The following is a 225,466-nucleotide window of genomic DNA, read 5'->3' as shown; positions in this document are numbered from 1 at the left end:
GACGGCGGCATTGCTCGACAGTTCGCCCGCGGCCTGGTAGCGCGCGTTGTTGGAAGTGATCGTGCTGTTGAGCATGACGGTCCGGCCGCCACCGGACACGCACAGCGCGCCGCAGCGGCGCACGGCGCGGTTGTATACGAACAGCGACTTGTTGATGGCGACATCGCCGCCGAGCGCCTGCAGGCCGGCGCCGTCGTTGCCGGCTTCGTTGGCCCGGATGGTCGAGTACGTGATGCTGGCGCCGCCGAGCGTGAACACGCCGCCGCCCTCAAACGCGCGATTGCCGATCACCTCGGTGAAGCTCAGGGACACCGGGCCTTCGGTCGCGATGCCGCCGCCGTGGCCGTCGCTCGCACTGACTTCGCTGGTGTTGATCCGGCTGTGCGACGCCGACAGCGACCTGGCGTAGATCGCGCCGCCATAACCGGAACCGCCGGTACTCACGGCGAGGCACCCGCCCACGCCCACGTTCACCAGGTCCACGTGGCCCGAGGAATACAGGCAGCCGCCAGCGACCGTCGGCGCGGCGATCCGGCCGTCGCTCACATTCAACGATCGCAGGCGCAGCGTGCCGGTGCCGAAGTGGCGCAGCACGCGGCTCTGCATGCTTGCGGTGATGAAAGGCGTTCCGTTGCTGCCGAGGATTTGCAGGTTGTCCTGCGGTATCGCGATCTGGCCGCTGGTGACATCGATGAGGCGGCAGGCACGCACATCGACGGTATCGCCATCGAGCGCGGTCGCAATGGTGGCGCGCAGGCTGCCGGGTCCGCTGTCGCCGCATTGGGTGACGACACGGATGGCGGCGTTGGCCGATGGCGACAGACAGCAGGCCGCAGTGAGCAGTGCGGGGATCAGCAAGGCGCGCATGGGTGACTCCAGAGAGGTGAGGCCGCCTTCGCGGCGGCGGTGGGTCCCTGTCGTGCGGCGAGTATCGGAACGCGACTCTCGCGTCCGGGTGAACGCATGTCGGCATCACTGCGTATGCGCCGCAGTCAGTTCGGGCATCCGACGAACGGCAACGCGGAATCGGGAGCGCTGCGGCGCGAGGGGTTACGCAGCGTTGGTGCTGTCACGCGTGATGGAGGGGAGCACGGACGTGATGAATGCGGATCTGTCGCGCGGCGCATCCGGCGGGCGAATCGCGGACAGGAAAATCAGCGCGCCCCAAAAATAAAAAGGGAGGCGCGCGCGCCTCCCACAACCAATTTATAAAACACCCCCGGGCTTGCGGCAAGGCCGGCTGCGTGCTGCAGCATCGCCGTCCTGCCGATCGGGCAGGACACCGGAGTAATGCAATGACCGATGCGCCGACGTACTACCACGGCACCAAGGCCGACCTGAAAACGGGCGACCTGATCGAAGCAGGCAAGGTCTCCAACTACGGCACTCGCAAAAAGGCGGCCTTCGTCTATCTGTCCGCGACACTGGATGCGGCGATCTGGGGCGCGGAACTCGCCGCCGGCGAGGGCCGCGGCCGCGTCTACATCGTGGAGCCGACCGGCCCCATCGAGGACGATCCGAACCTGACCAACAAGCGCTTTCCCGGAAACCCGACGAAGTCGTATCGCTCCCGCGAACCGTTCCGCGTCATTGGCGAGATCCTGGAGTGGCAGGGGCATTCCCCCGAGCAACTCGCGGAAATGCACGCGCACCTCGAACGGCTCAGGCAAGCGGGGATCGAGGCGATCGAGGAGTGAGCGAATGCATCTACGGCGCCGGCATCACTGCGGCCACCACGCTGCCTTCGTAGGTGCCATGGGCGAATCGCGTCGCGTCCGGCGACCAGGCGATCGGCGAGGTAACCGCGATGCCGGTGCGCGCGTCGAAGCTGCGGCGCAACGCGCCATCGGACACGCGCCAAGTTCTCGATGCGGAACTGCGGTTGCAATAGTTCCGCGCCTGCGGCGGGGCATGTGGCCATGCCGAGCAGCAGGGCGGCGGCGAAGGGAAGTCTGTTCACGAGAACGCTCGGGCGGGTCCACTCGGCATGCAGGTGCGTCTGCTAGCGCGCCGCCAAAATCGTGTGACATTGCTGGCTCTGCAGTCGGCGCAGGTCCACCTGCCGGCTACATTCGTGGGCATCGCCGATCGCCGTCGTTCGGTTGTCGTATTCACGGTTTGATCGGCTGTGCGGGCGGTTTCGTCGCAGGGGACTTGCCTTGGACTCCCACAGGATTCCAACGTGCGCCTGTCCCCCCATGCGGTTCGCAACCACGGAGAACCTGATGAAGACGCTGTTTGCGCTCGTGGCCTGGTGCCTGCTCTTCGTGCTGTGCTGGCCCCTCGCGCTGCTGGTCCTGGTGCTGTGGCCGGTGATCTGGCTGCTCGCACTGCCGTTCCGCCTGGTCGGCATCACGTTCTCTGCGCTGTTCGCGTTCCTGCAGGCGTTGCTGTTTCTTCCAGCGCGACTGCTCGGCGGGCGTCCAGGGCCGGCATCCGTGCATCGTGCGGCCGCGGCCTGACCTTCCCGCCTGATCTCTGTCCGGGCTGGTGCGCGTGCACGTGTACGGTTCGCGATCGGCGCACGACGCGTTCTTCGGCGACTATCGCGAACGCCGACACGTCGGCGATGTCGCGCTGCCTGGCGCTTGACCATCGATGCAGGCCACTCGAACAATCCCGTCCACGAGACGTCATTGGACGCGTAGCCGTTGGCACGAGGGAAACATTCATGGGGACGTGGGCAGTTGATGCATTCGGAAATGACGACGCAGCGGACTGGGCGTACGGGCTCGAGAACGTCAGGGATCTGTCGCTCGTCGTAGCGGCGCTGGACAAGGCGATTGCCGGCGCAGGCGAGTACCTGGAGGCGCCGGACGCAACCGAAGCGCTCGCGGCCATCGAGGTAATCGCGCGGTTGCAGGGGAACTGGGGCGAACGCAGTCCCTACTCGGAGTCCGCTGATCTCTGGGTCGAGGCGAACCGGCTCGTTCCGGCCGGCGATGTCGTGGGCAAGGCGCATCGCGTGCTCGATCTCATTCTTGGAGAGCACTCCGAGCTCAACGAGCTGTGGCAGGAGAGCGACGAGCATACCGATTGGGTGGCATCGGTGATGGAACTCAAGTCACGGGTGCATGCCTGAGATCAGTCGCACGAAGCTGCATCGCGCACGGTGTGATGCGGCATTCGGCGGCGATGGGAGAAGGGTGATCGACAAGAGCAGGATCCACAAGAGCAGGACCAGCTACGTGGTGCCGGCGCTGATCTATGCGCTTCTCGTAGGCACCACCTTCTCGCCGGATATCCAGCCCTTCCTGGCCAAGACGTTTGGCGTCGCGCCATTCGGCCTTCCCGTGGTGCTGGTGGTCGCAGGCATCGTCGCCGTCGCGTTTCTTCCTTTCGCGCTGTCGCTGCATCACTTCATGCTGATCGCCGAACAGGCGGCGGCGGATGGAAGCAGCCTGGGCAAGATCGGTTTGCTGGCTTACGCGGTCAGCGTTGGACAACGCCATCCCGAATTGCGCCGGTCGCAATTCATTTCCCTGTTCGGCTTGGTGTATTTCATGGTGGTCTGCGGCGCGTGGATTGCGTATGCCGATGCGAGGGGCATCTAGGTCCGCATTGGCATGGCGCCAGGCAGTCAGCGCGTAGGCGGAACGTTGAATTAGCTCTCCGCGTAGTACGCCAGGAACATATCCACCGCCGATTCCGCCACCTGCTTCTGCTGTGCGGCGTTCAACGGCGGCAGGCCGAGGGTGATCTGCGGCCAGAACGCGAATCCCTTCACCAGACCCTGCATTTGCATCGCGGCGAACAGGGGATCGTCGGTCTTGAGGCGGCCGTCCGCGGCGGCGGCGCGGATCCAGACGGTGAGGCCTTCTTCGCGGACGCCCATCCGCGCGACCATGTCCTGCGCGCGTTCGGGCGAGTGGATCGCGGCGGCGATCGCGACGCGGGCGAGGTCGACGAAATTGTCGTCATGGAGCAGGCGCAGCTTCTGCTGCACCAGTTCCAGCAGTTGCGGGCGCAGCGGGCGGTCGCCGCGGTAGGCGAGGTCGAGCCCGTCCATGCTGTTATCCCACAGCCGCTCGAGGATCTGCGCGAACAGCGCTTCCTTGCTCGGAAAGTGGTTATAGACGGTGCGCTTGGACACGCCGGCGCGCGCGGCGATGCGGTCCATGCTGGTGGTCTCGTACCCGGCATGGCGGAATTCGGCCACGGCGGCATCGAGGATGGCCGCGCGCTTGCGGTCGGTCAGGCGGGCAGGGGCAGGCGGGCTGGACATGGCGGAAAGTTTACACCGGGTAGTTTACTTTTCTGGAATTAAAACTACACTGTGTGGTGTACTTCTTCCGAACCCATTCATCCGCCCCTGCATGAACGCGCGACGCCCCCGCTTCCCCCGCCTGCGTCGCCTCGTGCTCCTCTCCGGAGTCCTGATCGTGAGTGCCTGCCTGCTGTCCGCCGCCAAGACCAATCTTCCCCTCGCCGCTTACGAGGCCTCGCCGCAGTTCGCCGAAGGCGTCTTCCGTAACCCGGTCCCGAAGCCGGCCGACGGCTTGTTCAAGACCCTGGGCATCGTCTGGAACGTCCTGCTCAACAAGCCCGCCGACGCCACCCCGAAGGCCGCGCCGCCGGTGCTGGCGCTAACCCGCGCGGGGCTCGAAGCCGCCCCGGACCGCAGCCTGTTCCGGCTCGGCCACTCGACGATGCTGATCAAGCTGCGCGGCGGCTTCTGGATCACCGATCCGGTGTTCGCCGAGCGCGCCTCGCCGGTGCAGTGGATGGGGCCGAAGCGCTTCCACGCGCCACCGATCGCGCTCGAAGACCTGCCGCCGCTGCGCGGCGTGATCCTCTCGCACGACCATTACGACCACCTCGATCGCGACACCGTCATGCAGCTGGCGAAGACCGCCGATGTCTTCCTCACCCCGCTCGGCGTCGGTGATCGCCTGGTCGCCTGGGGCGTCGCGCCGGAGAAGGTGCGGCAGTTCGACTGGTGGCAGGGCACGAGCATCGACGGCGTGCAGTTCACCGCGACGCCGGCGCAGCACTTCTCCGGTCGTGGCTTGTTCGACGGCAACAGGACGCTGTGGGCGTCGTGGACGATCATCGATGCGGCCCACGATAACGCGGCCGAACTGCGTGTGTTCTTCAGCGGTGACACCGGCTACTTCGATGGCTTCAAGGAGATCGGCCGCCGCTTCGGCCCTTTCGACGTCACGCTGATGGAAACGGGTGCCTACGACCCGCAGTGGCCGTACGTGCACATGCAGCCCGAACAGACCGTGCAGGCGCACCAGGACCTGCGCGGCCGCTGGCTGCTGCCGGTGCACAACGGCACCTTCGACCTCGCGCTGCACGGCTGGACCGAACCGTTCGAGCGCGTCTCAGCGCTCAGTGCCCAACGCGGCATCGCCCTGGCCACGCCGCGCATGGGCGAACGCCTGGATCTGTCCGCACCGCGCGCGGCGACGCCGTGGTGGCGCGAAACGCAGGATGCGGGCGTCGCGCAGGCGTACGACGGTGGCACGTCGCGATGAAACTGCGCCTGCATGGCCTGGACGACCGGAAGCGCGTGCGCAGCATCACCGATGCCCTGCTGCAGATGGACGTCGGCGCGCGGATCAACTTCGACCTGGATGCAAAGCTGGTGCGCATCGAAGGACGGCTGACCGTGGAGGATGCGAAGACGGCGCTCGCGCGCAGCGGCGTGCGCGTGGCTTCGGTCGTGGACAGCACAGTCGTGGACGCGGCGTTCCGTCACACGCGCCATGAGGTGCTCGCGTTCTGAGCGGCTCCGGGTCGCGCGCTGCGCAGGTGTTGCCGGAATGCGCGATCAAGCGCGTTCGGCACGGCATCGCCGACACGCACAAGGATCGCCCCAACCGGGCTCTGTCAGACTTCATTGGCAGGCAAATACGACTACGCACCGGCTGCCCAAGGGTGGCCGATGCGATCCGTTTTCAGTGCTGCGGTACCGACGCACGATCGAAGTGTCGCGTCCGCTCCCAGCTGACGGACTACTGCTGCGTCGGCGCCTGGCTCGTCGCCACCAGCTCGCCCTTTGCGATCACGCGGCCGTCGATGGTGCGCAGCAGGTCGTCGCGCGAAGCGCCTTCTTCCAGGTCGAGCATCGCGTCGAGCGCGAGTACCTGGAAATGGTAGTGGTGCGGCGCGTCGCCCGCGGGTGGGCGCGGGCCGAACCAGCCGATGCTGCCGCGGTCATTGCGGCCCTGGCGGATGCCGGAGGGTGGCTGCGGTTTCGTGTCGGCACGAATGTCTTCGGGAAGTTCGTGCATGTCGGGCGGGATGTTCCAGGCCAGCCAGTGCACGAAGGGCTCGGCGGTGGGCGCATCCGGGTCTTCCACCAGCACGGCGTACGAACGCGCGCCGCCTGTCGTTTGCCAGCGCAGTGCGGGCGAGCGGCCTTCGCCGTACTCGGTGTGGCGTTCGGGAATCGGTGCGTTGGCGTCAATCTGCGGCGAGGTGACGCGGATGTTGGCGGTGGCGCGGGTTGCTTCGCGCTGGAGCGCCACCGGCGCGGAGCGCGCCGGTCGAGGTGGGGACGGATACTGCCTGTTGGCCATGTCGATCGCTCCTTCTGGAACGACACCGGAAGGTAGTGCCGGCGCCGTTGCCGATGCGTGACTCCGGCCGTGGCAACCGTCGTGTAGTTGCCGTGCTGGCTTGGCAGGGCAGGAAGCAAGAGCGCATACGCGATGCGGCGTTATGGGTAATTGCGCACGGCAACGATTGGCCGAGGCCATGGCCATCCCGCGTAAGGCTGCGGTAATGGTGGGACGTCGCTCGTCCTGATAGGGGAAAAACATGCGTATCCGGTCGCACGTGCCCGTCGCGGCACTGTTGATGGCCCTCGCGTTGAGCGCGTGCGGCGCGAAGATCGCCAAGGACGCGCCCCCTCCACCGACGGACCGCGTCCTGGCCGAAGCCGCGTCGCCGCAGGCGAACGCGCAGCTGACGTGGGTGCTCGTGTCGGAAAGCCCGGGTTCCTGGGCCGAGGAAGCGGTGTGGGACGAGTACCTCGTCCGCGTGCGCAACACCAGCACGGCACCGATCTCGATCACCGGCGCGGTGCTGGAGGATTCCAGCGGCACGCCGGCGACGCCGCTGGCCTCGCGCAAGGAACTGATCAAGGGGTCGAAGCAGATGGCCCGGCGCTACAAGGACCAGGGCGTGACGGTCTACACCGGCCTGGGCGGCGCGGGAATGGGTACGTTGGGAGCGGCCTCGACGGCCGGTGGCGTTGCCTATGCCTCGACGCTGAGCCTGGGGCTCATGGGCGGCGCGAGCTCCAGTTCGCTGGCGTTCGGCGCGGCGTTCGGACTCATTGCGACGGGGCCGGTGCTGGGCACGGTCGGCATCGTGCGTTCGGTACGTGCGAGCAAGATGAACAAGCGCATCCAGGCGCGCGCCACGCCATTGCCGGTGACCGTGGCGCCGGGTGCAGCGGTGATGCTCGATCTGTTCTTCCCGATCTCGCCGGCGCCGAATGCGTTGACGGTCGGCTACCGCGCCGGGGATGCCGAAGAGCGCGTGGTGATCGATACGCGGCAGGCGCTGGCGGGGTTGCACCTGCCGCTGCCGGAGGGCGCGGTTGCAGCGGCGCCGGTCCCGGTCACGACACAAGCGGTTGCGAGCGCAGCGGCGATGCCGGAAGCCCCTGCGGGAGCAGCGGCAAGCGCGGAAGCGTCGCAGGCGGAAGCACCCAAGGCGGGAGCCTCCAGTCCGCGTTGATCCCCGACGGCCCGCCCGGACACGATTGGTTGCCGGTGTAGTGCCGAACTCGCTCGGCACTGCTGGAGAAGGGCGTTGCGACAGGCTGCTTCTCCGCGCCTGCGGTTTGCCGTTGCCATCGCCACAACGCTCGCTGTGCTCAACCCTCCTCACGTCCCGCCGGAGCGAGGGATCAACGCACGCCCGTCTTCATCAGCTCCGCGCCACCGTCAGCGAACGGAGCGACCACGCGTACCAGGCCGAGGTTGGGGCAGTGGTACTTGTACTCATAGAGGCCCGGCTCCAGCGGCGTCGACTCGCGGGTCTTGATGCACTCCCTGAAGTGGCCGAGCGCCGTGTCGACGCGGATGCCGACTGCCACGATCACCGCTTCGTCTTCGGCCACGCCTGGCGAATATTCCTGTCGATAGCGCTTGCCGACTTCCGGGCGCGCGAACATCACGATGCCGGCCTTGCCGTCGCGTCCTGCTTCCCACGAACCTTCGCGGCTGCTGCCGATGCGATGGCCTGCGTCGTCGTATTCGTACTCGATCGTGTCCTCGCCGAGATACCAGACGTTGCCGCCGTTGTCCTGGGCGTACCAGTCGAGGGTGTATTCGAGCACCACGCCGCGCGCTCCGCTGCAGTCCTCGTCGAGGTACACGATGTCGCGTACCTCGCGCGCGGCAAGACCCGCGTAGCTGCCGATGAAGTCGCGCTTGGCGTGGTCGGTAACGATGACGTCATTGACCATGCATTCGCCATCCTCGCGTTCGTACAGTACGGCATAGGTGTTGGATTTCATCGGCAGCAGCCAGTTGTCGATGCGCAGCGGGTTGCTGAAGTTCCCGATCCGGAACTGCGGCTGGATCAGGTCGCCGGCGATGGCGGACGACATGCCGATGAGGGACAAGGCGGCGGACAGCGCGAGGGTCGCTCGCGGAAGGATGTTCACGGGCAAGCTCCGGATGGGAATCCGACGCTAGCGCTGCCGCTGATACGGGATGGCGAAATCGGCGTGAATGCGCGCGCGAAGCTCGGCTGCAGGCGGGTGCGGCGACTGCTTCACCCCACAAGCGCTGCCTATCGTTGCAGCGCCGCGATTTCCTCGCGCAGCATCGCCACTTCGCTTTCGAGCGCAGCCACGCGTGCTTCGAGCGACGACGATGAGGATTCCGATTCGCCGCGCTGTGCCAGCCGTTCGGAAATCGCGGCCGTATCCACCGCGCCACTGAGCAGGTGCATGTAGCGGTCCTCGCGCTGACCGGGGCCGCGCGGGATCTGCATGGCCAGTGCGGGTTGCCGCTGCATCAGCCGCTCGAGGTGATGGCGCACGTCTTCGGCGTCATCGAACTTCGCCAGGCGTTCGCTGCGGGCGAGCAGTTCGTGCACGGTCTGCGCGCCGCGCAGCAGCAGCAGGCCGAGCAGTGCGACCTGCGGCTTGGGCAGGCTGAAGAAAGTGCCGCTGCGATGTTCGTAGCGCTCCGCGCGGGAGGAGAAGACCTGCTTCGCCAGGCCCTTCGCTTCCAGCTGGCGCAGTACGTGATTGACCTCGCCCGGATCGAGGTTCATCAGCGGGTCGCGCGCCGTCTTCTGGTTCGCGGCGACCTGCGCGGCGTTGACGGTGAGCGGATAGGTGTCGGGGGTGGTGGCTTCTTTTTCGATCAGGCAGCCCAGCACGCGCGCTTCGGCGGCGGTGAGCAACGGCAGGGCGGGCGTATCGGTCATGGGGATCAGCGAAAACGGGGGCGCCAGCATAGCGCCGCGCCGCCTTTCCCCGTGTCGACGCGCTTGGGCGACGAAACCGCATCCGCATCGCCTCGCCATGCCGGGAGGCGACGCGCCATTTGCAATCGTGCGTCAGCGACGCCCCCGTTACCCGTCAGGGAATGACCTCCGGGCACGGCGACGCGCTGCCTTCTCCCATCATCAGTGCCAGCATCTGCTTCATCTGCGCGGCGTAGGCGTCCGCGTCGGCGACGGTGGAGATGCCGCGCTTCATCGCCACGGCCGCACATGCGGACCACGCCTGCGCATTGTCGGGATCGCCTTCGATGCGCGCGCTGTACTGCTCGGCGAGTTGTTCCCAGCGTCCGCTGTCGGCCGACTCGACGACCGCGTCGGTACTGCCGCCCATCAGCACCAGGCGCGAGGGGACGTTGTCGGGAATGTCCGGCTTGAAGGCCTCGATGGTGCGCGCGTCGACGTAGCGCAGACCGTAGTTGGTCTGCGTGTTCTCGTTCCAGAAGTGGAATTCGTCGTCGTCGAAGCGGGTGTAGGGCGAGTCCTTGTTCGGCTCGTGCACGACGAGGCCGTCGCCGTTCCTGTCGATCGTGATCGTGTAGCTGCCGCCTTCGAGCATGTAGGTGCCGGGCGTGATGTCGGCGGCGAAGGCGGTCGCGCTGGCGAGGACGGTGAGCAGCGCAGTGGCAAGGAGCGGGCGCGATGCGCGGCGGCCGCGCGGATGACGGATGTGCATGCTTGAGTTTTCCCCTGTGGACGTGCGGGAAGCATGGTGGTGTGGCGAAGGGGCTGGCAAGGCAGCGCCACGGGAAATCACAACGATTCAGAACCTTTCAGAGATCCGCGGATCGTCTTTGCGCGAAGACCCCGCGTCGCGGGGTCTCCGGTGGTCTCTGCCGACAGCTACGACTTCTGCCTTACAACGTGCGCAGGAACTCCACCAGGTCATCGCGCTGCGCCTGGCTGAGTTGCAGCTGCAACACGGTGTTGTAATGCGTCACCACGTCGTCCAGCGTCGCGGCGCTGCCGTCGTGGAAATACGGCGGATGTTGCCACAGCCCACGCAGCGGCGTGGTGCGGTAGGCCTTGTTGGCGGTGCGTGCGGCGTAGGCGCCGTCCATGCCGGTTTCTTCCGGTGCATGCAGGCGGCCGCTGTTGTTGTCGGTGCGGGTGAAGCCGACATGGCAGCCGATGCAGTGCTGTTCGAAGACGTCGCGGCCGCGCTTGGCTGCGATCGCGTCATAACTGCCGGGCGGTGGTGCCGGTGCGCGCAGGCTGAGCTGGTACGCGCGCAGCGCGGGCAGCTTCGAGGTGACGAGATCCGGCGTCTGCACGATGTTGATGCCGAGGCGATCGTCGCGGAAGTTGCCGTGTCCGCCCATCTGGGTCACGGCGACATAGGCGTTCCAGTACGACACCGGGCCATCGCCGGTGTAGGTCTCGTTCTTGATGCCGAGCAGGCCGTAGGCCGGCGGCAACACCAGCGGGGTGTTCAGGCCGTCGATGTTGAAGCGCGGGTCGTACTTGCCCGGGCCCCAGCTGTTGTAGACAGCTTTCACTGTGTCCGGCAGCGCGGGCGAGAGCGCGATGATGCGGCCCGGATCGAGATCGCGATTGGGCCATCCGTCGCGGCGGTGACCGATGCCGGGTGCCACCGAATCATCGACGGTGGAATGGCACAGCGCACAGGTGATGCCCAGCCGCGTGATGCGGTTGTTCGCATCGACGCTGGCCTGCACGCCGACCACGGCGTTGAGTTTCAGCAATGCGACGGTCGTTGCCGGATCGTCGAGCGGCGCGTTGGCCAGCACCTCGGGCGGTACCGCGTCGGCATCCACCTTCAGGCCGACTGCGAGTGCCGTGGTCGGATCGAGGCCTTGCACCACTTCGTGCATGCGCAGGCGATCGGTCCACTGTTGTTCGTCGCCGAAGGTGTCGTAGCGGAAGATGCGCTGACCTTCGGCGATCGTCTGTGGCGAAAGCCGAGCGCCCCCGCTGCCGATGGTGTGGGTTTGTGCGGGTGCTTCGCCGCATCCGCTCGCGAGCATGGACAGGGCTGCGCAGAGCAGGGCCGGTAAAACGGTGCGATTCATGGCCGTCCTCCTTGGCGAGACGACACGATGACGCTACGCCTGCGAGTGGCAAATCCGGGTGACCGTGTGTGTAAAGCCGTGGCTGCACGAGGCGGTGCGCATGGCTCGGCAGTACAGCGTTGCGCGGGAGCGGATTCATTTTTTGAGTGCAGTTCGAACCCGATGCTCTGGTTGCGGCCTCTTGTTGGCTGGCAATTCGACGATCGTTGCGGACTTGGACTGCGCACGGTCGAGCCCCATCTAAGGTGCATCCGTTCCATGCCGTGCCGGGCCGGGCGCCCGGCTTCACAGGAGCCCCCATGAGCGACTATCGCAAGACCCCCGAGGCCCTTGCCGCGCTGACGCCTGAGCAGTATCGCGTCACCCAGGAAAACGCCACCGAGCGTCCGGGCACCGGCGAATACCTCAACGAGAAGCGTCCTGGCATCTATGTGGACGTAGTATCGGGCGAGCCGCTGTTCGCTTCGTCGGCCAAGTTCGAATCCGGCTGCGGCTGGCCGAGCTTCACCAGGCCGATCACCAACGTGCGCGAAATACGCGACATCTCGCACGGGATGATCCGCACCGAAGTGCGTTCGGCGCATGGCGACAGCCACCTCGGACATGTATTCGACGACGGTCCGCGCGACCAGGGCGGACTGCGCTACTGCATCAATTCGGCGTCGCTGCGCTTCGTGCCGCGGGAGGAAATGGAAGCCGCGGGCTATGGCGAATATCTCGACCAGGTGGAGGACGTGCGATGAGCAACGACATGACAGGGCTGGAGCGCGCGGTGCTCGCCGGCGGCTGTTTCTGGGGCGTGCAGGACCTGCTGCGCCGCATGGACGGCGTGGTCAGCACGCGCGTGGGTTACAGCGGCGGCGACGTGCCGAACGCGACCTATCGCAATCACGGCACGCATGCCGAAGCGGTGGAGATCATTTTCGATCCCTCGCGGATCAGCTATCGCGAGCTGCTGGAATTCTTCTTCCAGATCCACGACCCGACCACGCGCAACCGGCAGGGCAACGACATCGGCACGTCGTACCGCTCGGCGATCTACTACACGACGCCGGAGCAGCAGCGCATTGCGCTGGACACGATTGCCGACGTCGACGCGTCAGGCCTGTGGCCAGGCAAGGTGGTGACCGAGGTCGAACCCGCAGGCGATTTCTGGGAAGCCGAACCCGAGCACCAGGATTACCTGCAGCGATATCCGACCGGGTACACCTGCCACTTCGCGCGCCCGGGGTGGAAGTTGCCGCGGCGGGAGCGGGCGGCGATGTAGTTGCGGATCTCCTTCTCCCCGCTTGCGGGGAGAAGGTGCCCCGCAGGGCGGAGAGGGGCGATTTTGCCGTTGCCGCACGTCCCCTCACCCTGCGTCGCTTCGCGACGCTGTCCCTCTCTCCGTAAACGGCGAGGGAGCGCCCTCCCTTCTCCCCGCTTGCGGGGAGAGGGTGCCCAACGAGCGGTGAGGGGGCGCCTTTGCCGTCGCCGCACGTCCTCTCACATCCCCTCACCCTGCGTCGCTTCGCGACGCTGTCCCTCTCCCCGTAAACGGGGCGAGGGAGTGCCCCCGTTTCCCTTCTCCCCGCTTGTGGGGAGAAGGTGCCCCACGGGCGGATGAGGGCGCTTCTGCCGTTGCCGCACGCCCCTCAGCCGGCGTCGCTTCGCGACGCTGTCCTTCTCCCCGCAAGCGGGGGGAGGGACCTCCATACGAAAACCACCTTCACGAATGGCTTGCCACAACGCCTTTACACATACATAGATTGTGCGTAGCGTCCAGCGGTGTCGGAATACCCCTGTCGCGGTGTGCGACCGAACAGGAGCTATGCCATGAAATACCTGACCTTCCTGCTGATTTCCGGCCTGCTGGTGCCGCCGGGCGTGCAGGCACACGAGGGCCCGCACGCGAGTGCGACGCCGGCGACCGCTGCGCCCGCGCCCAAGCTGCAGGCCACTTTGCGCACGTTGTGGCACGGCCATGTCGAGAAGACGCGCGAGTACGCCTTCGCGGTAAAGGCCGGCGACGGCAAGCGCAGCGACGCGGCCGCGAATGCGGTGGTGGCGAATGCGAAGCAGCTGGCGGATGCGGTGGCCAGCTTCTACGGCCCACCTGCCGGCGAACGCATGCTGGCCTTGCTGGGCGGCCATTGGGGCGCGGTGAAGGCAATGACCGATGCGGAACGCGCCGGTAATCGCGCCGCGGTGAACACCGCGATGTCCACGCTGACGCAGAACGCGGGCGAGATCGCCGTGTTCCTCTCCGGCGCCAATCCCTACCTGCCGCAGGACGCGGTGCGCGGCCTGCTGATGGCACACGGCGCGCACCATGCGGCACAGATCGGCGAAGTGATGCGCGGCGACCGCACGGGCGAAGCGAAGACCTGGGCCGCCATGCAGAAGCACATGGACACGATTGCCGATGCCATGGCCGGCGCGCTCGCCAAACAGTTCCCGAACAAGGTGAGTTGAACGACGGCAATGGCCGAACTCCGCCACCTCGGATCCACGCAACAGGCGCTGCTGCGGCACATGCTGCAGCAGCCCGAGGGCATCGGCGTGGAAGCGCTGTGCGAACGCCTGCGCATCAGCCACAACGCGGTGCGGCAGCATCTCACCGCGCTGATCGCGAAAGGCTGGGTGGAGCGCATCGCGCCACGCGCGACCGGCGGACGTCCCGAAGCACGCTTCCGCCTCACCACGGAAGCGCACCAACTGTTTCCGCGCAACTACGCGCAGATCGCCGGTGCGTTGATGGAAGGCGTGATCGCGCGCCTCGGTGATGACGGTGCGCGCGAGCTGCTGGTGGACCTCGGCCGGAATCTCGGTTCCGCAGAACCCGCGCCCGACCCGCAACTCCCGCGCGAAGACGTCGCGGCCGCGCTCGCGCAACGCCTCGACGAACTCGGTTACGAAGCCGTCGCCACGCAACGCGGCGGCGAGGCGCAGGTCGAAGCCTACAACTGTGTCTTCCACGCGCTCGCGCGCCAGCATCCCGACGTATGCCGCTTCGATATCGCCTTCATGGAGGCCGCATCCGGGCACCGCATCCATCACATGGAATGCATGATCCGCGGCGGCCACGTCTGCCGTTTCCGCGTCGGCGAGCACAAACCGCCATCGCAGGCTGCCCCGACCATGGCCGAGAACGACTGAGCGGCCCGACCGGTCCCGGATGTTCTCTGCAGGGAGGCTTTTCCACGCCGCGCCTTCCTTGCGCCTCCCCTGTCCGGGTAATGGCGACCTGCAGGGCACGCGCGCATTAACGACGCTCCCCAACACGAGGATGCGGCGATGACGCGATTCCAACTTCTGGCCATCTGCCTTACGGCGACGCTGGCGACGAATGCCTTCGCGCAGGACATGGCGGCGACGGCCGGCGACAAGGCCAGGGTCGTGCTGGACAACGCCAGGGTGCGCGTGATCGAACTCAACATGCCGCCGGGTTCCAGTACCGGCGTGCATTCGCATGGCGACAACCTCGTGGTGTTCCTCACCGGCGGATCCGCCGTGCAGACGATGGCGGACGGGACGACGAAGACGATCGAACGCAAGCCGGGCGAAGTGTCGTGGAGCGATCCGGTCACGCACGACACAAAGAACACCGGCAAATCGGCGACCCGCACGCTGGTCATCGAACTGAAGGACGCCGCGCCGTGAAGTAAGGCGGCCGCTGGAAGGCCCGTTCGCATCCCCCATCCGGGGGAGCGTTCCCCTGTCTTTTTCGCGTTCCCTTCCCGTTCGTATCAATGCGCCTCTGTGCGGCGCCCCCTTTGGAGAGGACACACCCATGAAAGCCACGCATGCGGCTCGCCGAGCCGTCTCGCATCGTTATCTGTTGCCCCTCGCCCTGGCTGTTGCGCTGGTCATGGCCATGCCGGCGAAGGCGGATTCCGTGACCGACTGGAACGGCATCGCCGCGAGCCCGCAGGTACTTGCGCGTTTCGGTGCACCGCAGTTCCAGTTCCGCGCCATGGCCATCGTCCAGGTAGCGGTGCACGACGCGCTCAATACGATCCAGCCGCGCTACCAGACCTACGACAACCTGCCCGCGGCCGCGGCGGGTGCCTCGCCCGATGCGGCGGTGGCGGCAGCGACGAGGACCGCGCTGCTGGGATTGTTCAGTGCGTTGGCGCCCGCGCCGAACCAGCCCGAAGCCGATGCGCGCGCAGCCGCGATTGCGATGATCAATAACGAATACGCCGCGCGTATCGCCGCGCTGGGTGGGGCGGGCGTGGCGGACGGCATTGCCGCAGGCGAAGCCGCCGCGCGCAGCTGCCTCCTGCAGCGGCATACGTACGACCCGATCGCGGACAAGTACACGACGAACGATGGCGCGCAGGCGGCCCACTCGGTCCCCTACACGCTGGCCGCCGCGTCGGGCGTCCACCAGCCCACGCCGGCGCCGGAATTCCCGGCCGTCACCCTGCCGCTGTTCACCGGCTGGAAGAACGTCGCGCTGTTCTCGTTGAACAGCGCCAGCCAGTTCCGCGCGCCATGGAGCCAGCTGTTCGATCTTTCCAGCCAGTTCTATGCGAACCAGTACAACGAGGTGAAGCACCTCGGCGACGCGCGCGTACGCGGCGCATTCCCGAACTCGCAACAGACCGACATCGCGCGCTTCTGGCCGGCCGGCGGCCTGGACTGGAACGCGAACATTCGCGTCATCGTGCAGGGACGCGGCCTGGATCGCTGGCAGCACGCGCGCCTGTTCGCGCTGGCCAACATGTCGGTGCACGATTCGGGCGTCACCAACCAGGAAAGCAAGTACTACTGGCACTTCTGGCGTCCGGTGACCGCGATCCGCTGGCTCGACGACGGCAATCCGGACACGCAGAGCGATCCGTTCTGGCGGCCCTTCATGCAGACGCCGCCGTATCCGGACTATCCGTGCGGCTCGACTTCGGTAACGGGCGCGGTCACGCAGACGTTGCGGAACTTCTTCGGCACCAACGCGATCGGCTTCTCGCGCACGGTCAGCGCGCCCGCGGTGCCGCTGCCCGCGCCGATGACGGCGCTCGCGACGAAGACCATCACGCGCAAGTACAACTCCCTGTCGATCGCCGAGAACGAACAGGCGCGTGCGCGCGTGTACGAAGGCTTCCACTTCGCCGAAGGTTGTTATGTCGGACTCAAGTCGGCGAACCAGGTCGCGAACTGGGTCTATACGCACGAACTGCGTGCGCTGTGATGCGTTGACGTCCCGGGCTGGCCGCACGGACCGGCTGCGGCCTGAGCCACGGAGATTGCGCGGGAGCGGGTGCTCCCGCGCGATCAGGGAAGCCGCGTCCGGCCGCGGCGGGATCCGCCGTTTTTTCCGGGAGAAGACCGGAAACGCCCGGCCGGAAGCCGCGATGCAGCAGCGCATCCACTATGTCTCCAGCGCGGAAGGCGTGAACCTCGCCTGGTCCGCACACGGGCGCGGGCCGCCGCTGGTGCGCGCGGCGACGTGGCTGACGCATCTCCAGTACGACCACGACAGCCCGGTGTGGGCGCACTGGCTGCAGTTTCTCGGCGACCACTTCCGCTGCGTGCGTTACGACGAACGCGGTTGCGGCATGTCCGAACGCGAAGTCGCCGCGGTCGCGTTGCCGGAATGGCTCGACGATCTCGAACGCGTCGTCGATGCGGCACAGATCGATCGGCCCTTCACGTTGCTCGGCATCAGCCAGGGCGCGGCGACGTCGATTGCCTATGCGATCGGCCATCCCGAACGCGTCTCGCACCTGGTCCTGTACGGCGGCTACGCGGTGGGCGGCAACAAGCGCGAGAACCCGGATTCGCGCGCGCTGTTCCAGGCGGTGATGGAAGTGACGCGACTGGGCTGGGGTCGCGACAACCCGGCCTTCCTCCAACTGTTCGCGTCGCGCTTCCTGCCCGAAGGCACGCCCGAGCAGCTCGCGTGGCTCAACGCGTTGTGCCGGCGCACGGCGACGCCGGAAGTCGCGGCGCGGCTGCTGCAGGCGCGCGGCGACGTCGATGTGCGCGCTCTTCTGGCGCAGGTGCGCGTGCCGACGCTGGTACTGCATGCCACGCGCGACCAGATCGCGCCGGTCTCGCAGGGACGGCTGCTGGCGGCGGAAATCCCCGGCGCGCAGTTCGTGGCGCTGGATTCGTGCAACCACGTGCTGCTTGCGCACGAACCGGCGTGGCAGCACTTCCAGCAGGCGGTGCTCGCCTTCACTGGCCAGCCCGCGGCCGCCGCGCAACTGCGCGTGGAAGGCGAGCTCACCACCCGCGAGCGTCGCGCGCTGCAGCTGCTGCGCGAAGGCATGAGCAATGCACGCATCGCCGGCGAACTCGGCATTGCCGAGAAGACAGTGCGCAACCATCTGTCCAATCTCTACCGCAAGCTCGGCGTGCGCAGCCGCGCCGAGGCCATCGTTCGCGGACGCCGGCAGGAAGCGGACTGATCCGGATGGCTGGTTGCGGACATCGATCGGGACAAATGTCCCGATGAATGCGGCGCACGCGCGGAACACCGGGACAAGCTTCCCATCGCGGGATCCGCTGGGCGCCGCGAGACTCGTGGCTCCCCTGTCATAGCGCGAGTCGTGCCATGTCCCGTTTCATCGCCCTGCTGTATTCGGCGGCGTGTTATGCGCTGTTCCTCGTCGTCTTCCTGTACGCCGTCGGTTTCGTCGCCGGTGTGGTGGTGCCCAAGGACATCGACGATGGGATTGCCGGTTCGCCACTGCTGGCCTTGCTGGTGAACACCGTGCTGTTGCTGGTGTTCGCGCTGCAGCACAGCGTGATGGCGCGTCCGGCGTTCAAGCGCGTGTGGACGCGCATCGTGCCGCCGGTCGCCGAGCGCAGCACCTTCGTGCTCGCCACCTGCATCGCGTTGGTGCTGCTGTTCTGGCAATGGCGTCCGCTGCCGTCCCTGGTCTGGCATGTCGACGCGCCGGCCGCGCGTGCAACGCTGTATGCGCTGGCCGTGATCGGCTGGCTGCTGGTGCTCACCAGCACCTTCCTCATCAACCACTTCGAACTGTTCGGCCTGCGCCAGGCATGGCGCCAGGGCAGGCCGGCGCTGGACGAACCGTTCGTGACGCGCGCGTTCTATCGCATCGTGCGCCATCCGATCATGCTCGGCTTCCTGGTCGCGTTCTGGTCGGCGCCGGACATGAGCGTGGGCCACCTGCTGTTCGCGCTCGCCACCACCGGCTACATCCTGATCGCGGTGAAGTACCTGGAGGAACGCGACCTCGTGCGTGCCTACGGCGACACGTATCGCGAGTACCAGCGCCGCGTGCCGATGCTGCTGCCGTGGCCGAAGCGCGCTGCAGGCACAACGGTCATGCCTGCCCGGCAAGTGCGGCGCCAGGCGTAAGCCGCCATCGGCGGGCGTGTCCGCGAGCGGAGCCGCAAGCTGCGTCGGCTCCGTGGCCACGCCGCTTGCCGACTGCTGCACGGGCGCCTAGTGTGGAAAGACGCCCGCCACGAAGCGCCTGATGACCCGCCACGGCAGCGCTCCGGATGCCACACCCAGCCCCGCAAGCGACCTGCGCGGAGTGAACCGCCTTGCAGTCGATGGCGTCACCGGGATGGCCGACCTGGTGGAAGCCGTGCATGCGGCTGTCATGCATCCACCCGCATTGCTCGGGCGACACGCACCGGGCACGACCCGCGGCATTCCACATCTGGTGTACCGCAGCGTCCGTGGCATTGCCCGGATGGCCGGTGGTGGCGTGGACCTGTCGCTTTCCGCGCTCGCGCCGGTGCTGCGCGAGCGCGGTCTTTCGCCACGACGCGAAGCGGTGGTGGCAGCGCTGAACGGCGTGCTCGGTGACCATCTGTCCGCGAGTGGAAATCCCCTCGCGATCCGGATGCAGTTCCGTCGCGACGGCGTGCCGCTCGTACCTGCAGGTCGTGAATTGCACGCGCGCATTCCACAGGCGAGCGGACGCCTGCTGGTGCAGGTCCACGGCCTGTGCATGAACGACCTGCAATGGCGGCAGGATGGTCATGATCACGGCGAAGCGCTGGCGCGCGACTTCGGCTGCACGGTGGTGCACCTGCACTACAACAGCGGGCGCCATGTCTCCGACAACGGAGGCGAATTCGCGGCGCTGCTCACGCGGCTGGTGAAGGCGTGGCCGGTGCCGGCCGAGGAGATCACGCTGCTTTGCCACAGCATGGGCGGGCTGGTCGCGCGCAGTGCGCTCGACGCCGGTTTCCGCAGGCGCATGGCCTGGACACGGCTTCCATTGCGCGTGGTGTTTCTCGGCACGCCGCACCACGGCGCGCCGCTCGAGCGCGCGGGCAGCTGGGCCGACCTGCTGATCGGCATCACCCCGTACAGCGCGCCGTTCGTGCGCCTCGGTCGGATGCGCAGTGCAGGCATCCAGGACCTTCGCCACGGCAATGTGCGGGAAACCGATCGGCATGACGTGCAGGTCGACGCGCGTGCAGACACGCGCCGGCCGCTGCCACTGCCCGCATCCGTGCGCGCCCATGCGATCGCGACGACGACACGGCAAGCCGGCGATGACGACGCGGCCGCAATGCACGGAGATGGGCTCGTGCCGCTTGCCAGCGCGCTGGGCGACCATCCCGATCCTGCCTTCGACCTGCGTATTCCGCCATCGCGACGCTGGATCGGATACGGCATCAACCACCTGCAGATGCTGCGTAGCGAAGCGGTGTATCGCCGCATGGCGGACTGGTTGCGCGAACCGATGTAATACGGAGGGCGGCATCCGGCGCGTATCGCCGGTCCCTTGTGCCTGGCCGTCTTGCTCGTGTTCGCACTGTCTTGATCGTCATTCCCGCGAAAGCGGGAATCCAGCGACTTTGTTTTTGCCGTTGATTCCAAAAATCACGAGTCAACAAAAGAACAACCAAGGGCAAGTCACTGGATTCCCGCTTTCGCGGGAATGACGAGCAAATGCAATGGCAAATGCACCACGACAACGGCAACTGCAACTGCAACCAAAACGCCAGCAGCCACGACGATTCCTGGTCAGCGCGTGGACGGATCGGCCGGCTTCGCGACGCCTCCCAGCATCTGGTACGGATTGATCGCCGTGCCTTTCCACCATTGTCGTTCCGGGCCGAGCTCGAACACGGCGAAGTGCAGGTGCGGGGCCGCGGGGTCGGCATTGCCGGTGCTGCCGACGTAGCCGATCACCTGTCCGCGCCTCACCGCCTGACCTTCGGCGAGTTTCGGCGCGTAGCCGCGCAGGTGCGCGTAGTAGTACGCATAGCGGCCGCCGGGTTCGAACTGATAGATCGTCAGGCCGCCGCGCACGCTGGTGAACAGTTTTTCGATGTGGCCGTCGGCGACGGCGAGTACGGGCGTGCCGGCGGGCGCGAGGATGTCGAGGGCTTCGTGCTGGCGTTCGCCGCCGCGCGTTTCGCCGAAGGTGTCGTGCAGCTGCGCGGGGGTAAGTCCGGCCAACGGCATCGCGAGCCGTGGCAACGGGGTGGCCGTCGTTGCAGCAGGCAATGGCGTCGGCGAAACCGGCGGCGGTGCGATGGGTGATGCGACATCGGGCGATCGCGCTCGTGCCGCTGCCAGGGGGGGCGGCGTAGCTGTCGAAGAAGGCGTTGCAGGCACGTCCTGCCGCGCGAGCGGCGCGACCGGCGTGCACCGCGGGCAACGTTCGCCATCCTTCATCACGAAGTACACGGCGTTCGCGCCCGCCAGCACGCCCACGATGAAGATCAGCACACCGCGCAGCATCGCATCAGTCCTGCAGTACCGCGGCAACACCCGCCTTCACCGACTGGGCGATCTCGCGCGCGCTCCAGTTGGTGACGCGGATGCAGCCGTGCGACTGCGACTTGCCGACGGTCGCCGGTTCCGGCGTACCGTGGATCCCGTAATGCGGCTTCGATAGGTCGACCCACGCGACGCCGACGGGATTGTTCGGGCCGGGCGCGATGCGTGCCTTCGCATGCGCGGGATCCGCGTCCCAGAACAGTTCGGGGTTGTAGTGGAAAGCGGGATCGAGCGAGACGCTGGTGATCTTCCATTCGCCGATCGGAAGCGGGTCGTGTTCGCTGCCGGTGCTGGCCGGGTATTGCGCGATCACCCGGCCTTCCGGGTCGAGCAGCTCGACCGTGGATTCGGACTTGTCCACGACGATCGATGCAGCAGCCGGCGGCGGCGTGACTTCGGCGAGATTGGGTACGCGCAGTTCGGTGCCCGCGATGTCGAGCGGCTTGCCCGGATTGAGACGTTGCAGCAGCTCCGGACTGGTGCGGAATTTCTCGCCCAGGGCTTCGGCCACGTTGGCATAGCCGAGCCGGGTGAGTCCGGTGTTCTGCATGATGTCATCGGACACCTGCACGAACGGACCGGCGGCGTCCTGCGTCGTGATCGTGTAGTTCACCAGCACCGGCGTGGTGTCGCCGTTGAGCGCGGCCCACGTGGCTTCATCGAGCTTTCCGCTGTCGGGCAGTTCGTGGCTGCGCTGGAAGGCGGCGATCGCGCGCCGCGTGTTGTTGCCGCCACCGCCATCGATCTCGCCGGGCGAGAAATGGGCCCGTTCGAGCAGCACCTGTGCACGCAGCACCGCCGCGGCGCCGGTCGTCGTCCTGGCATCGTTGGCAGCCTCGAGCACCGCCTCGGCGGCGTGCGCACCAGCGGGCCACAACAGGATAGGGAGCAGCAACGCGGTACGGGGGCGAGACATGGGGCATCGGACCGTGTGGAGTTGCCCAATGCTCTTGCAGCCGCTTGTGCGGCCATGTGAAAACGCGGGATCGCAGTCAGAAGCCATTAACCGGCGCTGCAAGCGCCGGTAGGCGCAACAGCGCGCCGCATCACTCGCGCGTGTTCACTCCATCTTGCGCAAGTGGTGCCGCGGCTGTTCGCACACGACGACCGTGCCGGCTTCGGTGAACGTGCCCGCCACCTGCACGCGATCGTCCGGTTTGAATGCCTGTACGTCGCCGGGCGGTTCCGCCTGGCACAGGTTCCAGCGTGCGGGCAGCTGCACCTGCACGATCCCGGTGTTGCCCGTCGCGACCATGACCACCGCGTTGCCGTCGTACGCCCACGGAGTCGTGTCGACGCTGACGACGCGGCCCTCGAACTCGGCCTGCGCTCCGGGCACGAACGAAGCCGTTTGCGCGGGCGGCGTCACGCAGGCGGAGAGTGAGCAGGCGAGGAGCATCAATGCGCCGCATCGGGGGATAGGCAGGCAGAATGTGCGCAGCTTCATCGATCAACTCGGGTAACGGGTCGCGTCGATAGTACGTGGTCACTGCCAACTGCGTGATGCTCTGCGGGGCCGATGAGACTTCGCGTTCCGTTGCGATCGCTGCAGGAAATGCGCAGCCGCCCCTGCGAGTCATGGTCGCGCATGTAAGAGCGCCGCCGGTTCGCCGCGCGGCCTGCCCGCGTTACGCGTGGCGCGTGTTGTGCAACCCCGACGCGATGCCCTTGGCCGGCGGCTGCGCGACCGATTGCCGCTTCAGCAGTTCCTGGGCGTAGCAGCACCAGCCGTGGTACGCCTTCAGGCGCTGGAGATAACCCGAGCCCACGCGATAACCGCACACGCGGCGCGCGCCCTCGAGATTGCTGCGCAGTTCCAGGTGCTCGCGCAGCCGCGCGAGCTTGTGGCGCGCATCGTCTTCGCCCAGTTCGGAGATGAAGAAGAACGGCAGCTCGTGCCACGCCGGATCCACCGACAGCGGACTGCGGTTCCACTGCAGCCAGGCCTGCCAGCGCATCTTCGCGGCCGGTGCCTGCGCGCCGCAGGCGCAGGTCGCGGTCCAGGTCACGCCATCGCCGGCGAGTTGCGGCAACGTGCCGCAGTCGGCGCAGGAATTGACGAGATGTTCGGCGTCGCCGACCGGATCGTCGCTGCCGTAATCGCACCATTCGGCCGGGAACGAGGCGCGGTGCAGGTCGAAGCGCTGTTGCAGCGAGGCCAGTCGCTGTTCGCGCGCGTGGTGCAGGGAACTGATCGAAGCAGGAGGATTCATGCGGTCATCGGTTGCGCGCCACACAGCGCACCAGTCGCCAGCATCCCTGCCCGTGGAGAAACGAAGGCGTCATTGTGCGTGCGCGGTGTGTGCATGCGATGAACGGGGGCGGGCCGAAATGGTCCGGCGCGGTTGCCATCGAGCCACGCGTGTGCGCCATTTTTTGCCACGGAGCGCGGCCCCACGCCGTATGCGCCTAGAATGGCCGCCCTTTCGACCGGCTTCGCGCCAGGATCGTCCATGGCTCCCAAGGCCACCGTCGCCAAGGCGGAGTTGCAGGTCACCGACATGGACCGGCACTACTACGCGAGCCACAACCTCACGCTCGCCCAGCACCCATCGGAGACCGATGCGCGGCTGATGGTGCGGTTGCTGGCGTTCGCGCTGTTCGCCGATGAGCGCCTGGAATTCGGCCGCGGCCTCAGCGACGAGGACGAACCGGCACTGTGGCGGCGCGACTACACCGGCGAGATCGAACAGTGGATCGAGCTGGGCCAACCCGATGAATCGCGCCTGCGCAAGGCCTCCGGCCGCGCGCGGCAGGTGATCGTGGTGAGCTACGGCGGACAGGCCGCCGATGCGTGGTGGAGCCGCAACGCGGCGACGCTGTCGCGCCTGAAAAACCTCACCGTGATCGACATCGATCCGGTAAGCGTTGAAGCGATCAGCACGCTGCTCGCCCGCAGCATGCGCCTGACCGCAATGATCCAGGACGGCGAGGTGCAGCTGATGGACACCGAGCGGACGATCACGCTGCGGCCACGGATCCGGCAGGAACCCGCGGCCGCGTAGTTGCCGCCTCGTAGCGCGCTTCGCCGATGGCGGGCGCGCAGCGATGTCACGAAACTTCGGGAACCGGCGCACCGACGCGCCGCCGCACCGCATTCATGTCGCGGATCGGGCGCACCTCGATGCTGCCGGTGCTCGACCACGGGAATTCGGACGCCATGCGCACGGCTTCGTCGAGGCTGTCGGCTTCCAGCACGTTGAAGCCCGCGAGCATTTCCTTGGTTTCCGCAAACGGGCCATCGACCACGCTGACGCGTCCGTTGCGATTGCGGATCGTGCGCGCGGTCGTCGCCGATTCGAGCTGCTGGGAACCCAGCAGCTTGCCCTCGGCGCGCAGCTCGTCGGCGTGCTCGAAGCAGCCGCGCATCATGGTGTCGTACTGGCCGTCGTGGACGGCTTCCATCAGGGTGTTGTCGGTGTAGACCAGCATCAGGAACTGCATGGGGGGAGTTGCCTCGCAGACACGGGTGATGGGGGCCATTCTCGCCCGGCGGGCCCGGCATTGCACCGGCCGAGGCTGGCGCAAAGCCGCAAGCACGGCACATCCCACGGATCGCGGCGGCGGGCTGCGGTATAACGCGATCCTGGGCCCGCCACTTTCATCGAAGGGGATGTTGATGCGCATCGCGATACTCGCCACTGCCTTGCTTGCAGGTTCCGTCGCCGCGGCTCCCGCCGCCAACCCATGGCACGCGAAGGCGCGCGAGCTGCTCAGGCAGAGCGTGGAGATACCGACCGTGGCCGGGCGCGGCAAGGTGCCCGAACTCGCGCAATACCTGGCCGACCAGTACAAGGCCGCAGGCTGGGCCGCGGGCGACATCCACGTGCTTCCCTACGACGGTACGCCGGAAAACCACACCGCGGCGCTCGTCGTGCGCTGGCCCGCCGCGGGCAAGGCGACAGCGAAGCCGATCATGCTGATGGCGCACATGGACGTGGTCGAGGCCAAGCCGGAAGACTGGTCGATGGACCCGTTCAAGTTCGTCGAGAAGGACGGCTACTTCTACGGACGCGGCACCAGCGACGACAAGATGGGCGTGGTTTCGGTCACGACGGCGCTGCTGCAGCTCAAGGCGCGCGGCTTCAAGCCCAAGCGCGACATCGTGGTGCTCTTCACCGGCGACGAGGAGACCACGGGCATAGGTGCGAAGCTCGGCGCCACGCAGTGGAAGCCGATGCTCGACGCCGAATTCGGCCTCAACGCCGATGGCGGTGGCGGCGGTTTCGCGCCGGACGGGCATCCGATCGGCTTCACCTTCCAGACCGCGGAGAAGACGTACGCCGATTACGCCTTCACCACGCACAACCCCGGCGGCCACAGTTCCAAGCCGAAGCCGGACAATGCGATCTACCAGTTGTCCGATGCCCTCAACCGGTTGGGCAGTTATCGCTTCGAACCCGCGCTCAACGCGACCACGCGCGCCTACTTCACCGAGCGGCAGAAGAGCGAGTCCGGTGCGCTCGGCAATGCGATGCGCGAATGGCTCAAGGATCCGGCGAACGGCAAGGCCGCGGACGTCATCGAGGCCGATGCTGGCGAAGTCGGGCTCACGCGCACGCGCTGCGTCGCCACGATGCTCACCGGCGGACACGCGCCCAACGCGTTGCCGCAGCTCGCGCGCGCGACGGTGAATTGCCGCATCCTGCCCGGCGTGTCGCCCGATGCGATCCGCGACGAACTGCAGAAGATCGCCGGCGACAAGGTCGAAGTGACGCGCCTCGACGACAACGTCGCCTCGCTGGATTCACCGCTGCGTCCGGATGTCCTGCAGGCCTACACCGACAGCGTGCACGCACGCTTCCCGAACGCGCCGGTGATCCCGGAGATGAGCACGGGCGCCAGCGATGCGCGTCCGTTCCGCGTGCAGGGGATCCCGATCTACGGCGTCGATGGCTCGTGGGGCATCGTGCCCGACGACATGCGCGCCCACGGCCGCGACGAGCGCCTGCCGGTGAAGGCGCTCGATGACGACGTCGATCATTGGGTGCGGATGCTGGAGAAGCTCGCGGGCTGACTTCGCGATTCGCGTCTTGTTGAGCGGAGCACGCTCCGCTCAAAGCAGATCGAGGATGAAAGGAGTGCGGCTTATCGTCTTCGTAGGGATGGGTTGAGCGTAGCGATACCCATCACCTGTCACAGCCCGTCAGCCCGCCCCCGGCCGCACGTGGAACCCGAGCGCCGCCGCCACCATCGGCAGCGCCTCGTCATCACGCTGCAGCGCGATCCAGCCCGCATGCTCGTCGCCGCCGGTCTCGTAGGTCCACAGTGTGTAGTGGTGTTCGCGCAGGCGGTCGAACGCGGTGGCGATCAGCGAAGGCACTTCGGCATCGTCGAGGAAGTCCTCGTCGGTCGGGTCTTCCACGCCCCAGTCGATCCGCAGGTTGAAGCGCGACGCGAGTTCGTCGAGTACCTCGATCAGGCCGGCCGGATCGTCGCCCGCGATGAAGAAGCCCGACTTCCAGTCGATCGCGTCGCGTATCGCTTCTACCGGATCGTCGCCTTCGTCCAGCGCGTCGCGGCAGACCGCGAACTGCTGCATCGCCGTGTCCTCGTCGCCCGGGTTGATCAGCAGCAGCAGCTGCCACGCGACGGCTTCGACCGCCGCGTCCTCGTCGAGCTCGGCCTCTGCATTGAAGGCGCTGGCGAAGTTGTCGTCCGGGTCGTATTCGGAATGAGTGTTCATTCGCGCGCACCTCGCTGGGCGGGAACGAAGAATACGCCCAAACCCGCACGGGCGTACCGCGCGACGTCGACTATGCTTGCGTTTTGGGCCCGCCTGACCAGCCATGAACCTGATCGACCTGCGCAGCGACACCGTCACGCGTCCCACCGCGGCCATGCGCGAAGCGATGCTTCGTGCCGAAGTGGGCGACGACGTGTACGGCGAGGATCCGACGGTGAACGCGCTGCAGCAGCGCCTCGCGGATGAACTCGGCTTCGAGGCCGGACTGTTCGCGCCCAGCGGCACGCAGGCCAACCTGCTCGCGTTGTTGTCGCATTGCCAGCGCGGCGACGAATACATCGTCGGCATGGACGCGCACACCTACAAGTACGAAGGCGGTGGCGCGGCGGTGTTCGGTTCGATCCAGCCGCAACCCGTGCTGCATGCAGGGGACGGCACGTTGCCGCTGGACGTGGTCGAGCAGGTCATCAAGCCGCGCGATCCGCACTTCGCACGCACACGGCTGCTGTGCCTGGAGGACACCTGGCACGGTCGCGTGCTGCCCCGCGACTACCTGCGCGACGCGCGTGCGCTCTGCGATCGGCAGGGGCTGTTGCTGCACCTCGATGGCGCGCGCCTGTTCAACGCGGCCGTCGCCGATGGCGTGCCGGCGCGCGAGGTCACGCGCCACTTCCACAGCGTGTCGGTGTGCCTGTCGAAGGGACTCGGTGCGCCGGTGGGCTCGGTGCTGCTCGGCACGCGCGCGCTGATCGACGAAGCGACGCGCTGGCGCAAGGTTGCTGGCGGCGGCATGCGCCAGGCGGGGATGCTTGCGGCGGCGTGCATCCACGCGCTGGATCACCACGTCGCGCGCCTGGCCGACGACCATCGCCGGGCACAGGCGCTCGCACAAGGATTGCGGGGCCTCCCAGGCCTGAGTGTCGCCGCGCAGCACACCAACATGGTGTTCGTCGATGTCCCGCAGGAGCGGCTGGCGGCGCTGAAACAGGCGATGGACGCGGCATCGATCCGGTTGTCGATCGGCTACACGCCGCGCATCCGCCTGGTCACGCACCTGGACGTCGATGACGAAGGCGTTCGCCGGACGATCGACGCACTGCGGCAGTTTGCCGCGTAGCCGTCCGACGCCGCACTCAGGGCTTCGATTCGACGGCAATCTGTTCGCGGGTCGAGAGATCGGACGGCGACACCGCCGGCGCGGGCGGGGTCGCTGCCGGCGCGGCTTTCGCATTCGCTCCGCCCGGCTGGCGCGAAGCCTGCTGGCGCGCCGACTGCTGTTCCGCCGACGCGATCAGAACGTCCATCACCATGCCCATCAGGCTACGGCGTTCGTTCGTCGTCTTCGGCACCAGCGGATCGGTGTCCGCCGCGACTGCACCATCACTGGTTGAAGCGCGAGTGCCGGAGACGTCATTCGCATGCTGGACCTGCGAGTTCGACAGCGAAGGTGTCAGCAGCGCAATCACTGCGAGAACCAATCCATACCTGCGCATTGTCCTGCTCCACACCGACCGTTGGCCGACGCCGGCAGCCTAGATGGCCGAATGCATCGGCCGCCGTGAAGTCGCAGGCAAGAACGCTTTTACAGTCGTTTGCGGCTCAGCAATGTGGGCGGGACGGAATGCCCGCGCGATGACGGCGTGACGAAAATGCTAGTGCCCGCGCGGTTCGCGCATCGCCACTTCCGCTCCGCTGTCGTAATGCTCGAACGCGGTGCGCAGGCCGCCGAGCACTTCGGCACTGGTCTCGAACAACGCCTGGGCCTTGGGGTCGTCGAACTCGCGCGTGTCCTCGCGCAGGTGCCGGATCAGGTCGTCCAGCGCCGCGAGCACGTTGGCGGTGTGGTAGCGCGGATCGCTTTTGGGATAAGCCGTGTTCGGACGCAATTCCATGAAACTTACTCCGCTGGAACCGCGCTCCAAGCTAGGCAGCGCTTCGTTCATGGACAGTGAAACAGCGAGTGCGATCAGCCGGTGCGATCAGCGGGCGGCATCGCATCTCCTGCCCGCCGCCGTGCGCTGAGCCGGTACTCCCGCGGGGTAAGGCCGAAGCGTTGATGGAACACTTCGCCGAAATGCGATGGCGTGGAGAAACCCAGGCCATACGCGATGTCGACGATCGGCTCGTCGCTCGCGAGCAGGCGCTGGCTGGCCAGGTGCAGGCGATGCGTGCGCACGTACTCGCTCCAGCTCAGGCCGATCTGCTGCTTGAAACGGCGGCTGAAGTACGCCGGCGCCAACGCGCACAGTGCGGCGGCGGCCTCGGCGGAAGGCGCGTCGGCCGGATTGCGGCGAAGCCGTTCGATCGCGGGGCGCAGGCGATTGAGCGTGTCGGGATCGCCGGCAACACGCTCGCCCTCAAGCTGCGGTGCCTGTGCGGCGGCACGCAACAGCAATTCCACCAGCGGCACCGCGGCCGGATCGGTGCCATCCAGTTCCGTCAGCCAGTTGGCGAGCGTGGCGATGCGTTGCCGGAGCCGGCGCTCGGGTAGCGCGCAGAAACCACGCGCAAGGCGTTCCAGGCCCGGCGATCGCAGCAGCGTTTCGCTGGCGACCGCATCGACCTGCACCAGCACCCAGTCACGTGATCCGGGTGCGAGCGCGAAATCATGCTGGCGCATCGACGGCACGAACGCGATGCAGCCGGGCGACAGCGGATACCGCCAGCCTTCGGTGAAGAAGTCGCCCTGCACCTGCCCGAACAGCACGAGCTCGTGCACATCGTGGAAATGCGGGAATGGTTCGGTCGCGGCGGCATGCGCATCCTGGCGGACGCGCTCGATGCGCAGCGAAGTACCCGGGCGCAGTTCCACCGGTTCGCAGAGCGGGCGTTCGATGAAGGGTACGGCCATCGTGCGGATTCTGGCCCGAAATGCGGCTCCCGTAGTGTCCAGCCTGTCGCACGCGTGGATCAGGTGGCCGAGCCAGCCACGCGGCCCGCCTTCGTGCAGGCTCGCTGCCCGATCACGGCGAGCCGATGACGCGGACCGCCATCGGTGGCAGGTTCAGTCGCGTCGGATCGACGCGCGCGTGCGGAGCAGCGCCGAGCAGGTCGATCCAGCGCGCGCCCGCGAGCGCGGAATCCAGCAAGGGGGTCGCGGGTTTGTCGCCCAGGTTGACCAGCAGCAGGCTGCGTCGCGCGCCGTCCTCGCGCAACACGCACATCAGGTCCGGGTCGCTGTCGCAGAGCAGGCGCTGGTCACCATGGCGAAGTTCCGGACGCGTGCTCCGCAACGACAGCAGTTCGCGGTACCACGCGAGCAGGGAACCGGCGGCGGCTTCCTCTTCCACCGACACGCCATCGTTGGAACGGTTGTAACGTTCGGTCCAGAACGGCGCGTCGTCGCGGCGATACCAGATCGCCGAGCCATCGGCGTTGAGATCGGCGTCCCAGCGAAAGGCTTCGCGCAGCGGAATGTGCGCGGCATCCGACATCGTTCCCTGGCGCGCGATGCCCCGCATGCCCAGCTCCTGCCCGTAATAGATCAGCGGCTCGCCCTTGAGCAGCAGCGCCAGTGCGGCACCGGCGCGTGCGCGCGCAGGATCCCTGGCCAGCGACATGAAACGGTCGGTGTCGTGGTTTTCAAGGAACACGATCTGGCCCTTGCCGGCCGGCGTCTTCGCCTCGGTCTCGCGCACCGCCTTGACCAGCTGCGCCTTGTCGAGTTTGGTCAACGCGCCGCGCATCGGGAAGGCGAACACGAGGTCGGCGTTGCCGCGGGTCAGCCAGTCCTCGCCAAAACCCCAGTCGTACTGCTCGGCGATGATGCGCAGCCCGGGGCGACGCGTCTTCAACGTCCTGAACGTCGGCGTCCAGAACTTCGCGAAGAGATCCTTTGCCAGGCCCTTGTTGTCGACGTCGTCCATCATGTGGTCGATGCGCAGGCCGTCGACGCCATCGCGGCCGCTGCCGTCGCCGTGCGGATCGACCCAGTACAGCAGCAGGTCTTGGAAGTAGCGCTGCACCGCGGGCTGGTTCATGTCGACCATCGCGATCGCGATCCGGCGGCCGTCGTAGCCCTCCCAGCGTGCCTGGTTGAGGAAGGGCTCGGCTTCGGAGTGGTCCGGTTTTCGCCACAGCAGGTATTTCGCATGCGGCGCGTCGGCGCGGTCGAGCGACTCCTCCAGCCACGGATGGCCTTCGGCGACGTACTGGAATTCCTGGTCGAGATACACCTTCAGCCCGCGCGCGTGCGCGGCGCGGACGAAGGCGAAGTAGTCGTCCATCGTGCCGTATTCGGGCTCGATCGCCTTGAACTCGGTGGCGAAGTAGTTGTGGTAGTACGGCGATGGCTGCAGCGGCGTGAGCAGGATCGAGGTGATGCCGAGCTGCTTCAGGTAATCGAGTTTCGCGGTGAGCCCGGGCAGGTCGCCGATACGGTCGCCGTTCGAGTCGCGGAAGCTGCGCAGGAAGACGTGATAGAAAACTTCCTCGCCCGCTTTCGCGCGTGCGGGTGCAGGAGTCGCGGTCGCGGCTTCGCTAGGCAACGCGGCGGTGCCAGAGATCGCCAGTGCGATCGGCACGGCCAGTTTCGCCAGCTTCGTCATCAGCTTCATGCGCGCCTTTCCTCATTGCGTTGGATGTCGCCGCGCAGCACCGCGCCGAAAAAGCGCAGCGTGCCGGCCAGTGCGGATGACCAGTACGGCCAGTCGTGGCCGCCGTCGCGCGGCTCGAATTCATGGGCGATGCCGGCCCGCAGCAGCCCATCGTGCAATGCGGCGTTGGCATCGAAATACGGATCGTCGCGGCCACAGTCGAAGCGCAACGGCGGCAGCGGACCGGTCGCCTGCGCAAGGGCGGCGAGCAGCGATGCCTCGGTTTCTGCATCGCCCCAGTGCGCGCGTCGTTCCTCGATCAGCGCATCAAGCTGTGCGATGTCGGTGATTGCCGAATGCGCGGCGGCGGCGCTGAAGCGGTGTGGATATTTCCCCGCGATGCGCAATGCGCCGAAGCCGCCCATGCTGAGCCCGGCAATGAGCAGCGGCGACGCCTGCGTGCATCCGTCGATGGCTTCGATGGCGAGCTGCGGTATTTCGTCGGCGATCCAGCGCTCGAAATCCTGCGCGGCATGCGCGAGGTATCCCGAACCGTCGCCCCACAGGCCATCGGAAGGCATTGCCAGCGCGACCGGCGGCAGCGTGCCTTCGGCGATCAGTCGCGCGGTGGTGAGGTGCGCGCCGCCCTTGAGTGCCCATGCCCAGTGCGAGCCGTACACGCCGTGCAGCAGGATCACGATGGGCAGGTCGGTGATGCCGCGCGCCTGCGGCGGTACGAACAGGGTGACGTCGGCGCGCTGGCGCAGCGCGCGGCTCTTCACCGTCGCGAATTGCAGCCCGTCCATCGCGATCGCGGGATCGGAACATTCGAGCGTGCGAAAGGGGTTCGATGCGGTCATGCGATCTGCAGCACGCCCTTGCTGCTGCGGCCCTCGAGCATGTCGGCGAAGGCGTCCGCCAATGCGTCCAGCCGATAGCGGTGGCTCACCAGCGAAGCGAGTTCGAGGCGGCCTTCGGCGATCCAGCCGAACAGGCGCGGGAAGTCGCGCGCCGGCACGCACCCGCCGTACAGCGGCGCGAGGTACTGCTTGTTCCAGAACAGCTGCGGAAGTTCCAGGGCCCCGGTGCCATGCGCGCCGCTGACCTGCAGCGCGTTGCCGCCGTTGCGCACCAGCCGCAGCGGCAGGAAGGCGAGGGCGGCCACGCCGGTGGCTTCGAAGGCGTGGTCGACACCGCGGCCATCGCTCAGCGCCCGCACCGCGGCGATGATGGCTTCATCGCCATCATCGCCTGCCTGCAAGACATGCGTTGCGCCGAGTTCGCGCGCACGTTGCAGGTGCGCCGGCACGCGATCGATGGCGATGATCGTAGTCGCGCCGGCGAGCCGCGCGCCCTGCACGACATTGAGGCCGACGCCGCCACAGCCGAGCACCGCGACCGAGTCGCCGGGTTGCACGCGCGCGATGTTCACCGCCGAACCGACGCCGGTCATCACCGCGCAACCGAGGATGCAGGCGTCATCGAGCGCGAGCGACGCGGGCAGCGGCGTCACCGCCTCGGCGCGCACCAGCGTGTAGTGCGCGAACGTGCCGAGATGGAAGGAGCGCTCGATCGCATCACCGCGCCAGCGCGTGCCGCCCGCATGCGCGCGGCTGGTGCCGAAGCGCGCGGGATCGAGTTCGTGGGTCCGTTCGCACAGCGCCTGCGCATCGCGTTCGCACTGGAAGCAATGGCCGCACGGGATCGCCCAATTGAGCAGCACGGGCTGCCCGGGTTCGAGGCCCTGCACGCCGGCGCCGACCGATTCGACGTAGCCCGCGCCTTCGTGGCCCAGCACGAGCGCGCCCGGCCAACGCAGCGAAGCGTGGTCGGTGTGGCACACGCCGGCCGCCGCCAGCGTCACCCGCACTTCGCCCGCCGCGGGCGGATCGACGTCGATGGTGTCGATCACGAAGCCACCGCGGCCATCGGCAATCGCGGCCGGTCCGCTGAGCACGCGTGGCGACGCGCTGCTCACGCGGCGACGCGCACCGCGGTTTCGAACAGCACCGGATTCTTCGGCGTGTCGATGATCTCGCCGATTTGCGCGCCCGGGCACCAGCGTTCCCAGTCGGCGCGCTGCATGTCGTTGCTCGGCGCCTTCAGGCGCATGTCGCGGTCCATGTAGATCACGGTCATCACCGCACGCGGTTGGGTCGAACGGTTCGGCCCGGCGCGATGGAAAGTCCAGCCGAGATGGAAGCTGACTTCGCCCAGCGCAAACGGCGCGTCCACGACCGGAAATCCGTGCGCTTCCATATTCGCGGTGATCAGGCGCTCGCTCTCGTCGGAAATCTGCAATTCGCGGCCGAACTCCACGCCTTGGCTGCCGCTGAAGAACGCGAGCGGCCCCATTTCCTGCGGTACCGCCTGCAGCGGTACCCACGCGGTGATGGTGCGATCGCTGTCGACCGGCCAGTAGTACTGGTCGGCATGTGCCGGCGTGATGCCGCCGCCGGGTTCCTTGTACAGCGACTGGTCGTGGTACAGGCGCACGCCCTCCACTTTGAGCAGCGCGGCCGCCAGTCCCGCCAGGCGCCGGCCGAACACGAATTCGCGCGTGCGTTCGCCGTGCTCCCACAGGTTCATCACCTGCAGGAAGGCGCGGTCGTAGGTGCTGCGCTCTTCCAGCGGCAGCGTCTGCGTGTTGAGCGCGATGGTCAGGCGGGTGATCTCCTCGCCGTAATGGCGAAGTTCGTCCGCGTTGAACACGTTCTTCAACTTGATGAAGCCGTCGTGGCGGAACTGCGCCACCTGCGCGTCCGTCAGCGGATAGGGGCGGTCGAGGTCGATCGTCATGCGGATCTCCGGAAGTGCATGCCTGCAGCGCGACGTCCTCGCGGCGATGCTGCTTGAGCCGCATGGTAGGTCGCGGCAGCGGCGCGCCACATCCGCGGCAGTTGTCCGATTCGGTGGAAAAACTGTCGGATTCATGACCTGCGCCTGCGGCGGTGCTCCCGCCTGCGTCGATCGAGCCCCCGAAGCCTGTCGGCTATGCCACAAGTCATCCTCTTGCCTCTCCAGTCCCGCTGCTACCATCGACGCCCGCTGTCCTTCACGGGTTTTACGCATGAACAAGCCAGTCGCCGCTTCCCTGTTGTCCCTCTCCGTTGCCGCCGCGTTGTCGACGGCGTTCGCAGCGCCGCCGAAGGCGCCGACGTTCGATCCCAAACGCCTGTCCGAAGAAGTGAAGGTGTTGTCGTCGGACGAATTCGAAGGCCGCGGCCCCGCCACCGCAGGCGAGACGAAGACCATCGAATACCTGACCGCGCAGATGAAGGCGGCGGGACTGCAGCCCGGTGGCGACACCAGGGATGGCCAGCGCACGTGGACGCAGGCGGTACCGCTGCTGCGCGCGGAAATCACCGGCACGCCGCAGCTTGCGGTGAAGGCAGGCAATAAAACGCAAGCGTTGACGCAAGGCGAACAGATCGCGGTGCGCGCCGCGCTCAACGGCGACAAGCACGTCAGCATCAAGGACGCGCCGCTGGTGTTCCTCGGTTATGGCGTGAAGGCGCCGGAACGCAACTGGGACGACTTCAAGGGGATCGACCTCAAGGGCAAGGTCGCGGTCGTGCTGATCAACGATCCGGATTTCGAAACCGGGCAAGGCGACTTCGGCGGCAAGGCGATGACCTACTACGGCCGCTGGACGTACAAGTATGAGGAAGCCGCGCGCCAGGGCGCCGCCGGCCTGCTGATCGTGCATGAAACCGATCCGGCCTCGTACGGCTGGGCGACGGTGAAGAATTCCAACACCAACACCATGTTCGACGTGGTGCGCGACGATCCCAAGGCCGTGCACGCGCCGATGGAAGGCTGGATCCAGCGCGACCTCGCGGTCGAACTGTTCAAGCAGGCCGGACTCGACTTCGACGCACTGAAGAAGCAGGCGCAGACGCGCGACTTCAAGCCCGTCGACCTCAAGGCCAGCTTCAACGCCGACTACGACGTGGACTCGAAGGTGATCACTTCGCAGAACGTCGCCGGCGTGGTGAAGGGCAGCAAGCGTCCCGACGAATACGTGATCTACAGCGCGCACTGGGACCACCTCGGCGTCGGCCAGCCCGATGCGGAAGGCGACACGATCTACAACGGCGCCGTCGACAACGCGACCGGCACCGCCGCGCTGATCGAAATGGGCCGCGCGTTTGCCAACGCAAAGAAGAAGCCGGAGCGTTCGGTCGTCTTCCTCGCGGTCACCGCCGAGGAGAAGGGACTGCTCGGTTCCGAGTACTACGCGTCCAGGCCGCTGTATCCGCTCGGCAAGACGGTCGGCGTGATCAACACCGATGCGCTCGACCCGCATGGCCCTGCGCGCAACTTCAACATCTCCGGCAGCGCGAAGCTCGACCTGATCGATCAGCTCGTCGCCACCGCGGCGAAGTGGAACGTGGCGTATTCGCCCGATCCGAAGCCGGAAGCCGGCCACTTCTTCCGCTCCGATCACTTTCCCTTCGCCAAGCGCGGCGTGCCGGCGATCTCGTTCGGTTCCGGCAACGACCTCGTCGAAGGCGGCGTGGAAGCCGGCCGGAAGATGGAAGAGGCGTATGTCGACGATCGCTACCACCAGCCCGCGGATGAGTGGGAAGCCGACTGGTCGTTCACCGGCATGGCGCGCGACCTGCAGATCCTCTACACGCTGGGCAGCGACCTGGCGAATTCGAAGCAGTGGCCGAACTGGGCCGCGGATTCGGAGTTCCGTGCGGCGCGCGATGCGAGTGCGGCCGAGCGCAAGTAACGGCTTCGGCGCACCAGCAAAAAGCCCCGCGCATGCGGGGCTTTTTCTTTGCATGCACCCAAGTGCCTCACCCGATCGGGTGAGTTGCCGATGCTTTCCGCTGGCGCAGTGCGGACTTGCAAGGCAAGCGCTGAAGAGGCCGATGAAAGGTGACCGAAGCAGCGATCGGGCCACGTTCGCTGGAGTGCTTCGCCCGCGAGGGCTTCTCCGGAAACCGATGCCATGAAACAGTCGATCCTTGCGACCGCGTTGGCGGTCGCCATTGTTGCCGCCCTTGCTTCGTGCCAGAAATCCGCGGCTCCCGGGGCAACCGCTGCTCCTGCGACCGCCGCGGATGCCGCCACGCCCGCTACCGCCACGGCCAAAACCAGCTACACCGATCTCGAGCAGCTCGCCCAACGCCTGGTGTCGCAGAGCGCCGCCGTGCAGGAAGGCGAAGTCGTGCTCATCTCCGGACAACCGAGCGATGCCGAGCTGCTGGAAAACATCGCCGTCAACGTACGCAAGGCTGGCGGCTTTCCATTGGTGACCTATAGCAGCGACCGCCTGAGCAAGCGCCTGTTCTTCGACGTGCCCGAGAAGTACGACGCGCAGGTCGACACCGCCAGCAGCAAGCTCGCGGACATCGTCGATGTGAACATCGCGCTCGGCAATGGCACCAGCGAGAACCTCTTCGAAGGTGCGGATCCCAAACGCATGGCGGCGCGCGGCAAGGCCGATGAAGCCGTCGTGCAGAAATTCCTGCGTCGCGTGCGTACGGTCGAGGTCGGCAACAATCTGTATCCGACCGCGTGGCGCGCGCAGCGCTATGCAATGAGCGAGGACGATCTTGCGAAGACGTTCTGGAATGGCGTCAACATCGATTACGCCGACCTGCAGGCGCGCGGCGAACAGGTGAAGGCATCGATCGCGGCCGGCAGCGAATTGCACATCACCAATCCGAACGGCACCGACCTCACGGTCAGCGTGAAGGGCCGGCCGGTGCTGGTCAGCGATGGCGTGGTGAGTGCCGAAGACCGCAAGGCAGGCGCAGCGGCCGCGTCGGTGTACCTGCCCGCGGGCGAGGTCTACACCACGCCCGTCGCCGGCACGGCGGAAGGCAAGGTGGTGCAGAGCCGCACCTACTACCGCGGCAAGGAAGTGAACAACCTCACCCTGACCGTGTCGGGCGGCAAGGTCACGGCGTTGTCGGGTGAAGGCCCCGGCTTCGCCGGCCTCAAGGCCGAATACGACGCGGTCGATGATGCGCGCAAGAACGAACTGGGCTTCGTCGACTTCGGCATCAACCCCAACGTGAAGCTGCCGGCGAACAGCAGCATCGGCACCTGGGTTCCGGCCGGTTCGGTCACCGTGGGCACCGGCATAAACCTGTGGGCCGGCGGTGACAACTCGATCCCGTACGGCCTGGTGCTTTCGTTGCCGGGGAGCACGGTGACGCTGGATGCGAAACCCATCATCGAGGGCGGCACGCTCAAGCTGTAGCGCTGCGGCCGCGCGCGGCGGCAACACCGTCCCGTATAACCGGACGGCGTTGCCGCGATATGCGCATTCAGGAAACAACGGCCGCTGACAATGCGCTAACCGTGCGCGGCGCATGCTGCGCGCCGGGGAAATCCCGCGCAGCGACGCGACCAACTGGAGGATCCGCATGAAACGCACGATGCAACGTCGAACGGCGATGACCATGGCAGCGGCCGCATGCTCGCTGATGGCCGCGGCAGCCTGGGCCAACAACGACGCTGGCGACAAATTCAAGATGATGGATGCAAACGGCGACGGCATGGTCTCGGCCAGCGAGCACGCCGCCGCGGTCACCAAGATGTTCAGCGAGATGGATGCGAACGGCGACGGGAACGTAACCGCCGCGGAAATGGATGCGAAGCATGACCGGAAGAAGGCAACCGCGAAGAGCGGCATGACCTCCAACGACGCCGCGATGGACGACCACTCCATGGGCCATGAAATGTCGTCGGCCGACAAGATAGCGAAGATGGATACCAACGGCGACGGCGTGCTGTCCGCGTCCGAACACGACAGCGGCGCGCAGGCGATGTTCTCGCAGATGGACGCCGATGGAAACGGCAGCCTGTCCCGCCAGGAGATGGCGGCGGGTCACGCGATGATGAAGCCGGAAAAGAAGGGCGCCGAAAAGACGCCATAGAAATAGAAAGTGGTGGCACTGAAATGCATCGGCACGTCGAGCGCGGGTCCGTACGGCCCCTCGATGCTGCCGATGGCCATGGCGGCAAGCCGACGCGATCGGCGTGCTTGCCGCATGTCGCTCACGCGCGTGTTGTTCGTGAGGTGAGAACGCAGATGCAGGTCACGCCTCCCGTTCCCGGCAAACCCGAGTCGCCGACACCGCCGCCCGAGCAGCCCGACGCACAACCCGGCAAACCCGGTCCGGATTCGCCTGCGCCACAGCCGCCCCGGCGCGAAGTGCCGGTGCAACCGATTCCGAAGCCGGAAATACCACCGCCTGAAGCGCCGGTACCCGACGCGCCCGAACCCGTGCAGCCTCCTGCGCATGATCCGGTGCCGCCCGCGCCGAAGGGCTAGACCTGAAACAATTCGTTCTCGCTCGTCATTTCGAAAATCCAATGACATAAGCGGTTTGAACGGCAACGTCCATGGTTGGCCAGCGTTCGCGCTGTGCAAAAGCGCTGCGCGGGCATGTCGTTTAAACCTTCGCGCATTCACTCGCGGGAGACGACTGCTGTCAGCTGCGCGTCAGTGCCGCTTGTCGCTGCCGGTGCGGCGATCGTCGCGCCCTTCATCACGCGTCGGTGCTTCCTTGTGGACCACCGATTTGCGCGGGGTAGCGCCGCGCTTGCCCGCCTTCAACGCATGGCTCTGGTCGGTGAGGTGATCGTGGCCCGGAGGAGGCGTGACGTGATCGGTCTTGACGCGATCGGCGGCATGTTTGTTCGTGCCCATGGCGTGTTCCCGTTAGCGATTCGTGGCACACATGCTGGGAAGAGCGGCGTTATCACGGGCACACGACGACGTGACGATCCGCTAACCGGATCGTCACGTCGGCTGCTTCAACGCTGCTGTGGTTTCGGCAGTTCGCGCGCGAGCCACTGCTGCAGCATCGCTTTCTCGTAACGCAGCGAATCGCTTCCCAACCCCGCGGTACCCGAGCCCATCATGAAGCCGTGATCGACGAGCTTGCGTTCGCCCTGCGCGATCACTTCGCCATTGGGGCCGGTGCGGGTGAAGTTGAGGGTGATGCGCGGCGGGTAGATCTCGCGGATGAAACGCGTGTCCTGGAACTCGATGCCGCGCCACGGCTCGTAGTCGCCAGCCAGTTCGATGTCGGTGATGTCGATGTCCAGCCGCTCGCCGGGCGCGAGGCGCGGCGTCGCGTACTTGCGCACGTGCTGCGCAAGCCTTTCCACCCAGTCGCCGCGCTTCGATTCGTAGCGGTTGTGGCTGTAGCGTATCTCGGAGAATTGCGCCGGATCCTGCCAGCGCACGCTGACAGGACCCTGTTCGGGCAGGCTGCGCGGCGCATCGGGATCGGTGACGTTGCGGACGCGTGCCGAGGCATCGTGGAACCCGAGCGCGCCGGTGAGCAGCAACAGGGAGAGGGCGAGTGACGGTTTCATGGTGGACTCCCGATGTCCGGAGCGATGTCCGGATCGCGGCGGCGCGACCGTGCCGCCCGTAAGCCGATTGTCCTCCCGTCGGCCGGGCAGTTGAAGCGGGCGCGGCGGATGTGCCGGCATCCATTCAGTTCGCGGGCACGCCAGGCGGGGACGCGGCCACCGGTGTCGGTTTGGAGCGCCAGCCGGGATGCGCCGTCCCGGAATTCCGGGCTAATCGCCCGCGGCATCAGGAGATAACCTGCGCTTCTTTCTTATCGCCACCGGAGCTGCCATGTCCCTTTCCATGTACGACGCGTCCATCCCCGTGTTCGTGCGCACCCTGCGCAACCTCGACAAGGTCCTCGCCAAGGGCGAGGCGCATGCGCGCGACAAGGGCGTGGAGCCCGAAGTGCTGCTGCAGTCGCGCCTGATCTTCGACATGCTGCCGCTGGTGCGGCAGGTGCAGATCGCCACCGACATGGCTACCCGCGGGGCCTCGCGCCTGACCGGCCAGGAGCCGCGCAGCGTGGAGGACAACGAAACCACGTTCGAGCAGCTGCACGCGCGCATCGCCAGCGCAATCGCGCACCTGGAGACGTTCACGCCGGAACAGTTCGAAGGCAGCGAGCAGCGCGAGGTCTCGTTCAAGAGCCGCGCCGGCGAACTGAAGTTCGACGGCAAGACCTACCTGCTCGCGTACGTGCTGCCCAATGTGTACTTCCACGTGACCACCGCTTATGCACTGGTGCGTCAGGCCGGTGCGGCGATCGGCAAGAACGACTTCCTCGGCAAGGAATAACGCGGAATCGCGTGAGACGCGGGTGTTCCATGGCGGGTCCTCGCCGGCCACGGAACACCCGATCGCTTCAACTGTTCATTTCACCGGAATCATCAGGTGCTGGTACGGCGTGCCCGGCCACATCACATAGGGCACCGAGGTGTCGGGCTCGGCGGCCTTCGGATACATGTCGTAGAACGCCGCGTCAGCGCCGACCACCATCACGTGCGAACCGGTCTCCACCCAATGATTTTCCTTCGTGGGCTTCTGCGCATAGGGGTCGGTGTTGCTCGCATCGGTACCGCCGGCCAGCATGTACATGAACCCGACTTTCGCTGGTGGCGTCTGGTGCGCCATCCAGGCATTCGCCCAGGCCATCGCCGCCGCATCCATGCACATCGGGTCCGGACCGGGCGTGGCCGGGTTGTCGGGCATGCAGGTGAAGCCGTTGTTGCCTGCACGCACGGTACGCATGCCGCCCTTGTCCATCACCACCACGGTGGCGTTCGCCGCAACTTTCGCGGGTGCCGCCTGCATCGCACTGGCGATGATGTTCTGATCGGCGTTGTCGCCAGCAGCTAGGGCAGCGGCGGATGCGCTGCTCAGTATCAGGACGAACGCCCATATCGATCTGGTCATCGCGGACTCCTGTGGGTTTCGGGCTCCCTCGTCGTGCATTCTCGTGCGAATCACGGGCCGTAGGCCGCGCACCACCCGATCGGGTGAACCGTAACGCGGCTTCGACATTGCCCAACCCGCGATGACTCCGACAAGGCGGAATTCACCAGCGATTCGCAAACCCCTGCAAAGACTGCAACCTTCCCCACGGCAGGAGTTCACGAATGAAGCTCAAATCCCTGGTGTTGGGCGCGGTGCTGGCCAGCCTCGGCGGCGTCGCGCTGGCGCAGGCAGGACTCACGCAGGCGCAGGTGCGGGCGAAGCTGGAATCGCAGGGCTATACCAAGGTCAACGACCTGAAGTTCGAGGACGGCGTGTGGAAGGCCGACGCGCGCAGCGCCGACGGCAATCGCGTCGATGTACGCATCGATGCGGCGACGGGTGAAGTGTTCCCCGACGAGCAGGTCGCCAACCTCGGCGAAGCCGATGTGCGCGCGAAGCTCGCCGCGGCCGGTTACACCAACGTCCACGACGTCGACTACGAAGACGGTATCTGGAATGCCGAAGCCGATGATCCGGCAGGCAAGGACGTCGAGCTGAAGATCGATCCGAAGACCGGCAAGGTGATGGGCAAGGAAAAGGACTGAGGTCCGGCTGCAACGCAAACCAAAAGCCCCGCAGTTGCGGGGCTTTTGGTTATGACTGATCGCGCGATCAGTGGTGCAGCAGGATATCCGCGATGATGCCGGTGGCGACTGCCACGAGGATGAAGCGGCCGTCCTCGTCGCGTACCCAGCGATGCCCGCGCGGTGGCTGGCGCAGGTGGTAGTACTCGTAGTCGTCCACGTAATAGCGCGGCTCCAGGTACACCACTTCGATGCGGTCGCCGCGATGGTAGTCGCGGTGTTTCCAGTGCCTGCGCTCGCCGTAATAACCAGCATCGTCGTCGTCGTCATCATCGTCGCCATCGTCGTAGCGGTGGTGATGGCGGTCACCGCGGTCGTGGTCGTCAGCCAGGGCCGTCGTTGCGGTCAGGATCAGCGAGGCGAGCGAAGCGGCAAGGATCAGGCGTCTCATGTTGATTCCCCAAAGCAGACGACGCGAACACGGCGTCGCCTGCATGCTGGCTCAGTGGTGCAGCAGGATGTCCGCGATGATGCCGGTGGCCACGGCGACCAGGATCATGCGGCCGTCCGGATGGCGCACCCAGCGGTGGCCCGGCGGCGGCGGGGCGAGGTGGTACACGCGGTAGTCCTCGACGTAGTAGCGCGGTTGCATGTAGACGACGTCGATGCGCTCGCCCTTGTGCCAGCCGTAATGATTGCCCGGCGGATGATCGCCGTGCCCGCCATGGCCGTGGCCATGACCCTTGCCCTTGGCAATGGCGACGGACGACAGCGACAGCAGGGCCAGCGAGACTGCGAGCAGCAGGTGCTTCTTCATGGTGTATCCCCCTCTTTGATCCGTGGTGGTGCGTGTGGCGCGATGGTAGGGCCGGCGCGCGGGGACACGGGAGCCGGGTTCAACGGCAAGTTCGCGAATCTTGATCGCCATCGCCATTTCAGCGGGGCGATGTTGCCTCGCATTCATGCAGACCCGGATGAAGCCGGCGCCCGTTGCTTGCGGCGCGGCGGTCGATTGCCCCGTCGACGGGACGATTCGTCCCTCCATTTCCGGCTTATCAGGCCATCATGCCGCACCTAGCCTATGCACCATCCCCCGTACGAGACGCCGCCATGTTGCTGACACCGCGCCAGGCGCAATTCGCTTTTGTCCCCTCGATGGTCACGGTGATGTCCGCGGTGATCAGCTTCGCGATGACCACGATCCACCACGGGCTCGCTCCGGGCCTGCTGCGGGCCTGGTTGGGTAACTGGGGCCTCGCGTTCCTTATCGCGCTGCCGGTGGCCTGGGTCGCAGTCCCCGCGCTGCGCGCCCTGCTGGCCAGGCTCACGCGTACGGCGCGCGATGCCGACGCCGCGCGCCGGCTCGGCGAAATGGGCTGATGCCGTGCAGCACGGTCTCGCACCAGTCGTCGATTACGATGCCCCGGTCGCCCCGATGGAATCGCCCCGCGTGGATGCAGTGATCTCCGTTCGCGACGTGAGCAAGACCTATGCGTCCGGCCACGTTGCGCTCAAGCATGTCGACCTCGACATCCGTCGCGGCGAGATCTTCGCGCTGCTCGGCCCGAACGGCGCCGGCAAGACCACGCTGATCAGCATCGTCTGCGGCATCGTCAACGCCAGCACCGGCACCGTGCTCGCCGACGGCCACGACATCGTGCGCGAGTACCGGGCGGCGCGGGCGAAGATCGGACTGGTGCCGCAGGAGCTGTCGACCGACGCGTTCGAAACGGTGTGGGCGACGGTGAGCTTCAGCCGCGGCCTGTTCGGCAAGGCGCCTGATCCGGCCTATCTCGAGAAGGTGCTGCGCGACCTGTCGCTGTGGGAGAAGAAGGACGCGAAGATCATGACGCTCTCCGGCGGCATGAAGCGGCGCGTGCTGATCGCCAAGGCGCTGGCGCACGAGCCGCAGATCCTGTTCCTCGACGAACCCACCGCCGGCGTCGACGTCGAGCTGCGCCGTGACATGTGGCAGATGGTGCGCGCGCTGCGCGAAAGCGGCGTCACCATCATCCTGACCACGCACTACATCGAGGAAGCCGAGGAGATGGCCGATCGCATCGGCGTCATCAGCAACGGTGAACTGATCGTGGTCGAGGACAAGCACGTGCTGATGCGCAAGCTGGGCAAGAAGCAGCTCACGCTGCAATTGCAGGAGCCGCTCACGGAAGTACCGGCGCCGCTGTCCGACTTCGCGCTCGAACTGGCAGACGAGGGCCATGCCCTGGTCTACACCTTTGACACGCAGCGGGAGCAGACCGGCATCGCGACGCTGATGCGCCGCCTCAACGAGCAGGGCATCGACTTCAGGGACCTCCATTCCAGCGAGAGTTCGCTGGAGGAGATTTTTGTCAGCCTGGTGCACGGCAATGGGGGGCGGGCATGAGTTATGTAAGCATCCCGAATCGCCCGTTTTTTTTCTCGTCATTCCTGCGAAAGCAGGCGTCTGTTCCACGGACGGATGTCCGGTCATCCAGTGACTTCGCTTCTGTCTTTGCTTCTAAAGATTGGCCGGTCAAAAGCCCAAGACACTGGATCCCTGCTTTCGCAGGGATGACGAGCAACAGCAAAGGCGAAAACGCGCCCTGGCACGGCGGCGCGAGGTGGACAAACCCATGAACACTCACGCCATCCGCGCCATCTACCGCTTCGAAATGGCGCGCACCTTCCGCACGCTGCTGGAGTCGATCCTCTCGCCGGTGTTGTCGACCTCGCTGTATTTCATCGTCTTCGGCGCGGCGATCGGCTCGCGCATGGGCGACGTCGACGGCGTCGGCTACGGTGCCTTCATCATTCCCGGCCTGGTGATGTTGTCGCTGCTCAACGAAAGCGTGTCGAACGCATCCTTCGGAATCTACCTGCCGAAGTGGTCGGGCACGATCTACGAACTATTGTCGGCGCCGGTATCCACCACCGAAATCCTGTTCGGTTACGTGGGCGCCGCTGCGACCAAGTCGCTGATGCTGGGCACCCTGATCCTGATCACCGCGCGCTTCTTCGTGCCGTACGAGATCGTGCATCCGTTCTGGATGGGCTGCTTCCTCGTCCTCACAGCACTGAGCTTCAGCCTGTTCGGCTTCATCATCGGCATCTGGGCCGACAGCTTCCAGAAGCTGCAGGTGATCCCGCTGCTGGTGCTGACGCCGCTCACCTTCCTCGGCGGCGCGTTCTATTCGATCAGCATGTTGCCGCCGGTGTGGCAGAAGCTCGCGCTGTTCAATCCGGTGGTGTACCTGATCAGCGGGATGCGCTGGAGCTTCTACGGTGTCAGCGACGTGAACATCGCGGTGAGCACCGCGGCGATCTTCGGTTTCCTTGCGCTGTGCATCGTGCTGATCGCGTGGATTTTCCGAACGGGCTACAAGCTCAAGGCCTGAGGCCATTGCTGACAGCGCCGCCAGGCGCGAAACGCTTCTGCTCTTCGTCGGGCGGACATCGCGCAGGAGGCGTGGGTCAGCCGGTTCCCGTCCGCTTCGCCGCCTGCAGCCGTTCCAGTTCGAGCGCATCGCGCTTCGCCTGCTGCTTGCGCAGCTCTTCCTGCCGCAGTGCCTCGACTTCCTCCGGCGTCGGCTCCTGGTGCAGCGAAAGCGAGGTCGCGGCTGCCGATGCCGGCTCGCCGCGCTTGCTCTTCAGCTTGATGTTCAGCCGCAACTCGTTGGCCGAGTCTGCATTGCGGATCGCTTCCTCGTACGAGATGTGCCCGTCGTTGTAGAGCTCGAACAGCGCCCAGTCGAACGTGCGCATACCGAGCTCGCGCGACTTGTTCATCACTTCCTTCAGCTCGTTGAACTCGCCCTTGAAGATCTTCTCGGCGATGGTCGGCGTGTTGAGCAGGATCTCGATCGCGGCGACGCGGCCTTTGCCGTCCTCGGTGCGGATCAGGCGCTGCGAGACGATCGCGCGCAGGTTGGCCGACAGGTCCATCAGCAGCTGCGTGCGGCGCTCTTCCGGGAAGAAGTTGATGATGCGCTCCATCGTCTGCGACGCGCTGTTGGCATGCAGCGTCGACAGGCACAGATGGCCGGTTTCGGCGAAGGAGATCGCGTGCTCCATCGTCTCGGCGTCGCGGATCTCGCCGACCAGGATCACGTCGGGCGCCTGACGCAGCGTGTTCTTCAGCGCGTGGTGCCACGAATGCGTGTCGACGCCGACCTCGCGGTGCGTCACCAGCGACTTCTGCGAAACGTGCGCGTACTCGACCGGGTCTTCGACCGTGATGATGTGGCCGGCGGAGGTGCGGTTGCGATGGTCGATCATCGCCGCCAGCGAGGTCGACTTGCCCGAACCGGTGCCGCCAACGACGAGCACGAGTCCGCGCTTTTCCATCACCACAGACTTCAGCACCTCGGGCAGGCGCAGCTTCTCGAAGTTCGGGATCTCCGCGGCGATCGTGCGCAGCACCATGCCGACGTTGCCCTGCTGCACGAACACATTGACGCGGAAGCGCGACACGCCCGGCACGACGATGGCGAAGTTGCATTCCAGGTCGGTGGCGAACTCGGCGCGCTGCTTCTCGTTCATCAGCGAACGCGCGAGCAGGGCGGTGACTTCGCCGGTGAGCTTCTGCTGGGTCAGCGGCGTCATCGCGCCGTGTGCCTTCATGCTCGGCGGGAAGTCATGCGCGATGAACAGGTCGGAGCCGCCGGCCTTGGCCATCGCCGCCAGCAGCTTGTGCATGTAGTCCTTCGCCTGTTCCTCGTTCAGCACCGATCGCCCCCGTGTCCCCGTCACCCGGGGCGGGCAGTCTAGGTACGGAATGCGATGGCGGAAGCGGAGGCGGTCACGCTCCCGCGAAAATGCCTGATTCGATCAAGCCTGCTCGGATGAACCCGTCAGGAACCACACCTCGACCGTGCCCTTCACCTTCATCGTCATCGGCTGGCCGCGACGGTCGAGCGCCTTGCCGACCGGCAGTTTCACCCAGCCTTCGCTGAGGCAGTATTCCTCGACGTTGTGTCGCTCCACTCCGTTGAAGCGCACGCCGATGCCGCGTTCGAGCAGGGCTTCGTCGTAGAACTTGCTGCGCGGGTCGTTGGACAGGCGGTCGGGCGGCGTATCGGACATGGCGGTCATGCGGTTGGGAAACGAGGGCGCATTGTAGGCGCCCGTCGTTGCGGTTGCCGCACGGCCGCATGCCGGCCTCATGCAGCGCGTGCGCGCGCGTCCTGCCGGAGCAGGGCGATCACCGCATCGGTGTCGACGATCTCGGCGAATTCCGCCCGCAGCGTGGCCAGGTGCGCACGCTGGATCTGTTCGGCCGGGATGACGCCGCCTTCGCCGTCGGGCTGGTCGAAGCAGAAGCAGGCATCGCTCACGACGATCGTGCGATAGCCGAGGTTGGCGGCGACGCGCGCGGTGGTCGACACGCACATGTCGGTGCTGATCCCGAACAGCACCACGCTGGTGATGCCGAGCCGGCGCAGGCGCAGGTCGAGGTCGGTACCGATGAAGGCGGCGTTGACCGACTTGCGCACCAGCGGCTCGTCGCCCTGCGGTTCGAAGCCGGAGCGAAACGCATTGCCGGGGTGCGAGACGGCGAGGGTCGAGCCGGGCACCAGGGAATCGTGCTTCACATGGAGCAGCGGGCGGCCGCTGGCCCGCCAGGCGTCGAGCAGGCGCAGGCCGTTGGCTTCCATCGCCGGATTGTTGCGCGGCGGCCACGGCGCATGGTCGAAGGCCTGCTGCGCGTCGATGGGAATGAGGGCGGTGCGGGGATCGAGTTGCATGCGAAGTCCGGTGCGTGGAAGAAAACCGCACTATGCGAACGCGTGTCCGCCGGTCTCAACCCGGCAGAACGCCGGCGGTGCCTGCGATCCGCCGGGGAACGGGAAGGGGATAATCGCGGCATGAAGACGCCCGACGACATCGACCGCAAGCTCATCGCCCTGCTGCAGGACAACGCCCGGCTGTCCGCCGTGCAGCTGGCCAAGGCGGTCGGCCTGTCGCGCAGCACGGTGCAGGAACGGCTGGCGCGGCTGGAAGCCAGCGGCGTGATCGCGCAGTACACCGTGCGCCTGGGAAGCGCCGGCGAGCCGCTGCGGGCGTGGTTGCTGCTGCGCTACGCGGAAGGCTTCAGCTGCGATGACGTGATGCCGCAACTGGGCGCGCTGCCGCAGGTGCAGGCCTGCCACAGCGTCGCCGGCGACACCGACATGCTGGTGCTGGTGCAGGCCGAGACGCCTTCGATGCTGTCGGACGTGCGCGAGGCGATCGCCGCCTTCAAGGGTATCGACGATGTCACCACATTGCCGGTGCTGCGCACGTTGCTGCAACGCTGACGCGGCGCATTCACGGCATCTCGCCGCGGCCCTGCGCCTTGGCCCGTGCGATCACCGCCTTCACCAGGTCACGCTCGCGGTGTCGCGAAATCGCCACCGCGCCGAGCGTGATCGCACGCTCGCGCAGAGCGGCGGGAACGTCGTAATGCGCACCGCTGGTCTTGTTCTGGAAGGCGCGGCGCGGAATGTCCAGTCGCGCCGCCATCGCGTGCAGTTCCTCGAGCGTGTCCGCCATCAGGTGCGCCCAGCGCTGGCCGCGCCAGGGATGCACGGCATCGTCGACATAGACCGTCATGCCCACAGTGTGCCATCGCCTGCACGAATGCAGCGCGTCAGGCGGCCTATGATCCGCGCATGTGCCTGATTGCAATCTCCTGGAAAGACCATCCCCGCTACACGCTGGCGCTGATCGCCAATCGCGACGAATTCCACGGGCGTCCCGCGGTACCTGCGGGGTTCGACCCTGAATCGCCGACGGTATATGGCGGCCGCGACCTGCAGGCGGGCGGCAGCTGGCTGCAGGTATCCACGCGTGGCCGGTTGGCGGCGGTGACGAACGTGCGCGACGGGTCGCAACCTGAAACCTCGCCGCGTTCCCGTGGCGCGCTGGTTCGCGATTTCGTGCGTGGCGATGTGGATGCGGTGGCGTTCGCTGCGCGGCTCGCGCCCATCGCGAAGGAACACGGCCGCTATAACCTGCTCACCTGGGACGGCGAATCGCTGGTGTTCGCGACCAACCATGCGGACGTCGCATCGCAGCCGGTGTGCCCGGGCATCCACGCGATGTCGAACGGCGCGTTCGATGCGGCCTGGCCGAAAAGCGGGCATGCGACGCGCGCGCTGCGGACATGGCTGGAATCGCCGGCATCCTCGCGCGAGGTCGATGCGTCTTCACTCGAACCGCTGTTCGCCGCGCTGGGCGACACGCTGCCCGCGCCGGACGATGCGTTGCCGGACACCGGCATTGGCCTGGAAATGGAGCGGTGGCTGTCGCCGCCCTTCGTGCGCGGCGAACGCTATGGCACGCGCTGCAGCACGGTGGTGCTGGTCGAAGCCGATGCGATCGTGTTCGCCGAGCGGCGCTTCGGGCCCAGTGGCGTGCCGCGAGGCGAGAGTTTCATGCGCCTGTCGCGGTCATGAGCGACCACGTGGAAACCCAGCCGTCGAACGCATCTCCCTCCGCCTGCAAGGAGAAGGACAGGGCGAAGCAAGCCGTTCTCAAGGGCCGCGATCACGGCGGATTCGCAACCATCGTCGCCTCGCCCCAGCGCGGAATTCGCCAGCGCATGCTGCGCTCCGCTTGCGCGTCGACGCGTGCACGCAATTCGTCAGTCACTCGGAAGTCGTGCGGCACGCTGCGCCTGCCGGCCTGCAAGCGGTCCAGGCGATAAGCGACCGCCGACTGCAATGTCATCTGCGCACCGGCGACCGTCACCGAGACCGCCGGCGCGGCATGGACATCGGTGCGATTGGTCAGGTCGCCGTTGCTCGTCTTCACGAAGAACGGAACGAACACGTTGTTGCGGCTGGCCAGTGCCTGGTAGTCGCCGAGGAAGTACGCACCGCCGGCCTGCGGTGCCGTGGTGAGGTCGAACGCGGTCGCGACGTGGGTTTCCGACCAGCTCACGCCGCCGTCGCTCGACCTCGCCAGCCAGTAGTCGGTAGGCAATCCGGCCGCCGCGGTGTTGTTGCGGAAATCGTAATAGGTCACGCCGACATCGCCATTGGCACGCACATGCACGGACGGCGTGAAGGCCGGCTGGCCCGCAGGGCTCACGCGCGTTGGGGCCGACCAGGTCACGCCGTTGTCGGTCGAACGCGAAATCGCAATCGAGTCGAACGCGCCGTTGTTGAAGCGCGAGTCCTGCCACACCGCGAACAGGTGCCCGCTCGAACCCACGGCGATCTGCGCGATGCTGGCGCCATCGCGGACTGGCGTGCCGCTCTGCGGATCGTGCGTGCCCACCGCGAGCACGTCGCTGATGCGCGTCGGCGCGGACCAGGTGACGCCACGGTCCGGCGAGCGGATGACGTCGAGATGCAGTGACGTCGCCGTGCCCACGCGGTCGATCTGGGTGAACAGGTTCACCAGCGTTCCGCTCGGTGCCACCACGATGAGGTTGCCGATCGTCTGGCTCGTGGGGCCCGGATCGAAGATCGCGCGCGCGGCTTCCCACGTCGCGCCGCCGTTCGTGCTGCGGGTGAAATAGGTCGGCCCGCCCGCATCGCCGGCGACCAGGCGATCCCAGGCGGCGTAGACGAACGATGCATTGAACGGATCGCCGGTGATTGTGTTCTTGTCGTTGAAGAAGCCGGCACCGTCGCGGATCAATGTGACCGGCGCGCTCCAGCTATGGCCGCGATCGGTCGAGCGCACCACCAGCATCGCGTTGACCGAACCGGCTTCGAACGAACCGCCGGTGGTGACCAGACCCATCGCGTACGCGGTGCCGTCGGGCGAGAACGTCACCCATGGGTCGGTCGCACGTGCGTAATCGCCGCCGTTGGCGAAGGTGCCGCCACCGCAACGTGACACCGGCAGCGGCGTGCGCGTCCAGGTCTGGCCGCCGTCGGAGGAACTCGCACCCATCAAGCCGCGCGAGGAGCCGTTCGACCAGCGGTCCTGTTGCCACACGCCGATCAGGTTCTGCGGATTGGTGGGATCGACTGCGAGATACGGCTCGACTTCCGCGTTCTGGTACAGCGTGCCGGTGCTGGTCACGCCATCGCAGTTCACCGTGAAAGGCGATGGCCCGGAGGCAAGGTATTGCGCATCGGTGGCGGGAGGCGGCGGGGGAGGAGGAGGTGGCGGAGGGGGCGGATTCGTCGTGCCGCCGGAGTGGCCACCGCCACCGCCGCCACATGCGCCCAGCGCAAGCGCGAGCAGGCTGCAGCGAACCAGGGTACGTACCGCCGACTGCCTGCGCATCGCCGCCTCCCCTTGCGAAGGATGCCGCCAGTCTAGGTCAGCGGCTCAAGCGGCGGTGCACCGGCCGTCGCCATCCGACAACAAAAGCCAGTCGCGGACGCGGGCTGCGGTCAGCGCGCAACCAGTGCGGGCGTCGCCTGGAAGCGCCGCGGGTAATTGCGTTCGTCGCTGATGTTGCTCACGACTTCGTCGGCGAGGTCGGGGGCGGCGTAAACGACATAGGCGATGTCGCCTTCATCGCGCACGCCGACATGATGCAGGCGATAACGCGAGTGGCCGCCGCCGGTGTTCTCGGGGTAGTGGAGCGGCGGGCGTTCGCTATCAAGGTCGAGTTCGCTGTTGTCTACGGAGCCGCCAACAAAAAGTGCGCGCATCGTGGATCTCCCTGCCTTTTGACACCTGCATCGATCATGCCTGCGGTGGTGTTGCCCCTGCGTTAACCAGCATCGCGCGAGACAGCGGACGTTAGAATCCACGCTGGTTAATCTCACTGAAGGCCGTGCGTGTCCGCCGACAGCCCCGACATCGCGCTCGAAACCCTGTTGCTGCCCGTGGTGGACGGTCCGTTGTCATGGCCGCGCGAAAGCGGCACTGGCGACAGCGTGTTGTTCCTGCGCGCACGTGATGGCTGGCCCTTGCACCAGCGCGCGTTCCCCGGACTCGTGTGCGAGCAGAGCTTCAGGCCCGAAGCCGACCGGCTCGAACATTCCGGATTGCAACTGGTCGATGAACATGCGACTTCGTTGCATCCGCTCGTGCTGATCCTGCCGCCCCGGCAACGCGATGAAGCACGTGCGCTGTACGCACGCGCAATCACGCGCACGGCGCCGGGCGGCCGCGTGTTGGCCTGCTTGCGCAACGATGAGGGCGCGAAGTCGGGCGAGGCGGATCTCGCGAAACTCGCGGGCCCGCTCGGGCATCTGTCGAAGAACAAGTGCCGCGCGTTTTGGACGCAGCCGTTGCAGGGCGCTGCCGATGCATCGCTGCTGGCGGAATGGCTGCAGCTCGATGCACCACGTCCGATCGCCGGTGGACGTTTCATCAGCCGCCCGGGCGTGTTCGCCTGGGATCGCATCGATGCGGCCTCCGCGCTGCTGGCCTCGCAACTGCCGGGCGACCTGCACGGCGCTGCCGCGGACCTCGGGGCCGGCTACGGCTACCTGTCGAGCGAACTCCTGGCGCGCTGCCCGCGCATCGATTCCGTGGATCTCTACGAAGCCGAGCGCCGCGCGCTGGACCTGGCGCGCGTGAATCTCGCAGCGAAGGCCCAACACATTGCGCTCGGCTTCCATTGGCACGATGTCACCAGCGGACTGCATCGCCGCTACGACGTGATCGTCAGCAATCCGCCATTCCACGCGCAGGGCCGCGCGGACCGGCCCGACATCGGCCGCCGCTTCATCGCGGTTGCGGCCGCCGCGCTGAAGCCGGCCGGCCGCCTGTGGATGGTGGCCAACCGCCATCTTCCGTATGAAGTCGAACTGGCGAAGCAGTTCGCCGGCGTGCGCACGGTGGCGCAGGAGGCGGGCTTCAAGGTGCTTGAGGCGGTGAAGGCGTAGTTTCACTTCCGCCATCCCCGCGAAAGCGGAGTTCATGGGGTGTTGTTTCTGCCTTGGCAGAAAGTTTCAAGCGTAGCGTCCGTGGACATTTGTCCGTGAAAAAGCCGCCCGCCTGCGCGGGAATGACGAGCAAGATCATCACGAATCACGAATCACGAATCACGAATCACGAATCACGAATCACGAATCACGAATCACGAATCACGAATCACGAATCACGAATCACGAATCACGAATCGCATGAAACTCATCAAGCTCATCGCCAATCTCGGTTACGGCAGCCGCAAGCAGGTCGCCGCGATGTTCCGCGCCGGCATGGTCACCGACGCGCACGGCGAGGTGCTGTACGCCGACGACCAGGTGCCGCACGAAGACATCCGGATCGATGGCGAGCCGCTGGATCCGCCTGCCGGATTGTTGCTGATGCTGCACAAGCCGGTGGGCTACACCTGTTCGACCAAGGATGCCGGCCGCATCGTGTACGACCTGCTGCCGCCGCGCTTTCGCCTGCGTTCGCCAGTGCTGTCGACGGTCGGGCGCCTGGACCGCGATACCAGCGGCCTGCTGCTGCTGACCGACGATGGCGCGCTGCTGCATCGCATCGTGTCGCCGAAGACGCACCTGCCCAAGGTGTACGAGGCCACGCTCGCACAGGATCTGCGCGGCGACGAAGCGCAACTCTTCGCGAGCGGCACGCTGATGCTGGAATCGGAGAAGGAACCGCTTGCCCCGGCGCACCTGGAAGCGGTGGAGCCTCGCTTCGTCCGGCTGACGCTGACCGAAGGGCGTTACCACCAGGTCCGGCGGATGTTTGCGGCGGTCGGCAATCATGTGCTCTCGCTGCATCGCAGTCGTATCGGCGGGATGCCGTTGAACGGCCTGCCCGCAGGGCAGTGGCGCATCCTCGACGACGGTGACCGAAGCCGGCTGTTTGCAGCGCCGTAGTGCATCTACACGCGCCCTTCACGTGTTAGCTCGCGCGTCATCGGGACTCGCGTCCGCGCAATCGCTTCGCTACGCGCGTGAACCGGTTCACTGTTTCGCTCATGCCATTTAGTGCGCATGCATGCGCGAACTGAGGCGTCGATCACGCGTCCCCATCGATTTCCGAAATCTGGCCTGAATACGAGCCTGAACGGTCGTTGCCAGTGGCCGATGGCCGCCTAGCATCTGTGCCGCGCCGCTGAATGCGGTTCGATACAACCACAAGGAACATGCCATGACTTCCAGGAACACCCTGCTGTTCACCGCGCTCGCCGTGGCCCTGTTCGCCGCAGTGCCGGCGAGCGCACAGGAAGCCCCGTCGCCGGATACCACCGAGAGCGATGCCGGCGTTCCGAAGGATCGCCTGGTCACCGAATACTCGAGCACCTTGTTTGCAGGTGACGATGCCGCCGCAGGCGATGCGATCGCCGCGCTGCGCACCGGTGGCGACTTCACCGTCGTGACCACGACCACGCAGCAGGCAAAGAACGCCGACGGAACGCTCGCCACCAATCCCGATGGCACGCCGAAGATGGAAACGGTGACCGTCGAAACCCTGGTCGCGAACGAAAACGGCCCGATGGGCTGGGGCGAAGTGGATCATTCGCTCGGCATCGCGCAGGCGCTCGTCGATTCCGGCCAGGCGGCGTCGTTCGACGAAGCGCTGCTAGGCACTGCGACGACCACGACCGTCACCAACGCCGACGGCACGACCACGACGACCACGAGCTACTCGGGCGGCGTCCTCGCCATGCGCGCCGATGGCATGGGCTGGGGCCAGATCGCCAAGGAACTGGGCTTCAAGAGCCTGGGTGAAATCAAGAGCGGGCGTTATGCCGACGCCGATTCGACCGTAGAAGGCGCAACGGCTACCACCACCGTTGCCAGCGACAAGTCCGCCAAGGGCAAGGACATCGCCAGGACCACGCGCGAAAGCCACGGCAAGTCCGCCGAACACAAGCCGGAGCGCGTCGCGAAGGCCGAGCGCGTCACCGGCCGCCCGGAAAAGATCGATCGCATCGCCAAGATCGATCGTCCGGAACGCCCGGAGCGTCCGATGAAGCCCGAGCGCGGTGGCCGTCCGTAATCGATGTTTCGACGCGATACGACGGGCGCCTTACGCGGCGCCCGTTTTTTTGAACTGCCCTCGATTGGGTTCCAGCGATTTTGATAAGAAGGAAAGTGTGATGAAGCGTTCCGCAGCATTCGTGGCCCTGCTCATGGTGGCCGGCATGGCGCATGCCGAAAACGGCCTGAGCCTCGGCGTCGGCGTGGACTACAGCTCCGGCGATTACGGCAGCGAGACCACGACCAAGATCCTGTCGGTGCCGTTGAGCGCCCGTTACAACACCGGCGACTGGTCGTTCAAGGCGAGCCTGCCGTGGATGCGCGTCGAAGGCGACGCGAACGTCGTGCCGGGCCTGGGCCTGATCGAAAACCTCAATCCGATCGGCCGTGGCCGCGGCAACAGCGGTGGCGGCGGTACAACCGGTGCGCCGACATCGGGGACGACGTCCGGCGTCGGCGACCTGCGCCTGTCGGCGACGTACGCGATTCCGATGCAGGGCGCGTGGGGTGTCGATCTCACCGCCAACGCGAAGATCGCCACCGCCGATGAAGACAAGGGCCTGGGCACCGGCGCCAATGACTACGGCGCCGCCGTCGATGTGTACCGCAGCGTGGGCGAGACGACCACGCTGTTCGGCGGCGTGGGCTACACCGCGCTGGGCGATTCGGATTACATCGAAGTCGATTCGGTGCTCAACGGCAACGTCGGCGTCAGCCAGAAGGTGGGCGCGAACAGCGTCGGTGTCATGTACGACTACCGCGAGCCGACTTCGGATGCCTCCGACGATCGCAGCGAAGTCACCGGCTTCTTCAGCTTCCCGACCTCGGACACGGGCAAGATGCAGCTGTACGCCACCAAGGGCCTGACCGATGGCAGCCCGGAATGGGGTGCGGGGTTGAGCTTCACCGCCGGATTCTGATCGCGTTCGATCCGGCGATGCGTCCTGAAAACGGCGGCCTTGGGGCCGCCGTTTTTTCATATCACGTCTCCACGGAGTCGCGTTTTACCCTTCTCCCCGCTAGAAGGCACCCGCAGGGCGGAAGAGAGGAAGCGAGCGCAGCGAGCTGCTGTTGCAGCGTCGTGCACTCCCCTCCCCCTGCGCCGCTGCGCGGCGCTGTCCCTCTCCCCGCAAGCGGGGAGAGGGATGTAATAAGCGGGTCTCGAAGAAGACAAACAGCGGGAAGAGCGATCACTCCATCAGCTTGCGCCAACCCTCGACACCCAACGCATCCAGCGTTGCGATATTGCGTTCGACGATCGCATCCGGATCGGGAAACGCCGCGACCGCGCGCTCCACGCTCGCTTCGCGCAACAGGTGCAGCGTGGGGTAGGGCGCGCGATTGGTGAAGTTGCTGACGTCGTCGGGCGCAGTGCCCGCGAAGAGGTAGTCCGGATGGAAGCTGGCGACCTGGATCTCGCCTTCGAGGCCCAGTTCCACCACCAGCGCATCGGCAAGATCGAGAAAGTCGTTGTAATCGAGGAAGTCGCCGAGCACGTGCGGATGCACGAGCAGGGTCGTGTCGGCCTGCTGCGCATCGGCGGCCTGCAACCACCGCAACTCGTCGTGAAGATCATGCAGCAGTGCTTCGGAGTCAGTCGCTTCGCTCAGCACGAAACGCACCTGGTCCTTCACGTGCACCGCCTTCGCGAACGGGCACAGGTTCAGGCCGATCACCGCGCGTTCCAGCCAGTGGCGCGTGTCGGCGATGTAGTCGGGATCGTTCATCCGCCTGCTGCGTGGCCGCTCAGTCGCGGAAGTTGTCGAACTGCAGCGGCCGTTCGTAGTTGCCGGCCTTCAGCAGCGCCATCGCGGCCTGCAGGTCGTCGCGTTTTTTTCCGCTCACGCGCAGCTTGTCGCCGTTGATCTGGCTGTCGACCTTCAGCTTGGCGTCCTTGAGCGCGCCCTGGATCTTCTTGGCGAGGTCGCGTTCGATGCCCTGCTTCACGGTGACCTTCTGGCGTGCGCCGGCGAGGTTGGCCTCGACCTCGCCGAACTCCAGGCAGCGCACGTCGATACCGCGCGCGATCAGGCGAGCGCGCAGGATGTCTTCCATCTGCTTGAGCTGGAAGTCGCTGGGCGCGGACTGGTTGATCGCCTGGTCCTCGAGCACGAACTTCGCATCGACGCCCTTGAAGTCGAAACGGGTGGACAGCTCGCGATTGGCCTGGTCGACGGCATTGGTCAGTTCGTGCTGGTTGACTTCGGACACGATGTCGAAAGAGGGCATGGAAGCTCCGGCCTGGAAAGGCGTGTTGCGATTTCGCGGGGCCGCAAGGGTAGCGCAAGCCATGTTCAGCCTCGATAGACTGGCGATTCCCACGAACGAGAAGCGCCATGCGCCCTACGCCCGCTTACGCCGCCGCCAATGCCGGCGCACCTCTGGTTCCGTTCACCATCGAGCGCCGCGAACCCGGCCCGCACGAGGTGCTCATCGACATCCTGTATTGCGGCGTCTGCCACTCCGACATCCACCAGGCGCGCGACGAATGGGGCGGCAGCATTTTCCCGATGGTGCCCGGGCATGAAATCGTCGGCCGGGTCGCGCAGGCCGGCGCGCAGGTCAGCCGCTTCAAGGTCGGCGAGGTGGTGGGTGTCGGCGTCTTCGTCGATACCTGCCGGCAGTGCCCGTCGTGCAAAGGCGGCGACGAGCAGTACTGCGATGAAGGCATGACCGGCACCTACAACGCGCGCGAACGCGGCACCGGCGCGCCGACCTACGGCGGCTACTCCACGCGCATCACGGTGAACGAGGACTACGTGTTGCGCATCCCGGAGTCGCTGCCACTGGACCGCGCCGCGCCGCTGCTGTGCGCCGGCATCACCACGTATTCGCCGCTGAAATACTTCGGCACGAAGCCGGGCAGCGAAGTCGCGGTGGTCGGCCTCGGTGGCCTCGGCCACATGGCGGTAAAGCTCGCACGCGCGATGGGCGCGAACGTGACCGTGCTGAGCACCTCCGAATCCAAGCGCGACGACGCGATCGCGCTGGGCGCGCATGCCTTCGCGGCGACGCGCGACCGGGGCACGTTCAAGCGGCTGGCGAACCGCTTCGACCTGATCATCGACACGGTGTCGGCCGACCACGACTACAACGCCTATCTCTCGCTGCTACGCCTCAATGGGGTGATGGTGCTGGTCGGATTGCCGGACAAGGCGCTGCCGGTATCGGCATTCGCACTGGTCGGCAAGCGGCGCAGCCTGGCCGGATCGATGGTGGGCAGCATTGGCGAGACGCAGGAAATGCTCGACTTCTGCGCGGAACACGGCATCGCTTCCGACATCGAACTGATCCGCATCGATCAGATCAACGAAGCCTACGAGCGCATGCTCAAGGCCGACGTTCGCTACCGCTTCGTCATCGACATGGCCAGCCTGCGCGGCTGATCGATGCCGCTGTTGCTGCTGCCGCTGCTGGTCATGGGCCTGGTGCTGTTGTGGCTCATGCTGATGCCGTTCGCGCTGTGGCAACGCTACCGGTCCGGGCACTCGCGGCGGCGCGCGGTGCGCTGGGTGGTGACGTTCAATGCATGGTCGCTGCTCATGTCGGCGGTGCTGTTCCTGTTCGGAGCGTGGGTCGCCGGTTACTGGGTCGATGCCGCATTGGCGCACGCCAGTGCAGGGTTGCTCGCGGGCATGCTGCTTGGGGTGCTTGGCCTCGCACTGACGCGTTTCGAAGCCACTTCGCAGGGCGTGTTCTATACGCCGAACCGCTGGCTCGCCATGGCCCTGACACTGGTCGTCGCCGCGCGCATCAGCTACGGCCTGTACCGCATGGAACAGGCCTGGGCCGGCGACGTTCATGCGGCATGGCTGGTGCAACAGGGCAGCGTGTTTGCCGTGGGCGGCCTGTTGCTGGGCCATTACCTGGCGTATGCGTGGGGGCTGCGGTGGCGTTTGCGCCGCACGTGACGTGCGGCCTATTGGCGCGCGGCCGCAGTTTCGTCACGTTGCCGTTGGTGCGGCATTGATGACGGGAGCGACATGCGCCTTCTGAACGGATTGCTGGTTTCGCTGCTGGCTGGCTGTGCTACGGCGGCATCTACGCCGGTCGCGCTGCCGGGCGAGCCGGTTGCCGATGGAGTGGCCGTCATGCGCGGCGTGTTCGTGGCCGGTACGCAACCTGATGGCAATACCGTGCTGTTGCGCGGTTCCAACGGAATCGTGGTGGTCGACAGCGGACGCCATGCGGCGCATGCGGCACGCATCATCGACGCGGCGCACGCCAGTGGCCTGCCCGTGGCGGCGATCGTCAACACGCATTGGCACCTGGATCACGTCGCCGGCAATGTCGCGTTGCGTGCGGCTTTCCCGACGGTCGAAGTCCATGCAAGCAACGCCATCAACGATGCCTTGTCGGGGTTCCTCGCTGATTACCGCAAGCAGCTGGAGGCCCTCATCGCTCGCCCCGATGCCACGCCGGAAAACGTCGCCGCATGGCTGGCGGAACTCGCGCGCATCGATGCCGGCGCGCAGCTGCGCCCAACGCATCCGGTCACCGAGACGCAGGACCGTTTGCTCGCGGGCCGGCGCGTGCATGCCGGGCTCGAAGACAACGCGGTCAGCGGCGGGGACGTGTGGCTGTACGACCAGTCCACCCGAACGCTCGTCGCCGGCGATCTTGTCACCTTGCCGGTGCCGCTGTTCGACACCGCCTGCAGCGAAGGCTGGCAGCAGGCGTTGGAACGGCTGGACGCGATCGGCTTCGCAGGCCTGGTGCCCGGCCACGGCGCACCGATGGATCACGTACAGTTCCGCGTGTATCGCAACGGCTTCGATCGCCTGCTTGCCTGCGCGGCGAGTGACGCGCCGGCGGATGCGTGCAAGGCCGGCTGGCTTCGAGACGCCGCGATCCTGATTCCGCAACAGGACACGGCGCTGGCCAGCTCGCTGCTCGACTACTACATCCGGCAGGTATTGCGCGCGTCGCCGGAACGTCGCGCGCGCTACTGCCGTAAAGGAAAAGCTTCGTGACGAATGCAAGAAGCCAATCACTGCACGCCATCTTCTACATGCTGGCCGCGGTGCTGCTGTTCTGCCTCATGGATGCGGGGCTGAAGACGTTGTCCGTGCATTACCCGCCGTTCCAGGTGTCGGCGATCCGCGGGGCGTCTTCGTTGCCCCTGGTGATGGCCTGGGCATTGTGGACAGGCGGGGTGAAGCCATTGTTCCGCGTGCGCTGGTCGCTGCACCTGCTGCGCGGCGTGCTCGGGATCATGATGATGGGCGGCTTCGTCTATGCGCTGCGCACGTTGCCGCTGTCAACGGCGTATTCGATCTTCTTCGTGGCACCGCTGATGATCACCGCGCTGTCGGTGCCGTTCCTGGGCGAACGCGTGGGGCCGCGGCGCTGGATCGCCATTGCGGTTGGCCTGCTGGGCGTGATCGTCGTGCTGCGTCCCACCGGCGAAGGTGTCCTCACGCTCGCCGGGTTCGCGGTGCTGCTTGCCGCGTTCGGTTATTCGGTCTCGGCGATCACCGTCCGGATCATCGCGCGCACCGACAGCACGCAGGCATTGATGGTGTGGCTGCTGTTCTTCATGGCGCTCGGTGCGGGGCTCCTCGCGCTACCGGACTGGATGCCAATTCGCGCCAGCGATGCCTGGGTGATCGCAGGCATCGGCGTTGCCGGCGCGCTGGGCCAGTACGCGATCACCGAGGCTTTCCGCCTCGGTGAGGCGTCGTTGATCGCGCCGCTCGAATACACCGCGCTGGTCTGGGGCGTGCTGCTCGATGCCACGCTGTGGGGCGTGCTGCCCGATTCGGTCACCTGGCTGGGCGCCGGAATCATTGTCGCCAGCGGCCTGTACCTGCTGCGCCGCGAGCGGATCCATACCGAAGCCGAGCATCCCTGAGACGCGCAGAGGTGCCCGCAACTGCTTCACACCGACGGTTCCAGTTGCACGGGACCGGGCGTCAGGTGATCGCACCCGGAATGTCCGCCTCACCGACGGTCAACCACGTCAACCTCACCTGCGGCTCGCGGATCATCGGCGACTCCGGCTTCAACGATAAAGCCGCTGGCAGAGCCCGCACCAGAACGCGCGCCTCTGCCGGCGGCCCAGCTTCGCCCGGTATTCGAGCCGAGCGCCGTCGCGCGGGCAATGGGTTTTCGCATGCACCTGCCAGTGCTTGCGCAGCACGTACTCCTTCTTCCATTCGTAGAAGTCGAAGCTGTAGTCGCGCGCCTGCTTCACCAGTTCGCCGCGCTTGCGCGGAGTCAGCGCGCCGACCGTGCTTTCGGGATGCACGCGGATGCGGTGCAGCACTTCGTTCTTGATGATGTTGCCGCAGCCGGCGAACACGTCCTGGTCGAGCAGCACGTCGCAGACCAGTTCCTTTGGCTGCTCGCGAAGCTTGCGATGCGCCGCGCGGGGGTTCCATTCCGGCGCCATCACGTCGGCGCTCCAGTCGTAGATGGCGTCGAGGTCGCCTTCGATGTACTTGAGCGAGCAGGCGTAGAAATTCAGCTCGCCCTTCGCGAACTGCAGGCTGAGCCGCGGTGCCGTTTCGCGCCGCTCGTTGATGCGATAGCTGCCGAACAGCATGAAGTGCACGCGCATCGCGAAGCCGTCGAAGCAGACCAGGAAGTGCTTGCCCCAGCTGCGCAGGTCGCGCACGCGCTGGCCGCGCATGCGTTCCAGGTCCAGCCGGCTGTTGCCGGCGACGTTCTTGATGGTCTTGCCGATGAATCCCGCCGCCTGCTCGCGCAGGATGACGATGGACGGGCCCTCGGGCATGAGCGCCGCCCCGTCGCCGGCGTCAGCCGCTCGTGCTCGCGTTCAAGGCCGCGTTGAAGGCCGTATCGCCGCTCACCAGGTCGCGCCAGCGCACTTCCTGACCGTTGCGACGGCCCTTTTCGACCAGCTTCAGTCCATCCCCATCGATGGTGAGCGTGTAGGCCTTGTCCTCGATCACGATTTCCCGGCGGATCGGCTTGTCGAGCTTGGTGGTCATGGAAGGGGCTCCGGCATTGAAATACAGGCGCTGGCAGGCTAGCCCGCAGCCGGAAAGACTTTGTGAAATACGCATTCAGACGCGGCCCGGGGGAAGCAGGCCGCACGGCCGCCATGTGCCTGCGTATTCGTCGAAGTCGGGGCCCGGATGGCAGTGACTTGGGTGCAGGAATACGAAATCACCATGAGCCGCCAGCCGCTGTCGCGGTTGGCGCGCCCCCCTTCACCGGCCACAATAGGGACTTTCGCGCTTGCGGAGCCCCCCATGGCTGAGTTGAAGGAAGCACGCGTCCCCGATATCGGTGGATACGACGACGTGCCCGTGATCGAACTGCTGGTCGCCGTGGGCGACACGGTCAAGCCGGACCAGGGTCTGGTCACGCTGGAATCCGACAAGGCGACGATGGAAGTGCCTGCGCCGTTCGGCGGCGTGGTCCGCGAGCTCAAGGTCAAGGTCGGCGACAAGCTGTCGGAAGGCAGCGTCGTGGCGCTGATCGAACCGGCAGGCGAAGCCGCGTCTTCCGCACCTGCTGCACCGGCCGCTCCGCCACGGGCCGAACCCGCCGCCCCACAGGCCACGACGGTAGCCGCGGAAACGGCGACCAAGGTCGAGCCGGTCGCCGTCCCCGCGCAGGCCGACAAGATCGCGCAGCAGTCGATCGACAAACAGCCGGCTTCGACGTCCGCGTCCGCGACTTCCGCACCGACCGCACTCGACAGCCGTCCCGGCATCGATCCCGAGGCTTCTCCGCCGCGCACGCCGCCGGTGGCCTTCACTGCCGACGAACTGCTGCCGGAGAAAGTGCCGTATGCGAGCCCGGCGGTGCGCCTGTTCGCCCGCGAACTCGGCGTCGACCTGTCGCAGGTCACGGGCAGCGAACGCGGCGGCCGCATCAGCAAGGACGACGTTTCGAAGTTCGTGAAGTCAGTGATGACCGGCGGCGGCGTGGCCGCCACGGGCGCGCCGGCGGCGGGCGGCGGTGGCGGGCTCAACCTGCTGCCGTGGCCGAAGGTCGACTTTGCCAAGTTCGGCGAAATCGAGACGCGCGAGCTGTCGCGCATCCAGAAGATCTCCGGCGCGAACCTCGCGCGCAACTGGGCGATGATCCCGCACGTCACCCAGCACGACGATGCCGACATCACCGACCTGGAAGAGCTGCGCGTCGCGCTCAACAAGGAAAACGAGAAAGCCGGCATCAAGCTCACGATGCTCGCCTTCCTGATGAAGGCCTCGGTGGCCGCGCTGCAGAAGTACCCGACCTTCAATTCGTCGCTCGACGCCAGCGGCGAGAACCTCACGCTGAAAAAGTATTTCCACATCGGCTTCGCCGCCGACACGCCCAACGGCCTGGTTGTCCCGGTCGTGCGCGATTGCGACAAGAAGGGCGTGCTGCAGATCGCGCAGGAAACCGGCGAACTGGCGAAGAAGGCGCGCGACGGCAAGCTCGGGCCGGCCGACATGCAGGGCGGCTGCTTCTCGATCAGCTCGCTCGGCGGCATCGGCGGCACCAAGTTCACCCCGATCGTCAACGCGCCGGAAGTCGCGATCCTGGGCGTGTCGAAGTCCGCGATCCGGCCGGTGTGGGACGGGAAGCAGTTCGCGCCACGCCTGATCCTGCCGCTGTCGCTGAGCTACGACCATCGCGTGGTCGACGGCGCAGCGGCCGCACGCTTCACCGCGTACCTTGCGCAGCTGCTGGCCGACATGCGCAGGGTGCTGCTGTGATGATCCGCGCAGCCTTGCTCGTTGCGGCGCTGGTCTTCGCGCCGTTGGCGCATGCGGACGACGACAGCTGCAAGCTCGCGCTCGGCCGCGGCTGGCCGCCGGCGACGGAGAATTACGGCTCTGCCGTGGAGAAGCTGTTCGCGGGCGACCAACAGCCCGCGTGGAGCTTCACCCTGCTGCCGAAGATGGGCGCGGAAAGCGGTGTTCTGCTGATCGCCAATCCCGATGGGGGCTACTGGACGCTGCGCCGCGCGGTCGCCGATCAGCGCGTGCATTACTGGAGCGCGGCCAAGCTCGAATTGCGCACGCAGCAGGCGCCGGAGATCGACGAGGCAAGCATTCCCGCCGAAGTTGCGACGCGTTTCATCGAGGACTGGCGCAACGTGTTGTCGGCCGCCGCACCCGAAGGCAGCGCCGCGCCCTTCAGCGAGAACGACACCTGGCTGTTTGTCGCCGGCGACATGCGTGTCAGCGGACTGGAGCCGACCTGCGAGCTCGGCAAGCTCATGCGCGAGCAGATCGACCTGCTGATCGAAGCGAGCGACGAAGGCGACGAGAAGCGCGCCAAGCGCTGGCGTCAGCTCGGCGAGTCGCTCGATCGCATGCGCGACGCCCTCGGCACCGCCGCTGCGACGGCGACGCAGTAATTCCTTTCGCGCAGCCGCACCTGCGGCCGCGTGCCATGCATTGAGCAGCACGTACTGACGTACTCGTATTGGAGCGGAAGCGGCCATGGCCAACACCATCGAACTGAAGGTTCCCGACATCGGCGGTTACGACGACGTGCCGGTGATCGAACTGCTGGTCGCCGTTGGCGACACGGTGAAGAAGGACCAGGGGCTGGTCACGCTCGAATCCGACAAGGCGACGATGGAAGTGCCGGCTGCCGCGGCAGGCAAGATCGTCGAACTGAAGGTGAAGGTTGGCGACAAGCTGTCGGAAGGCAGCGTGGTGGCGATCCTCGAAACCGAGGATGCATCCACTGGCGATGCTTCTTCTAAGACGCCTGCTGCAGGCGCTCCGCAAGCTGCTGCGCCCACGGGCGCTGCGGCTGCGCAAACCGCATCGGCGGCCCCGTCTGCGCCCACGCCAGCTGCTCCCGCCACCAAGGCTCCGCAGCCCGCCACTGGCACCGGCCGCAAGGCCGACGTCGAATGCCGCATGCTCGTGCTCGGCGCAGGCCCCGGCGGCTACACGGCCGCGTTCCGGTCCGCCGACCTCGGCCTCGACACCGTGCTGGTCGAGCGATATGCCTCGCTCGGCGGCGTCTGCCTCAACGTCGGCTGCATTCCGTCGAAGGCGCTGCTGCACGCGGCCGCCGTCGTCGATGAAGCGGCGCACGCGAGCGACTACGGCATCGACTTCGGCACGCCGAAGATCACCCTCGACAAGCTGCGCGACTACAAGAACAAGGTCGTCGGCCAGCTGACCAAGGGCCTTACCGGCATGGCGAAGCAGCGCAAGGTGCGCGTGCTTGAAGGTGTGGGTAAATTCGTTTCGCCGAACGAAATCGAAGTCGAAGGCAAGAACGGCAAGCAGCTGGTCCGCTTCGAGCAGTGCATCATCGCCGCGGGTTCGCAGGCGGTGAAGCTGCCGGGCTTCCCGTGGGACGACAAGCGCGTGATGGATTCCACCGACGCGCTCGATCTCGCCGACATTCCGAAGAAACTGCTGGTCGTCGGCGGCGGCATCATCGGCCTGGAAATGGCCACCGTGTACCGGGCGCTGGGCAGCGAAGTGACGGTCGTGGAATTCATGGACCAGCTGATGCCGGGCGCCGACCTGGACCTGGTCAAGCCGCTCGCCGATCGCCTGAAGAAACAGGGCGTCGTTGTGCACCTGCGCACGAAGGCCGCGGGTACCGAAGTACAGAAGAACGGGATCAAGGTCTCGTTCGAAAGCGCCGACGCCGGCAAACCGGCCTCGATCGAGGCGCAGGCATTCGATCGCGTGCTCGTCGCTGTGGGCCGTTCGCCGAATGGGGGCAAGGTCGACGCCGCGAAGGCCGGCGTGAACGTCACCGATCGTGGCTTCATTCCCGTCGACCGGCAGATGCGCACCAACGTGCCGCACATCTTCGCGATCGGCGACCTCGTCGGTAATCCGATGCTCGCGCACAAGGCGACGCACGAGGGCAAGCTCGCGGCCGAAGTGGCGGCGGGCGAGAAGAAGGAGTGGGTCGCGCGCGTGATCCCGTCGGTGGCCTACACCGATCCGGAAATCGCGTGGGTCGGCGTCACCGAAACCGAAGCGAAGGCGAAGGGCCTGAAGGTCGGCGTAGGCAAGTTCCCGTGGGCCGCATCGGGTCGCGCGATCGGCATCGGTCGCACCGAAGGCTTCACCAAGCTCGTCTTTGACGAGGCCACGCATCGCATCATCGGCGGCGGCATCGTCGGCGTGCATGCGGGCGATCTCATCGCGGAGATCGCGCTGGCGATCGAGATGGGCTGCGAAGTGCACGACATCGGCCACACCATCCATCCGCATCCGACGCTGAGCGAATCGGTCGGCATGGCGGCGGAGGTGTACGACGGCACGATCACCGATCTGTACATCCCGAAGAAGAAGTAAGCGCTTTAGATACGCGTTTACAGCGCGCCAATGAAATGGCGGCGGTCGTTGTTCAAGCCGCGATCGTTATTCGATCGCGCGACGTGATCGACTGCACGCGCAGGCCGCCCATGCGCTTCCAGGGCTTCTCGTGGAAGTGGAAGGCGATCGCGTTGCACACAGGTTCGACCAGCGCCAGCGTGCCGCCGATCAACGCGCTGCCGGTCATCAGATAGCCGACTGCAAATGCGACGCTGAAGTGGACGATGGCGAAGCCGAAAGCCTTGGCCATGGAAGCCTCCCGGATGAGTGGCGTCCATCATCTGGACACGCGCCGATCGGGTCCAACCGATCGTTCCGTTCACTCCGATAGGCCAGGCGTATTCGGCACTGCCTGGACAGCCACGCCACAAAAGACGAAGCCCCGGCCTCGGAACCGGGGCTTCGCGGGCCCGCCCTAGCGACGAGGAAACGGCGGGCCTGTGAAGTCGGACCGGGCGATTCCGCAAAGGTTCCGGGCCAACACCAGTGGCCGGCCCGGAGGCAAGCACGCGTCGAAAACCGGCCGGAAATCGGCCCCGAATTGACCGCCGCGTCCAAAATCCGGAGCACTTCAAGGTTGCCCCGGAAAATTGCCCCCTGCTATACTTTTGCGGCTTCGCGGGGCCCTTTTCGCCCCTGCTTCCCGCCCACTCCCGGAACTCGCGCGTGCTGAACTCCATCGCTGCGGGCCGGCGGCTGGCGCTGCGGACCATAGCCTTCCAGGCCGCGGTCACGCTGGTGGCAGCGCTGGTCGCCCTGCTGTATGGCCGAGGCGCTGCGCTGGGGGTGTTGTCGGGAGGGGGAATCCTCGCACTGGGCAGCCTGCTGGCCGCCTGGAAGGGATTGGCGGGAGGCGTGGCATCCGCCGGAGGAGCGCTGTGGCGCCTGCTGGTGGCGCTGGCGTTGAAGTGGATGGTGGTCGTGGCGGGTTTCTACCTCGCGATCGCCGTGTGGCACCTGCCGCCGCTGGCGGTGATCGCGGGCGCAGTCATCGCAGCGCTGGCGGTCGTGGCAAACATGAGTTGGCAAGCGCGCGGCTGATCGCGACGCAACAATGGACCTGAGGAAGAGTGCGTGAGTGCTGAATCGAGCTCGAGCGGTGGTCTGACCGAATACATCGTCCATCACCTGACGCACAACGTCGTGCAGGTCGGTGGTCATTCGCTCCACCTCGACTCGTGGGTGGTTGCGCTCGTGGTCGGCCTGCTCGGCTGCTTCCTGCTGTGGACGCAGGCGCGCAAGGCGACCGCCGGCGTGCCGTCGAAGCCGCAGGCGTTCGTCGAAATGGTCGTCGAATTCGTCGACAGCCAGGTCAAGGACACGTTCCACGGCGACCGCCGCTTCATCGCGCCGCTCGCGCTCACCATCTTCGTCTGGGTGTTCTTCATGAACGCCATGGACCTGCTGCCGCTCGACCTCGTCAGCGCAGGCGTACAGAACATTGCCGGCGCCGAAACCGCGCACCATACCTACATGCGCATGGTCCCGACCGCCGACGTCAACACGACGTTCGCGATGTCGATCACCGTGTTCCTGCTGATCATCTTTTATTCGATCAAGGCCAAGGGCGGCTGGGGCTTCACCAAGGAGCTGTTCACCGCGCCGTTCCACGCGCACGGCACCGTTGCGAAGATCATCCTCGCGCTCCCGAACCTGTTCCTCAACCTCGTCGAGTACCTGTCCAAGCCGGTCAGTCTCGGCATGCGACTGTTCGGCAACATGTACGCGGGCGAGCTCGTGTTCATGCTGATCGCCGGCCTGTTCGCCTCATGGGTCACCTTCGTGCCCGGCGTGATCTTCAACTCGGTGTGGGCGATCTTCCACATCCTGATCATCCTGCTGCAGGCCTTCATCTTCATGGTGCTGACCGTCGTGTACCTCGCGATGGCGCACGAGCATCACTGATCAGCACCACGATTTCGTTTCCGCTTCACTTCCTTACTTTCCACGCACTGTTCTAACCCGGAGATACACCATGGAATTCATCGCCAACGTCCAGGGCCTCACCGCCGTCGCCATCGGCATCATCGTCGGCCTGGGTGCCCTCGGCGCCGCGCTCGGCATCGGCATCATGGGCTCGAAGTTCCTCGAGTCGGCTGCCCGCCAGCCGGAACTCGTGCCGATGCTGCAGGGCCGCATGTTCCTGCTCGCCGGCCTGATCGACGCGGCGTTCCTGATCGGCGTCGGCGTGGCGATGATGTTCGCGTTCGCCAACCCGCTGCTGGCCGCGCTGCAGAACGCCACCGGCGCCTGATCGCTGCAAGCGCACAGGATGCGGGCGTTCGCGCCCGTGTCGTTGCAGGTGCCGCGGCATAACGCCGCGGCTCCGTTCGATACGCAGGGCAAGACATGAATCCGAATATCACCTTGCTGGGCCAGATGATCTCGTTCGCGATCCTCATCTGGTTTACCGTCAAGTTCATCTGGCCGCCCCTGACCAAGGCGATCGAGGAGCGTCAGCAGAAGATCGCTGAAGGCCTCGCCGCGGCGGACTACAGCCAGCGTGCGCTGGCGCAGGCGCAGGAAAAGGTCAACGACGAGCTGAAACTCGCGCGGACCAAGGCCAACGAGATCATCGAACAGGCCCACCAGCGCGCCAACCAGATCATCGACCAGGCCAAGAACGACGCCATCGCCGAAGCCACGCGCCAGAAGGCCGTCGCCGAAGCGGAGATCGTCGCTGCCGCCAACCGTGCCAAGGAAGACCTGCGCAAGCAGGTGTCCGCGCTGGCCGTGACCGGTGCCGAGAAGCTGCTGCGCCGTGAGATCGACGCCAACGCCCACAAGGCGCTGCTCGACGAACTCGCCGCCGAGATCTGAGACCGATGAGCCAGGCCCTCACCCTCGCACGTCCTTATGCCCGCGCCGCCTTCGGCATTGCGCGGGACGCCGGCGACTATGCATCGTGGTCGAACGCGCTGGCCTTCGCCGCGCGCGTGGCCGCCGATCCGCAGGTTGTCGACCTGCTCGGCAGCCCGAAGCTGACCCATGCCGATGCCGTTTCGCTGCTCGCGATCGACGGCGCCGGCGAGCAGGTGCGCCGCTTCCTCGCCCTGCTCGCCGACAACCGCCGCCTCGCGCTGCTGCCGGAAATCGCCGGCCTGTTCGAGGAGCTGCGGACCGAGGCCGAGCGCGTGGTCAAGGCGCGCGTGACCTCGGCGACGGCGCTGGGTGATGCCGACCTCGCAGGCATCAAGGCCGCACTGAAAAAGCGCTTCGGCCGCGAAGTCGAGATCGAAACCGCAGTCGATGCTTCACTGATCGGCGGCGCCGTGATCGATGCGGGCGACGTGGTGATCGATGGCTCGCTCAAGGGCAAGCTCGGCCGCCTGCAGTCTGCACTCGCAAGTTAATTTGAAATCGTAGGGTGGGCTCCAGCCCACCATCACGTGCGGTGGGCTCGCGCTCACCCTACATCGGGAAACAAAGATGGCTACCACGCAGCTCAACCCGTCCGAAATCAGCGAACTGATCAAGACCCGCATCGAGAAGGTCAAGCTGGCCGCCGAAGCGCGCAACGAAGGCACCGTCACCTCGGTGTCCGACGGCATTGTGCGCATCCACGGCCTTGCCGACGTGATGCAGGGCGAAATGATCGAACTGCCGAACGCGACCTTCGCGCTCGCGCTGAACCTGGAGCGCGACTCGGTCGGCGCCGTGGTCCTGGGCGACTACGAGCACCTGCGCGAAGGCGACGTCGCCAAGACCACCGGCCGCATCCTCGAAGTGCCGACCGGCCCGGAACTGCTCGGCCGCGTCGTCAACGCGCTGGGCGAAGCCATCGACGGCAAGGGCCCGATCGAAGCGAAGACCTCGGCCCCGGTCGAAACGATTGCCCCGGGCGTGATCTGGCGCAAGTCGGTCGACCAGCCGGTGCAGACCGGTTACAAGTCGGTCGACTCGATGATCCCGATCGGCCGTGGCCAGCGCGAGCTGATCATCGGCGACCGCCAGACCGGCAAGACCGCGCTGGCGATCGACGCGATCATCAACCAGAAGCACTCCGGCATTAAGTGCATCTACGTCGCGATCGGCCAGAAGAACTCGACGATTGCCAATATCGTGCGCAAGCTCGAAGAGCACGGCGCGATGGCGTACACCACCGTCGTCGCCGCGTCGGCGTCCGAATCGGCCGCGATGCAGTACATCGCGGCCTACTCGGGCTGCACCATGGGCGAGTACTTCCGCGACCGCGGCGAAGACGCGCTGATCATCTACGACGACCTGTCCAAGCAGGCCGTGGCCTACCGCCAGATCTCGCTGCTGCTGCGCCGTCCGCCGGGCCGCGAAGCGTATCCGGGCGACGTGTTCTACCTGCACTCCCGCCTGCTCGAGCGCGCCGCGCGCGTGTCCGAGGCGTATGTCGAGAAGTTCACCAACGGTGCGGTGAACGGCAAGACCGGTTCGCTGACCGCGCTGCCGATCATCGAAACGCAGGCCGGCGACGTGTCCGCGTTCGTGCCGACCAACGTGATCTCGATCACCGACGGCCAGATCTTCCTGGAAACCGACCTGTTCAACGCCGGCATCCGCCCGGCCGTGAACGCCGGTATCTCGGTGTCGCGCGTCGGTGGCGCCGCCCAGACCAAGATCATCAAGAAGCTCTCGGGCGGCATCCGCATCGCGCTCGCCCAGTACCGTGAGCTGGCTGCGTTCGCGCAGTTCGCTTCCGACCTCGACGAAGCCACTCGCAAGCAGCTCGAGCGCGGCCAGCGCGTCACCGAGCTGATGAAGCAGAAGCAGTACGCGCCGATGTCGATCGCCGAGCAGGCGCTGTCGATCTACGCGGTCGACAAGGGCTACATGGATGACGTGCCGGTCAACAAGATCGGTGCGTTCGAAGCCGCGCTGCACGCGCACTTCGCCAACACCCAGGGCGAGCTGCTGAAGAAGATCGCGACTACCGGCGACTGGAACGACGAAATCGAAGGCACCTTCAAGAAGGGCATCGAAGAGTTCAAGGCGACGGGCACCTGGTAAGCATCAAGCCCGTCATTCCCGCGCAGGCGGGAATCCCGGGACTTTGAACCTCAAGACGCTGGATCCCCGCTTTCGCGGGGATGACAAGCAAAGAGAAGAGAAATGGCAGGCGGACGCGAAATCAAAACCAAGATCAAGAGCGTGCAGAACACCCGCAAGGTGACGCGCGCGCTCGAGATGGTCTCGGCCTCCAAGATCCGCAAGGCGCAGGATCGGATGAAGGCGTCGCGCCCGTATGCGCGCGCGATGAAGCAGGTGATCGGCCACCTCGCCCAGGCGAATACCGAATACCGCCATCCGTACCTGGTCGAGCGCAAGGAAACGAAGCGCGTCGGCTACATCATCGTGTCGTCCGACCGCGGCCTGGCCGGCGGCCTCAACAACAACCTGTTCCGCAAGCTGCTTGGCGAAATCCGCCAGTGGATGGCGCAGGGCGTTGAAGTCGATGTCGTCACCATCGGCCAGAAGGCGTCGGTGTTCTTCCGCCGCATCAAGGTCGAGATGCTCGCCTCGGTCACCCACCTCGGCGACGTTCCGCACCTGGAGCAGCTGGTCGGCGTGATCAAGGTGATGCTGGACGCCTACAGCAGCGGCAAGGTCGACAAGGTCTTCCTGACCTACAACGACTTCGTCAACACGATGACCCAGCGCGCGACGTTCGACCAGTTGCTGCCGCTGCCCGCGCCGGAAACGCAGGTCGCGCACCACGACTGGGACTACATCTACGAACCCGATGCGCAGGCCGTGCTCGAACACGTGCTCACGCGCTACATCGAATCGCTGGTGTACCAGGCGGTGCTGGAAAACCTCGCTTCGGAACATGCCGCGCGCATGGTCGCGATGAAGTCGGCGTCGGACAACGCCACCAAGCTGATCGGCACGCTGCAACTGGTCTACAACAAGGCCCGCCAGGCGGCGATTACCCAGGAAATCTCCGAAATCGTCGGCGGCGCGGCTGCGGTCTGACGCGACGCCACCAACAGTTATCAAGAGTTATCAAGAGGCTATGGCAATGAACCAGGGCAAGATCGTTCAGATCATCGGCGCGGTCGTCGACGTCGAGTTCCCGCGCGAGAGCGTGCCGAAGGTGTACGACGCACTGAAGGTGCAGAACACCGAGATCACGCTGGAAGTGCAGCAGCAGCTCGGCGACGGCGTCGTGCGCACGATCGCGCTCGGTTCCACCGACGGCCTCAAGCGCAACCTGATCGCCGACAACACCGGCAAGGGCATCTCGGTGCCGGTCGGCGTCGGCACGCTCGGCCGCATCATGGACGTGCTCGGCCGCCCGATCGACGAAGCCGGTCCGGTCGAGCACAAGGACGCGTGGGAAATCCACCGCTCCGCACCGTCGTACGAAGAGCAGTCCTCGGGCAACGACCTGCTCGAAACCGGCATCAAGGTCATCGACCTGATGTGCCCGTTCGCGAAGGGCGGCAAGGTCGGCCTGTTCGGTGGCGCCGGCGTCGGCAAGACCGTCAACATGATGGAACTGATCAACAACATCGCGAAGGCGCACGCGGGCCTGTCCGTGTTCGCCGGCGTGGGCGAGCGTACCCGCGAGGGCAACGACTTCTACCACGAGATGAAGGACTCCAACGTCCTCGACAAGGTGGCGATGGTGTACGGCCAGATGAACGAGCCGCCGGGCAACCGCCTGCGCGTCGCGCTCACCGGCCTGACCATGGCCGAGTACTTCCGCGACGAGAAGGACGCGTCCGGCAAGGGCAAGGACGTGCTGCTGTTCGTCGACAACATCTACCGCTACACGCTGGCCGGTACCGAAGTGTCGGCGCTGCTGGGCCGCATGCCGTCGGCGGTGGGCTACCAGCCCACGCTCGCCGAAGAAATGGGCGTGCTGCAGGAGCGCATCACCTCGACCAAGACCGGTTCGATCACCTCGATCCAGGCCGTGTACGTGCCCGCGGACGACCTGACCGATCCGTCGCCGGCGACCACCTTCGCCCACCTGGACGCCACCGTCGTGTTGTCGCGAAACATCGCGTCGCTGGGCATCTACCCGGCGGTCGACCCGCTCGACTCGACCTCGCGCCAGCTCGACCCGAACGTGATCGGCAACGAGCACTACGACACCGCGCGCCGCGTGCAGTCGACGCTGCAGAAGTACAAGGAACTGAAGGACATCATCGCGATCCTGGGCATGGACGAGCTGTCGGAAGAGGACAAGCTGGCCGTGGCCCGCGCGCGCAAGATCGAGCGCTTCTTCTCGCAGCCCTTCCACGTCGCCGAAGTGTTCACCGGCTCGCCGGGCAAGTACGTGTCGCTGAAGGACACGATCCGCGGCTTCAAGGGCATCGTCGACGGCGAATACGACCACCTGCCGGAGCAGGCGTTCTACATGGTCGGCTCGATCGAGGAAGCGGTCGAGAAGGCCAAGAAGATCGCGGCGTAAAGCAATGACGCAGGCTGGGCTCAAGCCCACCTCGCGGAAACATCGCAGGAGGGCTCCCGCCCGCCCTGCGAAGGCGTCAGGGCAACACGAAAGGCGGGCTTGATCCCGCCCTACGAAACGAGAGACACATGACCACCTTCCGTTGCGACATCGTCAGCGCCGAAGACGAAATCTTCCACGGTGAAGCCGAACTCCTGGTGGCGACCGGCGAACTGGGCGAACTCGGCATCGCGCCGCGCCACGCCCCGCTGATCACGCGCCTGAAGCCGGGCAAGGTCGTGGTGACCCTGCCGGGCGGCGAGCAGCTCGACTTCGCGGTTTCCGGCGGCATCCTCGAAGTGCAGCCGCAGGTCGTGACCGTGCTGGCCGACACTGCGATCCGTGCGCAGGACATCGACGAAGCCGCGGTGCGCAAGGCGAAGGAAGAAGCCGAACGCGTCCTCGCCCACAAGGATCCCAAGATGAGCGTCGAGGAAGCGCAGACGCAGCTCGCGATGAGCCTGGTGCAGCTGCAGGCGCTGGAGCGCCTGCGCAAGAACATGAAGCACTGATTGCGCTTCCATCACGCATCGTCACAGACAGACGCCGGCCTCGTGCCGGCGGTTTCTTTTCCTGCAGGTGAGTTGTTCCGCCGCCGTCATTGGTTCGAACGGAGGCGCAGAAGGCATTTGAACGCGCGACGCGCTTGTCGTGCGGCGCAACTCAGCGGCGATACACCCAATGCCGCGACACCAGGAAACTCACGCAGGCCAGTGCAATTTCCACCAGTGGCTTTGAGAGCCATGCCCACCGCAGCCCGGCGACATCTTCAATGGTGCCGATCGACCACGTGCTGATCCCGGTCATGCACAACCAGAGCAGCAGGAAACGACGAAGCTGCCGCGGCCCCAGCACGGACGTGTCGTCGGCAAAGGTGAAGCGGCCATTGAGCCAGAAGCCCAGCGTCGCACCGCTCACGCGTCCGGCAACGTTGGCGACTTCCACCGGCAGCCCGAGATGGCTAAGCGCCACCATCACGCCCCAGTCGACGACGTACTGGAGCAGGCCAATGGCGAGGTAGTAACGTCCCTGGCGCAGCAGGCTCATTGCGTTGTTCCTGCCGGAATGTGCCACCACTCGAGATCGCCTTCGATTGCCTTGCGTTCGGCATGCAGTGCACTCAACGCGGCGCGCTGCGGCACGGTCTCTTTGCCGGGAAGAAGCAGCACATCCGTAACGCCGGCCTTACGGAGCAATGCGATCCACGCGGCGCCACTAGGATCGGCATCCGCGAATCGCCCGGCCTGCTGCAGCGTGCGGTCGTAACCCGAGATGCTGCGGCCACGCACGCCCAGTTCGGCCACATAAGGCCGATCCGGATCGAGCGCCAGTACGTTGCCATGCGCGGTGTTGCGGATCGCGGCGATCAGATTGCGCTCCGGCACATGGGCGCGGAACAGCGGCGCGTCGCGGCCTGCTTCCATGATCGTCATCTTCACCATTCCGATCCGCAGCAGCCAGAAGCTGTTGGCCTGGAACGCGAGATTCAGCACGCACACGCCAATCACCAGCCACGCAGCCCTGCGCGGATCGAAGCGGAACGCCGTGAGTGCCAGCACCGGTATCAGCAGCACCAACGCGGGGAACAGATAGCGCAAGTATTGCAACGGAATGAGCGGAAGCACGAGCAATATCGTCGCGACAATCGCGACCGCACGCGCGCGTCGCTGCGCGAACGCGAGCAGCCACGCGCCCGCCAGGGCGACCAGCACGAAGCCGCCACCACCCGCGAACGCCTCAAGATAGCGCTCGGTGTGGAAGGTCAGATTCCAGGGTAGCGCTGCATCGAAGCCACCGTGCCAGCGCGGATCGTCGAAATTGACCGGATCGTAATAGGGCGACTGGAACAGCCCATTGAACAGCGGCAGGAACGGATTGCGCGCGACCCATGCGGCATAGGCATAACTCGATCCCGCGATCATCAACGCCACCAACACCGCGCCCAACGATGCCAGCGGGGAGGGCAGTCGACGGCGTTGTTCCCAGATCGCCCACGCAAGCAGGACCAACGCGAATGCAGCCGACGCCAGCTTCAGGGCAAGCAGACCGCCAACGAGCACGGCGCCGGGCCAAAGCCTTCGCGAAGGCCCTGCGTCGCGCGACGCGAGGATCGTCCACACCACCCACACCAATAGCGCGGCCGCCGGCGCTTCGGTCTGCATGCCTCCCGCGAGACCCGCGGTGAGTGGCAGGCTCGCGTACAACGCGACCGAAAACCAGGCCACCCGAGGCGTCCCCCCGAGCATCGTGGCGATCCGCCATACCCCCGCGGCGGTCAGCACGATCCACAACGCGTTCAAGCTGCCGCGTGCTTCCGCGCCCGCGAGCAGCTGCGGTACCGCCTGCAGCACATCGGCCGCCCACGGTGCCATCGACCAGATGTGCAGCTGCGGCGCGAGCGGATAGTGATGCTCGCCCATCAGCTGCCACGGCAGGCGCAGGTGATAGACGACGTCATCCGCCTGCATGGTTGGAATCCAGCAGCCCGTACTCGCCAGTCCCAGTGCCAGCACCGCAAAAGCAGCGATCCTCGGCGAGCCTTCCACGGCCGCACGCCACTGCGTGGCCGCATCACGCGCGCTGTGTGCCACCGGTCGCCAGCGCCATGCGATCAATGCAACGATCGTCGCCAGGTACACCCAGCGGTAATGGACCGGCAGCGGCAGCAGCCACCCCAGCATGCCCGCGACGAGCATCAGTCCACAGGCGATTTGCGCGGCAAGTGGCGCGCTGCGATCCAGCAGACCACCCAGCGACAGTACCGCCAGCACAAACAGGACGGTCGCCGCCGTCGGCAGCGGACCTGCGAAGAACGCGAGCGCCAGCGACCACGCGATGCCGAGCCCGCTGGCAAGCGGCCAGCGCAGCAGGCGTCGCAACACGGTCGCCACCGCAAGACTCAGCGCGGCCAGCACCAGCAGTTCGATGAACCGCCCTTCGTTCCATTGCATGTCCAGGCGATGGATGACCAGCCCGGCCACACACAGCGGCGCGCCCAGCCAGAGCAGGCCACGCTGCCAGTAGTGGGTGGCGGGGACATCGGCGTCGTGCCCGGCCTTGGCAACGGAGTTGCTGATCATCGCGGCATGCTATCAGTGCACCTTAAAATGCAGCCACGTCCCTCAGCACGGAAATCCCATGCCGGCACCCCTGCACGTCATCATCCTCGCCGCGGGCGAAGGCAAGCGCATGAAGTCGAGCCTGCCCAAGGTCCTGCAACGGATCGCCGGCAGGCCGATGCTCGCGCACGTGATCGAAAGTGCGCGCGCGCTGGCGCCAGCAGGCATCCACCTGGTGTATGGCCACGGGGGTGAAGCGGTGCGCGCCGCGTTCAACGACCAGCCCGACCTGATGTGGGCCGAGCAGGCGCAGCAGCGCGGCACCGGGCACGCCGTGCAGCAGGCGATACCGAACGTGCCCGCCGACGCGCGCGTGCTGGTGCTCTACGGCGACGTCCCGCTGATCACGCCGGAGACATTGCAACGCCTGCTCGCCGCGCCGGGCCGCATCGCCGTGCTCGTCGCCGATCTCGATGATCCGACCGGCTACGGCCGCGTGCTGCGCGATCCCGAAGGCCGCGTCGGCCGCATCGTCGAGCACAAGGACGCCGACGAAGACCAGCGCGAGATCAGGACCGTCAACACCGGGATCATCGTCGCCGATGGCGAACCGCTGCGCCGTTGGCTCGAACATCTGCGCAACGACAACGCGCAGGGCGAGTTCTACCTGACCGACGTGTTCGCTTCGGCCGCCAGCGAATTCGACGCGGCCGAGATGGTGCATGTCATTGATCCGATCGAGACCGAAGGCGCGAACGATGCCTGGCAGCTCGCGCAGCTCGAACGCGCCTTCCAGAAGCGGCTCGCGCGCGCCTTGTGCCTGCGCGGCGCGCGTGTGGCCGATCCGGCGCGCATCGATATCCGTGGCGAGGTCAACGTCGGCATGGATGTCGAAATCGACGCGGACGTTGTGTTAGAAGGCAAGGTCAACCTCGCCGATGGCGTGCGCATCGGTCCGTTCTGCCGCCTCAAGGATGTGACGCTTGGGCCGGGCACCGAAGTGCGCGCACATTGCGACCTCGATGGTGTCGTGGTCGAAGGCGCCGCGCAGATTGGGCCCTTTGCGCGCCTGCGTCCCGGCACCGTGCTCGCCGATGGCGTGCACGTGGGCAACTTCGTCGAAACCAAGAACGCGAAGATCGGCGTGGCCAGCAAGGCCAATCACCTGACGTACCTCGGCGACACCGTGATCGGCAGCCGCGTGAATGTCGGCGCCGGCACGATTACCTGCAACTACGATGGCGTGAACAAGTTCACCACCACGATCGAGGACGGCGCGTTCATCGGCTCGAATTCGTCGCTGGTCGCGCCCGTCACCGTGGGCCGCAACGCGACGATCGGCGCGGGCTCGGTGGTCACCAAGGATGCGCCGGCGGACAAGCTCACCGTCGCCCGTGGCCGGCAGGTGGCGATTGAAGGCTGGCAGCGGCCGGTGAAGAAGCCGAAGTAACGGAGTCGTTAGTCACGCGGCCGAGACGCTCGCAGCCGGCACGCGTACTCCGCATTGTTCCGAGGGTAGCGCAGTGAAGTCGAAGGACGCCCTGGCGTCTGCAGCATCACCGGTCCGTCGACTTCGCGCCTGTGGCGCCACGCACAGGATGAGCGGATTTTTGTTTCGTTACACCGGCGACCAGCGACTTACACCGGCAACACCAGCGACACGCACAACCCGCCGCCTTCGCGATTGAGCAGCGCAATGCGGCCACCGTGCGCTTCGGCAATCTCACGTGCGAGCGCCAGGCCCAGCCCGGTGCCGTGCCGCTTCGTCGAATAGAACGGCAGTAGCGCGTTCGCGAGCACCGCATCGTTCATGCCGCTGCCACGATCGAGCACGTCGACGCGCCAGGCTTCAGGCAGGCGCCGCAGCGACAGCGTCACGGTGTCCGGCGTCGATCCGGATTCATGCGCGTTCTTGAGCAGGTTGATCAGCGCCTGCTCGAGCTGCGCGACGTCGATGCGCGCGATGGCGTCGGGCGACTCGGGTCCGTCGTAGACGAATTCCACCTGCGCGCGCAGCTGCGAGACGAAGCGCGGCCACGGAATCGATTCCAGGCGTGGCGAGGGAAGCTTGGCGAAGCGCGCATAGTCGCGGATGAAGCCTTCCAGGTGGCGCGCGCGATCCTCGATCGTGGCAAGCGCCGTAGGCAGGCGCTCGAGTTGGCCGCGACGCAGCAGTTCCGCACCGGAATGTGCCAGCGAGGCGATCGGCGCCAGTGAGTTGTTCAACTCGTGGCTGATCACGCGGATCACCTTCTTCCAGGTCTGCACTTCCTGCCGGCGCAGCTCGGCGGTGAGCTGGCGCAGCAGCACCAGTTCGTGGCGGCGGCCGTTGAGGCGGAACTGGCGACGCGAGAGGTGGTAGATGTCCTCGTTGTCGTTGTCGCCGACCGTGAACATGCCGTCGCCGCCGCGTTCGAGCGCTTCACGCAGGGCTTCCGGCGCGGCCTGGAGCAGGTCGTCGAAGCTCTGGCCCTCCAACTTCCTGCCTTCGCCCAGCAGTTTCCGCGCGGCGATGTTGCCCAGCACGATGCGGTGCGAGGGATCGACGAGCAGCATCGCCACCGGCGTGTTCTGCACCATGGTGTCGAGCAGGAGCTCGCGTTGCACGAGCGCGAGGCGCTGTTCGCGCAACGCATCGCCGAGGCGGTTGTGGCTGGCGACGAGTTCTCCGAGGTCGCCGCCGCCTTCCCACGACAGGCCGAAGGCGAAATCGCCGTCGCGGTAACTCGCCACGGTGCCCGCGAGCGCGCGGAACAGCGAATTCATCGGCGCGAAGGCGCGGCGCACGTGGTAGACGAGCAGTGGCAGCAAGACTGCAATTACCACGCCGCCGCTGATCCATGCGTTGCCGATCCAGCGCGACAACAGCAGCGCGAGCGCGGCGGCAGCCGCCATGTAGAGCAGCGCGAGCGCGCTGAACTGGATGCTCAGCGGAATGCGCTGGCGCAGCTTAGCCACGGAAGGCTCCGTGGTGCGTGCGTGTGCAATCCATGCGGACTCGCTCGGCAAACGTCGTTCCCGTTCCGTCAGCGCTGCTCCCGTGCGGTGTGCTTTTAGTCGTCGCGAAGCGTCCACCGCGCATGCGCAGGGCTGCAAATGCGTTGCGCTGACCGAACGTCATGGCCGGTCGATGCCCAATCGTTCCAGGCGCCGATAGAGCGCCTGGCGGGAGAGCCCAAGATCGCTTGCGGCCTGGGCCACCACGCCGCCCGCGCGCGCCAGCGCGGCCTCGATCGTCGCGCGATCGGGTTCTTCCGCCGTGTTAGAAGCCGCTGGCATCCGCGCCGGTGCCGCAGGCAACCCGAGGTCCGCAACACCGATGCGTTCGCCGCGCGCAAGCAGCGAAGCGCGCTGGATCGTGTTGCGCAGCTCGCGCACGTTGCCCGGCCATGCGTGCGCGAGTAGGGCGTGTTCGGCATTGCCATCGAGCTGTTTGCCTGTTGGCAGGAAGTGGCGCGCGAGCGGCAGGATGTCGTCGACGCGCTGCGCCAGCGGTGGCAGCCGCACTTCGATCGCGTTGAGACGGTAGTAGAGGTCCTCGCGGAACTGGCCGGCGGCGATCAGCGCCGAGAGGTCGGCGTTGGTTGCGCTGATCACGCGCACCTTCACCGAGCGCTCGCGATTGCCGCCGAGGCGTTCGAAGCGGCCGGTTTCGAGCACGCGCAGCAGTTTCACCTGCCCGGCCAGTGGCAGCGTGCCGATTTCGTCGAGGAACAAGGTGCCGCCATCGGCGGCTTCGAACTTGCCTTCGCGTGCGCGGTTCGCGCCGGTGTAGGCGCCGGCCTCGGCGCCGAACAATTCGGCCTCGATGAGTTCGCCCGGCAACGCGCCGCAGTTAAGCGCGACGAAGGGACCGTTCTTCACTGACGAATTCGCGTGGATGATCTCGGCGTACTTCTCCTTGCCCGCGCCGTTCGGCCCGGTGATCAGCACCGGAAGCTCGGAACGCGCGACCTGGCAAGCCAGCGAAAGCGCGGCTTCGCTGGCGGAGTCGGCATACACGATGCCGCGCAGGTCGAACTCGCGTTCGAGCGCATCGCGGCGGCGGCGTTCGCTCTTGCGGTGCCGCGCGAGTTCCTGCCGTGCCTGCGACAGTTCGAGCAGGTTGTTCACTGTGGCGAGCAGCTTGCGGTCGTCCCACGGCTTGGCGAGGTAGTCCGCGGCGCCGGCCTTGACGAGATCGACAGCCGATTCCAGGTGTGTCCATGCGGTCAGCAGGATCACCGGCAGGTCCGGGTACGCGGCGCGGATCTTCGCGAACAGCTCGACGCCTTCCTCGCCCGACGTGGTGTCGGCGTGGAAGTTCATGTCCTGCACCACCAGGTCGAAGGACTCGCGCGAGAGCAGAGCGAGTCCGTCGTCCGGTGTGGTGACGGAACGGGTGTCGATGTCGTGCAGGGAAAACAGGGTTTCCAGCGCGGTGGCGACCGATGGGTTGTCGTCGATGACTAGGATCGTGGGCATGCGCTTTTATACCCGTTCCCTGCGTGTGGCTGCACCGCGGCGAGGGCTCATCCGATGTTCTTCGCCACGTTGCTTTTGGTGTCGCGTCGGTGCGGGGCAGGGCAGCCGTTCGCGTCGACGCCGGTCCAGCGCTGCAGCGCATCCATCGATGCAAGCTCGATGGCCAATGTTGCGACAGGCGCGGCGCCGGGACGGCTCATCGCCGCCGCGAACGCCACGCCGAACACAAGGCAGGCCACGTATCGACTGGACCGATCCATGAAAGCCTCAGACGCTGCGCGTCGCCACCGCAGGCGGCACCGCCGCCGCGCGCCGTGCCGGGCCGAGCACCGACACCTGCCCGAGCGCCCACAGCACCACCGCGCCGATCGGCAGGTACAGCGCCGGCAGGCGCGGCAGTTCGTACGAGCTCATGAGCATCTGGTTGATCCCGAACGCACCGATCATGCCGATCACGATGCCCAGTGTCGCGAGCAGGAAGTTCTCAGTCTGGAAGTAACGCAGTATCTGTCCACGCGTTGCACCCAGCGCACGCCGCACGCCGATCTGCTTGGTGCGCTGCTGCACCCAGAAGCTGGCGAGGCCTACGATGCCGAGCGCCGTCACCACCAGCAGCGCGACGATCACCGCCACCAGCAGCCACGCCATGCTGCGGTCCTGTGCGTAGTACTTGGTGATCACGTCGGTGAAGGGATCCTGCCGCAGCACGATGCGACGGGTGCTGTTGCGTTCAAGCGCGGCGATAGCAGCCTTCTGGACCTCGGCGCGGCGAGCCGGATCGGTGCGCAGGACGAAGCGGCCGAAGGTCATGTTCTTGGTGGGCAACAGGATCGAATAGCCTTCCTCGCCCGCGCCGCCGTTGTCGTTGGGACGGATCAGCCGATCCACCACGCCGACTACGCGATGCGGGATGTTGTCCGCGTTCCAGCTGTAGACGTTCTTGCCGACCGCGCTTTCGCCGGGGAACAGCTTCCTGGCGACCTCGCGCGTGAGGATCACCGCCGGAATCGACAGCTTGGAGCCAGGCTTGCTGAGCTCTTCCCAATCCACATACTCGTCCGGCGTAAAGTCGCGCCCTTCGACGATGCGCAGGCCGAGGTTCTCGACCAGGTTCTCGCCGAGATACACCGCACTGTTGAGGTTCGGCATCGGCTGGTCGGGCTGCAGGCTGACCGAGCTGTTCCACGATGAGTTGTCGAACGGCACGTGGTTGAGGCTGGTCGCCGCCTTGACACCGGGCAGCGCGCGTAGTGCGGCGATGTCCTGCTTCACCAGCGCATCGGCGTTCTCGTTCTCGCCGATGCCGGCGAGATTGATGCGCACCAGTTCCGTGTCCGCCATGCCGGTGGGTCGCTGCATGCGTTCCAGGCGCTGGGTGATGAGGAAGACGGCGTTGCAGATGATCGCGCACGACAGCGCGATCTCGAGCACGATCAGCGCCGCGGCGGTCTTGTGCCGGCGGAGCGTGGAAAGGATGGGGCGGATGTCCATGGGAATCTCCGTAATTGGCTGGTTGCGACCGGCCGTCACTGGCTCTTGAGCTGGATGGCGGGTGCGATCTGCATCGCGCGCCATGCAGGCAGGAGGCCGGCGAGAACGCTGCTCACGAGCGCGAGGACGAACGTGGTCAGCAGCATCGTCACGTCGAGATGCGCGAGTTCGGCATAACCGGCGGGCTGCTGGCGTACGGCCCACAGACCCAGCAGGGCGAGACCGAGCCCCGCGATGCCGCCGGCGATGCCGATCGTGCCGGCTTCGACCAGGTACTGCGAGAAGATCTCGCGACGCGAGGCCCCCAGTGCGCGACGGACACCAATCTCCGACGAGCGCCGCATGAACTTCGCCAGCAGCAGGCCGACCGTGTTGAGCAGGCACACCATCAGGAAGCCGAAGGCCAGCCACATCTGCAGGCGCACGTCGCCGGGGACCGCGTTCTGGTCGTCGAGCCACTCCATGACGCTGTGCAGGCGCACGTTGGCCGGACGCTCGAAGCGGCCGGCGGCGCGTTGCTGGCTGACATAGTTCTCCAGGTACTGGCGGTAGGCCTTGACCTTGTCGGCGCTGCCGAGCTCCACCCAGTACTGCAGCCACACGCACGGCGCGTTGACGCCGTAGGTGCCTTCCTCGTCGCTGCCCGTGTCGTCCCAGCAGTCCACGTTGCCCTGTGTATTGAGCTTGAGCACGCGTGAGGTGTGGAACGGCACGAACACCTGCTCGACTTCCGAGAAGCGGTCGTTGGTGAGGTCGTAGAACTTCGGCGTTGGGCGCCATTCGTCCAGCACGCCGACGATACGGAAACTGTGGTTGGCCGCGAGCAAGGTCTTGCCCACGCTGTTGCCGCCACCGAACAGCTTCTCGTTGAGCGCACTGGAGATAACCACGACCTTCGCCCGCGCTTCGTCATCCGCCGGATTCCAGGCCGAGCCGTAGCGAAACGGCACGTCGAACATCGGGAAGAAGTCCGCCGTGGTGTAGCGCGCGTCCACCGAGAACGGCTGCAGCTTGCCGTCGGCCGCTTCCACTGGAACGTTGCCGCCGGTCATGACAGCCTGGCGATCGCCACGCTTGTCGCGCAGCAGCGCTTCGGCATCGAAACGGCTCATCTGCTCCGCGGGATCGTCGCCGGGCGTGAAGCCGCGCATCGAGCGCGGATCCATGCGCGGGTAGAACAGCTTGTCGCTCTTCTGCGGAATCGGGTCGCCGGAGAGGATATGGAACACCGTCAGCGTGGTCATGCTCGCGCCGATGCCCAGCGCGATCGCCAGCACCATCAGCGCGGTGAGCACCTTGTTGCGCCCGAAACTGCGCAGCGCGAGGTTGAAGTAGTAGCCGATCATGATCGCGGCCTCAGTTGGATTCGAGGGTGGAAGCCAGGTTGCGCGCACGCAGCAGGCTCGATTCGACCGAGATGTCGGTCGCCATGCCATCGACGATGTGCACGTTGCGCTGCGCCCGCGCGGCCAGTTCCGGATCGTGGGTCACCATCACGATGGTGGTGCCGGCGGCGTTGATTTCCTCGAGCAGCTCCATCACCCCGCGGGCCATCTGCGAATCCAGGTTGCCGGTCGGTTCGTCGGCGAGCAGCAGGCGCGGTGTGCCGGCGAGCGCGCGCGCGATCGCCGCGCGCTGCTGCTGGCCGCCGGAGAGTTCGGCCGGGTAATGCTTCATGCGTGAACCCAGGCCGACCTGCGACAAAGCCTGTTCGATGCGCTGCCTGCGCTCGGCCGCATTGAAGCCGCGATAGCGCAACGGCACGTCGACGTTGTCGAACAGGTTGAGATCGGGAATCAGGTTGAAGCTCTGGAAGATGAAACCGATCTTCTGGTTGCGCAGCTTCGAGCGCGCGTCGTCGGACAGCCCGCGGACATCGACGCCGTCGAGCGTGTAGGTGCCGCCGGTGAACTCTTCGAGCAGCCCCGCGATGTTGAGGAACGTCGTCTTGCCCGAGCCCGAGGGGCCGGTGACGGCGACGAATTCGCCATCGCGCACATGCAGGTCCAGCGAACGCAGCGCGTGGGTTTCGACGAGTTCGGTGCGGTAGACCTTGGTGACGGCTTGCATCTGCAGCATGGCGGTGGCCCTTTCTGTTGTCGTTATCAGTTGATTGTTGGAACTTCTGCGCGGTGGCGCTAGCTCGTCATTCCCGCGAAGGCGGGAGTCCAGTGACTTTGTTTTTGCGATTGCTTTTGGGAGAGAGAGTCCTAAGCAACGTCCGTGGACTCCCGCCTGCGCGGGAATGACGAGCAACAGCTCAGCGCACGCGAAAGGAAGTCAGTTCGGCTCCAGCGACATAATTCCGGCGGAAACCATCACGCTTCGGCGAAATCACGAACGGGTTGTTCGCGGCCCCCGGCGTCGCGATGAATTCCACCAAGCCCAGCGACATGCGCTCGGACAGGCGCAGCGGCATGGCATCGGCCAGGTCCACTGCGGACCAGTTGCGCGGGAAGTCGTGTGACGGATAGAGCGCGTCGGAGCGCACGGTTTCGAAGTACATGCCCATGATCATTCTCCAGAGATACGGACTTTTTCGGATTCGCCGAAGCCGTCGGCGCCGGATACCACGATGCGATCGCCTTCCTTCGCGCCATCGAGGATCTCGACGGCGTTCAAACTGCTGGCGCCGGTGCGGATCGGGCGCTTCACTGCACTGCTGCCATCCATCACGTAGGCGCTGTTACCGCCGCCCTGTTCGAGGAACGGGCCGCGCTCGACCATCAGCACGTTGCGGCGCGTGTCGAGCAGGATGCGCACGCTCAGGCGCTGGCTCTGGCGCAGGCCAGGCGGCTGCTGGTTCTTGAAGCGCAGGCGGCCGGTGACTTCGCCATTCACGACTTCCGGCGATACCGCGGCGAGTTCCGCGTCGAGCGTGCCGGTGGAACCGGTGACCTTCGCCGGCATGCCGATGGCGAGATCGCGCGCGAAGCTTTCCGGAACCTTGATCTCGACTTCGTACTTGCCCAGGTCGACGACGCTCAGCACGGGCGCGTTGACCGCGACGTTCTGCCGTTGCGCGACCAGCACCTGGCCGACCTGGCCATCGAACGGCGCGCGCAGGGTGAGCGCGTCGACCTGGCGCTGCAGTTCGGCCACGACGGCGCGCTGGCGATCGGCGAGCAGGCGCTTGTTGCGCATGTCGAGGCCGGCGCCCTGGCCGAGCAGGCCGAATTCGTTGCGCGCACTGGCGAGGCCGAGATCCGCTTTCTTCAGCGTGTCCTGCGCGCGCGCCACGTCGATCTGGGCGACGGCGCCGCCTTCGAAGGCCTTCTGGTTGCGTTCGAGGTCGCGCGCCGCGGCCTGGCGATCGATCGCGGCCTGGTCGAGCAGCTTGCGCGCGTTGGAACGCGTGACCTGCGCATCGAGCGCGGCGCGGCTGGATTCGGCTTCGAGGCCGGCGAGGGTCGCCTGTTCCTGCGCGAGCTTGCTGCGCAGTTCAGGGCTGTCGATTTCGGCGAGCGGCTGGTCCTGTTCGACCTTGTCGCCCGCGACCACCTTCAGCGTCACCGTGCCGCCGGCGATGGCGTACAGGGTGGGGCTGTTGGCGGCGATGACCCGGCCTTCGGCGGAAATGTCGCGGACCAGGTCGCCGCGCTTCACTTCGGCGATGCGCACGCGCGAGGCGTCGATCGAGCGTGCGCCGGCCGTCCAGCCCGAGAGCAGCCAGCCAACGGCGACGACCAGGACGGCGATGCCGGCACCCGCGTACAGCCACTGGCGCCGGCGTGGTGACGTGGCGGTTGCATGGATGGCCGCGCTGCTGCCGTGGAGGGGCCGATCCTGGGCGGAGGTGTCGCGGATGCTCATGGGTGATATGCGAATGCGGAGACTGTCTCTCCTCAAGCACATCGCGTGCCAACCGTAAATTATTGATCACCAAAGAAATTTTGTCGCCATGAAGCTGTCCGGGCGGACAGATGACCTGTCCGGGCGGACGCCTGCGTTCGTATGCGAACAGGTCCGACCACCGGCAAAAATGCATCGGCTGTGGTCCGCGCGCCGCGACCGGGCGCTCCAGCGGCAGCAGGTAAACTGCCGACCTTCACCCCGTTAGGAAGTCACTCATCCATGTGCGGCATCGTTGGTGCAATCGCGAACCGGGACGTCGTCCCCCTCCTTATCGAAGGGCTGAAGCGGCTTGAATACCGCGGCTATGACTCCGCCGGCATTGCCGTCGTCGACCAGGGCGAGGTGCAGGACGTCCGCCGTGTCCGCCGTACCGGTCGCGTCGCCGAAATGGAAGCGGCCGCGCAGGCCGAGCATTTCACCTCGCAACTGGGCATCGGCCACACCCGCTGGGCCACGCACGGCGGCGTGACGGAAGCCAACGCGCATCCACACATCAGCCACGGCGTCGCGCTGGTGCACAACGGCATCATCGAGAACCACGAGGAGCAGCGTGAACGGCTGCGCCAACTCGGCTATGTCTTCGAATCGCAGACCGACACCGAAGTCATCGCCCACCTCATCCATCACTACCTCAAGGGCGGCGACGACCTGCTCGCCGCTCTGCAGCGCACGGTGCGCGAACTGCACGGCGCCTACGCGCTCGCCGTGGTGAGTCGCAAGGAACCCGGTCGCCTGGTCGCAGCACGCATGGGGTGTCCGCTGCTCGTTGGCCTGGGCGAGGGCGAGAACTTCGTCGCCAGCGACGTGTCCGCGATCGTGCAGGCCACGCGCCGCGTGATCTTCCTCGAGGAGGGCGATACCGCCGACGTGCGCCGTGATTCGGTGCAGGTGTTCGACAACGACGGCCAGGCGGTACAGCGCGACGTCCACGTTTCCGACGTGTCGCTGGCATCGCTCGAACTCGGCCCGTACCGCCACTTCATGCAGAAAGAGATCCACGAACAGCCGCGCGCGATCGGCGACACGATAGAGGCGGTGATCGACAACGGCGGCTTCTCGCCACAGCTGTTCGGAAAAGATGCGGAAGCCGTGCTCGCCGACATCGAGAGCGTGCAGATCATCGCCTGCGGCACCAGTTCGTATGCCGGCATGACCGCGCGCTACTGGATTGAAGCCATCACTGGCCTGCCGTGCGCCGTCGACATCGCCAGCGAGTACCGCTATCGCACGGTCGTGGCGAATCCGAAACAGCTGATCGTCACCATCTCCCAGTCCGGCGAAACGCTGGACACGATGGAAGCTTTGAAGTACGCCAAGTCGCTGGGACACGACAAGACGCTGTCGATCTGCAACGTGCCTGAAAGTGCGATCCCCCGCGCGAGCCGCCTCGTGTACTACACGCGCGCGGGCGCCGAGATCGGCGTGGCTTCGACCAAGGCCTTCACCACGCAGCTGGTCGCGCTGTTCACGCTGACCTGCACGATTGCCAAGCTGCGCGGTCGCCTCAGCGCGCAGCAGGAAGCCGAATACCTCGACGGCCTGCGCCAGCTTCCCGGCAGCGTGCAGCACGCGCTGAACCTGGAGCCGCAGATCATCGCGTGGTCGGAGCGATTCGCGCCGAAGCAGCACGCGCTGTTCCTCGGCCGCGGCATGCACTATCCCATTGCTCTTGAAGGAGCATTGAAGCTCAAGGAAATCTCGTACATCCACGCCGAGGCGTACCCGGCCGGCGAACTCAAGCATGGTCCACTCGCGCTGGTCGACAGCGAGATGCCGGTGGTGGTGATCGCGCCGAACGATTCGCTGCTGGAGAAGGTCAAGTCCAACATCCAGGAAGTGCGCGCGCGCGGCGGCGAGATGTTCGTCTTCGCCGATGCCGACAGTCACTTCGGCGAATCCGAGCAGGTGCATGTGATCCGCACGCCGCGCCATGTCGGTGTGTTGTCGCCGATCGTGCACTCGATCCCCGTGCAGCTGCTGGCCTACCACGCGGCATTGGCGCGCGGCACCGATGTCGACAAGCCGCGCAACCTGGCGAAGTCGGTTACCGTTGAGTAATCGCCGGTCGGAAGGCAAAAAAAGCCCGGGGAACCGGGCTTTTTTTATGGCTGTGCAAGGTGCTCAGTCTTCCGTGCCGCTGCTGTCGGGTGAATCGAAGAGGCGGTCGAAACCGGCGCCGCTCTCCGCGCCTTCGTCCATGTGCGTCGTCGTCACCGGTCCGGCGGCGGGGCGATTACGCGGCGGCGGCAGCAGGGCGGTCGCGGCACCAGCGGCGAGGATCAATTCCTGGCGGCGTTCTTCCGGTACTTCCTGCCAATGGCAGTCGAGCAATGCGCCTTCGATCGCGTAAAGCAGGTTGAGGCCCGGCTTGAAGCCCGCGCGCTTGACGCGCATGAAGGCCTCGACGGTGCCGATCGCGGCGATGTCCTCAAGCGTGCGCAGGCCGACCTGGCGCAGCCAGGCAGCGCTCTTCGGACCGATGTTGCGCATCTTCACTGCGGTCATGCGAGCGACTCCTCGAACGCCTGCGCGATCGCTTCGAGGCCGCGCTGGTCGTCGATGTCGAAGCGGTCGGGTTCGGGACTGTCCAGGTCGAAGACGCCGACGAGTTCGCCATTGCGCACCAGCGGCACCACGAGTTCCGAGCGCGAGGCCGAATCGCAGGCGATATGACCGGGGAAGGCATGCACGTCGGCGACGCGTTGGGTTTCGCGGGTGCGCGCGGCGGCGCCGCACACGCCCTTGTCGAGCGGGATGCGCACGCACGCGGGAAGGCCCTGGAACGGGCCGACCACGAGTTCGTTGCCATCGTAGAAATAGAAGCCAACCCAATTGAGCGACGGCAGCGCGTGGTAGACCAGCGCCGACAGGTTGGCGGCATTGGCGATGCGGTTCCGCTCGCCGGCGAGCAGCGCACGTGCCTGCTCCACGAGCTGCGCGTACTGCTCCGGCTTGCTGCCGCTGAGCTGGGAGGCGGTGAAGGTCATGGCGGCAGTGTATCGCCCCGGGGCGGACTTGACGCGACTGTAGCCGTGATGCCGCACGGCGACGATAACGAGCCGGAACAATGGCTGTTCTGTCCAAAGAGCCGGCAGTCGGCCCGCTGCACTACGATGCCGCCCCATGAGCATGAATTCGTACTACATCACCGGAACGGATACGGGCATCGGCAAGTCGGTCGCGAGCGCCGCGCTGCTGCACGCACTGCGTGCACGCGGACTGCGTGCAGTCGGGATGAAGCCGGTCGCGAGTGGCTGTGAAATGACCGCCGATGGCTGGCGCAACGAGGATGCCCTGGCGTTGCAGCAGGCCAGCGATCCCTTGCCTTCGTACAGCGACGTGAATCCCTATGCGTTGCCGAACCCGCTGGCACCGGAATTGGCGGCGGCGGACGCCGGCGTCTCCATTGAGCTGCAGCCCATCGTCGAAGCCCATGCACGGCTGGCTGCCATGGCAGACGCCGTGGTGGTCGAAGGTGTTGGCGGCTGGGCCGCGCCACTGACGGCGAATCTCGACCAGTTCGATGTCGTGCGCGCGCTCGGACTGCCGGTGGTGCTGGTGGTTGGATTGCGCCTGGGCTGCATCAACCACGCGCGGCTGACGGCACGCGCGATTGTTGAGGATGGTGCGCAACTCGCCGGCTGGATCGCCAACGACATCGATCCGGCGATGGCACGCAGCGACGACAACTTCGCGATCCTCCAGGGCGTGTTGCGGGTGCCGTGCTGGGGGCGGTTGCCGCATGCGATTTCGCCGGATCCGCGGGCGTTTTCGCGGCACCTCCATCTGCTGTAGCGCCGCGCCTTCCGTCGCAGCACCACATCCAGCTCTTTAGAGCGGAGCTTGTTCCGCTGTTCTTCATCTGACGCCGGAGAGCGCACCGCGAAGTCGCGGCGCTACGAAAAGCGGCGGAGCAAGCTCCGCTCTACAAAGCAGGCGATGCTGGCGCAAGGCGTGTCACCACCGGGCAGGACGCTCACAGCGCGCTGCAAGTCGGAAAAGAAAACGGGCGCATCGCTGCGCCCGTTTCCGTCTTGCTTACTAGTCCACTCAGCCAGCCTGCGGCGCCGGCGGCAATGACGGCTCGGCTTCCTTCGCATCGCGATGCACACTGTGGTCGCGCGCCAGGTACAGGTAGAACGCCGGCAGCACGAACAGCGTGAACATCGTGCCGATCGTCATGCCCGAGGCGATCACCATGCCCATCGAGAAGCGCGACGCCGCGCCCGGGCCGCTGGCGATCAGCAGCGGGATCATCGCGAACACCAGCGCCGCGGTCGTCATCAGCACCGGACGCAGGCGGATGCCGGTGGCTTCCTCGATCGCTTCGCGCTTGCTCAGGCCCTGTGCCTGCAGCTTGTTGGCGAATTCCACGATCAGGATGCCGTGCTTGGAGATCACACCGACCAGCGTCACCAGGCCCACCTGCGTGTAGATGTTGATGCTCATGCCGGGGAAGGCTTCTATTCCCGACATTCCCAGGATGCCGCTGATGATGGCGAGCACATTGAGGGTGAGCAGTGCGCCGCAGATCGCCATCGGCACGGTAAGCAGCATGATCAGGGCGTCGCGGAAGCTCTCGAACTGCGCCGACAGCACCAGGAAGATCACGACCAGCGCCAAGCCGAGGGTCAGCAGCATCGCCGAGCCTTCCTGCTTGAACTGCCGCGACTCGCCGGCGTAGTCGACGCTGTAGCCTTGCGGCAGAACTTCCCGCGCCGCCTTGTCGAGGATCTCCAGCGCTTCGCCCTTGCTCACGCCCGGACGCGGCGCGAACGTGATCGACACAGCGTTGAGCTGCTGGAAGCGTTTGAGCGATTGCGGCTGCGTGCTTTCCTTCAGCGTGACTACGGTCGACAGCGGGATCAGGTCGCCATTGCGCGTGCGGGTGTAGTAGTTCCCGAGCGCCGCGGCGTTGAGGCGGTCGCTGCGCTGCACCTGGGGAATCACGCGGTAGGAGCGGTTCTGCATCGCGAAACGGTTGGTGTAGCCGCCCGAAAGCAGCGCCGCCATGTCGGCCGCGAGCGTGCGCATGTCGATGCCGAGCGTAGCCGCCTTGTCGCGGTCGATGTTGACCTCGATCTGCGGCTTGTCGATCTTCAGGTCCTTGTCGAGGAAGATGAAACGCTTGCTCGCGTACGCGCGTTCGAGGATGCCATCGGCGAGTTCCGACAACTGGCTCAGTTCACCAACGCCACCGATGATGAATTCACCACCGCCGTCGCCGCCCGCACTGGGAAGCGAAGGTGGAACGAGCGCGAAGACATTGAGGCCGGTGACCTGGCTCATCTGTGGCTGCAGGGTCTGCTCGAGCACCTGCTTGGTCGTGCGTTCGCGCTCGCTCCACGGCTTGAGCACGAAGCCGGCCATCGCCATCGGACTGGCGCCGCCGCCACTGCCGCCGAAGCCGCCGTTGAACAGGAAGTAGCCGTCTACTTCCTTCACTTCCTTGGAAATCTTGGTGATTTCCTCGGTGTAGCGTTCGACATAGTCCAGCGTCGAATACGGATCGGCCTGCGCGATCGAGAAGATGAAGCCCTCGTCCTCCATCGGCGCCGGTTCCTTCGGCGCGGTGGTGTACAGGAAGACGCAGCTCACCAGCACGATCAGGCCGAACAGCGCGATCACCGACTTGGTTTCCAGCGCGCCGTGCAGGCGGCGCTGATAGCCGTGCCGCAGCCAGTCGAATTTCGCGTCGAGCCACGCCTCGAGCTTGCCCTTGGGGTGCTCGGGATCGTGCGCCTTGAGGATGCGCGCGCTCATCATCGGCGTCAGCGTCAACGCGATCACGCCGGAAAGCAGGACCGCTCCGGCCAACGTGAAGGCGAACTCGGTGAACAGCACGCCGGTGAGTCCGCCCTGGAAGCCGATCGGCAGGTACACCGCGACGAGCGTCGTGGTCATCGCCACCACCGGCCATGCCAGCTCGCGCGCACCGCGAATCGCGGCCTCGTGCGGCTTCATGCCTTCCTCGATGTGGCGGTGGATGTTCTCCAGCACGATGATCGCGTCGTCCACGACTATGCCGATCGCGAGCACCATCGCCAGCAGCGTCAGCAGGTTGATGGTGAAGCCCATCAGCAGCATCAGGAACAGCGAGCCGATCAGCGACAGCGGCACCGTCACCGCGGGGATCAGGACGCTGCGCAGCGAGCCGAGGAACAGGTAGATCACGATGATCACGATGATCACCGCCTCGATGATCGTGCTGACCACTTCGTCGATCGCTTCCTGGATCGACTCGGTGCTGTCGTAGGGAATCGTGCCCTTGATGCCCTGCGGCAGCTGCGGAATGATTTCGCCGTCCCACAGCTTGCGAACTTCGCGGACCACGTCGAGCGAGTTGGCGTCGGGGGCGACGAACACGCCGACGAAGGTCGCCGCTTCGCCGTTCATGCGCACCGAGGTGCCGTAGCTTTCCGAGCCCAGCACCACGTCGGCGATGTCGCCCAGGCGCACGATCGCGCCGTCCTGTTCGCGGACGACCAGCTTGCGGAATTCCTCCGGCGTGCGCAGGTCCGTGCGCGCGGTCATGTCGATTGCGACCATCTGGCCCTTGGTCGAGCCCACCGCGGATAGCACGTTGTTCGACTGCAGCGCCTGCGACACGTCGCTGGCGGTGACCTTGAGCGCGGTCATGCGATCGGGCTTGAGCCACACGCGCATCGCGAACGTGCCCGCGCCGAGGATCTCCGCGCGCTGCACGCCCGGCACCGTCACCAGCTTGGGCTGGATCACGCGGTTGAGGTAGTCGGTGATCTGGTTGTTGTCGAGCGTGTCGCTGGCGAAGGACAGGTACATCGCCGCGATCTGCTGGCCCTGCTGCAGGTCGATCACCGGATCTTCCGATTCCGGCGGCAGCTGCCCGCGCATCTTGTTGACCTTCGCCGCGATCTGGGTGAGCGCTTCGTTGGGGTCCTGGTCCAGGCGGATGTAGGCCGAAATCGTGCTCACGCCAGCCGCGCTGGTCGAGCTCATGTAGTCGATGCCTTCGGCGCTGGCGATCTCCCGTTCCAGCGGCGTCGTGATGAAACCCTGGATCAGGTCCGCGTCGGCACCGAAGTACACGGTGCTGACGTTGATGACCGCGTTGCGCATTTCCGGGTACTGCCGGATGTTGAGCTCGGAGTACGCGCGCAACCCGAACAGCAGGATGAACAGGCTGACGACGATCGCCAGCACCGGTTTGTTGATGAAGATGTCGGTGAATTTCATGCGAGCGGCCTTTGTGGGGTGGCGCTGCCTTTGCTCGTCATTCCCGCGAGGCGGGAATCCAGTGTCTTTGACGCTTGTCTCTACGTCCACGGATCTCCGCCTGAGCGGGGATGACATTGCAAAAACGGTTCGACTGCGGGGAACGAGACTCAGCGGTTCTCAGGCGCAGGCTTCGCTTCCGCGCTCGGCTGGACCTTGTTGTTGATCGTCACTTCGGCCCCGTTGCGCAGCTTGAGCAGGCCGCTGGTCACGATCTGCTCGCCGGGCTTGAGGCCGTCGGTCACCGCGATCAGGTCGCCGCGGGTCGCGCCGGTCTTGATGAAGCGCTGTTGCACGACGAACTTGTCGCCGGTGAGCGGCTTGCCCTGCATGTCCTTCTCGCCTTCCTTGCGCGGCGTCTTGCTGATCACGAACACCGCGTTTCCGTACGGATTGAAGCTGACCGCAGTCTGCGGGATCACCACCGCATCGCGTTCGCCACCCACATCGAAAGTGACGTGCGCGAACGCGCCGGGACGCAGCGCGCCATCGGGATTGCGCAGCGTCGCCTGCGCGGTGAAGTTGCGCGTGCTCGGATCGACCTGTGGCTCCACGGCCGTGACGCGGCCGTCGAACACGCGGCCTTTCACCGCGTCGACCGTCGCGCGCACAGGCACGCCTTCGCTCACCGTGCCCATCTGCTGCTCGGGCAAGCTGAAGTCGAGGAAGATCGGATCGAGCTGCTGCAGGCTGACGATGGCGTCGCCGGGCGCAATGAACTGGCCGAGATTGATCTTGCGGATGCCCAGCACGCCGCTGAACGGCGCGCGGATCGTCTTCTGTTCGATCAGCGCACGCTGTGCATCGACCTGCGCCTGCGCGGTCGCGGCGGCGGTGGCGCGTTGCTGCGCTTCGTCCTTCGAGACCAGCTGGTCGCGCGCGAGCTGCGTCCAGCGGTCGCGCTGCACGGCGGCCAGGCGGGCGCTGGCTTCAAGCGACTTCAGCACGGCGAGTTCGTTGGCGCTGTTCAGTCGCACCAGCACCGCGCCCGCGTTCACGCGCTGGCCCGGTTCGAATTCGATCGCGCGGACCACGCCGCCGGCTTCGGTGGTGAGGTCGGCGCCGTTCACGGCCTTGAACGTGCCGACGGCTTCGCCGGCATCGCTCCAGCGATGTTTCTGTGCGACCGCGGAACTCACCGCGACTGCAGGCTGCGGCATGTTGTCGAAGAACTGGTTGGTGCCCGCGCTGATCACCGCCTTGACGGCGAACACGCCACCGAAGACGACGAGCGCGCCGATCAGCATCCAGATCATGCGTTTGCGCGTGGAGGGCGGACGCGTGGAACGTTGGGGGTCGAGCTTTGCCATGGGTCGTTTTTCCTTGGAAAAATCCTGGGCGCCAGGCGCGGCGCAAGGCCGGACGCAAAACATCAATCGTGCAGTCTGCGGTCGGATTACGCAGTGGCGAAAGCTGTCGCGTACTGGCTGGTGAAGCGGTGGTATCGCTGCCGGGTCGAAGCCTACGCAGGCTGGGCGCCGGGTTCATGGGTCGATGGTCAGTGGCTTCGCCGAGCCATCCCGTTCCATCCCGTAGCCTGCGGGGGCGCTGTCATTTTGCCTGTGTTGGCTGCAGTGCCCGGGCGTGACTAATGGCGGAAGGATGAATCGGCACGAATGTTAGACTGATCAGTATAGGAATTGCACTAAAAACCGCTGTTTCGCGGGCAAAAAACAAGAACCCGGAGCCAACATGAACCCGATCGCGCGACCTTTGGTCCCCGCGGCCCTGTCGCTACTCCTGCTGTCTGCCTGTGGTGGCGGCGACCAGCCGCAGGGCGCACCGCCGCCGCCTGAAGTCGGCGTGGTGATGATCCAACCCGCCGTCGTGCCGGTGCAGATGGACCTGGTCGGACGGCTTGCTCCCTTCCGCAGTGCCGACGTGCGCGCCCGCGTGCCGGGTGTGTTGCAGAAGCGCGTGTACGAGGAAGGCAGCGACGTGCGCGAAGGGCAGGTGCTGTTCCAGATCGAGCCGTCGCAGCTGCAGGCCGCGACCGGCCAGGCGCAGGCCGCACTTGCGGCAACGCAGGCGTCGTATGCGAACGCGAAAGTCGCCGCCGACCGCGCGCGCCAGTTGGCACCGCAGAAGTTCGTGTCGCAGTCGGACCTCGACAATGCCGAAGCCGCCGAGCGCAGCGCCGCCGCCGCGGTGAAGCAGGCGCAGGCCGCACTCGCCAACGCGCGCATCAACCAGGGCTACGCCACCGTGCGTGCGCCGATCAGCGGCCGCGCCGGCAAGCAGCAGGTGACCGAAGGCGCATTGGTAGGCGAGGGCACCGCGACGCTGCTGACCACCGTCGACCAGATCGATCCGCTGTACGTGAACTTCTCGCTCGGCGTCACCGAGTTGCAGCAGATCCGCAGCACCCGGACCAACCAGGGCGCCACCGAAGTGCAGGTGATCCTGCCCGACGGCACGCCGTATGCGCATGCCGGCACGATGGATTTCGCTGGCGACGTGGTCGATCCTGCGACTGGTGCGATCGCATTGCGTGCACGCGTACCCAACCCCGACAAGACGCTGCTGCCCGGCACCTACGTGACGCTGAAGGCGACGCTCGGCCAGCAGCCCAACGCGTTCCGCGTACCGCAGGCCGCGTTGCAGCGCGACGCTGCCGGCGCGTACCTGCTGGTAGTGGGAAGCGATGGCAAGGTCGTGCGCAAGGACGTCATCGCCGATCGCCAGCAGGGCCCCGACTGGATCGTCAGCAAGGGCCTTGCCCCGGGCGATCGCGTGATCGTGTCGGGCCTGCAGCGCGCGCAGCCAGGCCAGCCGGTGAAAGCCGTGCCGGCCGATGCGAAGGCGAACGCTGAAGCGAAAGCGCCCGCCGCACCGGCGAAGGGCTAAACAAAGCCATGTCACGTTTCTTCATCAACCACCCGGTCTTCGCCTGGGTCATCGCGATCCTGATCGTGCTGTCGGGCGTGCTTGCAATCACCAACCTCGGCGTCGAGTCGTATCCGAGCATTGCGCCGCCGCAGGTGACCGTGGGCGCGTCGTATCCCGGCGCGAGTTCGCAGACCACCGAGAGCGCGGTCACCCAGGTGATCGAGCAGCAGCTCACCGGCATCGACAACCTTGATTACTTCAGTTCGTCGTCGAGTTCGAGCGGCCGCGCATCGATCACGCTCACCTTCAAGCCCGGCACCGATCCCGACATCGCCCAGGTGCAGGTGCAGAACAAGGTCGCGCTGGCGACGCCGCGCCTGCCCTCGGAAGTGGTGCAACAGGGCGTCGTCGTCGCGAAGGCGAACGCCGGATTCCTGATGGTGGTGGCGCTGCGTTCGGAGAATCCCGCGTTCGATCGTCCCGCGCTGAGCGACCTGATCGGTTCGCGCGTGCTCGACCAGATCGCGCGCGTGCCGGGCGTCGGCAGCACGCAGCTGTTCGGTGCCGAGTACGCGATGAACATCTGGCTCAATCCCGACAAGCTGCGCAGCTTCGGCCTGTCGGCGAGCCAGGTGCTGGCCGCGGTGCGCGGGCAGAACGTGCAGTTCGCAGCCGGTTCCGTCGGTTCACAGCCCGCGCCGCAGGGCCAGGCGTTCACCGCGACCGTAACCGCGGAGGGCCGCTTCAGTACGCCCGAACAGTTCGGCAACATCATCCTGCGTGCCAACAGCGACGGCACGACGGTGCGGCTGCGCGATGTCGCGCGCGTGCAACTGGGTTCGGGCAGCTACGGCTTTGATACGAAGTGGAACGGCAAGCCGACCGGCGCCTTCGCGATCCAGCTCGCGCCCGGCGCGAATGCGCTGGGCGTGGCCGAAGCGGTGCGCAAGCGCATGGACGAAATCGCCGCGACCTTCCCGCAGGGCGTGAGCTGGTTCTCGCCCTACGACAGCTCCACCTTCGTGCAGATCTCGATCAAGGAAGTGGTGAAGACGCTCGCCGAAGCGGTGGTGCTCGTCTTCCTGGTGATGCTGCTGTTCCTGCAGAACTTCCGCGCCACCCTGATTCCGACGCTGGTGATCCCGATCGCGCTGCTGGGTACGTTCCTGGGCATGTGGCTGATCGGCTTCAGCATCAACCAGCTCAGCCTGTTCGGCATGGTGCTTGCCATCGGCATCGTGGTCGACGACGCGATCGTGGTGATCGAGAACGTCGAACGCATCATGACCGAGGAGGGCCTGTCGCCGCGCGAGGCCACGATCAAGTCGATGGGCCAGATCAGCGGTGCGGTGGTCGCCATTACGGTCGTGCTTGCGGCGGTGTTCATCCCGAGCGCATTCCAGGGCGGCAGCGCGGGCGAGATCTACAAGCAGTTCGCGATCACCATCGCGATGGCCATGGCGTTCTCCGCGTTCCTCGCGCTGGGCTTCACGCCGGCGCTGTGCGCGACGCTGCTGAAGCCGACACACGCGCAGCATCGCGAGAACTTCGTCTTCCGCCATTTCAACCGCGTCTACGACAAGGTCAGCCGCACCTACGTCGGCCACATTGGCCACGCGGTGCGCCATGCGCCGCGCTGGATGATGGTGTTCGGCCTGCTCGCGGTGCTGTGCGGATTCCTGTACACGCGCATGCCGGGCAGCTTCCTGCCGGAGGAAGACCAGGGTTACGCGCTGGCGATGGTGCAGTTGCCTTCGGGCGCGACGCTCGATCGCACGCTCGATGTGTTCGAGCAGGTGCGCGGCACGCTGGAGAAGCAGGAAGGCTTTGAGGGCATGATGCAGGTCGCCGGCTTCAGCTTCATGGGCCAGGGCGAGAACGTCGGCATGGCCTTCGTCCGCCTCAAGCACTGGGACGAACGCAAGGTCACCGCGCAGGAATTCATCGCCAACGCCAACAAGGTGCTGTACGGGATCCGCGACGCGCAGATCTTCGTGATCAACCTGCCGACGGTGAGCGGCCTGGGCCAGTTCGGCGGCTTCGACATGTACCTGCAGGACCGCGGTGGGCAAGGCCGCGAAGCGCTCGCGCAGGCGCGCAACACGCTGGTGGGCAAGGCGAACCAGAATCCCGCGCTCACCGGCGTGCGTCCGAACGCGCTGGCCGAAGCCGCGCAACTGAAGCTCGACGTGGATCGCGTGCAGGCGCAGTCGATGGGGCTGTCGGTGAACGACATCTACAGCTCGATCCAGCTGATGCTCGCGCCGGTGTACGTCAACGACTTCGTCGACCAGGGCCGCGTAAAGCGCGTGACCATGCAGGCGGACGCGCCGTTCCGAGCCGGTCCGCAATCGCTGTCGCGCTTCTACACGCCCAGTCCGCTGGCGGCGTCGAGCACCGATCCGACCACGGGCGGCATGGTGCCGCTGTCGAACGTGGTGAAGAGTTCCTGGACGATGGCCTCGCCTTCGCAGACCCGCTACAACGGTTACGCGGCGGTGCAGATCGTCGGTTCGCAGGCGCCAGGCCACAGTTCGGGCGAGGCGATGAAGGCGATGGAGGATATCGTCGCGAAGGACCTGCCTGAAGGCTTCGGTTACGACTGGACCGGCCAGTCGTACCAGGAAATCCTCTCCGGCAACCAGGCGCCGATGCTGATGGCGCTGTCGATCCTCGTGGTGTTCCTGTGCCTCGCCGCGTTGTACGAAAGCTGGTCGGTGCCCGTCGCGGTGCTGTTGGTGGTGCCGCTGGGCGTGCTCGGCGCGGTGCTGTTCTCGCTGGGGCGCGGCCTCACCGACGACATCTACTTCAAGATCGGCCTGATCACGGTGATTGGCCTGGCGGCGAAGAACGCGATCCTGATCGTCGAATTCGCGATCGAGGAACGCCTGCGCGGCAGGACCTTGCGAGACGCTACGATCGAAGCGGCGAAGCTGCGCTTCCGGCCGATCCTGATGACCTCGTTTGCTTTCATCATGGGCGTGTTCCCGCTCGCGATTTCCAGCGGCGCGGGTGCGAATTCGCGGCATGCGATCGGCACGGGCGTGATCGGCGGAATGATGTTCGCGACCTTCCTCGGCCTGCTGCTGATTCCGGTGTTCTACGTGGTGGTGCGGCGGATGCTGGGCGACAAGCTGGATGAGGCGCCGAAGCTGGCAGCGAAGGATGCGGCGTCGTGATGGCGGGCTGGTGATTGCTCAACGAGAACCCGCCGAATGGCGGGTTCTTTTTTATGCCTCGGTTTTGCGTACATAGCCTGCCTATCTCCCTCGCCCCGCCTGTGGGGAGAGGAACAGCTTCGCGCAGCGAAGCAGGGTGAGGGGACGGGGCAGCAAAGCAAGCAGCGGCAAAAGCGCCCCTCATCCGCCCTTCGGGCACCTTCTCCCCGCAAGCGGGAGAAGGGAGGCACCCATTTCCCACGCGGGGAGCAAGAGCAGCGAACTTTCCTTCGCCCAACAAAAAACCCGGCAGTCGCCTGCCGGGTTCGTTGTTCCACGGGGGAGTGGAGAGAGAGACGGTTCGCTTACTTGGCCTTGGCGGCCTTGACGACCTTGTCCGCGGCTTCTTCGACCGAAGCCTGCGTCTTGGCGGCAACGGTTTCGAGCTGCGACTTGGCGATCTGGCCGATGGCTTCGTTCGCCTTCAGCGTGCGGCCGTAGACGTCCTGGCCGACAGCGACGGCGCGTTCGACGTTTTCGCGGGCGATCTGCACGCCCTTGGGCAGCAGGGTCTTGAAGGCTTCCGGATCGCGCGCCTGGGCGGCTTCACCGAAGAACGCGAAGGTGGCTTCCGCGCGCTCCTGGATCGCGCCGAGCTGCAGGCCGAACACGGCCTGGGCGTTCTCGAGGGCGATGCGGTTGATCTGGGCGGCCGTGTCCGCGAACTGGCGCGAGGCGGCGGCAAACTGTTCGTTGAACTGGTACATGGCGGCTCCTGAAAGGGGTTTGCTGATCCGGGTGTCCGGATTGTGCGTCGCAGCATAAAAGTACTTTTGTTGCGATGCAACATCTCGCCGACGAACGGCAGCGATTTGTTCATAATCTATCAAAATCAACAAGTTGCCACTGTGTAGCCAGCGCTGGAGCCGCGCTCGCCCAGTTTCGAGCCTAGCCGCGGTAGCGGCAGCCCGAAGTGCAGGTCTCGTGCACGACGACTTCGCTCAGCAGCGGCAGCGCCGGCTTGAGGCGGTCCCAGATCCACACCGCCAGCCGCTCGCTGGTCGGGTTCTCGAGTCCGGCGATGTCGTTGAGATAGTGGTGGTCCAGTTGGTCGTACAAGGGCCTGAAGGCCGACTTCACGTCCGCGAAGTCCATCACCCAGCCGCTCTGGGCGCCGATCTCACCTTTCAAATGGATCTCGACGCGGAACGAGTGGCCGTGCAGCCGCGCGCACTTGTGGCCCTCGGGCACGTTGGGTAGCCGATGCGCGGCTTCGAGGGTGAAGACTTTGAAGATATCCATGCGGCAATTGTAGGCCCCCGGTCCGGCCCCGTCCGCGCCCAGACGGTCCCACAACGGCGGCTCGCCGTCGCTCCGCGAACGCCACGAGCGCTCTGCGAGGAGCGCCCCTTGGGCGCGACGCGGTGCAGGCCGTCGGCCGCGCGCGCGACGCTCCTGCACGCCGGCCTTGCGCGCTCCCGGATGTCAATCCTTACGCCGCGCGCGATGCGTTGCCACAATCGGATCTTCACTCCCGCAGCAGTCGAACCATCGCTAATGCCCGAGATTTCCCCGCAGCTCGCCCGCCAGATCGCTTCCACCATCGCCGCCGAAATCGGCGCGCAAGACGCCCAGGCGCTTGCCGCCATCGCGCTGCTGGATGAAGGCGCCACCGTTCCCTTCATCGCGCGCTATCGCAAGGAAGTTACCGGCGGCCTCGACGACACGCAGCTGCGTAACCTCGAAACGCGCCTGACCTACCTGCGCGAACTCGAGGACCGCCGCGCGGCCGTGCTGGCGTCGATCGAGGAACAGGGCAAGCTCACTGACGAACTGCGCCGCGAAATCGAAGCCGCCGACTCGAAGTCGCGCCTCGAAGACCTCTACCTGCCGTACAAACCCAAGCGCCGCACCAAGGCACAGATCGCGCGCGAAGCGGGCCTCGAACCGCTCGCCGATGCGTTGCTCGCCGATCCATCGCAGGTGCCGGAAGAAGTCGCAGCTGGTTTCGTCGATGCGGAAAAGAGCGTCAATGATACGAAGGCCGCACTCGACGGCGCGCGCGCGATCCTGATGGAGCGCTGGGGCGAAGACGCCACGCTGGTCGGCGAGCTGCGCCACTGGCTGCATGAAGTCGGCGTCATCCGCGCCCGCGTGGCCGAAGGCAAGGAAAACGAAGGCGCGAAGTACCGCGACTACTTCGACCACAGCGAATCGCTGGCGAAGATTCCGTCGCATCGGCTGCTCGCGCTGTTCCGTGCACGGCGCGAGGACATCCTCTTCCTCGACCTCGACCCGGGCACCGACGCCGAGGCCGGCCACCTGTTCGCCGAAGGCCGCGTCGCCCACCACGTCGGCGTGAAGTCGCAGGGCCGGCCTGCCGACAAGTGGCTGCAGGACACCTGCCGCCTGACCTGGAAGGCGAAACTGCACCTGCACCTGCTGCTCGACCTTTTCGGCCAGGCGCGCGAGAAGGCCGAAGCCGAAGCGATCGACGTGTTCGGCAACAACCTCAAGGACCTGCTGCTCGCCGCACCCGCGGGTCCGAAGGCGGTGCTCGGCCTCGACCCCGGCCTGCGCACGGGTGTGAAGGTCGCCGTCGTCGATCGCACCGGCAAGCTCGTCGCGACCGAAACGATCTATCCGCACGAGCCGCGCAAGCAGTGGGACCAGTCGCTGCATACGCTGCGCGCGCTGTGCACCAGGCACGGCGTTGAACTGATCTCGATCGGCAACGGCACCGCGTCGCGCGAAACCGACAAACTCGCCGGCGACCTGATCAAGCTTGCGCCCGAGCTGAAGATGCAGAAGATCGTGGTGAGCGAAGCCGGCGCGTCGGTGTATTCGGCGTCCGAATTCGCGGCCAAGGAATTCCCTGGCCTCGACGTGTCGTTGCGCGGTGCGGTGTCGATCGCACGGCGACTGCAGGATCCACTGGCCGAATTGGTGAAGATCGAGCCGAAAGCGATTGGCGTAGGCCAGTACCAGCACGACGTCGACCAGTTCCGGCTCGCGCGCGCGCTCGATGCGAAGGTCGAGGACTGCGTGAACGCGGTCGGCGTCGACGTGAACACCGCGTCGGCCGCGCTGCTCACGCGCGTTTCCGGTTTGTCTTCGACGGTCGCCGAGAACATCGTCGTCTACCGCGACACCAACGGCGCTTTCAGATCCCGCAAGGAACTGCTGAAAGTGCCGCGCCTGGGTGACAAGACCTTCGAGCAATGCGCGGGTTTCCTGCGCATCAGCGATGGCGAACAGCCGCTCGATGCCTCGTCGGTGCATCCCGAGGCTTACCCGGTGGTCGAGCGCATCCTCAGGCAGTGCGGGCGTGAGGTGAAGCAGGTCATCGGCGATGCATCATTGCTGCGCGGCCTCAGGCCCGAGCAGTTCACCGACGAGAAATTCGGCGTGCCGACCGTGCGCGACATCTTCAAGGAACTCGAGAAGCCCGGTCGCGATCCACGCCCCGAGTTCAAGGCCGCGCGCTTCGCCGACGGCGTGGAGGACATCAAGGACCTGAAGGTCGGCATGATCCTCGAAGGTGTGATCAGCAACGTCGCCGCGTTCGGCGCCTTCGTCGACATTGGCGTGCACCAGGATGGCCTCATCCACATCTCCGCGCTCTCCGACAAGTACGTGAAGGATCCGCGCGACGTGGTGAAGGCGGGCGACATCGTCAAGGTGCGCGTGCTCGAAGTTGACGTGCCGCGCAAGCGCATCGCGTTGACGCGGCGCCTGGATGACAGCGTTCCCGCCGCGCGCGAGCCACGTAACGACCGTGAACGTTCACCTGTCGCATCGCGAGGCCGCGATGAGCGGCGTCCGCCTTCGGTGGCGCAGGCACCGGCGAACAACGCGCTCGCGGCCGCGTTCGCGCGCGCGAAGAAGGATTAGACAACGGCACTTCGAACTGCTGTTGATTCGCTCGTCATTCCTGCTTTCGCAGGAACCCGCTCCGTGTGAATCAAACGGCCACAGGATGGGTTGAGTCGAAAGCGAAACCCATCGTCTGCCGTCAAGAAAACAGGATGGATTTCGCTGCGCTCAACTCCCCTGCGAACGCCTTTGGAAGCGATCCGATCACTCGATCGCGCAGCGGCATGACCGTTTCTTCGTTGATTACGGCGAGGCCGCGGGGCGCCGATGGCGGACACCGAGCGGTCCCGCGCCCAAACGCCTGAAACATTCGATTCCCGAGCGATTTAAACCTGGTTGAACGCGCCGGCGTGGAGGACTTGATTGCGCAGGCAGGCTTCGGCGTTAAACGCTGAAGTCCCCGGAGGCATGCAGAAGACCGCGACGCCTGCAAATCGAGTCGCCTGGTGCCGAGGTCCTGCAATAGAAAAAGCCCCGCAATAGCGAGGCTTCGAGAGATGGTGGCTATGGGTGGACTCGAACCACCGACCCCAGCATTATGAGTGCTGTGCTCTAACCGGCTGAGCTACATAGCCACGCGGAGACGTTTCCCGCAGAGAGCCGCGAATTATTCCGGCTGGCGCATCCGCCGTCAATCCTTGCGCGCCTTGCTTGTCCACCGACAGGCAGCGTGGCAGAGTCGGACGCAGTGCATTCTGGAGTCCGCATCGTGATCGATCCGGACGGGTACCGACCCAACGTCGGCATTGTGTTGATGCATCCGGACGGCCGGGTGTTCTGGGCCCGCCGCGTGCATCGCGATGGCTGGCAGTTCCCGCAGGGCGGGATGAACAGCGACGAGACGCCGCTGGAGGCCATGTATCGCGAGTTACGCGAGGAAACTGGCCTAATGCCCGAACATGTCGAGGTTCTCGGCGCCACGCCGGGCTGGCTGCGCTACCGCTTGCCGCCACGCGCGATCCGGCGCCACGACCGCCTGGTCTGCATCGGCCAGAAACAGGTGTGGTTCCTGCTGCGCCTGACCGGGGAGGAAAGCGATCTGCGCCTGGATCTGACCGACAAGCCGGAATTCGACCACTGGCGCTGGGTCGACTTCTGGTATCCGGTCGAACACGTCGTGACCTTCAAGCGTGGCGTCTACAACAGCGCGCTGCGGCATCTGGCACCGGTCGCGCGGCGGCTCGTTGGCCTGCAGGCCGTACCGGTACCGGGGCCGGATCCGCGTGACGTGCGCGACCCCCGGCGCTGCCGAAACCGCCAGCGGCCCCGATTCCGTGCGGATTCGCAGGCACAGGGCGGTGGCTCAGACCCTCCTAATTGACAATCATTCTCATTCGTGGCGCAATAGCCCTGCAGCCGAGCCGGCTGTCCGCCTCATTGCCACGCATGTACGTCTGCATCTGCAACGGAGTCACCGATCGCGATATCCGCCAGGCCGTCGAAGCCGGCTGCCGGAGCGTGCCTGAGTTGACGATGCGGACCGGCGCCGGCGCTACCTGCGGCAGCTGTCTGGACCTTGCCGCCCAGTTGATGGAAGAAGCCCGCGCCGTGCGCGAACTGCCTTTGCCGCTGCTTTCGCAAGCTGCCTGACCACCGCGCCCCGTCCGGCGCCTCCTGCACCGAACCACGCCCGCCCGCGGATGCACTCGATTCGCGTTTCGTCACTGCGCGCGCGGGAGGACTAGAGTCGCGCCATCGACACTGCACGGAACACTGCCATGAAGGGCGACGCCAAGGTCATCGAATACCTCAACAAGGCGCTCTACAACGAGCTGATCGCCATCAACCAGTACTTCCTGCACGCCAAGATGCTGAAGAACTGGGGCCTCAAGGAACTCGCAGAGCACGAGTACCACGAGTCGATCGACGAGATGAAGCACGCCGACAAGTTGTCGGAACGCATCCTCTTCCTCGAAGGGCTGCCGAACTTCCAGAACCTCGGCAAGCTGCGCATCGGTGAGAGCCCGCGAGAAGTGCTCTCATCCGATCTCGCGCTCGAACTCGAAGCCCTGCCGATGCTGCGCGAAGGCATCATCTATTGCGAAAGCATCAAGGACATCGTCAGCCGCCAGCTGCTGGCCGACATCCTCGAATCGGAAGAGGAACACATCGACTGGATCGAGACGCAGTTGTCGCTGATGGATCGCGTCGGCGAGCAGAACTACCTGTCGATGAAGATCGAAAGCTGACGGACTGTTTGAGGTCGGGGAATGGAAAACGCCACCGCGAGGTGGCGTTTTCCGTTTACGGAACCGGCGAAAAGGCTGCGCCGTTACGCAGCGCCGTAGCCGGAAGTCCCATCGCCCACCGCAGGTTTCCGGCGGCGGAACAGCTTGCGCCACACCCACCACAGCAGAAGCGCGAAGGTAAGCGTAATCACCGTCACCAGCGACAGGGCGATCCATGGATGCGTGAACACCAGGGCCAGTCCCCCGAGTGTGGCGACGTCCTCGGCCACCGATGCAGTCCAGTTCGTGACCGGCTCCGGCGAGGTATTGAGCAGCGCCCGCGATCCCGCCTTCAGTACATGGCTGCTCAGCGCCACGCCCGCCCCTGCCGCGAGCGCGCCGGCGCCCAGCTGACCGTCGGGCGATAGCGTGGCCGCCGCGAGGAACGCGCCTGCCGGCACCCGCAGCAGCGTGTGCAGGAGGTCCCAGCCCGAATCCACGCCCGGAATCTTGTCGGCAAAGAACTCGGCCGCGGCCAAGGCGCCGGATACGCCGATCACCCACGGCGACTGCGTCACCTGCAACGCATTTGGCAGGTCGAGCCAGCCCAGCGCGCCGGCCAGACCAACGCCGAACACGGTCAGGTACACGCGAATGCCCGCCAGCCAGGCCAGCACTACGCCAATTGCGAACAGGTGCGCATCCGACATGGCGGTCTCCCGCTAGACTCCGCGGCGAGTATAGGGGAAGGCGAATACCGTCCAGCCCGGCACATGGGGCCGGTGGGCGGACGTTCATGCCGCAGGCGACAACTGTCCCTTCGTCCGACAAAAGGACAGCGCGCCATCAGCACTGGGGAAAACCATGTTCAAGAAAGACAAGAAGGCGACCGTCGCCCCCGGGCAGGTCGATACCCTGATCGGACCGCAGGTAGTGATCCGCGGGGACTTCCATTTCGCCGGCGGCCTCTATGTCGAAGGCCGCGTCATCGGCAAGGTGATCGCCAGTAATGGCGAGCCCGCCCAGATCACCCTCGCCGAAACCGGCGTGATCGAAGGCGAAGTGCGCGCACCGAGCGTGATCATCAATGGCCAGCTGGTGGGCGATGCCTACGGTGAGCAGGTCGAACTGCACCCGAAGGCACGCGTCAACGGCAACGTGCACTACCAGGTGATCGAGATGGTCGCCGGTTCCACCCTGACGGGGCGCCTGATCCATTCCGAAGCCGTCGCCGCCAGTGAAACGATCGATTCGGCGAACGTCACTCCGATCACCCCCGACGTCGCGATCGGCTGACCGCGGTCACAGGCTTAACCGCCGGCACACACTGCCGGCGGCCGTTGCCGCTACTCTCGGCGCATGTACAAGCAGCCGCAGACTTCCTGGTTCGCCGAGCACAAACTCGTGCTCATCGCGATCGCGATCTTTCTCATTGCGCTGGCGTTCGGCGCCTGGGGTGCATGGCAGGTATTTTCGCCGTCGTCCGGGGATCCGCGCGCGCAGCTCGTCCGGCTCAATCGCGAAAACGCCAACCTGCAGGACGAAGCCGAACAGTTGCAACAGCGCGTGGCGACGCTGACCCGTTCCGACCAGATCAGCCGCGACGCCAACCGTGACCTGCAGGGTGCGATCGCCGACCGCGATGAGGAAATCGCCGGCCTGCGCGCCGACGTCGCTTTCTATGAGCGCCTCGTCGGCGCGACCGCGCAGCGCCACGGCCTCAGCGTGCATGCACTGAAGGTGCAGGCGCAGAACGGCCCCGCGTGGCACTTCACCGGGACGCTCACGCAGAACCTCAACCGTGGCGCGGTCAGCGAAGGCGTGCTCACGCTCTCGCTCGAGGGCACGCGCGACGGCAAGCTGCAGAAACTCGCCTGGACCGATCTGCGGCAACAACCCAACGCGCCCGGCGTGGTCTATTCGTTCAAGTACTTCCAGCAGGTCGAAGGCGACTTCTTCCTGCCGCCCGGCCTGACGCCGGTGAAAGTCACCGTGCGCCTGCAGCCGCGTTCAGGCGCGCCGATCGAGGAATCCTTCACCTGGGCCGACGCGCTGCGCGGACAGAGCGTTGCCGAATGAGCGCGGATGACCGCTTGAATGCGCCAGCGGTGCGCCCCATCCTGCACGCATGAACAAGAGCACGAACGCCGCCAGCCCCATCGAATCAAGCGCGCCCGGTTACCAGGCGCTCGAACGCCCCCTGCAGTTCACTTCCGCCGCCGCAGCGAAGGTGCGTGAACTGATCGTGGAAGAAGGCAATCCCGACCTGAAGCTGCGCGTCTACATCCAGGGCGGCGGGTGCTCGGGCTTCCAGTACGGATTCGAATTCGACGAACAGCAGGGCGATGACGACCTCGCCGTCCAGACCGACGGCGTGATCCTGCTGGTCGATCCGCTCAGCCTGCAGTACCTGATGGGTGCGGAAGTCGACTACACCGAGAGCCTGCACGGCGCGCAGTTCGTGATTCGCAATCCGAATGCGAAGACGACATGTGGGTGCGGATCGTCGTTCTCCGCGTAGCCGATCCTCTCTCGCATACCTGCCAGAGCCTCACGCAGGAGGGCGCCAGCGGCGCCGGCAAAAACGCAAGCGAATGAACTTCCATCTGCTTTTCGGGCCCAAAAGCAGGTAGAACGGCGAGCACGCATTCGCCCTGTCCTCGCATCGCCGATAATCCGCACATCCCCGCCGCGGACCGCCCGATGACTGCATCCCCGTTTGCCTTCGTCGAAGCCGACGCCATTCGCGCCGTGCTCGACCGCGCCGACCACCTGCGTAACGACAACGACGCCCTCGCGCGTCTGTGGCCGGACAGCCGCGTCGTGCTGCTCGATGACAACGGCCACGCCTATGCCGACGAACAACGCCGCCTGCTTGCCCCCACCGGAGCGCGCCTGAGCGAAGGGCCGGGCGGTACTGGCGCCGCCGTGTTCCTTGGTATCGATGAAGCCGGAACCGGGTGGTTCGCGCTCGATGCCAATCTCGCTGCCTTCGAAGCCCCGCAGCGCAGCGAACTGCGTGCGGCCGCGACCCACTGGCCGCACTTCGAGGCCTCCGTGTTCGCACAGGCGCGCGCCGTGCAGCACTGGCGCCTGCGGCACCGCCACTGCGGCGTGTGTGGCGGCGCGCTCGTGTATTCGCGCGGCGGCTGGCTCGGCACGTGCACGCAATGCAATGCCGAGCACTACCCGCGAACCGACCCCGCGGTGATCGTCGCCGTCAGCGACGGCGAACGCATCCTCCTCGGCCGCCAGGCGAGCTGGCCTGCGCGTCGTTACTCGACCATTGCCGGGTTCGTCGAGCCGGGAGAGTCGCTCGAACACACCGTCGCGCGCGAAGTGCTCGAGGAAACCGGCGTTCGGGTGAAGTCATGCCGCTATCTCGCCTCGCAGCCGTGGCCGTTCCCCAGCTCGCTGATGCTCGGCTTCGTCGCCAATGCGCATCCCGATACGCCGCGGCTCAGCGATGAGCTCGAAGACGCGCGCTGGTTCACCCGCGACGAAGTGCGCGAGGCACAGGCACGCGAAGCCGATCCCGCGCGCGACGACGGCACTGGCTTGCTGGTGTCGCCGCGCCTCTCGATCGCGCGCTGGCTGATCGATCATTGGGCGGAAGCGTAGAGCGGCTCAAGCCGGTCACCGCGACGTCATCACGCTCCAGCGGCGATCACGCTCGATCCAGCACGTTTGAGCCCGCTCCGAAGTGCCTCGCACCCTGACAGGCGTGCCTACCTCGTCCCCGCTACAATTCCTTACCGCTCCCCAGAGGAATGCGTCCGACATGGCTGCCACCCTGATCGCCGTCGTCGCCGCGCTCGTCATCGGCCACATGGCGCAGTCGCTGGCCGCGTCGATGCGGCAGTACGACTGGTACGGCAACTGGCTGGGCTGGCTGGAAACGCAGCTCGCCGACAACAGCTTCTGGCAGGGCCGCTGGGGTGTCGCGCTTGCGTTGTTGCCGCCGCTTGCGGCGGTCGGACTGTTCCAGCTCGCGTTGCGTGAATCACTGTATGGCCTCGCCGGCCTGGTGTTCGCGGTCGCGGTGCTGGGCTACGCATGGGGCCCGCGCGACCTCGATCTCGATGTCGAGGCCATCATCAACGCGCCAGACGCCACGTCGCGCCGCGAAGCCATGGCGAAGCTGTGGCCTGGCGCCGCGCCGCTCACCATCGACGGCGGCGCGTTGGTGTCGGCCGTATTCCAGAATGCATTGCGCCGCTGGTTCGGCGTGCTGTTCTGGTTCCTCGTGCTCGGTCCCTGCGGTGCGTTGCTATATCGACTCACCGTGCTCGCCAGCGAAGGCAATTACGCACGCAAGCTTCCGGCGGAAGCCGCCGAGGGCGCGCGCACGTTGCTGCAACTGCTCGACTGGCCGGTGGCGCAGCTGCTCACGCTTTCGCTCGCGCTGGTCGGAAACTTCGACACCGTGCTCGGTGCGTGGCGCGAAGCCGGAGGCGCATCGTTCATGCTCCATCATCGCTTCCTCGACGCGGCCGGCCGCGCCAGCGTGCGCACCGAACTGGCCGAGGAAGCCGCCGATTACGCCGAAGAATTCGGCGCGCAACCCGACACGGCGTCGACAGTCGCCACTGCACCGGAACTTCCGGAGCTGCGCGACGCGATGAGCCTGGTGTGGCGGAGCCTGCTGGTCTGGCTGGCAGTGCTGGCGCTGTTCGTGATTGCCGGATTCGTCGCCTGACGCGACACGCAGGGTGCGTTGAGCGCAGCGGGCCCCTTCAATTGCCGCAAAACGGATGCTGGGTACGACCTTCGGCCACTTCCTGCGACCGCTCTACAGCAATCCTCCCGGCGCCAGGAGTTCAAGCCCCGGCAGATTGCGCGCGATGCCGAATACCACCAGCGCCCCGATCCACACCTTGCCGTTGAACGCCACGCGCGAAACACTCGCTGGCAATAGTGCGCGATGCGTGAATCCCTGCAACGCCATCGCCGCCAGCAGCGGCAGGCTTGCCACCAGCAACGCGTTCATCGCGAACGCGCGCACCAGGTCGAAATGCACCAACGCATGCAACGCGCGTGTGATCCCGCAACCGGGGCAATACCACCCGGTGAGGTCATGGAACAGGCACGACGGGAACAGGCTTCCCGCCGCGCCCGGATCGAACGTGCGCAACAGCCAGATGCCGGATGCGAGCACGACGACCGTCGCGGCCGACAGTGCGGTCACGACGGGACGCGAAGACAGGTATTGCGACGCGATCATTCCAGTACCGGTCAGCCCTGGTGCTGCATCTGCTCGATGTAATTCTGCCAATAGCTGTTGTCATAGCCTGCCATGCGCATGCCGATGGTGAGCAGCAGTCCCAGGATGCACAGGCCGGTGGTGATCCAGCACCAGAGTTTCGCGTTCTTCGATGCCCGCTCGGCGCCGCTGCGGTCGCCCGCCGACAGCTTGCTGTTCACCTGGGTGGCGAACACGATCGCGACGATGCCCGGTATCGTGCCGACGACGCAGCACAGGCACAGCGATGCAATCGTGATCAGGATCGCCCAGACCAGATAGTTCGGAAGCGGTCCGTACGAAGTCGGTTGCTCCGGTGGAAATGACGGCGGTGTCGTGCTCATTGCTTATCCCCTACGCGAATGAATGGAAGCCGCGAACGGCTGCTTCGAAGCCAGGCCCATGGCCTGGCGGCATCCTAGCAGCCCGATGCAATGTTGAAGTTGCAATCGAATCGATGCTCATGCCGCATCGCCCCTCATCGCCTGCACCTTTGCCTCGAGCACCTCGGCCGTCGCCGTCGCCGGGTCCATGGGCGCATCGGCGATCACCTCGACACGCGCGCGGAAGCGGCGTGGCACGCGCATGCGGCCGAAACGGGTGTCGCGACGGCTCCACATGCTTGTCCACATCCCGCGCAATGCCATCGGAACTACCGGCACCGCCTGGCCACGCGCCAATGCACGTTCAAGAATCTTCTCCACGCCCGACTTGAACTTCGCTATCTCGCCATCCTGGGTCAATGCACCTTCCGGAAAGATGCCGACGAGCTGGCCGTCGGCGAGCGCCGCGTCGATTTCGGCGAACGCGCGCTGCATCAGTTCGGGGTTTTCCCGCGCCCCGGCGATCGGGATCGCCTTCGCGGTGCGGAAAATCCAGCTCATCACCGGGATGCTGAAGATCCTGTAATACATGACGAAGCGCACCGGCCGCGGAATGCTCGCCGACAGGATCAGCGCATCCATGTAGCTCACGTGGTTGCACACGATCAGCGCGGGGCCTTCATCAGGCACGTGCTTTTCGATGCCATGCAGGTTCAGCCGGTACAGCGTGCGCACCAGCAGCCAGCTGACGAAGCGCATCGCGAACTCCGGCACGATCGTGAATATCCAGATCGCGACCAGCGCATTGGCGATAGCCAGCGCGAGGAACAGTTGCGGGATCGTCCACTTCAGCAGGCTCTGCGCGGCGATGCCAATGCCCGCCGCAAGCACGATGAAGAACGCGTTCTGGATGTTCACGCCGGAGATCACGCGCGACAGTTCGTTCCCGGGCGTGCGGCTTTGTATCAGCGCGAACAGCGGCACCAGGAAGAAGCCGGCGAACAATCCGATTCCGACCAAGTCCATCACGATCCGCCACGCGCCCGGCTGGTGCAGGAAACCGCCTGCATCGAGCCCGCCCACCGGCGCGACGCCGCTGCGGGCGAAATACAGGTCGAGCAGGAAGCCGGTCATGCCGATCGCGCCCATCGGCACCAGGCCGATCTCGACCGTGCGTGCCGACAGCTTTTCGCACAGCAACGAGCCCACGCCGGTGCCGATCGAGAACAGCGCGAGCGCGAGGATGTAGATCGTCGCATCGTCGCGCGGCGCGCCGAGGTTGATCTCCGCGTACGTGGGCAGGTTCGAGGTGATCACCGTGCCGAAGAACCAGAACCACGACACGCCGAGCACCGAATTGCGGACGCCGGGCTGCCGCTTGGTCAGCCGCAGCACGTGCAGCGATTCCGGAATCGGATTCCAGTTGATGCGCAGGTCGGGCGCGCCGGCTTCAGCACGCGGAATGAAGCGGCTCACCACATTGCCGGTGATCGCCAGCAGCACGATGGAGATCGCCGCGACCAGCGGGCCCTGGGCGCCGGCCACCTGGAAGATCAGCCCACCAAACAGCATCCCCGCGAGGATCGAGATCGACGTGCCCATTTCCACCAGGCCGTTGCCGCCGGTGAGTTCTTCCGGCTTGAGCACCGAGGGCAGGATCGAATACTTCACCGGTCCGAACAGCGTCGACTGCACGCCCGTCGCGAACAGCGCGACCAGCAGCACGATCATGTTCTGGGTGAGGAAACCCACCGCCGCGACCGACATGATCACGATTTCCATCGTGGTGGTGATGCGGATCAGCCGCGACTTCTCCAGTTTCTCGGCGATCTGTCCCGCCGTGGCCGAGAACAGGAAGTAGGGCAGGATGAAGATCGCGGGCGCGAGGTTCGTATAGAGCGTCTTGTCTTCGGGCCGGACCGCGAGGAAGCCCAGCAGCCCGATGATCGCGAGCCGATAGACGTTGTCGTTGAACGCGCCGAGCGACTGCGTCAGGAAGAACGGCAGGAAGCGTCGCTGCCGGAGCAGTTCGAACTGGTTGTGTGCCATGGAGCCCCCGGAGTTTGGCGGGAGCCTAGCAAATGCCGTCGCCACTCCGAAGACATGCGCGAACCTCCCACCTTGTCACTGCGCGATGCCGTCCCGCGCTCGCCCCAGCCCTTGCGCGTATTGCCAGGATCGCTCCCGCAGTGATGGGGCGGCAGAAAATCTTTCCTTCTCCCCGCTTGCGGGGAGAAGGTGCCCGCAGGGCGGATGAGGGGCGCTTGGCTCCGGATCCAGAACCTGCATCACCACCAGTTCCGCCGCTTCGCCACCAGCAAGGCCGCGATCACCACCACCGCCATCACCGACAAGGTGACGATGAAGCCGCGCGACCCCGTGCGGAAAATTGGCGCCTCGAAGTTCATCCCGAGCGCGCCCGCCATCACCGACAGGGAACCGAGCAGCACGGTGACGAAGGTCAGCACGCGCATGGTCTCGTTGGTCCGTTGCGCCGTGCGCGTGGCGAACAGTTCGAAGCTGCCGATCACCAGCTCGCGCGCGACTTCGATGGCATCCAGGGCGCGTTCGAAGCGCTCATTCAGCATGCGCAGCTGCGCCTGCTCCTCTTCGCTGTCGTCGGGGCGGAAATCGGGACGCGCCATCGCGCCGAAGACCATGCGATGCGGCGTCAGCAGCCGGCGCAGGCGCGACGCAGCACGACGCAGCACGGCCAGTTCGGGGACACGTTCGCGTAGGATCGGCTGGGTCAACAGCTGTACTTCGAGCCGGTCGACTTCTTCCTCGAGTTCCGTGACCGCATCGAAGTAGCTCGTCATCTGCCAGTCCAGCAACGACGCGGTGAAGCTTTGCGCACTGAGCACGCCGATGCGCGTATCGGCACGCTCGCGCTGGAGCAGTTGTTTCATGTAGTCCAGCGGTTCGCGGTGCAGGCTCACCACGAAGTTGCGGCCGACCAGGAGGGTCAGCACCTGTCCGGCAAACTGCAGCGGCTGCGGTCGCCCGACCGCGACCACCCGGAGCAGGAACCAGTCGCCGAAGTTCTGCAGCGAAGGCCGTCCGTCGCCTTCCTTCAATGCCGGCAATGCGGCTTCCAGGCGCAGCTTGCGCAGCAAGGGCTCCGGCGGCGGACCCTGCTGGTCGACCCACAACAGCTGGTGTTCGGAGAGCGATGCGGGATCGATCGCGGCCGCGTCGACTTCGCGATCGCTGCCGTCCGCGTCGAACAACACCGCATGCGGAGAATCGCCGTTCGCATCAACCGCTGCTTCATCCCCAGCGGAAGCAGGCGCCCCGCGAACCTCCGCCCGCGCCATGTCGATCAATGCCGCCTGCGATCGCCACGATCACCCTGTCCGGATGGCGATGCGTGCTTCGCCGGCTTTTGCACGTCGCGCCGCAAGGAGCGTCCGAGGTCATCGGATTCGCGAATGCGGCCCTGTTCGTCGCGTCGCACCAGACGCTTGTCGCCGTTGGGCGAAATGAGTTCGCGCTTGCTGCCCATGTCGATTTCCTGCGCGGGAAGTCGAGCTTCGGACGATCCCGGTGAAGGCGGAGCGAACCGACAGAGCCGGTGACCCATCCGACGCGAGCAGGACTTGCGCCAGTCCTCGATCTCTTCTTCTCGGGTAGCGGCGCTGCCGACGGCAGCAAGCGGCGGTAACGACCGCCTTGTTCCCTTCGCAAGGTTGCCAACGAAGGTGTCGCCGGACGGCGCGTCGCCTGCGAGGGAGATCCCTTAACGGTTTCGTTATCGATCCGCCCCGATTCACGGCGGCGCGACCCCAGCCGGCGGAAGGTATGGTCCGTGGGCGTCGCGCGACATGCCTCATGCACAAGACATGGGAGGGGCGAGTCGCCGGGGCCCCATCCCTGCATCGTCGAGGAGCGCATCATGAACCGCATGCTCGCCGTCGCCGTCTTTGTTCTTGCGCTGGCGCTCGCCGCGTGCGCCACGCCGCGCGTCTACACGGACCACGATCCTGCCATCCAGTTCGGCAACTACCGCACCTACAGCTGGCGCGAAAAACCCGACAAGGTGCCAGCACTGGTTTCGCAGCGCATCGTCGATGCCGTCGACACGCAATTGCGTGCAAAAGGCTGGACCCCGGTCGCCGAGGGCGGCGATGTCGCCGTCGCCGCGCACGTCGCCACGCGACAGGAATACAACGTCGATACCTTCTACAACGATCCCTTCTGGGGTGGATGGGGCTGGCGTGGCTGGGGCCCGCGCTGGGGTGCCGGGATCGGCTACGAACGTGCGCGCGTAAGCAGCTATACCGTGGGCACGCTGGTGGTCGACATGTTCGACGCTAAGACCAGGCAGGCGATCTGGAGCGGCGTGGCCGAAGGTACCGTCCCCAGGGATCCGCAGAAGCTGCACGCCGACATCCAGACCGCGGTGGCGAAGATGTTCGTCGAATTTCCGCCGGGTACCGTCACCGCACCGCGATAGCCAGGCATCTGGACGCGTATGTAAAAAGGCCCCGCGTTCGCGGGGCCTTTTTCATTCCAGCAAAACATGCGCCGGCTGTGATCACCGGTCACTGTCGCTGCGTCCCGGGGTCTTGTGGCCTGACTGCCGGGTGTTGTCGGTGTCCATATCGTTGCGACCGGCCTGGCGCTGCGTACCGGCAGTGCCCTGGTTGCCGCCGCGCGCCTCGCGACGCGTGTCCTGGTTGCCCTGGCTGCCCATGTTCTGGTTGCTCTGGTTGCCACGGCTGCCCTGGCGATTGTTGTTGGTGTTGCCCATGGTGTTGTTGGCCATGCTTCAACTCCCTTCTTGAATTTACCTCTTGTCTTGCCTTGAATTTACCTTCGCCGTCGACTCGTGCCGACGCGTGCATGTTGCAACAGCGGCCAGGAGGCAGGCGTGACAGCGGCGAAAACATTCCGGAAAACCCGCTTCTGCGCACGCGCAATGCGTGAATTCGCGCATTCATGCGAACACCGGGTCAGGGTGTTCGCGTCCGCGTGATTTCCATCGGCGCGTTCGTCGCGTGCAATCGGCGTACGTTCCGACGGCATCGTCACGGAAAGATCGGTAAGAAGGCAGCTAACGCAGCAGGCATCGCAGCCAGCAATCCCGTGCACGCAAGCGGCATGCTCGATCCGTACCCGTCGCCGGGCGCGCCGATGCGTGTCCTCCTTCCCGCATGACGCCGACGGAAATGGCAGCACGCCATGCCACGTGCGCCCGGACGTCACACTCCGCCTGGCTCGTGCACACGTTCAGCCCGCAACGCCAATGCACGCATCCCACACACAACACGCGTCCGAACCCGCCGAGCGCACGGATACGCAGCCCACTGGCCACGTGGACTTCGATACCGCGAGCCCAATGGGGACGATGATGGGCCGGCACGACTGGTCCGCTTCCGTATTGCCGCCGCCCGAACATTGGCCACCACGGCTGTCGGCACTGGTGGACCTGATGCTCGTCTCGCCGACGCCCACTTTCATCGGATGGGGGCCGGGTCTTGGACTGCTCTACAACAACGCACACGTTCCGTTGATGGGCGACCGTCACCCACTGGTACTCGGATGCCCCCTGGCCGTGGCATGGCCGAAATTGTGGGAGGAAGCGCGGCCCATCGCCGAACGCGTGCTCGCCGGCGAATCCATCCACGTCGAATTCCAACGCATCACCGTACGCACGGGCGACAACGATCGGGATGCCTGGTTCCACGCCTGCTACATGCCGATCCATGATGGCGACCACGGGGTGCAGGGCATCTACTGCACGCTGCAGGACACCACGCGCGAGATGCTCACGCAGCAACACCGCATTTCCGCGCTGCAGCGACTTCAACAGTTGTTCGAGCAGGCGCCCGGATTCATGGCGGTCACGCAGGGACCGGAGCATCGCTTCGAAATCGCCAACGAGGCCTGCACCCGACTCGTCGGTGAACGCGACCTGGTTGGCCGCACCGTGAGGGAAGTAATGCCGGACGTGGCGGGGCAGGGCTACCTCGAGCTGCTCGATAACGCCTACCGGTCGGGCGAAGCCTTCGTCGGGCGTCGCATGGCGGTGCATGTGTCGCGCAGCGGCAACCATCGCGAGGACCGTTACGTGGATTTCGTCTTCCAGCCCATCCGCGGGACCGATGGTGCGGTCACCGGGATATTCATCCAGGGCTCGGACGTGACCGAGCAGGAGCGTCTCGAAGTGCAACTGCGCGAGAGCGAAGCGAAGTTCCGCACGATCACCGACGCGATGCCGCAGATCGTCTGGTCGACGCTGCCCGATGGTTTCCACGATTACTTCAACCGCGGCTGGTACGAATTCACCGGCGTGCCCGAAGGCACCACCTATGGCAACGCGTGGAGCGGCCTGTTGCATCCCGCGGACATGGGCCGCTCATGGCAGCTGTGGCAGCACAGCCTGGCCACGGGCGAACCTTATGAAGTCGAGTACCGCCTGCGCCATCGTTCGGGCGAATACCGCTGGGTACTGGGACGCGCGCTGCCCTTGCGCGACCAGGGCAACATCACCCGCTGGATGGGGACCTGCACGGATATCCATGAACGGGTCATCGCACGCGAGATGCTGCAACGCGAAGCGCAGCGGAAGGACGAGTTCCTCGCCATGCTCGCGCACGAACTGCGTAATCCGCTCGCGCCGATCCGCGCCGCCGCATCGGTGCTTCCGGCGGCGGCCGGCGACGCGGAACGCACTGCACAGCTCGCCGACGTGATCGAGCGCCAGGTCGCGCACATGACGCGCCTGGTCGACGACCTGCTCGACGTTTCACGCGTGACCCGTGGGCTGGCGAAACTTGACCTGGAACCGGACGACCTGAAATCGATCGTCACCGGTGCCGTGGAGCAGGTGCGTCCGCTGATCGAAAAGCGCCGCCACACCCTGGCGACCTGGATGGTGCCCGCACCCGTGCCTGTGCGCGCCGATCGCACCCGGCTGGTGCAGGTTTTCGCGAACCTGCTCAACAACGCCGCCAAATACACCCCGGATGGCGGTCATATCGAACTGCGTGTCGACATCCACGACGGCGAAGCGGTGGTGGGCGTGCGAGACAACGGCACCGGGATCGACGCGCAACTGCTGCCGCATGTCTTCGACCTGTTCTCGCAGGGTGCGCGCGACGCCGACCGCTCGCAGGGCGGCCTCGGCATCGGCCTCGCGCTGGCGCGCAGCATTACCCAACTGCACGGCGGCCAAATCGTCGGCCTCAGCAACGGCCGCGGGCAGGGCAGTGAATTCATCGTGCGACTGCCGATGGCGAAGCCGGCCACCGATGCGCCGGCGACGGCGATCTCCACGCAACCAGCGCCGCGAGGGAACAGCGGCTGCTCCGTCGTGGTCGTCGACGACAACGTCGATGCCGCGCGCACCATCGCACTCGCGCTCGAAATCGCCGGCCACGAAGTCAGCGTCTGCCACACGGCGACGGCCGCGTTCGCCATGGCAGCGCATGGCCCTGCTTCCGTGTACATCATCGACATCGGTCTTCCGGACATGCCCGGCTACGACCTCGCACAGCAGCTGCGCCGCCATCCCGGCACGGCCCACGCAACCTTGATCGCACTCACCGGGTACGGCCGCCCGGAGGATCGCGAGCGGTCGAAGGAGGCGGGTTTCGACCGCCACCTGGTGAAGCCGGTGGATGTCGGCGAACTCACGGACCTCATGGACGCGATATCGAGCTGCCCGTCGCATGCGACATGAAAAAGAGGGCTGGACTACCGGCGTCCTGATGCACGCTTTTTCAAGGCAAGCCCTGATGTTCAGTGCAGCCGGTGCGCCTTCATGCGCTTGTCACGTCCGACGTCAGGCACATCGGGCAATCGGTCAGCTCAAGGCCCGGGCTCCAGGCCGCGATCTTTTCCCATGCATGCGCCCGGTCGACCACAGGGAACCATCCACCGTCCGCGCCCAGTCGCCCGAACGGCTTCGCTGCCGTCGCATACGCGGTCGTGGCCGCCCTGCAGGTCAATTGATGAAGAGTCGAAATGCCGTTCCTCGTATTGATATCTAGCAGCATGCCTTCGCCTCCTTGGGTTGATTTCACCTTACGAAAGGCGCTGCCATCGGCCGTGAACGACACAGTCCCGATGTCATCGGGTATTCACCATTGCATCCGGCTCTACACGCGGCACGAATGCCGGGTGAACATCCGGATCACGAGGACTTTGCATCGACGCGCACGCAACCTGCCATGAGATGCGCATTGCAAAACCGTCATGACACCGGCGTGACGTGTACGGCGGAGCGATAGCCCGCCCATCTGATCGGTCCATTCGCTTTCCACGGGCCTCGTGCCTGCGACCGCTCAAAAGCAATCGGCGAAAGTCCGGGCAGTGGCCGGATGGGCGTCGCATCCACGCAAAGCCACGCCGCGGCAACGCCGCGAAGTCGGATCCCGCTCGGGATACTGTCGCGGCGACTTCGCGTGGCTTAGCCTGCATATGACTCTTCTTCTCCGTGTCCGCCAGTCGCATCGCATCGCGTTCGCTCCGACATGGAAAAGTCCTCGCCCGCCACTTCGCCCGACGCCTACCTGCAGGCGCTCACGGGCTGGCGGCGCGCGTTCGTCGCGACGCTGCGCACATCGACACTCGCCGCGGGTTCGCTGACCGAACAGATCAAGTGGGGCCATCTCGTCTACTCCTCGAACGGCCCGGTGCTGCTTATCCGTGCGGAAGCCGGGCGCGTGCTGTTCGGATTCTGGCGCGGGCAGCGGCTGAGGGAACTCGACGACCGCCTTCGCCCCGGCGGCAAGTACGAAATGGCCACGATGGTGTTCGTGGAAGGCGACAGGATCAGCGCCACGCGCGCGAAGACGCTGGTGAAGGCCGCGATCCGTCTCAATCTCGAACTTGGCGACCCGACGGATGCAGCGCGATGAGCCCGCGGCGTTCAGGAACCTTGGCCCTGGCTAAAGGCCCGCAACGCAGGGCCGTTTTTTTCAAAGCAGCAATGACGTCGCGCATACGGTCGACCCTCCACTCTGTCCATCCCTGCCGGGAAGTCGCGCCATGAAACGCATCCTGATCGTCGAGGACGAGAAGTTGTTGGCTCTCATGCTCGAGGATCTGCTTACGGAAGCCGGCTACGAGGTCGAACACGCGTTCGATCTCGCGCAGGCACAGAGCGCCATCGAGCGCACGCACATCGATGGCGCGATCCTCGACATCAAGCTCAACGGGAGTCTCGTGTTTCCGTTCGCGCGCAAGCTGCGCGAGAGCAAGGTGCGCTTCCTGTTCGCCTCGTCGGCTTACCGCATAGAGATTCCCCCGGACCTGTGCTGGCACCCGCTGGTTCGCAAGCCCTACGTTGTCGATGAAGTGGAGGCCGCACTCAAGGGTCTGTTCGGGGAATTCCAGCGGGCGGTGCCTGGGGCGGCCGCGAGCTGGCCGAGCCGGCAGTCGGGCGAGCATCCGAGCCTTTAAGCCGGCCAACACCCCACATCAACTGCGACCGGGTTTGCATCTTTTGCTTTCAAGCATCGGTGTTCACACCTATGCCACCCGAGCCTCAATAGTATCCGGGGCTGAACAGGGGCCACTGATCCGGGTTATGGCAAGGCTGAGTCTTGAGGAAAAAGGTTTGCTGCAAATTCTCGAGAAGGTGGAGCGGGGCGAAATGCCTTCGCCGCTTTCCACGCGACACGCACTGGTCAGTCGAGGCCTCATCGAAGGCGATCCTCCGAAGCTGACCCTCAAGGGCGAACTCACCCTCGACGAACTGCGTCTGCGCCCCGTTCGCGAGACCGGCGAATTCCCGTCGTTGCTGCTCGCGGAGGCGCTGGAATCGAGCGCCAAGGGCTAGGTTGCCGCGAGCGCGGAAACACGAAGCTTCGAAGCATCGGCGAGTCGTTTTTATTCACATTTCATTGGCGTCAGCCGCCGTAGCGTCGGCACGAAACTTGAGTCAGCCAACAGGGGCAGTGTCATGCGGGGAGCCGTCGTCGAAGAGCAGCGGGCGCCATACCTTGCCGGAGCGGGCATGGATGATCCTTCCCCCGTCTACGTGTTGCGCGGCGTATCCGGACTCGTATTCGGCCGCACTTTCGCCATCGATCAACCGATGACCGTCGGCCGCCTGCCGGTCTGCGACATCACCATCCAGGAAGCCACGCTCTCGCGTTGTCATGTGCGGCTTTCGCCCACGGCCGAAGGCATGCTCGTGCAGGACCTGGGTTCGACCAACGGCACCTACGTCAATGGCCAGCGCGTGTCGCAATGGATCGCGCGCGTGGGCGACGAACTCCGTCTCGACTGCATACGCTTCCTGATCGAACGCCCGCTGTCGCGCGCGCTGCCGACGGCTTCCTCGCGTCTCGCTGCGCCACACTGAAGACCGCCGCCAGCCGTGCCGCGGCGGGCAACACGCGAATGGATGAGCCGGGCGGATGGCTGCGCCCGACGATGGGTCAAGGTCGCGCGCCAACCTGGCGCTATGATCCGGACATGCTCTCGCCGATCGCACGGCTCACGCTGCACTGCCTCCTGATGATCGCCATGGTCACGGCGACGGTCGCCGTGCCCGCCCAGGCCGCGAGCGACACGCTGGAGGCCACGGCGGCTGCGAAGATGGCTGCCGCGATGGCGGACATGCCCTGCGCCGATATGGCCATGTCGCACGGGAAGGCGCCGCACAAGGCGCCGTGCGACTGCTGCAATCCGGTCTCCTGCGATCTCTCCGCGTGCCTGGGCACGGCCTGCCTGCCGGAACTGCCGCGCGTGGTCGCTACGGTCCCGGGCGTCACGTTGCTGATTCCCTGGCAGGCGCCCGCTTCGCCATCGCAGGTGATCGATACGCCGCTGCGACCGCCGATCGCCTGATCTCACCTCGACCTGTCCGGACGCATCCGCGTCCGCATCGCCGCATGCGGCGATCACCAGTTCTGTGAGATCGCAATGAAAACTCATCCATGCCGGGCGGCGTTCATGCTGCTCGGCCTCCTGCCGTTGGCTGCGGCAGCCAAACCCATCGCCTTCGCGCGCGGCACGACCGTGATGCTCGAACGCGGCGCCGGCACGATGAACGAAGCGCAGCTGTTCTACGCACCGCGCTACTGGTATTCGATCGGCGCCGGCTGGCTGGAGCTCACCAGCGAGGACGCGCGCAAGCAGCGGCACGTCACCTACCTGCGCGGAAACCTGCTCGCGAAACGCTGGAACCTGCCCTCCGCGCAGGCGAATGTCTTTGCCTGGGGCGGTCTCGGCCGCGCCACCGGCAGCGATTTCGAGGGCAGCACGCTCGCGCGCAACGCCGGCGTGCAATTCGATTACGAAACACGGCGCGTGTACTCCGCCTTCCGTTCCGACCTTCAGGAAAGCGACCGCTTCTCGCATCGCATCGACACCCTGCAATTGGGTTGGGCGCCGTACGCGCATGACTACGACACGCTGGCGACCTGGTTCGTTGTCCAAGGCCGTCGCTACACCGGCGACATCATGGACGGCACCGAGACGGCATTCCTTGTCCGCTTCTTCAAGCGCGGCACCTGGGTCGAAGTCGGTGCGACCACCGACGGCAAGCTCCAGGCCATGGCCATGTTCAACTTCTGAGAGAGACTCCAATGAGAAAGATCCAACTACTGCTGGCCATGCTGCTGTTGTCGCTTTCCCCGCTCGCGTCGGCAGGCACCATCGAAATGGAAGTCAACGGCCTGGTGTGCGGCTTCTGCGCGCAGGGCATCGAGAAGACGCTCAAGGGCCTGCCCGCGACCGAAGGCGTGTTCGTCAGCCTCGAACATCGCCTCGTCGCCGTGAAACTCAGGGAAGGCGCCGATATCGAAGAGGCCACCTTGCGCAAGGCGTTGAAGGATTCCGGCTACACCGTCGTCGGCATCCGGCGCACGCAGCATTCGCTCGATGACCTGCGCACGCGGTCGAAGAAGAATGGCGACTGACGCCGACGCGCAGGCGCCCCTGCGCCGCAACGTCGGCGTTGCCCTGCTCACGTTGCTCGCCAGCAGCGGCACGCTCGTGTGCTGCGTGCTGCCCGCGGCGATGGTGGCGCTCGGTGCGGGTGCCGCTTTGGCGGGATTGGTGACCGCCGTGCCGCAACTGGTGTGGTTGTCGGAACACAAGGCTGTCGTGTTCGGCCTTGCGTTCGCGATGCTCGCGTTCTCGGGTGGGCTGCTGTGGCGGGCGCGGCGCCTGCCGTGCCCGGCCGACATGCGGCTTGCCCGTGCGTGCCAGCACCTGCGCCGGGTCAGTGTTGCGCTCTGGGGAATCGCCGTCGGCTGCACCGTGCTCGGCGCGATGTTCGCGTTCGTCATGCCGGCGCTGCCCTGAGCAGGCGCGCTGCCGGAATGGCGGGGTGGTTCGCCGCCCCGCCGGCTATCAGGCTCACCGCGCGAAGCGGCTGCAGGCGCCTATGACGACCAGGGCGACGACGAGGGCAATCAGGCCGGCCTTTTCCAGGTCCAGGTCGGAGCGCGAGAGCCACGTGCGCAGCGATCTGGTCAACAGGAAGGGCGAGATGGCGGCGGCCCCGGCCGCAAGGCAGGCGACATCGAACCAGAAACCGGACCGCCAGAAACCGGCAAGTGTGTTCAGCATGAGCGCCATCCCCGCGCCTGAGTGAGCTGACGGTAGCCACGTGCCGCCTGTCCGGCAACTGTCCTGCCGGTCCACGTCAGGATGTTCCCGGCGACTGATGAGCCCGCCCTGGAGGCCGGGTGGCGAAACCGGACAATCCCGGACGCTTCCCGCCATGCGTCCGCTGCCTTCGTGCCGGCGGTTGCAACGTTTCCGGGCACAGGCGCGAGCTCGGTCGCGTTCACCCGGCGATAGCGACCTGTCTGTTAACCAGCGACGTTACGTGGCTCGCCGTCGGCCACCGCACATCGGGCAAGGAAGAGGAACATGAAGAACGATGATCACGGCTTCAGGCTCACCCGTCGCGAAGTGCTCAAGGCGGGTGCGGTTTCGGTGGCGGCCAGCGTCGTCCCGGTGACGGGAGCCCTCGCAGTGAACCCGGATGAAACTCCATCAGGCAGGGCGCCGGTGAACTCGAAGGTGGCGTTCACCGTCAACGGCAAGCCGCGCGAGCTTGACGTCGACACGCGCACGACCCTGCTCGATGCGCTGCGCGAGCACCTGCACCTCACCGGCACCAAGAAGGGCTGCGACCACGGCCAGTGCGGCGCCTGCACCGTCATCGTCGACGGGCGCCGGATCAATTCGTGCCTGACCCTCGCGGTGATGCACGAAGGCAGCAGCATCACCACCATCGAAGGACTGGGCACGCCGCAGAAGCTGCATCCCTTGCAGCGTGCCTTCGTGAAGCACGACGGCTACCAGTGCGGGTATTGCACGCCCGGCCAGATCTGCTCGGCCGTGGCCGTGCTCGACGAAATCAAGGCCGGCATCCCCAGCCACGTCACCGCCGACCTCACCGCGAAACCCAGGCTTACCCCCGACGAACTGCGCGAACGCATGAGCGGCAACATCTGCCGCTGCGGCGCCTACTCCAACATCATCGATGCGATCTCCGATGTCGCGGGGGTGAAGGCATGAAGGCCTTTACCTACGAACGGGCCACCCAGCCCGCGGAGGCTGCGGCAGCGGCAGCCAGAACCGCGAACACCCGCTTCATCGCCGGCGGCACCAACCTCCTCGACCTGATGAAGCTGGAGATCGAAACGCCGGCGCACCTGATCGACGTCAATGGCCTCGGCCTCGATCGCATCGAGGAAACCCGGGAAGGGGGGCTGCGTATCGGCGCCCTCGTCCGCAACACCGACCTCGCCGCCGACAAGCGCGTGCGCAAGGACTACGCCGTGCTGTCGCGAGCGCTGCTTGCTGGCGCCTCCGGACAACTGCGCAACCGCGCGACCACCGCGGGCAACCTGCTGCAGCGAACGCGGTGTCCCTATTTCTATGACACCAACCAGCCCTGCAACAAACGCCGTCCGGGTACGGGTTGCGCCGCGCTGGAAGGGTTCAGCCGGCACCACGCCATCGTTGGTACCAGCGATGCATGCATCGCCACGCATCCCAGCGACATGGCCGTTGCCATGCGCGTCCTCGACGCGATCGTCGAAACCGTGCAACCCGACGGCCGCACGCGGGCGATTCCGCTCGCGGAACTGCACCGCCTCCCGGGTACGACGCCGCACATCGAAACCACGTTGGCTCCCGGCGAGCTGATCACCGCCGTCACCCTGCCTGAACCCGTTGGCGGGAGGCATATCTACCGCAAGGTGCGCGATCGCGCGTCGTATGCATTCGCGCTGGTATCCGTCGCCGCCATCGTGCAGAAGGACGGCACGGGTCGCATCGCCGCCGGCGGCATCGCGCACAAGCCGTGGCGGGTCGAAGCCGCCGACGACGCGTTGCCGGGCGGCGCGAAGGCCGCTGCTGCAAAACTTCTCGAAGGCGCGCGCACTACCGAACACACTGCATTCAAGCTGCCGCTGGTGGAGCGCACCATCGCCGCGGTGCTGGTCGACGCGGGAGCCAAGGCATGAAATTCGACAAGCCCGCCACCACCAACCCGATCGACCAGGGCAAGGTCATCGGCAAGGCCACCGACCGCATCGACGGTCCGCTGAAGACGACCGGCACCGCGCCTTATGCGTACGAGCGGCATGACATCGTGCCGAACCAGGCCTACGGCTACATCGTCGGCGCCGGCATCGGCAAGGGCACGATCGCCTTCCTCGACGACAGCGCGGCGCGCAAGGCACCGGGCGTACTCGCCGTCGTCAGCGCGAAGAACGCGGGCAAGCTGGGCAAGGGCAACTTCAACACCGCCAGGCTGCTCGCCGGACCGGAGGTGCAGCATTACCACCAGGCCGTTGCGATCGTGGTTGCCGAAACCTTCGAACAGGCGCGCGCCGCGGCGAACCTGATCCGCGTCGATTACAAGCGCGAAAAAGGCAAGTTCGATCTTGCCGCCGCGAAGGATTCGGCGATCAAGCCGACGCCACAGGGCGGCTTCGATCCCATTCCGGACACTGCCGTGGGCGACTTCGCTGGCGCGTTTGCATCGGCGCCGGTGCAACTCGATACGACCTACACGACGCCCGACCAGTCGCACATGATGATGGAGCCGCACGCGAGCATCGCCGCATGGGAAGGCGACAAGCTCACGGTGTGGACCTCCAACCAGATGATTGCCTGGAGCAAGGGCGACATCGCGAAGACGCTCGGCATCCCGAAGGAAAACGTGCGCATGGATTCGCCCTACATCGGCGGCGGCTTCGGCGGAAAACTCTTCATCCGCGCCGACATCCTGCTCGCGGCGCTCGGCGCGAAGGCGGCGAAGCGGCCGGTGAAGGTCGCTTTGCAGCGTCCACTGATGCCCAACAACACCACGCACCGCCCGGCCACCATCCAGCGCATCCGCATCGGCGCGACGAAGGACGGCAAGATCACCGCGATCGGGCACGAGAGCTGGAACGGCGACCTGCCGGGTGGCGGGCTCGAAGTCGCGGTGCAGCAGACGCGCCTGTTCTATGCGGGCGAAAACCGCATGACGAAGATGCGCCTGGCCACGCTCGACCTGCCCGAAGCCAACGCGATGCGCGCGCCCGGCGAAGCGCCTGGGCTGATGGCGCTGGAAATCGCCATGGATGAAATGGCGGAGAAACTCGGGATGGATCCCGTCGAATTCCGCATCCGCAATGACACGCAGGTCGATCCGGAAAAGCCCGAGCGTCCCTTCTCGCAACGGCGCTTCGTCGAATGCCTGCGCACGGGCGTGGAACGCTTCGGCTGGCAGCGCCGTTCCGCGACGCCGGGAACAGTGCGCGATGGCCGCTGGCTGGTCGGCATGGGCGTCGCGGGCGCATTCCGCAACAACCTGCTGACGAAGTCGGCCGCGCGCGTTCGCGTCGATCCGCGCGGCATCGTGACGGTGGAAACCGACATGACCGACATTGGCACGGGCAGCTACACGATCATTGGCCAGACCGCGGCGGAAATGATGGGCGTGCCGCTGGATCGCGTCGTGGTGCGCTTGGGCGATTCCGACTTCCCCGCTTCGTGCGGCTCGGGCGGGCAGTGGGGCGGAAACAATTCGACCTCGGGTGTGTACGCGGCGTGCGCCAAGCTGCGCGACGCGATCGCGACGAAGCTCGGCTTCGATCCGGCGCAGACGGAATTCGTCGATGGCCAGGTGCGCTCCGGTTCGCGCCGCGTGCCGCTCGCCGAAGCAGTGGGCGACGCGGAAATGGTTGCCGAGGACCAGATCGAATACGGCGACCTCGACAAGAAGTTCCAGCAGTCCACGTTCGGCGCGCACTTCTGCGAAGTCGGCGTGGATCGCATCACCGGCGAGGTGCGCGTGCGGCGCATGCTCGCGGTGTGCGCGGCCGGGCGCATCCTCAATCCGAAGTCCGCGCGCAGCCAGGTCATCGGCGCGATGACGATGGGTGTCGGCGCGGCGCTGATGGAGGAACTCGCGGTCGACAAGCGCTTCGGCTTCTTCGTCAACCACGACCTGGCGAGCTACGAGGTGCCCGTGCATGCGGACATCCCGCACCAGGAAGTGATCTTCCTCGACGAAACCGATCCGATCTCCTCGCCGATGAAGGCCAAGGGCGTGGGCGAACTCGGCATCTGCGGCGTTGCGGCCGCGGTCGCGAATGCGATCCACAACGCCACCGGCGCCCGCGTCCGCGACTACCCGATCACGCTGGACAAGATTCTCGGCACGCTGCCGGTCGTGGCGTGACGTGATCGTTCGCGATGCCAGCACTGCCGGTGCGTCGTTGCCGCTCAAGGGCGCGTGGACCAACGCGGGCCAGGGGCTGCCGGTTGCCACGGGCAATGCGATACGCGTTTTCGAAGTGGCACTGCAGGCCATTCGCGGTGGCGGGCAAGCCGTGCTCGCGCTCGTCCTCGAAACGGAAGGCTCGACCTACGCGGGCACCGGCGCGATGGCACTCTTCGGCCATGGCACGCATGCCGGCTGGCTCAGCGGAGGTTGCCTCGAACCCGAGATCGCACGGTGCGCGGAAGAAGCCGGTGCGACCGGCATGGCCGGGTGGCTGGAAATCGACACCCGCGACGACGAGTTGCTGTTGACGGGTTCCGCCGTGGGATGCCGCGGACGATTGCGGATCGCCCTGCTGCCCCTGCAGGAACTTCCCGGTATCGATGCGATATTGGAAGCGTGGCTGGAAGGCCAGCAACATGCGTCCTTCAACATCACGGCAGATGGCGGCGTCGAAGCCGCAACGCCCACACTCCGTCGACGCTGGCAACTGGCCGCGATGCCGGTCGCATGGTCTTCGCCGCGGCAGCGCTGGCGGGTATCGATCCTGCGGCCACCGGAAGTCCTGATTCTCGGCGCCGGTCCGGAAACCCCGGTACTGGTGCCGCTGCTGCGCGAACTGGGCTGGCGCGTGCACGTGGCCGAACGCAGGCCGCGCTGGCGCGACCATCCGGCACTCGATGGCGTGGTGATCGACGCACCGCCGGCGCAGTCGCTATCCCGCGCAGCCCATGCCGACGCCGCGCTCGTGATGCACCACAACTTCGAGCTCGATCGCGAAGCGCTCGACGCACTGGCCACATCGGCAATACCTTTCATCGGCCTGCTCGGACCTTCGCGGCGCCAGGAAGATCTGTTCAGGCTGCTCACTCCCGCCCAGCGCTCGGCACTGCAACCGCGCCTGCGGTCGCCGGTCGGCATCGATCTCGGCGGCCGCGGCCCGGAAACGATCGCGCTCAGCATCGCGGCGCAGTTGCAGGCCTGGCGGCACAGCGCGGACGCATAGCATCGTGATGGAACCGCCATCCAGGCACGTCGCCGTGGTGCTCGCCGCGGGCGGAAGCTCGCGCCTGGGCACGCCGAAGCAGCTGTTGCGCCGCGACGGCGAAACACTCCTCCATCGCACCGTCCGCCTGGTGGCCGCGACCCATCCGGTGCGCGTCATCGTCGTACTCGGCGCCGACCATGAGCGGTTCGCCGCGGAACTGGCGGATCTCCCGTACACCCGGGTCATAAACGCCGGTTGGCATTCCGGATTGGGGGGAAGCCTGCGCGCCGCTGCGGCGCACGTACCGGCCGACCACGCCGCATTGACGGTCGCGTGCGACCAGCCTGCGTTGAAGGAGCATCACCTGCACGCGTTGCTGGCGGGAGCGCGCACCGCTCCTGCACGCAGTGCCGCCACCGACATCGGCAACGCGTTGGGCGTTCCCGCCGTCGTGCCCGGTGCCTGGTTCCGGGAACTGGACGCGCATGGCGACCATGGCTTCCGCGATCGCCTGCGCAGCCTGCCCGCCGATGCGGTCTTCAGGCTCCACGCACCGGAACTGGCCCGCGACATCGATACTCCGGCAGACCTGCACGCAGCGATGGTGGCGGGGCTGCTCGACGCGGTGCCGTGACGAAGGCTATCGCCGCGCGCTGTCCTTGCCCTCTGATCCCCGGGGCGACACGATGCGCCACCACGATCCCGGTTGCCACCCACGGCGTGCAACGCGATCGCCAAAATCCCCCGGCTTGATGCAATGCGTGACTACCACGGACCCGCCGCGAGCCGCCTGCAACTCCCGCCCGGCCCATGGCGCACGGTGCTCGACGGCCTGTGCGCGCGCTTTCCTGCGATCTCGCGCGAAGTCTGGCTCGATCGCTTCGCGCGCGGCCGGGTGCAGGACGCGGGTGGGGCATCGTTGGCGGTCGATGCGCCGTATCGGACGGGGGCGGAGATCCGCTATTTCCGCGAGGTCGCGGATGAGGCGCCGATCCCTTTCCAGGAAACCGTGTTGCATGTAGACGCACACCTGGTGGTGGCGGACAAGCCGCATTTCCTGCCAGTGATTCCGGCGGGCGGGCATGTGCGCGAGACATTGCTGGCGCGACTGGTGCAGCGGCTGGGCAATCCCGACCTGGTGCCGTTGCATCGCATCGATCGCGATACCGCCGGGCTGGTGTTGTTTTCGGCGAATCCCGCAACGCGCGATGCGTACCAGTCGCTGTTCCGGCAGCGCCGCATCCGCAAGCATTACGAAGCGATCGCACCGGCGCTGCCGGGGCTGTCGTTTCCGCTCACGCACGCATCGCGGCTCGAGAAGGGGGAGCCGTTCTTCCGCATGCGTGAAGTCGATGGCGTGCCTAACAGCGAGACACGCATCGATGTGATCGAGCGTGCGGGTGCGTTGTGGCGTTACGCGCTGGAGCCGGTGACCGGACGCAAGCACCAGTTGCGCGTGCACATGGCCGCGCTCGGCGCCCCGATCCTCAATGATCGCGTCTACCCTCATCTGGCCTCGCCAGGCGCCGGGGGAATGCCTGCCGATTTCACGCAGCCGCTGAAGCTGCGGGCCCGCGCGCTGGTGTTTGATGATCCGCTCAGTGGCGTGGAGCGGCGCTTCGAGAGCACCTTGCAGCTGTAACGCCTCGAACGTCGCTCGGGCCATCCGCACGACCATTGGGCATGCGGGCATGCGGGACTGCGAACGCGCGCACCACACCCCAGCTCCAGCATTCCCGCTGACACGGTTCTTCGCCTGGATCGCGACCGGATCTGCCCGGTTCCGGCGGCGGCAGCTGTTATCGTTTCGCCATTCCATGCCCGACAGGAGCATCCATGAAGGCCCGCAACGCAACGCAGGACGACGAACAACGTCGCCTCGCCGTGCTCATCGACGCCGACAACGCGCAGCCTTCGGTGATCGGGGGCCTGCTGGCCGAAGTGGCGAAGTACGGGGTCGCGAGCGTGAAGCGGATCTATGGCGACTTCACGTCCAACCAGCAGTCGCAGTGGAAGAAGGCGCTGCTCAAGCACTCGATCAGTCCGGTGCAGCAGTTCGCCTATACGAGCGGCAAGAACGCGACGGATTCGTCGCTGATCATCGATGCGATGGACCTGATGTACACGGGGCGCTTCGACGGCTTTTGCCTGGTGTCGAGCGACAGCGACTTCACCCGGTTGGCGCAGCGGTTGCGCGAAGAGGGACTGACCGTTTACGGCTTCGGCGAACGCAAGACGCCCGACGCGTTCGTGCAGGCCTGCGATAAGTTCGTTTACACCGAAGTATTGCGTGCGCAGGAGCCGGTGGCCGTTCCGGTTGCACCGAAGCCGGGCAAACAGCCGGCGAAGAAGACGGCGCGCGTTGCAAAACAGGCTGCCGTGCAGGCGGCGGCACCGCCTGCGTCGGCACCGGCGAAGCCTTCGGGGCCGCTGCCGTTGCCGCTGGAGCTGATCCGGCAGGCGATCGAGGAGGGTTCGGACGAGGAAGGGTGGGCGCACCTGGGGAGCGTCGGCAACTACTTGAACAAGATCCGGCCCGACTTCGATCCACGGTTGTACGGGCAGAAGAAGCTTAGCGATCTGCTGCGACAGCACCCGCGGCATTTCACGGTGGAGGAGCGGGCGACGCCAGGGAGCGGCGGCAAGACTCTGTTCGTGCGCGCGCTGGATTGAATGGCGTGGCCAGTAGCGTGCAGGTGCCGGAAGGGTCCTGTGTCGCCGCTTCGCCATGATTTGCCAACCAGCTGTCTTCGCCGTTGCCGGGATAATCAGCCATGCGCAGATGTTCCGTATTGATCTTGATGATGACGGCCGTGATGTCCGCGGCCTGCATGGCCTCGCCCCCTTCGCTCGTGATGCATCGTCAGCTCGCGGGTGAGGCCGGGGCGGATGGCTGGTACATGGCGCGCTCCACCAAAGGCGGCTTCGCGGTGCGCCTGCCGGCGCAGTTCAACGACTTCAGTATTCCCGCCTCGCGCCAGGACAACGGTCACATGGCGGAACTGGATGTCGTGGGCACGAAGATCCAGGACATCGGCAAGTTCAGTGCGACCTGCATCCGCTATCTCGACAAGGAGCCGGGCAAGGACGCGATCCTTGCGCCGTTCAGGGGCATGGGCGGCACGCCGTTCAAGGACGCGCATGGCGAAGGCGTGCGCGTTCATTCGCCGGAAGGCGCGACGAAGGTGTATGCCTTGCCCGGCCGCACCTGCCTGCTGGTCGTCGAGGCGTACGACGACGAGGTCGTGACGCCGGACGTCATCGAGCAGTTCTTCGGATCGTTCACCCTCGACGATTGAACGCCCTCGCTGACGGGAGGGCGCGTCGCAAAGGACTGGATGCGGCCCGGCATCGGGGCCGTTAACGCGTCCCGTCGACGCCGGCGCGTTCGCGTCCGGACATTGCCGCACTCCTCGCCAACGCGAACTGCCGATGTGGGCTGGGCCCACCTGAGCCTGCGCGTTAGCGCGCCTTTACACCGTGTTGCCATGTTGTTGCCGTGCGTGGTGGAAGCATCCCCGTATTCGCGGCATGCGGCCGCATTGCGACGGAGGACACGATGGCCCAGTCCACGAGCCGGGGCACGCACGATGGCGATGCTTCGAAGTCGAAACATGCGGATGCCGTGCGCGAGACCGTGCAGCGGCAACGACAGATCCAGGCGGAAACCGACCAGCGCGACGAGCAGAAGAAATCGCAGCAGTCGCAACAGAAGCAGGCTGGCGGCAAGCAGCAGGAGAAGGCGCCCGTGCAGGCCGGAGCCGAAAGGGAACCGGTGAATCCGATGCCGGCGCAGCACCTGCGCAAGCCGGGCAATGAACATGAATTGCGGGAAGCGCCGCGCTTCCTCGCCAATGAATACCGCGGCAGCGGCAAGCTCGAAGGCATGGCGGCGCTGATCACCGGCGGCGACTCGGGCATCGGGCGTTCGGTGGCCGTGCTGTTCGCGCGCGAAGGCGCGGACGTGGCGATCGTCTACCTCAGCGAGCACCAGGATGCGGAGGACACCAAGCGCTACGTCGAGGACGAAGGTCGCCGTTGCCTGGCGATTTCCGGCGACGTGCGCGACTCGCGCTTCTGCGAGGAAGCAGTGGCGAAGGCGGTGGAGGCGTTCGGCCGCCTCGACGTGCTGGTCAACAACGCCGCTTTCCAGCAGCACAGCGAAAAGCTGGAGGACATCACCGACGAGCACCTGCAGGAAACCCTGCAGACCAACATCGGCGGTTACCTGCACATGGCGCGCGCGGCGCTGCCGCACATGAAGCAGGGCGCGTCGATCATCAACACCGGATCGGAAACGGGCATCTTCGGCAGCAAGCAGCTGCTCGACTACTCGGCGACGAAGGGCGCGATCCACGCCTTCACCAAGGCGCTGGCAAGCAACCTGCTCGATCGCGGCATCCGCGTGAACTGCGTCGCGCCGGGCCCGGTGTGGACGCCGTTCAATCCGGCCGATGCGCCGCCGGAGAAGGTCGCGCAGTTCGGCAAATCCAGCGACATGGGGCGGCCGGCCCAGCCGGAGGAGATTTCGCCGGCGTTCGTGTTTCTCGCTTCGCCGGTGTGCTCGTCGTACGTCAACGGCGTGGTATTGCCGGTGATGGGCGGGCCGCATGGGTGAGGGAGAGATGCTCCCTCGCCCCGCTTGCGGCAGAGGGCAGCGTCGCGAAGCGATGCACGGTGAGGAAAGCGTCGCGACACGCGCAAGCGCAAGCCGCCCCTCATCCGCCTTCGGCACCTTCTCCCCGCAAGCGGGGAGAAGGGGAATCCATCCGCCTTCGGTATCGACCGATCCAATGGTTCTCCCTCGCCCCGCTTGCGGGGAGAGGGACAGCATCGCGAAGCGATGCAGGGTGAGGGGAAGTGTTGCGCCACGCGCAAACGCAAAGCCTCCCCTCATCCGCCTTCGGCACCTTCTCCCCGCAAGCGGGGAGAAGGGGTGGTCGGAGAAGCCCACAACGATCAGCAAATCGCGTGCACGCAACCGTCAAGGCACGACGCGCTGCAGCTCCAGCCGCTCCAGGATTTCATGCGGGCTCACCGGTTTGACCAGGTGGCCGTCGAATCCGGACTCCGCGCTGCGCTCCCGATCCGTCTGCTGTCCCCAGCCGGTGACCGCGAGAACCAATACTTCCCGCCCCGCGGGCATTGCGCGGATGCGCCGGCACAGCTCGTAGCCGTCCATCCCGGGCATGCCGAGATCCAGCAGCACGACATCGGGATTGACGGACGCGAACACGGAACATGCGTCGTAGCTGTCGTATACGACCGTGACCTGGTGCCGGCCGAGCCGCAGCAGGTGTGCGAGCGAATCGGCGTGTTCGCGGTTGTCGTCGACGATGAGGATGCGGCGCGGATGCTCGGACGTGCGAATCGTGTCGAGCGGCGGTTCCTGTACCGCCGCATGCGTATCGGGAAGGGGGAGTTCGACGACGAATTCACTGCCTTCGCCCAAGCCCTGGCTGTGCACGGTGACGCTGCCGCCGTGCAGCTGCACGAGGTCGCGCACCAGGGTCAGGCCGATGCCGAGGCCACCGCGGCTCTGGTCGCGGGTGTGCTCGCATTGCGTGAACAGGTCGAAGATCTGCGACTGGTGGCGCTGGTCGATGCCGGCGCCGTTGTCGATCACGCTGATGCGCACATTGTCGCCGTCCCGCGCTGCGCGCAGGGTGACCTTGCCGCCAGCCGGCGTGTACTTCGCGGCGTTGTTGAGCAGGTTGGACAACACCTGCGCGATGCGGATCGGATCGACGTCGAGCACGATAGGTTCGCCGGGAAGGTCGACGACGAAGCGGTGCGCGTAGGCGTCGAGCAGCGGCTGGCTGGTCTCCACCGCTGTGGTGACGATGTCGCTGAGCGCGACGTGGCGGCGGCGCAGTTCGATGCGTCCGCGGGTGATGCGCGAGATTTCCAGGAGGTCGTCCACCAGGCGCACGAGCTGCGTCATCTGCCGGTCCATGATGTCGTAGAGCGCGCGATCGTCAGGATTGGCCGCGCCTTCCATGCGCAGGATGTGCAGGCAGTTGCGCAACGGCGCAAGCGGGTTGCGCAGCTCGTGGCCGAGCATGGCGAGGAATTCGTCCTTGCGGCGATCGCTGTCGCGCAGGCTCAGCTCGGTCTGGCGGCGTTCGATCAGGTCGGCGGCGATGCGCGCGAGGATGTCGAGCAGGCGAAGCTCGTGCTCGGAGGGTTCGTGCGGGTACGACCAATGCGTGGAGAGCATGCCGACGACGCGGCCAGTGCGCGACTGCAGCGGCGTGGTCTGGATCGCGACGATGCCCGTTTCCTCGTAAACGGCCAGCAGCTCGGGCCCGAGTTCGCCGGTCATCGCGCGCACGTCCCGGAAAATGACGCGGCGTCCGGCATCGAGTGCCTGCCCGCAGGCGGTGAGGCAGCTGGCATCGATCCACTTCCAGCCGTCGGCGGCACTCGCGCTGAAGCCGCGGTGCGCGAGCAGCTGCAACCGGGATCTTCCATGCAGCATCTGCAGGCTGGCGAACTGCGAATGCATGAGCGCGCAGGCGGTGTCGATGATCTTGGTGTAGAGCGCTTCGTCGTCGTGCTCGGCGATGAGTTCGACGCTGACTTCGTGCAGGCTGCGCGCGTCGGCCAGTTCGCCGGCGAGTTCGGACTCGCGCTGCTGCAAGGTGTCGATCACCCGGTCGCGTTCGACCAGCATGGTCGCGATCTGCGAACCGAAGGCGGCGATCTGCTGTTCCCACTCGTTCAGCGGCCGCGCTTCTTCCAGGCACAGGCAGAACGAACCGATCGCGACGCCATCCTCGGGGCGCAGCACGGGCAGGGAATAGGTCGCGCGCACGCCTTGCGAGAGACACAGATTGCGCCAGGCCGCGCTCCAGGTGGTGTCGCCCGCGACGTCGTCGCAGGAGAACGGCCGGCTATGGACGATCGCCGCGGTGCATGTGCAGAACGACGGCTCGTGCACCGGGAAATTGAAGAGACGGGTGATGACTTCCGCGGGGAAGGGCGCAACGGCTTCGACGATCCGTCCGCGTTCCGCATCGGTCAGCAGGAAGCAGCCACGTGCGTGCGGGTAGAGCGATTCGATCGTGCAGTTCACCGCGCGCAGGCAGTCGGCGCGCGGATGGCCGAGCGCCACGCGTTCGAGCAGCGCGTTCTGCGCGACCGCGAGCGCTTCGGCGCGACGCGAACGCGTGATGTCGACGACGACGCCCGACAGGCAATTGGGATAACCGCGCCCGCTGTTGCGCGCGCCGTGCGCATGCAGCCAGTGCAGTGCGCCGTTGGGCGCGATCACGCGGTATTCGATGTCGTAGTCGGCGGAACCCGCGATGGCCTCATCGAGTGCGAGGCGCACTCGCGGCAGGTCTTCGGGGTGGATCGCGGCGAGCACGGCTTCGAGCGTGACATCCGCACTGCGCGACAGGCCGAAGATCGATTTGCAGGTATCGGAAAGCGCGAGGTGCTGGTTGGTGAGGTCGAGTTGCCAGGTGCCGATACGGCCCGCGTCGAGCGCTCGTTCGAGTTGGGCATCGCGTTGCAGGGGCGCAACACGTGCGATCGCATTGCGGCTGCTGTCGTCGTGAGTTGTCCCCTGTGAACCCCGCGTGGAGGAAGTGCCGTGACCGGCGGCACCACTGCTGACCATCGTCCGGTCCTGTTGAGCCGAGGAATTGATCATGCGCTGCTGGCGTGAAGGCGGAGTTCACGGAAATGACTGGGGACGCGGGGTCTTTCCGGAACCGAGCATCTCCTGTCGTCACGGACGCGATGCCGTGTCCGCATTTCACAGGCTGCCGCCATCGCCCGACTACCCTTCGGGGGAACCTGCAAGGAGGTCGCCATGTCTGCGGATACCAAGACGCCGTTGGAGCATGTCAATGACACGGTGGTGCAGCTGAAGGAGATGCGGCACTACGCAAAGAACAACGTGGAGCTGCTGACGACGCAATGGCTGCTGTTCGATGGCGAACTGTCGAAGCTGAAACGGGCGGAGGAGATCGAGCAGCTGATGGCGTTGCAGGGACAGTTCTACGACGCACTGGAAGCGGCGATCACCGACCTCGAAGGGTTGTCGGTGGAGTTGCAACCTCCACCGCCGGAGGAATAAGTCACTGCACCCCGTTTGGGCACGGTCTTCGCACGGATTTTCTGCAGGCGATGGCAGCATCGCGTGGTGCCGGATGCCGCGATTCTCGCGGAGCATCCACGCTTCTATCGGCAACAACGACGCCGATGCATCATCGAGGAGGAGATCGCATGAATGCCGTAGTCAGGCTGGCTGTCGCTTTCGCCGCAGGCGCGGCGGCCATGTATTACTTCGATCCGGTGGCAGGCAGGCGCCGCCGTGCGATGACGCGGGACCAGAGCGTCTCCGTCGGCCATGACGTCGAAGGTTTCGCCCGTGCGAAGTCGAAGCGCGCCGCCGATCGCGTGCAGGGAGCAAAGGCAAGGGCGCGCGCGCGGCTCGATGACGAACCGGTCGACGACCTGCAGCTGCATGAGCGCATCCGCTCCCGGCTGGGCCACCTCGCCGAGGATGCCAGCGCGGTCACCGTGCAGGTAGCCGACGGACACGTCGTGCTCAGTGGCAACGTCAGCGAAGAAGAAGTCGAGTCGTTGGCGGATGAGGTCTCGTCGATACGCGGCGTCGCGAGCGTGGACAACCAGCTCTCCATCGGGACGGACACCGGCACCATCGGAACGACTCCAGCCGGCCAGGACGCACGACACTGACGCAGGCCGGTCCCGCGCATGCGATGCCATGCATCGCATGCGCGTTCACGTCAGCATCACGCAGCGCACCAGGCCCGCCGCCGGAAGCGGTGCCGCGCGCTATTCATGGTCGTATGATGGCCGCGGCTCTCGGTGCGAGAGGTCGGCATGACCAGCAGTCCCAGCACTATCCGGACCGTCCGGACCCCTGCGAAGTTGTGGCAGGACTGCGTCCTTGTCGCGGGTCTCGTTGGAATCCTCGGCTGGCTGTCGGTCACATTCTCGCGCGGGCCGGGGGAGTTATCCGCCGTCTGGTTCGGCAACGGCATCCTCGTGGGCTGGCTGCTCTCGCGTCCCACGCCGCTGTGGGCCTTCTACATCGTCGGCGCATTCCTGGCGGATCTGATCGCCCGGTTGGTTTCGGACAGTCCTCCGTTGCATTCCCTTCTGGTCGCCGGCAGCAACGTCATCGAAGTGCTGATCGTGGCGGTCGCCGTGCGCCGGCGCGTGCCCGATATCGGCGATCCGAAGCACTGGCTGTCGCTGGGCGGCATCGCGACCGGCATCACGCTGGCGGCCTGTGCGATATCCGGCCTGCTGGCGGCGGCCGCCAACACGCTCCTCGCGGGTGGCGCGTTCGCTACCACCTATCTGACCTGGTACGCGGCGCACGTGGTCGGCATGGTGATCTGCGCCACGACCACGCTCGTGATCCACCGCGAAGGCCGCCGGCTTGTCATCGCGCCAGGACGCGGCTGGTCCTTCGTCTTCACTGCACTGTTGATCGCAGTGGTCAGTGTCGGCGTATTCAGCGTGCGCTATCCGATCATGTTCCTCGTGTATCCGCCGCTGTTGTGGGCGGCCTTCCGCTTCCGGTTTCCGGGCGTGGCGCTGGGTATCGCGTTGCTGACGCTGATCGGCACCGTGGCGACCGCGATGGACGAAGGACCGATCATGCTGGTCGAAGGCCTGGGAACCTCCGGCCACATTGCCTTGTTGCAGCTCTACATCGCCGCCGCGTGCGTGATGACAATTCCCGTCGCGCTTGTGATGGCCGAACGAAAACGCCTCAATGCGCGTGTCCGCGACAGCGAACTGGGCTATCGCATGCTCGCGGACTACTCGCATGACGTGATCGTGCGGATGCGGCCCGATGGCGAGCGCCTCTACGTCTCGCCTTCGTCGCGCGACATCCTCGGCTGGACGCCCGCGGAAATGCTGGGTGAGCGCTGGGAGCTGGTGCATCCAGAGGATCGTGCACTCCAGCAGCAGATCATGGACGAAGTGATCGCCACGGGTGAGCCGCGCATCGCGGTCTATCGCGTGCAGCACCGGGACGGTCATTACGTGTGGATCGAAGCGGTCACGCGGCCCATCCCCAGCACCGACCGCGATGGCATGGACATCATCTACACCGGTCGTGACATCAGCCGCCGCATGGCGGCGGAAGCGGCGCTGGCGGAAAGCCGGCAGGAGCTGGAACGCATGGCGCGCGTGGATGCGCTCACCGATCTCGCCAATCGCCGCCAGTTCGAAGAACGCCTGGAGCTGGCGCTGTTGCGACAACAACGGCAGGGCACGGCCCTGGCGTTGATGTACCTGGACGTGGACCATTTCAAGCACATCAACGACACGTGGGGACATGCGGCCGGCGACGTCGTGCTGCGCGCGTTCGCCGATCGGCTGGTGCACTGCGTGCGGGCGACCGACCTGGTCGCGCGGCTGGGAGGCGACGAATTCGTGGTGCTGATCGAAGATGCATCGCTGCCCGCCGCCGCGGAAGTCATCGCGCGCAAGCTGCTGAGCGAGATGCGGCACAGCATCGACATCGACAGCACGGCGTTGATGGCAACCACGAGTATCGGCATCGCCTACGCGAAAGCGCCGACAGAGGCCGCGGCGCTGCTGGCGACGGCGGATGCGGCGCTCTATGAAGCCAAGCAGGCCGGCCGCAATACCTGCCGGATACGGCCGGTCGATGCGACGGTGCGGGGAAGCGGGCGCATCGATGGTTGACGTCGCGCGGTAACGAAGCGCTGCGACGCCAGCAGGTCGAAGCCGTAATCACACCGAGGCGGCCTGTTCTCGCTCGATCGCGCGCCAGCCGATGTCGTGGCGATGGAATTCGCCATGCCAGGAAATGCCAGCGACCGCATCATAGGCGCGGCGTTGCGCATCGAAAACGGTTTCACCGAGCGCACACACGCACAGCACGCGGCCGCCGCTGGTGACAACGTGGTCGCCTTCCAGCTTCGTACCGGCATGGAAAACCTTCGTGCCTTCGAGTTCGGGCGCATCGATGCTGTTGATGACGTCGCCGGTGCGCGGCGTGCCGGGATAGTTTTCCGCGGCCATTACCACGCCCAGGCTCGGGCGCGGATTCCAGTTCGCTTCGACTTCACGCAGGCGCCCGTCGATCGCGGCTTCGACCAGGTCGAGCAGGTCGCTGTCGAGGCGCAGCATCACCGGCTGCGTTTCCGGATCGCCGAAGCGCACGTTGAACTCGATGACTTTCGGTGCTCCCGACTTGTCGATCATCAGCCCGGCGTAGAGGAAGCCGGTGAACGGCACGCCGTCCTTGATCATGCCTTCCACGGTCGGGTTCACGACTTCGCGCATCACCCGCTCATGCACGTCGGGCGTGACCACGGGCGCGGGCGAATAGGCGCCCATGCCGCCGGTGTTGGGGCCGGTGTCGCCGTCGCCGACGCGCTTGTGGTCCTGCGATGTCGCCATCGGCAGCGCGGTCCGGCCGTCGACCATGGAGATGAAGCTGGCCTCCTCGCCCTCGAGGAATTCCTCGATCACCACGCGCGCACCGGCCGCGCCGAATGCGTATTCGCCGAGCATGTCGGTGATCGCGGCTTCGGCTTCGGCCAGCGTCATCGCAACGATCACGCCCTTGCCGGCAGCGAGGCCGTCGGCCTTGATCACGATCGGCGCGCCTTTCTGGCGGATGTAGTCGAGCGCTTCGTCGACATGCGTGTGTACGGCGTAGTGCGCGGTGGGAATGTTGTGGCGTGCGAGGAAATCCTTCGCGAAGGCCTTGCTGCCTTCGAGCTGCGCGGCTGCTGCCGTCGGACCGAAGATGCGCTGACCCGCCGCGCGGAATTTGTCGACCACGCCTGCTACGAGCGGGCCTTCGGGACCGACGACGGTGACGGCGACGTTCTCCTGCTGCGCGAGGGCGAGCAGGCCATCGAGGTCGGTCGTGCTGACGGGCACGTTGCGGCAGCCGGCTTCGTGCGCGGTGCCGGCATTGCCCGGTGCGACCAGCACTTCGCTCACGCGCGGCGATTGCGCGAGCTTCCAGGCGAGGGCGTGTTCGCGGCCGCCGGAACCGATGACGAGAACCTTCATGTGCCGTTCTTCCTGTGGTCGCTGGCGCAATGCCGAGTGCAGTGTGTGTATTACGGTGTTGGTGCGAGGTTAATGGATCGGGGCTGATCCGATTTCAAAAAGCAAAAACGCCCCTCATCCGCCCTTTGGGCACCTTCTCCCCGCGACGCGGGGAGAAGGAAAGCGTGTTGCTGCTTCATGCGGGAGAGGGAGATGATCGCTTCTTCCTACCCCTCGCCCCGCTTGCGGGGAGAGGGACAGCGTTGCAAAGCAACGCAGGGTGAGGGGCCGTCAGTGGCGGAAATGGCGAACGCCGGTGAACACCATCGCGATCCCATGCTCGTCCGCTGCCGCGATCACCTCCGCATCGCGCATCGAGCCACCGGGCTGGATCACGGCCTTGATGCCCGCTTCCGCCGCCGCGTCGATGCCATCGCGGAACGGGAAGAACGCGTCGCTCGCCATCATCGACCCCGGCACGACCAGGCCCGCGTCGTTCGCCTTGATCCCGGCGATGCGCGCCGAATATACGCGGCTCATCTGGCCGGCGCCGACACCGATCGTGCGATGGTCCCTCGCGTAAACGATCGCATTGGACTTCACGAACTTCGCCACCTTCCACGCAAACAGCAGGTCGGTGAACTGCGCGTCCGTCGGCGCCAGCTTCGTCACAACCTTGAGCTCGTCGCGCGTGACCACGCGGTCGTCGGCGGTCTGCATCAGCAGGCCGGAGCCGACGCGCTTGCAGTCGATGAAGCCCCTCGAGGCAGGCGCCAGGGGAATTCGCAGCACGCGCACGTTGGCCTTCTTCTTCGCGTATTCCAGCGCGGCGTCTTCGTAATCCGGTGCGATCAGCACCTCGACGAACTGGCGATCGAGGATCGTCTTCGCCGTGGCAGCATCGAGCGTACGGTTAAACGCGATGATGCCGCCGAAGGCCGAGGTCGGATCGGTCGCATAAGCCATTTCATATGCATCGCCGCAGCCGCTGCCTACGGCGACGCCGCACGGATTGGCGTGCTTGACGATCACGCAGGCCGGCGCGTCGAACTGGCGCACGCATTCCCAGGCCGCGTCGGAGTCGGCGATGTTGTTGTAGGAGAGTTCCTTGCCCTGCAACTGGGTGAAGGTGGCCAGCGAGCCCGGCGCCGGATACAGGTCGCGATAGAACGCGGCCTGCTGGTGCGGATTCTCGCCGTAGCGCAGGTCCATCACCTTCACGAAGTTGCCGTTGGCCTGGCCTGAAAACTGCGCGCGATGCTTTGCGCTCTCGTCCGACGCTTCCGCCATCGACGACAGGACGTCGCTGATGCGGCCGTCGTATTGGGCGACGCGGTTGAAGGCGGCGACGCTCAACTTGAAGCGGGTGTTCGCGCCAAGCGTGCCGTCGTTGGCATCGAGTTCTTCGATGACGCCTGCGTATTGCGCCGGATCCGTGGCGACCGCGACGTAGGCGAAGTTCTTCGCCGCCGCGCGCAGCATCGCCGGGCCGCCGATGTCGATGTTCTCGATGATGTCGTCGAACGTGGCATCGGGCTCGTACGCAACGCGTTCGAACGGATACAGGTTCAGCACCAGCAGGTCGATCGGTTCGATGCCCTGCTGCGCCATCACCGCGTCGTCGATACCGCGGCGGCCGAGCAGGCCGCCGTGCACCTTCGGATGCAGGGTCTTGACCCGGCCGTCCATGATTTCGGGGAAGCCGGTGACTTCGCTCACGTCCTTCACCGGCAGGCCTGCTTCGCGGATGGCCCTGGCGGTTCCGCCGGTGGAGAGCAGTTCGACGTTGCGGGCGGCGAGGGCACGGGCCAGCTCGATCAGGCCGGTCTTGTCGGAAACGGAGAGCAGTGCCCGGCGTAGGGGCAGGCGGTCGGTGGTCATGGGGAGCTGGCGGGGCGAAAGAGGCCGGAATTATAAGGGCCGCGGAGTGAGCGGCCCTTATTCCGAAAACTGCTGGCTCGACTGAGCGGAGGAGTACGTAGCGCCCTCCACACTATCGCGCGGACGCGTTACTGCTCCAGCCCGTATTCGCGCAACTTCTTGCGTAACGTCGCGCGATGAATGCCGAGCATCGCGGCGGCGCGGCTCTGGTTGCCTTCGCAATGCGAGAGGACTTCGACGAACAACGGAATCTCGAGTTCGCGCAGCGCGATCTCGTACAGATTTTCGGTGCCGCAACCGTTGAGATCACCGAGGTAACGACGGATGGATGTGGCAACGTGGTCGCGCAGCGGCGGTCGCGGTTTGGAGCGTTGATCGTTGCGATCGGCAGCGGCGTTCAAGCGGTATCCCCCGGTATTCATCCCGCCGCGGTGTCGAGGCACGGTCGGCGGGGAGGGCGAGTCTAGCGCGGGCCTGTCGCAGGCAACAACAAGAAACGTGGCGGGCTCCCGCATTTCACGTTTGCGCCTGGCAACGCCGCACCAAGCCGTTACAGGAAGTCGAAAGTGAACGCGACGACCTGTTGCGCGGGCTCGACGACATCGAGCTGGATGGTCGCGCTCTGGCCTGGCGCAATGGCACCCCTGGCGTTTTTGCCCAGGTAGTCGGCCGGGGTGAAGGCCCGCATGCCGACCTGCCGCCCGTCCATGTCCGACAGGGTGAGCAGCACCGTCGGCCACGGCTGCTCCCAGCGTGCGTCATTCCTGAAACTTGCGCTGACGTGCAGCACGCCGCGCGCGCCGGCCTTCGGCTGCACGCTGCGCTGGAGCATGGTGAACGCCGCCGGTTCGCGCCATGCAGGTACTTCGCAGCGCAACAACGCACAGGTGCTGGTGATCAGTGGGCGCCAGCGCGCATTGCCGGCGAGTTCGACGCGTTGCGCAAGCACCATCTGCACCAGCAACACCAACACCAGACCGGCGACGACGAGCCAACTGCGCCAATGCGTCGTGCGCACCGGCGCCGGCGCGTGGCGACGGGCGAAGCTGGGCGCGTGGTGGCTGCGCGGGCGGCGTGGTTTCGCTTCAGCGGAAGCTTGCGAAGGCACCTCTTCCGTGGGGTTCGGTGCAGCGGGTGCCGTTTCAGGAGCGGCTTCGACCTTCGTCTCGGCGGCTGGCGGCGTAGCTGGTTTCTGCAGCGGCTTCGCGAGCCGCGGATCGATCGCGCTGCCGCAACGCGGGCAACGCTGGCTCGTTCCGCTTTGTGCGGCGACGAGGAATCCACAATGCGGGCAGGCGACGAACATGGGCCCTATTCAAGCACGCCGGCGCACGCGCGGTCAGCCGCGGCGGCGCGTCCCCGTGACACGCATCCAGTCCTCGAGGCGATCCGCGCGCAGGTTTTCGAATTCTCCGGCGTAACGCGCGATCACTTCGTCCTCCTGTCCGGCGAGGATGCCGGACATGGCGAGCTGGCCGCCGGGCGCCACGCGCGCGATGAGCGTATCGGCGAGCGCAATCAGCGCCGAAGCCAGGATGTTGGCGACGACGATCGGATAGGTGGCGACAGGTTCGTCGTTGGGCAGGTAGACGTCGAGGCGTCCGGCGACTTCGTTGCGTTCGGCGTTGTCGTGCGTGGCGATCAACGCCTGCGGATCGTTGTCGACACCGACCGCATGCGCGGCGCCGAGCTTCAGCGCGGCGATCGCGAGGATGCCGCTGCCGCAACCGAAATCGAGCACGCGCTGGTGCTGCAGCGCGTTGTCTCCGGCGAGCGCGTCGAGCCATTGCAGGCACAACGCGGTGGTGGGATGCGTGCCGGAACCGAAGGCGAGGCCCGGATCGAGGCGCACGATCGCGGCAGTTGTGGTTTGCGCTTCTGCGGGGAGATCGCTGTTCCACGGCACGATCCAGGTGCGCTCGCCGAAGCGCAGCGGCACGTACTGGTCCATCCATGCGCGTTCCCAATCCTGGTCTTCGACCCGGCGGAAGCGTGCCTGCGTCCAGTCGAGTTCGTCGTCGAAGGCTTCGAGCGCGGCGAGCAGGATCAGGCCGTCGGTGTCGTCGGGAAACAACGCGGTAAGCACGAGTTCGCCCCACAGCGGCTGCTCGCCGACGCCGGGCTCGAAGATCGCCTGTTCGTCGGGTGCATCGGCGTGCGCGTCGGCCAGCGTGACGGCGAGCGCACCGACGTCTTCCAGCGCTCGCTCGTAGCGCGGCTGCTGGGCTTCGGTGCAGGGGAGGGAGAGTTCGAGGAAGGGCATGGCGGTGTGCGGCGGAAATTGGCGGCCATTATCCGCGAGCAGGTCCGGTCGCGTTGGTGCGTGCCTTAGCTCGTGCCTGGAACGCGACCTCGAAGTCGTCGCTGATCACATACTCGCAGGCGGGAAACCGGTCGCGCAGGTATTCGTCCAGCCGCGTGCCGGCTTCCAGCAGGTTGGTCACCTTGAAGGAGAGGTCGACGCCACCGGCGCCGAAGGAGCGGCCATCGCTGCGACCGATCCCGTTTTCGAGCGCGAACGCTTCGATGCGGTCCAGCAACTCATTCGTGCCGGTCCCGTCCAGGTCCGCGGGCTGGCGCAACATCAGCCAGAGCGTGCCGCGCCGGCGCGTGAGCGGCTGCACCTGGCGTACACGGCCATCGCTGTCGGCGGTGAGGGCGACGGTCGCCTGTGGTTCGGGATCCCAGTCCGCGAGCCACGCCTGCCGCGCTGCGAGCGCGGCATCGAGGTCGAAGGCCGGGCGGAAGGCGCGGCAGGCGTCGGCCAGCGTGCGCTGCTGTTTGTGCTCCAACGCATTCGCGATCGCTTCGATCATGTGTTCGACCACGAAAGCGGCCTGGTCCACGACCGGGCGGTCGAACCACGGGCGCCAGTCGACCGTTAGTTCGACTTCGAGCTGCTCGCCCTGCCTGCGCAGGCGGGCGCGCGCGGCCCGCGTGTCGGTGGTGTCGTACACGCCGCAGGTTGCATGCACCTGGCGCAGCGGGGAGCCGTGCGCCAGGATCGTGGGCCATAAGTGGGCGGACAGCTGTTCGCCGGCCGCGTCGAGCAGCGCTTCCAGTGCTTCAGTGGCAGGGTCGCGGCCCCCGAACAGGGTGAGATCGACGCCAAGGCCGAGGAAGATCTTCAGTTCCATGCGCACGCCACTCTTTGCGAGATCCGCTGCGGCGGCCCGCAGCAGGCCGCAGCCCGTCGCCGCACGGGGCGACGGCACGATTCGATGGCTTACGCCATCGAAATCGACTTTTCCTTCTGTTCCTTCAACCGCTTTTCGAGGTAATGGATGTTCTGTCCACCCTGCTGGAAACCGGCGTCGGAAAGGATGCGCTGCTGCAGCGGAATATTCGTCTTGATGCCGTCGACGACCATTTCGCTCAGCGCCACGCGCATGCGCGCGATCGCGGTGGCGCGGTCGGGACCGTGCACGATGAGCTTGCCGATCATCGAGTCGTAGTTCGGCGGCACGCGATAGCCTTCGTAGATGTGGCTGTCGACGCGCACGCCGGGACCGCCCGGCGCATGGAAGTGCTGGATCAGGCCGGGGCAGGGCATGAAGGTTTCCGGATCTTCCGCATTGATGCGGCATTCGATCGCGTGGCCGTTGAGGACGATGTCGCTCTGCTTGATCGACAGCTTGTGCCCCGCCGCGATCATCAGCTGTTCCTTCACTAGGTCGATGCCGGTGATCATCTCGGTCACCGGATGCTCGACCTGGATGCGGGTGTTCATTTCGATGAAGTAGAAGCGCCCGTTCTCGTAGAGGAACTCGAACGTGCCGGCGCCGCGATATCCGATGCGCTTGCAGGCTTCGACGCAGACCTTGCCGATTTCCGCGCGCTGCTCGGGCGTGATGCCCGGCGCCGGCGCTTCCTCGACGACCTTCTGGTGGCGGCGCTGCATCGAGCAGTCGCGTTCGCCCAGGTGGATCGCGCCGCCCTGGCCGTCGGCGAGCACCTGGATCTCCACGTGGCGCGGGTTCTCCAGGAATTTCTCCATGTAGACCATGTCGTTGCCGAACGCCGCCTTGGCCTCGCTCTTGGTGGTCTGGATCGCGGAGTTGAGGTGCGCTTCGGTGTGGACCACGCGCATGCCGCGGCCGCCGCCGCCGCCCGCGGCCTTCACGATCACCGGATAGCCGATCTCGCGCGCGATCTTCACGTTGGCCGCCGCGTCATCGCCGAGCGGACCGCCGGAACCAGGCACGCAGGGCACGCCGGCCGACTTCATCGCGCGGATCGCTTCGACCTTGTCGCCCATCAGGCGGATCGTGTCGGCCTTGGGGCCGATGAAGATGAAGCCGGATTGTTCGACGCGTTCGGCGAAGTCGGCGTTCTCGCTGAGGAAGCCGTAGCCGGGGTGGATCGCCTGCGCGTCGGTGACTTCCGCCGCCGCGACGATCTGCGCCATGTTGAGGTAGCTGTCGGTGGACGGCGCGGGGCCGATGCACACCGATTCGTCGGCCATGGCGACGTGCTTGAGGTTGCGGTCGACGGTGGAATGCACCGCGACCGTGCGGATGCCAAGCGCGTGGCACGCGCGCAGGATGCGCAGCGCGATTTCACCGCGATTGGCGATTACAACTTTATCTAGCATGGGTCAGGTCCAAAACTGTGCGGTTTCGTTGCGTCCGGCCCTTTGGCCTCGCGGCCGCCGGGCGTTCGCCGGTTCGCGGCTGTCGCCACGACAGCCCGGCTCACCCAATGACGAACAGCGGCTGGTCGAATTCGATCGGCTGGCCGCTCTCGACCAGGATCTTCACCACGGTGCCGGCGACGTCGGCTTCGATCGGGTTGAACATCTTCATCGCTTCGATGATGCCGAGCGTTTCGCCCTGCTTGACCGCCTGGCCGACGCTGACGAAGGACGGCTTGTCCGGCGATGGCGACGAATAGAAGGTGCCGACCATCGGCGCGCGCACGACGTGGCCCGGCGGCAGGTCGCTGGCCTTGGGCGTGCCGCCGCTCGCGGCATCGGTCGGGCTCGCCATCGGCATCACCGGTGTCGGTGCGGCGGCAGGCGCGGCCATCATCGGCTGGGCCATGGTGAAGCTGCCCTTGGGCGTACGGGCGAGGCGGACGGACTCTTCGCCTTCCTTGATCTCGATTTCGGCGAGGTTCGACTCTTCCAGCAGGTCGATGAGTTTCTTGATCTTGCGCAGGTCCATGGTGGGCCTCTGGGTACTTGGTAAGAGAAGGAAAGCGGTTTGGGAACGCGCCGCGGGAGTCCGGCGTCAGTGCTGCGCCAGCCGCACGATCGCGGCTTCGAGCGCGTAGCGGTAACTGTCGGCGCCGAAGCCGGCGACCACGCCGACCGCGAGGTCGCTGAAGTAGCTGTGGTGGCGGAACGGTTCGCGCGTGTGCGGGTTGGACAGGTGCACTTCGATGAAGGGGATGGCGACGGCGGCGAGCGCATCGCGGATCGCCACGCTCGTGTGGGTGAACGCGGCCGGGTTGATCACGATGAAGCGGGTGCCATCGGTGCGGGCAGCCTGGATGCGGTCGACGAGTTCGTGTTCGGCATTGCTCTGCAGGCTCTCGAACTCGTGGCCGGCGTCGCGGGCGCGGGACTCGAGGTCGCCTTCGATCTGCTCCAGCGTCGCGTGGCCATAGACCCCGGGCTCGCGCGTACCGAGCAGGTTGAGGTTGGGACCATGCAGGACCAGCAGCTTTGCCATGTAGGAGCGGGGGCCCGCCTGTTGAAGGCCGGGAGTGTGGCCCATGCAGGGGAAGCTGTCCAGACGTTCGCTACCGTATCGGCGAAGTTGTCGGGAGTTAAGCAGTTGTTGGAGCGGTCACTCTAGAACAGAGACGCGGTTGGCGCTTCCGGAGAGGTCTATTGCGCCCAGTCGTCGATTTCGCCTTCGCGGAACGGCCCGATCTTCTGCCTGAGCACGCGGCCGTGTGCGTCCAGCAGCACGGAATAGGGCAGCACGCCCTTGGGATTGCCGAGGCGGACGCCGGCATCGCGCGGGCCGGGCACGTCGATCAGGATGGGATAGCTGACCGGAATCCGCTGCAGGAAGGCCTGGACTGCAGCGACATCGTCCAGCGCGATGCCGACCACTTGCGTGCCGTTTGCGGCCTGCGTCCTCGCGAAGCGGTCCAGCTCCGGCATTTCCCTGATGCAGGGACCGCACCAGCTGGCCCAGAGGTTCAGCAGCGCGGGCCGGCCGGCATAGGCCTGCGGCAGGGCAACCGGCTGGCCGCTCAATGACGGCAACGTGAAAGCGGGCACGATCGCACCCCGTTCGGCGATTTTCAGGTCAGCGGGTGGTTCGGGTGCGGACGCTGACAGGGCCCCTTGGAGCGCGCGTTGGCCCACTTCGGTGTGCAACAAGGGACTGGGGCCTTCGCGCCACAGGCCGACCGCGACGCCGAGCGCGCCGGCGGCGAGCGCGACGAGCAGCAGTTTCGCGGTCGAACCGAGCTTCATCGCCAAGGGCTCATCGCGCGGCTTCGGCCAGCGCTTCGCCCACGCCGTCGCGGGTCAGCACGACTGGCAGCACGCGGCCCTCGCCGCCGTTGCGCGGGAAGACCACGTACAACGGCACGCCCACGGCTTTGTAGCGCTGCAGGAAGGCGGTGAGCGCGGGATCGACGTCGGTCCAGTCGCCGACCATGTAGACGGCATTCGCGTTCGCCATCGCGTCGCGGAAGGCATCGGTGCGGAAGACGGCGCGTTCGTTCGCCTTGCAGGTCACGCACCAGTCCGCGGTCATGTTGACGAAGACCACGCGGCCGGCGGCGCGCAGGTCGGCGAGGCGCTGTTCGGAGAACGCCACCGGGGTGATGCCCTCGCTCGGTGCGGTCAACGCCGACGCGGCGGCCGGGCGCGGCATCGTATGGATCACCCGCAGCGGCCACACCAGTGCGAGCGCGGCGAGCACCGACGCGACCATCGCCCAGCGATGACCGGTCGTACGCGCCCGCGTCCACGCCCATGCGGCGAACGCGAGCAGCACCGCTGCAAACAGCCACCAGCCGATCGCGTCGGCACCGCGCTGGCGCGTGAGTACCCACGCGAGCCATGCGGCGGTGAGATAAAGCGGGAAGGCCAGCGCCTGCTTGAAGGTTTCCATCCACGCGCCGGGTCGCGGCAGGCGATGCGCCAGCGCGGGAATGAAGCCGATCAGCAGGAACGGAAGCGCCAACCCGAGGCCGAGCACGACGAACACCAGCAGCGCGACGAACGGGGGCGCGGTGAATGCCCACGCCAGCGCTGCACCCATGAACGGCGCGGTGCACGGCGTCGCGACGACGACCGCGAGCACGCCGGTGAAGAAGTCGCCGAGTGGGCCCGACTTCGTCGTCAACGCATGGCCCATGCCGGTCCAGCGTCCGCCGACATGCCAGACGCCCGACATGCTCAGGCCGAGGCCGAACATCAGCAGCGCGAGCAGCGCGACCACCAGCGGTTGCTGCAACTGGAAGCCCCAGCCGAGCGCGAGGCCGGCTTCGCGCAACGCGAGCGCGAGCCCGCCGAGCAGCACGAAGCTGAGCACCACGCCAGCCGTGTACCAGAGCGCGTGCCTGCGCGCGCGCGCCGGATCCTCGCCGTTGCCCGCGAGCGAGAGCGCCTTGAGCGAGAGCACCGGCAGGACGCAGGGCATCAGGTTGAGGACCAGGCCGCCGAGCAGGGCGAGCACGAGTGCAGAGAAGAGGGTGAGGCGGGCGCCGCGCGGGGCGGCTTGTCGTTGCGCAGGCAACGAAGAGGAAGCCGGCGTCTGCGCGCTATTGGCCTGCGCAGCATCGAGTGGCGTAGCTGTTTCCGCGGGCGCGGCGCCCGTCGTTGCTTCCCCGGCGTTCGTGGCACTTGCAGAAGAAGCCGCGGGCTCGATTGCAGCTGCCTTCGGCGTCACCGTTCCGGCGGGCACATCCAGCACCACCGAACGCGTCATCGGCGGATAGCAGATGCCATCGGTCTGGCAACCCTGGAACGTCGCCCGCAGCGTGAGCTTCGCGGCATCCGGGCGCGTGCGCAGCAACGGCAGCGGCACGTCGATCTGGTCGAAGAAGACGACGACGTCGCCGAAGTGTTCGTCATGGTGCGCAGTGCCGCGCGGCCACTTCGGCTTGCCCGGCGCGATGCCGGCCTTCACCGCCGCGGCATCGAACTTCAGCGAGGTCTTGTCGCGATACAGGTAATAGCCGCGTGCCGGAGTGAAGCGCAGCAGCAGCGTGTTGCCGTCGCCGACGATGGCTTCGAAACCGAACGCCTGTTCGGGCGGCAGCGGCGCCGCGTCGACTGCGGCGGTGCCGGTACTGCCGAGCAGTCCGCCAGCAACCGGCACACCGCTGCGGTTCGCGCCGGTTTTGCCGAACGCCACCACGGGTTCGTCCGAAGCGGCGGCCGCAGGCAGCGCCACCGTCACGTTGCGCGTCTGCGGCGGATAGCAGATGCCCGCATCCGCGCAACCCTGGTAACGCACCTTCAATGTGGTCGAAGCCGCGCGCGCTTCACCCGGCACGATCACGGTCAGCGTGTCGCGATAGGTTTCGACGCGACCGAAGTATTCGTCCTGATGCGGCTCGCCCGCAGGGATCTGCGGCGCTTGCGCCGCGAAGCCTGCATCGGCCTGCACCTTCAATTGGTGCCGGTAGAGATAGCAGCCAGGCGCGATCTTCCAGCGCAGTGCGATGCGATCGGGCGACGTCGCCTGCGCGTCGAGCATGAAGGCTTCCTCGACCGGCAGAAGGTTGTTCTCGTCGTTGCACGACGGCGCCGCAGCACGCGCTGGCGCGAAACCCGAGGCGAGCAGGAGCACGGAAGCCAGCGCGAACGCGCGCGGAAAGCGCAGAACAGGAAGTCTCATCGGGTCACGCGTCGTGATGGGGCAGCGGGGCGGTTTCCGCCGACACCCAGTCGAGATAGGCGGGGAGGCCGGCGCGGACTTCGACCGCGACGAGTTCCGGCAGTTCGTAGGGATGCAGGCTGCGCAGCCGGGCGGTCATCGCGTCCAGACGATCGGCCGTGGTCTTGATCAGCAGCAGCACTTCGTCGGCCTGCTCGACATGGCCGTGCCAGCGGTAGGTCGAATGCACGCCGGGAAGGCGGTTCACGCAGGCGGCGAGCCGCTCGTTCACCAGGGTACGCGCGATCAGGTCGGCGCTGGCTTCGTCGGGGCAGGTGCTGTAGGCGAGCAGGACGGACATGGCGCGATTGTAACGGCGGGCGCCACGATGGCCTTGTGCCGCAGCCACGAAAAGCCCGAGTCGCCCCGGGCTTTGTCTCAGTAGCGCGTGCCATGCGCACGATGACGACCTGAAAATGCGCGAACGTGCGTTGAAGACAGGCCATGGCGCCCTCCGGACCGCCAGGGCGCCGACGGCTTCGATCAGTTCAACTGGCAGCTCGCCGGCTTCGCCGAAGTGAAGAGGCTCGACGTCGCCCACTCCGGATGGTCGATGAAGGGATTGCGGTTGCCCTGGAAGCTGTAGATCACTTCGTTGCGTTCGCGCTCGCCCGCATCCGGGGGATCGGCCTGGTGCCAGGCAAGCAACGTGGACATCAGGCCCATGTACGCCGGGGAAGCCGAGGTAATCACGATCCTGCTGCGGTCGTCGGTGAGCTCGAGGTCGGGCTCGCCCTGGCCGTTCCGGTCGACGCCGCCTTCGTAGCGGATCGCCATGTACATCACCGCGCGTGCGACGTCGCCCTTGCGATGGCCCCAGACTTCGAACGAGCCGCTGTTGCCATCCGGTCCCTTTACCCAGTTGGAGTTGCCGGGATACACGCCGCTGCCGCCGCCGGAGCCGTTGTTGGCTTCGGTCACGCGTTCGCCGCAGCCGCTGGACAGCGAGCAGTTGGCGTAGGGCTTGTTGCCGCGGTCGGCATTCCACGTCGTGTCGCTGAGATACAGCATGTGCGTATCGGTGTACGGCGAGTAAGGCAGGCCCTTGTCGCCGGTCGTGGTGCCGAAGCCGAGCGAGTTCGGCCAGGTGTGCTCGCGGTTGTAGGTGAGGCCGGTGCCGGTACCCGCGCGTTCGCTGCCCTTGAGGTAGCTGCGGTTGCGATACACGTCGAGGATGCGGCCCGGTGCATTCGGATCCTCGTCGGTGATTTCCAGGATGCTCCAGGTGTTGGTGGTGCCGCCGCTGTAGGGATACGCGGTGTGGTTCTTGATGGTTTCGTGCAGCGAGCAGCGCAGCTGGCTGGCGCTGCTCGTGTTGACGTGGGCGTAGTAGCCGGTGCCGCCACTCGCCGCGATGGTGAAGTTGACCACCTTGTTCTGCGCCAGCTTCGCGCCGCCGCTGTCGGTGACCTTGGTCGCGTCGATCGTGTACGTGCAGGTTTCACCGCCGACCAGGGTGTTGCCGGTGGTGATGGTGAAACTGGTGCCGCTGGCGGGATAGGTCAGCGGGACGCTGCCCGACTGCGTGCACTGCAGCGCGAAGGCGCCGCTGGTGAGAGTCACCGCTTCGCTGAAGGTGGCGGCGAGGTCGGTGGCGGCGGCAACGCCGGTCGCGCCGTCGGCGGGCGAAGTCGATACGACGGTTGGCGCTGGGTTCGGCGAAGAGAAGGTCTGGCTGTTGTTGCAGGCGCCGAAAGTCTGCGTGGCCGACGCGCGCCAAGTGAAGCTGGCGTAGCCGGTGCCGCTGCCGCCGAGCTGCAATGAAGTGTTGGCGGGCGATTCGTTTTCCGACACTGGCAGGTTGCTGCTGGTGCGGCCTGCCGCCGGACCGTTGGAAGCGGTGATCGCGCCTTCGTAACTGAGGAACTGCACCACCTGGCCGCTGGCGTTGACCAGCGCGATGCCGTCGTTGGCGCCGTTCTGGATGCCGTTGGCAGCGTAGCCCAGCGTCGCGATGCGCACGCCGCCGCCACACGACACCAGGCTGCCGGCGGGCAGCAGGTCATTGTCGTAGTAGGTCGCGGCCGACGGGGTTGAGCCGTTGTACAGATAAAGGCGATAGCTGCTGAGCGTTTCGCCGGCGGTGGCGACGACTTCGATCCGTTCGCCGGTGTCGCTGCCGGAATTGTCGTAATGGACTTCGTTGATGAAGACTTCGGCCGACGCCGCGAGGGGCGTCAGGCCGGCGGCCAGGCAAAGCAGATGGCGTGCGGCACCACGGACGGACAGCAGCATGCGGGACTCCCTCCTGAAGAAGGCGCGACTCTAGCCACCCCGCGTGACAGCTGGCACGCGGCGTTGCCGCATCTGGCGATTCGATCAGCGCGCGCTACCGATCTTGCGGCCGGTTCGAAGGGAGGCAAGCTGCTCCACGACCTCCACCAGCGGCGCCCGCGAGCGGGTCGGCGCATCGCGGAAGGCCAGGATCAGGCGCAGCTCGATCGGGTCTTCGATCAGCAGCGCCTCGGCGGCGGCGACCGAATCCAGCGCGGTATCGCTGGACAGCCCCATCTTCCCGCGCCCCGTCGCCAGCCACTCGAACTGCACGCCGCAGGCGAGCGCGACCTCGCGCATGTGGGTGACGCTCGGGTGCTTGTCGTTGTTGGTTTCCCAATGGCTGACCGCGCTGCGTTGCACACCGATCGCGCTGGCCAGCGCCGTCTGGGAGAGCCCGGCATGGCGCCGGGCCATGCGGATACGTTGTTGCGGCGTCATGAGGCGTCCTTGAGGCAGGTCACGGCACGGATGTTACGCATGGTCACGTCGTTATCAAAAGACACCCAGCCGTGTCCACTTCTGGTATCCAGATGGCAGGCAAAAGTGTTTTGAAACATATAGTTGATTGAGCAGGTAGCAAAAAAGAGCTACCGATAGTCAACAAATGACTACGATTTCATACTGGACAAGATCGAACGCCCGGCACAAATTGGCCTCCGTCCGGCAGGGAGGCCGGCTCGACACGAGGTCAAGGTAGGGAGATGTGGCGAGGGACTGCGCCGAGCCGAGGACGGCAATCTCCAAACCGGAAAGAGCGCGAACCCCTGTCCGCGCTCTTTCTTTTTGAAGTCCGGATCGGTCCCCCCGTCCGGACTTTTTTCTTTTTCCGGGCCCGCATTTGCGCCCGACCCCTTGAAAGCTCCCGAACACGGCCCAAACTGCTGGCCATCCCGGCGCTGCCGGGTCTTTCTACGCCCGGGATCTGGCACTCGTCGCAAGCGACTGCTAATCCACGGGTTTCTTTCCCACTCATTCAATCACTTACGAGGATTGCCATGAATATCAAGCCGCTGTTCGACCGCGTGGTCATCAAGCGCATGGAAGAAGAAAAGCTGTCCGCGGGCGGCATCGTGATCCCGGACTCGGCCACCGAGAAGCCGATCAAGGGCGAAGTCGTCGCGATTGGCGACGGCAAGGTCTTCGACAACGGCAACGTCCGTGCCCCGAAGGTCAAGGTCGGCGACAAGGTCCTGTTCGGCAAGTACAGCGGCACGGAAGTGAAGCTCGACGGCACCGAATACCTGGTGGTGAAGGAAGACGACATCTTCGCGGTCATCGCCTGAAGCGACGCGGGCGTGCCTGGATCGGTGATCGGTGATCCGTAACAGCGCACCGCGCTGGCGCATCCGTCACTGGCCCCACCACTCGCCGTTGCTTCTGCTTTCAACGAATCACTCATCACGAATTACGAATCACGGAGTCAACCCAAATGGCTGCTAAGGAAATCCGCTTCGGCGAAGACGCGCGCACCAAGATGCTGCGCGGCGTGAACGTGCTCGCCAATGCCGTCAAGGCGACGCTCGGCCCGAAGGGCCGCAATGTCGTGCTCGAGAAGAGCTACGGCGCCCCGACGATCACCAAGGACGGCGTGTCCGTCGCCAAGGAGATCGAACTGGCCGACAAGTTCGAGAACATGGGCGCGCAGATGGTCAAGGAAGTCGCTTCCAAGACCTCCGACAACGCCGGTGACGGCACCACCACCGCCACCGTGCTGGCGCAGGCGCTGATCCGCGAAGGCATGAAGGCGGTCGCCGCCGGCATGAACCCGATGGACCTCAAGCGCGGCATCGACAAGGCCGTCATCGAGGCCGTGAGCGAGCTGAAGAAGATCTCCAAGCCGTCCTCGACGAGCAAGGAAATCGCCCAGGTCGGCGCGATCTCGGCCAACTCCGACACCAACATCGGTGACCTCATCGCCCAGGCGATGGACAAGGTCGGCAAGGAAGGCGTGATCACCGTCGAAGACGGCTCGGGCCTCGAGAACGAACTCGACGTCGTCGAGGGCATGCAGTTCGACCGCGGTTACCTGTCGCCGTACTTCATCAACAACCAGCAGTCGATGCAGGCCGAACTCGAAGATCCGTTCATCCTGCTGCACGACAAGAAGATTTCCAACGTGCGCGAGCTGCTGCCCGTGCTCGAAGGCGTCGCCAAGGCCGGCAAGCCGCTGCTGATCGTGGCTGAAGAAGTGGAAGGCGAAGCCCTCGCCACCCTCGTCGTCAACACCATCCGCGGCATCGTCAAGGTCTGCGCGGTGAAGGCCCCGGGCTTCGGCGACCGTCGCAAGGCGATGCTGGAAGACATGGCCGTCCTCACCGGCGGCACCGTGATCTCCGAGGAAGTCGGCCTGCAGCTCGAGAAGGCCACGATCAAGGACCTCGGCCGCGCCAAGAAGGTGCAGGTCTCCAAGGAGAACACCACCATCATCGACGGCGCTGGCGAACACAGCGGCATCGAAGCGCGCATCAAGCAGATCAAGGCGCAGATCGAAGAAACCTCTTCGGACTACGACCGCGAGAAGCTGCAGGAACGCGTGGCCAAGCTGGCCGGCGGCGTCGCCGTCATCAAGGTCGGTGCGGCTACCGAAGTCGAGATGAAGGAAAAGAAGGCACGTGTCGAAGACGCGCTGCACGCCACCCGCGCTGCCGTGGAAGAAGGCATTGTCCCGGGCGGCGGCGTCGCGCTGATCCGCGCCAAGGCCGCGATCGCCGGTCTCAAGGGCATCAACGAAGACCAGAACCATGGCATCGCGATCGCCCTGCGTGCGATGGAAGCGCCGTTGCGCGAGATCGTGACCAACGCCGGCGAAGAGCCCTCCGTCATCCTCAACAAGGTCATCGAAGGCAAGGGCGCCTACGGCTACAACGCCGCTACCGGCGAATACGTCGACATGATCGAAGCGGGCATCCTGGACCCGACCAAGGTCACCCGCACCGCGCTGCAGAACGCCGCGTCGATCGCCGGCCTGATGATCACGACCGAAGCGATGGTTGGCGAGCTGCCGAAGAAGGACGAGCCGGCGATGCCGGGCGGCGGTGGCATGGGTGGCATGGGCGGCATGGATTTCTGATCGCGCCGCGATGAACTGAGTTGGCGGTTCTTTCAACGCGCCGCAGCGCGCTGGAAGAACAAGGGTTCGGTGGACTTTGGTCTTAGCCGCACAGCCGACCTGCAAGTCAAAAAGCCCCGCAGCGATGCGGGGCTTTTTTTGTCTGCGCTTGCGGGCGCAGTTGGCGACGACTAGCGCCGGTGCGCGGACGTGACCGGTCCGGCAGGATCTCCGCGTTGTCCAGCCAGTCATCCGCATGCGGGAACACACGCCATGGCACGTACGCCGCTGTTCGGTCTGTTGCAACGCGCAGCACGCATCGCCCGTGTGTCGATGCGCACGGGAGAGCCGGCCGATGATTGCCATGAGCGCATCGTCGAAGCGCGCGTCGATCGCGAGCGCCGCCGCGTGCTCCAGGGCGCTGGCGCCGCGCTGCTGCTCGGCGGCTGCGCACAGATACCGCGCCCCATCGAATCCGCCGACGATGAAGTGGCCGTGGTCGGCGCCGGTATTGCCGGCCTGACCGCCGCATGGCGGCTGCGACAGGCGGGCGTGCGCGTGCGGCTGTTCGAAGCCCAGGGCCGGGTCGGCGGACGCATGCTGACCCTGCGCAATCATTTCGCCGATGCGCAGGTGATCGAACTCGGCGGCGAACTGATCGACACCGGCCACACGCGCATCCGCGCGCTGGCGGAGGAGCTGGGCCTCGTGCTCGACGATCTGCTCGAAGGCGAGCGCGCAACCGATACCTGGTACTTCGACGGCCGTGCGATCGGCGAGCGTGAGATCGTCGAAGCCTTCCTTCCCGTCGCGCACGCAATCGCGCGCGATGTCGAGTCGCTCGGCGACGGCGACCTCGACTATCGCGACGAAAACCCGGCGTTCCGGGCACTCGATGCGCTCTCTATCGCGCAATGGCTGGACCGCAACGCCGTCGGCGGCTGGCTGCGCAAGCTGATCGCTGTCGCCTACACCACCGAGATGGGCCTGGAGACCGACGAACAGTCCGCGCTGAACCTGCTCACCTTCATCGGCACCGACGACACCGATGCGTTCAAGGTGTTCGGTGAGAGCGACGAACGCTTTCACGTGCGCGGCGGCAACGATCTGATCGTGCAACGGCTTGGCGGCAGACTCGATGATGCGATCGAAAGCGGGCATGTGCTCGAAGCCGTGGCTTCGCGTGGCGACGGCTATGCGCTGTCGTTCCGCCATGGCGCGGCCTCACGCGAGGTGATGGCGAAGCAGGCGATCCTCGCGCTGCCCTTCACGCTGCTGCGCCACGTGCGCATCGATGCCGCGTTGCCGGATCGCAAGCGCCGCGCGATCGATGCACTGGCTTACGGTACCAATGCAAAGCTGATGATCGGCTTCGACCGCCGCGTCTGGCGCGAACACAACGCCAACGGCGCGTCGATGAGCGACCTGCCCTGCCAGACCACGTGGGAAACCTCGCGCAAGCAACCAGGCAACGCCGGCGTGCTGACCAACTTCACCGGCGGACACCATGGCCTCGCGCTCGGCGATGGCACGCCGAAGCAGCAGGCCGATGCCGCGGTCGCGTCGCTGGAACGCGTTTTCCCCGGCGTTGCCGCCGCGCGCCAAGGCGCGCGGGAGGCGCGCATGCACTGGCCATCGCAACCGTGGGCACGCGGCAGCTATGCGTGTCTCCGGCCGGGCGACTGGTCGTCGCTGCGCGGTGTCATGGGCGAAGCCGTGGGTGGCCTGCACTTCGCGGGCGAGCACTGCGCGCTCGACACGCAGGGCTTCATGGAGGGCGGCTGCGAATCGGGCGAGATCGCCGCGCGTGACGTGCTGGCGCAGCGCGGCATCGTGCGCTTTCCGTTCCCGCGCCTGCGGAGGGTCGCGGCGACGGCATAGCGCGGTGTGTCCATCCGCGTGGCGCAGCGGTGGGTCTCCCGGGGTGCTTCGCCCTGAATGGAATCGCGCGATCTGACGCTGAGCGCACCCGACGGTGAGCGATCGCGGGTTCCGTTTTCATTTTCCGCGCCCGTGCCGTCGCGCTCCGCGACACGCAACGGCTCTTTCTGAACTGCCAAGTATCGTTTTGCACTGCAGCGTGCAAAGGGAATAACGGTTCCTTCACGATCGGCCCGCATCCCGACGTGGGGGAGGGAGCAAAGCCCGCTACCGGTTCCGACCGCTAGCGGGCTTTTTTGTTTTCCGCGCCAGTGCCTGTCGGTCCGGTCGCCATGCCCAAATCCAGAATGCTGCAGCGCGGCGGGCGGACCCCGTGTTCCAGACCATAGACTGGGCGAAGCGTGATGGGCCTCACGCTTTCTCTCTGGGGCAAACAAGGAACCAATCCATGAGCAAGCTTTCCCGTGCCATTACGGTGGCACTCGGCGGCATCGTCTGCGCGTCTTCCGCCCACGCGGCCACCTTCATCGTCCAAGCCAAGAGCCAGGCGTTCGACGCGCAGCTGGCGCGCAAGATCGAAGCGGCTGGCGGCACCATCACCTCGCGACTGCCGCAGATCGGCGTCGTGGTCGTGGACTCGACCGATGCGAACTTCCGCACCCGTGCCGCCAAGGTGCAGGGCATCCGTTCGGTCGTGCCGGACCTGATCTTCCAGTCCGACGAACCGCCGAGTACCGAAGACATCAGCGAAGATTTCGCCAATCCGCCGGCGTCGGGCGACAACGACCGCTTCTTCGACCTGCAATGGGGCCACGCCGCCATCGACGCAGCCGGCGCCTGGAACGCGGGTTACCGCGGTGCGGGCGTGCGCGTCGCGGTGCTCGATTCGGGTGTGTTCTGCCAGCATGTCGACATCGCTCCGAACCTGATCGCCGCCGAATCGACCTCGTTCGTGCCGGGCGAAAGCTATTGCAACACCGTCAGCACCAACAGCACGCACGGCACCCATACCTCGGGCACGATCCTGGCCGCCGACAACGGCATCGGCACGATCGGTGTCGCTCCGGAAGCCAAGCTGATCGCGGTCAAGGTGCTCAGCGCGGCAACGGGCAGCGGCAGCTTCGAGGGCATCATCAGCGGCATCGTCTATGCGGCCGACCACGGCGCCGACGTGATCAACATGAGCCTGGGCGTGCGCGGTGGACTCGACGTCGGTGGCAAGGACACCGCCGAGCTCATCAACGCCACCAAGCGTGCCGTGCAGTACGCGCGTTCGCAGAACGCCATCACGGTGGTCTCGGCGGGCAACGACGGACGCGATCTCGACCACGATTCCGGCGTGACGGTCTGCGACGGCGATGACTGCTACCAGGCCAACCTGCGCGCCTTCCCGGCGCAGCTGCCTGGCGTCGTCTCGGTGTCGGCATTGGCTCCGGAAGGTTGGGCCGTCCATCCCACCACCAACCTCGATCCGCTCGCCAGCTACAGCAACTACGGCCAGTCGGCGATCAGCTTCGGTGCGCCGGGCGGCGACGCGCGCCTCCCCGGCACCGACCTGTGCCAGGTCGGTCCGGTCGTGCAGCAGTGCTGGGTGTTCGACATGGTGTTCAGCACCACGCGGGCGCCGGGCACCTACAGCTGGATGGCGGGCACCAGCATGGCCGCTCCGCACGTGTCGGGCGTAGCCGCGCTCATCATCGGCAAGCACGGCGGCGAGCTTGCGCCGAGCGAAGTGGAGCGGATCCTGCGCGCCTCCGCCGATGACCTCGGCAAGCCGGGCAAGGACGATGCGTACGGCTATGGCCGGGTGAATGCGGCGAAGGCCGTGCAGTTCTGACGCATCGCTCGTTGCCATACATGCGGCCGCCTCCGGGCGGCCGCATGCATTTTGCGCATGCCACAATCAGGCCGACGGCAGGAATGTCGAGCAAGGCGTGTGGATGGAACAGGGGTCGATGAACGACGTTCGCCCTGCGGCGATCGCCGAACGTGCGTTGCAGCGACTGCGCACTGCCTTGCCGGCGCACGCGGATGCCCTGGCGGATGACGGACACGCCATCGGGTTGCAACGCCTCGCCATCGCCAGCGATTTCGCCATCGATACGCTGGTACGCCAGCCCGCACTGCTGCCGCAGCTGCTTGCCGATGCCACCGTGCTGGCGCCGCCGGTTCTGACAGGCGAAAACCGAACCGACTGGCCTGCATTGCTGCGCCGTTATCGCGCCGCGGAGTCGACGCGCCTGATCTGGCGCGACGTGCTCGGCCTGGACGAAGTGGGCGCCACGCTGGCCGGCGCCACGGCGCTCGCCGAAACCTGCCTGCAGGTCGCGTTGCGCGCACTCGAAGACGACTTTGCCCAGCGCCACGGCGTGGTGCGTGATCGCGACGGGCACGCGCAGCGCATGGTCGTGTTCGGCCTGGGCAAGCTCGGCGGCGGCGAGCTGAATTTCAGTTCGGACGTCGACCTCGTCTACGCCTATGAGTGCGAAGGCGAATCGGATGGCCCGCGCCCGCTTGCTGCCGAAACCTACTACGCGCGCCTCGGCCAACAGCTCGCGAAGCTGCTCGACGAAGGGACGGCCGACGGCTTCTGCCATCGCGTCGACCTGCGCCTGCGGCCCTATGGCAACGTTGGCCGCGTAGCCTGGTCGTTCGGCGCGATGGAGCAGTACTTCCAGCACGAAGGTCGCGACTGGGAGCGCTACGCCTGGCAGAAGGCGCGGCCCGTGGCGGGCGACATGGCGGCCGGCGAGCGCTTCCTGGAAACATTGCGGCCGTTCGTCTACCGGCGCTACCTCGACTATGGCGCCCTCGACGGCCTGCGTTCGATGAAGGCGGCGATCAGCGCCGAAGTCGCGCGCAGGGAGCTGGCCGACGACATCAAGCGTGGTCCAGGAGGAATTCGCGAAATCGAATTCCTCGTGCAGGCGCTGCAGCTGATACGCGGCGGCCGCGAGCCGCAGCTGCGCGAACGCCGATTGCTGCCGGCGATGCAGGCGCTTGTCGAAGCCGGGCATATGGCCGCGGAAGCAGGTGCCGCGTTGACCGGGGCGTATCGCTTCCTGCGCCGCCTCGAAAATCGCCTGCAGATGCTCGCCGACGCGCAGACCCATGCGTTGCCCGAGCGCGACGGCGATCGCGAGCGCATCGCCAGCGCGCTCGACTACGCCCGCTGGGGCGCATTGCGCGAGGCGCTGGACGTGCATCGCGCGCGCGTCACGGCCGAGTTCGATGCGTTGCTCGCCCCGCGCGGAAAGACACAGGCGCCGGATGCGCTCGATGCGTACTGGCGCGCGCTGCCGGAAGCGGGCGATGCCGGCGCACTGCGCGATGCCGGTTTCATCGAAGTCGAGCAGGCCGACGGCCTGCTGCGCGATCTCGCGCGTAGCCCAGGCGTGAAAGGGCTGTCGGATTCCACGCGCGCACGACTGGATCGCGTGCTGCCGGCGCTGTTGCAGGCGGCTTCGGTTTCGCAACAGCCGATGCTGGCGTTGCGGCGACTGCTCGCGCTGCTGCAGAACATCCTGCGCCGCAGCGCCTATCTCGCATTGCTCGATGAGCAGCCCGCCGCATTGCAGCGGCTGGTCGACGTGGTATCGCGCAGCGCGCTGTTGGCCGAACGCCTGGCAGCGTATCCCTTGCTGCTGGACGAACTGCTCGATGCTCGCGTGGCTGGTTCGTTGCCGGATCGGCAGGCGCTGCTCGCCGCGTGCGAAGCGGTGTCGGGTAACGATGCCGAAACCGTCCTGCAGGACCTCAACGAGGTGCGCCAGGCTCTGAGCTTCCGCATCGCCATGGCCGTGCGCGACCGGCGGCAACCTGCGGCGGACAGCGCGCGGCAACTCGCATGGCTGGCCGATGGCGTGGTCGCGCGCGTGCTCGCCCTGGGGCAGCACGAGGTCGCGAGTGCGCACGGCGCGATCGAAGGCGCGCGCTTCGCGGTGCTCGGCTACGGCAGCCTGGGCGGTGAGGAACTCGGCTTCGGCTCTGACCTTGATCTCGTATTCCTGTACGACGCGTCGAGCCATTCCGGGGAGGGCGAGGCGCACTCGAATGGCGCACGTCCGCTCGATGCAACTCGCTGGTTCGCGCGCCTGGCGCAGAAGATCGTCGCGCTACTGGGTGCCGTCACCGCTGCCGGGCGGCTCTTCGATGTCGACGTGCGCCTGCGACCCGATGGCGCGAAGGGGCTGCTGGTGTCTTCGCTCGCAAGCTTCAGCGAATACCAGCGCGAGCGTGCCTGGACCTGGGAACACCAGGCGCTGGTGCGCGCGCGATTCATCGCGGGCGACGCGGCCTTGCACGCCGACTTCGAACGCGTGCGCGGCGATACGCTGGCACGCCCGCGCGAGCCGGCGCGTGTGCGGGAAGACGTGGTCGCAATGCGCCGGCGCATGCGCGCGGAGCTGGACCGCACCGATGCCGCGATGTTCGACCTGAAGCAGGGCGAGGGCGGCCTGGTCGACCTCGAGTTCCTGCTGCAGGCGCTGGTGCTGGCGCATGCGCAGACACAACGCGAACTGCTCGGTCCGCGCAACACGCCTGGCCTGGTGGAAGCGACGCGTGTCGCCGGGATCTTCGACGCAAATACTGAAACCGCGTTGATGGAAGCGCACGCGACGCTGCTCGCCCGCGGGCTCGACTGCACGCTGGATCGAAGGCCGCGGCGCTTGCCGCTGGATGCGCAGATCGATGCGGCGCGTGAGGCGATCCGCGTGGCTGCGCGCGCGCAAGGCCTCGACTTCGGCGCTGCGATGTAGTGCCGGCAGCTCGGCACGCTCACGCGGGAATGTCGGGATTTCGCATCGCACAGACGCGGCGCTACAGATGTCGCCGCACTTCCGGACTGACCTTGGCTACAGCATCAATCGCGCCCGCACTTCCCCCGCGACGCGCGCCGTTTCGCGCAACGGCGTGACCGCAAACGGTGCGAGCGCATCGTCGAAGGCATGCACGCGTCCCACCGCCAGCAAACTGTCGACGAAGCGGCGCGGCCGGCCGCCGAGTCCATCGATGCCGGCAACGAACATCGAAACGTTGGTCGCCGCAGCTTCCGACAGCATGTTCACCGAGTCGGCGGTGCACACGATGCGGTCGGCCCAGCCGAGCAGGCCGCCGTAAGGATTCGCACCGTCACGTTCGTCGCACCAGACCACGCCGGGCAACTTGCCCAGCGCAGCGCGCAGCAAGTCCCGCGCGGCTTCCGGCGTGCGTCGCGATGCGGTGGCGAGCACGCTGCCGCCTTCGTCCGCGATCCGCGCGGCCAACGCATCGAGCCATCGCGACATCGATTCGATATCGAACGCCGCATGCGCGCTCGCGCCCCCCACCAGCACCGCGGTGCGCGGTTGCGGCAGTTGCGCGAGGCTGACGAACTGCTGCCGCGCCGCGGCGAGCCACAGATCGTCGACGGGATGCAGGCTGCCCAGCAAGGTGATGACGTTTGGGCCGCGCAAGCCGTCATGCTCCGGCGCGACAACCACGTCCCAGTGTCTGGTCGCGATGCGCGGATCGAGGATCTGCACCGCGCGCGTGCCACGCTGCCGCAGCAGGCGCGTCGCCAGCGCCGCCTGGCGCCCGCACCCGATCGCCACGTGGGGCGGCATATCCATTGCACGCGCAAAGCCCTCGCCGAAGGCACGCCCCGCAACCGGCAGCCATCGCGGCGACAACCATCGCCACGGAGCGCGCGCATGCAGGGTCCAGTCGTGCACGTCGGGCAATGCCATCGCCTGGGCCAGCGCCTGCACCTGCCGCACGTTGCCGGCGTGGCCATCGCTGAGCGTCCAGGCATCGGGATGTGGCCGCGTGCTTTGTTGCATCAGGAAGTAGGTCCGTTCCGGCGTCGCCGCCTGTGGCTTAACGCGGCAGACTCTACACTTCCCCGCCCTGGCCGCGACGGCCACACGAAGCTGGAGATCGATTGATGCATTCCGCCCTGCCGGCCGACACGCTGGACCAGTTGTTCCGCACCGCGCGCACCCACAACGAGCTCGGTGGCGAGGTGAGCGACGAACTGCTGCACCAGCTGTACGAGCTGCTGAAGTGGGGCCCGACCACCGGCAACTCCTGCCCGGCGCGCTTCGTGTTCGTGAAGTCGGCCGAAGCCAAGGCGAAGCTCGGCGCCGCGCTCGACGAGGGCAACTTCAAGAAGACCATGGCCGCGCCGGTGACGGTGATCGTCGCCTACGACATGGCCTTCTTCGAAAAGATGCCGTACCTGTTCCCGCACACCGATGCGAAGGGCTGGTTCGATACCAAGCCCGCGGATGCGATCGAAACCATCTGCCTGCGCAACGGCAGCCTGCAGGGCGCCTACCTGCTGCTGGCCGCGCGCGCGCTGGGCCTGGATTGCGGGCCGATGTCCGGCTTCGACAACACCAAGGTCAATGCGGCGTTCTTCGCCGGCACGAGCTGGAAGTCGAACTTCCTGGTCAATCTCGGCTACGGCGATCCGGCCAAGCTGTTCCCGCGTTCGCCGCGACTGGCCTTCGACGAAGCCGCGCGCATCGTCTGACACGAATCCTTGGGCGCCCTGCGCGCCTCACTTCACCACCACCCCACACCGCATCACGGAGTTCCCCATGATCAAGCCGCTGATCCTCGCCACCGCGCTGTTCCTCGCCGGCAACGCCGTCGCCGCGCCCGTTTCGTACAAGATCGACGCCAACCACACCAACGTGGTCGCCGGATGGAACCACTTCGGCTTCTCCAATCCGACCGCCCGTTTCGGGCAGGTCGATGGCGTGATCGTCCATGACGCCGACAACGTCGGCCAGTCGTCGGTGAAGGTCACGATTCCGCTCGCGGGTATCGACTCGGGCGTACCGGATCTGGACGAACACCTGCGTAGCGCCGACTTCTTCGACGCGGAAGAGTTTCCGGTGATTACCTTCAACAGCACCAAGACCGAAGCGGCGGGCGAAAACAAGCTGCGCGTGTTCGGCGACCTCACCGTACACGGCGTGACCAAGCCCGTCGTGCTCGACGTCACCCTCAACAAGAGCGGCGTGCATCCGCTGGGCAAGCGCGCGGCGATCGGTTTCGATGCGAGCACCACGATCAAGCGCAGCGAATTCGGCATCACCAAGTACGTGCCGAACGTGAGCGACGACATCACCATCCGCATCACCACCGAAGCAATGGTGCCGAAGGACGACAACGCCGAAGCAAAGAAGAAGTAAGCGCCAGCGCATGCTGATCGAGCGTCCATCGGGTGCGCGCGGGCGGGGCGGTGCCGACTGGCTAGACAGCCGGCACACGTTCTCCTTCGCACGCTATTACGACCCCGCCTGGATGGGCTTCGGTCCGCTGCGCGTGATCAACGAAGCCCGCGTCGCTCCCGGCGCGGGCTTCGCGCCGCATCGCCACGCCAACATGGAGATCCTCAGCTACGTACTGGAAGGCGCGCTGGCGCATCGCGATGATAACGGTGGCGGCGGCGTGATCCGTGCGGGCGAACTGCAGTGGATGAGCGCCGGCCACGGTGTCGAGCACAGCGAATACAACGCGAGCGAGACCGAGCCGGTGCACTTCCTGCAGGTGTGGATCCAGCCCGATCGCCTCAACGCGACGCCGGCGTACGCGCAGCGTGCGGCGGTCGGCGACGAAGCGCGCGGGCGCTGGGCGACACTCGTGTCGCCGGACGGTGCCGATGGCGGTATCGCGATCCGGCAGGATGCGCGCCTGTTCGTGGCGCGGCTCGAGGCGGAAATGCAGCTGGAACGTCCGCTGGATCCGCAGCGTCGCTACTGGCTGCAGGTCGTGCGCGGTGCGATCACCGCCGCAGCGCGCGAGCTTGCCGCAGGCGACGCCATTGGACTGGTGGAAGAAGCCGGCAACCTGACGGTCGTTGCGAGGCAGGCGACCGAAGTGCTCCTGTTCGATCTGCCCTGACGAACGCGATCACGTAGCCGGGAAGCGCAGCGCCCCGACGTCCACGCGGCCATACCCGATACGCTGCGCTACCTGGGTGGGGCGGCTGCGTTGTAGCGCGTCGTTATCCGGGCAAGCACAGCGCACCGACGTCCCATTCACGCAATCAGCGCGCCGGCAGCCACCCGCGCGCTGCGGCGCGTTGAACACCTCCGTAGTCGAAGATCATGGCGGCGCGACGGAGCGCCGTTACAATGCGCCCCCACGCTCCACGAAGCCGCAGCCATGACCGCAGCCCCGATCCATCCCACCCAGGCCAACGCCGAAAAGCGCTACGTCGTCACCCGCGCCGACCTGCCGCTGAGCTGCCCGCTGCCGTCCATGGCGCTGTGGAATTCGCATCCGCGCGTCTACATGCCGATCGAAGCCGAGCGCGAATGCCAGTGCCCATACTGCGGCGCGCATTTCGTCCTCGCCGACGAGCCCGAGCGGTAAACCGCGACGTGCCCGCGCGACGCGTACCGGGCGTCCCTGCCCGCCGCATCGCAGACTGCTACCGCGAACCGCGGCGCCATTCCGCACGCGATCGCTCCGCATGCGCCGCCTGACCGTCGTCCAGCTGCTGCCCGCGCTCGAATCGGGCGGCGTCGAACGCTCCACGCTCGAGATCGCCGAAGCGCTGGTGCAGGCGGGCCACCGCGCGCTGGTGGTGTCCGCCGGCGGCCGACTGGTGCCGAAGCTGCAGGCGCTGGGTGCCGAGCACATCACCCTCGACATCGGCCGCAAGTCGCTATTGACCCTGCGCCATGCGCGCACGCTGCGTGCGTTGTTCGCACGCGAGCGCATCGACCTCGTGCATGCGCGCTCGCGCTTGCCGGCGTGGCTGGCGGTGTTCGCATTGCACGGCATGGCTGCGCCGGCGAAGCCGCGCTTCTTCACCACCGTGCACGGACTGAATTCGCCTTCCCGCTACAGCGCCGTCATGACCCGCGGCGAACGCGTGATCTGCGTGTCGCAGACCGTGCACGACTACGTGCTGCAGAACTACCCGGATACCGATGCCACGAAGCTGCGCGTGATTACGCGCGGCATCGATCCCTTGATGTTCCCGCGCGCCCCGCATCCCGATCGCGATGCACGCGCATGGGCGGCTTCGCAGCATCCCGCATTGGCCACGGATGGACCGCTGCTGCTGCTCCCCGGACGCGGGACGCGCCTGAAGGGCCACGCCGATGCGTTGAAGCTGCTCGCCGACCTGCACCGTGATGGCATCGCCGCGACCCTGTGGTTGCCCGGTGCACGTGAAGCGGGCCGCGAGGCCTACATCGCCGAACTCGAACGCGAGGCCGCCTCGCTCGGCATCGCCGACGCGATCGCGTTCACGCCACCCACCGATCAGATCGCGCGCGCCTACGCGGCCAGCAGCCTGGTGCTGCAGCTCTCGCGCAAACCCGAAGCGTTTGGCCGCACCGTGGTGGAAGCATTGAGTGTCGGCCGCCCGGTACTCGGCTGGGCCCACGGCGGTGTCGGCGAGCTTCTTGCACAGCTGCAGCCATCAGGCGCCGTGACGCCCTTCGATGCGGCGGCGCTGGCGCATGCCGCGCGCACGCTACTGGCGCAGCCGCCTTCGCCTCCGGCTACCATTCCGCACACGCTGCGCGCGATGCAGGAGTCCACGCTTGCCGTCTATGCCGAACTCTGTGGCTGAGCGCCACGCCCATGAGCCCGCTGGCGAGAGCGCCGGCTGGCGCTGGGCGCCCGCGTGGATCCTGACCTACGTCGCGCTGTGGCCCGCGCCCGGCTACGCCGAGGGCGTACTCGTGCTGGGCGCGCTGGTGGCGATCTTCAAGCTCATGGTGTCGCGTTTCCGTGGCGGCGCACAGTTGCTGAGCAACCATGCCTGGGCGCTGACCAGCGTGCTGTTCTGCGCGTACTGGCTGCCCGAATTCGTTTCCGCATTCGATGCGGTGAACCGGGCGCATTCCTTCGCGCAGACCGCGGAGGATCTGCGCTACCTGCCGTTCCTGTGGCTGGTGGCGTCGGCGGTGGCGAATCCGCGCGGACGTCGCACGACCTTCGTCGGCCTGGCCGTCATCGTCGGCGTGTGGACGCTCGATGCACTGCTGCAGGCGTTCACCGGAACCAGCCCGCTGTTCTTCGGTATCGATTCGATCAAGCAGGCGATCAGTGGCCATCCGATGTGCTCGGCGCAGGAAATCGCTGCCGCCGACCGCCTCAGTGGCGTACTCGGCCCGTGCAATCTCAAGCTCGGCCAAGTCCTGGCCAGCCTGTCGCCGTTCGCGCTGTACGCCGCCGGACGCCGGTTCCATTCGCTGGGCTGGATCGTTGCGGCGTCGGCGATTGGCGTGGTGATGCTGCTAGCGGGCTCGCGGGCGTCGTGGATCACCTTCGCGCTGGTGCTGGTGCTCTCGGGCTGGCGCCTGCTGGGATGGAAGCAGCTGCTGGGCGTGTTCGCCTTCGGTGCCATTGCACTCGCCGTGATGTCCTTCACCGTGCCGCAGGTACGCGAACGCATCGAACGCACGACGCAGGCACTCGCCGCGAACGAAGCGGGCGTCGACAGCGCGCTTTCGGGCCGCAGCCGCATCTGGGGCGCGGCGCTGTGCATGGCGCGCGAGCATCCGGTCAACGGCGTGGGCGCGCGCAGCTTCCGCGATGCCTTCCCGGCGTGCGATCCCGATCCGGGGCAACCGCCCGCATGGGGCGAAGGTCCGGCGCTGCACGCCCACCAGATCGTGCTGGAAGTGCTCAGCGAAACCGGCGGCTTCGGCGTGCTGTTGTGGTTGGCAGGTGTGGCGCTGGCTTGGCGCGCATGGCGCTTCGCCGATGAGCGCGCGCGGGACGATGCTCGTCCTGCGATGCTTGCTCTCGTTGCGACGGTGTTCCCGTTCAACACCCATCTCGCATTCTATTCGACGTTCTGGGGCGGCCTCATGCTGCTGCTGGCGGCGTTGTATGCGGGGAGCCTGCTGTCTCGCGACGCTCGGTAGTTTGTAGCGCCGCACTTGCGCAGTGCCGCTCTTCGCATGCATCGCATCGCGCAGGCGCGGCGCTACAAAACGGGCACCGCGAGCATCGCCGCCGAGCCGTCGCTAGGTCCGCTTGTAAGGCGACACCATGCCCGCCGGCCGGCGCTTGAAGCGACGGTGGATCCACAAATACTGGCTCGGGGCTTCGCGCACCATCGCCTCGATGCTTGCATTCACGCGCGCGCTATCGATGGTGGCGTCGCTCGAAGGAAAATCCGCGAGCGGCGACGCGACGCGCAACACGTAATCCGCGCCTTCCCGGCGGTGGAAGAAGGGCACGACCGCGCAGCCGCTCAGGCGCGCGAACTGGTGCGTCGCCGTAATCGTCGCGGCCGGCACGCCGAAGAACGGCGCGAACACCGTGTCCTTGCCGCGCATGTCCTGGTCCGGCGCGTACCACAGGAAACCGCCCTGCTTGAGGTGCCGCATCGCCGGGCGGATTTCCTCGTTGGTGTACATCGCGCACGCATAGCGCAGGCGTCCGCGCTTCACCGCCCATTCGAGCACCGGACTGCGCAGGCGCCGGTACATGCCGGCCAGTGGAATGTGGTCGCACATCAGTCGCCCACACAGTTCGAGCGTCATGAAGTGGCCCGACACGAACAGCACGCCGCGCTTCTGCTCCTGCAACGCGCGAACATGTTCGAGACCTTCGATACGCACCGTGCGCCGCATCGGCTCGACCGAGCCCCACCACGCGCGCGCGAATTCGAACAGGCCGATACCGACGTCGCGGAAGTGCTCGCGCAACAGTTTCTCACGCGCGGCTTCGTCCAGTTCCGGGAAGCACAGCGCGATGTTGATGCGGGCTGCGCGGCGCCGCTCGGCGATCAGCATCCGCGCGAGCCAACCGGCAAGGCGACCGAGCATGCGCTGCAGACCCCAGGGCAGGCGCGCGGCGGCGCACATCGCGAAGTAGCCCAGCCACATCGGCCAGTGCTCCGGGCTGCGCGGGGGCGTGCCGGGGTCGGTGGGGCTGGCGGTGCGTGTGGGCGATTGGGGTTCGGACATGGCGGAATTCTAGCGGTCGGCATGGGTGCGGCTGCATGAGGCGGTTTGAACCGCATAGAGGAAACACTGAGGCCACGCTTTTTGCTGTCATCCCGAGCGGAGCGAGGGACCGGCCAGCGATGCCCTGTCTAACGCGTCATAGCCAAGCCGCGCCTGCGGCGTACATAAGCAAACCACGAGCTTTTATCGAATCGCCGCAAACTGCCGGAGTTCACGCGGTGCCGGAACAAGAGCCAACTTCGCTATCCTTCCCCGATGCCGCCAGTGACGAAGCCTGACCTCATCGAGCGCCTGCTGCGCGTGCTGTATTCGGCGGTCCTGTACCTGCTTGCGCCCATCACGGTGTACCACCTGATCTGGCGCGGTTTCCGCCAGCCCGCCTACCTGCAGCGCTGGGCCGAGCGCTACGCGATCTACAGCGACAGCGCGCGCAAACCGCCGCCGCACACGCTGTGGGTGCATGCGGTGTCGGTGGGCGAAGTCAACGCCGCCATTCCACTGGTGCAGGCGCTGCGCCGCGGCCGTCCCGACCTGCGCCTGCTGGTCACCACCATCACGCCGACCGGTTCCGAACGCGTGCGCGCGTTGTGGAAGGACGAAGTCGAGCACGTCTACCTTCCGTACGACCTGCCCGGTGCCGTTGGCCGTTTCCTCGCGCATTACCGCCCGGTGGCCGCGCTGATCATGGAGACCGAACTGTGGCCGAACCTGCTGTTCGGCTGCCGCGATCGCGGCATTCCCGCCTACATCCTCAACGCGCGGCTGTCGGCGCGCTCGCTGCGCGGCTACCAGGTGCTCGCGCCGCTGGTGGGTCGTGCATTGCGCACCGTGCGCTGTGTCGCCGCGCAGTCGCACGCGGACGCGCGCCGCTTCGTTCGCCTCGGCGCGCGCGAAGAGCAGACGCTGGAAACCGGCAACCTCAAATACGATGTGAGCATTCCCGAATCCGTCGCCGCCTTCGCGCAGGAATGCCGCGGGTATATGGCCGGGCGCAAGGTGTGGATCGCCGCGAGCACGCACGAAGGCGAGGAAGCTGACGTGGTCGCGATGCATCGCCGCCTGCGCGGACAGTTTCCCGATCTGTTGCTGCTGTGGGCGCCGCGCCATCCGGAGCGGTTCCGCTCCGTCGCCGAACTCGCGCGCACCGCGGGCTGGCAGGTGGCGACGCGCTCGCGCGCGCACTGGCCGCAGCGCGAGGAAGCCGTGTTCGTGATCGACACGCTCGGCGAACTGGTGAACTTCTACGCGTGCGCCGAAGTCGCCTTTGTCGGCGGCAGCCTGCAGGCGATCGGCGGCCACAACCTGCTCGAACCCGCGGCGACCGGCACCGCGATCGTTACCGGCCCGCACCTGCACAACTTCGCCGAGATCGCGCACAAGCTCGAAAACGCCGGCGCATTGCGGATCGGCGCAAACGCCGAGGCGGTCGAACGCGACCTCGCCGACCTGCTGCGCGACGACGAAGCGCGCAAACGCATGGTCGAAGCGGGGCGTGCACTGGTCGAAACCGGACGCGGTGCTCTCGGCCATACGATGGCGCTGCTGCAACCGGTGCTCGACGCCGCGCGGTGATACGCATGCAACGGGTATTGGTGATCGGGGCGGGTGGCGCGGGCAAGTCGACGTTTGCGGCGCGACTCGGACAGCGCACGGGATTGCCGGTCATCCATCTCGATCGCGAATACTGGCAGCCAGGCTGGGTCGAACCGCCACCGGAAGCATGGAAAGCGACAGTCGCGCGTCTCGTCGCCGGCGAGCGCTGGATCCTCGACGGCAACTTCGGCGGCAGCCTGGAGCAGCGCCTCATGGCCTGCGACACCGTCGTTTTCATGGACATGCCACGCCTGCAGTGCGTGTGGCGCGTGCTGAAGCGGCGCCTGCGCCATCGTGGCAGCGCGCGACCGGACATGAAGCCCGGTTGCAACGAAAAACTCTCGCTGGATTTCCTGCGGTGGATCTGGACCTATCCGGTGCGGCGCCGCCCCGCGGTTCTCGGACGCCTGCAAGCGTTGCGTGTCGATCAGACGGCTGTGGTGTTGCGTTCGGATGCCGAGGTCGAAGGCTTCCTCGCTGCGCAGCGCGATTGAAGCGCTGCGTAGCCTCTGAGGTGCGGGTTCTCTCGGTAGCGACGCGTTGCGCGATGCCAGCGGTGAAGTGCAAGACCGCACCGCGCAGACGCGGCGTAGCACCGTGCAACGAAGCCCGCGCGCGGAATTCCGGTTGAGCGATCGCCCGAAACAACAAAGGCGGCCGAGGCCGCCTTTGCACTTCAAACGAGTGCTACGTCCGGTTTACTGCAGTGGCGTCTGCAGCTTCCCTTCGGTATCGACCGTCAGCAGGCGGTTGATCTCCTGCACGTCGTCGATGTCGAGCGTGCCGGCGGCCTGTTCCAGCAACAGGCGGTTCTGCAGGAAGTTGTACTTGGCCTGTGCGTAGGCCTGCTGCGCGGTGAACAGGTTGCGCTGGTTGGTCAGCACGTCGAGCACGGTGCGCGTGCCGACTTCCAGGCCGACCTGCGAGGCGTCATACGCGGCGCGCGCGGAAACAAGTGCGAGGCGGCGTGCTTCGACTTCGCTGATCCCGGCGACGACGGTCTGGTACGCGTTGCGGGTGTTGCGGTCGAGCGCGCGCTTGGTCTGTTCCAGTTCGTCGTTGGTGATGTCGCGGCGTGCCAGTGCCTGGCGCACGCCCGACTGCGTCGCGCCGCCGGAGAAGATCGGCACCGACAAGGTCAGGCCGATCTGGCCGCTGCCGTCGCTGCCGCGGAAGCTGCTGCCCGCGGCATCACGGCCCCATGCGGTCGTGTCGCCGTAAGTGCCGCTGAGATACAGGCTCGGGTAATGGCCCGCGCGCGCGGTGCCGACATCGGCTTCGGCTGACTTGAGTTCGAATTCCTTCGCCTTCAGCGCCGGATTGTTTTCAACCGCGGCCGCGACCCATTCGTCCACGCCGCCGGTCTCCGGCAATGCCGGCTTGAAGTCGTCGGGCAGGCCCTTGAGGTTGCTCACTGGCTGGCCGGTCAGTTCGCGCAGGGCCTGGTAGGCGTCTTCGACGGCGTTGCGCGCGAGGATCGTGCTCGCACGCGCACTGTCGTACTGGGCGCGGGCTTCGTGCACGTCGGTGATCGGGGCCAGGCCGACATCGAGGCGCTTGGAAGCGAAGTCGAACTGCTTCTTCAGCGCGGTCTCCGCGGCTTCGGCGGCGGCGAGCGTTTCCAGCTGCACCAGCACGTTGAAGTACGCAGCGGAACTACGCGTGATCAGGTTGTCGCTGGCCGAATCGAGCTGGAAGTCGGCGGCCTGGCTCAGCGCATTGGCGCTGCGCAGGCGGGTGAAGTTGCTGTGGTCGTAGACCATCTGGCGTGCATTGACGCCGACACTGCGCGAGGTGGTCTCCTCTTCGCCATCGGCGATCGGCCGGTCGATCGAAGCGTCCCCGGTGATCTGCGGCAGCAGTGCTGCGCGCGCCTGCACCGAGCCTTCGCGGGTGACGAGACGGCCGGATTCCGCGGCGGAGAACTGCGGGTCGCCTGAGCGCGCCAGTTCGTAGGTCTGCAACAGGTCTTCGGCGTGGGCTGCGCCTGGCAGCAGGGCCGAGGCGCCGATGACGGCAGCTAATGCGAGAACAAGCGGATGACGGCTCATGCAAGGTCCTTTTTTTAAAGCTCGTTTTGAAGCGGCGCGTTTGAAATGGCTCTGTGAAAGGGCTCGTTTGAAACGGCTCGTTACAACTCGAACGTGGGAACCGGCGCGGCGCCGGCGAGATAGGGTAGGTCGGTTTCGAACAGGGATTCGATGCGCGGCGAGCCTGATTGGTTGCGCAACAGCACCGCTTCCATCGCCGGCGAACTGCCGCGCACGACAAACATGCGGCCATTGGGCTGCAGCCATTCGACAAAGCGCGACGGGATCGACGACACCGCGCCGGTCACGCAGATCGCGGCGAAGCGGCGGCCGCTACCCAGCGAAGACGCATCCCACGAGAACGCATCGGTGGCGATCACGTTGACATTGCCGGCGCCATGCGCGGCCAGGCGGGCGCGGGCGGCATCGGCCAGGTCGGCGTGGCGCTCGAGGCTGACGACTTCGCGCGCGAGACGCCCCAGGCAAGCGGACAGGAAGCCGCTACCGGTGCCGATTTCGAGCACATCGTCGCCGGGCGAGAGTTCCAGTGCCTGCAGGGCGCGACCCTCGACGACCGGTTTCATCATCGATTCGCCATGGCCCAGGGGCAGGGCGATGTCGGTGTAGGCCAAGGGCCGGTGCGCGGCAGCCACGAAGTCTTCGCGCGGCACTTCGGCCAGCACGGCGAGCACGCGCGGGTCGAACACGTCCCAGGGCCGAATCTGCTGTTCGACCATCAGTTCGCGGGCTTTGGCGTAATCGATCGTGCTCATCGGAAGGCTGTACTGGTTGCGCGGGGCGCCAATTCTAACGACTGGGCCCGGCAACCGCCGGGACAATCTCGGGAGAAACGGTGGCGGAAAGGATCGCCGCGCCCCTGTTTATCGCCTTAGTGCCAGAAGTAACCAAGACTTGTAGGAGCACCCTCGGGTGCGAACCGCGAGTTCCAGCGATCGCGCCCACGGGCGCTGCAGGAGCGGCATGCATGGCCCCTGTTTCAGCGCTTGCGCGCCGGCGCGGCCTGATAGGCGCGCAGGAAGGTATCTACCGTGGCCTGCACATGCGCTTCCGCCTCGGCGTCGTCGATCGCATCGCGGCAACCACACAGCAGGAGCATGTGCATTTCGCCCTTGAGCAGGCAGAAGAACTGCGAGGCGGCGCGATGCACGTCCGGAATGTCGAGCGCGCCGGCTTCCATTTCCGCGCGCAGGAAGGCTTCGAAGACTCCCTGCACGCGGCGCGGGCCGGCGTCCCAGAACAGCTGGCCGAGCTTGGCCGGTGGCGGCTGGGTGGTCACGACGCGATGGATCGCCAGGGCTTCCTCGCTATTGATCAGCGAGAGGAAGGCGCGGCCGATACCGAGCAACTGGTCGCGCAACGACGAGGAAGCATCGACCTGGAACAGCCCGCCGGCCAGTTGCTCCTCGCACTTCGCGCTGATCGCGGCGGAGAACAACGACTCCTTGTCGCCGAAGTGGCTGTAGACGGTGAGCTTGGACACGCCGGCTTCGGCGGCGATCTGGTCCATCGAAACGCGCTCGAAACCGTGCGCCGTGAACATGCGCTTGGCTGCTTCGAGAATCGCGGCGCGCTTGCCCAGATCCTTGGGCCGGCCCGGGCTGGCGGGCTTGGACTGGGAGGGCTTGGCGGGTACGGAAGTCATGCGGACAGATACTAGACTACGCGGTTCTATAAATATACAGTACCGGCCAGTTCATTAATTTGCTGGTTGAGGCCTCCCATGGCACGTGCTTCGTTCCGCCCCGCTCCGAGCCCGGCTCGCAAGTCCTTCATGGCGCCATTCCTGGTGGCGCTTGCCCTGGTCGCCCTGCTTCCGCTTTCGGGTTGCAACAGCGATGCGAAACCCGCGCCGGCAGCGCGCCCGGTGCTGGTGATCCATCCCGGCGGCGGTGCCGAAGCCGCGCTGACGGCCTATGCCGGCGAGATCCGCGCCCGTGAAGAGAGCCCGCTGTCGTTCCGCGTCGGCGGCAAGCTGGTGCGCCGCGAGGTCGACGTCGGCGCCCATGTGAAGAAGGGCGACCTGCTCGCGGTGCTCGATGCCGGCGACCTCGCCGCGCAGGCCCGGGCCGCGCAGGCCCAGCTCACCGCTGCCGAGGCCGAACTCGCCCGCGCCCGCGCCGACCAGTCCCGCTTCGCCAAGCTCGCCAGCGACCAGTTGGTGAGCCGTTCCACGCTCGACGCGCAAAACGCTGCCGCGACCGCTGCCCAAGGGCAGGCCAACGCCGCGCGCGCCAATCTCGATGTCGCGCGCAACCAGACCGCCTACACGCAACTGCGGGCGCCCCACGATGGCGTGATCGCCAGCCGTGCGGCGGAAGCCGGTCAGGTGGTCGCGGCCGGGCAGACCGTCTTCACCCTCTCGGCCGACGGCGGCCGCGAAGTCGCCATCGCCCTGCCGGAAAGCCGCATCCGCGATTTCAGCGTTGGCCAGCAGGTCGCGGTCGAACTGTGGAGCGCGCCGGGCCAGCAACTGACCGGCACGATCCGCGAAATCGCTCCCGCCGCGGACCCGCAGGCGCGCACATATGCGACACGCGTGAGCTTGTCCGGCGATGCAGCCAAGGCCGTCGACCTCGGGCAGAGCGCGCGTGTGTACGTTCAGGACGGCGGCACCCGAGCCGCGCTGACCGTGCCGCTGTCGGCGATCCAGCGCGCGAACGGCAACGGCGCCGCGGTGTGGGTGGTCGATCCGGCGACGCACAAGTTGCGGCTCACGCCGGTGAAGCTGGGCGCATTCGGCGAATCCGTAGCGCCGGTGCTGTCCGGTGTGCGCGGGAATGCCTGGATCGTCGCCGCTGGCGGCCATCTGCTGCGCGAAGGACAGCTGGTCGCGCCTGTCGATCGCGAAAACCGCCCCATAGCACTCAACGCAACGAAGCCCGCTGCACTGACGGCTCGTTGATTCCTTCGAAATGACTCCTGCACGACACCTACTCCCCTTCTCCCCGCGTGCGGGGAGAAGGCTGGATGAGGGGAACGTTGCAGGGTGCTGGCATAAGCAAAAGCAGCCCCTCATCTGCCCGTCCCTCAGCGGCCTAATCGGCCGCTTCGACCTTCTCCCCGCGCGCGGGGAGAAGGAACTTCTGAATCCGGAGCGCTGATCCATGCGTCGTTTCAACCTGTCCGAGTGGGCGCTGAACAATCGCACCCTTGTTGTCTACGCGATGCTCCTGCTGGCCCTGATTGGTGCGTGGTCGTATCGCCACCTCGGACAGTCGGAAGACCCGCCCTTCACCTTCAAGGCGATGGTGGTGCGCACCCTCTGGCCGGGCGCGACCGCCGATGAGGTCTCGCGCCAGGTCACCGAGCGCATCGAGAAGGAGCTGATGGAAACCGGCAAGTACGAGTTCATCCGCTCGTACTCGCGTCCGGGCGAATCGCAGGTGATCTTCATCGCGCGCGACTCGCTCACGTCAAAGGAAGTCCCCGACGTCTGGTACCAGGTGCGCAAGAAGGTCGGCGACATCCGCCCGACCTTGCCCGAAGGCGTGATCGGCCCGTTCTTCAACGACGAGTTCGGCGACACCTTCGGCAACATCTACGCGCTGACCGGCAAGGGCTTCGACTATGCGGTGCTCAAGGACTACGCGGAACGCGTCGAACTCGAACTGCAGCGCGCGCCCGACGTCGGCAAGGTCGAACTGGTTGGTTTGCAGGACGAGAAGATCTGGATCGAAGTCAGCAACACCAAGCTGGCGACGCTCGGCATCCCGCTCAGCGCGGTGAAGGATGCGCTCGAGCAGCAGAACGCGATCGTGCCGGCCGGCTTCTTCGAAACGCCCACCGATCGCGTGCAGCTGCGCATCACCGGCGGCTTCAAGTCGGTCGAGGAAATCCGGGATTTTCCGATCCGCGCCGGTGGCCGGACCATCCGGCTCGCCGACGTGGCCACGATCACGCGCGGCTTCAGTGATCCGGCTGCGCCGCGCATGCGCTTCATGGGCGAGAACGCGATCGGCATTGCCGTCGCGATGAAACAGGGCGGCGACATCCTCAAGCTTGGACAGACGCTGGAAACCGAGTTCAAGCGCCTGCAGCAATCGCTGCCGGCCGGCATGGAACTGCGCAAGGTCTCCGACCAGCCCGCCGCGGTGCATGAATCCGTCGGTGAATTCGTGCGCGTGCTCGCCGAAGCCGTGGCGATCGTGCTGCTGGTGAGCTTCTTCTCGCTCGGCTTCCGCACCGGCATGGTGGTCGCGGTCAGCATTCCGCTGGTGCTCGCGATGACCTTCGCGGTGATGCACTACTTCGGCATCGGCCTGCACAAGATCTCGCTGGGCGCATTGGTGCTCGCGCTCGGCCTGCTCGTCGACGACGCGATCATTGCGGTCGAGATGATGGCGATCAAGATGGAGCAGGGCTTCTCGCGCCTGAAGGCCGCGAGCTTCGCCTACGAAAACACCGCGTTCCCGATGCTTACCGGCACGCTGGTCACCGCGGCCGGCTTCCTGCCGATCGCGACGGCCGCGTCGAGCACCGGCGAATACACGCGATCACTCTTCCAGGTGGTGACGATCGCATTGATCGTGTCGTGGATCGCCGCGGTGCTCTTCATTCCGTATCTCGGCGATCGGATGCTGCCGGACCTGCACAAGCCGCAGGCGCCGAAGCCGGGTTCGCTGGGCGCGCGCTGGAATGCCCTTCGCACGCGCGCAGCCGATCGTTGGCCGGCGCTGGCGAGCGTGCTCGCGCCCCCGGCGCCGCACGCCCATGCGCACGATCCGTATGCGACGCGCTTTTATGTCGGCTTCCGCAATCTGCTAGATGCCTCCTTGCGCCACCGCTGGCTGGTGATCGGTTTGACGATAGCCGCGTTCGTGCTGTCCGTGCTGATGTTCCGCTTCGTGCCGCAGCAGTTCTTCCCCGATTCGACGCGCGTCGAACTGATGGTCGACGTCGAACTGGCCGAAGGCGTATCGCTGCGTCAGACCGAGGCCCAGGCGAAGAAGCTGGAAGCGCTGCTGGCCAAGCGCAAGGACATCGACAACTACGTCGCCTATGTCGGCACCGGATCGCCGCGCTTCTATCTGCCGCTCGACCAGCAACTGCCGCAGGCCAATTTCACCCAGTTCGTCGTACGTGCGAAGGACATCGAAGCGCGCGAGGAACTGCGCGACTGGTTCACCAACGAAGTCGCGCCGCAGTTCCCCGAACTGCAGTTGCGCGTGACGCGTCTGGAGAATGGACCGCCGGTGGGCTATCCGGTGCAGTTCCGCGTCTCAGGCGAGCACATCGATCGCGTTCGCGCGCTGGCCAAGCAGGTCGAGGCCAAGGTCCGCGAGAACCCGAACGTCGCCAACGTCAATCTCGACTGGGATGAGCCCAGCAAGGTGGTGAAGCTGGTGATCGACCAGGATCGCGCCCGCGCGCTGGGGGTGAGTTCGGCCGAAGTCGCTCGCTTCCTCTCCGGTTCGCTGTCCGGCTTGCGCGTCAGCACGTACCGGGAGGGCAACGAGCTCGTCGAGATGCTGATGCGGGGTCCGGACGACGAGCGCGCGCGCCTGGACCTGCTCGGCAGTCTCGCCGTGCCGACGGCGAACGGGCCGGTGCCGTTGTCGCAGATCGCCAAGCTCGAGTACGTGTTCGAGGACGGCGTGATCTGGCATCGTGACCGCCTGCCGACCGTGACCGTGCGCGCCGATATCCGCAACAAGCTCACCGCACCTACCGTCGTCGCGCAGATACTGCCGACGCTTGAAGGCGTTCGCGCGAAACTGCCGGAAGGCTACCTGCTGGAAACCGGCGGGGCCGTGGAGGACTCGGCGCGCGGACAGAACTCGATCAACGCCGGCATGCCGCTGTTCCTGCTGGCGGTGATCACGCTGCTGATGCTGCAGCTGCGCAGCTTCTCGCGCACGATGCTGGTGCTGCTCACCGCGCCGCTGGGGCTGATCGGCGTGACGTTGTTCCTGCTGGTATTCCGCGTGCCGTTCGGCTTCGTCGCCATGCTCGGCACGATCGCGCTCGCAGGCATGATCATGCGCAACTCGGTGATCCTGGTCGACCAGATCGAGCACGACATCAAGGCGGGCAACGACCGCTGGCATTCGATCATCGAAGCCACGGTGCGCCGCTTCCGTCCGATCGTGCTGACCGCGCTCGCCGCCGTGCTGGCAATGATCCCGCTCACCCGCAGCGCGTTTTTCGGACCGATGGCGGTGGCGATCATGGGCGGCCTGATCGTCGCGACCGTGCTGACGCTGCTGTTCCTGCCGGCGTTGTATGCGGCGTGGTTCAGGGTGCGCCGCGAAGAACCTGCGGCTGCAGGGGAATACAGCGCGCCGCAGCACGCCATGGAGCACGGCAACCCCTGACTCTGCTTCGCGGCGGGCCATCCGCAGGCTCTCTCCCCCTCCCGGACTCTCGGGTGGCCCGCCGCACCTTCGTAGCCCTTGCGGCCGGCGTATTCGTGCGCGCCGACGCAATGGCCGTGTCATGCAACGTGCGCGAAACGCACGCTACGAAGCGAGCATGGCGCGCAGCGCGTCGTAGCTCGCGTCGAGCGGTTCGGCATGTGCTGGCCGGGCCAGCCATGCGGCAAGCGCCGGTGGCGGTTCCACCGCACGCCCGACCAGCGGCTCGACGATGCTGTCGAACTTCGCCGGATGCGCCGTGGCAACGACGGCCCACGGCTTCGGATCGCCTGCATCCCGCAACTGCTCCAGCACGCGCAGGCCCACCGCCGTATGCGGGCAGGGGATGACACCATGGCGCTGCGGCGCCTGCCGGATCGTCTCGCGGATCATCGCGTCATCCACGCGGAAGGCGCGCATTGCGGCGCGCAGTTCGGCATCGTCGCGATGCCACCAGCGCAGGCGCTCGAAGTTGCTCGGTGCGCCGACGTCCATCGCGTTGGCCAGCGTGGCCACGCTGGGCCGTGGTACGTACTCATCGCCGGCGAAGTAGCGCGGCAGCACGTCGTTGGCATTACTGCCGAGCACGATGTCGCCGATCGGCAGCCCCATTCGTCGCGCCAGCCAGCACGCCAGCGCATTACCGAGGTTGCCCGTGGGCACGATGAAGTTGAGCTTCTCGCCGCGATCCGCATGGAATGCCAGTGCGTTGTGCGCGTAGTACGCCATCTGCGGCAGCAACCGGCCCAGGCTGATGCTGTTGGCCGAGCTCAACGGCACGCGTGCCCGCAGCGACTCGTCGCCGAGCGCCTGCTTCACCATGCGCTGGCAGTCGTCGAAGCTGCCGTCGACACGGAACGCACGCACGTTGTCGCCGAAGCATTCCAGTCCGTGCGCCTGTCGCGGCGAAACGCGTCCGTGCGGATACAGGATCACCACGTTGAAGCCGGGGCGGCGATGGAAGGCGGCGCCCACGGCGGCGCCGGTGTCGCCCGACGTCGCCACGAGAATCGTCGTCGGTGCGGCAGCGGGATCGCGCAGGCGTGCCAGCGATCCGGCGAGGAAGCGCGCGGCGTAATCCTTGAACGCAGCGGTGGGCCCATGGAACAACTCGAGCAGCCACGCATTGTCCGAGGCGAGTGGCCGCAGCGGGGCCTGAAAATCGAAGGCATCTTCGCAAATCGCAGGCAATGCCTCGCGCAATCGCGATTCCACGAAATACGGCTCCAGCAGCGCTGTCGCCGTCTGCGCCAGCGTCGCTTCGGCCTGCTTCGTTTCGCTCACCGGCACCGATTCGGGCACATACAGACCGCCATCGCGCGCGAGTCCCGCTGCCAGCGCGAGATCGAGCGATGTCGGTTCGATGCCGCCTCGCGTGCTGGTGAACTTCACGCCACGACCTCTGCGCGCGGGCCGTTGACCGGCGACACATAGACGTCGCTTTCGAGCCCCGCGCCGGCGAACCCGACCTGCATCGCATGCGCGGCCCACGAAGCTTCGTCAGCGGTGTTGAACCAGCCGAATACCGTCGGCCCCGCCCCGGAGATGCTTGCACCGAGTGCGCCGTGCGCGAGCGCGGCGGCCTTCACCTCCGCGAACCCTGGAATCAGCGCCGCGCGCCGCGGTTCGACTAGGCCATCACGGAGGCCTGCGGCTATCAGTTCGCGATCGCCGCGTGCCAGGCCGGTGAGGAACAGCGCGAGGTACTCGCTCTGCTGCACGAATTCGCCGATCGCATACGACGCGGCCAGCGCTGCGCGCGCCTTGCGCGTCTCCAGCACGAAATGAGGATGCACCGCGGCGCAATACAGTTCTGGCGCGGACAGCGGAATCGCGCGCGTCGGCGTGGCCAGCACCACGCCTCCGAACAGCATCGGTGCGACGTTGTCGCCGTGCACGCTGCCGCTGGCGACGGCTTCGCCGATCAGCGCGAGCGGATACAGCTCGTCGCGCGTCAGTGGCGCGTCCAGGACGGCATTCGCGGCGACCAGCGCCGCCACGCACGATGCCGCCGAGCCGCCCAGGCCCGAGCCGAGCGGAATGCCCTTGTGCAGGCGCAGTTCGAATCCGTGCGCTATGCCGTGTCGCTCGCGCAGTTCCATCAGTGCGCGTCCGGCGGTGTTGAGCGCGGCTTCCAGTGGAAGCTGCGAGGCGCCTTCCACATCGCCTTCGATCAGGGTGATGCGTACCACCGGCTCGTTGATGCGCATTACCTGCGCACGATCGCCCGGCCCGGTAATGGTGTGCCCGAGCAGGTCGAAGCCGACTCCGATATTGCCCACGCTGGCGGGCGCGAAGGCGGTGGCTTTTCCTGCGGTCATGGCGGCGGTCGGGAAAGTGGAAGCGGAAGGAGGGGCGAGGGCGACGCTCATGGACGCGCCCCCAGCGCCTGCGCAATGGCGAGGATATCGCCGAACACGCCGGCAGCCGTCACCTCGGGGCCCGCGCCGGGTCCTTGCACCACCAGCGGATTGCTCGCGTAACGGCGCGTACGGAACACCACGAGGTTGTCGGTCAGCTGGCTGTGCAGGCTGGCGTGGCCGGGTTCGGGCGAGACCAGGCCGACCGTTGCGCGGCCTTCGCGATCGAGGCGGGCGAGATAACGCAACGCACGGCCTTCGCGTTGTGCGGCTTCGAATCGCGCCTGCAGCGGTGCGTCGAGTTCGACCAGGCGGGCGAGGAATTCGTCGCGGCTGACTTCGCGCAACGCGGGCGGAACCAGGCTCTCGATGTCGACGTCTTCCAGCGACAGTTCGCGCCCGGCTTCGCGCGCGAGGATCACCAGCTTGCGCGCTACATCTGTCCCGGAGAGGTCATCGCGCGGATCGGGTTCGGTGTAACCCAGTGCACGCGCCTCGCCCACCAGCCGCGAGAACGGCACCGTGCCGTCGAAACGGTTGAACAGCCACGCCAGCGTGCCGGAGAACACGCCTTCGACTTCTGTGAGTTCGTCGCCGGTGTCGAGCTGGCTGCGCAGCGTCTGGATCACCGGCAGGCCCGCGCCGACCGTGGCTTCATAGCGGAAGTGGCCGCCGTGTTTCGTCGCTTCACGGATCGCGCGATAACGCTCGATCGGTCCGGAACCGGCCTGCTTGTTCGGCGTGACCACGTGGATGCCGGCAGCGAGCCATTCGGGATAGTGCGCGGCGACGGCGTCGCTGCCGCTGCAGTCGACGATCATCGCGTGCGGAAGGTGCTCGGCGCGGACGTGCGCGGCGAAGCGTGCGTAGTCGAGCGGTTCGCCGAGTTCGAGCGCTTCTACCGCTTCGGCCGGATCCAGCTTGCGCGGTGCGAGATGCATGCACCGGCTATTGGCGATCGCACGCAGGCGCAGGTCGAGGCCATTGCCGCCGATCTGCAGCGCACCGCCGTAACGCGAAGCGGATTGCGCAAGCTGCGCAAGCAACGCGCGGCCGACATTGCCCGGCCCGATGACGCCGACCGACAGGGTCTGCGGCGACAGCCAGAACGCCGAATGGGCGGCACGCAAACCGCGCGTGGCGTCGTCCGCGGCAATCGCCACCGAGATGTTGCGTTCGCTCGCGCCCTGCGCGATCGCACGGATGTTGACGCGTGCCTGTGCGAGTCCGGCGAAGAGCCGCGCGGAAACGCCGGGCGTGCCAACCATGCCGTCGCCGACCGCCGCCAGCACCGCGATACCAGGCGTGATGCGCACGCCTTCCACCTGGCCATCGGCGATCGCCTCGCGGAACGCCGCCTGTACGGCCATGCGCCCGCGTTCGGCCTGCTCGGCGCGCAGCACGCAGCAGATCGAGTGTTCGGATGAACCCTGCGAAATCATCGTGACCGACACGCTCGCCGTGTGCAGCGCCGCGAACATGCGTTCGGCGGTGCCTGGCACGCCGATCAGGCCCGCGCCGGTGAGTTCGAGCAGCGCCATGTCGGAGACGAGCGTCAGTCCCTTCACCGGCGAAGCCGCGGGATCGGAGTGCTCGGCGATCAGCGTGCCCGGTGCTTCCGGCCGCAGCGTGTTGCGGATGCGGATCGGCAAGCCGGCCTGCATCGCCGGTGCCATGGTCTGCGGATGCAGCACCTTCGCGCCGAAATAGGCGAGTTCGCAGGCTTCCGCGTACGACATCGAAGCCAGGCACACCGCATCGGGTACCAGCCGCGGATCGGCGCTGAGCACGCCGTCGACGTCGGTCCAGATCGTGAGTTCGCGCGCGTCGAACAGCACCGCGAAGATCGCCGCCGAGTAGTCGCTGCCGTTGCGTCCGAGCGTGGTGATCGCGCCGTTGCCATTGCGCGCGACGAAACCGGTGACGATCACGTTGTCCTGCGGGTGCGCGGTGCGCCACGCGGATAACCGCGCGCGGCTGCCGTTCCAGTCGACGCCGACACCGAGTTCGCCGGCATGCACTTCGAGTACGTCGCGCGCATCCAGCACGGCCCATTCGCCTGCATCCGCGCCCAGTGCCGCGTGCAGCAGGCGCGAAGACCAGACTTCGCCCAGGCCCTGGATCACGGCGAACCATTCGGGTTTGCGCGATGGCACCGCGAGGGCCGCATGCAGCGTGGCGAATTCGATTTCCAGCCATGCCGCGAGTCCGTGCGCGTTATCGCGATCGAGTTCGCGCGCAGTGGACAGGTGGCGTTCGCGCAGGCTGCGGAACGCGTCCTCCCACGCCTGTTTTTCCAGCACGGCATTGGCAAGAACGGTCAACGCATCGGTGACGCCCTGCATCGCCGAGACCACGACGACTCGCGATGCGGATTCGTCGCGGAGCAACGTGGCCACGCTGCGAAACCGCTCGGCGTTGGCAAGGCTGCTGCCGCCGAACTTGTGCGCATGGCAGACGGAGGCGGGCGCAGGGGCGGGCAGTTTCGCCTCGGGTGCTGCGCTGACGGCAATGGACATACAGGGCTCCTTGGTAAGCCCCGCAGCAGCCGGAAGGGGTTTCCCCGCATCCGGACCGGATGCGGGGTGGGTGTTGGATCTCAGTCCACGACGCCCAGCCGCATCCGCCACCTGGTACCGGTACCGGTGGTCGTAATGCGGGTGGTGGTAATCGCGCGCACGGCCGATGTCGCAGCGATGCTGCGAATCAGGTTGGCGTGGGCGGAAGCGTCGTGCATGGGTTCAGTGATAACGGGGCGCTTGCGGCAATGTCAAATGATGTTTGCGATGAAACCAGTCAGTCGCGCAACTCGGGTACCTGGCAGGGCAACTGCAGTTGCTCGATGACCGCGGCGGTGGCCGCCTGTGTGCCGACCGCTGGTTTCCCGAGAGCAAGATCGGCGGTGAGGAAGCCAGCTTCCAGCGCGCCGTGCACGGCACGTTCGACGCACGCCGCTTCGGCGTCCAATCCCAGCGAATGTCGCAGCAGCATCGCCGCGCTGAGGATCGCGGCGTAGGGATTGGCGACGCCCCTGCCGGCGATGTCGGGCGCGGAACCGTGGATCGGTTCGTACAGGCCGACGCTTCCTTCGCCCAGCGATGCCGAAGGCAGCAGGCCCAACGAGCCCGCGAGCATCGAGGCTTCGTCGGTGAGGATGTCGCCGAACATGTTCTCGGTGACGATCACGTCGTACTCGCGCGGCTTGGCGATCAGGTGCATCGCCATCGAATCGACGAGCTGGTGTTCCAGCGTCACGTCGGGGAATTCGTCGTGCACGACCTGTGTGGTCACCTCGCGCCACAAGCGCGAGGTTTCCAGCACGTTGGCCTTGTCGACCGAGGTCAGCCGGCCGCTGCGCTGCAGGGCGAGGCGGCAGGCGTGGCGAACGACGCGCTTGATTTCGGCGACGCTGTATTCGCACAGGTCGCTTGCACGGTCCGCAGTGCGCTGCTTCTGGCCGAAGTAGATGCCGCCGGTGAGTTCGCGCACCACGACCAGGTCCACACCCTGCAACAGGTGTGGCTTTATCGGCGATGCGCCGAGCGCGACGGCGTGCGGCTTCACCGGACGCAGGTTGGCGTATAGACCGAGCGCTTTGCGGATCGCGAGCAGGCCTTGTTCGGGGCGCACGCTCGCCTTCGGATCCGACCACTTTGGGCCGCCGACGGCGCCAAGCAACACCGCATCGGCGCGTTGCGCGGCGGCGACCGTGTCATCGGGAAGCGCGTTGCCGGCAGCGTCGATGGCGGCGCCACCGATCAGCTTTTCCTCGAAGCGGAAGCTGTGGCCATAACGGATCGCGACGGCGCGCAGGACGTCGACCGCAGCGGCGGTGACTTCCGGACCGATGCCGTCGCCGGGCATGACGACGATGTCAGCGTGCATGTTGGAGCTCCGGGGTTGCGTTGTTCTGTGCATTGGCTTGAGCGAAGCGCGACTGCTCGTACGCGGCGATCGCATCGGTCTGCTTCAGCAGGTAACCGAGCTGGTCCACGCCTTCGAGCAGGCAGGTCTGGGCAAACGAATCGAGCGGGAACTGGAAGCTGCGGCCGTCGGGCAGCGTGACGCTGCGCGTGGCGACGTCGATGGCGAGTTCGATGCCGGGCTGTTCGAGCAGTCCGTCGACGATCGCCTCGTCGAGCACGATCGGCAGCAAGCCGTTCTTCAGCGCGTTGCTGCGGAAGATGTCGGCGATCTCGCTGCTGATCACCGCGCGTACGCCGAGGTCGAGCAGCGCCCACGGCGCGTGTTCGCGCGAGGAGCCGCAACCGAAGTTGCGGCCGGCGACGATGATGTGCGCTCCGGCGTTTTCAGGCCGGTTGAACGGGAATTCCGGATTGGGCGAGCCGTCCGGCAGCGCACGCCAGTCGTGGAAGGCATATTTGCCGAGGCCCTTGCGCTCCGTGGTGGTCAGGAAGCGAGCGGGAATGATCTGGTCGGTGTCGATGTTGCGTTCGCGCAGAACGACGGTGCGCGAAACAAGAGTCCTGATGGATTCCATCACGCGGCCTCCGTCTGCACGGACTGTGCTTTAAGGAACTCGCGTGGATCGGTGATCTCGCCCGTTACTGCGCACACCGCGGCCGTCACCGGCGAAGCGAGTACCGTGCGCGCTCCCTTACCCTGGCGGCCCTCGAAGTTGCGGTTGCTGGTCGATACCGCGAGTTGTCCAGGTCCCACTAGGTCGCCGTTCATCGCAATGCACATCGAGCAGCCCGGCTCACGCCACTCGGCGCCGGCGGCCCGCACGATGCGATCGATGCCTTCCGCCTCCGCATCGCGTTTCACCTGTTCGGAGCCGGGCACCACCAGCATGCGCACGCGCGGATGCACGCGATGGTTGCGGAGAACCTCCGCCGCCGCACGCAGGTCGCTCAGGCGCGAGTTGGTGCAGCTGCCGATAAAGACCACGTCGACCGCGCGTCCGGCGACCGCGACACCGGCTTCCCAACCCATGTACTGGCGCGCCTTGGCTTCGTCGCTGTCGTCGTTGGCCGGCACGTGGCCGTCGAGTGCGGCGACCTGCCCGGGATGCGTGCCCCAGGTGATCGTCGGCTTGATGTCGCGCGCATCGATGCGTACTTCGCGATCGAAGACCGCGCCGTCGTCGCTGCGGAATTCGCTCCAGCGTGCGACCGCGGCGTCGAAGTCGGCACCTTGCGGCACGCGCGGTCGGCCACGCAGGTACTCGAAGGTGATTTCATCGGGTGCGATCAGGCCCGCGCGCGCGCCGGCTTCGATCGACATGTTGCAGACGGTCATTCGTTCGTCCATCGACAATGCGCGAATGGCCGAGCCGCGGTATTCGATGACATGGCCGGTGCCACCGTTGACGCCGATCACGCCGATCACGTGCAGGATCAGGTCCTTCGCGGTCACGCCAGGGCCGAGTTCGCCGTCGACGGTGATCGCCAGCGTCTTCGGCTTGCGCTGCAACAGGCACTGGGTCGCCATGACGTGGCCGACTTCGCTGGTGCCGATGCCGAACGCGAGCGCGCCGAACGCACCGTGCGTGGCGGTGTGGCTGTCGCCGCACACGATCGTCATGCCCGGCTGCGTCAGGCCCAGCTCGGGACCGATCACGTGGACGATGCCGCGGTGCGCGCTGTCGAAGTCGAACAGCTCGACGCCGAAGCGCGCGCAGTTCTCGCGCAGCGTCTGCACCTGCTTGCGCGCTTCGTCGTTCGCGTAGGGCAGCACGCCATCCACGCCGGCGGGCAGCGTCGGCGTGGAGTGGTCGAGGGTGGCCTTGGTGAGCTCGGGCCGGCGCAGCTTCAGGCCGCGCGCATCGAGTTCGGTGAAGGCCTGCGGCGAGGTGACTTCGTGGATCAGGTGCAGGTCGATGTAGAGAACACCGGGCGCGGTGTCGGTTTCCGGCGCGACCAGGTGGGCGTTCCACAGTTTGTCGAAGAGGGTTTTGGGGCTCATGTGTATTGCTTCGCCTTGTTCTTGTCTTTGCTCTTGTTCGTCATTCCTGCAAAAGCAGGAATCCAGTGCCTTTCGCGGTTGTCCTGATCTTGCCCGCCCGAAGAAGCGAGCAAAGGAAAAGTCGCTGGATTCCTGCTTTCGCAGGAATGACGAGCGAGGACAACCGCGAGCGGGAGATTCATGCGCTTACGGCCACTCGCGGCTGCACCTTCACACCACGCAGCACGCGATTCGCCACATCCAGCCACGCCACCGCGCTCGCCTCGAGAACGTCGCGACTGGTGCCCTGACCCGTCATCACCTCATCGTCGATGCGCGCGCTCAGGTTGGCTTCGCCGCGCGCATCCGCGCCGACGCCCATGCTGTGCACCTCGTAGCTTTCCAGCACGAAATCGACGCCGGTCGCCTGCGCGAGTGCAGCGAACAACGCGGCCACCGGCCCTTCGCCTTCCGCGCTGTGGATCACGTGGCGGCCATCGGGATCGGACAGATCGACGTGCGCGCGCGTGCGCTGGCCGTAGTCGGTGAGGCTCAGCGCGGACACGCGCCAGCCGGGGCCGAACTGCTCGCCTTCGACCAGCCGCTGCAGGTCGCGGTCGCTGATCACGTGCTGTGTCTGCGTCAGCGCCTTCGCTTCGGCGATCACCTGGTCGAGCTGTGCGTCGTCGAGCACGTAACCCAGATGACGCAGGCGATTGGCGACCGCGGCGCGGCCGCTGTGGCGACCCAGCACCAGCTGCGAATCCTCCCAGCCCACGTCCTGCGGCCGCATGATTTCGTAGGTGTCGCGGTTCTTGAGCATGCCGTGCTGGTGGATGCCCGACTCGTGCGCGAAAGCATTTGCGCCCACGATCGCCTTGTTGCGCTGCACCTGGTTGCCGGTGATGCGCGAAAGCAGGCGCGAGGTCGGCAGCAGACGGCGCGTGTCGATGCGCGTGTCGGCGTTGTAGTAGGCGCGGCGCACCTTCAGCGCCATCACCAGCTCTTCCAGCGCCGCGTTGCCAGCGCGTTCGCCGATGCCATTGATTGTGCATTCGACCTGGCGCGCACCGCCTTCGACCGCGGCCAGCGAGTTGGCGACGGCCAGGCCCAGGTCGTTGTGGCAATGCGCGCTGAACACGACGTTCTCCGCGTTCTTCACGTTGGCACGCAGGTACTCGAACAACGCGCGAATCTCCGCGGGCGTCGTGTAGCCGACGGTGTCGGGCACGTTGAGCGTGCGCGCGCCGGCTTCGACCGCTGCATTGAAGACCTCCACCAGGAATTCGCGCTCGGTTCGCAGTGCGTCCTCGGCCGAGAACTCGACGTCGTCGACGTGCTTGCGCGCCAGCGACACGCCCATGATCGTGTGCTCGATCACCTGCTCGCGGCTCATGTTGAGCTTGTGCTGGCGATGCAGGGGACTGGTGGAAATGAAGGTATGGATGCGCGGCCTGGCGGCGGGCTGCAGCGCGCTTGCGCACGCCTCGATGTCTGCGGGATGGCAGCGTGCCAATGCAGCAATGCTTGCCGCGCGAACCTCGCGCGCGATGGTCTGCACCGCGTTGAAGTCGGCGGGCGAGCTGTTGGGGAAGCCGGCTTCGATCACGTCGACGCCGAGGTCTTCCACCGCGTGCGCGAACAGGATCTTCTGCGTTGCGTTCATGGTGAAGCCGGGCGACTGCTCGCCGTCGCGCAGGGTGGTGTCGAAAATCCTGATTGGAGCGGGGCGGATGGCCGACGGCGCGCTGCGCGCTACATCGCTGGGATGGGCATTGGTCACGTGAGGAGTTCCTCGGAAAGCGCGGGTACGGCTGCGGGAAGGACGGCAGTGGTGCGAAGCGAGGCTGCGGCGATGGCGATCGCGGCAGCCGGTCTAAGTCGCGCCTGCACGCCGGCTTTCGCGGCCGCCTCGTCCAATACGGGAGTGAATTCCACGACAACGGCTTCCTGCACGCGACGCCGTGGCTTGCGTGGCGGCCTGGGCCGCACGTCGCACAGCAGCTTCGCCAGCACGCCGGCATCGACATTGCCACCGGACACCACCGCGCATTTGCGTTTCCCCGCAACGCGGCGCCCCGCGGCCAGTGCGAGCGCGCCAGCGCCTTCGGCGATCACGTGTTCTTCCAGTGCCAGGCGCACCAGCGTTTCGCGCAGTTCGGCTTCGCGCACGATCACCACGTCGTCAAGCAGTTCGCTCAGCACGCGTTGCGTCAGCGTTCCGGGTTCCTTTACGCGCACGCCATCGGCCAGCGTCGCGGCGGGTTCGCGGACGCTGAAGTCGCCGCGCAGTGCGCGGGCCATCGAATCGACGTTCTCCACCTGCGCGCCGACCACGCGCACGCCCTGCGATTTCAATGCAAGGACGACGCCGGAAGCGAGACCGCCGCCGCCGATCGGCACCAGCACCACGTCCGGCATCAGCGACGCCATTTCCAAGCCGACGGTGCCTTGGCCCGCGATCACGTCGGGATCGTCGAAGGCAGAGAGCAGGCGGTAGTTGTTCTGCGCGGCGAGTTCGGCGGCAAAGGCTTTCGCTTCGTCGTAGCTGTCGCCGTGCAGGCGCACCGTGGCGCCCCAGTGGGCCACGCCGGCGATCTTGGTTTCCGGCGCGCAGCGCGGCATCACCGTGATTGCCTGCATGCCCAGGCGATAGGCGGACCACGCCAGGCCCTGAGCGTGATTGCCTGCGGACGCGGCAATGGTCGGACGCAGATCGCCGCGTTCGCGCGCGGCCAGCAGTGCATTCATCGCGCCACGCACCTTGTACGAACCGGTGCGCTGCAGGTTCTCCAGTTTCAGCCAGCAGCCGAAGCGCTCGGCGTAGTGCAGTGGAGTCGGATTGAGGTAACGACGCAGCCGCGCCTGCGCCGCCAGGACATCGGCGGCGGTGACGGATACGGAGCCTGCTACGTCGCTGTCCATGCTCAGACCCGCGCCAGCCAATGGGCATGGCGGGCGCTTTCGCCGCGCACCACGCGCTGGTATTCGCGTGCGACTTCGCGTGAGACGAGATGATTGTCGAAGCGGCGGTCGTCGAGTTCGTCTACCGGCGTGACTTCCGCGGCGGTGCCGACGACGAACACCTCGTCAGCATCGAGCAGTTCGTCATGGCGAACAGGGCGCGCGGATGCGCCGGTGAGTGCGATCACGGTGTCGCGGGTGATGCCGGCCAGTGCGTCGCGGTGTTCGACCGCGGTGATGCGGCCGTCGCGGACCATGAACACGTTCGCGCCCGTGCACTCGACCACGCGCCCCTGGTCGTCGACGAACAGCGCCTCGTTGAAGCCGCGCTGCCTGGCTTCGTGCTTGGCCAGGATGGAATTGACGTAGGCGCCGCACAGCTTGAGCGGCGGCAGCGAGGTCGACGGATTGCGGCGCCACGATGAGGTGCCCAGCTTCACCTGCACGCCGGCCAGGTGCACGTTGGTCGCGAATGTCGCTACCATCAGGTGCTTGCTCAGCGGCGCGGTGTCGAGGCCGATCGAACCGGTGCCGCACCACGCCAGCGGACGCACGTAGGCATCGCGATGGCGGTTTCGGCGCAGGACCTGCAGCGTCGCTTCGGTCGCTTCGGCGGGGTCGAAGGGAATGCCGAGCAGTTCGCAACCCTTGCGCATGCGCTCCAGGTGTTCGGGCAGGCGGAACACCGCGCTGCCGCCGTCGGCCGTCGCGTACGCGCGGATGCCTTCGAACACGCCGCTGCCGTAATGCATCGCGTGCGTGGTCAGCGGCGCGCCGTTGCTGCCGGCATCGATGAAGCGGCCGTCGAACCAGACCTGCGGCGACTCCGTGCGCGGGCCTTCTTCGGCCTCGCGAACCTGCGGGGCCGCCGCTTCGTCCAGCACCGCGTCGTTCAGCGGCATGGCGACACCTCGACCGCGAGACAGTCGTACAGCTTCGACAACTGCTGCTGCAGTGATTCGGGCGCGCGTTCGCCTTCGACCGTCATGCGCAGGTGCCAGCGGTCGCCGTCGGGTTGCGCTTCGCCATCGACGCTGACGGGTGAGAAGCCGCGGCGTTCGGCGGTGCCCAGTACACGGGCCAGGGCGCCTTCGGCGTGGCGCAGGGTGAGATCAAGCTGGTAGCGCATGGGAGGCCTCCTGGGGGTGGGTGGGGGTTGCAGCGGCAGAGGTTTCGGCCTGTGGGTCGAGCATCTCGGCGTTGTTGCGGTTCGGCGGAACCAGCGGCCACACGTTCGCCGCGGTGTCGATGGCAACGTGCAGCAGCGCGGGACCTTTCGCATCGAGCAATGCCTGCAGCGCGCCTTCGACCTCGTCGGCGCGTTCGACGTGCAACGCTTCAATGCCGAATGCCTGCGCAACCGCGACGAAGTCGGGGTTATCGGAGAGATCGATCTCGGAATAGCGGCGCTCGAAGAACAGTTCCTGCCACTGCCGCACCATGCCGAGTGCCTGGTTGTCGAGCAGCACGATCTTCACCGGCAGGTTGTAGCGGCGCAGCGTGGCGAGCTCCTGCACGTTCATCAGGAACGAACCATCGCCGCTGACGCAGAACACCCGCGCGTCCGGGTTCTGCATTTGGGCGCCGATCGCCGCGGGCAAGCCGAAGCCCATCGCGCCGAGTGCGCCGGACGTCAGGTGCTTGCGCGGATCGTCGAGGCGCCAGTGCTGCGCGACCCACATCTGATGCTGGCCGACGTCGCAAGCCACCACGGCATCGGGCGCGAGTTCGGACAGGCGCTTGAGCAGCGCCGGCGCGTAAACGGTTTCGCCCGGCGCGTCGTAGCGCGCGGCGAACTCGCGCGCGCGTTCCTGGCATTGCGCTCGCCATGCGCGACGCGCCACGCCATTGCGCCCGTGCAGGTGCGCGGCGCAGGGCAGGGTGAGCTTGGTCAGCGTGGTGGCGATGTCGCCACGCACACCGGCATCGGCGTGGCGCAGCTTGCTGATTTCGCAGGCGTCGAGATCCATGTGCACGACGCGCGCGTTCGGTGCGAACTCGGCGAGCTTGCCCGTGGCTCGATCGTCGAAGCGGGCACCGACCACGATCAGCAAGTCGCTTTCCTGCACGGCAAGATTCGCCGCGCGCGAGCCGTGCATGCCGAGCATGCCGAGGTTGAGCGGATGCTGCGCCGCCAGTGCGCCCAGGCCCTTCAGCGTCAGCACCGTCGGGATCTGCGTCGCATCGACGAAGGTGCGGAACGCCTGCATCGCATTCCCCAGCGCGATGCCGCCGCCGCCGTAGACCACCGGCTTGTGCGCCTGCGAGATCAGCGCGAGCGCGGCATGCAGCGAAGCATCCATGGGAGCTTCGACTGCATCGATCGGGGACGGGACATGCGCCGGCAGCTTCGACGCATCGGCGATCTGCACGTCCTTCGGGAAATCGATCAGGACCGGGCCGGGGCGGCCTTCGCGCGCCAACCGGAACGCCTCGCCGACGATGCGTGGGAGATCCTCGACGCGGCGCGCGATGAAGCTGTGCTTCACCATCGGCAGCGTCATGCCGAACACGTCCAGTTCCTGGAACGCGTCGGTGCCCATCAGCGTGGTCGCGACCTGGCCGGTGATGACCACCATCGGCACTGAGTCGAGCATCGCATCGGCGATGCCGGTGACGAGGTTCGACGCGCCGGGACCGGACGTCGCCACGCATACACCGACGCGCCCGCTGGCCCGTGCATAACCGTTCGCGGCGAACGCCGCGCCCTGCTCATGGCGTACCAGAACGTGCTTGAGTTCCGTTACGCCATGCAGAGCGTCGTAGAACGGCATGATCGCGCCGCCCGGATAACCGAACAGCGTGTCGACGCCTTCCGCGACAAGAGCCTGCACCAGCCAGCGAGCGCCGTTCATCACGCGGCCTCGGTCTGCGCTTGCGCTTCGGCAGTGACGGCCGGCTTCGCCGGTGCGGCCTGCGACGCCGCGAGCCACTTCATGTTCGCGCGCAGCTTCTTGCCGACCGCTTCGATCGGATGGTCGAGGTCGGCCTGCTTCAGCGCCCTGTAGTTGGCGTTGCCCGCGGCGTACTCGGCGATCCACTGGCGCGCGAAGGTGCCGTCCTGGATCTCGGTGAGCACTTTCTTCATCTGCGCGCGGGTGTTTTCGTCGACGACGTAGTTGCCGCGGGTGAGCGCGCCGTACTGCGCGGTCTCGCTGATGAACTCGTGCATGCGGGTGATGCCGCCTTCGTAGAACAGGTCGACGATCAGCTTCAGTTCGTGCAGGCACTCGTAGTAGGCGACTTCCGGCTGGTAGCCGGCTTCGACCAGCGTTTCCCAGCCGGCCTGAACCAGCTTCGTAGCGCCGCCGCACAGCACGGCCTGTTCGCCGAAGAGATCGGTTTCGGTCTCTTCCTTGAAGGTGGTCTTGATCGCGTTCTGGCGCGCGCCGCCGATACCGGCGCAGTAGGTCAGCGCGAGCGCTTCCGCGTTACCGCTGCGATCCTGGTGCACCGCGTAGACCGATGGCACGCCGCGGCCGATTTCGTATTCGCGACGAACCAGCGCGCCCGGCCCCTTCGGTGCGACCAGCACGACATCGAGGTCTTCGCGCGGGGTGATCTGGCCGTAATGCACGTTGAAGCCGTGCGCGAACAGCAGGCATGCGCCCTTGGCGATGTTCGGCTCGATGACTTCGCCGTACAGCTGCGGCTGCACCATGTCCGGCGTGAGCACGGCGACGAGTTGCGCGTCCTTCACTGCCTCGGCGGGCGTCTTCACGGTGAACCCGTCGGCTTTCGCCTTCAACTCGGTCGGACCGCCCGGGCGCAGGCCGACGGTCACGTCGAAGCCGGAGTCGCGCAGGTTGAGTGCATGCGCGCGGCCCTGGCTGCCGTAACCGACGATCGCGACGCGGGGTTTTTGTGCGGTGGTCATGGTGATGTCCTGGTGGTGGTTCAGTGAGAGGTTGAAGTCAGACGAGGATCAGTTCGATGTCCGTGTCGGCATCGGTGGGTGCGGATGCGGCGGCGAAGTCGGTGTCGGCGGGCGTTGCGGTGCGCCTTGCGTCCAGCGGGCCAGGCGCGGTCACGGCACCGCGCGAAGCGGAACCGACATCGCGCGCGTACTTCGCGAGCACGCCGGTGGTGACACGCGGCGCGATGCGCACGGCGGGACGGGTCGCGAGATTGGCGTCGACATCGATGCGCCGTTGCGCGACATCGATGCGCACTATGTCGCCTTCGCGTAGCTTCGCGATGGGGCCGCCGCGCGCGGCTTCCGGCGCGATGTGGCCGATCATGAAACCGTGCGTCGCACCGCTGAAGCGGCCGTCGGTGATCAGCGCGACATCGTTGCCGAGGCCTTGGCCAACGAGCGCGGCGGTGACCGCGAGCATCTCGCGCATGCCGGGACCGCCGGCAGGGCCCTCGAAGCGGATCACGACCACGTCGCCCGCGTCGATCCTTCGCGCCTGCACCGCGGCGAACGCGGCTTCTTCCGAATCGAACACGCGCGCCGGGCCTTCGAAGTGTTCGCGACCATGGCCGGCGAGCTTGAGAATGCAGCCCTCGGGCGCGAGGCTGCCGTAGAGGATCGAGTAGCCGCCGCGCGGCTTGATCGGCGAAGCGACCGGGCGCACGACGTCCTGCGAAGCCGGCGCGGGAACGTCGTCGAGCTCCTCGAAAAAGCTGCGGCCCGTAACCGTCGGAATATCCTCGATCAGACCGGCCGCCCGTAGTTCGCGCGCCACCAATGCCGTACCGCCTTGCTGGAACATTTCCGCGGCGGTGTAGCGTCCGCCGGGTTTCAGGTCGGCGATGACCGGCGTTTGCGCCGCGGCTTCGAACTCTTCCAAGTCGAAGGCGACCCCTGCTTCATGCGCGATCGCCAGCAGGTGCAATGCCGCGTTGGTGGAACCGGCGGTGGCCGAAACCGCGCGCGCCGCGTTGCGCAACGCGACGGGGGAGAGAATGTCGCGCGGTTTCGGGCCGCCAAAGCGCAAGCGTTGCATCACCATCTCGCCGCAGGCGCGCGCGGCGGCGGGCTTGTCGGCATGGATGGCGGGAATGTCGTTGAGCTGCAGTGGCGACAGGCCGAGGAAGGTCAGCGCCATCGCCATCGTGTTGGCGGTGAACTGACCGCCGCAGGCTCCCGCGCCGGGACAGGCATGCGATTCGATCTGGTGCAGTTCGGCGTCGTCGATCTTTCCGGCGGCGTGCGCGCCCACGGCTTCGAAGACGTCCTGCACGGTAAGCGCGCGATCTTCATCTGCAGCTTTCGCGTTCGCCGCGGCGCGCTTCGGGCAATGGCCCGGCATGATCGTGCCGCCGTAGAGGATCACGGTCGGGATGTTCAGTCGCGCCGCCGCCATTGCCGCGGCGGGAATGGTCTTGTCGCAACCGACCAGCATCACCACCGCGTCGAGGCAGTGGCCGTTGACCGCCAGCTCGATCGAATCGGCAATGGTTTCGCGCGAAGCCAGCGACGAGCGCATGCCTTCCGAACCCATCGCGATGCCGTCGGTGACCGCGATCGTGTTGAACTCGATCGGCGTGCCGCCGCCCGCGATCACGCCTTCGCGCACGTTCTGCGCTAGGTCGCGCAGCGTGATATTGCACGGCGAAACGTCGGACCACGTGTGCACGACGGCGACCAGCGGCTTGGCGATCGCCGCGTCGTCGAGTCCCGTCGCGCGCAGCATGGCGCGGGCGGGAGCGCGGGCGGGACCTTGCTTGATGGCGTTGCTTCTCACGTTCTGAACATTCCTGTGGATCGGATAGTCAGGCCGTAGAAACGAAAAACCCCGCGCCTTCTCAGGCGCGGGGTCGGTGTTTCTAGACCTGGGTTTGGTGGTGCTACTTACGCAAACCCGTACCCCGCGCTGGTTGAGCCGGTAATAAGTACAAGTACGGTAATAAGCGCGAGGGTCGCGAGCGTAATGAGTCCGGCGCGCAGCTCGAGCGCCTGGCCCTGCGGCCTGGCTGTTGCGGTCTGCGAGTGGTTGTTGCGCTGCGTCATGGCTGCAGAAGACCACGCGGTTCCGGCCGGTGTCAACCACCTGCGTGGTGCATATCCCGAAACTTCATAAGCCTTTTCGCATCAGATAGTTACGTGCGAAATCAGTTCGGTGAAGTTGCGCGTGAAACTGTCGGGGTCGCGCCTTCGCCTGATTTCGCAGAGCGCCGCTTCCTCCGCTGCCTTTGGTGCACCCGTGAAGCAGGAGTATCGGAGCAAGCTCGGCTCTACAAGGAAGCATGCGAGGAAAGTGGTGCCTTCGCTGGCCCGCGACCGCCATGCATGGTGAAATGCACGCCGAAGCGGGGGTACCGCACTGGCGGTTGAGACACACCCTTCGAACCTGATGCGGTTGAGACCGCCGTAGGGAAGCTTCGCCGGATGCGCATTGCGTATCCGTCGCCGCCGCTTCGTCTCGCCACGCCGCGCGCGATGATCTGCCGGCTGCCGTGGAATCCAACGCGCCGCCGCGCGGGAGGAGACTCGCAGCCGAGGGGGTCTCACCGCACCCACGCAACGAACCGGACGAATCAGATGAACGCGGTGCCTTCCCAGCTCCTCCAGCAGGCCGAACAGCTGTCGGCCGACGTCACCCGCCCGATCCCGGGCTCGCGCAAGATCCATGTCGAAGGCTCGCGGCCCGACCTGCGTGTGCCAATGCGCGAAGTCGCGCTGACGAAGACGCCGACGATGTTCGGCGGCGAGGACAACGCGCCGTTCGCGATCTACGACTGTTCCGGTCCTTACACCGATCCCGATGCGCACATCGATCTTGCCCGCGGCCTTGCGCCGCTGCGTGCGCAGTGGATTGCCGAGCGTGGCGACACCGAACTGCTGCAAGGCCTGTCTTCCGAATTTGGCCGTTCGCGCGAACACGATCCGAAGCTCGACGCGGTCCGCTTCTCGCCGCGCCCGATGCCGCGCCGCGCACTGGCCGGCGCCAACGTGTCGCAGATGCACTACGCGAAGAAGGGCATCGTCACCCCGGAAATGGAATACATCGCGATCCGCGAAAACCAGCGCATCGAGGCGATCCGCGAAGCGCACCTGTTGCGCCAGCATCCGGGCGAAACCTTCGGCGCCAACATCCAGAAGCTGATCACCCCCGAATTCGTCCGCGATGAAGTCGCGCGCGGCCGCGCGATCATCCCCAACAACATCAACCATCCCGAAAGCGAGCCGATGATCATCGGCCGCAACTTCCTCACCAAGGTCAACGCGAACATCGGCAACAGCGCGGTGTCTTCGGGAATTGCCGAAGAAGTGGAGAAGCTGGTGTGGGCGATCCGCTGGGGCGCCGACACGGTGATGGACCTGTCCACCGGCAAGCACATCCATGAAACGCGCGAGTGGATCATCCGCAACTCGCCGGTGCCGATCGGGACGGTGCCGATCTACCAGGCGCTGGAGAAGGTCGACGGCCGCGCCGAAGAACTCACGTGGGAGATCTTCCGCGACACGCTGATCGAACAGGCCGAGCAAGGGGTGGACTACTTCACCATCCACGCCGGCGTGCTGTTGCGTTATGTGCCGCTGACGGCGAAGCGCGTGACCGGCATCGTCTCGCGCGGCGGGTCGATCCTCGCGAAGTGGTGCCTTGCGCACCACAAGGAGAATTTCCTCTACACGCACTTCGAGGACATCTGCGAGATCATGAAGGCGTACGACGTCGCGTTCTCGCTTGGCGACGGTTTGCGTCCGGGTTCGATCGCCGACGCCAACGACGCCGCGCAGTTCGGTGAACTCGAAACGCTCGGCGAGCTGACGCAGATCGCGTGGAAGCACGACGTCCAGACCATGATCGAAGGCCCCGGCCACGTGCCGATGCAGCTGATCAAGGAAAACATGGACAAGCAGCTGCGCGAGTGCGGCGAGGCGCCGTTCTACACGCTCGGTCCGCTGACCACCGATATTGCGCCCGGCTACGACCACATCACCTCGGCGATCGGCGCGGCGATGATCGGGTGGTTCGGTACCGCGATGCTCTGCTATGTCACGCCGAAGGAGCATCTCGGTCTGCCGAACAAGCACGATGTGCGCGAAGGCCTGATGGCGTACAAGATTGCCGCGCACGCGGCGGACCTGGCGAAAGGCCATCCCGGTGCGCAGGCACGCGACAACGCACTGTCGAAGGCGCGCTTCGAGTTCCGCTGGGAAGACCAGTTCAACCTCGGCCTCGATCCCGAGCGGGCCCGCGAATACCACGACGAGACGCTGCCGAAGGACGCGCACAAGGTCGCGCATTTCTGCTCGATGTGCGGCCCGCACTTCTGCTCGATGAAGATCACCCAGGACGTGCGCGATTACGCCGCCGAGCACGGCGTCGATGAAGCGGCCGCGCTGGAAGAGGGCATGGCGGAGAAGTCGAAGGAGTTCCTGGAGCAGGGCGCGCAGGTGTACCGCAAGGCGTGAGGCTTCGCGCTGCGACCACGCATGAATCGCCCTCTCCCCGCTTGCGGGGAGAGGATGCCCGAAGGGCAGGTGAGGGGAGCGAGCGCAGCGAGCGCGCTTTTGCTCTTCCGTCCGTAACAACAAAGGCAACTGCAGCTCGCTGCGCTCGCCCCTCATCCGCCCTTCAGGCACCTTCTCCCCGCAAGCGGGGAGAAGGGAAAACTGTGTCGTGCACAGACGCGCCAGTGCGTGTTGGAAAGCATGAACTGCGCGATCGCGGCACAGGTGTTCGGCGCCAACCCGCAAAAAAATGCGCCGGAGGACCGAGTTCCGGCGCAAACAGGGGGATGCCTGAGAGATGACGGCCGGAAGACCGGCGTCGGGTCGATACCCATGCCCTGCGCGAGGCAGCTGCCTGAACACATGCAAAGGCCGGGTAACCGGTGAACCTTAGAATGGGCGCGCGGTCGATACCTTTCCGCTGACGGCAACCCCGTTTGCCGGATCGGTCGGTTCCATTGACCGCACTGGCACCCACGCGCGCGCCTGCGCATCATCTTCAGGATTCATGTCGATTCCTTCGATTCCATCTTCGTCGCTGCCGTCCGCGCGGTTGCGCGTGGGCGACTGCACGGTGGACATGCCGTTGCGGGAGATCCACGCGCCCGGGGCGCGCCGTCCGCGGCGCGTGACGCCGAAGGCGATCGGCGTGCTCGCCGCGCTGATCGAGCAGGGTGGTCGCGTGGTCAGCCGCGATGCCCTGCTCGCGCAGGTCTGGGCCGGCACGATGCCCAGCGACGACGTGGTCACGCAGGCGATCACGCAACTGCGCAAGGCCTTCGACGACGAGCGCGGCAATCCGCGCTATATCGAGACGATCGCGAAATACGGGTATCGCCTGCTGGCACCCGTGGAATGGCTGGACGAAGGCGGCTTCGCGCAGGAGCTTCATGCGCAGTCGCCACGACAGTCCGCTGGAAACCAGGCGGCAGCGCCGGCCAGCGCAAAGCCGCCGCGCTATCCACAGTCGCCGGTGGACGTCCGCGGCGACTGGCGGATGATCGCGATCGCCCTGGGCGTGGCCGCGCTCGCTTTCGTGCTGGTGTTGCTGTGGTCGTTGCGCGGCGACAGGACGCCGCAGGCTGCTTCGCACTCTGCCCAGGCCGGCGAAACCAATGCGCCCAGCGCGAATTACCGCCTGATCACCTCGGTGCCCGGGATCGAAAGCAGTCCGAGCCTCTCGCCCGACGCCGCACTCGTGGCTTACGTGGCGACACCGGCCGGACAGCGGCGCACCGCGATCCTGGTCCAGACCACGGATCCCAGCCCGCCGCGGCAACTGAGCCATCCCGAGGGCGAAGCCTGGGACAGTGCCCCGGCATGGTCGCCGAACGGGCGCGAGATCGCCTTCCTGCGCGTGGTGCCGGGCGGAGACGGAGACTGCAAGGTCATGGTGCTGCCTTCCAACGGCGGCACCGAGCGGGTGGTCGGCGACTGCGACCCGCGTAATCCCCCCAGCTTCGACTGGACTTACGACGGGCGGGGGCTGGTGTTCGGCAGCCGTGGCACGCCGGTGGGCGGCGCCGGCCTGCGGCTGCTGGACTTCGCCAGCGGCGAATGGCGCCTCCTCGATTACGGCGCCACCGCAGACGATGTGGACTTCACACCGCGCTATTCGCCGGATGGACGCTGGATCGTGTTCGTGCGCAATTCGCCGGTAGGTGATCTGTTCCGCATCCCGAGCACCGGCGGCCGCGCGCAGCGGCTGACCCGCCTGCACGCGGATATCCGCGGCTGGGACTGGATGCCGGACGGCCGCAGCATCGTCCTCGCCCGCTGGAGCGGCAGCGAAAGCCGCCTGCTGCAACTGGATCTCGACAGCGGACTGGTGCGCGACATGGGCCTTCAGGACGCCATGGAGCCGACCATCGCCGCCCGCACGCCCGCGCTGGCGTTCACCGAGGCGCGCAATTACTTCGGCATCCATCGCGTGGCGCTGGGCGGGCGCCACGAAGTCGAACGCATGTTCGCCTCATCGGGACGCGACCGCCTGCCGGTGATCGCGCCGGATAACCGGCAACTGGTGTTCACCTCGGATCGCTCGGGCGAGTTCGGCCTGTGGTGGACCGACCTGCGCCGTCCCGATTCGCTCCGGCTGGTCAATGGCCTGCGGCCGGAATCCTGGCATCCGCCGGACTGGTCGCGCGACAGCCGGCGGCTGCTGGTGGTAGGCGAGGGTGACGGTGGTTTCGGGCTCTACGAAGTCACGCCGTCGAGCGGGCAGGTGGTCCGCCTTCCCAGCCCCGAGGAAAACGTGGTCCAGGCCCTGTACGTCCCTGCCGACGACCGGCGCGTGCTGATGGTTGCGGGTGTCGATGACGGGCCGTTGCGGCTCGCCCTGTATGACCGTCGCGCGCAGCCGTGGCGCCTGGTGTCGGCGATATCCGACGTCGCGGTGGCACGCGTGGACGAAGCCGGGCAGCGGGTGCTGTTCGCCCGGCCGGGCCGGCCCGGTTTGTGGCAGGCCGACCTGGATCTCACCGCCGGCAGCGTGCGCCAGGTCGATGCCGAAGTGCCCGAGGTTGCCCGCTACCGCGCCTGGTCGGTCGGCTCGGACGGGCGCATCTATTACTTCGAGCGGACGACCGATTGCGCATCCGCCCTGCGCCGCCTGGGCGATGAAAAGCCGTTGCTGTGCGTGGACCGCAACCGCCGCAGCGGGCCCAGCGGCTTCAGTCTGTCGCCACGCAACGACGCGATCTACGTCACGCTTTCGCTGTGGGATGGCGGGGACATCGGCTTCATGCCGTTGACGATCCAGCCCGAAGTCGTCGGGTCGCAATGACCTAAGTGCTTGCCGTATCTGGGAAAACACCCTTCGTAACTTCTTCGGAACAGGCTTCGGCCAGATTTCGCACAACTTTCCGCCCGCTTTCCTGATGACCGGCCCGCGATCGGGCAAATCCACCTGCCAGTCCTGGCATAGCGAGGTGGATCGTGGAATCGACACAGTGGGCAGATCGCGGGCAGATCCTTCAGCCGGAGATGGCCGAACCCGGCCAGGCCGGGTGCATCGGCGTCGCGCGGCTTGGCAGCGTGCACCTGGAGAACGGCGGCTTCTCGATCTGGCTGCAGATCCGCGGCAGTTCGTGGGTCGAGGCCAAGGAAGGGCGGTTCCAGCTGCAGCGCGGCGAATGGATCGCGCTGGAGAAGGACTCGCGCCCCCTCGTGCAGAGCGATCGCCACGGGCTGTGCATCGGCCTCAGCCTGGGCAGCGACATGCTGCGGGCACTGGGTCGCCTGTCGGATGGGGCCCTCTACGCCGGCCGCGGCCAACTGACCCGCCACGACGTGCTGGTCGCGTTCCGGCTGTGGCGTGATGCCGCGGCGCGCATGCCCGCGGCCGACATCGGCCAGCTCCGGCCGCTCCTGCTTCATCTCATCGGCGTGCAGCAGGACCTGGCCGCGCGCGTACCGCGCTGCCCGGGCCGGTCGCGCACCCGCAAGCGCCAGGTGTTCGGCCGCCTGCAACGCGCGCGCCTCTACCTGGAAGGCAACAGCGACCGCATCGTCCGCATCAGCGAACTCGCCGAGCTGACCAGCTTTTCGAGCTGGTACTTCTCCAAGACCTTCCTGTCGCTCTATGACGAGAGTCCGCAGGCCGCTGCCGCGCGCCTGCGCATCGAGCGCGCCGCGGAGCTGCTGGAAAGCACGTCGATGATGATCGGTGAAGTCGCCGCTGCCTGCGGTTTCGACAACTGCTGCAGCTTTGCGCGGGCATTCCGCGCCCGCTTCGGCGTGTCCGCCTCGAGCTATCGCAAGGGCGTGCGCGCTGCCGGCGGATTCGCTTCGCCGCCAGATGCGGCAAACACACCCATCGCGGGCCGCAAAGCTTCCTTGCTCACCGGGACGTAAGTTTCCGAGGCGTTTTAACGCACCAATAACGATCGCAACATAACGATCACCGGAGAGAGAACAAATGACTCATCGCCACAACGCGATGCAGCGCGGCCTTTTGCCCGTCAGCATCGCGCTCGCCCTGGCCCCGGCATTCGCCGGCGCGCAGGAAGCCGCCACGGCGCCTGCCGAACAGGCGACGACCCTCGACCGCATCGAAGTCACTGGCTCGCGCATTCGCCAGTCGGACATCGAAACGGCGCAGCCCGTCATCCAGGTCACCCGCGAGCAGATCCAGCAGCAGGGCTTCACGTCGGTCGCCGACATCCTGCAGAACCTGACCTCGGCGGGTTCGCCGGCGATCTCGCGCTCGCAGGCACTGGCCTCCGGCGAAGACGTCGGTGGCTACTACATCGACATCCGCAACCTCGGCGCCCAGCGCACCCTGGTCCTGGTCAACGGCAAGCGCCTGGGCATCTCGACCAGCGGCCTGCAGGACCTGAGCCAGATCCCGGTTTCGGCGATCGAGCGCATCGAAGTCCTGAAGGACGGCGGTTCCGCGCTGTACGGCTCCGACGCCATCGCCGGCGTGGTCAACGTGATCACCCGCAGCAACTTCGACGGCGTGGAAGCCAACGTCTACCTCGGCCAGTACAGCCAGGGCGACGGCGAGAAGCAGTCGTTCGACGTCACGATGGGCAATGTCGGCGAGCGTTCCAGCCTCACCGTCAGCTTCGAATACGCGAAGGACGAGCCGGTGCTCGCCAGCGACCGTCCGTTCTCGTCCTACGGCAACGTGGGCGCGGACTATTCCGATGATTATCCGTTCTCGGGCTGGAGCCCGGTGAGCCAGAACGGTTCGGCGTTCCTGCCGTGCGGCCCGGGTGGTGCCAACACGTGGTGCACCCTGACCCCCGGCGCCGATCCGAACAATCTTGCCAACTACACGCCGCTCGTGCCGTCGCAGTACGCCAACTCGAACGAACAGATGTTCGTGCAGACCGGCGTCGAGCGTCAGTCGATCTTCGTGAACGGTACGTTCGACATCACCGACAACATCCGCTTCAAGAGCGACCTGCAGTACAACAAGCGCACCACCGGCCAGCAGATCGCCGGCTATCCGTACCAGTCGGGTTCCTTTGGCACGCCGCTTTCGGGCGACAGCTATTTCTCCCCGACCCCGGGCACCGACGTGGCCTTCCGTCGCCGCCTGTGGGAAATGCCGCGAGTCACTGAAAGCAAGCTGGAAACCTTCCGTGTCGCGGCAGGTTTCGAGGGCAGCTTCCAGATCGGCGAGAACTATTGGGACTGGGATGTTGGCGCCAACATCAACCGCAACGAGAGCGTCAAGAACGCCCGCGGCGACGCCAGCCTGCTGGCCACCGGCCAGGCCCTGGGTGCCTCGTGGTTCAACCCGGCCACCGGCCGCGTCGAATGCGGCTCGGCCGCCAGCCCGATTTCCTATGGCACCAACGTCGGCAACGGCGAGTGCGTGCCGTGGAATCCGCTGGCTCCGTACGGCGACGCCCAAGCCGGCTCGCTCACCGGCAACCCGGACCTGATCGCCTATCTGTTCCCGCAGTACACCGATACCGGTCGCACCAACTCCAAGACCTACAGCGCCAACCTGTCGGGCACGTTGTTCGATATGCCGGCTGGCGGCCTCGGCCTGGCGGTCGGCGTGGAGCATCGTTCGGAAGACGGCCGCTTCGTTCCGGATGCGTTCGCGCAGGCAGGCCTGAGCACCGGTCTCCCGGCGACCACCACGCAGGGTGCGTACTCGCTGGACGAGTTCTACGCCGAGCTGGAAATCCCGGTGCTGGCCGACCTGCCGTTCGCGAAGGAGCTGAGCTTCAACATCGCCAGCCGCTACTCGGACTACTCCAACTTCGGTGACACCACCAACAGCAAGTTCTCGCTGCGCTGGCGCCCGATGGAAGGCATGCTGTTCCGCGGTACCTACGCCGAAGGCTTCCGCGCGCCGTCGATCTCCGACCTGTTCGGTGGCGTCGGTGGCAGCTTCGAGTCCTACACCGATCCGTGCGGCACCGGCGCAAACAACAGCGTGAACGGAAACGCTGCATGCACCTCGGCCGGCGTGCCGCTCGGCTACGTGCAGCTCGGCCAGGGCCTGGTGCCCTGCACCGCGTACCCGTGCCAGACCCCGGACCAGTTCCTGAGCGGTTCGAACCCGAACCTCACCCCGGAAACCGCCAAGACCAAGACCGCCGGTCTCGTGTGGAGCCCGCAGTGGGTCGAAGGCCTCGACATCGAACTCGACTGGTACAACTACGAGCTCACCAACGCGATCATCCAGGACAGCCCGGACACCATCCTGCGCGACTGCTACGTGCTGGGCGATGCCTCGCGCTGCGCCAGCATCACCCGCGCTGCCGACGGCCACATCACCGGCATGTTCTTCGGCCTGGCCAACCTCGGCGCGCTGGAAACGGAAGGCTGGGACCTCGGCGTGAACTACAAGCTGCCCGAGACCTCGTTCGGCAAGTTCACGATCAACTGGGACAACTCGTACACCAGCAAGTACGACACCCTGGCCCAGAACGAAGCCGGTGAGGACATCATGGTCGGCCAGGTCGGCACCGGTGGCGTGTTCCGCCTGCGTTCGAACCTCGGCCTGAACTGGACGAAGGGCGTCTTCGGTGCGAACTACACCGCGCGCTACTACTCCGGCATCTACGAGAGCTGCGTGCCGAACCGTCCGTGCTCGGATCCCGACCGCATCGCCAACGGCGTGCCGGACGCGATCAACCGCCTCGGTTCCAACACGTTCCACGACGTGCAGGTTTACGCCAAGCTGCCTTGGAATGCGACCGTCGCACTGGGCTCGAACAACGTCGGCAACCACGTCGGCCCGACGCTGTTCACGCAGCCGAGCAGCAACTTCCCGTACTACGGTGGTTTCGATATCGGCCGCACGATCTACATGAAGTACCAGCAGCGCTTCTGATCCACCGGATCCGCTGTGCAATACCCGCTACGGCCCCGCAAGGGGCCGTAGTTTTTTGCGTGTTCTGTACGCACACGTGCGCGCGCGCTGCACCTGCGGCACACTTCCGCCGCATGAACGATCCGAGTTATCGCAGCCTCCGCTGGCGTGCCAGCGCGCGGCGCCATCCTTCCGCCTTCCTCCTGGCGGCGCAGCTGCTGAGCCTCCTGGTGTTCCCGTTGCTGGATGACGTGGTCGCGGGGCGGGTGGTGTTCGGCGCCTTCAGTGCGCTTGTGCTTCTCCTCGCGGTGTGGGTGGTGAATCGCACGCCGGCGATCAACTGGATCGCGTGGCTGATCGCCGCTCCGGCATTCGTCATGTCGCTGATGGCTGCGGTCACCGGGAGTCACGCCCTGCTGGCGTGGTCTTCCTTGCTGGAAGCGCTGCTGTACCTGTATGCGGCCGGCAGCCTCATCGCCTACATGATGAGCGACCACCGCGTGACCAGCGACGAACTGTTCGCGGCCGGCGCGACGTTCACCCTGCTCGCGTGGGCGTTCGCCTATCTCTATCTCGTCTGCCAGTTCTGGTATCCGGGCAGCTTCACCGGCGCGGTCGAACCCGAGCGTCCGCGGACCTGGATCGAACTCCTGTTTCTCAGCGTGACCAATCTCTCGGCCACGGGTCTGGGCGATGTGTTGCCGCTCGCGCCACAGGCGCGCGTCCTCGCCATGCTGGAACAGTTCTGCGGCGTCGGCTACGTCGCAGTGGTCGTGTCGCGGCTGATCGGTTTGTCGCTGCTGCGTGCAGGCCAACGGTGATGCGGCTTAGCATTGCGGCTGTTTTCCGCGAGGTGCGTGCATGAAGTTGCCGGTTCCCTTCATCCAGCTGCCGCTGCTGTTCGACGCCGCAGTGCTGGCGGCCGAAGTCGCGGCGATCGACGAATCGGATTGGCGCCCGCATCCGCAGGGGTTTCCCGGCAATTCGATGCTGCCGCTGGTAGCGGTCGGTGGCGATCCCGACAACGAAAGCTTCGCCGGCGTGATGCAGCCGACGGAATACCTTCGCCGCTGTCCGTACCTGAGCCAGGTCTTCGCGAGCACGAGTGCGGTCGTGGGACGCAGCCGGCTGATGCGGCTGGCAGGACAGGCCGAAGTCACGCGACATGCGGACCAGGGCTATTACTGGGCCGAACGCGTGCGCGTCCACGTTCCGATCGTGACCCAGCCGACCGTGCGCTTCGAATGCGGTGGCGAAGTCATCAACATGGCGCCGGGCGAATGCTGGATCTTCGATACCTGGCGCCAGCACAGCGTGCACAACGACGCTACGCTGTCGCGGGTGCACCTGGTGATCGACACCACAGGCGGCGGGGAATTCTGGGAGATTGTCGGGCGCGGTCGACCGCATAACGTGACCCCGGGGGGCTGGTCGCCGCAACGTGTTGCGCCGAAGCCCGACGCTACCCTGGATTTCGCCTGCGAGTCGGTGAACGTGCCGGCGGTGATGAGTCCGTGGGAACTCAACAGTCACTTCAATTTGCTGTTCGCCGATGCGCAGCCGAATCCGAACCTGCAACGACTGCGCGCGCTGACGTTACGCTTCACTCGTACTTGGCAGGGACTGTGGTTCCGCTATGGCGAGCAGCCTGCCGGCCGCGGCGAGTTCCGGCGCGTGCTCGGCGAATATCTCGCCGCCGCAAAACCGCTCGCCGAACCCATGGCGCTCAACAACGAGCTGAACTGGTATGGCGCGATGTTCGCCATGATCGGCCGGATGGCGGTGCAGCCCGTGAGCGGGCAAGACACCCCACGGCGGCCGGACGCGAAGCGTCAGCGGGAACTCGGGGACAATGCCTGATTGCAGGTACAAAAAAGGCCGCATAAGCGGCCTTTTTAGTTATGAAGCGCGAAGCACTCAGAAGTTCGGCTTGTCCGAACTCTCTTCATAGCGCTTGATCGCATCCAGCAGGATCGCCTTGGCTTCCGCCGCGCCGCCGAAGCCGTCGAGCTTCACCCACTTGCCCTTTTCCAGGTCCTTGTAGTGCTCGAAGAAGTGGCCGATGCGGTCGAGCCAGTGCTGCGAAACCTGTTCGATATCACTGATGTGCGCGTAGCCGCCGAAGATCTTCGGCAGCGGCACGGCGATCAGCTTCTCGTCGCTGCCGGCTTCATCGGTCATCTTCAGCACGCCGACGGGAATGCAGCGGATCACCGAGCCCGGCACCAGTGGCAGCGGCAGGATCACCAGCACGTCGGCCGGGTCGCCGTCGCCGCACAGCGTGTGCGGGACGTAGCCGTAGTTGCACGGATAGCGCATCGGCGTGGACAGGATGCGATCGACGAAGATCGCGCCGGACGCCTTGTCGACCTCGTACTTGACGGGCTCGGCGTCCTTGGGAATTTCGATGATGACGTTGATTTCTTCCGGCGGATTCTTGCCGGTGGGAACGAGGTCCAGGCCCATGCGGATACTCCAGTGTCGGCGCGGCGGTTCGCAGGGCGGCCGCCTCAGGTGGGGGAATTGCAGGCGGCGGATTCTACGCGCTCGTTTGCTGCGCCGCAGCGACGCCATGAAAACCAGGTTGTGCTTGCGGGCGGTTGTCCGGATGCGCCAGTAAGCCGCTGCTTTCGGTCTGCCGGCTGCCGGACGTGCGAATCGCGCCTGCCCAGAGCCGTCCGGCGCGTCGAAGCGGAAGCAAGCGCCACTCAATGACTACTCGTTCACGCCCGCCCATCGGTCAGTGCGACGGGTTCCTCCCGTGCACCCGGCAAGTGCGTCCCGTGCATCCGCCGGGCGGCTCGCGGCGACATCGCGTCCGGCAGAGGCCGGTTGCGGCAACAAAAAAGGCGGCCCGAAGGCCGCCTTTGCTTTGAAGGCTGCGTGGTGCTTACAGCAGGGGCACCAGCAGCAACGCGACGATGTTGATGATCTTGATCAGCGGATTCACCGCGGGACCGGCCGTGTCCTTGTACGGATCGCCGACGGTATCGCCGGTGACCGCGGCCTTGTGCGCCTCGGAACCCTTGCCGCCGTGGTGGCCGTCCTCGATGTACTTCTTCGCGTTGTCCCACGCGCCACCGCCGGTGGTCATCGAGATCGCCACGAACAGGCCGGTGACGATCGTGCCGATCAGCACACCGCCGAGCGCCTTCGGACCGAGCAGCAGACCGACGACGACCGGCACCGCGACGGGCAGCAGCGAAGGCACGATCATTTCCTTGATCGCCGACTTCGTCAGCATGTCGACTGCGCGCGAGTAGTCCGGCTTGCCCGTGCCCTGCATGATGCCGGGGATGTCGCGGAACTGGCGGCGGACTTCCTCCACCACCGCTCCCGCGGCACGGCCCACCGCTTCCATCGCCATCGCGCCGAACAGGTACGGGATCAGGCCACCGATCAGCAGCCCGATGATCACCATGTGGTCGGAGAGGTCGAAACGCAGCGCTTCGTACGCGACGCCGGTGACCGCCGCCCTGGCTTCGCCGACGGTGTTTAGGTTGTGCGTGTAGTCGGCGAACAGCACCAGTGCAGCGAGTGCCGCGGAACCGATCGCATAACCCTTCGTCACCGCCTTGGTGGTGTTGCCCACGGCGTCGAGCGGGTCGGTGATGTTGCGCACTTCCGGCGGCAGCTCCGCCATCTCGGCGATGCCGCCGGCGTTGTCGGTGATCGGGCCGTACGCATCGAGCGCCACGATCATGCCGGCCATCGAGAGCATTGCCGTCGCCGCGATCGCGATGCCGTACAGGCCACCGAGCGCGTAGGCACCCCAGATCGCGGCGCAGATCACCACCACCGGCAGTGCAGTCGATTTCATCGACACGCCCAGGCCCGCGATGATGTTGGTGCCGTGGCCGGTGGTCGAGGCCTGTGCGATGTGCTGCACGGGCTTGAACTGCGTGCCGGTGTAGTACTCGGTGATCCACACGATCGCACCGGTCAGGACCAGGCCGATCAGCGCGCACCAGTACAGGTTCATCGCGCTGTAGCTGGAGTCGGCCATCAGCTGGGTGGTGATCGGATAGAACGCGATCGCCGCCAGCACCGCCGACACGATCACGCCCTTGTACAGCGCGCCCATGATCGAGCCGCCTTCCTTCACCTTGACGAAGAAGGTGCCAATGATCGAAGCGATGATCGACACACCGCCGAGCACCAGCGGATACAGCACCGCGTTGCGGCCGGCTTCGGCCATCATCAGGCCGCCGAGCAGCATCGTCGCGATCACCGTCACCGCATAGGTTTCGAACAGGTCCGCGGCCATGCCCGCGCAGTCGCCGACGTTGTCGCCGACGTTGTCTGCGATCACCGCCGGATTGCGCGGATCGTCTTCCGGAATGCCCGCTTCGACCTTGCCGACCAGGTCCGCGCCGACGTCCGCACCCTTGGTGAAGATGCCACCGCCCAGTCGCGCGAAAATCGAGATCAGCGAGGAGCCGAACGCGAGGCCGACGAGCGCGTGCAGCGCGGCTTCGCCTTCGACGCCGAGGTGATGCGTCAGCAGCGCGTAGTAGCCGGCGACACCCAGCAGGCCGAGGCCGACGACCAGCATGCCGGTGATCGCACCGCCACGGAATGCGACGTCCATCGCCTTGCTGATGCCGCTGCGTGCGGCTTCGGCGGTACGCACGTTTGCGCGCACCGATACGTTCATGCCGATGTAGCCCGCAGCGCCGGACAGCACCGCACCGATCAGGAAACCGATCGCGGTGTACCAGTTGAGGAAGAAACCGATGACGACGAACAGCACTACGCCCGCAATCGCGATCGTCGTGTATTGCCGGTTGAGGTAGGCGCGCGCGCCTTCCTGGATCGCGCCGGCGATCTGTTGCATGCGTTCGTTGCCGGCGGGTTGTGCGCTGATCCAGCGCGCGGAAATGATCCCGTACAGGATCGCGATGACGGCGCAGATGAGCGCCAGGGACAAACCGTACTGCTCCAGCATGAACCCTCCCCCGAGTGGACGATGTAGGAATTTCTGGGAAAAACACGAGTTTTTAGCGTGCGGTCGCGGGCGGATGGACCTGCCGCGAGGCGACCGGCCGACTATGGCACATTTCCCGTGGAGGACGGGCAGGGCCTGTGACTTCGATCACGCGGGCAGGTCGCGGCGCGATGTCAAAACACGTTCAGGGCGCGCATGCCAGCCTTCGGCCTGGTTTTCACGGAGAGTCGCGACATGCGCATCGTCCCCGCGCTGTTCCTCGCCATGGCAATGCCCGCCGTTGCAGGGGCAGCCAAGCCCGAAATCACCCGGGAACCCGGCCAGCCGCAGAAGCCGGGAGTCGTGCATACCGTGCGTGCGATTCCCGAAGCCTGCGCGCGCCTCGAAGGCATGTTCAGTGGCGACGCGGCGCAGCCCTACCGCTTCGCCGCGGTAAAAAGTTCGCCGAACTGCCAGCCGCGGGCGCGTTTCGTCGACTTTGCCAAGGCCCAGCCGTCCGACGCCAAGGGCTGGAAGTTCAACGACGAGATCCGCGTCCCCAACGCCTCATGTCCGTCGCAAGTCGCCGTGGTGCGCGTGTGGCGCAAGCCGGGCGCCGTGGCGCCACCGAAACTGGACGCGCAAGGCCGCTCGCGCATCTACCTGCAGGAAGCCAGCGAGAAGGCGAAGCAGGGCGTGGCACCACAGGTGCCGATGTATGCGGCGGAGATGAAGCTCGAAGGCGCCTGCAAAAAATAACCAGCCTCGCGCGGGCTTTGCCGCTCCGCGCGCAACGCATTCTCCGCGTGTCAACCAGCGAACGCAGCCAGCTTTGGCCGAAGCAGGACGTTCTTCAGCTGCACGTATCGCGGCAAACCATCGCGCCCGTACGGCGGCGGCGCTTCGCCGCGAATCAGCGCCTCGAGATACCTCCGCGCGGCATCCGTGATGCCGTAGCCATCCTTGCGGATGAAATTCGCCGGCATCTTCTTCTCGTGGTTGGCGACCTTCGAGAGCGGAGCGGCTTCGATCTTCCAGCGATAGGGCGCATCGGAGATGCGCACGATCACCGGCATCACCGAGTTCATGCCTTTGAGCGCGAATTCCACGGCCGCCTTGCCGACGGCCTGCGCCTGGTCGAGGTCCGTCTTCGACGCGAGATGCCGCGCGGAGCGTTGCAGGTAATCGGGCAACGTCCAGTGCACCTTGTAGCCGAGCATGTCCTTCACGCGGCCGGCAAGGTGCGAGGCGACGCCACCCAACTGCGTGTGGCCGAAGGAATCCTTCACGCCGCCGGCATCGGCGACAAACTTGCCGTCTGCGGTCTGGATGCCTTCGCTGGCGACGACGACGCAGTAACCGACGCGTTCGACGGTGGCCTTCACCTTGTCTAAGAAGGCGGCTTCATCGAACGCCCGTTCGGGGAAAAGAATCAGGTGCGGGGCTTCGTCCTGCGTGGTTCCCGCCAGTCCCGCGGCGGCGGCGAGCCAGCCGGCGTGACGGCCCATCGCTTCATAGACAAATACTTTCGTGGACGTATCCGCCATCGCCGCCACGTCGAGCGCGCATTCGCGCACGGACACGGCGGTGTACTTCGCGGCGGAGCCGAAGCCGGGGCAGCAGTCGGTGACGGCGAGATCGTTGTCGACCGTCTTCGGTACGCCCACGCAAGTGAGGGGATAGCCGAATTCGGCCGCGAGCTGCGACACCTTCAGTGCGGTGTCGGCCGAATCGTTGCCGCCGTTGTAGAGGAACCAGCGCACGTCGTGCGCCCTGAACACATCGAGCAGGCGCTCGTAGCGCGCACGATCCTGCTCCAGCGATTTCAGCTTGACCCGGCACGAGCCGAACGCGCCGCCCGGCGTGTGCGCCAGGGCGCGGATCACGGCCAGCGATTCCTTCGAAGTATCGATCAGCTCCTCGCGCAGGGCACCGAGGATGCCGTTGCGTGCCGCGAGCACCTTCACCCTGCGGGCACGGGCCGTCTGGATGACGGCCGAAGCGGTGGCGTTGATGACGGCGGTGACCCCGCCGGACTGCGCATACAGCAGGGTTCCAGAGGCCATGCGAATCAATGCTCCAGGCGGGATGGGGTAAGCTGGCCGTCCGTTTCTGCCGCCGACGGCCGGCCGCCAGTGTAGCGCTGCCTTCGTGAGCATCTCCGCGGCTTTCAACCGGATTTCCGCTTTGTTTCAGGAGTGATCTAGATGCGATTGGTATTGCTCGGTGCGCCGGGTTCCGGCAAGGGCACGCAGGCCGCGAGGCTCAGGGACCATCTGCAAGTGCCGCACATTTCCACCGGCGACCTGCTGCGCGCAGAAGTGGCCGCAGGCAGCAAGCTGGGTCTCGAAGCCAAGGGAATCATGGCCCGCGGCGAGCTGGTCAGCGACGCGATCCTGCTGGGCATGCTCGAGGACCGCTTCTCGCGCCCCGACACCAGGGGCGGCTTCATCCTCGACGGTTATCCCCGCAACCTCGCCCAGGCCGACGCGCTGGGAAAGCTGCTGATCCGGATCGGCCAGCCAATGGACTATGCGGTGCAACTGGAAGTGCCGACCGAGCTGCTGGTCGAACGTATCGCTGGTCGCGCAAAAGCCGAAGGGCGCGCGGACGACAGCCCCGAGTCCGTGCGCACTCGCCTGCAGGTCTATAACGACCAGACCGCGCCGGTGATTGACTACTACCGCCAGCAGGGCCAGCTCACCGTGGTGAACGGCGTGGGTTCGCTGGATGAAGTCTTCGCCCGGATCATCGAGGCGATCGTGCCGGCGCATGAGGTGGGGTGAGGTTTTCTCCCTTCTCCCGCGAGGCGGGGAGAAGGTCGAAGCGGCCGAATAGGCCGCTGAGGGAAAGGGCGGATGAGGGGCCGCTTTTGCCGTTGATGCAAAGGCAACCGCAAAGGCAGTCGCGCGTTGGCGCTCCTCCCCTCACCCCGTGCCCTCTCCCCGCGTTGCGGGGCGAGGGGGAGTTGGTGCCGTGCGGGAGTCGCTTCGATCGACAGCCCCGCGATCTAGCAGAGGGTCGTGATCTTGAAACTCCATATTTTGGGCATCGCCGGCACCTTCATGGGCGGTGTCGCCGCACTCGCACGCGAACTCGGCCATGAGGTCGAAGGCAGCGACCAGAACATCTACCCACCGATGTCCACGCAGCTGGAACAGCTCGGCATCACCCTGCGCCAGGGCTACCAGCCGGAAAACATTTCCGCGGACTGCGACGAGATCGTGATCGGCAATGCGCTGTCGCGCGGCAATGCGGCTGTGGAGCAGGTGCTTGACGAAGGCCGCAGGTACAACTCGGGCGCGCAGTGGCTCGCCGAAAACGTGCTGCCCGGGCGCGACACGCTCGCAGTGGCCGGCACGCACGGCAAGACCACGACCACCACGATCCTTACTTACCTGCTTGAAGCCGCCGGCCGCGCGCCGGGCTTCCTGATCGGTGGCGTGGCAGAAGACTTCGGCGCATCCGCGCGTCGTGGTTCCGGACGCGAATTCGTGGTGGAAGCCGACGAATACGACACCGCGTTCTTCGACAAGCGCAGCAAGTTCGTCCACTACAAGCCGCTGGTCGCGATCCTCAACAACCTCGAATACGACCACGCCGACATCTTCCCCGACGTGGCCGCGATCCAGCGACAGTTCCATCACCTCGTACGCACCGTGCCGCGCCGTGGCCGCCTCGTCGTCAATGGCGAAGACAGGCATCTGGCCGAGGTGCTGGCGATGGGTTGCTGGACGCCGGTGGAAACCTTTGGCCTGGATGCGAGCCTTATCCCGCAGTCCGCGACCTCGCAGGCGCACGGCGATCGCAGCGACGAGCGCGCGACCGCGCGCGCTGCCTTCCATTGGACCGCACGCCTGATCTACGAAGACGGCAGCGCATTCGCCGTCATCCACGAGGGCAACGAAATCGGCGAAGTGCGCTGGCCCTTGCTCGGCCGCCACAACGTGATGAATGCGCTCGCTTCGCTGGCCGCGGCCAATGCGGTGGGTGTCGACGTGCACGCGGTACTGCCGGCATTGGCGGAATTCCGCAGCGTGAAGCGACGCCTCGAAGTGATCGGCGAGTCGCAGGGCGTCACCATCTACGACGATTTCGCGCATCATCCGACCGCGATCGCGACCACACTTGCTGGCCTGCGGGCGAAGGTCGGTGACGCGCGCATCGTGGTAGCGATGGAACCGCGCAGCAATTCGATGCGACTGGGTGCGCACGCCGACGCACTGGCGCCTTCGCTGGATCTCGCGGACACCGTGGTCTTCCTGCATCGGCCTGAACTGGCGTGGGATGCCGGCAAGGTGGTCGGCGGATTGCGTGGCGAAGGCATTGCGGTTCCGGACGTCGACAAGCTGATCGCGGTGCTGCGTGAACGCGTGCGCGCGGGCGACCACGTGGTGTTCATGTCGAATGGCGGCTTCGATGGCGCACCGCGGCGTTTCTTCGCCGTCCTGCAGGGCAACTGAGCCTTGTAGGGCTTGCTCCGCTCATGTTCAAGGCAGCGGAGATCGGGTTCCGAGCCCTTCCACTGACCTCGACCTTGTAATTCGCACATCGAGTTGACTCGCCGAAACAGTCGCGCCGGCTCGACTCTCCAAGGCGCCGGCGATAGGTAGACTGCCGCCAATGCCCACCGAATCCCTCCCGCTGTTTCCGCTGCATACCGTGCTGTTGCCGGGCGCAGCGTTTGGGCTGCGTGTATTCGAAGCGCGCTACCTCGATCTTGTCCGCGACTGTGGCCGCAATGGCCACGGGTTCGGCGTTTGCATGATCCTCAAGGGCGAAGAAGTGGGCGCGCCGACGACGGCGGCGGCGTTCGGGACCGAAGCGCTGATCGAGGATTTTGGCCAGGGCGACGATGGCCTGCTTACGCTGCGCATCCGCGGCGCGCGGCGCTTCCACGTCGAGCGTGCGCGGGTGCGTGACAACGGCCTGCAGATCGCCGACGTGAGCTGGCGTGAAACCGATTCAAGCGAGCCTGTTCGACCCGAGCATGGATTGCTCCCGGTACTGCTCGATTCGATCATCGAAAAGATCGGCGGCGAATACGCGCATGCACCGCATGGGTTGTTCGATGACGCGGCATGGGTCGGCTGGCGGCTGGCGGAACTGCTTCCGTTGCACGATTCGCAGCGGCAGGAACTGCTGCAGCTCGACGATCTGCATGCGCGGCTCGATCGGTTGCTGGAACTGGTGTCGTAGAAGTCGCCTGTCGTCTACGGAGTGCGGAGCCGCAACACCGGCACGCCGTCCTGCGGGTGCGGCGCTTCCACCGGATGGAATGCTTGCAACGCCTCGCGCACCTGCGCGTGTGCGTTACCGTTGTCGGCCACTGGCAGCCATAGCGACGCCGCGCGCAACGGCCTGAGATAGCGCAGCGTCTGCGCCGTCCCCATCCACAAGCGCGTGCCGTCGTCCAACGTTGCCGGCGCGGGCCACAGGCGCAACGCGATCTGTTCGTCGGGCGCGCGGCCCGGACGCAACAGCAGCAGTTGTTCGGGACGAGCGTCGAGCGTCGCGGGCAATACCACCTGTTCGCGCGCGGGCGTGTCGTCGTCGAGCAGTCCCAGCGTCGCGACCCAGCCGGCCTGCGGTTGCACGCGCCATCCCTGCGCGACTAGCGCGTCCTGCAACGGCTTCAACGATCCCGCCACCTGTACGTCCAGCGCCCAGCGCCGGCGTGCGTCGCGTTCGTTGCGATGCGAGGGCAAGCTCGCCCAGTCACGCGTCCACCAGCTCGCCGCGGCGAGCGTCGTGGTCGGAGCGGCAGCGTCGAAGCGCGCCAGCAAGCGATCGGCGTTGCGCGGCGCATGCCACAAGGCAGCGGCGACGAACACGGTATAGAACGCCCAAGCCAGCGGCCGCATCCAGAACGAACGCGCCACGTGACGCCGATACGCAAGCCCCAGCACCAGTAGCCAGAGAATGCCGAACAGCGTTCCGCCAACGAGATCGCTCGGCCAATGCGCGCCGAGATACAGGCGCGCGAATGCGATCACCGTCGTCACTACACCCGCGAGCAGATACGGCCACACGCGCTGGCGTCCCGGCAGTTCGCGCGCGATCAGCACGGCAAAGAAGCCGAACACGATCGTCGTCATCGTCACCGCGACGGAGGGAAAGCCGAAACCGGCAGGCGCCGTTGGCGGTCGTGGCATGTCGATCGCCGCTTCGAGCACATTGGTGAAGACCAGGCCGAACACGATCGCGGCAATCCAATGTGCCGCCGCGGTCCAGCGTTTGCGCCACAGCAGATACAGCAATGCGACCAGTGCCGCGGGCCCCAGCACCGACGCATCGCCAACACTCGCCAGCCCCGCCATCAGGCGATCGGCGAGCGGATTGCGCAGGTTCCACATGAATTCGTGGACGGTGTGGTCGAGCGCGAGTGGCCCGCCGCTCGCCAGCAGTGAGGCGAGCAGGGTGAACCACGCCCAGCTGATCGCCAGCAGGCACACGGCAAGCATCAGCAGCGAAGGTGACTCGGGCCGATTGGGGTCGATCAGTGCGGCCGCATAACGCCCCAGGTGTGGATGCCGCCGCGTCCACTTCAGCATGCGTGCAAGCAGGTTGTCCGCGTGGCCGGCGAACCAGCGCCACGTATAGAGAACGCAGGCCCACACCAGGGCGATTGCGGCGATCAGGCCGCCGAGCACCAAAGTAAGCCGGTCGGCCACGGCCGCAACGGCATCGTACGAAGCACCGAGCACCCAACCCGGCGCGAGGAACAGCGCCGACCACAGCAGGCACGCGACGAAGCTCGGCAATGCATAGCGCCGCACCGGCATGTGCAGCATGCCCGCGATGGCCGGCACGAAAGGCCGCACCGCGCCGACGAAACGCGCAACGAAGATGCTCTGTACGCCGCGCCGGCGGAACATGGTTTCGCCGCGATCCAGCCACTGCGGATAGCGCGAGAACGGCCAGCGCTGGCGCAGTTGCACGCCCCAGCGACGCCCGATCCAGAAACTCAGGCCGTCGCCGCAGAACGCACCCAGCGTCGCCGACAGCAGCGCATAAGGACCGTTGACGTGGCCCAGTCCGATCATCGTGCCCACCGCGAACAGCAACGGCAGTGCAGGTACGACCATGCCGACAATGATCAGCGCATCGCAGAACGCAATCAGGAATACAACCGCGCCGGCGGCAAAGGGATGCGCACTGATCCATGCGCTGGCGCTCTCGATCCACGTTGGTTCCATCGGCCGATTATGGCAGCCGGCGACAGGTCTTCGTCACCCGCCGCGTTCGGCTGCCGGCGCGATTCCTTACACTGGCGCCATGCAATCCGTATCGCAGGAAGTCGCGGCCCTGAAGGCCGACAGTTTTGGTCGCATCGCGCTCATGCGCGACGAGCAGGGCCTGTTCGTGCGTCGCGACCTGATCCACGTTCCGCTATGGCTGCGGCTGCCCGCATGGTGGCTGGCCCGCCGCGAAGCACTCGCGCTGCGACGCGTGGCCGGGTTGCCCGCGATGCCCCAACTGCTGCGCTGGGACGGCCGCCGGCTCGACCGCAGCTATCTCGACGGCGCCGCGATGTACCAGCGCCCGCCGCACGGCGATGTCGCCTACTTCCGCAATGCACGGCGGCTTCTGCAGCGGTTGCATCGCCGTGGCCTCGCGCACAACGACCTTGCCAAGGAAGCGAACTGGCTCGTGCTGGCCGACGGCTCGCCCGGCGTCATCGATTTCCAGCTCGCCACGCGCGGCCACCCGCGTTCGCGCTGGATGCGCCTGCTCGCGCGCGAAGACCTGCGCCACCTGCTCAAGCACAAGCGCACCTATTGCCCGCAGGCGTTGACGCCGGTCGAACGGCGCGTGCTGAAGCGCCATTCGTGGCTGCGCGAAGCCTGGTTCGCGACCGGCAAACCGGTGTATCGCTTCGTCACACGCCGGCTGCTGAAGTGGGAAGACAACGAAGGGCAGGGACCCAAACCATGAGAGGCAGGCCATGACGTCGCTCGCCGGCAAGACCCTCTTCATCACCGGCGCCTCGCGCGGTATCGGCCTGGCGATCGCGTTGCGCGCTGCTCGCGATGGCGCCAACGTCGCGATCGCCGCGAAGTCGTCGGTGCCCAATCCGCGGCTTCCCGGCACCATCTACACGGCCGCAGAAGCCGTGAACGAAGCCGGCGGACGCGGACTCGCACTCAAATGCGACATCCGGGAGGAAGACGAAGTGCATGCCGCCGTCGCGGCGACCGTCGATGCCTTCGGCGGCATCGACATCCTCGTCAACAACGCCAGCGCGATCTGGCTGCGCGGCACGCTCGATACGCCGATGAAGCGCTTCGACCTGATGCAGCAGGTCAATGCACGCGGCACCTTCCTGTGCGCGCAGGCGTGCCTGCCGCACCTGCTCGAATCGACGAATCCGCACATCCTGACTCTGTGCCCGCCGCCATCGCTGGATCCGAAGTGGTGGGCGCCGCACACCGGCTACACGCTGGCGAAGATGGGCATGAGTTTCGTCACGATCGGACTCGCTGGCGAATTCGGGCCCCAAGGCGTCGCGGTGAATGGCCTGTGGCCGCGCACGCTGATCGCCACCGATGCGCTCAACATGATTCCGGGCGTGAGCGCGGCCAATGGCCGTTCGCCCACGATCATGGCGGATGCGGCGCATGCAGTGCTCAGCCGCAAGGCGGCCGGCTTCAGCGGCAACTTCCTGATCGATGACGAAGTGCTGGCCGAAGCCGGCGTCACCGATCTTTCCGGTTACGCGGTGGATCCCTCACAACCTCTGTACCCCGACCTCTTCCTGTAGGAGCCGGCCCCCGGCCGCGACGAGTTCGCAGGCAATCGCTCGCGGCCGAAACCGGTCCTGCAAACCCCCGGAGATTCCGATGAAATATTTGCACGCCATGCTCCGCGTCCACGACCTGGACAGGACCAGCCGCTTCCTCACCGAAGGCCTCGGCCTGGTGCAGACGCGACGCATGGACAGCGAGGCTGGCCAGTTCACGCTCGTCTACTTCGCGGCACCGGGCAACCCGGACGTCGAGATCGAACTCACCCTCAACTGGCCCGCTTCCGATGGGAGTCCGGACGAGGACTACGGCAGCGCACGCAACTTTGGCCATCTGGCCTTCGAAGTCGACGACATCTACGCACTCTGCGCGCACCTGCAATCGATGGGCATCACCATCAACCGCCCGCCGCGCGACGGTCGCATGGCCTTCGTGCGCACGCCCGACCTGATCTCGATCGAACTGCTGCAGAAGGGCGCGGCATTGCCGCCGGCGGAACCGTGGGCGTCGATGCCCAATACCGGTAGCTGGTAACGGCAGCAGTGCGGTAAAAGCGGCAAAATACGCACTTTCCGCCTGCCGCTGTCAGTGAGCCCGCCGTTGATGAACACGTCCGCCGAACTCTTCGCCCTCTCCGAACGCTACTACCTGCCGGTCTATCGACCGCGGCGCATTGTTCTCGATCACGGCAAGGGTTCACGCATCTGGGATCGCGACGGGCGCGAGTACGTCGACTTCGGCGCGGGCATCGCGGTGAATGCACTCGGCCACGCGCATCCCGCGCTGGTCGGCGCGCTGACCGAACAGGCCGGCAGGCTGTGGCACACGAGCAACGTCTTCGTCAGCGAACCGACGCTGCGCCTGGCCGAAGAGCTCGTCGAAGCCTCGCGGTTCGCGCAGCGTGTGTTCTTCTGCAATTCCGGGGCCGAGGCCAACGAGGGCGCGATCAAGCTGGTGCGAAAGTGGGCGACCGCACAGGGTCGCACGCCGGATCGCCGCGTGATCCTCAGCTTCCGCGGCAGCTTCCACGGACGCACGCTCGCCGCCGTTACGGCGACGGCGCAGCCGAAGTACCACGAAGGCTACGAACCGCTGCCACCCGGCTTCCGCTACAGCAACTTCAACGACCTCGCCGCCGCAGAGGCCGCGATGGCGGCGGGCGATGTCTGCGCCGTGCTGGTCGAACCGGTGCAGGGCGAAGGCGGAGTGATGCCGGCGACGCCCGGGTTCCTGCAGGGCCTGCGTGCGCTGTGCGATCGCCATGAGGCCTTGCTGGTATTCGACGAGATCCAGTGCGGCATGGGCCGCACCGGCCAGCTCTTCGCCGCGCACACGTACGACGTCATGCCCGATGTCATCACGTTGGCGAAGGCGTTGGGCAGCGGTTTCCCCATTGGCGCGATGCTTGTTGGAGAAAAGGCGGCCGAAGTAATGCAGTTCGGCGCGCACGGCACGACGTTTGGCGGCAATCCGCTGGCCGCGGCCGTCGCGCGTGCTGCATTGCGCGAGCTGTCATCGCAGGCATTGCTGGACAACGTGGCGAAGCAGGCGCAGGCGATCCGCGATGGCCTGGCTGCCATCGATGCCGAGTTCGGTGCGTTCTCCGAAATTCGGGGCCGTGGCCTGATGGTCGGCGCGCAGCTGAGGGATGCGCACGCGGGCAAGGCCGGCGAGATCCTCGATCGCTGCGTAGAACATGGCCTGCTGACGCTGCAGGCCGGTCCGGACGTGTTGCGCTTCGTGCCGGCGCTCAACATCGGCGACGCGGATATCGCGGAAGGCATTTCGCGACTGCGCATGGCGGTCGCGGACTTCGTCAAGAGTTGATCGAATAAGGAAAAAGCCCGGGAAACCGGGCTTTTTTGCTGCGTGCGGTCGTGATGGGCTACAGGTTGGTAAATGCTTCGCGCGCCGCCGCCAGCGTCAGTGCGATCTCGGCATCGCCATGTGCACTCGACATGAAACCGGCTTCGAATGCCGACGGTGCCAGATACACGCCACGCTCCAGCATCGCGTGGAAGAAGCGATTGAAGCGCGCAGTATCGGATGCCTTCGCATCTTCGAACGTTTTCACCGGCCCTTCGCGGAAATACAGGCCGAACATGCCCGGTGCGCGCGTCGTGGTGAAAGCGATGCCGGCTTCGCGCGCGGCGGCTTCGAGTCCGTCGCACAAGCGGTGCGTACCGCGTTCCAGTGCCGCATGGAAGCCGGGCGCACGGATGAGGTCGAGCGTTGCAAGGCCCGCCGCCATCGCCACCGGATTGCCGCTGAGCGTTCCCGCCTGGTAGATCGGCCCGCTCGGCGCGACCTGCGCCATGAGGTCGCGACGGCCGCCGTAAGCACCCACCGGCATGCCGCCGCCGATGATCTTGCCGAAGGTGCTCAGGTCGGGAGTGATGCCATACAGCTGCTGCGCTCCACCCAGTGCCACGCGGAAACCGGTCATCACTTCGTCGAAGATCAGCACCGTGCCGTGCCTGGTGCACAGCTCGCGCAGGTGTTGCAGGTAGCCGTCGCGCGGCAGGATGCAGTTTGCGTTGCCGACGATGGGTTCGATGATCAGGCCGGCGATTTCGCCTCCCACTTCGTCGAACAGTTTCGTCGCCGCATCGAAATCGTTGTACGGCAGCGTCAGGGTCAGATCGGCGAGCGCTGCCGGAACGCCCGGCGAATTCGGCAGGCCCAACGTCATCACGCCGCTGCCGGCCTTCACCAGGAAACTGTCGCCATGGCCGTGATAGCAGCCTTCGAACTTGACGATACGCGTGCGCCCGGTTGCGCCGCGCGCCACGCGGATGGCCGACAGCGTGGCTTCCGTGCCGGAATTCACCATGCGGACCATTTCGCAGCTCGGCATGATCTGGGTAATGGCCTCGGCCATCGTGACTTCCAGTGCACTGGGTACGCCGAAACTGAGGCCATCGCGCATCGTGCGTGCAACCGCGTCGAGCACCTGCGGATGCGCATGGCCGGCAATCATCGGTCCCCACGAGCCGACGTAATCGACAAAGCGGTTTCCGTCGACGTCGAACAGATAGGCGCCCTCCGCGCGTGCCGCGAAAAACGGCTCGCCACCCACTGACTTGAAAGCCCGTACCGGTGAATTGACGCCGCCGGGAATCAGCTCCAGGGCGCGGGTGAACAGGTCGTGCGAGCGGTCGTTCTTCATGGGTGGGGATCTTCGAAACAGGACAGATAGGCGCGGGTAGCGGCCGCAGGGTCAGGCGCGTCGAACACGCCGCTGATGACGGCGAGGAAATCAGCGCCGGCTTCGACCAGCGGTCGCGCATTGTCGGGCGTGATGCCGCCGATCGCTACCCGCGGGACACCGAGCGCGGCGGCTTCACGCAGCAGATCGGGCGCTGCCTGGCGCGCATTGGGCTTCGTCGGCGAAGCGAAGAATGCGCCGAACGCGACATAGCTGGCGCCGGCAAATGTCGCCTGGCGGGCGAGTTTCAGCTCGTTGTAGCAGGAGGCGCCGAGGATCGCGTCGGCGCCGAGTTCGTGGCGTGCCAGGGCAAGTTCGCCATCGTCTTCACCCAGGTGCGCACCGGCGGCGCCGACCGCGGCGGCGAGGGCCCAGTCGTCGTTGATGATCAAGGGCACCTTGAAGCGGCTGCATAGCGACTGCAGCGCGAGTGCCTGCTCGGCGCGAAGATCGTCGCTGGCGGTTTTATTGCGGTACTGCAGCCAGCTGGCGCCTGCCCCCAATACGGTTTCCACGCGCGCAAGCAGCCGATTCGTATCCGGCTCGTCGGGCGTGATGGCGTAGAGACCGCGGCTGGGCCAATGCGGGTTCATGCGTGCAGCATCCTGGGTCCGGGCGTGACAAAATATGCACCCCGCTTCCTGCGCATTATCGACCCATGAACGAAGTTGCCGCGACCGCCGTTTACCGCACCTGGATGTGCGTCGTCTGTGGCTTCATTTATGACGAGGCCAAGGGGCTGCCGGAAGAAGGCATTGCGCCCGGTACGCGCTGGGACGACATTCCGGACACATGGACCTGTCCGGATTGCGGCGTGACCAAGGACGATTTTGAGATGATGGAAGTCTGAGGGGTTCGCGCCTGCACCTGCATGGCGCCGTTCAATAAAAAAGGGCCGCGTTTGCGGCCCTTTTCAGTTCAGGATTCAGGGATGCGGTATGCCGCTGCTGAATCTCAGTTCGGTGCCGTTTTTCAACTTCAGCCGTGCGGCTTCACCAGCATTGAGTTCGAGCACGTAGCGCGCCGCCGCGTCGCTCGGATAAGGCGGGCATCCGTCGCCCAACGCGCACGGCGGCACGTCGCGCTGCTGGGAAACGAGCCGACGCCCGTTGTCGAAATACAGGATATCCAGCGGAATCCGCGTGTTTTTCATCCAGTACGACTGGGGTTCCTCGTAGTCGTGGATGAACAGCATGCCGTGATCCGCCGGCATCGAGTCGCGGAACATCAGGCCGCGCGCGCGTTCCGCGTCGTCATCGGCGATTTCCACGCTATAGCGTTGGCCGCCCAGTTCCACCCATTCCCCGTTGCCCATGGCACAGCCACTTAGCAACAGACCAAAAGCCAGAGTCGAGATCGCCGCCAAGCGCATGCGTGTTGTCCTGTGAAATGGCGCCGCGAACATGAAGCGACGGAAGCGTTTGCGTCAAGCGACAGAAAAATTTCGCACACCCACTTCCCATTTTTGTTGGGGGTGTGCACAATGCGCGCCCCGCTGATCGGGACGGCCTGAGGGCCTGAACGGAGCGGG

218 protein-coding genes, 1 tRNA gene, 1 pseudogene and 1 riboswitch (1 of these 221 cut by a window edge) are annotated in these 225,466 nt (G+C 66.3%); of the genes and pseudogenes, 116 read left to right on the top strand and 104 right to left on the bottom strand.

Going from position 1 to position 225,466, the window contains the following annotated elements:
* Positions 1-867, bottom strand: the 5' portion of a protein-coding gene (locus ASD14_RS12340) for a choice-of-anchor Q domain-containing protein (RefSeq protein ID WP_056134164.1). It extends 435 nt beyond the left edge of the window; only the first 867 of its 1,302 coding nucleotides appear in the window; the start codon lies at positions 865-867; its stop codon lies off the left edge, out of view.
* 428 nt (positions 868-1,295) lie between these two features.
* Between ASD14_RS12340 and arr the strand changes: the two genes are divergently transcribed.
* A complete protein-coding gene (arr, locus tag ASD14_RS12335) occupies positions 1,296-1,697 on the top strand; it encodes an NAD(+)--rifampin ADP-ribosyltransferase (RefSeq protein WP_056134160.1) in 402 nt (133 codons plus the stop codon).
* A gap of 10 nt (positions 1,698-1,707) precedes the next feature.
* Here arr and ASD14_RS16135 read toward each other — a convergent pair whose 3' ends face one another.
* Positions 1,708-1,854: a hypothetical protein gene (locus ASD14_RS16135; RefSeq protein ID WP_157475359.1), complete on the bottom strand. Its 147-nt coding sequence runs from the start codon at positions 1,852-1,854 to the stop codon at positions 1,708-1,710.
* 371 nt (positions 1,855-2,225) lie between these two features.
* Between ASD14_RS16135 and ASD14_RS12330 the strand changes: the two genes are divergently transcribed.
* The 3 genes from ASD14_RS12330 (at position 2,226) to ASD14_RS12320 (ending at position 3,554) form a co-directional block, all read left to right on the top strand.
* Complete coding sequence (locus ASD14_RS12330) at positions 2,226-2,462, top strand: hypothetical protein (RefSeq protein ID WP_056134468.1); 237 nt, start codon at positions 2,226-2,228, stop codon at positions 2,460-2,462.
* A gap of 209 nt (positions 2,463-2,671) precedes the next feature.
* Positions 2,672-3,082 (top strand): DUF4259 domain-containing protein, encoded by a 411-nt coding sequence (locus ASD14_RS12325; protein ID WP_056134157.1) that lies wholly within the window; start codon positions 2,672-2,674, stop codon positions 3,080-3,082.
* On the top strand, positions 3,075-3,554 hold the full coding sequence (locus ASD14_RS12320; protein ID WP_056134154.1) for a hypothetical protein: 480 nt from the start codon (positions 3,075-3,077) through the stop codon (positions 3,552-3,554). The genes ASD14_RS12325 and ASD14_RS12320 overlap by 8 nt, the downstream gene beginning before the upstream one ends.
* A gap of 50 nt (positions 3,555-3,604) precedes the next feature.
* On the opposite strand, the gene ASD14_RS12315 is transcribed toward ASD14_RS12320, so the two are convergent.
* On the bottom strand, positions 3,605-4,225 hold the full coding sequence (locus ASD14_RS12315) for a TetR/AcrR family transcriptional regulator (RefSeq protein WP_056134151.1): 621 nt from the start codon (positions 4,223-4,225) through the stop codon (positions 3,605-3,607).
* A gap of 121 nt (positions 4,226-4,346) precedes the next feature.
* Here ASD14_RS12315 and ASD14_RS12310 point away from each other — a divergent pair, with 121 nt between their 5' ends.
* Together ASD14_RS12310 and ASD14_RS12305 are read left to right on the top strand one after the other, a co-directional pair.
* Entirely contained in the window at positions 4,347-5,483 is a 1,137-nt protein-coding gene (locus ASD14_RS12310) for an MBL fold metallo-hydrolase (RefSeq protein WP_200947066.1), read from the top strand.
* Positions 5,480-5,734 (top strand): hypothetical protein, encoded by a 255-nt coding sequence (locus ASD14_RS12305; RefSeq protein WP_056134144.1) that lies wholly within the window; start codon positions 5,480-5,482, stop codon positions 5,732-5,734. The genes ASD14_RS12310 and ASD14_RS12305 overlap by 4 nt, the downstream gene beginning before the upstream one ends.
* Positions 5,735-5,963: 229 nt before the next feature.
* Here the strand turns inward: ASD14_RS12305 and ASD14_RS16235 are convergent, their stop codons facing one another.
* On the bottom strand, positions 5,964-6,530 hold the full coding sequence (locus ASD14_RS16235; protein ID WP_162247709.1) for a YbhB/YbcL family Raf kinase inhibitor-like protein: 567 nt from the start codon (positions 6,528-6,530) through the stop codon (positions 5,964-5,966).
* 241 nt (positions 6,531-6,771) lie between these two features.
* Here ASD14_RS16235 and ASD14_RS12295 point away from each other — a divergent pair, with 241 nt between their 5' ends.
* Positions 6,772-7,698, top strand: a complete 927-nt coding sequence (locus ASD14_RS12295) for a hypothetical protein (protein ID WP_162247708.1) — start codon at positions 6,772-6,774, stop codon at positions 7,696-7,698.
* Positions 7,699-7,870: 172 nt separating this feature from the next.
* Here the strand turns inward: ASD14_RS12295 and ASD14_RS12290 are convergent, their stop codons facing one another.
* The 4 genes from ASD14_RS12290 to ASD14_RS12275 form a co-directional block, all read right to left on the bottom strand.
* Entirely contained in the window at positions 7,871-8,632 is a 762-nt protein-coding gene (locus tag ASD14_RS12290; protein WP_056134135.1) for a hypothetical protein, read from the bottom strand.
* A gap of 128 nt (positions 8,633-8,760) precedes the next feature.
* The gene (locus tag ASD14_RS12285) at positions 8,761-9,405 is read right to left on the bottom strand and encodes a DUF480 domain-containing protein (RefSeq protein ID WP_056134131.1); all 645 of its coding nucleotides are present in this window, start codon (positions 9,403-9,405) and stop codon (positions 8,761-8,763) included.
* A 154-nt stretch (positions 9,406-9,559) separates the two neighbouring features.
* Positions 9,560-10,156 carry a hypothetical protein gene (locus tag ASD14_RS12280; RefSeq protein WP_056134128.1) on the bottom strand — a complete coding sequence of 199 codons (597 nt, stop codon included), beginning with the start codon at positions 10,154-10,156 and terminating at the stop codon, positions 9,560-9,562.
* 181 nt (positions 10,157-10,337) lie between these two features.
* Positions 10,338-11,513, bottom strand: a complete 1,176-nt coding sequence (locus ASD14_RS12275; RefSeq protein ID WP_056134125.1) for a c-type cytochrome — start codon at positions 11,511-11,513, stop codon at positions 10,338-10,340.
* Between the two features lie 299 nt (positions 11,514-11,812).
* Here ASD14_RS12275 and msrB point away from each other — a divergent pair, with 299 nt between their 5' ends.
* The 9 genes from msrB (at position 11,813) to ASD14_RS12230 (ending at position 20,182) form a co-directional block, all read left to right on the top strand.
* Positions 11,813-12,256: a peptide-methionine (R)-S-oxide reductase MsrB gene (gene msrB / locus ASD14_RS12270; protein WP_056134121.1), complete on the top strand. Its 444-nt coding sequence runs from the start codon at positions 11,813-11,815 to the stop codon at positions 12,254-12,256.
* 8 nt (positions 12,257-12,264) lie between these two features.
* Positions 12,265-12,780 carry a peptide-methionine (S)-S-oxide reductase MsrA gene (gene msrA / locus ASD14_RS12265; protein WP_056134465.1) on the top strand — a complete coding sequence of 172 codons (516 nt, stop codon included), beginning with the start codon at positions 12,265-12,267 and terminating at the stop codon, positions 12,778-12,780.
* Between the two features lie 548 nt (positions 12,781-13,328).
* Complete coding sequence (locus tag ASD14_RS12260) at positions 13,329-13,967, top strand: hypothetical protein (protein ID WP_056134118.1); 639 nt, start codon at positions 13,329-13,331, stop codon at positions 13,965-13,967.
* 9 nt (positions 13,968-13,976) lie between these two features.
* Positions 13,977-14,651: a MarR family transcriptional regulator gene (locus ASD14_RS12255; protein WP_056134115.1), complete on the top strand. Its 675-nt coding sequence runs from the start codon at positions 13,977-13,979 to the stop codon at positions 14,649-14,651.
* Positions 14,652-14,789: 138 nt separating this feature from the next.
* A complete protein-coding gene (locus ASD14_RS12250) occupies positions 14,790-15,155 on the top strand; it encodes a hypothetical protein (protein WP_056134112.1) in 366 nt (121 codons plus the stop codon).
* 130 nt (positions 15,156-15,285) lie between these two features.
* On the top strand, positions 15,286-16,686 hold the full coding sequence (locus ASD14_RS12245) for a vanadium-dependent haloperoxidase (protein WP_056134109.1): 1,401 nt from the start codon (positions 15,286-15,288) through the stop codon (positions 16,684-16,686).
* Between the two features lie 163 nt (positions 16,687-16,849).
* Positions 16,850-17,908: an alpha/beta fold hydrolase gene (locus ASD14_RS12240; RefSeq protein ID WP_056134106.1), complete on the top strand. Its 1,059-nt coding sequence runs from the start codon at positions 16,850-16,852 to the stop codon at positions 17,906-17,908.
* Between the two features lie 146 nt (positions 17,909-18,054).
* Positions 18,055-18,828, top strand: coding sequence for a methanethiol S-methyltransferase (mddA, locus tag ASD14_RS12235; protein WP_056134102.1), 774 nt, complete (start codon positions 18,055-18,057; stop codon positions 18,826-18,828).
* Positions 18,829-18,949: 121 nt separating this feature from the next.
* Positions 18,950-20,182, top strand: a complete 1,233-nt coding sequence (locus tag ASD14_RS12230; RefSeq protein ID WP_056134099.1) for a hypothetical protein — start codon at positions 18,950-18,952, stop codon at positions 20,180-20,182.
* Between the two features lie 278 nt (positions 20,183-20,460).
* On the opposite strand, the gene ASD14_RS12225 is transcribed toward ASD14_RS12230, so the two are convergent.
* From ASD14_RS12225 to ASD14_RS12210, 4 genes are all read right to left on the bottom strand, one after another.
* The gene (locus ASD14_RS12225; protein WP_056134462.1) at positions 20,461-21,180 is read right to left on the bottom strand and encodes a M23 family metallopeptidase; all 720 of its coding nucleotides are present in this window, start codon (positions 21,178-21,180) and stop codon (positions 20,461-20,463) included.
* 7 nt (positions 21,181-21,187) lie between these two features.
* Positions 21,188-22,138 (bottom strand): L,D-transpeptidase family protein, encoded by a 951-nt coding sequence (locus ASD14_RS12220; RefSeq protein WP_056134096.1) that lies wholly within the window; start codon positions 22,136-22,138, stop codon positions 21,188-21,190.
* A gap of 144 nt (positions 22,139-22,282) precedes the next feature.
* The gene (locus ASD14_RS12215) at positions 22,283-22,669 is read right to left on the bottom strand and encodes a hypothetical protein (protein WP_157475350.1); all 387 of its coding nucleotides are present in this window, start codon (positions 22,667-22,669) and stop codon (positions 22,283-22,285) included.
* A gap of 181 nt (positions 22,670-22,850) precedes the next feature.
* A complete protein-coding gene (locus ASD14_RS12210; RefSeq protein WP_157475347.1) occupies positions 22,851-23,435 on the bottom strand; it encodes a hypothetical protein in 585 nt (194 codons plus the stop codon).
* A 240-nt stretch (positions 23,436-23,675) separates the two neighbouring features.
* Between ASD14_RS12210 and ASD14_RS12205 the strand changes: the two genes are divergently transcribed.
* On the top strand, positions 23,676-24,227 hold the full coding sequence (locus ASD14_RS12205; RefSeq protein WP_056134087.1) for a YaeQ family protein: 552 nt from the start codon (positions 23,676-23,678) through the stop codon (positions 24,225-24,227).
* Between the two features lie 46 nt (positions 24,228-24,273).
* On the opposite strand, the gene ASD14_RS12200 is transcribed toward ASD14_RS12205, so the two are convergent.
* Complete coding sequence (locus ASD14_RS12200; protein WP_056134084.1) at positions 24,274-24,666, bottom strand: YciI family protein; 393 nt, start codon at positions 24,664-24,666, stop codon at positions 24,274-24,276.
* A gap of 175 nt (positions 24,667-24,841) precedes the next feature.
* Between ASD14_RS12200 and ASD14_RS12195 the strand changes: the two genes are divergently transcribed.
* Positions 24,842-26,239 (top strand): M20/M25/M40 family metallo-hydrolase, encoded by a 1,398-nt coding sequence (locus ASD14_RS12195; RefSeq protein ID WP_162247707.1) that lies wholly within the window; start codon positions 24,842-24,844, stop codon positions 26,237-26,239.
* 129 nt (positions 26,240-26,368) lie between these two features.
* Here the strand turns inward: ASD14_RS12195 and ASD14_RS12190 are convergent, their stop codons facing one another.
* A complete protein-coding gene (locus ASD14_RS12190; RefSeq protein WP_056134077.1) occupies positions 26,369-26,908 on the bottom strand; it encodes a hypothetical protein in 540 nt (179 codons plus the stop codon).
* 103 nt (positions 26,909-27,011) lie between these two features.
* Here ASD14_RS12190 and ltaE point away from each other — a divergent pair, with 103 nt between their 5' ends.
* Positions 27,012-28,025 carry a low-specificity L-threonine aldolase gene (gene ltaE / locus ASD14_RS12185; RefSeq protein ID WP_056134074.1) on the top strand — a complete coding sequence of 338 codons (1,014 nt, stop codon included), beginning with the start codon at positions 27,012-27,014 and terminating at the stop codon, positions 28,023-28,025.
* Between the two features lie 16 nt (positions 28,026-28,041).
* Here the strand turns inward: ltaE and ASD14_RS12180 are convergent, their stop codons facing one another.
* The 7 genes from ASD14_RS12180 to ASD14_RS12150 form a co-directional block, all read right to left on the bottom strand.
* Entirely contained in the window at positions 28,042-28,401 is a 360-nt protein-coding gene (locus ASD14_RS12180; RefSeq protein ID WP_056134071.1) for a hypothetical protein, read from the bottom strand.
* A gap of 159 nt (positions 28,402-28,560) precedes the next feature.
* Entirely contained in the window at positions 28,561-28,800 is a 240-nt protein-coding gene (locus ASD14_RS12175; RefSeq protein WP_056134067.1) for a hypothetical protein, read from the bottom strand.
* A 74-nt stretch (positions 28,801-28,874) separates the two neighbouring features.
* Positions 28,875-29,759 (bottom strand): AraC family transcriptional regulator, encoded by an 885-nt coding sequence (locus ASD14_RS12170; RefSeq protein WP_056134065.1) that lies wholly within the window; start codon positions 29,757-29,759, stop codon positions 28,875-28,877.
* Between the two features lie 112 nt (positions 29,760-29,871).
* Positions 29,872-31,464, bottom strand: a complete 1,593-nt coding sequence (locus tag ASD14_RS12165; RefSeq protein ID WP_235565401.1) for an alpha-amylase family glycosyl hydrolase — start codon at positions 31,462-31,464, stop codon at positions 29,872-29,874.
* Positions 31,461-32,303: an alpha/beta hydrolase-fold protein gene (locus ASD14_RS12160; RefSeq protein ID WP_056134062.1), complete on the bottom strand. Its 843-nt coding sequence runs from the start codon at positions 32,301-32,303 to the stop codon at positions 31,461-31,463. The genes ASD14_RS12165 and ASD14_RS12160 overlap by 4 nt, the downstream gene beginning before the upstream one ends.
* Positions 32,300-33,421, bottom strand: coding sequence for an alcohol dehydrogenase catalytic domain-containing protein (locus ASD14_RS12155; RefSeq protein WP_200947064.1), 1,122 nt, complete (start codon positions 33,419-33,421; stop codon positions 32,300-32,302). The genes ASD14_RS12160 and ASD14_RS12155 overlap by 4 nt, the downstream gene beginning before the upstream one ends.
* Positions 33,418-34,242 (bottom strand): phytanoyl-CoA dioxygenase family protein, encoded by an 825-nt coding sequence (locus ASD14_RS12150; RefSeq protein ID WP_056134060.1) that lies wholly within the window; start codon positions 34,240-34,242, stop codon positions 33,418-33,420. The genes ASD14_RS12155 and ASD14_RS12150 overlap by 4 nt, the downstream gene beginning before the upstream one ends.
* A gap of 271 nt (positions 34,243-34,513) precedes the next feature.
* On the opposite strand from ASD14_RS12150, the gene ASD14_RS12145 reads away from it, so the two are divergent.
* From ASD14_RS12145 to ASD14_RS16615, 4 genes are all read left to right on the top strand, one after another.
* The gene (locus tag ASD14_RS12145) at positions 34,514-36,184 is read left to right on the top strand and encodes a M28 family metallopeptidase (protein ID WP_056134057.1); all 1,671 of its coding nucleotides are present in this window, start codon (positions 34,514-34,516) and stop codon (positions 36,182-36,184) included.
* 222 nt (positions 36,185-36,406) lie between these two features.
* Positions 36,407-37,666: an aminopeptidase gene (locus ASD14_RS12140; protein ID WP_056134054.1), complete on the top strand. Its 1,260-nt coding sequence runs from the start codon at positions 36,407-36,409 to the stop codon at positions 37,664-37,666.
* A gap of 166 nt (positions 37,667-37,832) precedes the next feature.
* Positions 37,833-38,345: an EF-hand domain-containing protein gene (locus ASD14_RS12135; protein ID WP_162247706.1), complete on the top strand. Its 513-nt coding sequence runs from the start codon at positions 37,833-37,835 to the stop codon at positions 38,343-38,345.
* Positions 38,346-38,500: 155 nt separating this feature from the next.
* Positions 38,501-38,743, top strand: a complete 243-nt coding sequence (locus ASD14_RS16615) for a hypothetical protein (RefSeq protein WP_056134048.1) — start codon at positions 38,501-38,503, stop codon at positions 38,741-38,743.
* Between the two features lie 171 nt (positions 38,744-38,914).
* On the opposite strand, the gene ASD14_RS12125 is transcribed toward ASD14_RS16615, so the two are convergent.
* Together ASD14_RS12125 and ASD14_RS12120 are read right to left on the bottom strand one after the other, a co-directional pair.
* Positions 38,915-39,121 carry a hypothetical protein gene (locus ASD14_RS12125; protein ID WP_056134045.1) on the bottom strand — a complete coding sequence of 69 codons (207 nt, stop codon included), beginning with the start codon at positions 39,119-39,121 and terminating at the stop codon, positions 38,915-38,917.
* A gap of 107 nt (positions 39,122-39,228) precedes the next feature.
* Positions 39,229-39,795: a DUF3016 domain-containing protein gene (locus ASD14_RS12120; protein ID WP_056134042.1), complete on the bottom strand. Its 567-nt coding sequence runs from the start codon at positions 39,793-39,795 to the stop codon at positions 39,229-39,231.
* Positions 39,796-40,066: 271 nt separating this feature from the next.
* Between ASD14_RS12120 and ASD14_RS12115 the strand changes: the two genes are divergently transcribed.
* Positions 40,067-40,573, top strand: coding sequence for a DUF1993 domain-containing protein (locus tag ASD14_RS12115; RefSeq protein WP_056134040.1), 507 nt, complete (start codon positions 40,067-40,069; stop codon positions 40,571-40,573).
* A 75-nt stretch (positions 40,574-40,648) separates the two neighbouring features.
* Here ASD14_RS12115 and ASD14_RS12110 read toward each other — a convergent pair whose 3' ends face one another.
* A complete protein-coding gene (locus ASD14_RS12110; protein ID WP_157475342.1) occupies positions 40,649-41,191 on the bottom strand; it encodes a hypothetical protein in 543 nt (180 codons plus the stop codon).
* 203 nt (positions 41,192-41,394) lie between these two features.
* Here ASD14_RS12110 and ASD14_RS12105 point away from each other — a divergent pair, with 203 nt between their 5' ends.
* The gene (locus ASD14_RS12105; RefSeq protein ID WP_056134037.1) at positions 41,395-41,817 is read left to right on the top strand and encodes a PepSY domain-containing protein; all 423 of its coding nucleotides are present in this window, start codon (positions 41,395-41,397) and stop codon (positions 41,815-41,817) included.
* 67 nt (positions 41,818-41,884) lie between these two features.
* Here ASD14_RS12105 and ASD14_RS12100 read toward each other — a convergent pair whose 3' ends face one another.
* Together ASD14_RS12100 and ASD14_RS12095 are read right to left on the bottom strand one after the other, a co-directional pair.
* On the bottom strand, positions 41,885-42,247 hold the full coding sequence (locus ASD14_RS12100; protein ID WP_056134034.1) for an RcnB family protein: 363 nt from the start codon (positions 42,245-42,247) through the stop codon (positions 41,885-41,887).
* Between the two features lie 51 nt (positions 42,248-42,298).
* Positions 42,299-42,613: an RcnB family protein gene (locus ASD14_RS12095; protein ID WP_056134031.1), complete on the bottom strand. Its 315-nt coding sequence runs from the start codon at positions 42,611-42,613 to the stop codon at positions 42,299-42,301.
* A 293-nt stretch (positions 42,614-42,906) separates the two neighbouring features.
* Between ASD14_RS12095 and ASD14_RS12090 the strand changes: the two genes are divergently transcribed.
* The 3 genes from ASD14_RS12090 to ASD14_RS12080 all read left to right on the top strand — a co-directional run bounded on the left by ASD14_RS12090 (position 42,907) and on the right by ASD14_RS12080 (position 45,173).
* Entirely contained in the window at positions 42,907-43,176 is a 270-nt protein-coding gene (locus ASD14_RS12090) for a DUF2798 domain-containing protein (protein WP_056134028.1), read from the top strand.
* Positions 43,177-43,246: 70 nt separating this feature from the next.
* Entirely contained in the window at positions 43,247-44,182 is a 936-nt protein-coding gene (locus tag ASD14_RS12085; protein WP_157475383.1) for an ABC transporter ATP-binding protein, read from the top strand.
* Positions 44,183-44,411: 229 nt separating this feature from the next.
* Positions 44,412-45,173, top strand: coding sequence for an ABC transporter permease (locus tag ASD14_RS12080; RefSeq protein ID WP_056134024.1), 762 nt, complete (start codon positions 44,412-44,414; stop codon positions 45,171-45,173).
* A gap of 76 nt (positions 45,174-45,249) precedes the next feature.
* Here ASD14_RS12080 and ASD14_RS12075 read toward each other — a convergent pair whose 3' ends face one another.
* From ASD14_RS12075 to ASD14_RS16125, 3 genes are all read right to left on the bottom strand, one after another.
* Complete coding sequence (locus ASD14_RS12075; RefSeq protein WP_304438272.1) at positions 45,250-46,503, bottom strand: PilT/PilU family type 4a pilus ATPase; 1,254 nt, start codon at positions 46,501-46,503, stop codon at positions 45,250-45,252.
* A 102-nt stretch (positions 46,504-46,605) separates the two neighbouring features.
* Positions 46,606-46,860, bottom strand: coding sequence for a DUF3297 family protein (locus ASD14_RS12070; RefSeq protein WP_056134447.1), 255 nt, complete (start codon positions 46,858-46,860; stop codon positions 46,606-46,608).
* A 77-nt stretch (positions 46,861-46,937) separates the two neighbouring features.
* On the bottom strand, positions 46,938-47,522 hold the full coding sequence (locus ASD14_RS16125; RefSeq protein ID WP_056134021.1) for a cysteine hydrolase family protein: 585 nt from the start codon (positions 47,520-47,522) through the stop codon (positions 46,938-46,940).
* A 120-nt stretch (positions 47,523-47,642) separates the two neighbouring features.
* Here ASD14_RS16125 and ASD14_RS16120 point away from each other — a divergent pair, with 120 nt between their 5' ends.
* Entirely contained in the window at positions 47,643-48,074 is a 432-nt protein-coding gene (locus ASD14_RS16120; protein WP_056134019.1) for an Lrp/AsnC family transcriptional regulator, read from the top strand.
* A 10-nt stretch (positions 48,075-48,084) separates the two neighbouring features.
* Here ASD14_RS16120 and ASD14_RS12055 read toward each other — a convergent pair whose 3' ends face one another.
* Positions 48,085-48,369, bottom strand: a complete 285-nt coding sequence (locus ASD14_RS12055; protein ID WP_056134016.1) for a DUF4031 domain-containing protein — start codon at positions 48,367-48,369, stop codon at positions 48,085-48,087.
* Between the two features lie 59 nt (positions 48,370-48,428).
* On the opposite strand from ASD14_RS12055, the gene ASD14_RS12050 reads away from it, so the two are divergent.
* Positions 48,429-49,214: an NRDE family protein gene (locus ASD14_RS12050; RefSeq protein ID WP_056134012.1), complete on the top strand. Its 786-nt coding sequence runs from the start codon at positions 48,429-48,431 to the stop codon at positions 49,212-49,214.
* Positions 49,215-49,305: 91 nt separating this feature from the next.
* Here the strand turns inward: ASD14_RS12050 and ASD14_RS12045 are convergent, their stop codons facing one another.
* Together ASD14_RS12045 and ASD14_RS12040 are read right to left on the bottom strand one after the other, a co-directional pair.
* Entirely contained in the window at positions 49,306-51,003 is a 1,698-nt protein-coding gene (locus ASD14_RS12045; protein WP_082538951.1) for a sialidase family protein, read from the bottom strand.
* Between the two features lie 110 nt (positions 51,004-51,113).
* A complete protein-coding gene (locus tag ASD14_RS12040; protein WP_056134006.1) occupies positions 51,114-51,377 on the bottom strand; it encodes a hypothetical protein in 264 nt (87 codons plus the stop codon).
* Positions 51,378-51,545: 168 nt separating this feature from the next.
* On the opposite strand from ASD14_RS12040, the gene ASD14_RS12035 reads away from it, so the two are divergent.
* The 4 genes from ASD14_RS12035 to ASD14_RS12020 all read left to right on the top strand — a co-directional run bounded on the left by ASD14_RS12035 (position 51,546) and on the right by ASD14_RS12020 (position 55,534).
* On the top strand, positions 51,546-52,562 hold the full coding sequence (locus ASD14_RS12035) for a class I SAM-dependent methyltransferase (RefSeq protein ID WP_235565410.1): 1,017 nt from the start codon (positions 51,546-51,548) through the stop codon (positions 52,560-52,562).
* A gap of 240 nt (positions 52,563-52,802) precedes the next feature.
* A complete protein-coding gene (locus ASD14_RS12030; RefSeq protein ID WP_056134001.1) occupies positions 52,803-53,507 on the top strand; it encodes a pseudouridine synthase in 705 nt (234 codons plus the stop codon).
* A 274-nt stretch (positions 53,508-53,781) separates the two neighbouring features.
* On the top strand, positions 53,782-54,633 hold the full coding sequence (locus tag ASD14_RS12025) for a hypothetical protein (protein WP_056133998.1): 852 nt from the start codon (positions 53,782-53,784) through the stop codon (positions 54,631-54,633).
* 100 nt (positions 54,634-54,733) lie between these two features.
* Positions 54,734-55,534 (top strand): hypothetical protein, encoded by an 801-nt coding sequence (locus ASD14_RS12020; protein ID WP_056133997.1) that lies wholly within the window; start codon positions 54,734-54,736, stop codon positions 55,532-55,534.
* Between the two features lie 270 nt (positions 55,535-55,804).
* Here ASD14_RS12020 and ASD14_RS12015 read toward each other — a convergent pair whose 3' ends face one another.
* Positions 55,805-56,341: a DUF1415 domain-containing protein gene (locus ASD14_RS12015; RefSeq protein WP_056133994.1), complete on the bottom strand. Its 537-nt coding sequence runs from the start codon at positions 56,339-56,341 to the stop codon at positions 55,805-55,807.
* 19 nt (positions 56,342-56,360) lie between these two features.
* Positions 56,361-56,843 (bottom strand): YajQ family cyclic di-GMP-binding protein, encoded by a 483-nt coding sequence (locus ASD14_RS12010; protein WP_056133991.1) that lies wholly within the window; start codon positions 56,841-56,843, stop codon positions 56,361-56,363.
* Between the two features lie 107 nt (positions 56,844-56,950).
* Between ASD14_RS12010 and ASD14_RS12005 the strand changes: the two genes are divergently transcribed.
* From ASD14_RS12005 to ASD14_RS11990, 4 genes are all read left to right on the top strand, one after another.
* Positions 56,951-58,000 carry an NAD(P)-dependent alcohol dehydrogenase gene (locus ASD14_RS12005; RefSeq protein ID WP_056133988.1) on the top strand — a complete coding sequence of 350 codons (1,050 nt, stop codon included), beginning with the start codon at positions 56,951-56,953 and terminating at the stop codon, positions 57,998-58,000.
* 3 nt (positions 58,001-58,003) lie between these two features.
* On the top strand, positions 58,004-58,525 hold the full coding sequence (locus ASD14_RS12000) for a hypothetical protein (RefSeq protein ID WP_056133986.1): 522 nt from the start codon (positions 58,004-58,006) through the stop codon (positions 58,523-58,525).
* Between the two features lie 72 nt (positions 58,526-58,597).
* Entirely contained in the window at positions 58,598-59,587 is a 990-nt protein-coding gene (locus tag ASD14_RS11995; protein WP_056133983.1) for an MBL fold metallo-hydrolase, read from the top strand.
* Complete coding sequence (locus tag ASD14_RS11990; protein WP_200947062.1) at positions 59,584-60,468, top strand: DMT family transporter; 885 nt, start codon at positions 59,584-59,586, stop codon at positions 60,466-60,468. The genes ASD14_RS11995 and ASD14_RS11990 overlap by 4 nt, the downstream gene beginning before the upstream one ends.
* 150 nt (positions 60,469-60,618) lie before the next feature.
* Here the strand turns inward: ASD14_RS11990 and ASD14_RS11985 are convergent, their stop codons facing one another.
* The gene (locus ASD14_RS11985) at positions 60,619-61,353 is read right to left on the bottom strand and encodes a DNA-formamidopyrimidine glycosylase family protein (RefSeq protein WP_056133978.1); all 735 of its coding nucleotides are present in this window, start codon (positions 61,351-61,353) and stop codon (positions 60,619-60,621) included.
* 22 nt (positions 61,354-61,375) lie between these two features.
* Positions 61,376-61,570, bottom strand: a complete 195-nt coding sequence (locus ASD14_RS11980) for a hypothetical protein (RefSeq protein WP_056133974.1) — start codon at positions 61,568-61,570, stop codon at positions 61,376-61,378.
* 264 nt (positions 61,571-61,834) lie between these two features.
* On the opposite strand from ASD14_RS11980, the gene ASD14_RS11975 reads away from it, so the two are divergent.
* The 3 genes from ASD14_RS11975 to lpdA all read left to right on the top strand — a co-directional run bounded on the left by ASD14_RS11975 (position 61,835) and on the right by lpdA (position 65,866).
* Positions 61,835-63,295, top strand: coding sequence for a dihydrolipoyllysine-residue acetyltransferase (locus tag ASD14_RS11975; protein ID WP_082538950.1), 1,461 nt, complete (start codon positions 61,835-61,837; stop codon positions 63,293-63,295).
* A complete protein-coding gene (locus ASD14_RS11970; RefSeq protein WP_056133971.1) occupies positions 63,295-63,942 on the top strand; it encodes a hypothetical protein in 648 nt (215 codons plus the stop codon). The genes ASD14_RS11975 and ASD14_RS11970 overlap by 1 nt, the downstream gene beginning before the upstream one ends.
* Positions 63,943-64,027: 85 nt before the next feature.
* Positions 64,028-65,866: a dihydrolipoyl dehydrogenase gene (lpdA, locus tag ASD14_RS11965; protein WP_056133968.1), complete on the top strand. Its 1,839-nt coding sequence runs from the start codon at positions 64,028-64,030 to the stop codon at positions 65,864-65,866.
* Between the two features lie 52 nt (positions 65,867-65,918).
* Here the strand turns inward: lpdA and ASD14_RS11960 are convergent, their stop codons facing one another.
* Positions 65,919-66,137: a DUF2061 domain-containing protein gene (locus tag ASD14_RS11960; RefSeq protein WP_056133965.1), complete on the bottom strand. Its 219-nt coding sequence runs from the start codon at positions 66,135-66,137 to the stop codon at positions 65,919-65,921.
* A 416-nt stretch (positions 66,138-66,553) separates the two neighbouring features.
* On the opposite strand from ASD14_RS11960, the gene ASD14_RS11955 reads away from it, so the two are divergent.
* The 9 genes from ASD14_RS11955 (at position 66,554) to ASD14_RS11915 (ending at position 73,831) form a co-directional block, all read left to right on the top strand.
* Entirely contained in the window at positions 66,554-66,928 is a 375-nt protein-coding gene (locus tag ASD14_RS11955; protein WP_056133962.1) for a hypothetical protein, read from the top strand.
* Between the two features lie 33 nt (positions 66,929-66,961).
* Positions 66,962-67,792, top strand: coding sequence for a F0F1 ATP synthase subunit A (atpB, locus tag ASD14_RS11950; RefSeq protein ID WP_056133959.1), 831 nt, complete (start codon positions 66,962-66,964; stop codon positions 67,790-67,792).
* Between the two features lie 70 nt (positions 67,793-67,862).
* The gene (atpE, locus tag ASD14_RS11945) at positions 67,863-68,141 is read left to right on the top strand and encodes a F0F1 ATP synthase subunit C (RefSeq protein ID WP_056133956.1); all 279 of its coding nucleotides are present in this window, start codon (positions 67,863-67,865) and stop codon (positions 68,139-68,141) included.
* Positions 68,142-68,236: 95 nt separating this feature from the next.
* On the top strand, positions 68,237-68,707 hold the full coding sequence (locus ASD14_RS11940; RefSeq protein WP_056133953.1) for a F0F1 ATP synthase subunit B: 471 nt from the start codon (positions 68,237-68,239) through the stop codon (positions 68,705-68,707).
* A gap of 5 nt (positions 68,708-68,712) precedes the next feature.
* Positions 68,713-69,240: a F0F1 ATP synthase subunit delta gene (locus ASD14_RS11935; protein ID WP_056133950.1), complete on the top strand. Its 528-nt coding sequence runs from the start codon at positions 68,713-68,715 to the stop codon at positions 69,238-69,240.
* A 76-nt stretch (positions 69,241-69,316) separates the two neighbouring features.
* Positions 69,317-70,867 carry a F0F1 ATP synthase subunit alpha gene (gene atpA / locus ASD14_RS11930; protein ID WP_056133947.1) on the top strand — a complete coding sequence of 517 codons (1,551 nt, stop codon included), beginning with the start codon at positions 69,317-69,319 and terminating at the stop codon, positions 70,865-70,867.
* A 102-nt stretch (positions 70,868-70,969) separates the two neighbouring features.
* Entirely contained in the window at positions 70,970-71,833 is an 864-nt protein-coding gene (gene atpG / locus ASD14_RS11925) for a F0F1 ATP synthase subunit gamma (protein ID WP_056133942.1), read from the top strand.
* A gap of 46 nt (positions 71,834-71,879) precedes the next feature.
* Positions 71,880-73,280: a F0F1 ATP synthase subunit beta gene (gene atpD, locus ASD14_RS11920; RefSeq protein ID WP_056133939.1), complete on the top strand. Its 1,401-nt coding sequence runs from the start codon at positions 71,880-71,882 to the stop codon at positions 73,278-73,280.
* A gap of 128 nt (positions 73,281-73,408) precedes the next feature.
* Positions 73,409-73,831 (top strand): F0F1 ATP synthase subunit epsilon, encoded by a 423-nt coding sequence (locus ASD14_RS11915; protein WP_056133936.1) that lies wholly within the window; start codon positions 73,409-73,411, stop codon positions 73,829-73,831.
* Positions 73,832-73,982: 151 nt separating this feature from the next.
* On the opposite strand, the gene ASD14_RS11910 is transcribed toward ASD14_RS11915, so the two are convergent.
* Entirely contained in the window at positions 73,983-74,366 is a 384-nt protein-coding gene (locus ASD14_RS11910) for a GtrA family protein (protein ID WP_056133932.1), read from the bottom strand.
* Positions 74,363-76,399, bottom strand: a complete 2,037-nt coding sequence (locus ASD14_RS11905) for a glycosyltransferase family 39 protein (RefSeq protein WP_056133927.1) — start codon at positions 76,397-76,399, stop codon at positions 74,363-74,365. The genes ASD14_RS11910 and ASD14_RS11905 overlap by 4 nt, the downstream gene beginning before the upstream one ends.
* A gap of 58 nt (positions 76,400-76,457) precedes the next feature.
* Between ASD14_RS11905 and glmU the strand changes: the two genes are divergently transcribed.
* Positions 76,458-77,828, top strand: coding sequence for a bifunctional UDP-N-acetylglucosamine diphosphorylase/glucosamine-1-phosphate N-acetyltransferase GlmU (gene glmU / locus ASD14_RS11900; protein WP_056133923.1), 1,371 nt, complete (start codon positions 76,458-76,460; stop codon positions 77,826-77,828).
* A gap of 188 nt (positions 77,829-78,016) precedes the next feature.
* Here the strand turns inward: glmU and ASD14_RS11895 are convergent, their stop codons facing one another.
* The 8 genes from ASD14_RS11895 to ASD14_RS11860 all read right to left on the bottom strand — a co-directional run bounded on the left by ASD14_RS11895 (position 78,017) and on the right by ASD14_RS11860 (position 86,188).
* Entirely contained in the window at positions 78,017-79,273 is a 1,257-nt protein-coding gene (locus tag ASD14_RS11895; protein ID WP_056134444.1) for an ATP-binding protein, read from the bottom strand.
* A gap of 222 nt (positions 79,274-79,495) precedes the next feature.
* On the bottom strand, positions 79,496-80,842 hold the full coding sequence (locus ASD14_RS11890) for a sigma-54 dependent transcriptional regulator (protein WP_056133922.1): 1,347 nt from the start codon (positions 80,840-80,842) through the stop codon (positions 79,496-79,498).
* Positions 80,843-80,889: 47 nt separating this feature from the next.
* Positions 80,890-81,081, bottom strand: a complete 192-nt coding sequence (locus ASD14_RS11885) for a hypothetical protein (protein ID WP_235565400.1) — start codon at positions 81,079-81,081, stop codon at positions 80,890-80,892.
* Positions 81,082-81,109: 28 nt separating this feature from the next.
* Positions 81,110-82,333, bottom strand: a complete 1,224-nt coding sequence (locus ASD14_RS11880; RefSeq protein WP_056133917.1) for an FtsX-like permease family protein — start codon at positions 82,331-82,333, stop codon at positions 81,110-81,112.
* Between the two features lie 35 nt (positions 82,334-82,368).
* The gene (locus ASD14_RS11875) at positions 82,369-83,679 is read right to left on the bottom strand and encodes an ABC transporter permease (RefSeq protein ID WP_056133915.1); all 1,311 of its coding nucleotides are present in this window, start codon (positions 83,677-83,679) and stop codon (positions 82,369-82,371) included.
* A gap of 10 nt (positions 83,680-83,689) precedes the next feature.
* Positions 83,690-84,412, bottom strand: coding sequence for an ABC transporter ATP-binding protein (locus ASD14_RS11870; protein ID WP_056133911.1), 723 nt, complete (start codon positions 84,410-84,412; stop codon positions 83,690-83,692).
* 181 nt (positions 84,413-84,593) lie between these two features.
* Positions 84,594-84,845: a hypothetical protein gene (locus tag ASD14_RS11865; RefSeq protein WP_157475332.1), complete on the bottom strand. Its 252-nt coding sequence runs from the start codon at positions 84,843-84,845 to the stop codon at positions 84,594-84,596.
* A gap of 2 nt (positions 84,846-84,847) precedes the next feature.
* A complete protein-coding gene (locus ASD14_RS11860) occupies positions 84,848-86,188 on the bottom strand; it encodes an efflux RND transporter periplasmic adaptor subunit (RefSeq protein WP_235565399.1) in 1,341 nt (446 codons plus the stop codon).
* Between the two features lie 219 nt (positions 86,189-86,407).
* Here ASD14_RS11860 and glmS point away from each other — a divergent pair, with 219 nt between their 5' ends.
* A complete protein-coding gene (gene glmS, locus ASD14_RS11855) occupies positions 86,408-88,246 on the top strand; it encodes a glutamine--fructose-6-phosphate transaminase (isomerizing) (RefSeq protein WP_056133903.1) in 1,839 nt (612 codons plus the stop codon).
* A 63-nt stretch (positions 88,247-88,309) separates the two neighbouring features.
* Here the strand turns inward: glmS and ASD14_RS11850 are convergent, their stop codons facing one another.
* Both ASD14_RS11850 and ASD14_RS11845 read right to left on the bottom strand, forming a co-directional pair.
* A complete protein-coding gene (locus tag ASD14_RS11850) occupies positions 88,310-88,693 on the bottom strand; it encodes a TfoX/Sxy family protein (protein WP_056133899.1) in 384 nt (127 codons plus the stop codon).
* Entirely contained in the window at positions 88,690-89,175 is a 486-nt protein-coding gene (locus ASD14_RS11845; protein ID WP_056133897.1) for a GAF domain-containing protein, read from the bottom strand. The genes ASD14_RS11850 and ASD14_RS11845 overlap by 4 nt, the downstream gene beginning before the upstream one ends.
* Positions 89,176-89,311: 136 nt before the next feature.
* On the opposite strand from ASD14_RS11845, the gene bioD reads away from it, so the two are divergent.
* The gene (bioD, locus tag ASD14_RS11840; RefSeq protein WP_056133894.1) at positions 89,312-89,983 is read left to right on the top strand and encodes a dethiobiotin synthase; all 672 of its coding nucleotides are present in this window, start codon (positions 89,312-89,314) and stop codon (positions 89,981-89,983) included.
* A 255-nt stretch (positions 89,984-90,238) separates the two neighbouring features.
* Here bioD and ASD14_RS11835 read toward each other — a convergent pair whose 3' ends face one another.
* Together ASD14_RS11835 and ASD14_RS11830 are read right to left on the bottom strand one after the other, a co-directional pair.
* Positions 90,239-93,403 (bottom strand): efflux RND transporter permease subunit, encoded by a 3,165-nt coding sequence (locus ASD14_RS11835; protein WP_056133891.1) that lies wholly within the window; start codon positions 93,401-93,403, stop codon positions 90,239-90,241.
* Positions 93,404-93,552: 149 nt separating this feature from the next.
* Entirely contained in the window at positions 93,553-94,752 is a 1,200-nt protein-coding gene (locus tag ASD14_RS11830) for an efflux RND transporter periplasmic adaptor subunit (protein WP_082538949.1), read from the bottom strand.
* 382 nt (positions 94,753-95,134) lie between these two features.
* On the opposite strand from ASD14_RS11830, the gene ASD14_RS11825 reads away from it, so the two are divergent.
* Positions 95,135-96,289: an efflux RND transporter periplasmic adaptor subunit gene (locus ASD14_RS11825; protein WP_056133885.1), complete on the top strand. Its 1,155-nt coding sequence runs from the start codon at positions 95,135-95,137 to the stop codon at positions 96,287-96,289.
* Positions 96,290-96,297: 8 nt separating this feature from the next.
* Positions 96,298-99,450 (top strand): multidrug efflux RND transporter permease subunit, encoded by a 3,153-nt coding sequence (locus ASD14_RS11820; RefSeq protein ID WP_056133882.1) that lies wholly within the window; start codon positions 96,298-96,300, stop codon positions 99,448-99,450.
* Positions 99,451-99,794: 344 nt separating this feature from the next.
* Here the strand turns inward: ASD14_RS11820 and ASD14_RS11815 are convergent, their stop codons facing one another.
* Together ASD14_RS11815 and queD are read right to left on the bottom strand one after the other, a co-directional pair.
* Positions 99,795-100,196, bottom strand: coding sequence for a phasin family protein (locus ASD14_RS11815; protein ID WP_056133878.1), 402 nt, complete (start codon positions 100,194-100,196; stop codon positions 99,795-99,797).
* A 181-nt stretch (positions 100,197-100,377) separates the two neighbouring features.
* Positions 100,378-100,731, bottom strand: coding sequence for a 6-carboxytetrahydropterin synthase QueD (gene queD, locus ASD14_RS11810; protein ID WP_056133875.1), 354 nt, complete (start codon positions 100,729-100,731; stop codon positions 100,378-100,380).
* Between the two features lie 255 nt (positions 100,732-100,986).
* On the opposite strand from queD, the gene ASD14_RS11805 reads away from it, so the two are divergent.
* A complete protein-coding gene (locus tag ASD14_RS11805; RefSeq protein ID WP_056133872.1) occupies positions 100,987-103,323 on the top strand; it encodes a Tex family protein in 2,337 nt (778 codons plus the stop codon).
* A gap of 480 nt (positions 103,324-103,803) precedes the next feature.
* On the opposite strand, the gene ASD14_RS11800 is transcribed toward ASD14_RS11805, so the two are convergent.
* A tRNA-Met gene (locus tag ASD14_RS11800) sits at positions 103,804-103,880 on the bottom strand.
* A gap of 134 nt (positions 103,881-104,014) precedes the next feature.
* Here ASD14_RS11800 and ASD14_RS11795 point away from each other — a divergent pair.
* The 3 genes and pseudogenes from ASD14_RS11795 to bfr all read left to right on the top strand — a co-directional run.
* Positions 104,015-104,494, top strand: a pseudogene (locus ASD14_RS11795) (RNA pyrophosphohydrolase); the annotation flags it as partial.
* A 197-nt stretch (positions 104,495-104,691) separates the two neighbouring features.
* Positions 104,692-104,895 (top strand): (2Fe-2S)-binding protein, encoded by a 204-nt coding sequence (locus ASD14_RS11790; RefSeq protein WP_056133866.1) that lies wholly within the window; start codon positions 104,692-104,694, stop codon positions 104,893-104,895.
* Positions 104,896-105,023: 128 nt separating this feature from the next.
* Entirely contained in the window at positions 105,024-105,494 is a 471-nt protein-coding gene (gene bfr, locus ASD14_RS11785) for a bacterioferritin (RefSeq protein WP_056133863.1), read from the top strand.
* An 83-nt stretch (positions 105,495-105,577) separates the two neighbouring features.
* On the opposite strand, the gene ASD14_RS11780 is transcribed toward bfr, so the two are convergent.
* Complete coding sequence (locus ASD14_RS11780; protein ID WP_056133862.1) at positions 105,578-106,183, bottom strand: DUF4126 domain-containing protein; 606 nt, start codon at positions 106,181-106,183, stop codon at positions 105,578-105,580.
* A gap of 154 nt (positions 106,184-106,337) precedes the next feature.
* Between ASD14_RS11780 and ASD14_RS11775 the strand changes: the two genes are divergently transcribed.
* The 5 genes from ASD14_RS11775 to ASD14_RS11755 all read left to right on the top strand — a co-directional run bounded on the left by ASD14_RS11775 (position 106,338) and on the right by ASD14_RS11755 (position 110,172).
* Entirely contained in the window at positions 106,338-106,769 is a 432-nt protein-coding gene (locus tag ASD14_RS11775) for a polymer-forming cytoskeletal protein (protein ID WP_056133859.1), read from the top strand.
* Positions 106,770-106,832: 63 nt separating this feature from the next.
* Entirely contained in the window at positions 106,833-107,552 is a 720-nt protein-coding gene (locus ASD14_RS11770) for a DUF6776 family protein (protein ID WP_056133856.1), read from the top strand.
* A 49-nt stretch (positions 107,553-107,601) separates the two neighbouring features.
* On the top strand, positions 107,602-107,994 hold the full coding sequence (erpA, locus tag ASD14_RS11765; protein ID WP_056133852.1) for an iron-sulfur cluster insertion protein ErpA: 393 nt from the start codon (positions 107,602-107,604) through the stop codon (positions 107,992-107,994).
* A 182-nt stretch (positions 107,995-108,176) separates the two neighbouring features.
* Positions 108,177-109,094, top strand: a complete 918-nt coding sequence (gene nudC / locus ASD14_RS11760; protein ID WP_056133849.1) for an NAD(+) diphosphatase — start codon at positions 108,177-108,179, stop codon at positions 109,092-109,094.
* 160 nt (positions 109,095-109,254) lie between these two features.
* Positions 109,255-110,172 (top strand): hypothetical protein, encoded by a 918-nt coding sequence (locus tag ASD14_RS11755; RefSeq protein WP_056133847.1) that lies wholly within the window; start codon positions 109,255-109,257, stop codon positions 110,170-110,172.
* Positions 110,173-110,265: 93 nt separating this feature from the next.
* On the opposite strand, the gene ASD14_RS11750 is transcribed toward ASD14_RS11755, so the two are convergent.
* The 5 genes from ASD14_RS11750 to ASD14_RS11730 form a co-directional block, all read right to left on the bottom strand.
* On the bottom strand, positions 110,266-110,697 hold the full coding sequence (locus tag ASD14_RS11750) for a DUF2752 domain-containing protein (RefSeq protein WP_082538948.1): 432 nt from the start codon (positions 110,695-110,697) through the stop codon (positions 110,266-110,268).
* Between the two features lie 11 nt (positions 110,698-110,708).
* Complete coding sequence (locus ASD14_RS11745; protein ID WP_056133843.1) at positions 110,709-111,059, bottom strand: CD225/dispanin family protein; 351 nt, start codon at positions 111,057-111,059, stop codon at positions 110,709-110,711.
* A gap of 117 nt (positions 111,060-111,176) precedes the next feature.
* The gene (locus tag ASD14_RS11740; protein WP_056133840.1) at positions 111,177-113,087 is read right to left on the bottom strand and encodes an MFS transporter; all 1,911 of its coding nucleotides are present in this window, start codon (positions 113,085-113,087) and stop codon (positions 111,177-111,179) included.
* A 239-nt stretch (positions 113,088-113,326) separates the two neighbouring features.
* Positions 113,327-114,268: a CorA family divalent cation transporter gene (locus tag ASD14_RS11735; RefSeq protein ID WP_162247705.1), complete on the bottom strand. Its 942-nt coding sequence runs from the start codon at positions 114,266-114,268 to the stop codon at positions 113,327-113,329.
* Between the two features lie 92 nt (positions 114,269-114,360).
* The gene (locus tag ASD14_RS11730; protein ID WP_056133834.1) at positions 114,361-114,543 is read right to left on the bottom strand and encodes a hypothetical protein; all 183 of its coding nucleotides are present in this window, start codon (positions 114,541-114,543) and stop codon (positions 114,361-114,363) included.
* Between the two features lie 390 nt (positions 114,544-114,933).
* On the opposite strand from ASD14_RS11730, the gene ASD14_RS11725 reads away from it, so the two are divergent.
* Positions 114,934-115,494, top strand: a complete 561-nt coding sequence (locus ASD14_RS11725) for a DUF4136 domain-containing protein (protein WP_235565398.1) — start codon at positions 114,934-114,936, stop codon at positions 115,492-115,494.
* Between the two features lie 81 nt (positions 115,495-115,575).
* On the opposite strand, the gene ASD14_RS11720 is transcribed toward ASD14_RS11725, so the two are convergent.
* A complete protein-coding gene (locus tag ASD14_RS11720) occupies positions 115,576-115,806 on the bottom strand; it encodes a hypothetical protein (protein ID WP_056133831.1) in 231 nt (76 codons plus the stop codon).
* A gap of 480 nt (positions 115,807-116,286) precedes the next feature.
* Between ASD14_RS11720 and ASD14_RS11715 the strand changes: the two genes are divergently transcribed.
* A complete protein-coding gene (locus ASD14_RS11715; RefSeq protein WP_082538946.1) occupies positions 116,287-118,725 on the top strand; it encodes an ATP-binding protein in 2,439 nt (812 codons plus the stop codon).
* Positions 118,726-118,804: 79 nt separating this feature from the next.
* Here ASD14_RS11715 and ASD14_RS11710 read toward each other — a convergent pair whose 3' ends face one another.
* On the bottom strand, positions 118,805-119,041 hold the full coding sequence (locus ASD14_RS11710) for a hypothetical protein (RefSeq protein ID WP_056133823.1): 237 nt from the start codon (positions 119,039-119,041) through the stop codon (positions 118,805-118,807).
* Positions 119,042-119,518: 477 nt separating this feature from the next.
* Here ASD14_RS11710 and ASD14_RS11705 point away from each other — a divergent pair, with 477 nt between their 5' ends.
* The 8 genes from ASD14_RS11705 to ASD14_RS11670 all read left to right on the top strand — a co-directional run bounded on the left by ASD14_RS11705 (position 119,519) and on the right by ASD14_RS11670 (position 123,305).
* The gene (locus ASD14_RS11705) at positions 119,519-119,905 is read left to right on the top strand and encodes a DUF1801 domain-containing protein (protein WP_056133820.1); all 387 of its coding nucleotides are present in this window, start codon (positions 119,519-119,521) and stop codon (positions 119,903-119,905) included.
* Between the two features lie 130 nt (positions 119,906-120,035).
* Positions 120,036-120,449: a response regulator gene (locus ASD14_RS11700; RefSeq protein WP_056133817.1), complete on the top strand. Its 414-nt coding sequence runs from the start codon at positions 120,036-120,038 to the stop codon at positions 120,447-120,449.
* A gap of 193 nt (positions 120,450-120,642) precedes the next feature.
* Positions 120,643-120,828: a hypothetical protein gene (locus tag ASD14_RS11695; RefSeq protein ID WP_157475326.1), complete on the top strand. Its 186-nt coding sequence runs from the start codon at positions 120,643-120,645 to the stop codon at positions 120,826-120,828.
* A gap of 177 nt (positions 120,829-121,005) precedes the next feature.
* Positions 121,006-121,356: an FHA domain-containing protein gene (locus tag ASD14_RS11690; RefSeq protein ID WP_056133811.1), complete on the top strand. Its 351-nt coding sequence runs from the start codon at positions 121,006-121,008 to the stop codon at positions 121,354-121,356.
* A 113-nt stretch (positions 121,357-121,469) separates the two neighbouring features.
* Entirely contained in the window at positions 121,470-121,844 is a 375-nt protein-coding gene (locus ASD14_RS11685; protein WP_157475323.1) for a hypothetical protein, read from the top strand.
* A gap of 105 nt (positions 121,845-121,949) precedes the next feature.
* On the top strand, positions 121,950-122,573 hold the full coding sequence (locus ASD14_RS11680) for a hypothetical protein (protein WP_235565397.1): 624 nt from the start codon (positions 121,950-121,952) through the stop codon (positions 122,571-122,573).
* An 11-nt stretch (positions 122,574-122,584) separates the two neighbouring features.
* Positions 122,585-122,917, top strand: a complete 333-nt coding sequence (locus ASD14_RS11675) for a heavy-metal-associated domain-containing protein (protein ID WP_056133801.1) — start codon at positions 122,585-122,587, stop codon at positions 122,915-122,917.
* Positions 122,907-123,305: a hypothetical protein gene (locus ASD14_RS11670; RefSeq protein ID WP_056133798.1), complete on the top strand. Its 399-nt coding sequence runs from the start codon at positions 122,907-122,909 to the stop codon at positions 123,303-123,305. The genes ASD14_RS11675 and ASD14_RS11670 overlap by 11 nt, the downstream gene beginning before the upstream one ends.
* Positions 123,306-123,359: 54 nt before the next feature.
* On the opposite strand, the gene ASD14_RS11665 is transcribed toward ASD14_RS11670, so the two are convergent.
* Positions 123,360-123,581: a hypothetical protein gene (locus tag ASD14_RS11665; RefSeq protein WP_056133795.1), complete on the bottom strand. Its 222-nt coding sequence runs from the start codon at positions 123,579-123,581 to the stop codon at positions 123,360-123,362.
* 297 nt (positions 123,582-123,878) lie between these two features.
* Here ASD14_RS11665 and paoA point away from each other — a divergent pair, with 297 nt between their 5' ends.
* The 9 genes from paoA (at position 123,879) to ASD14_RS11620 (ending at position 133,343) form a co-directional block, all read left to right on the top strand.
* A complete protein-coding gene (gene paoA, locus ASD14_RS11660) occupies positions 123,879-124,532 on the top strand; it encodes an aldehyde dehydrogenase iron-sulfur subunit PaoA (RefSeq protein ID WP_056133793.1) in 654 nt (217 codons plus the stop codon).
* Entirely contained in the window at positions 124,529-125,485 is a 957-nt protein-coding gene (locus ASD14_RS11655; protein WP_056133790.1) for a xanthine dehydrogenase family protein subunit M, read from the top strand. The genes paoA and ASD14_RS11655 overlap by 4 nt, the downstream gene beginning before the upstream one ends.
* Positions 125,482-127,695: an aldehyde oxidoreductase molybdenum-binding subunit PaoC gene (paoC, locus tag ASD14_RS11650; protein WP_056133787.1), complete on the top strand. Its 2,214-nt coding sequence runs from the start codon at positions 125,482-125,484 to the stop codon at positions 127,693-127,695. Before ASD14_RS11655 ends, paoC begins: the two co-directional genes overlap by 4 nt.
* A gap of 1 nt (position 127,696) precedes the next feature.
* On the top strand, positions 127,697-128,743 hold the full coding sequence (locus ASD14_RS11645; RefSeq protein WP_235565396.1) for an XdhC/CoxI family protein: 1,047 nt from the start codon (positions 127,697-127,699) through the stop codon (positions 128,741-128,743).
* A 7-nt stretch (positions 128,744-128,750) separates the two neighbouring features.
* A complete protein-coding gene (locus ASD14_RS11640; protein WP_056133784.1) occupies positions 128,751-129,359 on the top strand; it encodes a nucleotidyltransferase family protein in 609 nt (202 codons plus the stop codon).
* A gap of 123 nt (positions 129,360-129,482) precedes the next feature.
* On the top strand, positions 129,483-130,367 hold the full coding sequence (locus tag ASD14_RS11635) for an RluA family pseudouridine synthase (RefSeq protein ID WP_056133781.1): 885 nt from the start codon (positions 129,483-129,485) through the stop codon (positions 130,365-130,367).
* 194 nt (positions 130,368-130,561) lie between these two features.
* Complete coding sequence (locus ASD14_RS11630) at positions 130,562-131,398, top strand: NYN domain-containing protein (protein WP_056133778.1); 837 nt, start codon at positions 130,562-130,564, stop codon at positions 131,396-131,398.
* Between the two features lie 158 nt (positions 131,399-131,556).
* Entirely contained in the window at positions 131,557-132,024 is a 468-nt protein-coding gene (locus ASD14_RS11625) for a hypothetical protein (protein ID WP_157475321.1), read from the top strand.
* A gap of 260 nt (positions 132,025-132,284) precedes the next feature.
* A complete protein-coding gene (locus ASD14_RS11620; RefSeq protein ID WP_056133773.1) occupies positions 132,285-133,343 on the top strand; it encodes an SDR family oxidoreductase in 1,059 nt (352 codons plus the stop codon).
* Positions 133,344-133,709: 366 nt separating this feature from the next.
* Here the strand turns inward: ASD14_RS11620 and ASD14_RS11615 are convergent, their stop codons facing one another.
* A complete protein-coding gene (locus ASD14_RS11615; RefSeq protein ID WP_082538943.1) occupies positions 133,710-136,385 on the bottom strand; it encodes an ATP-binding protein in 2,676 nt (891 codons plus the stop codon).
* Between the two features lie 162 nt (positions 136,386-136,547).
* Between ASD14_RS11615 and ASD14_RS11610 the strand changes: the two genes are divergently transcribed.
* From ASD14_RS11610 to ASD14_RS11600, 3 genes are all read left to right on the top strand, one after another.
* Positions 136,548-136,814, top strand: coding sequence for a hypothetical protein (locus tag ASD14_RS11610; RefSeq protein WP_056133763.1), 267 nt, complete (start codon positions 136,548-136,550; stop codon positions 136,812-136,814).
* A gap of 149 nt (positions 136,815-136,963) precedes the next feature.
* Complete coding sequence (locus tag ASD14_RS11605; RefSeq protein ID WP_056133760.1) at positions 136,964-137,440, top strand: BON domain-containing protein; 477 nt, start codon at positions 136,964-136,966, stop codon at positions 137,438-137,440.
* A gap of 147 nt (positions 137,441-137,587) precedes the next feature.
* Positions 137,588-139,435, top strand: a complete 1,848-nt coding sequence (locus tag ASD14_RS11600) for a sensor domain-containing diguanylate cyclase (protein ID WP_082538941.1) — start codon at positions 137,588-137,590, stop codon at positions 139,433-139,435.
* Between the two features lie 48 nt (positions 139,436-139,483).
* Here the strand turns inward: ASD14_RS11600 and purD are convergent, their stop codons facing one another.
* The 14 genes from purD to ASD14_RS11530 all read right to left on the bottom strand — a co-directional run bounded on the left by purD (position 139,484) and on the right by ASD14_RS11530 (position 154,206).
* Positions 139,484-140,779, bottom strand: a complete 1,296-nt coding sequence (gene purD, locus ASD14_RS11595; RefSeq protein WP_056133754.1) for a phosphoribosylamine--glycine ligase — start codon at positions 140,777-140,779, stop codon at positions 139,484-139,486.
* Between the two features lie 270 nt (positions 140,780-141,049).
* Complete coding sequence (gene purH, locus ASD14_RS11590) at positions 141,050-142,639, bottom strand: bifunctional phosphoribosylaminoimidazolecarboxamide formyltransferase/IMP cyclohydrolase (RefSeq protein ID WP_056133751.1); 1,590 nt, start codon at positions 142,637-142,639, stop codon at positions 141,050-141,052.
* A gap of 128 nt (positions 142,640-142,767) precedes the next feature.
* The gene (gene fis, locus ASD14_RS11585) at positions 142,768-143,040 is read right to left on the bottom strand and encodes a DNA-binding transcriptional regulator Fis (RefSeq protein ID WP_056134433.1); all 273 of its coding nucleotides are present in this window, start codon (positions 143,038-143,040) and stop codon (positions 142,768-142,770) included.
* 149 nt (positions 143,041-143,189) lie between these two features.
* Positions 143,190-143,945, bottom strand: a complete 756-nt coding sequence (locus tag ASD14_RS11580) for a DUF3426 domain-containing protein (protein ID WP_056133748.1) — start codon at positions 143,943-143,945, stop codon at positions 143,190-143,192.
* A 33-nt stretch (positions 143,946-143,978) separates the two neighbouring features.
* Positions 143,979-144,902: a 50S ribosomal protein L11 methyltransferase gene (prmA, locus tag ASD14_RS11575; RefSeq protein ID WP_056133745.1), complete on the bottom strand. Its 924-nt coding sequence runs from the start codon at positions 144,900-144,902 to the stop codon at positions 143,979-143,981.
* Positions 144,903-144,930: 28 nt separating this feature from the next.
* A complete protein-coding gene (locus tag ASD14_RS11570; protein ID WP_157475317.1) occupies positions 144,931-145,776 on the bottom strand; it encodes a hypothetical protein in 846 nt (281 codons plus the stop codon).
* An 89-nt stretch (positions 145,777-145,865) separates the two neighbouring features.
* The gene (gene accC, locus ASD14_RS11565) at positions 145,866-147,233 is read right to left on the bottom strand and encodes an acetyl-CoA carboxylase biotin carboxylase subunit (protein WP_056133737.1); all 1,368 of its coding nucleotides are present in this window, start codon (positions 147,231-147,233) and stop codon (positions 145,866-145,868) included.
* A 100-nt stretch (positions 147,234-147,333) separates the two neighbouring features.
* Positions 147,334-147,804 carry an acetyl-CoA carboxylase biotin carboxyl carrier protein gene (gene accB, locus ASD14_RS11560; protein ID WP_056133733.1) on the bottom strand — a complete coding sequence of 157 codons (471 nt, stop codon included), beginning with the start codon at positions 147,802-147,804 and terminating at the stop codon, positions 147,334-147,336.
* 66 nt (positions 147,805-147,870) lie between these two features.
* Positions 147,871-148,314: a type II 3-dehydroquinate dehydratase gene (gene aroQ, locus ASD14_RS11555; RefSeq protein ID WP_056133728.1), complete on the bottom strand. Its 444-nt coding sequence runs from the start codon at positions 148,312-148,314 to the stop codon at positions 147,871-147,873.
* A 158-nt stretch (positions 148,315-148,472) separates the two neighbouring features.
* A complete protein-coding gene (locus ASD14_RS11550) occupies positions 148,473-149,072 on the bottom strand; it encodes a TlpA disulfide reductase family protein (protein WP_082538940.1) in 600 nt (199 codons plus the stop codon).
* A 10-nt stretch (positions 149,073-149,082) separates the two neighbouring features.
* On the bottom strand, positions 149,083-151,452 hold the full coding sequence (locus ASD14_RS11545; RefSeq protein WP_056133725.1) for a protein-disulfide reductase DsbD: 2,370 nt from the start codon (positions 151,450-151,452) through the stop codon (positions 149,083-149,085).
* A gap of 4 nt (positions 151,453-151,456) precedes the next feature.
* A complete protein-coding gene (gene cutA, locus ASD14_RS11540; protein WP_056133722.1) occupies positions 151,457-151,792 on the bottom strand; it encodes a divalent-cation tolerance protein CutA in 336 nt (111 codons plus the stop codon).
* 182 nt (positions 151,793-151,974) lie between these two features.
* On the bottom strand, positions 151,975-153,726 hold the full coding sequence (locus ASD14_RS11535) for an endonuclease (RefSeq protein ID WP_056133720.1): 1,752 nt from the start codon (positions 153,724-153,726) through the stop codon (positions 151,975-151,977).
* Positions 153,727-153,810: 84 nt separating this feature from the next.
* Positions 153,811-154,206 (bottom strand): helix-turn-helix domain-containing protein, encoded by a 396-nt coding sequence (locus ASD14_RS11530; protein WP_082538939.1) that lies wholly within the window; start codon positions 154,204-154,206, stop codon positions 153,811-153,813.
* Positions 154,207-154,763: 557 nt separating this feature from the next.
* Between ASD14_RS11530 and groES the strand changes: the two genes are divergently transcribed.
* The 5 genes from groES (at position 154,764) to glnE (ending at position 163,458) form a co-directional block, all read left to right on the top strand.
* Positions 154,764-155,051, top strand: coding sequence for a co-chaperone GroES (gene groES / locus ASD14_RS11525; RefSeq protein WP_056133714.1), 288 nt, complete (start codon positions 154,764-154,766; stop codon positions 155,049-155,051).
* 146 nt (positions 155,052-155,197) lie between these two features.
* Positions 155,198-156,838, top strand: a complete 1,641-nt coding sequence (gene groL / locus ASD14_RS11520; RefSeq protein WP_056133710.1) for a chaperonin GroEL — start codon at positions 155,198-155,200, stop codon at positions 156,836-156,838.
* 252 nt (positions 156,839-157,090) lie between these two features.
* Positions 157,091-158,698 carry an NAD(P)/FAD-dependent oxidoreductase gene (locus ASD14_RS11515; protein WP_056133707.1) on the top strand — a complete coding sequence of 536 codons (1,608 nt, stop codon included), beginning with the start codon at positions 157,091-157,093 and terminating at the stop codon, positions 158,696-158,698.
* Between the two features lie 448 nt (positions 158,699-159,146).
* Positions 159,147-160,535, top strand: a complete 1,389-nt coding sequence (locus ASD14_RS11510; RefSeq protein WP_056133704.1) for a S8 family serine peptidase — start codon at positions 159,147-159,149, stop codon at positions 160,533-160,535.
* A gap of 118 nt (positions 160,536-160,653) precedes the next feature.
* The gene (glnE, locus tag ASD14_RS11505; protein ID WP_056134425.1) at positions 160,654-163,458 is read left to right on the top strand and encodes a bifunctional [glutamate--ammonia ligase]-adenylyl-L-tyrosine phosphorylase/[glutamate--ammonia-ligase] adenylyltransferase; all 2,805 of its coding nucleotides are present in this window, start codon (positions 160,654-160,656) and stop codon (positions 163,456-163,458) included.
* Positions 163,459-163,554: 96 nt separating this feature from the next.
* Here glnE and ASD14_RS11500 read toward each other — a convergent pair whose 3' ends face one another.
* Positions 163,555-164,520 (bottom strand): mitochondrial fission ELM1 family protein, encoded by a 966-nt coding sequence (locus tag ASD14_RS11500; RefSeq protein WP_056133701.1) that lies wholly within the window; start codon positions 164,518-164,520, stop codon positions 163,555-163,557.
* Between the two features lie 104 nt (positions 164,521-164,624).
* Between ASD14_RS11500 and ASD14_RS11495 the strand changes: the two genes are divergently transcribed.
* The 6 genes from ASD14_RS11495 to ASD14_RS11470 all read left to right on the top strand — a co-directional run bounded on the left by ASD14_RS11495 (position 164,625) and on the right by ASD14_RS11470 (position 169,584).
* A complete protein-coding gene (locus ASD14_RS11495) occupies positions 164,625-165,215 on the top strand; it encodes a malonic semialdehyde reductase (protein WP_056133698.1) in 591 nt (196 codons plus the stop codon).
* Between the two features lie 67 nt (positions 165,216-165,282).
* Positions 165,283-165,882, top strand: coding sequence for a YceI family protein (locus ASD14_RS11490; protein ID WP_056133695.1), 600 nt, complete (start codon positions 165,283-165,285; stop codon positions 165,880-165,882).
* A gap of 10 nt (positions 165,883-165,892) precedes the next feature.
* Positions 165,893-166,594: a pirin family protein gene (locus tag ASD14_RS11485; protein WP_056133692.1), complete on the top strand. Its 702-nt coding sequence runs from the start codon at positions 165,893-165,895 to the stop codon at positions 166,592-166,594.
* Between the two features lie 264 nt (positions 166,595-166,858).
* Positions 166,859-167,068 (top strand): zinc-finger domain-containing protein, encoded by a 210-nt coding sequence (locus ASD14_RS11480; RefSeq protein ID WP_056133689.1) that lies wholly within the window; start codon positions 166,859-166,861, stop codon positions 167,066-167,068.
* Between the two features lie 100 nt (positions 167,069-167,168).
* On the top strand, positions 167,169-168,281 hold the full coding sequence (locus tag ASD14_RS11475) for a glycosyltransferase (RefSeq protein WP_056133687.1): 1,113 nt from the start codon (positions 167,169-167,171) through the stop codon (positions 168,279-168,281).
* Positions 168,262-169,584 carry an O-antigen ligase gene (locus tag ASD14_RS11470; RefSeq protein WP_056133684.1) on the top strand — a complete coding sequence of 441 codons (1,323 nt, stop codon included), beginning with the start codon at positions 168,262-168,264 and terminating at the stop codon, positions 169,582-169,584. The genes ASD14_RS11475 and ASD14_RS11470 overlap by 20 nt, the downstream gene beginning before the upstream one ends.
* Positions 169,585-169,686: 102 nt before the next feature.
* On the opposite strand, the gene lpxL is transcribed toward ASD14_RS11470, so the two are convergent.
* Complete coding sequence (gene lpxL / locus ASD14_RS11465) at positions 169,687-170,634, bottom strand: LpxL/LpxP family Kdo(2)-lipid IV(A) lauroyl/palmitoleoyl acyltransferase (RefSeq protein WP_056133681.1); 948 nt, start codon at positions 170,632-170,634, stop codon at positions 169,687-169,689.
* 255 nt (positions 170,635-170,889) lie between these two features.
* Between lpxL and waaA the strand changes: the two genes are divergently transcribed.
* Complete coding sequence (gene waaA / locus ASD14_RS11460; protein WP_056133679.1) at positions 170,890-172,206, top strand: lipid IV(A) 3-deoxy-D-manno-octulosonic acid transferase; 1,317 nt, start codon at positions 170,890-170,892, stop codon at positions 172,204-172,206.
* A 5-nt stretch (positions 172,207-172,211) separates the two neighbouring features.
* The gene (locus ASD14_RS11455) at positions 172,212-172,721 is read left to right on the top strand and encodes an isopentenyl transferase family protein (RefSeq protein WP_056133676.1); all 510 of its coding nucleotides are present in this window, start codon (positions 172,212-172,214) and stop codon (positions 172,719-172,721) included.
* Between the two features lie 204 nt (positions 172,722-172,925).
* On the opposite strand, the gene ASD14_RS11450 is transcribed toward ASD14_RS11455, so the two are convergent.
* The 3 genes from ASD14_RS11450 to ASD14_RS11440 form a co-directional block, all read right to left on the bottom strand.
* Positions 172,926-174,278, bottom strand: a complete 1,353-nt coding sequence (locus tag ASD14_RS11450; protein ID WP_056133673.1) for a TolC family outer membrane protein — start codon at positions 174,276-174,278, stop codon at positions 172,926-172,928.
* 80 nt (positions 174,279-174,358) lie between these two features.
* The gene (locus ASD14_RS11445; protein WP_056133669.1) at positions 174,359-175,030 is read right to left on the bottom strand and encodes a protein-L-isoaspartate O-methyltransferase; all 672 of its coding nucleotides are present in this window, start codon (positions 175,028-175,030) and stop codon (positions 174,359-174,361) included.
* A gap of 224 nt (positions 175,031-175,254) precedes the next feature.
* Entirely contained in the window at positions 175,255-175,920 is a 666-nt protein-coding gene (locus ASD14_RS11440; RefSeq protein ID WP_056133666.1) for a TetR/AcrR family transcriptional regulator, read from the bottom strand.
* 129 nt (positions 175,921-176,049) lie between these two features.
* On the opposite strand from ASD14_RS11440, the gene ASD14_RS11435 reads away from it, so the two are divergent.
* Complete coding sequence (locus ASD14_RS11435; RefSeq protein WP_056133663.1) at positions 176,050-177,180, top strand: efflux RND transporter periplasmic adaptor subunit; 1,131 nt, start codon at positions 176,050-176,052, stop codon at positions 177,178-177,180.
* Positions 177,181-177,382: 202 nt separating this feature from the next.
* Positions 177,383-180,592 (top strand): efflux RND transporter permease subunit, encoded by a 3,210-nt coding sequence (locus ASD14_RS11430; RefSeq protein WP_056133660.1) that lies wholly within the window; start codon positions 177,383-177,385, stop codon positions 180,590-180,592.
* A gap of 144 nt (positions 180,593-180,736) precedes the next feature.
* Here ASD14_RS11430 and thrC read toward each other — a convergent pair whose 3' ends face one another.
* The 14 genes from thrC to ASD14_RS11365 form a co-directional block, all read right to left on the bottom strand.
* Positions 180,737-182,023 carry a threonine synthase gene (gene thrC / locus ASD14_RS11425; protein WP_056133657.1) on the bottom strand — a complete coding sequence of 429 codons (1,287 nt, stop codon included), beginning with the start codon at positions 182,021-182,023 and terminating at the stop codon, positions 180,737-180,739.
* A complete protein-coding gene (locus ASD14_RS11420) occupies positions 182,020-182,952 on the bottom strand; it encodes a homoserine kinase (RefSeq protein WP_056133654.1) in 933 nt (310 codons plus the stop codon). The genes thrC and ASD14_RS11420 overlap by 4 nt, the downstream gene beginning before the upstream one ends.
* Before the next feature lie 47 nt (positions 182,953-182,999).
* Entirely contained in the window at positions 183,000-185,510 is a 2,511-nt protein-coding gene (gene thrA / locus ASD14_RS11415) for a bifunctional aspartate kinase/homoserine dehydrogenase I (protein WP_082538936.1), read from the bottom strand.
* Between the two features lie 80 nt (positions 185,511-185,590).
* Positions 185,591-185,728, bottom strand: coding sequence for a hypothetical protein (locus ASD14_RS16115; protein ID WP_157475315.1), 138 nt, complete (start codon positions 185,726-185,728; stop codon positions 185,591-185,593).
* Between the two features lie 59 nt (positions 185,729-185,787).
* On the bottom strand, positions 185,788-186,876 hold the full coding sequence (leuB, locus tag ASD14_RS11410; protein WP_056133651.1) for a 3-isopropylmalate dehydrogenase: 1,089 nt from the start codon (positions 186,874-186,876) through the stop codon (positions 185,788-185,790).
* Positions 186,866-187,492 carry a 3-isopropylmalate dehydratase small subunit gene (leuD, locus tag ASD14_RS11405; protein WP_056133649.1) on the bottom strand — a complete coding sequence of 209 codons (627 nt, stop codon included), beginning with the start codon at positions 187,490-187,492 and terminating at the stop codon, positions 186,866-186,868. The genes leuB and leuD overlap by 11 nt, the downstream gene beginning before the upstream one ends.
* Positions 187,492-188,925, bottom strand: coding sequence for a 3-isopropylmalate dehydratase large subunit (leuC, locus tag ASD14_RS11400; protein ID WP_157475313.1), 1,434 nt, complete (start codon positions 188,923-188,925; stop codon positions 187,492-187,494). The genes leuD and leuC overlap by 1 nt, the downstream gene beginning before the upstream one ends.
* 172 nt (positions 188,926-189,097) lie before the next feature.
* Positions 189,098-190,633: a 2-isopropylmalate synthase gene (locus ASD14_RS11395; protein WP_056134420.1), complete on the bottom strand. Its 1,536-nt coding sequence runs from the start codon at positions 190,631-190,633 to the stop codon at positions 189,098-189,100.
* Positions 190,634-190,677: 44 nt separating this feature from the next.
* Complete coding sequence (locus tag ASD14_RS11390) at positions 190,678-191,823, bottom strand: threonine dehydratase (RefSeq protein WP_082538935.1); 1,146 nt, start codon at positions 191,821-191,823, stop codon at positions 190,678-190,680.
* Positions 191,824-191,825: 2 nt separating this feature from the next.
* Positions 191,826-192,764: an aminotransferase class IV gene (locus ASD14_RS11385; protein WP_056133642.1), complete on the bottom strand. Its 939-nt coding sequence runs from the start codon at positions 192,762-192,764 to the stop codon at positions 191,826-191,828.
* Positions 192,755-192,991, bottom strand: coding sequence for an ACT domain-containing protein (locus ASD14_RS11380; RefSeq protein WP_056133638.1), 237 nt, complete (start codon positions 192,989-192,991; stop codon positions 192,755-192,757). The genes ASD14_RS11385 and ASD14_RS11380 overlap by 10 nt, the downstream gene beginning before the upstream one ends.
* Positions 192,975-194,717, bottom strand: a complete 1,743-nt coding sequence (gene ilvG / locus ASD14_RS11375) for an acetolactate synthase 2 catalytic subunit (protein WP_056133636.1) — start codon at positions 194,715-194,717, stop codon at positions 192,975-192,977. The genes ASD14_RS11380 and ilvG overlap by 17 nt, the downstream gene beginning before the upstream one ends.
* The gene (gene ilvC / locus ASD14_RS11370; RefSeq protein ID WP_082538934.1) at positions 194,717-195,745 is read right to left on the bottom strand and encodes a ketol-acid reductoisomerase; all 1,029 of its coding nucleotides are present in this window, start codon (positions 195,743-195,745) and stop codon (positions 194,717-194,719) included. The genes ilvG and ilvC overlap by 1 nt, the downstream gene beginning before the upstream one ends.
* Before the next feature lie 31 nt (positions 195,746-195,776).
* Positions 195,777-197,555, bottom strand: a complete 1,779-nt coding sequence (locus ASD14_RS11365; protein ID WP_056133630.1) for a dihydroxy-acid dehydratase — start codon at positions 197,553-197,555, stop codon at positions 195,777-195,779.
* A gap of 557 nt (positions 197,556-198,112) precedes the next feature.
* Positions 198,113-198,206, top strand: a riboswitch (TPP riboswitch).
* A gap of 146 nt (positions 198,207-198,352) precedes the next feature.
* Here ASD14_RS11365 and thiC point away from each other — a divergent pair.
* From thiC to ASD14_RS11335, 6 genes are all read left to right on the top strand, one after another.
* Positions 198,353-200,230 carry a phosphomethylpyrimidine synthase ThiC gene (gene thiC / locus ASD14_RS11360; RefSeq protein WP_056133627.1) on the top strand — a complete coding sequence of 626 codons (1,878 nt, stop codon included), beginning with the start codon at positions 198,353-198,355 and terminating at the stop codon, positions 200,228-200,230.
* A 547-nt stretch (positions 200,231-200,777) separates the two neighbouring features.
* Positions 200,778-203,054 carry a winged helix-turn-helix domain-containing protein gene (locus tag ASD14_RS11355; protein ID WP_056133625.1) on the top strand — a complete coding sequence of 759 codons (2,277 nt, stop codon included), beginning with the start codon at positions 200,778-200,780 and terminating at the stop codon, positions 203,052-203,054.
* A 200-nt stretch (positions 203,055-203,254) separates the two neighbouring features.
* Positions 203,255-204,124: an AraC family transcriptional regulator gene (locus tag ASD14_RS11350; protein WP_056133622.1), complete on the top strand. Its 870-nt coding sequence runs from the start codon at positions 203,255-203,257 to the stop codon at positions 204,122-204,124.
* A 64-nt stretch (positions 204,125-204,188) separates the two neighbouring features.
* Positions 204,189-207,074 (top strand): TonB-dependent receptor, encoded by a 2,886-nt coding sequence (locus tag ASD14_RS11345; RefSeq protein ID WP_056133620.1) that lies wholly within the window; start codon positions 204,189-204,191, stop codon positions 207,072-207,074.
* Between the two features lie 113 nt (positions 207,075-207,187).
* A complete protein-coding gene (locus ASD14_RS11340) occupies positions 207,188-207,874 on the top strand; it encodes an ion channel (protein WP_056133618.1) in 687 nt (228 codons plus the stop codon).
* A gap of 40 nt (positions 207,875-207,914) precedes the next feature.
* Entirely contained in the window at positions 207,915-208,913 is a 999-nt protein-coding gene (locus ASD14_RS11335; RefSeq protein ID WP_056133615.1) for an aspartyl/asparaginyl beta-hydroxylase domain-containing protein, read from the top strand.
* A gap of 57 nt (positions 208,914-208,970) precedes the next feature.
* On the opposite strand, the gene ppa is transcribed toward ASD14_RS11335, so the two are convergent.
* Positions 208,971-209,519, bottom strand: a complete 549-nt coding sequence (gene ppa, locus ASD14_RS11330) for an inorganic diphosphatase (protein ID WP_056133612.1) — start codon at positions 209,517-209,519, stop codon at positions 208,971-208,973.
* Positions 209,520-209,943: 424 nt separating this feature from the next.
* Positions 209,944-212,001, bottom strand: a complete 2,058-nt coding sequence (locus ASD14_RS11325; RefSeq protein ID WP_056133609.1) for a sodium-translocating pyrophosphatase — start codon at positions 211,999-212,001, stop codon at positions 209,944-209,946.
* 264 nt (positions 212,002-212,265) lie between these two features.
* Here ASD14_RS11325 and ASD14_RS11320 point away from each other — a divergent pair, with 264 nt between their 5' ends.
* Positions 212,266-212,739, top strand: a complete 474-nt coding sequence (locus ASD14_RS11320) for a hypothetical protein (RefSeq protein WP_056134417.1) — start codon at positions 212,266-212,268, stop codon at positions 212,737-212,739.
* A 50-nt stretch (positions 212,740-212,789) separates the two neighbouring features.
* On the opposite strand, the gene ASD14_RS11315 is transcribed toward ASD14_RS11320, so the two are convergent.
* Positions 212,790-214,046, bottom strand: a complete 1,257-nt coding sequence (locus ASD14_RS11315) for a 6-phosphofructokinase (RefSeq protein ID WP_056133606.1) — start codon at positions 214,044-214,046, stop codon at positions 212,790-212,792.
* Positions 214,047-214,187: 141 nt separating this feature from the next.
* On the opposite strand from ASD14_RS11315, the gene ASD14_RS11310 reads away from it, so the two are divergent.
* The 3 genes from ASD14_RS11310 to ASD14_RS11300 all read left to right on the top strand — a co-directional run bounded on the left by ASD14_RS11310 (position 214,188) and on the right by ASD14_RS11300 (position 217,179).
* Positions 214,188-214,766 (top strand): adenylate kinase, encoded by a 579-nt coding sequence (locus ASD14_RS11310; protein WP_056133605.1) that lies wholly within the window; start codon positions 214,188-214,190, stop codon positions 214,764-214,766.
* Positions 214,767-215,006: 240 nt separating this feature from the next.
* A complete protein-coding gene (locus ASD14_RS11305) occupies positions 215,007-216,443 on the top strand; it encodes a Mur ligase family protein (RefSeq protein WP_056134414.1) in 1,437 nt (478 codons plus the stop codon).
* A 160-nt stretch (positions 216,444-216,603) separates the two neighbouring features.
* Positions 216,604-217,179 (top strand): LON peptidase substrate-binding domain-containing protein, encoded by a 576-nt coding sequence (locus ASD14_RS11300; protein WP_056133602.1) that lies wholly within the window; start codon positions 216,604-216,606, stop codon positions 217,177-217,179.
* A gap of 14 nt (positions 217,180-217,193) precedes the next feature.
* On the opposite strand, the gene ASD14_RS11295 is transcribed toward ASD14_RS11300, so the two are convergent.
* Entirely contained in the window at positions 217,194-219,179 is a 1,986-nt protein-coding gene (locus tag ASD14_RS11295; RefSeq protein ID WP_056133598.1) for a bifunctional DedA family/phosphatase PAP2 family protein, read from the bottom strand.
* A 79-nt stretch (positions 219,180-219,258) separates the two neighbouring features.
* On the opposite strand from ASD14_RS11295, the gene ASD14_RS11290 reads away from it, so the two are divergent.
* The 4 genes from ASD14_RS11290 to ASD14_RS11275 all read left to right on the top strand — a co-directional run bounded on the left by ASD14_RS11290 (position 219,259) and on the right by ASD14_RS11275 (position 222,554).
* On the top strand, positions 219,259-219,918 hold the full coding sequence (locus ASD14_RS11290; RefSeq protein WP_056133594.1) for a phosphotransferase: 660 nt from the start codon (positions 219,259-219,261) through the stop codon (positions 219,916-219,918).
* A gap of 10 nt (positions 219,919-219,928) precedes the next feature.
* Entirely contained in the window at positions 219,929-220,744 is an 816-nt protein-coding gene (locus tag ASD14_RS11285; protein ID WP_056133593.1) for an NAD(P)-dependent oxidoreductase, read from the top strand.
* Between the two features lie 79 nt (positions 220,745-220,823).
* Positions 220,824-221,261, top strand: a complete 438-nt coding sequence (locus ASD14_RS11280) for a VOC family protein (protein WP_056133590.1) — start codon at positions 220,824-220,826, stop codon at positions 221,259-221,261.
* A 69-nt stretch (positions 221,262-221,330) separates the two neighbouring features.
* Positions 221,331-222,554, top strand: a complete 1,224-nt coding sequence (locus tag ASD14_RS11275) for an acetylornithine/succinyldiaminopimelate transaminase (protein ID WP_056133587.1) — start codon at positions 221,331-221,333, stop codon at positions 222,552-222,554.
* A 58-nt stretch (positions 222,555-222,612) separates the two neighbouring features.
* On the opposite strand, the gene hemL is transcribed toward ASD14_RS11275, so the two are convergent.
* Entirely contained in the window at positions 222,613-223,896 is a 1,284-nt protein-coding gene (gene hemL, locus ASD14_RS11270; RefSeq protein ID WP_056133585.1) for a glutamate-1-semialdehyde 2,1-aminomutase, read from the bottom strand.
* Complete coding sequence (thiE, locus tag ASD14_RS11265) at positions 223,893-224,528, bottom strand: thiamine phosphate synthase (protein WP_056133581.1); 636 nt, start codon at positions 224,526-224,528, stop codon at positions 223,893-223,895. Before thiE ends, hemL begins: the two co-directional genes overlap by 4 nt.
* Before the next feature lie 65 nt (positions 224,529-224,593).
* Between thiE and ASD14_RS11260 the strand changes: the two genes are divergently transcribed.
* Positions 224,594-224,785 carry a rubredoxin gene (locus ASD14_RS11260; RefSeq protein WP_056133578.1) on the top strand — a complete coding sequence of 64 codons (192 nt, stop codon included), beginning with the start codon at positions 224,594-224,596 and terminating at the stop codon, positions 224,783-224,785.
* Positions 224,786-224,860: 75 nt separating this feature from the next.
* Here the strand turns inward: ASD14_RS11260 and ASD14_RS11255 are convergent, their stop codons facing one another.
* The gene (locus ASD14_RS11255; RefSeq protein WP_056133576.1) at positions 224,861-225,307 is read right to left on the bottom strand and encodes a DUF192 domain-containing protein; all 447 of its coding nucleotides are present in this window, start codon (positions 225,305-225,307) and stop codon (positions 224,861-224,863) included.
* Positions 225,308-225,466 lie beyond the last annotated feature (159 nt).

Source organism: Lysobacter sp. Root494 (assembly GCF_001427225.1).
Classification (GTDB): Bacteria; Pseudomonadota; Gammaproteobacteria; order Xanthomonadales; family Xanthomonadaceae; genus Agrilutibacter.
The sequence above is the reverse complement of the archived record's forward strand: the minus strand, read 5'-3'. Positions and strand labels throughout refer to the sequence as shown.

Bases quoted from the DNA above. Each gene is read 5' to 3' on its own strand.
- arr (WP_056134160.1), top strand. From the start codon at position 1,296: ATGACCGATGCGCCGACGTACTACCACGGCACCAAGGCCGACCTGAAA.
- ASD14_RS12330 (WP_056134468.1), top strand. From the start codon at position 2,226: ATGAAGACGCTGTTTGCGCTCGTGGCCTGGTGCCTGCTCTTCGTGCTG.
- ASD14_RS12325 (WP_056134157.1), top strand. From the start codon at position 2,672: ATGGGGACGTGGGCAGTTGATGCATTCGGAAATGACGACGCAGCGGAC.
- ASD14_RS12320 (WP_056134154.1), top strand. From the start codon at position 3,075: ATGCCTGAGATCAGTCGCACGAAGCTGCATCGCGCACGGTGTGATGCG.
- ASD14_RS12315 (WP_056134151.1), bottom strand. From the start codon at position 4,225: ATGTCCAGCCCGCCTGCCCCTGCCCGCCTGACCGACCGCAAGCGCGCG.
- ASD14_RS12305 (WP_056134144.1), top strand. From the start codon at position 5,480: ATGAAACTGCGCCTGCATGGCCTGGACGACCGGAAGCGCGTGCGCAGC.
- ASD14_RS16235 (WP_162247709.1), bottom strand. From the start codon at position 6,530: ATGGCCAACAGGCAGTATCCGTCCCCACCTCGACCGGCGCGCTCCGCG.
- ASD14_RS12295 (WP_162247708.1), top strand. From the start codon at position 6,772: ATGCGTATCCGGTCGCACGTGCCCGTCGCGGCACTGTTGATGGCCCTC.
- ASD14_RS12285 (WP_056134131.1), bottom strand. From the start codon at position 9,405: ATGACCGATACGCCCGCCCTGCCGTTGCTCACCGCCGCCGAAGCGCGC.
- ASD14_RS12280 (WP_056134128.1), bottom strand. From the start codon at position 10,156: ATGCACATCCGTCATCCGCGCGGCCGCCGCGCATCGCGCCCGCTCCTT.
- ASD14_RS12275 (WP_056134125.1), bottom strand. From the start codon at position 11,513: ATGAATCGCACCGTTTTACCGGCCCTGCTCTGCGCAGCCCTGTCCATG.
- msrB (WP_056134121.1), top strand. From the start codon at position 11,813: ATGAGCGACTATCGCAAGACCCCCGAGGCCCTTGCCGCGCTGACGCCT.
- msrA (WP_056134465.1), top strand. From the start codon at position 12,265: ATGACAGGGCTGGAGCGCGCGGTGCTCGCCGGCGGCTGTTTCTGGGGC.
- ASD14_RS12260 (WP_056134118.1), top strand. From the start codon at position 13,329: ATGAAATACCTGACCTTCCTGCTGATTTCCGGCCTGCTGGTGCCGCCG.
- ASD14_RS12255 (WP_056134115.1), top strand. From the start codon at position 13,977: ATGGCCGAACTCCGCCACCTCGGATCCACGCAACAGGCGCTGCTGCGG.
- ASD14_RS12250 (WP_056134112.1), top strand. From the start codon at position 14,790: ATGACGCGATTCCAACTTCTGGCCATCTGCCTTACGGCGACGCTGGCG.
- ASD14_RS12245 (WP_056134109.1), top strand. From the start codon at position 15,286: ATGAAAGCCACGCATGCGGCTCGCCGAGCCGTCTCGCATCGTTATCTG.
- ASD14_RS12240 (WP_056134106.1), top strand. From the start codon at position 16,850: ATGCAGCAGCGCATCCACTATGTCTCCAGCGCGGAAGGCGTGAACCTC.
- mddA (WP_056134102.1), top strand. From the start codon at position 18,055: ATGTCCCGTTTCATCGCCCTGCTGTATTCGGCGGCGTGTTATGCGCTG.
- ASD14_RS12230 (WP_056134099.1), top strand. From the start codon at position 18,950: ATGACCCGCCACGGCAGCGCTCCGGATGCCACACCCAGCCCCGCAAGC.
- ASD14_RS12220 (WP_056134096.1), bottom strand. From the start codon at position 22,138: ATGTCTCGCCCCCGTACCGCGTTGCTGCTCCCTATCCTGTTGTGGCCC.
- ASD14_RS12215 (WP_157475350.1), bottom strand. From the start codon at position 22,669: ATGAAGCTGCGCACATTCTGCCTGCCTATCCCCCGATGCGGCGCATTG.
- ASD14_RS12210 (WP_157475347.1), bottom strand. From the start codon at position 23,435: ATGAATCCTCCTGCTTCGATCAGTTCCCTGCACCACGCGCGCGAACAG.
- ASD14_RS12205 (WP_056134087.1), top strand. From the start codon at position 23,676: ATGGCTCCCAAGGCCACCGTCGCCAAGGCGGAGTTGCAGGTCACCGAC.
- ASD14_RS12200 (WP_056134084.1), bottom strand. From the start codon at position 24,666: ATGCAGTTCCTGATGCTGGTCTACACCGACAACACCCTGATGGAAGCC.
- ASD14_RS12195 (WP_162247707.1), top strand. From the start codon at position 24,842: ATGCGCATCGCGATACTCGCCACTGCCTTGCTTGCAGGTTCCGTCGCC.
- ASD14_RS12190 (WP_056134077.1), bottom strand. From the start codon at position 26,908: ATGAACACTCATTCCGAATACGACCCGGACGACAACTTCGCCAGCGCC.
- ltaE (WP_056134074.1), top strand. From the start codon at position 27,012: ATGAACCTGATCGACCTGCGCAGCGACACCGTCACGCGTCCCACCGCG.
- ASD14_RS12180 (WP_056134071.1), bottom strand. From the start codon at position 28,401: ATGCGCAGGTATGGATTGGTTCTCGCAGTGATTGCGCTGCTGACACCT.
- ASD14_RS12175 (WP_056134067.1), bottom strand. From the start codon at position 28,800: ATGGAATTGCGTCCGAACACGGCTTATCCCAAAAGCGATCCGCGCTAC.
- ASD14_RS12170 (WP_056134065.1), bottom strand. From the start codon at position 29,759: ATGGCCGTACCCTTCATCGAACGCCCGCTCTGCGAACCGGTGGAACTG.
- ASD14_RS12165 (WP_235565401.1), bottom strand. From the start codon at position 31,464: ATGAAGCTGATGACGAAGCTGGCGAAACTGGCCGTGCCGATCGCACTG.
- ASD14_RS12160 (WP_056134062.1), bottom strand. From the start codon at position 32,303: ATGACCGCATCGAACCCCTTTCGCACGCTCGAATGTTCCGATCCCGCG.
- ASD14_RS12150 (WP_056134060.1), bottom strand. From the start codon at position 34,242: ATGACGATCGACCTCGACCGCCCCTATCCGCTGACGGACGCGCAGGTG.
- ASD14_RS12145 (WP_056134057.1), top strand. From the start codon at position 34,514: ATGAACAAGCCAGTCGCCGCTTCCCTGTTGTCCCTCTCCGTTGCCGCC.
- ASD14_RS12140 (WP_056134054.1), top strand. From the start codon at position 36,407: ATGAAACAGTCGATCCTTGCGACCGCGTTGGCGGTCGCCATTGTTGCC.
- ASD14_RS12135 (WP_162247706.1), top strand. From the start codon at position 37,833: ATGAAACGCACGATGCAACGTCGAACGGCGATGACCATGGCAGCGGCC.
- ASD14_RS16615 (WP_056134048.1), top strand. From the start codon at position 38,501: ATGCAGGTCACGCCTCCCGTTCCCGGCAAACCCGAGTCGCCGACACCG.
- ASD14_RS12125 (WP_056134045.1), bottom strand. From the start codon at position 39,121: ATGGGCACGAACAAACATGCCGCCGATCGCGTCAAGACCGATCACGTC.
- ASD14_RS12120 (WP_056134042.1), bottom strand. From the start codon at position 39,795: ATGAAACCGTCACTCGCCCTCTCCCTGTTGCTGCTCACCGGCGCGCTC.
- ASD14_RS12115 (WP_056134040.1), top strand. From the start codon at position 40,067: ATGTCCCTTTCCATGTACGACGCGTCCATCCCCGTGTTCGTGCGCACC.
- ASD14_RS12110 (WP_157475342.1), bottom strand. From the start codon at position 41,191: ATGACCAGATCGATATGGGCGTTCGTCCTGATACTGAGCAGCGCATCC.
- ASD14_RS12105 (WP_056134037.1), top strand. From the start codon at position 41,395: ATGAAGCTCAAATCCCTGGTGTTGGGCGCGGTGCTGGCCAGCCTCGGC.
- ASD14_RS12100 (WP_056134034.1), bottom strand. From the start codon at position 42,247: ATGAGACGCCTGATCCTTGCCGCTTCGCTCGCCTCGCTGATCCTGACC.
- ASD14_RS12095 (WP_056134031.1), bottom strand. From the start codon at position 42,613: ATGAAGAAGCACCTGCTGCTCGCAGTCTCGCTGGCCCTGCTGTCGCTG.
- ASD14_RS12090 (WP_056134028.1), top strand. From the start codon at position 42,907: ATGTTGCTGACACCGCGCCAGGCGCAATTCGCTTTTGTCCCCTCGATG.
- ASD14_RS12080 (WP_056134024.1), top strand. From the start codon at position 44,412: ATGAACACTCACGCCATCCGCGCCATCTACCGCTTCGAAATGGCGCGC.
- ASD14_RS12070 (WP_056134447.1), bottom strand. From the start codon at position 46,860: ATGTCCGATACGCCGCCCGACCGCCTGTCCAACGACCCGCGCAGCAAG.
- ASD14_RS16125 (WP_056134021.1), bottom strand. From the start codon at position 47,522: ATGCAACTCGATCCCCGCACCGCCCTCATTCCCATCGACGCGCAGCAG.
- ASD14_RS16120 (WP_056134019.1), top strand. From the start codon at position 47,643: ATGAAGACGCCCGACGACATCGACCGCAAGCTCATCGCCCTGCTGCAG.
- ASD14_RS12055 (WP_056134016.1), bottom strand. From the start codon at position 48,369: ATGACGGTCTATGTCGACGATGCCGTGCATCCCTGGCGCGGCCAGCGC.
- ASD14_RS12050 (WP_056134012.1), top strand. From the start codon at position 48,429: ATGTGCCTGATTGCAATCTCCTGGAAAGACCATCCCCGCTACACGCTG.
- ASD14_RS12045 (WP_082538951.1), bottom strand. From the start codon at position 51,003: ATGCGCAGGCAGTCGGCGGTACGTACCCTGGTTCGCTGCAGCCTGCTC.
- ASD14_RS12040 (WP_056134006.1), bottom strand. From the start codon at position 51,377: ATGCGCGCACTTTTTGTTGGCGGCTCCGTAGACAACAGCGAACTCGAC.
- ASD14_RS12030 (WP_056134001.1), top strand. From the start codon at position 52,803: ATGAAACTCATCAAGCTCATCGCCAATCTCGGTTACGGCAGCCGCAAG.
- ASD14_RS12025 (WP_056133998.1), top strand. From the start codon at position 53,782: ATGACTTCCAGGAACACCCTGCTGTTCACCGCGCTCGCCGTGGCCCTG.
- ASD14_RS12020 (WP_056133997.1), top strand. From the start codon at position 54,734: ATGAAGCGTTCCGCAGCATTCGTGGCCCTGCTCATGGTGGCCGGCATG.
- ASD14_RS12015 (WP_056133994.1), bottom strand. From the start codon at position 56,341: ATGAACGATCCCGACTACATCGCCGACACGCGCCACTGGCTGGAACGC.
- ASD14_RS12010 (WP_056133991.1), bottom strand. From the start codon at position 56,843: ATGCCCTCTTTCGACATCGTGTCCGAAGTCAACCAGCACGAACTGACC.
- ASD14_RS12005 (WP_056133988.1), top strand. From the start codon at position 56,951: ATGCGCCCTACGCCCGCTTACGCCGCCGCCAATGCCGGCGCACCTCTG.
- ASD14_RS12000 (WP_056133986.1), top strand. From the start codon at position 58,004: ATGCCGCTGTTGCTGCTGCCGCTGCTGGTCATGGGCCTGGTGCTGTTG.
- ASD14_RS11995 (WP_056133983.1), top strand. From the start codon at position 58,598: ATGCGCCTTCTGAACGGATTGCTGGTTTCGCTGCTGGCTGGCTGTGCT.
- ASD14_RS11985 (WP_056133978.1), bottom strand. From the start codon at position 61,353: ATGCCCGAGGGCCCGTCCATCGTCATCCTGCGCGAGCAGGCGGCGGGA.
- ASD14_RS11980 (WP_056133974.1), bottom strand. From the start codon at position 61,570: ATGACCACCAAGCTCGACAAGCCGATCCGCCGGGAAATCGTGATCGAG.
- ASD14_RS11975 (WP_082538950.1), top strand. From the start codon at position 61,835: ATGGCTGAGTTGAAGGAAGCACGCGTCCCCGATATCGGTGGATACGAC.
- ASD14_RS11970 (WP_056133971.1), top strand. From the start codon at position 63,295: ATGATCCGCGCAGCCTTGCTCGTTGCGGCGCTGGTCTTCGCGCCGTTG.
- lpdA (WP_056133968.1), top strand. From the start codon at position 64,028: ATGGCCAACACCATCGAACTGAAGGTTCCCGACATCGGCGGTTACGAC.
- ASD14_RS11960 (WP_056133965.1), bottom strand. From the start codon at position 66,137: ATGGCCAAGGCTTTCGGCTTCGCCATCGTCCACTTCAGCGTCGCATTT.
- atpE (WP_056133956.1), top strand. From the start codon at position 67,863: ATGGAATTCATCGCCAACGTCCAGGGCCTCACCGCCGTCGCCATCGGC.
- ASD14_RS11940 (WP_056133953.1), top strand. From the start codon at position 68,237: ATGAATCCGAATATCACCTTGCTGGGCCAGATGATCTCGTTCGCGATC.
- ASD14_RS11935 (WP_056133950.1), top strand. From the start codon at position 68,713: ATGAGCCAGGCCCTCACCCTCGCACGTCCTTATGCCCGCGCCGCCTTC.
- atpA (WP_056133947.1), top strand. From the start codon at position 69,317: ATGGCTACCACGCAGCTCAACCCGTCCGAAATCAGCGAACTGATCAAG.
- atpG (WP_056133942.1), top strand. From the start codon at position 70,970: ATGGCAGGCGGACGCGAAATCAAAACCAAGATCAAGAGCGTGCAGAAC.
- atpD (WP_056133939.1), top strand. From the start codon at position 71,880: ATGAACCAGGGCAAGATCGTTCAGATCATCGGCGCGGTCGTCGACGTC.
- ASD14_RS11915 (WP_056133936.1), top strand. From the start codon at position 73,409: ATGACCACCTTCCGTTGCGACATCGTCAGCGCCGAAGACGAAATCTTC.
- ASD14_RS11910 (WP_056133932.1), bottom strand. From the start codon at position 74,366: ATGAGCCTGCTGCGCCAGGGACGTTACTACCTCGCCATTGGCCTGCTC.
- ASD14_RS11905 (WP_056133927.1), bottom strand. From the start codon at position 76,399: ATGATCAGCAACTCCGTTGCCAAGGCCGGGCACGACGCCGATGTCCCC.
- glmU (WP_056133923.1), top strand. From the start codon at position 76,458: ATGCCGGCACCCCTGCACGTCATCATCCTCGCCGCGGGCGAAGGCAAG.
- ASD14_RS11895 (WP_056134444.1), bottom strand. From the start codon at position 79,273: ATGGCGGCTGCCGCCGCGCTCGCGCTGCTGTTGTCGCGCTGGATCGGC.
- ASD14_RS11890 (WP_056133922.1), bottom strand. From the start codon at position 80,842: ATGCCCACGATCCTAGTCATCGACGACAACCCATCGGTCGCCACCGCG.
- ASD14_RS11880 (WP_056133917.1), bottom strand. From the start codon at position 82,333: ATGGACATCCGCCCCATCCTTTCCACGCTCCGCCGGCACAAGACCGCC.
- ASD14_RS11875 (WP_056133915.1), bottom strand. From the start codon at position 83,679: ATGATCGGCTACTACTTCAACCTCGCGCTGCGCAGTTTCGGGCGCAAC.
- ASD14_RS11870 (WP_056133911.1), bottom strand. From the start codon at position 84,412: ATGCTGCAGATGCAAGCCGTCACCAAGGTCTACCGCACCGAACTCGTC.
- ASD14_RS11865 (WP_157475332.1), bottom strand. From the start codon at position 84,845: ATGGGCATGTACTTCGAAACCGTGCGCTCCGACGCGCTCTATCCGTCA.
- ASD14_RS11860 (WP_235565399.1), bottom strand. From the start codon at position 86,188: ATGTGCTTGAGGAGAGACAGTCTCCGCATTCGCATATCACCCATGAGC.
- glmS (WP_056133903.1), top strand. From the start codon at position 86,408: ATGTGCGGCATCGTTGGTGCAATCGCGAACCGGGACGTCGTCCCCCTC.
- ASD14_RS11850 (WP_056133899.1), bottom strand. From the start codon at position 88,693: ATGACCGCAGTGAAGATGCGCAACATCGGTCCGAAGAGCGCTGCCTGG.
- ASD14_RS11845 (WP_056133897.1), bottom strand. From the start codon at position 89,175: ATGACCTTCACCGCCTCCCAGCTCAGCGGCAGCAAGCCGGAGCAGTAC.
- bioD (WP_056133894.1), top strand. From the start codon at position 89,312: ATGAGCATGAATTCGTACTACATCACCGGAACGGATACGGGCATCGGC.
- ASD14_RS11835 (WP_056133891.1), bottom strand. From the start codon at position 93,403: ATGAAATTCACCGACATCTTCATCAACAAACCGGTGCTGGCGATCGTC.
- ASD14_RS11830 (WP_082538949.1), bottom strand. From the start codon at position 94,752: ATGGCAAAGCTCGACCCCCAACGTTCCACGCGTCCGCCCTCCACGCGC.
- ASD14_RS11825 (WP_056133885.1), top strand. From the start codon at position 95,135: ATGAACCCGATCGCGCGACCTTTGGTCCCCGCGGCCCTGTCGCTACTC.
- ASD14_RS11820 (WP_056133882.1), top strand. From the start codon at position 96,298: ATGTCACGTTTCTTCATCAACCACCCGGTCTTCGCCTGGGTCATCGCG.
- ASD14_RS11815 (WP_056133878.1), bottom strand. From the start codon at position 100,196: ATGTACCAGTTCAACGAACAGTTTGCCGCCGCCTCGCGCCAGTTCGCG.
- queD (WP_056133875.1), bottom strand. From the start codon at position 100,731: ATGGATATCTTCAAAGTCTTCACCCTCGAAGCCGCGCATCGGCTACCC.
- ASD14_RS11805 (WP_056133872.1), top strand. From the start codon at position 100,987: ATGCCCGAGATTTCCCCGCAGCTCGCCCGCCAGATCGCTTCCACCATC.
- ASD14_RS11790 (WP_056133866.1), top strand. From the start codon at position 104,692: ATGTACGTCTGCATCTGCAACGGAGTCACCGATCGCGATATCCGCCAG.
- bfr (WP_056133863.1), top strand. From the start codon at position 105,024: ATGAAGGGCGACGCCAAGGTCATCGAATACCTCAACAAGGCGCTCTAC.
- ASD14_RS11780 (WP_056133862.1), bottom strand. From the start codon at position 106,183: ATGTCGGATGCGCACCTGTTCGCAATTGGCGTAGTGCTGGCCTGGCTG.
- ASD14_RS11775 (WP_056133859.1), top strand. From the start codon at position 106,338: ATGTTCAAGAAAGACAAGAAGGCGACCGTCGCCCCCGGGCAGGTCGAT.
- ASD14_RS11770 (WP_056133856.1), top strand. From the start codon at position 106,833: ATGTACAAGCAGCCGCAGACTTCCTGGTTCGCCGAGCACAAACTCGTG.
- erpA (WP_056133852.1), top strand. From the start codon at position 107,602: ATGAACAAGAGCACGAACGCCGCCAGCCCCATCGAATCAAGCGCGCCC.
- nudC (WP_056133849.1), top strand. From the start codon at position 108,177: ATGACTGCATCCCCGTTTGCCTTCGTCGAAGCCGACGCCATTCGCGCC.
- ASD14_RS11755 (WP_056133847.1), top strand. From the start codon at position 109,255: ATGGCTGCCACCCTGATCGCCGTCGTCGCCGCGCTCGTCATCGGCCAC.
- ASD14_RS11750 (WP_082538948.1), bottom strand. From the start codon at position 110,697: ATGATCGCGTCGCAATACCTGTCTTCGCGTCCCGTCGTGACCGCACTG.
- ASD14_RS11745 (WP_056133843.1), bottom strand. From the start codon at position 111,059: ATGAGCACGACACCGCCGTCATTTCCACCGGAGCAACCGACTTCGTAC.
- ASD14_RS11740 (WP_056133840.1), bottom strand. From the start codon at position 113,087: ATGGCACACAACCAGTTCGAACTGCTCCGGCAGCGACGCTTCCTGCCG.
- ASD14_RS11730 (WP_056133834.1), bottom strand. From the start codon at position 114,543: ATGGGCAGCAAGCGCGAACTCATTTCGCCCAACGGCGACAAGCGTCTG.
- ASD14_RS11725 (WP_235565398.1), top strand. From the start codon at position 114,934: ATGAACCGCATGCTCGCCGTCGCCGTCTTTGTTCTTGCGCTGGCGCTC.
- ASD14_RS11720 (WP_056133831.1), bottom strand. From the start codon at position 115,806: ATGGCCAACAACACCATGGGCAACACCAACAACAATCGCCAGGGCAGC.
- ASD14_RS11715 (WP_082538946.1), top strand. From the start codon at position 116,287: ATGCACGCATCCCACACACAACACGCGTCCGAACCCGCCGAGCGCACG.
- ASD14_RS11710 (WP_056133823.1), bottom strand. From the start codon at position 119,041: ATGCTGCTAGATATCAATACGAGGAACGGCATTTCGACTCTTCATCAA.
- ASD14_RS11705 (WP_056133820.1), top strand. From the start codon at position 119,519: ATGGAAAAGTCCTCGCCCGCCACTTCGCCCGACGCCTACCTGCAGGCG.
- ASD14_RS11700 (WP_056133817.1), top strand. From the start codon at position 120,036: ATGAAACGCATCCTGATCGTCGAGGACGAGAAGTTGTTGGCTCTCATG.
- ASD14_RS11695 (WP_157475326.1), top strand. From the start codon at position 120,643: ATGCCTTCGCCGCTTTCCACGCGACACGCACTGGTCAGTCGAGGCCTC.
- ASD14_RS11690 (WP_056133811.1), top strand. From the start codon at position 121,006: ATGGATGATCCTTCCCCCGTCTACGTGTTGCGCGGCGTATCCGGACTC.
- ASD14_RS11685 (WP_157475323.1), top strand. From the start codon at position 121,470: ATGCTCTCGCCGATCGCACGGCTCACGCTGCACTGCCTCCTGATGATC.
- ASD14_RS11680 (WP_235565397.1), top strand. From the start codon at position 121,950: ATGCTGCTCGGCCTCCTGCCGTTGGCTGCGGCAGCCAAACCCATCGCC.
- ASD14_RS11675 (WP_056133801.1), top strand. From the start codon at position 122,585: ATGAGAAAGATCCAACTACTGCTGGCCATGCTGCTGTTGTCGCTTTCC.
- ASD14_RS11670 (WP_056133798.1), top strand. From the start codon at position 122,907: ATGGCGACTGACGCCGACGCGCAGGCGCCCCTGCGCCGCAACGTCGGC.
- ASD14_RS11665 (WP_056133795.1), bottom strand. From the start codon at position 123,581: ATGGCGCTCATGCTGAACACACTTGCCGGTTTCTGGCGGTCCGGTTTC.
- paoA (WP_056133793.1), top strand. From the start codon at position 123,879: ATGAAGAACGATGATCACGGCTTCAGGCTCACCCGTCGCGAAGTGCTC.
- ASD14_RS11655 (WP_056133790.1), top strand. From the start codon at position 124,529: ATGAAGGCCTTTACCTACGAACGGGCCACCCAGCCCGCGGAGGCTGCG.
- paoC (WP_056133787.1), top strand. From the start codon at position 125,482: ATGAAATTCGACAAGCCCGCCACCACCAACCCGATCGACCAGGGCAAG.
- ASD14_RS11640 (WP_056133784.1), top strand. From the start codon at position 128,751: ATGGAACCGCCATCCAGGCACGTCGCCGTGGTGCTCGCCGCGGGCGGA.
- ASD14_RS11635 (WP_056133781.1), top strand. From the start codon at position 129,483: ATGCGTGACTACCACGGACCCGCCGCGAGCCGCCTGCAACTCCCGCCC.
- ASD14_RS11630 (WP_056133778.1), top strand. From the start codon at position 130,562: ATGAAGGCCCGCAACGCAACGCAGGACGACGAACAACGTCGCCTCGCC.
- ASD14_RS11625 (WP_157475321.1), top strand. From the start codon at position 131,557: ATGGCCTCGCCCCCTTCGCTCGTGATGCATCGTCAGCTCGCGGGTGAG.
- ASD14_RS11620 (WP_056133773.1), top strand. From the start codon at position 132,285: ATGGCCCAGTCCACGAGCCGGGGCACGCACGATGGCGATGCTTCGAAG.
- ASD14_RS11615 (WP_082538943.1), bottom strand. From the start codon at position 136,385: ATGATCAATTCCTCGGCTCAACAGGACCGGACGATGGTCAGCAGTGGT.
- ASD14_RS11610 (WP_056133763.1), top strand. From the start codon at position 136,548: ATGTCTGCGGATACCAAGACGCCGTTGGAGCATGTCAATGACACGGTG.
- ASD14_RS11605 (WP_056133760.1), top strand. From the start codon at position 136,964: ATGAATGCCGTAGTCAGGCTGGCTGTCGCTTTCGCCGCAGGCGCGGCG.
- ASD14_RS11600 (WP_082538941.1), top strand. From the start codon at position 137,588: ATGACCAGCAGTCCCAGCACTATCCGGACCGTCCGGACCCCTGCGAAG.
- purD (WP_056133754.1), bottom strand. From the start codon at position 140,779: ATGAAGGTTCTCGTCATCGGTTCCGGCGGCCGCGAACACGCCCTCGCC.
- purH (WP_056133751.1), bottom strand. From the start codon at position 142,639: ATGACCACCGACCGCCTGCCCCTACGCCGGGCACTGCTCTCCGTTTCC.
- ASD14_RS11580 (WP_056133748.1), bottom strand. From the start codon at position 143,945: ATGTTCGTCGCCTGCCCGCATTGTGGATTCCTCGTCGCCGCACAAAGC.
- prmA (WP_056133745.1), bottom strand. From the start codon at position 144,902: ATGCCCTTCCTCGAACTCTCCCTCCCCTGCACCGAAGCCCAGCAGCCG.
- ASD14_RS11570 (WP_157475317.1), bottom strand. From the start codon at position 145,776: ATGGAACTGAAGATCTTCCTCGGCCTTGGCGTCGATCTCACCCTGTTC.
- accC (WP_056133737.1), bottom strand. From the start codon at position 147,233: ATGCTAGATAAAGTTGTAATCGCCAATCGCGGTGAAATCGCGCTGCGC.
- accB (WP_056133733.1), bottom strand. From the start codon at position 147,804: ATGGACCTGCGCAAGATCAAGAAACTCATCGACCTGCTGGAAGAGTCG.
- aroQ (WP_056133728.1), bottom strand. From the start codon at position 148,314: ATGGCAAAGCTGCTGGTCCTGCATGGTCCCAACCTCAACCTGCTCGGT.
- ASD14_RS11550 (WP_082538940.1), bottom strand. From the start codon at position 149,072: ATGAAGCTCGGTTCGACCGCGAAACTGCTGCTCGTCGCGCTCGCCGCC.
- ASD14_RS11545 (WP_056133725.1), bottom strand. From the start codon at position 151,452: ATGAGACTTCCTGTTCTGCGCTTTCCGCGCGCGTTCGCGCTGGCTTCC.
- cutA (WP_056133722.1), bottom strand. From the start codon at position 151,792: ATGTCCGTCCTGCTCGCCTACAGCACCTGCCCCGACGAAGCCAGCGCC.
- ASD14_RS11535 (WP_056133720.1), bottom strand. From the start codon at position 153,726: ATGCTGCTGTCCGTCCGTGGTGCCGCACGCCATCTGCTTTGCCTGGCC.
- ASD14_RS11530 (WP_082538939.1), bottom strand. From the start codon at position 154,206: ATGACGCCGCAACAACGTATCCGCATGGCCCGGCGCCATGCCGGGCTC.
- groES (WP_056133714.1), top strand. From the start codon at position 154,764: ATGAATATCAAGCCGCTGTTCGACCGCGTGGTCATCAAGCGCATGGAA.
- groL (WP_056133710.1), top strand. From the start codon at position 155,198: ATGGCTGCTAAGGAAATCCGCTTCGGCGAAGACGCGCGCACCAAGATG.
- ASD14_RS11515 (WP_056133707.1), top strand. From the start codon at position 157,091: ATGGCACGTACGCCGCTGTTCGGTCTGTTGCAACGCGCAGCACGCATC.
- ASD14_RS11510 (WP_056133704.1), top strand. From the start codon at position 159,147: ATGAGCAAGCTTTCCCGTGCCATTACGGTGGCACTCGGCGGCATCGTC.
- glnE (WP_056134425.1), top strand. From the start codon at position 160,654: ATGAACGACGTTCGCCCTGCGGCGATCGCCGAACGTGCGTTGCAGCGA.
- ASD14_RS11500 (WP_056133701.1), bottom strand. From the start codon at position 164,520: ATGCAACAAAGCACGCGGCCACATCCCGATGCCTGGACGCTCAGCGAT.
- ASD14_RS11495 (WP_056133698.1), top strand. From the start codon at position 164,625: ATGCATTCCGCCCTGCCGGCCGACACGCTGGACCAGTTGTTCCGCACC.
- ASD14_RS11490 (WP_056133695.1), top strand. From the start codon at position 165,283: ATGATCAAGCCGCTGATCCTCGCCACCGCGCTGTTCCTCGCCGGCAAC.
- ASD14_RS11485 (WP_056133692.1), top strand. From the start codon at position 165,893: ATGCTGATCGAGCGTCCATCGGGTGCGCGCGGGCGGGGCGGTGCCGAC.
- ASD14_RS11480 (WP_056133689.1), top strand. From the start codon at position 166,859: ATGACCGCAGCCCCGATCCATCCCACCCAGGCCAACGCCGAAAAGCGC.
- ASD14_RS11475 (WP_056133687.1), top strand. From the start codon at position 167,169: ATGCGCCGCCTGACCGTCGTCCAGCTGCTGCCCGCGCTCGAATCGGGC.
- ASD14_RS11470 (WP_056133684.1), top strand. From the start codon at position 168,262: ATGCCGAACTCTGTGGCTGAGCGCCACGCCCATGAGCCCGCTGGCGAG.
- lpxL (WP_056133681.1), bottom strand. From the start codon at position 170,634: ATGTCCGAACCCCAATCGCCCACACGCACCGCCAGCCCCACCGACCCC.
- waaA (WP_056133679.1), top strand. From the start codon at position 170,890: ATGCCGCCAGTGACGAAGCCTGACCTCATCGAGCGCCTGCTGCGCGTG.
- ASD14_RS11455 (WP_056133676.1), top strand. From the start codon at position 172,212: ATGCAACGGGTATTGGTGATCGGGGCGGGTGGCGCGGGCAAGTCGACG.
- ASD14_RS11450 (WP_056133673.1), bottom strand. From the start codon at position 174,278: ATGAGCCGTCATCCGCTTGTTCTCGCATTAGCTGCCGTCATCGGCGCC.
- ASD14_RS11445 (WP_056133669.1), bottom strand. From the start codon at position 175,030: ATGAGCACGATCGATTACGCCAAAGCCCGCGAACTGATGGTCGAACAG.
- ASD14_RS11440 (WP_056133666.1), bottom strand. From the start codon at position 175,920: ATGACTTCCGTACCCGCCAAGCCCTCCCAGTCCAAGCCCGCCAGCCCG.
- ASD14_RS11435 (WP_056133663.1), top strand. From the start codon at position 176,050: ATGGCGCCATTCCTGGTGGCGCTTGCCCTGGTCGCCCTGCTTCCGCTT.
- ASD14_RS11430 (WP_056133660.1), top strand. From the start codon at position 177,383: ATGCGTCGTTTCAACCTGTCCGAGTGGGCGCTGAACAATCGCACCCTT.
- ASD14_RS11420 (WP_056133654.1), bottom strand. From the start codon at position 182,952: ATGACCGCAGGAAAAGCCACCGCCTTCGCGCCCGCCAGCGTGGGCAAT.
- thrA (WP_082538936.1), bottom strand. From the start codon at position 185,510: ATGTCCATTGCCGTCAGCGCAGCACCCGAGGCGAAACTGCCCGCCCCT.
- ASD14_RS16115 (WP_157475315.1), bottom strand. From the start codon at position 185,728: ATGCACGACGCTTCCGCCCACGCCAACCTGATTCGCAGCATCGCTGCG.
- leuB (WP_056133651.1), bottom strand. From the start codon at position 186,876: ATGCACGCTGACATCGTCGTCATGCCCGGCGACGGCATCGGTCCGGAA.
- leuD (WP_056133649.1), bottom strand. From the start codon at position 187,492: ATGGAATCCATCAGGACTCTTGTTTCGCGCACCGTCGTTCTGCGCGAA.
- ASD14_RS11390 (WP_082538935.1), bottom strand. From the start codon at position 191,823: ATGGACAGCGACGTAGCAGGCTCCGTATCCGTCACCGCCGCCGATGTC.
- ASD14_RS11385 (WP_056133642.1), bottom strand. From the start codon at position 192,764: ATGCCGCTGAACGACGCGGTGCTGGACGAAGCGGCGGCCCCGCAGGTT.
- ASD14_RS11380 (WP_056133638.1), bottom strand. From the start codon at position 192,991: ATGCGCTACCAGCTTGATCTCACCCTGCGCCACGCCGAAGGCGCCCTG.
- ilvG (WP_056133636.1), bottom strand. From the start codon at position 194,717: ATGAACGGCGCTCGCTGGCTGGTGCAGGCTCTTGTCGCGGAAGGCGTC.
- thiC (WP_056133627.1), top strand. From the start codon at position 198,353: ATGAACGCGGTGCCTTCCCAGCTCCTCCAGCAGGCCGAACAGCTGTCG.
- ASD14_RS11355 (WP_056133625.1), top strand. From the start codon at position 200,778: ATGTCGATTCCTTCGATTCCATCTTCGTCGCTGCCGTCCGCGCGGTTG.
- ASD14_RS11350 (WP_056133622.1), top strand. From the start codon at position 203,255: ATGGCCGAACCCGGCCAGGCCGGGTGCATCGGCGTCGCGCGGCTTGGC.
- ASD14_RS11345 (WP_056133620.1), top strand. From the start codon at position 204,189: ATGACTCATCGCCACAACGCGATGCAGCGCGGCCTTTTGCCCGTCAGC.
- ASD14_RS11340 (WP_056133618.1), top strand. From the start codon at position 207,188: ATGAACGATCCGAGTTATCGCAGCCTCCGCTGGCGTGCCAGCGCGCGG.
- ASD14_RS11335 (WP_056133615.1), top strand. From the start codon at position 207,915: ATGAAGTTGCCGGTTCCCTTCATCCAGCTGCCGCTGCTGTTCGACGCC.
- ppa (WP_056133612.1), bottom strand. From the start codon at position 209,519: ATGGGCCTGGACCTCGTTCCCACCGGCAAGAATCCGCCGGAAGAAATC.
- ASD14_RS11325 (WP_056133609.1), bottom strand. From the start codon at position 212,001: ATGCTGGAGCAGTACGGTTTGTCCCTGGCGCTCATCTGCGCCGTCATC.
- ASD14_RS11320 (WP_056134417.1), top strand. From the start codon at position 212,266: ATGGCAATGCCCGCCGTTGCAGGGGCAGCCAAGCCCGAAATCACCCGG.
- ASD14_RS11315 (WP_056133606.1), bottom strand. From the start codon at position 214,046: ATGGCCTCTGGAACCCTGCTGTATGCGCAGTCCGGCGGGGTCACCGCC.
- ASD14_RS11310 (WP_056133605.1), top strand. From the start codon at position 214,188: ATGCGATTGGTATTGCTCGGTGCGCCGGGTTCCGGCAAGGGCACGCAG.
- ASD14_RS11300 (WP_056133602.1), top strand. From the start codon at position 216,604: ATGCCCACCGAATCCCTCCCGCTGTTTCCGCTGCATACCGTGCTGTTG.
- ASD14_RS11295 (WP_056133598.1), bottom strand. From the start codon at position 219,179: ATGGAACCAACGTGGATCGAGAGCGCCAGCGCATGGATCAGTGCGCAT.
- ASD14_RS11290 (WP_056133594.1), top strand. From the start codon at position 219,259: ATGCAATCCGTATCGCAGGAAGTCGCGGCCCTGAAGGCCGACAGTTTT.
- ASD14_RS11285 (WP_056133593.1), top strand. From the start codon at position 219,929: ATGACGTCGCTCGCCGGCAAGACCCTCTTCATCACCGGCGCCTCGCGC.
- ASD14_RS11280 (WP_056133590.1), top strand. From the start codon at position 220,824: ATGAAATATTTGCACGCCATGCTCCGCGTCCACGACCTGGACAGGACC.
- ASD14_RS11275 (WP_056133587.1), top strand. From the start codon at position 221,331: ATGAACACGTCCGCCGAACTCTTCGCCCTCTCCGAACGCTACTACCTG.
- hemL (WP_056133585.1), bottom strand. From the start codon at position 223,896: ATGAAGAACGACCGCTCGCACGACCTGTTCACCCGCGCCCTGGAGCTG.
- thiE (WP_056133581.1), bottom strand. From the start codon at position 224,528: ATGAACCCGCATTGGCCCAGCCGCGGTCTCTACGCCATCACGCCCGAC.
- ASD14_RS11260 (WP_056133578.1), top strand. From the start codon at position 224,594: ATGAACGAAGTTGCCGCGACCGCCGTTTACCGCACCTGGATGTGCGTC.
- ASD14_RS11255 (WP_056133576.1), bottom strand. From the start codon at position 225,307: ATGCGCTTGGCGGCGATCTCGACTCTGGCTTTTGGTCTGTTGCTAAGT.